The 228768-nt window shown below is 63.8% G+C and carries 217 protein-coding genes, 1 tRNA gene and 1 pseudogene (2 of these 219 cut by a window edge); 132 read left to right on the forward strand and 87 right to left on the reverse strand.

What is annotated here, in order from left to right; all coding sequences use genetic code 11:
- On the forward strand, positions 1–472 hold the 3' portion of the coding sequence (locus tag P8R33_RS07715) for a class I SAM-dependent methyltransferase (protein ID WP_278328400.1). Its footprint begins 197 nt before the window's first position; only the last 472 of its 669 coding nucleotides appear in the window; its start codon lies off the left edge, out of view; the stop codon is at positions 470–472.
- Here the strand turns inward: P8R33_RS07715 and P8R33_RS07720 are convergent.
- Positions 469–2778, reverse strand: coding sequence for an ATP-dependent helicase (locus P8R33_RS07720; RefSeq protein WP_278328401.1), 2310 nt, complete (start codon positions 2776–2778; stop codon positions 469–471). The genes P8R33_RS07715 and P8R33_RS07720 overlap by 4 nt on opposite strands.
- A gap of 134 nt (positions 2779–2912) precedes the next feature.
- Here P8R33_RS07720 and P8R33_RS07725 point away from each other — a divergent pair, with 134 nt between their 5' ends.
- Together P8R33_RS07725 and P8R33_RS07730 are read left to right on the forward strand one after the other, a co-directional pair.
- Positions 2913–3470: a hypothetical protein gene (locus tag P8R33_RS07725; protein ID WP_278328402.1), complete on the forward strand. Its 558-nt coding sequence runs from the start codon at positions 2913–2915 to the stop codon at positions 3468–3470.
- Between the two features lie 269 nt (positions 3471–3739).
- Positions 3740–4195, forward strand: a complete 456-nt coding sequence (locus P8R33_RS07730) for a hypothetical protein (protein WP_278328403.1) — start codon at positions 3740–3742, stop codon at positions 4193–4195.
- A gap of 6 nt (positions 4196–4201) precedes the next feature.
- Here the strand turns inward: P8R33_RS07730 and rsmD are convergent, their stop codons facing one another.
- The 3 genes from rsmD to P8R33_RS07745 are packed head-to-tail and all read right to left on the reverse strand — an operon-like array spanning position 4202 to position 6702.
- Positions 4202–4756, reverse strand: coding sequence for a 16S rRNA (guanine(966)-N(2))-methyltransferase RsmD (gene rsmD / locus P8R33_RS07735; protein ID WP_278328404.1), 555 nt, complete (start codon positions 4754–4756; stop codon positions 4202–4204).
- Positions 4753–5520 (reverse strand): pseudouridine synthase, encoded by a 768-nt coding sequence (locus P8R33_RS07740; protein WP_278328405.1) that lies wholly within the window; start codon positions 5518–5520, stop codon positions 4753–4755. Before P8R33_RS07740 ends, rsmD begins: the two co-directional genes overlap by 4 nt.
- A gap of 18 nt (positions 5521–5538) precedes the next feature.
- Positions 5539–6702, reverse strand: a complete 1164-nt coding sequence (locus P8R33_RS07745; RefSeq protein ID WP_278328406.1) for an aromatic ring-hydroxylating oxygenase subunit alpha — start codon at positions 6700–6702, stop codon at positions 5539–5541.
- A gap of 71 nt (positions 6703–6773) precedes the next feature.
- Here P8R33_RS07745 and P8R33_RS07750 point away from each other — a divergent pair, with 71 nt between their 5' ends.
- A complete protein-coding gene (locus P8R33_RS07750) occupies positions 6774–8498 on the forward strand; it encodes an MFS transporter (protein ID WP_278328407.1) in 1725 nt (574 codons plus the stop codon).
- Between the two features lie 69 nt (positions 8499–8567).
- Positions 8568–8963 (forward strand): hypothetical protein, encoded by a 396-nt coding sequence (locus P8R33_RS07755; protein ID WP_278328408.1) that lies wholly within the window; start codon positions 8568–8570, stop codon positions 8961–8963.
- 6 nt (positions 8964–8969) lie between these two features.
- Here the strand turns inward: P8R33_RS07755 and P8R33_RS07760 are convergent, their stop codons facing one another.
- The 10 genes from P8R33_RS07760 to radC all read right to left on the reverse strand — a co-directional run bounded on the left by P8R33_RS07760 (position 8970) and on the right by radC (position 17676).
- Positions 8970–10229, reverse strand: coding sequence for a bifunctional folylpolyglutamate synthase/dihydrofolate synthase (locus tag P8R33_RS07760; RefSeq protein ID WP_278328409.1), 1260 nt, complete (start codon positions 10227–10229; stop codon positions 8970–8972).
- An 8-nt stretch (positions 10230–10237) separates the two neighbouring features.
- The gene (accD, locus tag P8R33_RS07765; protein WP_278328410.1) at positions 10238–11086 is read right to left on the reverse strand and encodes an acetyl-CoA carboxylase, carboxyltransferase subunit beta; all 849 of its coding nucleotides are present in this window, start codon (positions 11084–11086) and stop codon (positions 10238–10240) included.
- Between the two features lie 3 nt (positions 11087–11089).
- A complete protein-coding gene (trpA, locus tag P8R33_RS07770) occupies positions 11090–11884 on the reverse strand; it encodes a tryptophan synthase subunit alpha (protein WP_278328411.1) in 795 nt (264 codons plus the stop codon).
- Positions 11885–12127: 243 nt separating this feature from the next.
- Positions 12128–12550 (reverse strand): hypothetical protein, encoded by a 423-nt coding sequence (locus tag P8R33_RS07775; RefSeq protein ID WP_278328412.1) that lies wholly within the window; start codon positions 12548–12550, stop codon positions 12128–12130.
- On the reverse strand, positions 12547–13761 hold the full coding sequence (gene trpB / locus P8R33_RS07780) for a tryptophan synthase subunit beta (RefSeq protein WP_278328413.1): 1215 nt from the start codon (positions 13759–13761) through the stop codon (positions 12547–12549). The genes P8R33_RS07775 and trpB overlap by 4 nt, the downstream gene beginning before the upstream one ends.
- Positions 13758–14399, reverse strand: a complete 642-nt coding sequence (locus P8R33_RS07785; protein WP_278328414.1) for a phosphoribosylanthranilate isomerase — start codon at positions 14397–14399, stop codon at positions 13758–13760. Before P8R33_RS07785 ends, trpB begins: the two co-directional genes overlap by 4 nt.
- Positions 14400–14406: 7 nt before the next feature.
- Positions 14407–15081 carry an orotidine-5'-phosphate decarboxylase gene (gene pyrF, locus P8R33_RS07790; protein ID WP_278328415.1) on the reverse strand — a complete coding sequence of 225 codons (675 nt, stop codon included), beginning with the start codon at positions 15079–15081 and terminating at the stop codon, positions 14407–14409.
- Positions 15078–15467 carry a superantigen-like protein SSL4 gene (locus tag P8R33_RS07795; RefSeq protein WP_278328416.1) on the reverse strand — a complete coding sequence of 130 codons (390 nt, stop codon included), beginning with the start codon at positions 15465–15467 and terminating at the stop codon, positions 15078–15080. Before P8R33_RS07795 ends, pyrF begins: the two co-directional genes overlap by 4 nt.
- 72 nt (positions 15468–15539) lie before the next feature.
- Positions 15540–16850, reverse strand: coding sequence for an adenylosuccinate lyase (purB, locus tag P8R33_RS07800; RefSeq protein WP_278328417.1), 1311 nt, complete (start codon positions 16848–16850; stop codon positions 15540–15542).
- A 112-nt stretch (positions 16851–16962) separates the two neighbouring features.
- The gene (gene radC / locus P8R33_RS07805; protein WP_278328418.1) at positions 16963–17676 is read right to left on the reverse strand and encodes a RadC family protein; all 714 of its coding nucleotides are present in this window, start codon (positions 17674–17676) and stop codon (positions 16963–16965) included.
- 55 nt (positions 17677–17731) lie between these two features.
- Here radC and P8R33_RS07810 point away from each other — a divergent pair, with 55 nt between their 5' ends.
- The 8 genes from P8R33_RS07810 to P8R33_RS07845 all read left to right on the forward strand — a co-directional run bounded on the left by P8R33_RS07810 (position 17732) and on the right by P8R33_RS07845 (position 24526).
- Complete coding sequence (locus tag P8R33_RS07810) at positions 17732–20965, forward strand: intermembrane phospholipid transport protein YdbH family protein (protein WP_278328419.1); 3234 nt, start codon at positions 17732–17734, stop codon at positions 20963–20965.
- Entirely contained in the window at positions 20962–21225 is a 264-nt protein-coding gene (locus P8R33_RS14795; protein WP_347569042.1) for a YnbE family lipoprotein, read from the forward strand. The genes P8R33_RS07810 and P8R33_RS14795 overlap by 4 nt, the downstream gene beginning before the upstream one ends.
- The gene (locus P8R33_RS07820) at positions 21225–21629 is read left to right on the forward strand and encodes a YdbL family probable chaperone protein (RefSeq protein ID WP_278328420.1); all 405 of its coding nucleotides are present in this window, start codon (positions 21225–21227) and stop codon (positions 21627–21629) included. The genes P8R33_RS14795 and P8R33_RS07820 overlap by 1 nt, the downstream gene beginning before the upstream one ends.
- A 326-nt stretch (positions 21630–21955) precedes the next feature.
- Positions 21956–22276, forward strand: a complete 321-nt coding sequence (locus P8R33_RS07825) for an AtpZ/AtpI family protein (RefSeq protein WP_278328421.1) — start codon at positions 21956–21958, stop codon at positions 22274–22276.
- A 54-nt stretch (positions 22277–22330) separates the two neighbouring features.
- A complete protein-coding gene (locus tag P8R33_RS07830; protein ID WP_278328422.1) occupies positions 22331–23119 on the forward strand; it encodes a F0F1 ATP synthase subunit A in 789 nt (262 codons plus the stop codon).
- Positions 23120–23159: 40 nt separating this feature from the next.
- Positions 23160–23387 (forward strand): F0F1 ATP synthase subunit C, encoded by a 228-nt coding sequence (locus tag P8R33_RS07835; RefSeq protein ID WP_040964046.1) that lies wholly within the window; start codon positions 23160–23162, stop codon positions 23385–23387.
- Positions 23388–23472: 85 nt separating this feature from the next.
- Entirely contained in the window at positions 23473–23967 is a 495-nt protein-coding gene (locus P8R33_RS07840; protein WP_278328423.1) for a F0F1 ATP synthase subunit B family protein, read from the forward strand.
- Entirely contained in the window at positions 23960–24526 is a 567-nt protein-coding gene (locus P8R33_RS07845) for a F0F1 ATP synthase subunit B family protein (RefSeq protein ID WP_278328424.1), read from the forward strand. The genes P8R33_RS07840 and P8R33_RS07845 overlap by 8 nt, the downstream gene beginning before the upstream one ends.
- Before the next feature lie 63 nt (positions 24527–24589).
- On the opposite strand, the gene P8R33_RS07850 is transcribed toward P8R33_RS07845, so the two are convergent.
- The 7 genes from P8R33_RS07850 to aroA all read right to left on the reverse strand — a co-directional run bounded on the left by P8R33_RS07850 (position 24590) and on the right by aroA (position 31325).
- Positions 24590–25564 (reverse strand): NADPH:quinone oxidoreductase family protein, encoded by a 975-nt coding sequence (locus tag P8R33_RS07850; protein WP_278328425.1) that lies wholly within the window; start codon positions 25562–25564, stop codon positions 24590–24592.
- 4 nt (positions 25565–25568) lie between these two features.
- Complete coding sequence (gene gloB, locus P8R33_RS07855) at positions 25569–26324, reverse strand: hydroxyacylglutathione hydrolase (RefSeq protein ID WP_278328426.1); 756 nt, start codon at positions 26322–26324, stop codon at positions 25569–25571.
- 98 nt (positions 26325–26422) lie between these two features.
- Complete coding sequence (gene rpsA / locus P8R33_RS07860) at positions 26423–28126, reverse strand: 30S ribosomal protein S1 (RefSeq protein WP_278328427.1); 1704 nt, start codon at positions 28124–28126, stop codon at positions 26423–26425.
- Between the two features lie 312 nt (positions 28127–28438).
- The gene (locus P8R33_RS07865) at positions 28439–29059 is read right to left on the reverse strand and encodes a YSC84-related protein (protein ID WP_278328428.1); all 621 of its coding nucleotides are present in this window, start codon (positions 29057–29059) and stop codon (positions 28439–28441) included.
- Between the two features lie 87 nt (positions 29060–29146).
- Complete coding sequence (cmk, locus tag P8R33_RS07870; protein ID WP_278328429.1) at positions 29147–29773, reverse strand: (d)CMP kinase; 627 nt, start codon at positions 29771–29773, stop codon at positions 29147–29149.
- Positions 29770–30039, reverse strand: coding sequence for a CBU_0592 family membrane protein (locus tag P8R33_RS07875; RefSeq protein WP_278328430.1), 270 nt, complete (start codon positions 30037–30039; stop codon positions 29770–29772). The genes cmk and P8R33_RS07875 overlap by 4 nt, the downstream gene beginning before the upstream one ends.
- A complete protein-coding gene (aroA, locus tag P8R33_RS07880; RefSeq protein ID WP_278328819.1) occupies positions 30036–31325 on the reverse strand; it encodes a 3-phosphoshikimate 1-carboxyvinyltransferase in 1290 nt (429 codons plus the stop codon). The genes P8R33_RS07875 and aroA overlap by 4 nt, the downstream gene beginning before the upstream one ends.
- 175 nt (positions 31326–31500) lie before the next feature.
- On the opposite strand from aroA, the gene P8R33_RS07885 reads away from it, so the two are divergent.
- The 6 genes from P8R33_RS07885 (at position 31501) to P8R33_RS07910 (ending at position 35503) form a co-directional block, all read left to right on the forward strand.
- The gene (locus tag P8R33_RS07885) at positions 31501–31845 is read left to right on the forward strand and encodes a TIGR02300 family protein (protein WP_067689751.1); all 345 of its coding nucleotides are present in this window, start codon (positions 31501–31503) and stop codon (positions 31843–31845) included.
- Between the two features lie 90 nt (positions 31846–31935).
- Positions 31936–32011, forward strand: a tRNA-Ala gene (locus P8R33_RS07890).
- A 218-nt stretch (positions 32012–32229) separates the two neighbouring features.
- The gene (gene ffh / locus P8R33_RS07895) at positions 32230–33726 is read left to right on the forward strand and encodes a signal recognition particle protein (RefSeq protein ID WP_278328431.1); all 1497 of its coding nucleotides are present in this window, start codon (positions 32230–32232) and stop codon (positions 33724–33726) included.
- Positions 33727–33760: 34 nt separating this feature from the next.
- Complete coding sequence (gene rpsP, locus P8R33_RS07900) at positions 33761–34240, forward strand: 30S ribosomal protein S16 (RefSeq protein WP_278328432.1); 480 nt, start codon at positions 33761–33763, stop codon at positions 34238–34240.
- A gap of 9 nt (positions 34241–34249) precedes the next feature.
- Positions 34250–34735: a ribosome maturation factor RimM gene (gene rimM / locus P8R33_RS07905; RefSeq protein ID WP_278328433.1), complete on the forward strand. Its 486-nt coding sequence runs from the start codon at positions 34250–34252 to the stop codon at positions 34733–34735.
- 33 nt (positions 34736–34768) lie between these two features.
- Complete coding sequence (locus tag P8R33_RS07910; RefSeq protein WP_278328434.1) at positions 34769–35503, forward strand: DUF5818 domain-containing protein; 735 nt, start codon at positions 34769–34771, stop codon at positions 35501–35503.
- On the opposite strand, the gene P8R33_RS07915 is transcribed toward P8R33_RS07910, so the two are convergent.
- Complete coding sequence (locus tag P8R33_RS07915; RefSeq protein ID WP_278328435.1) at positions 35500–36414, reverse strand: NAD(P)/FAD-dependent oxidoreductase; 915 nt, start codon at positions 36412–36414, stop codon at positions 35500–35502. The two genes, P8R33_RS07910 and P8R33_RS07915, sit on opposite strands and share 4 nt — an antisense overlap.
- Before the next feature lie 56 nt (positions 36415–36470).
- Here P8R33_RS07915 and trmD point away from each other — a divergent pair, with 56 nt between their 5' ends.
- From trmD to rimK, 11 genes are all read left to right on the forward strand, one after another.
- Positions 36471–37196, forward strand: a complete 726-nt coding sequence (gene trmD, locus P8R33_RS07920) for a tRNA (guanosine(37)-N1)-methyltransferase TrmD (protein WP_278328436.1) — start codon at positions 36471–36473, stop codon at positions 37194–37196.
- Between the two features lie 12 nt (positions 37197–37208).
- Positions 37209–37577, forward strand: coding sequence for a 50S ribosomal protein L19 (gene rplS, locus P8R33_RS07925; protein WP_278328437.1), 369 nt, complete (start codon positions 37209–37211; stop codon positions 37575–37577).
- A gap of 298 nt (positions 37578–37875) precedes the next feature.
- Positions 37876–40137: a S9 family peptidase gene (locus P8R33_RS07930; RefSeq protein WP_278328438.1), complete on the forward strand. Its 2262-nt coding sequence runs from the start codon at positions 37876–37878 to the stop codon at positions 40135–40137.
- Between the two features lie 85 nt (positions 40138–40222).
- On the forward strand, positions 40223–41248 hold the full coding sequence (locus P8R33_RS07935; RefSeq protein ID WP_278328439.1) for an aspartate-semialdehyde dehydrogenase: 1026 nt from the start codon (positions 40223–40225) through the stop codon (positions 41246–41248).
- Positions 41248–41799, forward strand: coding sequence for a hypothetical protein (locus tag P8R33_RS07940; RefSeq protein WP_278328440.1), 552 nt, complete (start codon positions 41248–41250; stop codon positions 41797–41799). The genes P8R33_RS07935 and P8R33_RS07940 overlap by 1 nt, the downstream gene beginning before the upstream one ends.
- A 25-nt stretch (positions 41800–41824) precedes the next feature.
- The gene (locus P8R33_RS07945) at positions 41825–42472 is read left to right on the forward strand and encodes a 2-hydroxychromene-2-carboxylate isomerase (RefSeq protein ID WP_278328441.1); all 648 of its coding nucleotides are present in this window, start codon (positions 41825–41827) and stop codon (positions 42470–42472) included.
- The gene (locus tag P8R33_RS07950) at positions 42469–43224 is read left to right on the forward strand and encodes an alpha/beta fold hydrolase (protein ID WP_278328442.1); all 756 of its coding nucleotides are present in this window, start codon (positions 42469–42471) and stop codon (positions 43222–43224) included. The genes P8R33_RS07945 and P8R33_RS07950 overlap by 4 nt, the downstream gene beginning before the upstream one ends.
- A gap of 69 nt (positions 43225–43293) precedes the next feature.
- Positions 43294–45141: a M2 family metallopeptidase gene (locus P8R33_RS07955; RefSeq protein ID WP_278328443.1), complete on the forward strand. Its 1848-nt coding sequence runs from the start codon at positions 43294–43296 to the stop codon at positions 45139–45141.
- A gap of 2 nt (positions 45142–45143) precedes the next feature.
- Positions 45144–46154 (forward strand): YncE family protein, encoded by a 1011-nt coding sequence (locus P8R33_RS07960; protein WP_278328444.1) that lies wholly within the window; start codon positions 45144–45146, stop codon positions 46152–46154.
- Positions 46151–46615, forward strand: coding sequence for an ATP-dependent zinc protease family protein (locus P8R33_RS07965; protein ID WP_278328445.1), 465 nt, complete (start codon positions 46151–46153; stop codon positions 46613–46615). Before P8R33_RS07960 ends, P8R33_RS07965 begins: the two co-directional genes overlap by 4 nt.
- Positions 46612–47517: a 30S ribosomal protein S6--L-glutamate ligase gene (rimK, locus tag P8R33_RS07970; protein WP_278328446.1), complete on the forward strand. Its 906-nt coding sequence runs from the start codon at positions 46612–46614 to the stop codon at positions 47515–47517. The genes P8R33_RS07965 and rimK overlap by 4 nt, the downstream gene beginning before the upstream one ends.
- A 386-nt stretch (positions 47518–47903) precedes the next feature.
- On the opposite strand, the gene P8R33_RS07975 is transcribed toward rimK, so the two are convergent.
- The 5 genes from P8R33_RS07975 to rpsF all read right to left on the reverse strand — a co-directional run bounded on the left by P8R33_RS07975 (position 47904) and on the right by rpsF (position 51552).
- A complete protein-coding gene (locus P8R33_RS07975; protein WP_278328447.1) occupies positions 47904–48674 on the reverse strand; it encodes an SDR family NAD(P)-dependent oxidoreductase in 771 nt (256 codons plus the stop codon).
- A gap of 27 nt (positions 48675–48701) precedes the next feature.
- Positions 48702–50183, reverse strand: a complete 1482-nt coding sequence (locus P8R33_RS07980; RefSeq protein WP_278328448.1) for an AMP nucleosidase — start codon at positions 50181–50183, stop codon at positions 48702–48704.
- A gap of 87 nt (positions 50184–50270) precedes the next feature.
- Positions 50271–50951 carry a 50S ribosomal protein L9 gene (rplI, locus tag P8R33_RS07985; protein ID WP_278328449.1) on the reverse strand — a complete coding sequence of 227 codons (681 nt, stop codon included), beginning with the start codon at positions 50949–50951 and terminating at the stop codon, positions 50271–50273.
- Positions 50952–50962: 11 nt separating this feature from the next.
- Entirely contained in the window at positions 50963–51187 is a 225-nt protein-coding gene (rpsR, locus tag P8R33_RS07990; protein WP_050601121.1) for a 30S ribosomal protein S18, read from the reverse strand.
- A complete protein-coding gene (rpsF, locus tag P8R33_RS07995; RefSeq protein ID WP_278328450.1) occupies positions 51187–51552 on the reverse strand; it encodes a 30S ribosomal protein S6 in 366 nt (121 codons plus the stop codon). The genes rpsR and rpsF overlap by 1 nt, the downstream gene beginning before the upstream one ends.
- A 191-nt stretch (positions 51553–51743) precedes the next feature.
- Here rpsF and P8R33_RS08000 point away from each other — a divergent pair, with 191 nt between their 5' ends.
- Complete coding sequence (locus tag P8R33_RS08000) at positions 51744–52706, forward strand: DUF808 domain-containing protein (RefSeq protein WP_278328451.1); 963 nt, start codon at positions 51744–51746, stop codon at positions 52704–52706.
- A gap of 3 nt (positions 52707–52709) precedes the next feature.
- Here P8R33_RS08000 and P8R33_RS08005 read toward each other — a convergent pair whose 3' ends face one another.
- Positions 52710–54137, reverse strand: coding sequence for a glutamate ligase domain-containing protein (locus P8R33_RS08005; protein ID WP_278328452.1), 1428 nt, complete (start codon positions 54135–54137; stop codon positions 52710–52712).
- Between the two features lie 53 nt (positions 54138–54190).
- Between P8R33_RS08005 and P8R33_RS08010 the strand changes: the two genes are divergently transcribed.
- The 5 genes from P8R33_RS08010 (at position 54191) to P8R33_RS08030 (ending at position 59375) form a co-directional block, all read left to right on the forward strand.
- Positions 54191–55015, forward strand: a complete 825-nt coding sequence (locus P8R33_RS08010; RefSeq protein WP_278328453.1) for an LD-carboxypeptidase — start codon at positions 54191–54193, stop codon at positions 55013–55015.
- A 25-nt stretch (positions 55016–55040) separates the two neighbouring features.
- Positions 55041–55979: an ACP S-malonyltransferase gene (gene fabD / locus P8R33_RS08015; protein WP_278328454.1), complete on the forward strand. Its 939-nt coding sequence runs from the start codon at positions 55041–55043 to the stop codon at positions 55977–55979.
- Positions 55979–56731: a 3-oxoacyl-[acyl-carrier-protein] reductase gene (fabG, locus tag P8R33_RS08020; protein ID WP_278328820.1), complete on the forward strand. Its 753-nt coding sequence runs from the start codon at positions 55979–55981 to the stop codon at positions 56729–56731. The genes fabD and fabG overlap by 1 nt, the downstream gene beginning before the upstream one ends.
- A 389-nt stretch (positions 56732–57120) precedes the next feature.
- Positions 57121–58245, forward strand: a complete 1125-nt coding sequence (gene dnaN / locus P8R33_RS08025) for a DNA polymerase III subunit beta (RefSeq protein ID WP_278328455.1) — start codon at positions 57121–57123, stop codon at positions 58243–58245.
- Positions 58246–58304: 59 nt separating this feature from the next.
- Positions 58305–59375: a DUF2855 family protein gene (locus P8R33_RS08030; RefSeq protein ID WP_278328456.1), complete on the forward strand. Its 1071-nt coding sequence runs from the start codon at positions 58305–58307 to the stop codon at positions 59373–59375.
- Between the two features lie 4 nt (positions 59376–59379).
- Here the strand turns inward: P8R33_RS08030 and P8R33_RS08035 are convergent, their stop codons facing one another.
- The 6 genes from P8R33_RS08035 to P8R33_RS08060 all read right to left on the reverse strand — a co-directional run bounded on the left by P8R33_RS08035 (position 59380) and on the right by P8R33_RS08060 (position 67698).
- Entirely contained in the window at positions 59380–60390 is a 1011-nt protein-coding gene (locus tag P8R33_RS08035) for a zinc-dependent alcohol dehydrogenase family protein (RefSeq protein WP_278328457.1), read from the reverse strand.
- Positions 60387–62138 (reverse strand): N-acyl-D-amino-acid deacylase family protein, encoded by a 1752-nt coding sequence (locus P8R33_RS08040; protein ID WP_278328458.1) that lies wholly within the window; start codon positions 62136–62138, stop codon positions 60387–60389. The genes P8R33_RS08035 and P8R33_RS08040 overlap by 4 nt, the downstream gene beginning before the upstream one ends.
- Before the next feature lie 63 nt (positions 62139–62201).
- Positions 62202–63683, reverse strand: coding sequence for an MFS transporter (locus tag P8R33_RS08045; RefSeq protein WP_278328459.1), 1482 nt, complete (start codon positions 63681–63683; stop codon positions 62202–62204).
- Between the two features lie 40 nt (positions 63684–63723).
- Positions 63724–64560 carry an alpha/beta fold hydrolase gene (locus P8R33_RS08050; RefSeq protein WP_278328460.1) on the reverse strand — a complete coding sequence of 279 codons (837 nt, stop codon included), beginning with the start codon at positions 64558–64560 and terminating at the stop codon, positions 63724–63726.
- Positions 64561–64605: 45 nt separating this feature from the next.
- The gene (locus tag P8R33_RS08055; RefSeq protein ID WP_278328461.1) at positions 64606–66294 is read right to left on the reverse strand and encodes a PHA/PHB synthase family protein; all 1689 of its coding nucleotides are present in this window, start codon (positions 66292–66294) and stop codon (positions 64606–64608) included.
- A gap of 90 nt (positions 66295–66384) precedes the next feature.
- Positions 66385–67698 carry an FAD-dependent oxidoreductase gene (locus P8R33_RS08060; protein ID WP_278328462.1) on the reverse strand — a complete coding sequence of 438 codons (1314 nt, stop codon included), beginning with the start codon at positions 67696–67698 and terminating at the stop codon, positions 66385–66387.
- Positions 67699–67891: 193 nt separating this feature from the next.
- Here P8R33_RS08060 and P8R33_RS08065 point away from each other — a divergent pair, with 193 nt between their 5' ends.
- From P8R33_RS08065 to P8R33_RS08080, 4 genes are all read left to right on the forward strand, one after another.
- On the forward strand, positions 67892–70108 hold the full coding sequence (locus P8R33_RS08065; RefSeq protein WP_278328463.1) for a putative bifunctional diguanylate cyclase/phosphodiesterase: 2217 nt from the start codon (positions 67892–67894) through the stop codon (positions 70106–70108).
- 98 nt (positions 70109–70206) lie between these two features.
- Positions 70207–72399 carry a putative bifunctional diguanylate cyclase/phosphodiesterase gene (locus P8R33_RS08070; RefSeq protein WP_278328464.1) on the forward strand — a complete coding sequence of 731 codons (2193 nt, stop codon included), beginning with the start codon at positions 70207–70209 and terminating at the stop codon, positions 72397–72399.
- Positions 72400–72557: 158 nt separating this feature from the next.
- Complete coding sequence (lepA, locus tag P8R33_RS08075; RefSeq protein WP_278328465.1) at positions 72558–74375, forward strand: translation elongation factor 4; 1818 nt, start codon at positions 72558–72560, stop codon at positions 74373–74375.
- Positions 74376–74381: 6 nt separating this feature from the next.
- On the forward strand, positions 74382–75242 hold the full coding sequence (locus P8R33_RS08080; RefSeq protein ID WP_278328466.1) for an HNH endonuclease: 861 nt from the start codon (positions 74382–74384) through the stop codon (positions 75240–75242).
- Here P8R33_RS08080 and P8R33_RS08085 read toward each other — a convergent pair.
- From P8R33_RS08085 to P8R33_RS08110, 6 genes are all read right to left on the reverse strand, one after another.
- On the reverse strand, positions 75225–75695 hold the full coding sequence (locus P8R33_RS08085) for a very short patch repair endonuclease (protein WP_278328467.1): 471 nt from the start codon (positions 75693–75695) through the stop codon (positions 75225–75227). The two genes, P8R33_RS08080 and P8R33_RS08085, sit on opposite strands and share 18 nt — an antisense overlap.
- The gene (dcm, locus tag P8R33_RS08090; protein WP_278328468.1) at positions 75688–76794 is read right to left on the reverse strand and encodes a DNA (cytosine-5-)-methyltransferase; all 1107 of its coding nucleotides are present in this window, start codon (positions 76792–76794) and stop codon (positions 75688–75690) included. The genes P8R33_RS08085 and dcm overlap by 8 nt, the downstream gene beginning before the upstream one ends.
- Before the next feature lie 104 nt (positions 76795–76898).
- Entirely contained in the window at positions 76899–77759 is an 861-nt protein-coding gene (locus tag P8R33_RS08095) for a hypothetical protein (protein WP_278328469.1), read from the reverse strand.
- A 303-nt stretch (positions 77760–78062) separates the two neighbouring features.
- Positions 78063–79403, reverse strand: a complete 1341-nt coding sequence (locus tag P8R33_RS08100; RefSeq protein ID WP_278328470.1) for a methyl-accepting chemotaxis protein — start codon at positions 79401–79403, stop codon at positions 78063–78065.
- An 85-nt stretch (positions 79404–79488) separates the two neighbouring features.
- A complete protein-coding gene (locus P8R33_RS08105; protein ID WP_278328471.1) occupies positions 79489–80757 on the reverse strand; it encodes a glutamate-5-semialdehyde dehydrogenase in 1269 nt (422 codons plus the stop codon).
- A gap of 37 nt (positions 80758–80794) precedes the next feature.
- The gene (locus tag P8R33_RS08110) at positions 80795–81562 is read right to left on the reverse strand and encodes a pyrroline-5-carboxylate reductase family protein (RefSeq protein WP_278328472.1); all 768 of its coding nucleotides are present in this window, start codon (positions 81560–81562) and stop codon (positions 80795–80797) included.
- A gap of 217 nt (positions 81563–81779) precedes the next feature.
- Between P8R33_RS08110 and proB the strand changes: the two genes are divergently transcribed.
- The 4 genes from proB to recN all read left to right on the forward strand — a co-directional run bounded on the left by proB (position 81780) and on the right by recN (position 87632).
- Positions 81780–82925 carry a glutamate 5-kinase gene (gene proB, locus P8R33_RS08115; RefSeq protein WP_278328473.1) on the forward strand — a complete coding sequence of 382 codons (1146 nt, stop codon included), beginning with the start codon at positions 81780–81782 and terminating at the stop codon, positions 82923–82925.
- Between the two features lie 108 nt (positions 82926–83033).
- Complete coding sequence (locus P8R33_RS08120) at positions 83034–83837, forward strand: outer membrane protein assembly factor BamD (protein ID WP_446532505.1); 804 nt, start codon at positions 83034–83036, stop codon at positions 83835–83837.
- A 56-nt stretch (positions 83838–83893) separates the two neighbouring features.
- Entirely contained in the window at positions 83894–85906 is a 2013-nt protein-coding gene (locus tag P8R33_RS08125; RefSeq protein WP_278328475.1) for a CapA family protein, read from the forward strand.
- Positions 85907–85967: 61 nt separating this feature from the next.
- Positions 85968–87632, forward strand: a complete 1665-nt coding sequence (gene recN, locus P8R33_RS08130; protein WP_278328476.1) for a DNA repair protein RecN — start codon at positions 85968–85970, stop codon at positions 87630–87632.
- Between the two features lie 5 nt (positions 87633–87637).
- Here the strand turns inward: recN and P8R33_RS08135 are convergent, their stop codons facing one another.
- A complete protein-coding gene (locus P8R33_RS08135; protein ID WP_278328477.1) occupies positions 87638–88120 on the reverse strand; it encodes a DUF2165 domain-containing protein in 483 nt (160 codons plus the stop codon).
- A 77-nt stretch (positions 88121–88197) separates the two neighbouring features.
- Here P8R33_RS08135 and ligA point away from each other — a divergent pair, with 77 nt between their 5' ends.
- Both ligA and P8R33_RS08145 read left to right on the forward strand, forming a co-directional pair.
- Positions 88198–90279 (forward strand): NAD-dependent DNA ligase LigA, encoded by a 2082-nt coding sequence (gene ligA, locus P8R33_RS08140; RefSeq protein WP_278328478.1) that lies wholly within the window; start codon positions 88198–88200, stop codon positions 90277–90279.
- 163 nt (positions 90280–90442) lie between these two features.
- Positions 90443–90934 carry a CinA family protein gene (locus P8R33_RS08145; protein WP_278328479.1) on the forward strand — a complete coding sequence of 164 codons (492 nt, stop codon included), beginning with the start codon at positions 90443–90445 and terminating at the stop codon, positions 90932–90934.
- Here P8R33_RS08145 and P8R33_RS08150 read toward each other — a convergent pair whose 3' ends face one another.
- Positions 90935–91606: an SDR family oxidoreductase gene (locus tag P8R33_RS08150; protein WP_278328480.1), complete on the reverse strand. Its 672-nt coding sequence runs from the start codon at positions 91604–91606 to the stop codon at positions 90935–90937.
- A 161-nt stretch (positions 91607–91767) separates the two neighbouring features.
- On the opposite strand from P8R33_RS08150, the gene P8R33_RS08155 reads away from it, so the two are divergent.
- Positions 91768–93234 carry an FAD-binding protein gene (locus tag P8R33_RS08155; RefSeq protein WP_278328481.1) on the forward strand — a complete coding sequence of 489 codons (1467 nt, stop codon included), beginning with the start codon at positions 91768–91770 and terminating at the stop codon, positions 93232–93234.
- A gap of 42 nt (positions 93235–93276) precedes the next feature.
- Complete coding sequence (locus P8R33_RS08160) at positions 93277–94374, forward strand: serine hydrolase (protein ID WP_278328482.1); 1098 nt, start codon at positions 93277–93279, stop codon at positions 94372–94374.
- On the opposite strand, the gene P8R33_RS08165 is transcribed toward P8R33_RS08160, so the two are convergent.
- Genes P8R33_RS08165 through P8R33_RS08180 form a run of 4 tightly spaced genes read right to left on the reverse strand, consistent with a single transcriptional unit; the run spans position 94371 to position 97542 of the window.
- Complete coding sequence (locus P8R33_RS08165; RefSeq protein ID WP_278328483.1) at positions 94371–95036, reverse strand: DUF2459 domain-containing protein; 666 nt, start codon at positions 95034–95036, stop codon at positions 94371–94373. The two genes, P8R33_RS08160 and P8R33_RS08165, sit on opposite strands and share 4 nt — an antisense overlap.
- Complete coding sequence (locus tag P8R33_RS08170) at positions 95033–95938, reverse strand: 50S ribosomal protein L11 methyltransferase (protein WP_278328484.1); 906 nt, start codon at positions 95936–95938, stop codon at positions 95033–95035. Before P8R33_RS08170 ends, P8R33_RS08165 begins: the two co-directional genes overlap by 4 nt.
- A complete protein-coding gene (gene bla, locus P8R33_RS08175; protein ID WP_278328485.1) occupies positions 95931–96842 on the reverse strand; it encodes a subclass B3 metallo-beta-lactamase in 912 nt (303 codons plus the stop codon). The genes P8R33_RS08170 and bla overlap by 8 nt, the downstream gene beginning before the upstream one ends.
- Entirely contained in the window at positions 96832–97542 is a 711-nt protein-coding gene (locus P8R33_RS08180) for an SDR family NAD(P)-dependent oxidoreductase (RefSeq protein ID WP_278328486.1), read from the reverse strand. Before P8R33_RS08180 ends, bla begins: the two co-directional genes overlap by 11 nt.
- Before the next feature lie 109 nt (positions 97543–97651).
- On the opposite strand from P8R33_RS08180, the gene sdhC reads away from it, so the two are divergent.
- From sdhC to P8R33_RS08205, 5 genes are read left to right on the forward strand one after another with little or no spacing between them, the layout of a single operon-like run.
- Positions 97652–98032, forward strand: coding sequence for a succinate dehydrogenase, cytochrome b556 subunit (gene sdhC / locus P8R33_RS08185; RefSeq protein WP_278328487.1), 381 nt, complete (start codon positions 97652–97654; stop codon positions 98030–98032).
- Between the two features lie 9 nt (positions 98033–98041).
- Positions 98042–98428: a succinate dehydrogenase, hydrophobic membrane anchor protein gene (gene sdhD / locus P8R33_RS08190; protein ID WP_278328488.1), complete on the forward strand. Its 387-nt coding sequence runs from the start codon at positions 98042–98044 to the stop codon at positions 98426–98428.
- On the forward strand, positions 98428–100380 hold the full coding sequence (gene sdhA / locus P8R33_RS08195) for a succinate dehydrogenase flavoprotein subunit (protein ID WP_278328489.1): 1953 nt from the start codon (positions 98428–98430) through the stop codon (positions 100378–100380). The genes sdhD and sdhA overlap by 1 nt, the downstream gene beginning before the upstream one ends.
- Positions 100380–101690 carry a M20/M25/M40 family metallo-hydrolase gene (locus P8R33_RS08200; protein ID WP_278328490.1) on the forward strand — a complete coding sequence of 437 codons (1311 nt, stop codon included), beginning with the start codon at positions 100380–100382 and terminating at the stop codon, positions 101688–101690. Before sdhA ends, P8R33_RS08200 begins: the two co-directional genes overlap by 1 nt.
- A complete protein-coding gene (locus P8R33_RS08205) occupies positions 101668–102555 on the forward strand; it encodes a glycoside hydrolase (protein ID WP_278328491.1) in 888 nt (295 codons plus the stop codon). The genes P8R33_RS08200 and P8R33_RS08205 overlap by 23 nt, the downstream gene beginning before the upstream one ends.
- On the opposite strand, the gene P8R33_RS08210 is transcribed toward P8R33_RS08205, so the two are convergent.
- Positions 102552–103193, reverse strand: coding sequence for a peptidylprolyl isomerase (locus tag P8R33_RS08210; protein ID WP_278328492.1), 642 nt, complete (start codon positions 103191–103193; stop codon positions 102552–102554). The genes P8R33_RS08205 and P8R33_RS08210 overlap by 4 nt on opposite strands.
- Before the next feature lie 26 nt (positions 103194–103219).
- A complete protein-coding gene (locus P8R33_RS08215) occupies positions 103220–103780 on the reverse strand; it encodes an ATP-dependent Clp protease proteolytic subunit (RefSeq protein ID WP_278328493.1) in 561 nt (186 codons plus the stop codon).
- Positions 103781–103929: 149 nt separating this feature from the next.
- On the opposite strand from P8R33_RS08215, the gene P8R33_RS08220 reads away from it, so the two are divergent.
- Positions 103930–104319: a BlaI/MecI/CopY family transcriptional regulator gene (locus P8R33_RS08220; RefSeq protein WP_278328494.1), complete on the forward strand. Its 390-nt coding sequence runs from the start codon at positions 103930–103932 to the stop codon at positions 104317–104319.
- On the forward strand, positions 104316–106019 hold the full coding sequence (locus tag P8R33_RS08225) for a M56 family metallopeptidase (RefSeq protein WP_278328495.1): 1704 nt from the start codon (positions 104316–104318) through the stop codon (positions 106017–106019). Before P8R33_RS08220 ends, P8R33_RS08225 begins: the two co-directional genes overlap by 4 nt.
- Positions 106020–106138: 119 nt before the next feature.
- Here the strand turns inward: P8R33_RS08225 and P8R33_RS08230 are convergent, their stop codons facing one another.
- Together P8R33_RS08230 and ypfJ are read right to left on the reverse strand one after the other, a co-directional pair.
- Entirely contained in the window at positions 106139–106375 is a 237-nt protein-coding gene (locus P8R33_RS08230) for a hypothetical protein (RefSeq protein ID WP_278328496.1), read from the reverse strand.
- Between the two features lie 127 nt (positions 106376–106502).
- The gene (ypfJ, locus tag P8R33_RS08235) at positions 106503–107348 is read right to left on the reverse strand and encodes a KPN_02809 family neutral zinc metallopeptidase (RefSeq protein WP_278328497.1); all 846 of its coding nucleotides are present in this window, start codon (positions 107346–107348) and stop codon (positions 106503–106505) included.
- Between the two features lie 86 nt (positions 107349–107434).
- Between ypfJ and P8R33_RS08240 the strand changes: the two genes are divergently transcribed.
- Positions 107435–108193 (forward strand): 3-hydroxybutyrate dehydrogenase, encoded by a 759-nt coding sequence (locus P8R33_RS08240; protein ID WP_278328498.1) that lies wholly within the window; start codon positions 107435–107437, stop codon positions 108191–108193.
- Between the two features lie 181 nt (positions 108194–108374).
- On the opposite strand, the gene P8R33_RS08245 is transcribed toward P8R33_RS08240, so the two are convergent.
- A complete protein-coding gene (locus P8R33_RS08245) occupies positions 108375–108500 on the reverse strand; it encodes a hypothetical protein (protein ID WP_278328499.1) in 126 nt (41 codons plus the stop codon).
- A 101-nt stretch (positions 108501–108601) separates the two neighbouring features.
- On the opposite strand from P8R33_RS08245, the gene guaB reads away from it, so the two are divergent.
- The 3 genes from guaB to P8R33_RS08260 all read left to right on the forward strand — a co-directional run bounded on the left by guaB (position 108602) and on the right by P8R33_RS08260 (position 111960).
- Positions 108602–110062, forward strand: coding sequence for an IMP dehydrogenase (guaB, locus tag P8R33_RS08250; RefSeq protein WP_278328500.1), 1461 nt, complete (start codon positions 108602–108604; stop codon positions 110060–110062).
- Between the two features lie 151 nt (positions 110063–110213).
- Positions 110214–111392, forward strand: a complete 1179-nt coding sequence (locus tag P8R33_RS08255; protein WP_278328501.1) for an RsmB/NOP family class I SAM-dependent RNA methyltransferase — start codon at positions 110214–110216, stop codon at positions 111390–111392.
- 106 nt (positions 111393–111498) lie between these two features.
- Positions 111499–111960: a hypothetical protein gene (locus P8R33_RS08260; RefSeq protein ID WP_278328502.1), complete on the forward strand. Its 462-nt coding sequence runs from the start codon at positions 111499–111501 to the stop codon at positions 111958–111960.
- A gap of 18 nt (positions 111961–111978) precedes the next feature.
- Here P8R33_RS08260 and P8R33_RS08265 read toward each other — a convergent pair whose 3' ends face one another.
- The gene (locus P8R33_RS08265) at positions 111979–112416 is read right to left on the reverse strand and encodes an RNA pyrophosphohydrolase (RefSeq protein ID WP_446532506.1); all 438 of its coding nucleotides are present in this window, start codon (positions 112414–112416) and stop codon (positions 111979–111981) included.
- A 35-nt stretch (positions 112417–112451) separates the two neighbouring features.
- A complete protein-coding gene (locus P8R33_RS08270) occupies positions 112452–113402 on the reverse strand; it encodes an alpha/beta hydrolase (protein WP_278328504.1) in 951 nt (316 codons plus the stop codon).
- 174 nt (positions 113403–113576) lie between these two features.
- Between P8R33_RS08270 and P8R33_RS08275 the strand changes: the two genes are divergently transcribed.
- The 5 genes and pseudogenes from P8R33_RS08275 to P8R33_RS08295 all read left to right on the forward strand — a co-directional run bounded on the left by P8R33_RS08275 (position 113577) and on the right by P8R33_RS08295 (position 119532).
- On the forward strand, positions 113577–115595 hold the full coding sequence (locus tag P8R33_RS08275; protein WP_278328505.1) for a 2-oxoacid:acceptor oxidoreductase subunit alpha: 2019 nt from the start codon (positions 113577–113579) through the stop codon (positions 115593–115595).
- Positions 115592–116626, forward strand: coding sequence for a 2-oxoacid:ferredoxin oxidoreductase subunit beta (locus P8R33_RS08280; protein WP_278328506.1), 1035 nt, complete (start codon positions 115592–115594; stop codon positions 116624–116626). Before P8R33_RS08275 ends, P8R33_RS08280 begins: the two co-directional genes overlap by 4 nt.
- Positions 116627–116662: 36 nt before the next feature.
- Positions 116663–117072, forward strand: a pseudogene (locus P8R33_RS08285) (GxxExxY protein).
- A 63-nt stretch (positions 117073–117135) separates the two neighbouring features.
- A complete protein-coding gene (locus tag P8R33_RS08290; protein ID WP_278328507.1) occupies positions 117136–118104 on the forward strand; it encodes a metal-dependent hydrolase in 969 nt (322 codons plus the stop codon).
- Positions 118105–118131: 27 nt separating this feature from the next.
- Positions 118132–119532, forward strand: coding sequence for a cryptochrome/photolyase family protein (locus P8R33_RS08295; RefSeq protein WP_278328508.1), 1401 nt, complete (start codon positions 118132–118134; stop codon positions 119530–119532).
- Here P8R33_RS08295 and P8R33_RS08300 read toward each other — a convergent pair.
- Entirely contained in the window at positions 119511–120194 is a 684-nt protein-coding gene (locus P8R33_RS08300) for a sulfotransferase family protein (protein WP_278328509.1), read from the reverse strand. The genes P8R33_RS08295 and P8R33_RS08300 overlap by 22 nt on opposite strands.
- A 71-nt stretch (positions 120195–120265) precedes the next feature.
- Between P8R33_RS08300 and P8R33_RS08305 the strand changes: the two genes are divergently transcribed.
- Complete coding sequence (locus P8R33_RS08305) at positions 120266–121519, forward strand: SAM-dependent methyltransferase (protein WP_278328510.1); 1254 nt, start codon at positions 120266–120268, stop codon at positions 121517–121519.
- A 2-nt stretch (positions 121520–121521) separates the two neighbouring features.
- The gene (locus P8R33_RS08310) at positions 121522–122709 is read left to right on the forward strand and encodes a serine hydrolase domain-containing protein (RefSeq protein ID WP_278328511.1); all 1188 of its coding nucleotides are present in this window, start codon (positions 121522–121524) and stop codon (positions 122707–122709) included.
- Positions 122710–122841: 132 nt separating this feature from the next.
- On the opposite strand, the gene P8R33_RS08315 is transcribed toward P8R33_RS08310, so the two are convergent.
- From P8R33_RS08315 to purF, 3 genes are all read right to left on the reverse strand, one after another.
- Positions 122842–123189 carry a PilZ domain-containing protein gene (locus P8R33_RS08315; protein WP_278328512.1) on the reverse strand — a complete coding sequence of 116 codons (348 nt, stop codon included), beginning with the start codon at positions 123187–123189 and terminating at the stop codon, positions 122842–122844.
- Positions 123190–123306: 117 nt separating this feature from the next.
- Complete coding sequence (locus P8R33_RS08320) at positions 123307–124020, reverse strand: SDR family NAD(P)-dependent oxidoreductase (protein WP_278328513.1); 714 nt, start codon at positions 124018–124020, stop codon at positions 123307–123309.
- Positions 124017–125489, reverse strand: a complete 1473-nt coding sequence (purF, locus tag P8R33_RS08325) for an amidophosphoribosyltransferase (protein WP_278328514.1) — start codon at positions 125487–125489, stop codon at positions 124017–124019. Before purF ends, P8R33_RS08320 begins: the two co-directional genes overlap by 4 nt.
- Positions 125490–125680: 191 nt before the next feature.
- Between purF and P8R33_RS08330 the strand changes: the two genes are divergently transcribed.
- From P8R33_RS08330 to P8R33_RS08375, 10 genes are all read left to right on the forward strand, one after another.
- Positions 125681–126922 carry a lipoprotein-releasing ABC transporter permease subunit gene (locus P8R33_RS08330; RefSeq protein ID WP_278328821.1) on the forward strand — a complete coding sequence of 414 codons (1242 nt, stop codon included), beginning with the start codon at positions 125681–125683 and terminating at the stop codon, positions 126920–126922.
- Complete coding sequence (locus tag P8R33_RS08335; protein ID WP_278328515.1) at positions 126915–127601, forward strand: ABC transporter ATP-binding protein; 687 nt, start codon at positions 126915–126917, stop codon at positions 127599–127601. Before P8R33_RS08330 ends, P8R33_RS08335 begins: the two co-directional genes overlap by 8 nt.
- 49 nt (positions 127602–127650) lie before the next feature.
- Positions 127651–127929: a hypothetical protein gene (locus P8R33_RS08340; RefSeq protein ID WP_278328516.1), complete on the forward strand. Its 279-nt coding sequence runs from the start codon at positions 127651–127653 to the stop codon at positions 127927–127929.
- An 11-nt stretch (positions 127930–127940) separates the two neighbouring features.
- Positions 127941–128420, forward strand: a complete 480-nt coding sequence (locus P8R33_RS08345; protein WP_278328517.1) for a glutathione peroxidase — start codon at positions 127941–127943, stop codon at positions 128418–128420.
- 31 nt (positions 128421–128451) lie between these two features.
- Positions 128452–128772, forward strand: coding sequence for a hypothetical protein (locus P8R33_RS08350; protein WP_278328518.1), 321 nt, complete (start codon positions 128452–128454; stop codon positions 128770–128772).
- Positions 128773–128845: 73 nt separating this feature from the next.
- Positions 128846–132322 carry a DNA polymerase III subunit alpha gene (dnaE, locus tag P8R33_RS08355; RefSeq protein ID WP_278328519.1) on the forward strand — a complete coding sequence of 1159 codons (3477 nt, stop codon included), beginning with the start codon at positions 128846–128848 and terminating at the stop codon, positions 132320–132322.
- Between the two features lie 20 nt (positions 132323–132342).
- Positions 132343–133947: a long-chain fatty acid--CoA ligase gene (locus P8R33_RS08360; protein WP_278328520.1), complete on the forward strand. Its 1605-nt coding sequence runs from the start codon at positions 132343–132345 to the stop codon at positions 133945–133947.
- A gap of 7 nt (positions 133948–133954) precedes the next feature.
- Positions 133955–134443: a GNAT family N-acetyltransferase gene (locus P8R33_RS08365; RefSeq protein WP_278328521.1), complete on the forward strand. Its 489-nt coding sequence runs from the start codon at positions 133955–133957 to the stop codon at positions 134441–134443.
- 41 nt (positions 134444–134484) lie between these two features.
- Positions 134485–134952 (forward strand): DUF411 domain-containing protein, encoded by a 468-nt coding sequence (locus P8R33_RS08370; RefSeq protein WP_278328522.1) that lies wholly within the window; start codon positions 134485–134487, stop codon positions 134950–134952.
- A 25-nt stretch (positions 134953–134977) separates the two neighbouring features.
- On the forward strand, positions 134978–135406 hold the full coding sequence (locus tag P8R33_RS08375) for a DUF1330 domain-containing protein (RefSeq protein ID WP_278328523.1): 429 nt from the start codon (positions 134978–134980) through the stop codon (positions 135404–135406).
- 19 nt (positions 135407–135425) lie between these two features.
- Here P8R33_RS08375 and P8R33_RS08380 read toward each other — a convergent pair whose 3' ends face one another.
- Genes P8R33_RS08380 through P8R33_RS08400 form a run of 5 tightly spaced genes read right to left on the reverse strand, consistent with a single transcriptional unit; the run spans position 135426 to position 140677 of the window.
- Positions 135426–136511 carry a PA0069 family radical SAM protein gene (locus P8R33_RS08380; protein WP_278328524.1) on the reverse strand — a complete coding sequence of 362 codons (1086 nt, stop codon included), beginning with the start codon at positions 136509–136511 and terminating at the stop codon, positions 135426–135428.
- Between the two features lie 39 nt (positions 136512–136550).
- Entirely contained in the window at positions 136551–137585 is a 1035-nt protein-coding gene (locus P8R33_RS08385) for a sodium:calcium antiporter (protein ID WP_278328822.1), read from the reverse strand.
- Positions 137586–137636: 51 nt separating this feature from the next.
- The gene (gene moaB / locus P8R33_RS08390; protein ID WP_278328525.1) at positions 137637–138164 is read right to left on the reverse strand and encodes a molybdenum cofactor biosynthesis protein B; all 528 of its coding nucleotides are present in this window, start codon (positions 138162–138164) and stop codon (positions 137637–137639) included.
- A 12-nt stretch (positions 138165–138176) separates the two neighbouring features.
- Complete coding sequence (locus P8R33_RS08395; RefSeq protein WP_347569043.1) at positions 138177–139895, reverse strand: lytic transglycosylase domain-containing protein; 1719 nt, start codon at positions 139893–139895, stop codon at positions 138177–138179.
- A complete protein-coding gene (locus tag P8R33_RS08400) occupies positions 139892–140677 on the reverse strand; it encodes a uracil-DNA glycosylase family protein (protein WP_278328527.1) in 786 nt (261 codons plus the stop codon). The genes P8R33_RS08395 and P8R33_RS08400 overlap by 4 nt, the downstream gene beginning before the upstream one ends.
- Before the next feature lie 80 nt (positions 140678–140757).
- On the opposite strand from P8R33_RS08400, the gene P8R33_RS08405 reads away from it, so the two are divergent.
- The 7 genes from P8R33_RS08405 (at position 140758) to P8R33_RS08435 (ending at position 149102) form a co-directional block, all read left to right on the forward strand.
- Positions 140758–142404 (forward strand): electron transfer flavoprotein-ubiquinone oxidoreductase, encoded by a 1647-nt coding sequence (locus P8R33_RS08405; protein ID WP_278328528.1) that lies wholly within the window; start codon positions 140758–140760, stop codon positions 142402–142404.
- A gap of 218 nt (positions 142405–142622) precedes the next feature.
- Positions 142623–143444 carry a 4-(cytidine 5'-diphospho)-2-C-methyl-D-erythritol kinase gene (locus P8R33_RS08410; RefSeq protein WP_278328529.1) on the forward strand — a complete coding sequence of 274 codons (822 nt, stop codon included), beginning with the start codon at positions 142623–142625 and terminating at the stop codon, positions 143442–143444.
- Positions 143441–144166, forward strand: a complete 726-nt coding sequence (locus P8R33_RS08415; RefSeq protein ID WP_278328530.1) for an N-formylglutamate amidohydrolase — start codon at positions 143441–143443, stop codon at positions 144164–144166. The genes P8R33_RS08410 and P8R33_RS08415 overlap by 4 nt, the downstream gene beginning before the upstream one ends.
- 91 nt (positions 144167–144257) lie before the next feature.
- The gene (gene ilvD / locus P8R33_RS08420; RefSeq protein ID WP_278328531.1) at positions 144258–146114 is read left to right on the forward strand and encodes a dihydroxy-acid dehydratase; all 1857 of its coding nucleotides are present in this window, start codon (positions 144258–144260) and stop codon (positions 146112–146114) included.
- A gap of 38 nt (positions 146115–146152) precedes the next feature.
- The gene (locus P8R33_RS08425; RefSeq protein WP_278328532.1) at positions 146153–146509 is read left to right on the forward strand and encodes a hypothetical protein; all 357 of its coding nucleotides are present in this window, start codon (positions 146153–146155) and stop codon (positions 146507–146509) included.
- On the forward strand, positions 146506–147891 hold the full coding sequence (locus tag P8R33_RS08430) for an NAD(P)H-hydrate dehydratase (RefSeq protein ID WP_278328533.1): 1386 nt from the start codon (positions 146506–146508) through the stop codon (positions 147889–147891). Before P8R33_RS08425 ends, P8R33_RS08430 begins: the two co-directional genes overlap by 4 nt.
- Positions 147888–149102 (forward strand): class I SAM-dependent RNA methyltransferase, encoded by a 1215-nt coding sequence (locus P8R33_RS08435; RefSeq protein ID WP_278328823.1) that lies wholly within the window; start codon positions 147888–147890, stop codon positions 149100–149102. Before P8R33_RS08430 ends, P8R33_RS08435 begins: the two co-directional genes overlap by 4 nt.
- Here P8R33_RS08435 and P8R33_RS08440 read toward each other — a convergent pair.
- Genes P8R33_RS08440 through P8R33_RS08455 form a run of 4 tightly spaced genes read right to left on the reverse strand, consistent with a single transcriptional unit; the run spans position 149099 to position 151890 of the window.
- Positions 149099–149875 carry a hydrolase 1, exosortase A system-associated gene (locus P8R33_RS08440; RefSeq protein WP_278328534.1) on the reverse strand — a complete coding sequence of 259 codons (777 nt, stop codon included), beginning with the start codon at positions 149873–149875 and terminating at the stop codon, positions 149099–149101. The two genes, P8R33_RS08435 and P8R33_RS08440, sit on opposite strands and share 4 nt — an antisense overlap.
- Positions 149872–150501, reverse strand: a complete 630-nt coding sequence (locus P8R33_RS08445; protein WP_278328535.1) for a hypothetical protein — start codon at positions 150499–150501, stop codon at positions 149872–149874. The genes P8R33_RS08440 and P8R33_RS08445 overlap by 4 nt, the downstream gene beginning before the upstream one ends.
- 59 nt (positions 150502–150560) lie before the next feature.
- The gene (locus P8R33_RS08450; RefSeq protein WP_278328536.1) at positions 150561–150863 is read right to left on the reverse strand and encodes a phosphopantetheine-binding protein; all 303 of its coding nucleotides are present in this window, start codon (positions 150861–150863) and stop codon (positions 150561–150563) included.
- 37 nt (positions 150864–150900) lie between these two features.
- Positions 150901–151890 carry a GNAT family N-acetyltransferase gene (locus tag P8R33_RS08455; RefSeq protein ID WP_278328537.1) on the reverse strand — a complete coding sequence of 330 codons (990 nt, stop codon included), beginning with the start codon at positions 151888–151890 and terminating at the stop codon, positions 150901–150903.
- Positions 151891–151916: 26 nt separating this feature from the next.
- Here P8R33_RS08455 and P8R33_RS08460 point away from each other — a divergent pair, with 26 nt between their 5' ends.
- From P8R33_RS08460 to P8R33_RS08515, 12 genes are all read left to right on the forward strand, one after another.
- On the forward strand, positions 151917–153431 hold the full coding sequence (locus tag P8R33_RS08460) for an acyl-CoA ligase (AMP-forming), exosortase A system-associated (RefSeq protein ID WP_278328538.1): 1515 nt from the start codon (positions 151917–151919) through the stop codon (positions 153429–153431).
- On the forward strand, positions 153428–154654 hold the full coding sequence (locus tag P8R33_RS08465; RefSeq protein WP_278328539.1) for a pyridoxal-dependent decarboxylase, exosortase A system-associated: 1227 nt from the start codon (positions 153428–153430) through the stop codon (positions 154652–154654). Before P8R33_RS08460 ends, P8R33_RS08465 begins: the two co-directional genes overlap by 4 nt.
- Positions 154655–154873: 219 nt before the next feature.
- On the forward strand, positions 154874–155476 hold the full coding sequence (locus tag P8R33_RS08470; RefSeq protein WP_278328824.1) for an XrtA/PEP-CTERM system exopolysaccharide export protein: 603 nt from the start codon (positions 154874–154876) through the stop codon (positions 155474–155476).
- Positions 155477–155491: 15 nt separating this feature from the next.
- Positions 155492–157012 (forward strand): XrtA system polysaccharide chain length determinant, encoded by a 1521-nt coding sequence (locus P8R33_RS08475; protein WP_278328540.1) that lies wholly within the window; start codon positions 155492–155494, stop codon positions 157010–157012.
- 15 nt (positions 157013–157027) lie between these two features.
- Positions 157028–158092 carry a P-loop NTPase family protein gene (locus P8R33_RS08480; protein WP_278328541.1) on the forward strand — a complete coding sequence of 355 codons (1065 nt, stop codon included), beginning with the start codon at positions 157028–157030 and terminating at the stop codon, positions 158090–158092.
- Positions 158082–159749, forward strand: coding sequence for a preprotein translocase subunit YajC (locus tag P8R33_RS08485; protein WP_278328542.1), 1668 nt, complete (start codon positions 158082–158084; stop codon positions 159747–159749). Before P8R33_RS08480 ends, P8R33_RS08485 begins: the two co-directional genes overlap by 11 nt.
- 12 nt (positions 159750–159761) lie before the next feature.
- Complete coding sequence (locus tag P8R33_RS08490) at positions 159762–160952, forward strand: XrtA/PEP-CTERM system-associated ATPase (protein ID WP_278328543.1); 1191 nt, start codon at positions 159762–159764, stop codon at positions 160950–160952.
- Between the two features lie 17 nt (positions 160953–160969).
- Positions 160970–161842: an XrtA system polysaccharide deacetylase gene (locus P8R33_RS08495; RefSeq protein ID WP_278328544.1), complete on the forward strand. Its 873-nt coding sequence runs from the start codon at positions 160970–160972 to the stop codon at positions 161840–161842.
- A complete protein-coding gene (locus P8R33_RS08500; protein WP_278328545.1) occupies positions 161839–162900 on the forward strand; it encodes a FemAB family XrtA/PEP-CTERM system-associated protein in 1062 nt (353 codons plus the stop codon). Before P8R33_RS08495 ends, P8R33_RS08500 begins: the two co-directional genes overlap by 4 nt.
- A gap of 14 nt (positions 162901–162914) precedes the next feature.
- Positions 162915–164138, forward strand: a complete 1224-nt coding sequence (locus P8R33_RS08505; protein ID WP_278328546.1) for a TIGR03087 family PEP-CTERM/XrtA system glycosyltransferase — start codon at positions 162915–162917, stop codon at positions 164136–164138.
- 43 nt (positions 164139–164181) lie between these two features.
- The gene (gene xrtA / locus P8R33_RS08510) at positions 164182–165117 is read left to right on the forward strand and encodes an exosortase A (protein WP_347569044.1); all 936 of its coding nucleotides are present in this window, start codon (positions 164182–164184) and stop codon (positions 165115–165117) included.
- Positions 165118–165128: 11 nt separating this feature from the next.
- Positions 165129–167027, forward strand: a complete 1899-nt coding sequence (locus P8R33_RS08515; RefSeq protein ID WP_278328548.1) for an XrtA/PEP-CTERM system amidotransferase — start codon at positions 165129–165131, stop codon at positions 167025–167027.
- Positions 167028–167034: 7 nt separating this feature from the next.
- On the opposite strand, the gene zapE is transcribed toward P8R33_RS08515, so the two are convergent.
- From zapE to P8R33_RS08530, 3 genes are read right to left on the reverse strand one after another with little or no spacing between them, the layout of a single operon-like run.
- Positions 167035–168150 carry a cell division protein ZapE gene (gene zapE, locus P8R33_RS08520; protein ID WP_278328549.1) on the reverse strand — a complete coding sequence of 372 codons (1116 nt, stop codon included), beginning with the start codon at positions 168148–168150 and terminating at the stop codon, positions 167035–167037.
- Positions 168147–168611, reverse strand: coding sequence for a PaaI family thioesterase (locus tag P8R33_RS08525; protein ID WP_446532507.1), 465 nt, complete (start codon positions 168609–168611; stop codon positions 168147–168149). Before P8R33_RS08525 ends, zapE begins: the two co-directional genes overlap by 4 nt.
- Positions 168612–168615: 4 nt before the next feature.
- Positions 168616–169398 (reverse strand): succinate dehydrogenase iron-sulfur subunit, encoded by a 783-nt coding sequence (locus P8R33_RS08530; protein ID WP_278328552.1) that lies wholly within the window; start codon positions 169396–169398, stop codon positions 168616–168618.
- A 223-nt stretch (positions 169399–169621) separates the two neighbouring features.
- Between P8R33_RS08530 and P8R33_RS08535 the strand changes: the two genes are divergently transcribed.
- The gene (locus P8R33_RS08535) at positions 169622–170347 is read left to right on the forward strand and encodes an SDR family NAD(P)-dependent oxidoreductase (RefSeq protein WP_278328553.1); all 726 of its coding nucleotides are present in this window, start codon (positions 169622–169624) and stop codon (positions 170345–170347) included.
- A gap of 65 nt (positions 170348–170412) precedes the next feature.
- Here the strand turns inward: P8R33_RS08535 and P8R33_RS08540 are convergent, their stop codons facing one another.
- Positions 170413–172083, reverse strand: a complete 1671-nt coding sequence (locus tag P8R33_RS08540; protein ID WP_278328554.1) for a M10 family metallopeptidase C-terminal domain-containing protein — start codon at positions 172081–172083, stop codon at positions 170413–170415.
- Between the two features lie 193 nt (positions 172084–172276).
- A complete protein-coding gene (locus tag P8R33_RS08545) occupies positions 172277–173296 on the reverse strand; it encodes a D-alanine--D-alanine ligase family protein (protein WP_278328555.1) in 1020 nt (339 codons plus the stop codon).
- A gap of 140 nt (positions 173297–173436) precedes the next feature.
- Between P8R33_RS08545 and P8R33_RS08550 the strand changes: the two genes are divergently transcribed.
- Entirely contained in the window at positions 173437–174072 is a 636-nt protein-coding gene (locus P8R33_RS08550) for a class I SAM-dependent methyltransferase (protein ID WP_278328556.1), read from the forward strand.
- A 77-nt stretch (positions 174073–174149) separates the two neighbouring features.
- Here P8R33_RS08550 and P8R33_RS08555 read toward each other — a convergent pair whose 3' ends face one another.
- Complete coding sequence (locus tag P8R33_RS08555) at positions 174150–176918, reverse strand: Rne/Rng family ribonuclease (protein WP_278328557.1); 2769 nt, start codon at positions 176916–176918, stop codon at positions 174150–174152.
- 449 nt (positions 176919–177367) lie between these two features.
- Here P8R33_RS08555 and P8R33_RS08560 point away from each other — a divergent pair, with 449 nt between their 5' ends.
- The 5 genes from P8R33_RS08560 (at position 177368) to P8R33_RS08580 (ending at position 184184) form a co-directional block, all read left to right on the forward strand.
- Positions 177368–178225, forward strand: a complete 858-nt coding sequence (locus P8R33_RS08560) for an N-acetylmuramoyl-L-alanine amidase family protein (RefSeq protein ID WP_278328558.1) — start codon at positions 177368–177370, stop codon at positions 178223–178225.
- A 67-nt stretch (positions 178226–178292) separates the two neighbouring features.
- Complete coding sequence (locus P8R33_RS08565) at positions 178293–180800, forward strand: penicillin-binding protein 1A (RefSeq protein ID WP_278328559.1); 2508 nt, start codon at positions 178293–178295, stop codon at positions 180798–180800.
- Between the two features lie 89 nt (positions 180801–180889).
- Positions 180890–182017, forward strand: a complete 1128-nt coding sequence (gene prfB, locus P8R33_RS08570) for a peptide chain release factor 2 (RefSeq protein WP_278328560.1) — start codon at positions 180890–180892, stop codon at positions 182015–182017.
- Positions 182014–182778: a class I SAM-dependent methyltransferase gene (locus tag P8R33_RS08575; RefSeq protein ID WP_446532498.1), complete on the forward strand. Its 765-nt coding sequence runs from the start codon at positions 182014–182016 to the stop codon at positions 182776–182778. Before prfB ends, P8R33_RS08575 begins: the two co-directional genes overlap by 4 nt.
- Positions 182778–184184, forward strand: coding sequence for an NAD(P)H-dependent flavin oxidoreductase (locus tag P8R33_RS08580; RefSeq protein WP_278328561.1), 1407 nt, complete (start codon positions 182778–182780; stop codon positions 184182–184184). The genes P8R33_RS08575 and P8R33_RS08580 overlap by 1 nt, the downstream gene beginning before the upstream one ends.
- Before the next feature lie 3 nt (positions 184185–184187).
- Here P8R33_RS08580 and P8R33_RS08585 read toward each other — a convergent pair whose 3' ends face one another.
- Entirely contained in the window at positions 184188–184616 is a 429-nt protein-coding gene (locus tag P8R33_RS08585) for a nuclear transport factor 2 family protein (protein ID WP_278328562.1), read from the reverse strand.
- A gap of 54 nt (positions 184617–184670) precedes the next feature.
- Entirely contained in the window at positions 184671–185687 is a 1017-nt protein-coding gene (locus P8R33_RS08590) for a 2-hydroxyacid dehydrogenase (RefSeq protein ID WP_278328563.1), read from the reverse strand.
- A gap of 84 nt (positions 185688–185771) precedes the next feature.
- On the opposite strand from P8R33_RS08590, the gene P8R33_RS08595 reads away from it, so the two are divergent.
- The gene (locus P8R33_RS08595) at positions 185772–186239 is read left to right on the forward strand and encodes an SH3 domain-containing protein (protein ID WP_278328564.1); all 468 of its coding nucleotides are present in this window, start codon (positions 185772–185774) and stop codon (positions 186237–186239) included.
- Between the two features lie 53 nt (positions 186240–186292).
- On the opposite strand, the gene P8R33_RS08600 is transcribed toward P8R33_RS08595, so the two are convergent.
- Together P8R33_RS08600 and P8R33_RS08605 are read right to left on the reverse strand one after the other, a co-directional pair.
- Positions 186293–186724 carry a hypothetical protein gene (locus tag P8R33_RS08600; protein ID WP_278328565.1) on the reverse strand — a complete coding sequence of 144 codons (432 nt, stop codon included), beginning with the start codon at positions 186722–186724 and terminating at the stop codon, positions 186293–186295.
- 58 nt (positions 186725–186782) lie between these two features.
- Entirely contained in the window at positions 186783–187979 is a 1197-nt protein-coding gene (locus P8R33_RS08605; protein ID WP_278328566.1) for a thiolase family protein, read from the reverse strand.
- 50 nt (positions 187980–188029) lie between these two features.
- On the opposite strand from P8R33_RS08605, the gene P8R33_RS08610 reads away from it, so the two are divergent.
- The 24 genes from P8R33_RS08610 (at position 188030) to P8R33_RS08725 (ending at position 209431) form a co-directional block, all read left to right on the forward strand.
- Positions 188030–189517, forward strand: coding sequence for a coniferyl aldehyde dehydrogenase (locus tag P8R33_RS08610; RefSeq protein WP_278328826.1), 1488 nt, complete (start codon positions 188030–188032; stop codon positions 189515–189517).
- Between the two features lie 163 nt (positions 189518–189680).
- Positions 189681–190055 (forward strand): NADH-quinone oxidoreductase subunit A, encoded by a 375-nt coding sequence (gene ndhC / locus P8R33_RS08615; protein WP_278328567.1) that lies wholly within the window; start codon positions 189681–189683, stop codon positions 190053–190055.
- Positions 190056–190123: 68 nt separating this feature from the next.
- Positions 190124–190669, forward strand: a complete 546-nt coding sequence (locus P8R33_RS08620) for a NuoB/complex I 20 kDa subunit family protein (protein WP_278328827.1) — start codon at positions 190124–190126, stop codon at positions 190667–190669.
- Between the two features lie 10 nt (positions 190670–190679).
- Entirely contained in the window at positions 190680–191570 is an 891-nt protein-coding gene (locus tag P8R33_RS08625) for an NADH-quinone oxidoreductase subunit C (protein WP_278328568.1), read from the forward strand.
- On the forward strand, positions 191570–192109 hold the full coding sequence (locus tag P8R33_RS08630) for a hypothetical protein (protein ID WP_278328569.1): 540 nt from the start codon (positions 191570–191572) through the stop codon (positions 192107–192109). The genes P8R33_RS08625 and P8R33_RS08630 overlap by 1 nt, the downstream gene beginning before the upstream one ends.
- Positions 192106–193317, forward strand: coding sequence for an NADH-quinone oxidoreductase subunit D (locus P8R33_RS08635; RefSeq protein ID WP_278328570.1), 1212 nt, complete (start codon positions 192106–192108; stop codon positions 193315–193317). Before P8R33_RS08630 ends, P8R33_RS08635 begins: the two co-directional genes overlap by 4 nt.
- Entirely contained in the window at positions 193314–193496 is a 183-nt protein-coding gene (locus tag P8R33_RS08640) for a hypothetical protein (RefSeq protein WP_278328571.1), read from the forward strand. Before P8R33_RS08635 ends, P8R33_RS08640 begins: the two co-directional genes overlap by 4 nt.
- The gene (gene nuoE, locus P8R33_RS08645; RefSeq protein ID WP_278328572.1) at positions 193489–194157 is read left to right on the forward strand and encodes an NADH-quinone oxidoreductase subunit NuoE; all 669 of its coding nucleotides are present in this window, start codon (positions 193489–193491) and stop codon (positions 194155–194157) included. The genes P8R33_RS08640 and nuoE overlap by 8 nt, the downstream gene beginning before the upstream one ends.
- Positions 194157–194330, forward strand: coding sequence for a hypothetical protein (locus P8R33_RS08650; protein ID WP_278328573.1), 174 nt, complete (start codon positions 194157–194159; stop codon positions 194328–194330). The genes nuoE and P8R33_RS08650 overlap by 1 nt, the downstream gene beginning before the upstream one ends.
- Positions 194330–194473, forward strand: a complete 144-nt coding sequence (locus P8R33_RS08655) for a hypothetical protein (RefSeq protein ID WP_278328574.1) — start codon at positions 194330–194332, stop codon at positions 194471–194473. Before P8R33_RS08650 ends, P8R33_RS08655 begins: the two co-directional genes overlap by 1 nt.
- On the forward strand, positions 194473–195765 hold the full coding sequence (gene nuoF / locus P8R33_RS08660; RefSeq protein ID WP_278328575.1) for an NADH-quinone oxidoreductase subunit NuoF: 1293 nt from the start codon (positions 194473–194475) through the stop codon (positions 195763–195765). The genes P8R33_RS08655 and nuoF overlap by 1 nt, the downstream gene beginning before the upstream one ends.
- A complete protein-coding gene (locus P8R33_RS08665) occupies positions 195762–196448 on the forward strand; it encodes a hypothetical protein (protein WP_278328576.1) in 687 nt (228 codons plus the stop codon). Before nuoF ends, P8R33_RS08665 begins: the two co-directional genes overlap by 4 nt.
- 3 nt (positions 196449–196451) lie before the next feature.
- Positions 196452–198440 (forward strand): NADH-quinone oxidoreductase subunit NuoG, encoded by a 1989-nt coding sequence (nuoG, locus tag P8R33_RS08670; protein WP_278328577.1) that lies wholly within the window; start codon positions 196452–196454, stop codon positions 198438–198440.
- Positions 198437–199498 carry an NADH-quinone oxidoreductase subunit NuoH gene (nuoH, locus tag P8R33_RS08675; protein ID WP_278328578.1) on the forward strand — a complete coding sequence of 354 codons (1062 nt, stop codon included), beginning with the start codon at positions 198437–198439 and terminating at the stop codon, positions 199496–199498. The genes nuoG and nuoH overlap by 4 nt, the downstream gene beginning before the upstream one ends.
- Positions 199495–199983, forward strand: a complete 489-nt coding sequence (nuoI, locus tag P8R33_RS08680; RefSeq protein WP_278328579.1) for an NADH-quinone oxidoreductase subunit NuoI — start codon at positions 199495–199497, stop codon at positions 199981–199983. Before nuoH ends, nuoI begins: the two co-directional genes overlap by 4 nt.
- 27 nt (positions 199984–200010) lie before the next feature.
- Positions 200011–200634, forward strand: a complete 624-nt coding sequence (locus tag P8R33_RS08685; protein WP_278328580.1) for an NADH-quinone oxidoreductase subunit J — start codon at positions 200011–200013, stop codon at positions 200632–200634.
- Complete coding sequence (gene nuoK / locus P8R33_RS08690) at positions 200631–200936, forward strand: NADH-quinone oxidoreductase subunit NuoK (protein WP_278322681.1); 306 nt, start codon at positions 200631–200633, stop codon at positions 200934–200936. The genes P8R33_RS08685 and nuoK overlap by 4 nt, the downstream gene beginning before the upstream one ends.
- 6 nt (positions 200937–200942) lie before the next feature.
- Positions 200943–203000: an NADH-quinone oxidoreductase subunit L gene (gene nuoL, locus P8R33_RS08695; protein ID WP_278328581.1), complete on the forward strand. Its 2058-nt coding sequence runs from the start codon at positions 200943–200945 to the stop codon at positions 202998–203000.
- The gene (locus tag P8R33_RS08700) at positions 203000–204544 is read left to right on the forward strand and encodes an NADH-quinone oxidoreductase subunit M (RefSeq protein WP_278328582.1); all 1545 of its coding nucleotides are present in this window, start codon (positions 203000–203002) and stop codon (positions 204542–204544) included. The genes nuoL and P8R33_RS08700 overlap by 1 nt, the downstream gene beginning before the upstream one ends.
- Positions 204544–206007 carry an NADH-quinone oxidoreductase subunit NuoN gene (nuoN, locus tag P8R33_RS08705; RefSeq protein WP_278328583.1) on the forward strand — a complete coding sequence of 488 codons (1464 nt, stop codon included), beginning with the start codon at positions 204544–204546 and terminating at the stop codon, positions 206005–206007. The genes P8R33_RS08700 and nuoN overlap by 1 nt, the downstream gene beginning before the upstream one ends.
- On the forward strand, positions 206004–206726 hold the full coding sequence (locus P8R33_RS08710) for a biotin--[acetyl-CoA-carboxylase] ligase (RefSeq protein WP_278328584.1): 723 nt from the start codon (positions 206004–206006) through the stop codon (positions 206724–206726). Before nuoN ends, P8R33_RS08710 begins: the two co-directional genes overlap by 4 nt.
- Before the next feature lie 3 nt (positions 206727–206729).
- The gene (locus P8R33_RS08715; RefSeq protein ID WP_278328585.1) at positions 206730–207503 is read left to right on the forward strand and encodes a type III pantothenate kinase; all 774 of its coding nucleotides are present in this window, start codon (positions 206730–206732) and stop codon (positions 207501–207503) included.
- Positions 207500–209149, forward strand: a complete 1650-nt coding sequence (locus P8R33_RS08720) for a ribonuclease J (RefSeq protein WP_278328586.1) — start codon at positions 207500–207502, stop codon at positions 209147–209149. The genes P8R33_RS08715 and P8R33_RS08720 overlap by 4 nt, the downstream gene beginning before the upstream one ends.
- A 9-nt stretch (positions 209150–209158) precedes the next feature.
- Positions 209159–209431 carry a DUF1467 family protein gene (locus P8R33_RS08725; protein WP_278328587.1) on the forward strand — a complete coding sequence of 91 codons (273 nt, stop codon included), beginning with the start codon at positions 209159–209161 and terminating at the stop codon, positions 209429–209431.
- Here P8R33_RS08725 and P8R33_RS08730 read toward each other — a convergent pair whose 3' ends face one another.
- Positions 209432–212062, reverse strand: coding sequence for a coiled-coil domain-containing protein (locus tag P8R33_RS08730; protein WP_278328588.1), 2631 nt, complete (start codon positions 212060–212062; stop codon positions 209432–209434).
- A gap of 67 nt (positions 212063–212129) precedes the next feature.
- Here P8R33_RS08730 and P8R33_RS08735 point away from each other — a divergent pair, with 67 nt between their 5' ends.
- From P8R33_RS08735 to P8R33_RS08750, 4 genes are all read left to right on the forward strand, one after another.
- The gene (locus P8R33_RS08735) at positions 212130–212453 is read left to right on the forward strand and encodes an Hpt domain-containing protein (RefSeq protein ID WP_446532499.1); all 324 of its coding nucleotides are present in this window, start codon (positions 212130–212132) and stop codon (positions 212451–212453) included.
- Between the two features lie 79 nt (positions 212454–212532).
- Positions 212533–213711, forward strand: a complete 1179-nt coding sequence (locus P8R33_RS08740) for a hypothetical protein (protein ID WP_278328589.1) — start codon at positions 212533–212535, stop codon at positions 213709–213711.
- Between the two features lie 53 nt (positions 213712–213764).
- A complete protein-coding gene (locus P8R33_RS08745) occupies positions 213765–214712 on the forward strand; it encodes a hypothetical protein (protein WP_278328590.1) in 948 nt (315 codons plus the stop codon).
- Positions 214676–216157, forward strand: coding sequence for a sensor histidine kinase (locus P8R33_RS08750; RefSeq protein WP_278328591.1), 1482 nt, complete (start codon positions 214676–214678; stop codon positions 216155–216157). Before P8R33_RS08745 ends, P8R33_RS08750 begins: the two co-directional genes overlap by 37 nt.
- A gap of 53 nt (positions 216158–216210) precedes the next feature.
- On the opposite strand, the gene P8R33_RS08755 is transcribed toward P8R33_RS08750, so the two are convergent.
- Complete coding sequence (locus P8R33_RS08755) at positions 216211–217497, reverse strand: citrate synthase (protein WP_278328592.1); 1287 nt, start codon at positions 217495–217497, stop codon at positions 216211–216213.
- Positions 217498–217507: 10 nt separating this feature from the next.
- Positions 217508–218959: a glutamate--tRNA ligase gene (gene gltX / locus P8R33_RS08760; protein ID WP_278328593.1), complete on the reverse strand. Its 1452-nt coding sequence runs from the start codon at positions 218957–218959 to the stop codon at positions 217508–217510.
- 121 nt (positions 218960–219080) lie between these two features.
- On the opposite strand from gltX, the gene P8R33_RS08765 reads away from it, so the two are divergent.
- Positions 219081–221195 (forward strand): ComEC/Rec2 family competence protein, encoded by a 2115-nt coding sequence (locus P8R33_RS08765; RefSeq protein ID WP_278328594.1) that lies wholly within the window; start codon positions 219081–219083, stop codon positions 221193–221195.
- A gap of 75 nt (positions 221196–221270) precedes the next feature.
- Here the strand turns inward: P8R33_RS08765 and lexA are convergent, their stop codons facing one another.
- The 8 genes from lexA to P8R33_RS08805 all read right to left on the reverse strand — a co-directional run.
- A complete protein-coding gene (lexA, locus tag P8R33_RS08770; RefSeq protein ID WP_278328595.1) occupies positions 221271–221969 on the reverse strand; it encodes a transcriptional repressor LexA in 699 nt (232 codons plus the stop codon).
- Between the two features lie 148 nt (positions 221970–222117).
- On the reverse strand, positions 222118–222903 hold the full coding sequence (gene trpC, locus P8R33_RS08775) for an indole-3-glycerol phosphate synthase TrpC (protein ID WP_278328596.1): 786 nt from the start codon (positions 222901–222903) through the stop codon (positions 222118–222120).
- Entirely contained in the window at positions 222900–223892 is a 993-nt protein-coding gene (trpD, locus tag P8R33_RS08780; RefSeq protein ID WP_278328597.1) for an anthranilate phosphoribosyltransferase, read from the reverse strand. Before trpD ends, trpC begins: the two co-directional genes overlap by 4 nt.
- Positions 223889–224503, reverse strand: coding sequence for an anthranilate synthase component II (locus P8R33_RS08785; RefSeq protein ID WP_278328598.1), 615 nt, complete (start codon positions 224501–224503; stop codon positions 223889–223891). Before P8R33_RS08785 ends, trpD begins: the two co-directional genes overlap by 4 nt.
- 67 nt (positions 224504–224570) lie before the next feature.
- Positions 224571–225527 carry a prolyl aminopeptidase gene (pip, locus tag P8R33_RS08790; protein WP_278328599.1) on the reverse strand — a complete coding sequence of 319 codons (957 nt, stop codon included), beginning with the start codon at positions 225525–225527 and terminating at the stop codon, positions 224571–224573.
- On the reverse strand, positions 225524–226357 hold the full coding sequence (locus tag P8R33_RS08795) for a phosphodiester glycosidase family protein (RefSeq protein ID WP_278328600.1): 834 nt from the start codon (positions 226355–226357) through the stop codon (positions 225524–225526). The genes pip and P8R33_RS08795 overlap by 4 nt, the downstream gene beginning before the upstream one ends.
- On the reverse strand, positions 226354–227874 hold the full coding sequence (trpE, locus tag P8R33_RS08800; RefSeq protein WP_446532500.1) for an anthranilate synthase component I: 1521 nt from the start codon (positions 227872–227874) through the stop codon (positions 226354–226356). The genes P8R33_RS08795 and trpE overlap by 4 nt, the downstream gene beginning before the upstream one ends.
- Positions 227861–228768, reverse strand: the end of a protein-coding gene (locus tag P8R33_RS08805; RefSeq protein WP_278328601.1) for a peptidylprolyl isomerase. Its footprint extends 1027 nt past the window's final position; only the last 908 of its 1935 coding nucleotides appear in the window; the start codon falls outside the window, past its right edge; its stop codon occupies positions 227861–227863. Before P8R33_RS08805 ends, trpE begins: the two co-directional genes overlap by 14 nt.

Consider the following 228768-nt stretch of genomic DNA (forward strand, 5'->3'; position numbering starts at 1 on the left):
GCGCCACCTCGGCGATAACTCTCGCGTGCTCGAATTCGGTTCGGGCATGTCGACCGCGTGGTACGCTGCGCGGGCCGGCGACGTACTCAGCATCGAACGGGACGCGGAGTGGTTCGCCGAAGTCTCCAGCCGCCTGGCGACTCTGGTGAACGCGGAGTTGCGCCTGTGCGCAAGCCGCGAAGCCTACCTTGCCATCGAGGACGACCGGCAATTCGATCTCATAATGATCGACGGGGCATGGCGAGACGACTGCGCGCGGTTGGCCACCCAGCATCTTGCGCCGGGCGGGGTAATCTACTGCGACAATACCGACAAACAGGGTGGCACTTCGGGCGATCTAACGGAAGCGCGCCGCCTGCTGATCGCATTCGCGGAAGAGCGGAACCTGCCGTGGACCGAAATTACCGATTTCGCCCCGACGCAATTCTTCGTGGAGCGGGCCTTGTGGGTCGGGCCGAACGCGCCGCGCTAATCCGCCAGTTTGACGAAACTATCGAGCACGCGCTTCTCACCCGCTTTTTCGAATTCGATGACCAGCTTGTTGCCTTCCTGATCGACTACGGTGCCGTAGCCGAACTTGTCGTGAAACACGCGGGCACCGATTGCGATGTCGGTGCGCGGCTTGGCGGCGAAGCTGGCGGCACTGCGGCCCGGTTCGGCGAGCCGCTTGGGCGTCGCATCATATCCGGTCGATAGCGCCCGTTGCCAACCCGGGCCGCGCTTGTCCGCACGTCCCGGCGCGTCGCGCGCGACATGTGCGAAGGGATCTTCGGTTTCGGTCCAGTTCGCCCGCCAGAGCGATGCGCCGCCGGTCATCGTTGTCTCGCGCTCGATCGTTTCCTCGGGAAGCTCGTCGATAAACCTGCTGGGAATCGAGCTGGTCCACTGGCCATAGATACGCCGGTTGGCGGCGTGGAAAATCGTGCAGCGGCGCTTGGCGCGCGTGATGGCGACATAGGCGAGGCGGCGTTCCTCCTCGAGGCTGGCCAGCCCGCCCTCGTCGAGCGCGCGCTGGCTGGGGAAGACGCCTTCCTCCCAACCCGGCAGGAAGACGTGATCGAACTCCAGCCCCTTGGCCGCGTGCATCGTCATGATGGTCAGCTTCTCGCCATCGTCGGCGCGGTCGTTGTCCATCACCAGGCTGACATGCTCGAGGAAATCGGTGAGGCTCTCGTATTCCTCCATCGCGCGGGCGAGTTCGGAGAGGTTTTCCAACCGTCCGGCGCTTTCGGCGCTGCGGTCTTTCTGCAGCATATCCTCATACCCGCTTTCGGCGATGACCATGCGCAGGAGCTCGGACGGCGTGACTTTCTCGGACTGCTGCCGCCAATGCACGAACTGGGCAAGCAGTCCCGTCAGGGTATTGCGCGCGCGGGCGGGCAACTCATCGCTGTCCGCGAGATCGAGCGAGGCGGCGGCCAGCGGCAGCTGCGTGCGGCGGGCATGGCGGCGCATCGCCTCCAGCGTCTTTGCGCCGAGGCCGCGCTTGGGCTGGTTGTAGATCCGTTCGAAGGCGAGATCGTCGGCCGGCTGCTCGATGACGCGCAAATAGGCAAGGGCATCGCGGATTTCGGCGCGTTCGTAGAAACGAAAGCCGCCGACGATGCGGTAGTTGAGGCCGATCTGGATGAACCGGTCTTCGAATTCGCGCGTCTGGTACTGCGCGCGCACGAGGATCGCGACCTCGTCCAGCGAGGCGCCTTCGGATTCCAGCCGCTCGATTTCCTCGCCGACTCGGCGCGCCTCTTCGGGCCCATCCCAGACGCCGATCACGCGCACTTTCTCGCCTGCCGGAAGTTCGGTCCACAGCGTCTTGCCTAGCCGCTCGCTATTGGCGTCGATCAGCCCCGAGGCCGCGGCGAGAATTTGCGGGGTGGAGCGATAATTCTGCTCCAGCTTGATCACCGCTGCGCCGGGAAAATCCTTCTCGAACTTGAGGATATTGGCCACTTCTGCGCCGCGCCAGGAATAGATCGACTGGTCGTCATCCCCCACCACGCAGATGTTCTTGCGATCCTGCGCCAGCAGGCGGAGCCACAGATACTGGACCTGGTTGGTGTCCTGATACTCGTCGACAAGGATGTATTTATAGCGTCTCTGATACTGCTCCAGCACGTCGCGATGCTGGCGGAAAATGTTCAGCATGTGGAGCAGCAGGTCGCCGAAATCGCAGGCGTTGAGCGTCTTCAGTCGTTCTTGATACAGTTTGTAGAACTTCGCGCCCTGACCGTTGGCGTAAGCTTCGTTCTCGGCCGCATCGAGGTCACCGGGATTGAGGCCGCGGTTCTTCCAGCGGTCGATCAGCCCGGCCAGCTGGCGCGCCGGCCACCGCTTTTCGTCCAGCTCTTCCTGCTGTATCATCTGCTTGAGCAGGCGCAACTGATCGTCGGTGTCGATTATGGTGTAGTTGCTTTGGAGGCCGACCAGCTCGGCATGGCGGCGAAGCATGCGCGCACCGATCGAATGGAATGTGCCCAGCCATGGCATGCCCTCCACGGCATCGCCGATGTGCCCCCCGACACGCTCGCGCATCTCTCGCGCCGCCTTGTTGGTGAAGGTCACGCACAGGATCTCGGAGGGCCACGCCCGGCGGGTCGCGATGAGATGTGCCAAACGCGCGGTGAGTGCTGCGGTTTTGCCGGTACCCGCTCCGGCCAGCATCAAAACCGGTCCTTCGGTGGTAAGAACAGCTTGCCGCTGGGGAGGGTTCAACCGCGCTGCATAGGGCGGAATTCCGTCGGTTTCAGCGGTCTCCGAGATGGGTACGAGATCTGACATGAGCTCCGGAACAGCTAGGGAACGCGGGGCGGCAATACAAGTCTAACCGGCCCGGACGTACTCAGGGCCCACGGAACAATGAGGGACGGTGCTGCGTAGGATGAGCAATGGAAACAAAGATGGAGAACACTCCAATGCGTAATATCATCCTTGCCGGTGCAGCAGCCTTGGCTCTCACTGCCGCTCCCGCCATCGCCGACGATCACATGGAAGCAGACGCTTATATGTGGACCGACCCTCAGGAAGCCATGTATGATGGCTGGCCGGCCGATCGCCAGACCGCTTATGATGCATGGCCTGCCAATGTGCAGGAGTATTACTGGACGCTGACGCCAGCGCAGACCAATGGCTGGTGGATGCTGAACGACGAACAGCGCGTGCGCATCTATGAGATGACACCGCAGCAGCGCTCGACTGCATGGACGCAGATCGCTGCGCAGATGAATGGATCAAGCACCACCGCGACTACGGCCACGACCGCATCGACGTCGGCTTCGACCTCGCCGCGTTTCGTGAGCAACGAAGTCGCCCAGCCGATCACTCGCAGCACTGCCGCGAACATCTCGGCCGAAGATCTTCCGGTCTGCACGCCGAACCAACAGGATGGTTGCATCAACAGCTGGGAGAAGAATAGGACTGGCACGAAGCCGCTGGACTATTGGCCGGGTCGTCCCGCCAGCCAGATGGACTGATTTGAACTAATGTATCACAACGTGTCGTAAGTGCGACTTGGGTGTGAGTTCGAGGGCGGGACCGTGAAAGCGGTCCCGCCTTTCGCTTATGCGCGGGATTCCGTTCGCCGCATTTTTGCCACGATCACCGTTGGGCGGTGCGGAAAGCGCGATTGCGGTCGCGGCAATCCATTGCTTATCGGAAGCGTTTGAAACGATAAGGAAGGTCCCGGAGGGGTAAGTATTCGGGTCGCGTTCGTTGCGCATGTTCACTTCTGGAGGAAGAGCACATGCGAAAGACTTTTTGGTACATTCTCGGTGGCCAACTGGCCACAATTTCTATCCCTGCAATGGCACAGGATGCTGCCGAAACCACGGCACCACCGCCGGCTGATGCCCAGCCTGCCGAGGCGATGATGACGCCCGAACAGATGGCGGTTGTCGACGGCTGGCCGGAAGAGCGACAGGTCCAGTTCCGGCAGTGGCTGGGCGAGGTGCAGGGGTATTACTGGACGCTTGCTCCCAAGCGGCAGGAGCTGTTCTGGCGCCTCGCCGACGGCGACAAGCTGGCGATGGTCGCCATGGACGAGGCAGGGCGTGAAGCGGCATGGGGCCAGATAGAAACACAAATTGGTGGGGCGGATTCAAGCGAACCCGCTGCCGACGCGGATCCCGATCCAGTAGACGAAACGGATGCTATCGATGAAGCGCATCCCGAACCTGCCAACCCTATGAAGCGATCGTAAAGCGCCTCACGCCGCGTCGGTAGCGAGCCTCAGGAGCGAGAGGCGAGCCTTGCCGACGCGGCGATCCGCCATGCATTCGAGCCCGTTCACTCGCGGTTCTTCCTTCGTGCCGGTTTCGAGCGCGATCCAGGTCGTGGGGTCGATCCACCCGAGCCGCAGCATGCGATCCAGAGCGACTTCACCCGCGCCGGTCCCATAAGGTGGATCGAGCAGGATCAGCTGGTGCGCGGATTTCGCCGGGCCGAGACTCATCACCGATGCCTGCTGTACGCTGGCCCTGGTCCGTGCCTCGAAGGTTTCGATATTGCTGCGGATCGCCCTCACCGCCGCGCTGTCCTGCTCGACGAACAGGCAGGAGGCCGCGCCGCGCGACAGCGCTTCCAGGCCGAGCGCGCCCGAGCCGGCGAAGAGGTCGAGCACGTGCAACTCGTCGAAGCTGCCGAGTCGGCTTGCTAGCATGTTGAACAGCGTCTCGCGCGTCCGGTCCGCGGTGGGACGGGTTGCCTCGCCCGGCGGCGCGACCAGCTTGCGTCCGCGCCAGTCGCCCGCAATGATCCTCACTGGCGGCCCCCGCGTGCAAGTTCGCGCTTGAAGCCTGCGACATCGCCGCGCTTGATCTCCAGCGCCTGTCCGCGCGGCAGGTCGCCGATATGGAATGGGCCGTAACCGATGCGCAGCAGGCGGTTCACCTCCAGTCCGAGATGCTCCAGCACGCGGCGCACCTCGCGGTTCTTGCCTTCGCGCAAGGTCAGCTCGATCCAACGATTGCGACCGGACCCGCGTTCGAGATTCGCTTCGATCCGCCCGTACCGAATCCCATCGACTTCCACGCCCTCGATCAGCTCGTCCAATTGCGCCTGCGTCACATCGCCGAACGCACGGGCGCGATAGGTTCGCGGCACGCCGCTGGAGGGCAGCTCCATCGCGCGCTTCATCTCGCCATCATTTGTGAGCAGCAACAGCCCTTCCGTGTTGTAGTCGAGCCGGCCCACCGGCATCACACGGCCCGCATCTTTCGGCAGGGCATTGCGCAGCGCGGCGTAGATCGTGGGGCGTCCCTTGGGATCGTGCTCGGTCGTCAGCATGCCCGAGGGCTTGTGGAAGGCGAACAGCCGAGTTTCTTCCGCCTTGCCGACCGGCTTGCCGTCCACCGTCACCCCGCGCAAGCTGTCGAGCTTGATTGCCGGCGTGTCGAGCACCTTGCCGTCGAGAGCGATGCGCCCGTCGGCGATCATGCGCTCGATCTCGCGCCTGCTGGCCACACCTGCGCGCGCGAGCAGCTTGGCGATGCGGTCGCCAGCTTCGGGAAGTCGGTTGTCGGACATGAGGGCGCGGTTAGGCGCTCAGTTCACAGCGCGCAAGGCTTCCTCGACCGTCTCGTGATAGCGCCTGATGCCGCCCTCCATTGTCCCGAGGGTAAGATGCGGGACCGCTCCCGTCGAAAGGCCCTGCTGGCCGAGTTCCGCGGCGCGGAAATCCTCGCTCGCGAATACGCCACCATCGAGCAGCGCCCAGCTGCGCTCCCAATGATCGCGCGCCTTGTCGGTGGCAGGATGCTCGGGGATGAGCATGAAATCTTCCACCAAGGTGCGGTCGTGCGCCTGCGGCATCATCACCATCACATTGATGTAGTCGGGGCTGGGAATGATCAGCGCGCCCGGAAGCAGCTGGTAGGCGAAAGTCACGACGCGGCGCAGCGCGGCCATGTCGGTGAGGTCGATGCCCTCCATCTCTTCCAGTCGCCCCACCGCGCTGCGCGAATGCGGGCCGATCATGTCGCCGCTGGTCGCGCCGTCCTTGAAGAACGGGCCGATGGTTTTCGCATGCAGGCGGGTGACGTGATAGCTTTCGAGGAAGGCATCCATGATGAGCTTCCAGTTTCCTGCGACCTCGTGAATCTTTCTGCGGAAGAGCACGTGGTCGCCCATGCCGAGCGCGTCGAAATCCTCGCCCAGCGTATTCGCCAAACCGAAGTCCGCTGTCTCCTCCTGCGGACAGAACCAGATCAGCCCGCCGGTTTCGCGCGATGGTAGTTCGACAAGGCCATAGTCGCCCTTGTCCAGGCCGGGAAAGGTGTCGGGCCGGGGCAGGGCGAGCAGCCTTCCATCCACGGCGTAGGTCCATGCGTGATAGGGACAGACGAGCTTCTTCGTGCACTGCACGTCGGCGCCTTCGACCAGACGGGTACCGCGATGGCGGCAGACGTTGAGGAAGACATGAACAGCACCTTCGGCATCGCGCGTGATCAGCAGCGGGCGACCCGTGGCGTCATGAGGCACCGCCATGCCCGGGTCGGGCAGCAGCGCCGAAGGGCACAGGATCTGCGGCATCCGGTCGTAGATTGCCGCTTTCTCGCGCGCCCAATACTCCGGGTCGGTATAGACGGAGGCGGGCACGGTGCTTGGCTCGGCAGCATCGCGCTTGCGGTCTTCGGCAATGTCTTTGGCCAGCGCCAGCATCCCGTCTGTCGGGCGGCGTTCAGGCAGCGTCTTTGTCGGAACGTCCACTGTGCTGTTCCTTTCTCTCTCCAGCGGCTAGTGTCGCAAGAAATCACGATATTTGCAAAGGATGCCTGTGTATGGCCGAAGCCGCCGAGACCAAGAAGATTTCCGCATGGCGGGCGCTCGGCATGGCTCTGGGGGATCGCAAGACCGGCTTCATGCTGCTGTTCGGCTTTGCCAGCGGCCTGCCTTTTGCGCTGTTTCTCGGTACGCTGTTCGCCTGGCTGACGGAAGCGGAAGTCGATCTGGAGACGATGGGCATCTTCTCGCTGATCGGCCTCGCCTATGCATTCCAGTTCCTGTGGTCGCCGCTCATCGACAAGGTCAATATCCCCATGCTGCGCAAGCTCGGCAGGCGGAAGCAATGGATCGTGCCGATGCAGCTGCTGTTGGGCGCGATCCTCATCACGATGAGCCTTCTGGAGCCACGCACACAACTCGGCTGGTTTTCATTGCTCGCCGGCATTGGCGCTTTCGCCAGCGCGACGCAGGACATTGCGATCAATGCCTGGCGTATCGATGTGGCGGACGAACGTGCCACCATCGACATCCTCTCGACCGTTTATCAGATGGGCTACCGACTCTCTTCGCTCGTCGGGGGGGCGCTCGGGCTGATCATCGCAGCGCGTATCGGCTGGCCCCAGACCTATATGATGATGGGGGGTATTCTGCTGTTCGTGGGCTTTGTCGGCCTGTGGGCGCCCAATGCCTCCGGTGTCGCCGAAGAGAATCAGGGCGACGAACAGGTCCGCGCATTGCGAATGGCTGGCGAATTGAATCCGCACATCCGCAATCGCGCGCTCGCACTGGTCGGCTTGCTGTGGGCAGGTGCGATCGGCATCGTGCTCGCCTTCATGGTCATGTCCATGACTTACGCGCCGGAGGATCGGCCGAACCCGACGGAATTTACGGTCAACGTCGGTCCGTGGATCATCGTGGCTACGATCATCCTGCCTGCGCTGATCGCCGGTTGGCTCGCTTCGCAGAAAAAGCAGGGCAAGCATTTGCTGAGTGAAGATGCGCCGCCGGTGAGCGGGGGTTCTTATGCGCTCGACCATCTCTATCGCGCGCTGGTGCTGCCGCTGGTCGAATTTGTCGGCCGGATGGGCTGGTCGCTGGTGTTGATCCTCGCGGTCGTGCTGACCTATCGCATTTGCGATGCAATCTGGGGGACCTTCGCCTACCCCTTCTACCTCGGCGAGCTGGAGTACACGAACGACGATGTGGCCTTCGCCTCGAAATTCTTCGGCGTGGGCGCAATTATCGCAGGCTTGGCGCTGGGTGGCCTCATGCTCACAACGATCGGCCGCATGGCGACGCTGCTGATCGGCGGCATTCTCGCTGCGCTGACCAACCTGCTCTACGCCGACATGGCCATCGGGGGCGCGAATATGCAAGCGTTCAGCGATGCCGTGGGCTTCACCTATCTGATCGAACAGGTTCCCGGCATCGGCGATGCCGAACTTGCCAGACTGACCATCACCATCGCATTCGAGAACCTTGCTATCGGGATTGCAGGGGCGGCCTATATTGCCTGGCTGTCCTCGATCGTGTCGAAGAAATTCAGCGCGGTGCAATACGCGCTGCTGTCATCGCTCACGCTGCTGGTCGGCACGCTCGGCCGCGGTGCGCTGGGCGAGATGATCGAGAACCAGGGCTATTACGACGTCTTCATCCTGACTACCTGGATCGGACTGGGCGCAGCGGTCCTCGTGTGCATCGAGTGGTGGCGTGAAAGCCGCTCGAAAGCGGCCGCGGGCATCGTTGCACCGGAGGCCGGTGAGAGCGTACCGGCAGAGTAGCCGGTAGCGCTCCCATTTTCTCGCCAATTTAAGTCCGCGATAACCTCTTTCGTTGTAGCCCTGTCGGCAATGGGGACGCAGCAACACGAAAACACATCACCGATAGAGCGCGACTTCCTGCGCCTGCCACTCGGTGTACTCGGCTATCTCGAAACGCTCGAGGGTCGCAAGCGGGTGGAGATTGTCGATCTGTCGCAGGGAGGGGCGCACATCCTGCTGTTGGAGCACGATGATCGGGCCGCGAGCGACATATCGGATTGCTTTCTCAAATGGTTGCAGTTCGACGCCTTCGGGACGGTAACGTGGAAGGATGGTCCGCGCATGGGTCTCGTCTTCGAACAGCCGTTGCGTCCCGGTGTGATTAAGGAAACGAAGAAGCAGGCCCCCATTATGGTGCGCCGCGATTTCGACGAGCTGCGCGATGCGGCAAAGCTCTGGTCGAAGGGCGTGTTCCCGAGCACCTGAACCCGGTCAGTCTGGCAGCTCGCCGTTCAGCCTGAGCACTTCTCCTGCGAGATATAGCGAGCCGGCGATGAGCACGGGCAGCTCGTCTTTCGACAAAGCGGCCATCGCTTCCGGCAAATCGGTTGCAGCACGGGCACCCGGCCCGAAAGCTTCGGGTCCGTGGTGATCGTGCCCGGGTACCGGGACCACCGTGAGGCTGGCGATCGAGCTTGCCAGCGGTTCGATCAGCGCCTGCGGATCCTTCGCCCCCAGCATGCCGAGGATGAGGTGGATGCGTTGGCCGCGAAAGTGTTCGGCCAGCATCTCGCCGGCGGAACGATTATGACCACCGTCGAGCCAGACTTCGCGCTCGCCTGCGAGGGGGCCCTTCGAAAGCCGGTGTAGGCGCGCAGGCCATTCGGTGCGGGCGAGGCCGCGTTCGATGGCTGCTTCGGAAACCGTCAACCTGCCTTGCGAGGCGAGCATCGCGACGGCGAGGGCTGCGTTCCAATGCTGGTGGGCACCCGGCAAGCCGAGGTCCTTGCGGGACAGGTGCTCGACCAGCGATGGATCGACGTCCCGAATGATCGCTCCCTTTTTCGCCGCCACAGCTGCAATCGCGTCACGAGCGATTTCGGGATAGGTCTCGCCCAACGTCACCAGCGGCACACCCCGCTTGGCGATTCCGGCCTTCTCGAAGGCGATGCGCGCGATGGGTTCCGCCGGCACGCCCGTGTCCGGCGCGAGGAGGAAGCGCTCGTGGTCGATCCCCAGCGCGGCGATGCCGCAGGCGGCGAGCACTTCGGGCTCCAGCACGTTGGTCGCGTCGAACCGGCCGCCGAGGCCGACCTCGACCACACAGGCATCTGCGGGCACGCGGGCGAACTCGGTAAAGGCGGCGGCGATGGTGACTTCGAAGAAGCTCGGTTCGAGATCGGCACCAGCATCGAGGACCTCTTCGAGGACCGCAGCCAGCCGCTCGTCGGAGATCAGCTCGCCCGCGAGCCGAATGCGCTCGTTGTAGCGCACGAGATGCGGGCTGGTGGTGACGTGGACGCGGTAGCCTTCCGCCTCCAGCATCGCGCGCAGGAAGGCACAGGTCGATCCCTTGCCGTTGGTGCCGGCGACATGGAAGGTCGGCGGCAGGCGCGTGTGCGGGTCGCCGAGCCGCGCCAGCAACGCGCGGATCGTGTCGAGGCCGAGCCTGCCTTGCGGCACGGACAGCGCAACCAGCCGGTCGAGCTGGCGCTGGACATCGGGACTGTCGGAGCGGGCGAAGTCCCGCATGACGGGGCTCAGGCGGCCTCGGCAGGCGCCAGATAGTCGAGCAGCGTCGCCAGCGTGTCCTTAAGGTCGTGGCGATGCACCACCATGTCGACCATGCCGTGCTTGTGGAGGTACTCGGCGCGCTGGAACCCGTCGGGCAACTGCTCGCGGATGGTGTCCTGGATCACGCGCTGGCCCGCAAAGCCGATGAGGGCCCCGGGTTCGGCGATATGGATGTCGCCCAGCATGGCATAGCTGGCCGTCACGCCGCCGGTGGTCGGGTCGGTCAGCAGCACGATATAGGGGAGGCCAGCCTCTTTCAGGCGGCGTGTCATCACGGTCGCCTTGGGCATCTGCATCAGGCTGAGAATGCCTTCCTGCATGCGCGCGCCGCCCGCGGCGGTGACCGCGATATAGGGCGCACGGCGGGTCAGCGCACGCTCGACCCCCTGGCAGAACGCAGTGCCCACAGCCATGCCCATCGATCCGCCCATGAAGCCGAAATCCTGCACCCCGACGACCGCCGGCTTGCCCTCGATCGCGCCGGAGCCGACGATGAAGGCGTCCTTGTGCGGGCTCTTCGCGCGGGCCTTCTTCAGGCGGTCGGTATACTTCATCGAATCGCGGAACTTGAGGGGGTCTTCCTTCACCTCGGGGACGGGAAGGACCTCATAGCCTTCGTCCAGCAGCTGGCGCAGGCGTTCGTCCGCGCCGATCCGGCCGTGGTGGTCGCAGCGCGGGCAGACGTAAGCGTTCTCTTCGTATTCCTGCGCGAAGACCATCTGCTGGCAGCTGGGGCACTTGACCCACAGATCCTTGTCGGTGGTGCGCTTGGACAGCGAGGTGATGGAATTGCGGACGCGGGTGAACCAGTTCATGGGCTAGCCCCTTGCCGCCGAATGGACGGCCTTGGCAAGCCCTGCGGTAAGCTCGCGCAGCTTAGCCGGAGCATCTCCACCATGCTCGGCGACCAGTTCGACCAGTGCAGAGCCGACCACCACGCCGTCGGCCACGCGTGCGATCTCGCCCGCCTGTTCGGGCGTGCGCACGCCGAAGCCGACTGCGACGGGAATGTCGGTCGATCGCTTTATGCGGGTGACATTGGCCTCGATCGATTCGATCGCGGCCTGCTGCATGCCGGTGATGCCCGCGACCGCAACGTAGTAGAGGAAGCCCTCGCTGCCCTCGACCACGGCAGGCAGGCGCTTGTCGTCCGTTGTCGGCGTGGCGAGACGGATCGGGGCGATGCCTGCCTCACGGAGTGCGGGGCCGAGTGCGTCGTCCTCTTCGGGCGGAATATCGACGCAGATCACGCCGTCGACGCCAGCGTCTTCGGCGGCAGAGGCGAACCATTCCGGCCCGCGCCGGATCATGGGGTTTGCATAGCCCATCAGCACCAGCGGGACGTCCGGATGGCGTCCGCGAAACTCGGTGGCGATGCGCAGCACATCGGCGGTGGTCGTACCTGCGCCGAGCGAGCGAATATTGGCCTTCTGGATCGCGGGGCCATCGGCCATGGGATCGGTGAAGGGCATCCCCAGCTCGATCACATCCGCGCCGCCCTCGACCAGCGCGTCGAGATTGGCCGCCGTGTCGCCGTCGCCTGCGGTGACGAAGCAGACGAGCGCGGGGTGGGGCTTGGCGAAAGCTGCGGAGAGGCGATTCGAGGTGGTCATAGGGTCAGGTTCGTTCATCTAACTTGGCGGAAATCCGAGACATGGACCGCATGTTACACTGTTCAGGCGGGAAAAAGCCGGGGGCGGACAAATGGGTTGGCTTTCGCGCAAATGAAGTGAGGGAAAGAGGACAATTCATGGGTTCCCTTTGCACGGATATGAGGGCGTAGGACAGCCCTTCAATCTTTCGCCACCCCGGCCATCGAGCCGAAGCCCCACCTCTTCAAGGAGATGGACCCCGGATCAAGTCCGGGGCGACGATGGTGGATAAGCAGAGTGTGACGAAGGTGGCGGAAAAACGGGCCATATCCCGACATTCTCAGTGAATGTGCCTGCAATTCCGATCAGGATCGACATGCCAAGCGTCCCGACCAGCATTCCCGACCACGAGAAATCACCGCCTGTGAAAGCATCGGCCGCCACCATGATCGGAAAGAGTATCCAGCCGAAGCAAAAATACAGAAAGCCTCTTTTCAGATCGAAATCCCATACTTTCTTGGGCAGATTTTTCCGGTCGTAGAACGTTGCCACCATAGCAAGGCAAACTGCCAAAATGAACGCCAAGCGCTGGACGACATTCCAGTCATCTTGGCCCGATTTTGTGATTCCGCCGAATATAAGCAGCCCTACGAAAATCAGCGCACCGATAATCTTACGCGGATTCACATCTCCACCCCCAACCGTTCGGCGACGGTAAAGATGTCCTTGTCGCCGCGTCCGCACAGGTTTGCGAGGATTACGCTATCCTTCGGCATGTCCTTCGCGCGCTTGGCCACTGCCGCAATCGCATGGCTTGGTTCCAGCGCAGGAATGATGCCCTCGGTGCGGCAGAGCAGCTGGAAGGCCTCCAGTGCCTCTTCATCGGTGATGGCGGTGTATTCCACCCGGCCCGAGTCTTTCAGCCAGGCATGTTCGGGGCCGATGCCGGGATAGTCGAGGCCGGCGCTGATCGAGTGGCCTTCGGTTATCTGGCCGTCCTCGTCCTGCAGCAGATAGGTCTTGTTGCCGTGGAGTACGCCGGGAAAGCCGCCGAGCAGGCTGGCGGCATGTTCGTCGCCATCGAGGCCGTGCCCTGCCGCCTCGACGCCGAGCATCTTCACGTCGGGATCGTCGAGGAAGGGGTGGAATAGGCCGAGCGCGTTGGAGCCGCCGCCAATGGCTGCCACCAGCAAGTCTGGCAGGCGACCGATGCGGTCCTGCATCTGCTGGCGGGCTTCCTTGCCGATCACGCTCTGGAAATCGCGGACGAGCTCTGGATAGGGATGCGGACCGGCGGCGGTGCCGATGATGTAGAAGGTGTCGTGTACATTCGCGACCCAGTCGCGCAGACCTTCGTTCATCGCGTCCTTCAGCGTGCCGCGACCGCTGGTGACCGGCACGACTTCCGCGCCGAGCAGCTTCATGCGGAAGACGTTGGGCGACTGGCGCCGAACGTCCTCCGCGCCCATGTAGATGACGCAAGGCAGGCCGAAACGCGCGCAGACGGTGGCGGTGGCGACGCCGTGCTGGCCCGCGCCGGTTTCCGCGATGATGCGCGTCTTGCCCATGCGGATCGCGAGCAGAATCTGCCCGATGCAATTGTTGATCTTGTGCGCGCCGGTGTGATTGAGCTCGTCGCGCTTGAACCAGACCTGCGCGCCGCCAAGCGCCTCGGTCAGCCGTTCCGCGAAATAGAGCGGGGAGGGGCGGCCGACGTAATGTTCGAGAAGGTCGTCGAACTCGCGCCGGAATTCGGGATCGGCCTGCGCGGCGCGATATTCACGCTCCAGGTCGAGCACGAGCGGCATCAGCGTCTCGGCGACATAGCGGCCACCGTAATCGCCGAAATGCCCGCGCTCGTCTGGCTGTTTGCGGAAGGAGTTTGCCTGGTCTGTCATATCTGGCGAGCCGCTTTGCAAAATGCCGCGACCTTGTCCACGTCCTTGACGCCCGCCGCGCTTTCGACGCCGCTGGAGGTATCGACCAGCGGCGCACCCGTTTCGGCGATCGCCTGCGCGACATTGGCCGGCGACAGACCGCCTGCCAGACCCCAGCCGGTCTTGCCGCGCCAGCCGGAAAGCAGGGACCAGTCGAACCGCAAGCCCATGCCGCCGGGCAGGGCGGCGTCTTTCGGCGTCTTTGCATCGAACAGCAGCAGGTCGGCGGTGCCGCGATAGGTATCAGCTTTTTCGACGTCGGTCTTCGAGGCGATCGGCAAAGCCTTCCAGACCGGTAGCCCGAAGCGCTCTTTCACCTGCGCCACGCGTTCTGGTGTTTCCTGGCCATGCAATTGCACCGCATCGAGCCGACCCGCGCCGATCGCATCGCGGAGCAGACCGTCGTCGGCATCGACGAACAGCCCGACCCTGCCGATCTTGCCTCCGCCGCGCGCCGCCAGCGCTGCCGCAGCATAGGTATCGACATGGCGCGGCGAGGGCGGGAAGAACACGAGGCCGACGAAATCGGCCTCTGCCGCCACCGCTGCATCCAACGCCTCGGGCGTCGATATCCCGCAGATCTTGATAGCTGTCCGCATGGCTGGGCTAGAGCGTCGCTTCGATGTCGCGCGCGGCCTGCACGGGATCGTCCGCGCGGCTGATCGGGCGGCCGATCACGAGCACGCTGGCGCCGTCGTCGCGCGCTTGCCGGGGTGTGACGACGCGCTTCTGGTCGCCGGCCGCGCCACCGGCCGGGCGCAGGCCGGGGACGACGAAGAAGCCGTCCTTCCACTGGTCGTGCACGGCCTTCACTTCCTGGCCCGAACAGACGATGCCGTCGAGCCCGGAGTCCTGCGCCAGTTCCGCCAGCCGCATCACGTGATCGTGCGCGCTGCCTTGGATGCCGGTGCGTTCGAGATCGCGGTCGTCCATGCTGGTGAGCATTGTCACGCCGACCACCTTGGTGTGCTCGCCTGCGGCGGCCTTCGCGTCTTCCAGCATGGCCCGCCCGCCGCTCGCATGGACGGTGACAATGGAGGGTTCCAGCACGTGGATCGCCTGCATCGCGGCGGCGACGGTGTTGGGGATGTCATAGAGCTTCAAATCGAGGAAGATCGGCAGGCCGAGCTGGCCGATCATGTGCACCCCGTGCGCCCCGTGCGCGCAAAAGAACTCCAGCCCCAGCTTGATCCCGCCGACATGGCCCTTGACGGATTTCGCAAGGTCGATCCCTTCGCGCAGGCGCGGGACGTCGAGGGCGAGATAGACGGGATTGCTCATCGCGGGCTCTTGGGTTCCGGATCGACGGGATTGGCAGGTTCGGGCGGCAAGTCGCTACGCGGCGTCGTGGCGGGACTTGTGGCGGGAGCGGGGGCGTGACCGGTGGCGGGACTCGCATCGGGAGCATCGCTCTTCGGCGCGGCCATGCGCGTGGTCGCCGCCTCCAGCGCGTTGACGCGGCGGGTCATGCGCCACTTCGCCGTCCGGTGGATCAGCCACATCGGAATGAGGCCGAGCAGGAAGGCGACGATCACCAGCGCCGGCAGTTTCGTCTCCAGCACGATGTTCGACCAGATCTGCACCTCCACCGGCTTCCAGTTGAAGAAGCTGAACGCGAGCAGGGCGAAAAGCAGCAGGACCCAGACGATGGTGCGGACGATCTGCATTGTGGTTCGGCTCCCGATGTATCCTTTGCTATAGTGCTAGGCCGCGAGAGCGCGCCCGTCCAGAGAGAGGGTTCAGCCGAACACCCGCGCGAAGATCGTGTCGACATGCTTGAAGTGGTAGTCGAGATCGAAGCGCGCCTCGAGTTCCTCATGCGACAGGGCGGCAGTCACTTCCTCGTCCTGCTTGAGCAGGTCGAGCAGCATCAGCCTGCCGTCCGATTCCCACACTTTCATCGCATTGCGCTGGACGAGGCGATAGGCATCCTCGCGGCTCACGCCGTTCTGGGTAAGGGCGAGCAAGACGCGCTGCGAATGGATGAGGCCGCCCATGCGGTCCATGTTCGCCTGCATGCGCTCGGGATAGACCAGCAGCTTGTCGACCACGCCGGTCAGGCGCGCAAGTGCGAAGTCGAGCGTGATCGTCGCGTCCGGACCGATGAAACGCTCCACCGACGAATGCGAGATATCGCGCTCGTGCCACAGCGCCACGTTCTCCAGCGCTGGCAGGGCATAGGCGCGGATCATGCGCGCCTGGCCGGTGAGGTTCTCCGTCAGGATCGGGTTGCGCTTGTGCGGCATCGCGCTCGAACCCTTCTGGCCCTTGGAAAAGAACTCCTCGGCCTCGAGCACTTCGGTGCGCTGCAGGTGGCGCACCTCGACGGCCAGCCGCTCGATGCTCCCGGCGATGACCGCGAGGGTGGAGAAGTACATCGCATGGCGATCGCGCGGGATGACCTGGGTGGAGACAGGCTCCGGCTTCAGGCCCAGCTTTTCTGCGACATATTCCTCGACGCGGGGATCGATGTTGGCGAAAGTTCCGACAGCGCCCGAAATGGCGCAGGTCGCGATTTCCTCGCGGGCGGCGAGCAAGCGGGTCTTGCAGCGATCGAATTCGGCATAGGCCTGCGCCAGCTTCAGGCCAAAGGTCACCGGCTCTGCATGGATGCCGTGGCTGCGCCCGATGGTCGGCGTGAACTTGTGCTCTTCCGCGCGGCGCTTGATGGCGTCCAGCAGGTCGTCGAGATCGGCGAGCAGGATATCGGTCGCGCGCGCCAGCTGCACCGCCAGCGTGGTGTCGAGGACGTCGCTGCTGGTCATGCCCTGATGCATGAAGCGCGCTTCCTCGCCGACATTCTCGGCCACCCATGTGAGGAAGGCGATCACGTCGTGCTTGGTCACCGCTTCGATCGCATCGATCGCTTCGACATCGATCTTCGGATCGGTCGCCCACCAGTCCCACAGCGCCTTCGCCGCGCTCTTCGGGACCACACCCAGCTCGCCCAGCTTTTCCGTCGCATGCGCCTCGATTTCGAACCAGATGCAATATTTCGCTTCCGGCTCCCACAGGGCGGTCATGTCGGGGCGGGCGTAACGGGGGACCATGGGCGGGGCTCCGGTTTGGAATGGCGGGAGGATGCGCCGCAGCCGCTAGGCGCGGAGACAATATTGCGCAAGGGTGCGAAGCGACACGAACTGGCGAACAAGCTTGTCTGGGTCAGATCAATCCCTTGGCGCGCAGCGAGACATGCCCGCTGCGCCCGACGATCACGTGATCGTGCACCGTCACGCCGAGCAGGCGGCCGGCTTCGGCAATCCGCTGGGTGATCTGGATGTCGGCGCGGCTCGGCTCCGGATTGCCGCTCGGGTGGTTGTGCACCAGGATCAGCGCGGTCGCGCCGATGTCGAAGGCCTTGCGGATCACCTCGCGCGGGTGGATCGCGGCCTCGTCGATCGAGCCGTCGCCGACATGATGGTCGAGGATCAGGCGGTTCTGCGTGTTGAGATAGAGCACGCGCACGCGCTCCACCGTGAGATGCGCCATGTCGACCGCGAGATAGTCGAGCAGCGCCTGCCAGCTGCCGAGCACGGGCTTGTTCTCGACTTCGCCACGCGTCATGCGGCGGGCGGCCAGCGCGACCGAGTGGAGCGCCGCCGCGCTGGTTTCGCCCATACCCTTGACCTGCTTCAGCGCGCCCAGCTCGGCGTTGAGAACGGCGGAGAACGAGCCGAAATGCGCGATCAGGCGCTTGGCGAGCGGCTTGGTATCGCCCTGGCGGAAGGCGGCGAAGAGGAGATACTCAAGCAGCTCGTAATCGGCGAGGGCTTCGGCACCGCCGGTCAGCATCCGCTGGCGCAGCCGCTCACGATGGCCGGCCCCGGCGTGGCTCGCCGCTGATTTACTATTCTCCGGCAAGCGAAACCCCGTCACTTCGATTCAATTACTTGCATTGCCTTTGGCGCGGCTTGCGCGCAAGTGTGCCGCAATGGCAAGCGCTGGCATCGACGATTTGGGCGAGGAAGGGGCGCAGCCTGCCCGATTGCGTCCGCGCTGGCGCAAGAAACGCTGGATGGTGCCTGCGACGCTGGCGTTGCTCGCCGTCGCCGCGCTGCTCGTCGCGTGGTTCAGCCGCTACAGCATCGCCGAGGATTTCGTCGCCGACCAGCTCGCCGCTAACGGCCTGGAAGCGACCTATGAAATCGAGCGGGTCGGTGGGCGCACGCAGATAATTTCCAACCTCGTGGTCGGCGATCCGGACGCACCGGATTTGACTGTCGAGCGGGTCGTGGTTCGCCTGCGCCACCGGCTCGGCTTGCCGGAAATCGCTTCGGTGAGGCTGGTGCGTCCGCGTCTGTTCGGAACCTATCGCAATGGCGAGCTGAGTTTCGGTGCGCTCGACCCGGCGATCTTTAGCGACAGCGACGAGCCGGCGGGACTGCCTGCGCTGAATGTCGCCGTCGAGGACGGGCGGGGATTGCTGGAAACCGATTACGGCCCTGTCGGCCTCAAGGTCGAAGGCGCGGGCCAGCTGGACGATGGCTTTGCCGGGATCATCGCTGCGAGTGCGCCCGAACTTGCCTTCGGCGGGTGCGCCGCGACCGGTGCCACGGCCTATGGCGATGTGACGACCGACGGCGGCCAACCGCGCTTCAGTGGGCCGGTGCGCTTTGGCCGGCTGGCGTGCGAGGACACCGGGCTGGCCCTTGCGGATTACGACTTCGAACTCGACGCCTCGCTGGACGGAGAACTTTCCGGCGCGCAACTGGCAGCACGTATCGAAGGCGGAGCTACGCGCCTCGCCGACTATTCGGCGGATGGCGTCACGGGGACGGTGCGCGCCAGCGTTCCGGGGGAGACAGTGTCGGTCCGCTATGCACTGGTCGGTCGCAGCATCGAAAGCCCCCAAGCGCTGGCCGCGATCCTCTCGCTCGAGGGGCAGGGACGCCTGCGCTCCGATTTCGAGCGTGTTCAGCTCGAGGGTCGTCTCGAAGGCAATGGCCTGCGCCCGGGCGCGCAAATGCTTTCTTCCTTCCAGTCGTTGGCCGAGGTCGGCGACGGGACACTGGTGGAGCCGATCGTCCGGCAGATCGCGGGAGCGTTGCAGACCAAGGCCAGGGGCAGCGCGCTGGAAGCCGATTTCCGCTTTCGCAGCACCGGCGACAACCTCGCACTGATCCTCCCGTCCGCGCAGCTGTCGAGTGGCAGCGGCGAGCGCGTCGTATCGCTCTCGCGCTTCGAATATGGCACGGAGGGCGGCGGCGCACCGCGTTTGTCAGGCAACATCGCGACCGGCGGCACCGGCATGCCGCGAATCAACGGGCGGATGGAGCAATCGTCGCGCGGCGCTTCGGTCTTCCGCCTGTCGATGGAGCAATACACGGCCGGAAACTCGGCTCTGGCCATTCCGCAGCTGAATGTGTTCCAGGCCCCCGATGGCGTCGTCCGCTTTGCCGGTCGGGTCGAGGCCTCCGGCCCGCTGCCCGGCGGCGCGACCGAGAACCTGCGCATCCCGGTCGACGGACGGTGGCAGTCCGGCGGATCGTTGGCGCTGTGGAACAGCTGCACGCCGATCGCTTTCGACCGGCTCGAACTCGCCAATCTTCGCTTCGAGCGGAAGGGATTGACCATCTGCCCGGCCAGCGGTCGATCCATCGTGTCGAGCGGTCCCGGAGGATTGCGGGTCGCGGCAGGCACGAGCGCTCTCGATCTCGAAGGCTTCCTCGGCGAGACCCCGATCCGCATCGCGAGCGGGCCGGTGGGGCTGGCCTATCCCGGCGTCATGACGGCACGCGCACTCGACATATCGCTCGGGCCGGCAGACACGGCGAGCCGCTTCCGCATCAGCGATCTCACCGCGCGCTTCGGCAGGGATATCGCCGGGACCTTCGACGACGCCGAAGTCGCGCTGGCCTCCGTTCCGCTCGATATCAGGAATACCAGCGGCAATTGGTCCTATGCCAATGGCGCGCTGGCCATCTCGGACGGCGTCTTCCGCCTGTTCGACCGGCAGGCTGACGCGCGCTTCGAGCCGCTCGACGCCCGCGACGCGCGCTTGACGCTAGTCGACAATGTGATCGACGCGAATGCCGTCCTGCGTCACCCGGCGAGCGACCGGGTGGTGACCGAAGTCGATATTCGCCACGATCTGTCGAGCGGAGCGGGTTATGCCGACCTCGATATTCCGGGCATCCTGTTCGACGGGCAATTGCAGCCGGACGAGCTATCACGGCTTGCCCTGGGCGTCGTAGCCAATGCCGATGGGGTGGTAACAGGCACAGGCCGGATCGACTGGTCCCCCGCTGGCGAAGTGACCAGCACCGGCAGCTTCTTCACCGAAGACCTCGATTTCGCAGCCGCCTTCGGGCCGGTGACTGGCGCCAGCGGGACGATCCGGTTCACCGATCTGCTCGGCCTGACCACCGCGCCCAACCAGCGGCTGCGCGTCGCTGCGGTCAATCCGGGGATCGAAGTACTCGATGGCGAGGTCGAATTCGAATTGCGAGGTGGCGAGGTGCTCGCCGTGGCAGGGGGCAGCTGGCCCTTCATGGGCGGCCAGCTCTATTTGCGGGATGTCGACTTCAATATCGGGGCAAGCGAGGAGCGGCGCTACATCTTCGAGATCGTCGGCCTCGAAGCCGCGCAATTCGTGGCGCAGATGGAGCTGGAAAACCTCTCCGCGACGGGCAAGTTCGACGGCACCGTTCCCATCGTCTTCGACGCCAACGGCAATGGGCGGATCGATACAGGCGTGCTCATTTCCCGCGAGCCCGGCGGCAATATCTCCTATGTCGGCGAACTGACCTACGAAGACCTATCGCCGATCGCCAATTTCGCCTTCGATGCGCTGAAGAGCCTCGATTACCGCCAGATGCGCGTGGTGATGGAAGGGCCGCTGACGGGCGAAATCGTCACGCGCGTGCGCTTCGACGGGGTCAGCCAGGGCGAGGGTGCCTCGTCCAACTTCATCACCAAGCGCCTCGCCGCGCTGCCGCTGCAGTTCCGGATCAACATTCGGGCGCAGTTCTACCAGCTGCTGACGAGCATGAAGGCGCTCTACGATCCGTCTGCCGTGCGCGATCCGCGCGAGCTGGGGTTGCTGTCCGACGACGGCGAGCGCCTCTTGCGACGCAGCATCACCGGCGAGGAAGCCGAACCCGATATCGACCCGGCGGACCTCGTCCCCGATGAACCCACCATTCAGCAGCAGGAAAGCGAATGAGCGCTATGACAAACGGCAAATTGACGGACCGCGCGCGCGCTGCGACAAGCCTTGCGATGCAGGGGGATTGCAAAGCACGCAGGTTCGCACGGATGGCGGTGGTAGCGCTCGTTCCGCTCGGTCTGGCAGGATGCATCACGGTGAATGCGCCCGAAGAGCCGATCGTGATCGAGCTGAACGTCAACATCCGGCAGGAAGTGATCTATCGCCTGGCGGAAGACGCGGGCAATACGATCGAAGAGAATGCGGATATTTTCTGATGGATGACATGATGACCAAGCGAATTTCCAAGGGCCTGCTGGCAGGCGTCGCCATCGCGACCGCCATCGGCGGCCTCGCGACCCCGGCCTTCGCCCAGCGCGATCCCGCCTATGCCGCCGCGCGCTCCGCCGGACAGGTAGGCGAGAAGATGGACGGCTACCTCGGCATCGTCGGTGCGAGCACGCCGGAGCTCCAGCGCCTCGTCAACGATATCAACATCAAGCGCCGCGCGGTTTACGCCGAGCGCGCAAAGGCGACCAATGCGACGCTGGAAGAATATGCCCTGACCGCCGGTTGTCAGGCGATCCTTGCGACTTCGCCCGGAGAAAAGTATCAAGCGCCTAGCGGTAGCTGGGAAACCCGCACGAGCGCACCGCCCATGCGGGATTCGCGTTGTCCCTAGTTTGTTGCGTGCGGTAAGCACATCCGCGCTTTCCTTAGCGGCACCGACCCACGCAGATTTTTGTTAGTTGCGCCGTCGACATCCGTCGAACGCTTGCGGAACAGCAAGGTCAGGGCGGATCTCCTGACCGCACCCAACAAAGGCTCCGGTGGGGTCGAGGGACGGAACGGCAAGGTCGGGACGGATCTTCTGACCGCACCCCACAAAACCTCCCCTTTTCCCACCCTCTTCATGTTGACTCCCCAATGCCCCCCTTCTAAGGGGGCGGCGCCCTCGGCGGGCAAGTCCGTGCCCGTGCCGCGCAACCCCCTTCAAAGGAGCCTGGCATGAGCGACGACAAGCCTGCACGAGAGACCATCGAGGAGGATGCGCGGATCGACGCGCTGGAACAGCGGCTCAATGCCGCCCAGCAGCGCGAAAATCAGCGTAACCAGCCGAAAATGTCGGGTGCGGATGCGAATTATCGCTCCGGCAACCGGGTATTGGCTGACCTTCTGGGCGGTATTCTCGGCGGCGCGGTGATCGGGTGGACCGTAGACTGGTTTGCCGGCACATCGCCCTGGGGTCTGTTGGTAGGATTGTTCCTCGGAATAATCGTGGCCTTCAGGAACATTATCCGCGCGGCAAACAAGCGTCCCGATGAATGATCCCGCAAGCGGGATTTCGGGGCGCTGTTCATAGGACTTGAGGGACACTTAGACGTGGCAGCCGAACAGGCCAAAGTCGATCCGATGAAGCAGTTCGCGATCGAACCGATCGCGGGCACGCAGGGCTGGGAACTCGCCGGCTTCAACATCGCCTTCACGAACAGCGCGATGTGGATGCTGGTCACCGTCGTGGTGCTGTTCCTCTTCGTGCTCGGCGGCATGAAGCGCGAGCTCGTGCCCGGCCGCTGGCAGATGATGGTGGAAACCTTCACCGGCTTCATCGACAACATGCTGGAAGCGAACATCGGCAAGGAAGGGCGCAAATACGTGCCCTATGTGTTCAGCCTGTTCATGTTCATCCTGGTCGCGAACCTGCTGGGCCTCCTCCCGCTCGGCATCGTCGGCATTCACCCGTTCACCTTCACCAGCCATTTCACCGTTACCGGCGTGCTGGCGATCATCAGCTTCTCGATCGTCCTGCTGGTCGGCTTCTGGAAGCACGGTCTGCATTTCTTCAGCCTGTTCGTGCCGCACGGCACGCCGCTGCCGATGGTCCCGGTGATCGCGCCGATCGAGTTCATTTCCTTCATGGTGCGCCCCTTCAGCCTCGCGCTGCGTCTGTTCGTCGCGATGATGGCGGGTCACGTGCTGCTGAAAGTGCTGTCGAGCTTCGTGATCGACGGCACCAATGCGGGCCTCGGCTTCGGCGCCCTTGTCGGCCTGCCGAGCTTCATTCTGATGATCGGCATCAGCGCCCTCGAAATTCTGGTCGCAGGCATCCAGGCATATGTCTTTGCCCTGCTGACCTCGCTCTACATCAACGATGCAGAGCATCTCCACTAAGTCTTCAACGCAATTATCTGTTTTCCCAAAGGAGTTTGTCATGGAAGTAGAAGCTGCAAAGCTGGTTGGTGCCGGTCTCGCTGCAATCGGTGCCGGCATGGCCGCCATCGGTGTGGGTAACGTCTTCGGTTCGTTCCTCGAAAGCGCGCTGCGCAACCCCGGCGCTGCCGACGGCCAGCAGGGCCGCCTGTTCATCGGCTTCGCCGCCGCCGAGCTTCTCGGCCTGCTGGCGTTCGTCGTTGCCATGATCCTGATCTTCGTCGCCTAAGACGAAACGGATCGATCCGGCCGGTCGGCGCAAGAGCACCGACCGGCCGCATGATTTCTTGCGGTCCCGCTAATCGAGAGCTGACATGCCACAGATAGCACAGCTTGCCGAAACATGGTCCAGCCAGGTCTTCTGGCTGCTGATCTTCTTCGGCATCACCTTCTTCGTCATCGGCCGGGGCATGGTGCCCAAGGTGATGGATACGGTCGCTCAGCGCGACTCGCAGATCTCGGGCGACCTGGCTGCTGCCAAGGCCGCGCGCGATGCGGCCGACGCCGAGGAAGAAGCCTGGCGGGTCAAGGAAAACGAAAACCGTGCTGCGGCGCAGGCGATCGTTGCCAAGGCCAAGGACGAGGCGGCTGCCACGTCCGAAAGCCGGCTGAAAGCCGCGCAGACCCGGCTCGACAAGAAGCTGGCCGATGCCGAAACCCGCATCGCCGAAGCGCGCACTGCCGCGCTGACGGAAGTGGAATCGGTCGCGGTCGAAGCGGCGCAGGACATCGTCGCCACCCTTGCGGGCGTGAAGGTGACCAAGCCGACCGCTGCCAAGGCCGTGAAGGAGGCCATGATCCATGGCTAACACTCCCCAGCCGCTGACCACGGGCGAGCCCGAAGCCGTCGTCGAAGTCGATGCGGGTGCTGCCAAGCATTCCGAACCCTCGCTGTGGGGCCTCGAGCCCTATCAGTGGGTCTCTATCTCGATGCTGGTCCTGATCCTGATCGCCCTGTTCGGCGCCAAGGTGCACAAGACCATTGCGGGCGGCCTGGACGGCAAGATCGCCGCGATCAAGGAGCAGCTCGACGAAGCCAAGCAGCTTCGCGCCGAAGCCGAGGCGCTGCGCGACGAATATGCCGCCAAGATCGCCAGTGCCGAGAAGGACGCCGAAGCCATGCTGGAGAACGCCCAGCACGAAGCCGACGCCCTGCTCGTGAAGGCCGAAGAAGACAGCAAGGCGATGGTCGAGCGACGCAAGCGCATGGCCGAAGACAAGATCGCCGCTGCCGAACGCGAAGCAGTCGAGGATGTCCGCAACCGTGCGGTGACTGCCGCCACGCAGGCGAGCCGCAAGCTGATCGCCGAGAAGCACGACGCCGAAGCCGATCGCGCGCTGGCCGACAAGGTGATCGCGGGGATCTGATCGGCCCCGTCGCGATAGTGAATTCGAGAGGGCGGTCCTGCGGGGCCGCCCTTTTCGTTTGGTTCAGGGTTGGAGCACGACCTTCCCGATGATCTCGCCCCGCTGCATAGCCTCGAAGGCCTCGCGCCAATCCTCCAGGGGCAGGGTGCGGTCGATATGCGGGGTGATGGCGCCGGCGCTGGCAAGCCGGTCGATCTCCGCCGCAATGCGCTCGGCGCGGTCGGGGAAACGTCGCGCATATTCCCCGGCGCGGGCTCCGACGACGGAGAAGCCTTTCATCAGCGGGATGTTGACGGCGATTTCGGGAATGCGGCCGGAAACGAAGCCGATTACCAGCAGCTTGCCGCCGAAGGTCACGCAGCGCGTGCTCTCGTCGAACACATCGCCGCCAACGGGGTCGTAAACAAGGTCGCAGAGGCGCCCGTTGGTGAGCTCGACGACCTGCTCGCGGAACCGGCCGGTGTTGAGGATCACCGCCTCGGGCTGCACAATGCGCTCGAGCGGCTCGCTCTTGTCTTCGCGGTGAGTGGCGGCGATGACCTTAGCACCCAGAGCCTTTGCGAGGTCGCAAGCCGCGAGACCCACTCCGCCGCTCGCACCGTGCACCAGGACCGATTGGCCTGCCTCAAGATCGCCCAGCTCGACCAGCGCGACATAGGCAGTGTGATAAGCCGCGCCCATCGCCGCTGCCTGCCGGTAATCCAGCCCCTCTGGCACCGCTCGCAAAGACGTGGCGGGAAGGGTGATATAGTCGGCGAAGGCACCCGTCTTCGCGCCGCCCATCACCCGGTCGCCGACCGCGAAGCCGCTGTCCGGGCCAGCCTCGACGATCTCGCCCGCCATTTCGAGGCCGGAGACGAACGGAAGCTCGGGTTTGAACTGGTACTTGCCCTGCGTCATCAACAGGTCTGGGTAGTTGAGCGAGGCAGCGCGCACGCGCACCAGCACTTCGCCAGGCGCAGGGGCAGGCCGCGCCCGCTCCACCAGCGCGACGCCGGACAGGTCGTCGGACAGCGCGCTGACTTCGAGCGCCCGCATCGCCTTAAAAATTGTCTTTCGCCGCGCGCAGGGCCGCAAAGGTTTCCGCCGGGCTGCTCCCGCCCCAGCGGTCACGCATGGCGCGGTCGTCGGCGCGCAGGAAGGGATTGGTCTCCAGCTCGCGCGAAAGCACCGTCGGCACGGTCGGCTCGTCCTTGGCGCGCTTCTCCTCGACCTGCGCGGCGTAGAGCCGCAGCTCGGCATTGTCGGGATCGGCGTGCAGCGCGAATTTGGCATTGGCCGCCGTGTATTCGTGCGCGCAATAAAGCTGGGTGTTCTCCGGCAATTGCCTGATGCGATCGAGGCTGTTCCAGAACTGCTCCGCCTCGCCTTCGAACATGCGCCCGCAGCCCAGCGCGAACACGCTATCGCCGACGAAGGCCATGTCGGCATCGGCGAGGTGATAGGCGATGTGGCCGTTCGTGTGGCCCGACACGTCGATCACGCGCGCGGTCCATTCGCCCAGCGACACGCTGTCGCCATTGCCGACGACGCGGTCGATCGGGCTGAGCTTGTCGACCTCCTGCGGGGCGATAACGGTCGCGCCTGTCGCTTCGACGATGTCCTTGTTGCCGCCGGCATGGTCGGGATGCCAGTGCGTGTTCCAGATCTGAGTGATCCGCCAGCCTTTGGCCTCGGCCTGCTTCAAATACTCCTTGCCATCGGGCGTATCGATCGCAGCAGTCTCTCCGCTGTCGGGATCGTGGAGGAGGAAGCCGTAATTGTCGGACAGGCACGGGAACTGGTGAACTTGCAGCATGGCCGGGAGTGTAGGACGCCCGGCCCAACTAGGAAAGGCCCGCCTGCTCTGATGAGCAAGCGGGCCATCCTGATTACCCTGAAATGGGAAGGAAGAGCTTAGTCTTCCTTCTTCTTCAGCGCTTCGCCGAGGATGTCGCCGAGCGATGCGCCCGAATCCGACGAACCGAACTGTGCCACAGCTTCCTTCTCTTCTGCGATCTGACGCGCCTTGATCGAGAAGTTGGGCTTCTTCGAGCGGTCGAAACCGGTGACCATAGCGTCGACCTTGTTGCCGACCTGGAAGCGGTCGGTACGCTGCTCGTCGCGGTCGCGGCCGAGGTCGCTGCGCTTGATGAAGCCGGTCGCGCCGTCTTCGCCGACCTGCACCTCGAGGCCGCCATCGCGGACTTCGAGAACGGTGACGGTGACGGTTTCGCCCCTGCGGAGGCTGCCCGAAGCGCCGGCTTCGGTCGGCGCACCCTTTTCGAGCTGCTTCATGCCGAGGCTGATGCGCTCCTTGTCGGTGTCGACGTCGAGCACGACGGCTTCGACCTGCTCGCCCTTGCGGTGCAGGGCCAGCGCGTCTTCACCCGAGATGCCCCAGGCGATGTCCGACATGTGGACCATGCCGTCGACGTCGCCGTCGAGGCCGATGAACAGGCCGAATTCGGTGGCGTTCTTGACTTCGCCTTCGACCTTCGAGCCGACCGGGTGCTTGTCTGCGAACTCTTCCCACGGATTGCGCTGGGCCTGCTTGAGGCCGAGCGAAATGCGGCGCTTCTCGCTGTCCACTTCGAGGACCATGACTTCGACTTCCTGCGAGGTCGAGACGATCTTGCCCGGGTGGACGTTCTTCTTGGTCCAGCTCATTTCCGAAACGTGGACCAGGCCTTCGATGCCCGGCTCGATTTCGACGAATGCGCCGTATTCGGTGATGTTGGTCACGGTACCCGTCAGCTTCATGCCGACCGGGTACTTGGCCGAAACGCCATCCCACGGATCCGATTCCAGCTGCTTCATGCCTAGGCTGATGCGCTGGGTATCTTCGTTGATGCGGATGATCTGCACGGTCACGGTCTGGCCGATCTCGATCATTTCGCTGGGGTGGTTGACGCGCTTGTAGCTCATGTCGGTGACATGCAGCAGGCCGTCGATACCGCCGAGATCGACGAAGGCGCCGTAATCGGTGATGTTCTTCACCACGCCGTCGATCACTTCGTTCTCGCTCAGCTTGTCGATCAGCTCGCTGCGCTGTTCGGCGCGGGTCTCTTCCAGAACCGCACGGCGCGAGACGACGATGTTACCGCGGCGGCGGTCCATCTTGAGGATCTGGAAGGGCTGGGCCATGTCCATCAGCGGGGTGACGTCGCGAACGGGGCGGATGTCGACCTGGCTGCCGGGCAGGAAGGCCACGGCGCCGTCGAGGTCGACGGTGAAGCCACCCTTGACGCGGCCGAAGATGCGGCCTTCGACGCGCTTGCCTTCGCCGAACTCGCTTTCCAGCTTGTCCCAGGCGGCTTCGCGGCGGGCGCGGTCGCGCGACAGCATGGCTTCGCCGTCGGCGTTCTCGACGCGGTCGACATAGACTTCGACTTCGTCACCGGTCTTGGGCGCTTCGTCGCCTTCGCCGCGCATGAATTCCTTGAGGTCGACGCGGCCTTCGCTCTTCAGGCCGACATCAATGAGGGCGAAACCGTTCTCTACGGAAGTGACGGTGCCCTTGACGACACGGCCTTCGAAACCGCCTTCGTCAGCGCCGCCGAGCTGCTCGTTGAGCATCGCTTCGAAATCGGCGCGGGTGGGATTGGCTGCAGTTGCCATATGTGAGTAGTCCTGACGTTCGTTTTGCTACCGGCCACGGGGTTTACCCCGGGTCTTTCTCCGTCTGCCTGCGCACCATCGCGCGGGCCGTACGGGGCAAGAGGGCCGTGTTCTCCGCGAGGCCGGATGCCGCCGCGAAGGTCCTTCAATCCAGAGATTGTGAGAACGGGCGCGCCAATATGCGAAAACCCTAAAATTGGCAAGGGCTCTCCGCCCCTGCACGAGTGACGCGATATCGGACCGAAACGAACAAGGGCCGGACCATCTGCTGTAGAATGGTCCGGCCCCGTTCTGTCGGTATGATCCGCTGGATCAGTACTCGCTGTCTTCCATGGTTTCACCGGTCATGCCGGTTTCCATGTTTTCGTCCTCTGCAGAATTTTCGTCCTTCCAGATGCGCATGGCATCGACGCTCACATCGGCCATCAGGCCTTCGGCGTTGAAGACGTAGAGCACGCTGCCATCGTCGGCTGCGGTTTCGGCGGCAGCATTCGCATCGGCATTGGCGACCACGATCGCGCTTTCCGCGCCGATGCTCCATTCACCATCTTCCAGTTCCTGCATGGCTTCTTCGCCACCCAGCTTGAAGACATAGGATGCAGCCGAAGCGCCCGCCTGGAGCCCGATGCTGGCTTCGCCCATGTTGTAATAGTCGACGACCTGACCGCCGCGGATCAGCGCACCTTCGCCGCCTTCACCACCGACGCCCAGTGCCACCGACGTAACATCGGGGAACACCAGATAGCTGTCGCCGTCGCCGCAAGTCGGCTCGACCTGCTGGCACTGTTCGAGCGCAGCCATCGCCTTGTCGTCGAGCGTCGCGTCTTCGGTCATCTGGCCCTGTTCTTCGGGCGTCGTTTCTTCCTGATCGGTGGGGTTCGAACCGCACGCGGCCAGCGCGCCGGCGAGAGCGATGAGTGTGAAATGTTTCATGTCGGCTTCCCTGTATTTCATGACGGCAAAAACCTTGCCGATGTCATGCCAATGTTTCGCCACAATCGATGTTCCGAGTTTCCTCGATCAAGATTTCCGGGCTAGCTCCTCGACCGCTTCGATGGCAGCTTCGATCGCTTCGTCCTTGCCGAAATTCGTCGTGTCGAAGATCAGCGCATCGGCGGCCGGCTTGAGCGGTGCGTCGGTGCGGTTCATGTCGCGCGCGTCGCGCTGGGCGATATCGGCGGTGATGTCTTCCAGCGTCACTGCGCGCCCCTGCGAGCGCATTTCGGCAAAGCGGCGCTGGGCGCGCGCGGAGACGCTGGCGGTGACGAACAGCTTCACATCCGCGTCGGGCGCGATGACCGTCCCGATATCGCGCCCGTCGAGGACCGCGCCGCCGTCCTGCTCGGCAAAGGCGCGCTGGCGTTCGTACAGCGCCTTGCGGACGGCGGGATGGACCGAAACCTTGCTGGCAAGCGCACCGACCGCCTCGCTCCGCAGTTCCGGGTTGTCGAGCAGGCTGTCGGGGAAGGCGCAGGCGGCCAGCGCATCGGCCAGCGAGTTCGGCTCGCCGCCATCCTGCGCGCATTGGTACCCGACCGCGCGGTAGAGCAGACCGGTATCGAGGTGCGGCAGGCCGAAGTGGGCGGCGAGAGCCATGGCGATGGTGCCCTTGCCCGAGGCGGTCGGGCCGTCGACGGCAATGATCATGCTTCCCGCTCCTGCCCCTTGCGGCCCGTGCGGATGGCCTTGGCGATACCGACCAGGGCGATGGCGGCCCAAAAGCCTTCGAGCACCAGGCTTGGCCAATTGGTGTGGACCAAGAGCGATATGGTGAGCAAGCCTGCGCCAGTGAGGTTGGTGCCGTGCAGGACGAAGGGGTTCGGCGCCTCTTTCAGCGTGAGATAGGCGTAGGCGCCGATGATACACGCGGTGCCGATGAAGCCGATGAAGGAATAGATATCGAGGTCGGTCACCCCGCGGCCTCCGAGAGCAGGTCGATGAAGTTCGGAAAACTCGTCGCGATGGGTTCGGTGCTGTCGATTTCGACGCCATTGTCGCTCGCAAGGCCGGCAACCGCCATGCTCATGGCGATACGGTGATCGAGATGTGTGGTCACAGGGCCGCTGCCGGAAAGGGGTTTGCCGCCGCTTCCCTTGATGAGCAGGCCATCCTCCCGCTCCTGCAAATCGCTACCGCAGCTTGTCAGCGCCGCAGCCATAGCGGAGAGCCGGTCGCTTTCCTTGACGCGCAATTCTTCGAGGCCGCTCGTGACGGTCGTCCCTTCCGCCAGCGCGGCGGCGACGAACAGCGCCGGAAATTCGTCGATCATGCTCGGCGCGATGGCCGGATCGACTTGGACGCCTTTCAGCAGCGCGTGGCGCACCCGCAGGTCCGCGACCGGTTCGCCGCCGACTTCTCGTTCGTGGAGATAGTCGATATTTGCGCCCATTTGCTCGAGGACGCGAAAGATGCCGTTCCGCGTCGGGTTGAGGCCGATGTTCTCGATGACGAGATCGCTGCCGGGCACGATGCTGGCCGCGACGGCGAAGAAAGCGGCGGATGACGGATCACCCGGGACGACGATGTCGCACGGGGTTATGTCGACCGGACCGGTCACCGAGATGCGCTTCTCGCCGTCCACCTCCTCGACCTGCACATCGACACCGAAGCCGCGCAGCATGCACTCGGTGTGGTCGCGCGTCGGGACCGGTTCGATCACCGTGGTCGTGCCGGGTGTATTGAGGCCCGCCAGCAGCACTGCGCTCTTCACCTGCGCGCTGGCGACCGGGAGGCGATACTCGATCGGGACGGCGGGCTGCATGCCCTCCATCATCAGCGGCAGCGTGCCGCCGGGCGAGGGCGTGAAACTCGCGCCCATCATCGAGAGCGGATCGATGACGCGGCCCATCGGGCGCTTCGAAAGGCTGCCGTCGCCGGTAAAGGCGGCGGTGATCCCGTGGCTGGCGACGAGGCCCATCAGCAGCCGCGTCGAGGTGCCCGAATTGCCCATGTCGAGCGCCTGTTCGGGTTGCAGCAGCGTGCCGATCCCGACGCCGTCGACCACCCAGTCTTCGCCGTCGCGCTCAATTGTCGCGCCCATTGCGCGCAGGGCGGCGGCGGTGGCGAGCACGTCCTCGCCCTCCAGCAGGCCAGAAATGCGGCTGCGCCCGACGGCCAGCGCGCCGAACATCAGCGCGCGGTGGCTGATCGACTTGTCGCCCGGCACGCGGATGCGGCCGGTCAGCGGGCCCGAAGGCATGAAGCGGTGGGCAGTCACGAATGCGTATCCATATGAAGGCGGCGCTTTGACAGCGCATACCTGTTCTGGCAAGGCGCGCGCGCTGTTGATTCCTGCCCAGCAGGTACCCATCAATACATATACGAATTCACGGCCTCCGCGCAGCGGCGAGGGGGCGGCAATCCAAGGATTACACATGGTCAAACCTGAATGGGGCACCAAGCGGACCTGCCCGAATTGCGGCACCCGCTTCTACGATCTGAACAAGGACGATCCCGTCACCTGCATCGAATGCGGTGAAGAGTGGACGCCCGAACCCGTGCTCAAGTCCAAGCAGCCGATCCTCGCCGAGGAAGAGAAGAAGGACAAGAAGGGCGAGGCCGACAGCGATCTGGGCGGCGACGATGATGATGACGATCTGGACATCGACATCGACGAGGACGACGATTCGCCCGACAACGAAGTCGACCTCGGCGGCGACGACGATCTCGGCGTCGAAACCAAGTCCAAGGGCGACGACGACGACGCGGATGAAAGCTGAATTAGCTGTTGCAATGCGGGGAGCCTCTTTATAAAGGGCGCTTCCCGCAAGGGTGACATGCCTCCCAGGGCATGTCTTTCGAAATGGCTCGGGGCCTTAGCTCAGCTGGGAGAGCGCTACAATGGCATTGTAGAGGTCAGCGGTTCGATCCCGCTAGGCTCCACCATTTCACCGTCTGTTGGCCCGTAGTGGCCTATAAACGGAAAATCCGCAGTCGGGGTTTGATGGTAGCAGGTCGTGGCGACGGCTGCGGCTTGCTTCCACCACACCCGGGCAAACAGTTTGGGTTTCATCGGGGAATTCCCCACGCTGGCCGACGAGTTCTCGTCCGCCGGCGATTTTTGCGTTTAATCCAATGGGTGACCATTGGAAGGAGAAGTAGGCATGTTCGACAGTCTGTCCGACCGCCTCGGCAATGTTTTCGACCGCCTGAAAGGGCGCGGCGCGCTGAGCGAAGGCGACGTGCGCGAGGCGATGCGCGAAATCCGTATCGCGCTGCTCGAAGCCGACGTCGCGCTGCCGGTGGTGCGCCGCTTCATCGATGCGGTCACCGAAAAGGCCATCGGCTCGGACGTCCTGAAATCGGTCACGCCCGGCCAGCAGGTCGTCAAGATCGTCGACGACGAGCTTACCGCGATGCTCGGCGGCGGCGAGGATGCCGATCCCATGGATCGCGAGCTCAACTTCAACGCCAAGCCCCCGGTCGTTATCATGATGGTCGGCCTGCAAGGTTCGGGTAAGACCACGACCACGGCCAAGCTCGGCAAGCTGATCCGTGAGAAGCACGGCAAGAAAGCGCTGATGGCGTCGCTCGACGTCAATCGCCCGGCTGCGCAGGAACAGCTCAAGGTGCTGGGTGAACAGGTCGATGTCGCGACGCTGCCGATCGTCGAGGGCCAGCAGCCGGTCGACATCGCTCGCCGCGCGATGGACAGCGCCAAGCTGCAGAGCGCCGACGTGCTGCTCCTCGACACCGCGGGCCGCCTGCATGTCGACGAAGCGCTCATGGCCGAGATGAAGGCGATCGCCGGCGTCTCCGCGCCGACCGAAGTGCTGCTGGTTGTCGACAGTCTGACCGGCCAGGACGCGGTCAACGTCGCGCAGAGCTTTACCGGCGAAGTGCCGCTGACCGGCGTGGTGCTGACCCGCATGGACGGCGATGCCCGCGGCGGTGCGGCGCTTTCCATGCGCTATGTCACCGGCAAGCCGATCAAGTTTGCGGGCACGGGCGAGAAGCTTGACGCGATCGAGGCCTTCGATCCCAAGCGCGTCGCCGGCCGCATCCTCGGCATGGGCGATGTCGTATCGCTGGTCGAAAAGGCCGCGGCGACGATCAAACAGGACGAGGCCGAAGCGCTCGCCAAGAAAATGGCGAAGGGTCAGTTCGACCTCGACGACCTGCGCATGCAGCTGAAGCAGATGCAGAACATGGGCGGCCTCGGCATGCTGGCGGGCATGATGCCTGGCATGAAGAAAGCCAAGGCGGCGATGGCGGCATCGAGCATGGACGACCGTGTGCTGCTGCATATGGACGCGATCATCGGCTCGATGACTGCGAAGGAGCGCAAGAACCCCGCGCTGATGAACGCCAAGCGCAAGAAGCGCGTGGCTGCAGGTTCGGGCACGCAGGTGCAGGACGTGAACAAGCTTCTGAAAATGCATCAGGAGATGTCCCGCGCCATGAAGCAGATCAAGAAAATGGGCGGCCTCAAGGGCCTCGGCGCGCTGTTCGGCGGCGGGGGCATGGGAGCCGCGATGCCGGGCCTCGGCGGCCCGGGCGGTGCGGCCGGCGGCCTTCCCGGAATGGGCGGCGGCAAGGGGCCGGGAGTCGATCCCTCCACGCTCCCGCCCGAACTCCGCGATCTCCTCGACAAGAAATAGATTTCAGACGTTTACATTCGAAAGGTAATATCAAATGGCAGTTGCAATCCGTCTTTCCCGCGGCGGCGCGAAGAAGCGCCCCTACTACCGCATCGTCGTTGCCGACTCGCGTGCTGCGCGTGACGGCAAGTATCTCGAGCAGATCGGCACCTACAACCCGATGCTGCCGAAGGATTCGGGCGAGCGCGTGAAGCTCAACGAAGACCGCGCCCGCCACTGGCTGAGCGTCGGCGCCACGCCGAGCGATCGCGTCCACCGCTTCCTCGATGCCGCCGGCATCCTCGAGCGCGCGCCGAAGAACAACCCGAAGAAGGGCGAGCCGGGCGAAGCCGCCAAGGAACGCGCCGAGGAAAAGGCCGCCAAGGAAGCCGAAGCCGCTGAAGCCGCCAAGGCTGCCGAAGAAGAAGCCAACGCTCCTGCTGAAGAAGCAGCAACCGAAGACGCCGCTGCCGAAGACGGTGCCGCTGCGGACGCTGCGGAAACCGCCGACGAAGCCGAAGAAAAGGCCGAGTAAGCCACTTCGATGCCGGACAAGCCCCTCACGCTCGCCGCCGTCACCGGCGCGCATGGCGTGGCGGGCGAAGTCCGCCTGAAGCTGCTGGGCGAGGGGCTCGATGCCCTGAAAGCTCACAAGAGCTTCAACGACGGCGCCCTGACACTGTCGAAGGTCCGCTCCGACAACAAGGGCGGTGCCATCGCGCGCTTTGCCGAGGTCCGGGACCGGACCGCGGCGGAAGCGTTGCGGGGCACCGCCCTTTGCGTGCCGCGCGAAGCGCTGCCGGAGCTGGACGAGGGCGAGTTCTACTTCTCCGACCTCGTCGGCCTCGCCGTCGTCACCGATACGGGCGAAGCGGTCGGCACGGTCTGCGCAGTCGAGAATTTCGGCGCGACGGATATCGTCGAGATAGAGAAGCCCGACGGCAAGAAATTCATGGTTCCGCTGACCAAGCAGGCCGTGCCCGGCTGGGATCATCTTACGCTGACGATCAATCCGGACTTCATGGATTAGGAACATCCACGGTTGGCGTGTCGTTGAAACGGCATGACGACGACACCCGGATTGCAGAGCATTCTCGCTATCGCAGCGTCCCTTTCCCTCGCAGCCTGCAGCGGCGCGGGCGAACCGGATCCGGCGTCTGCCCCTGACAAAAATGATTATACCGGCAATCCGGCCGCCGGCACCCGGCCGTCGGGCCAACCGGCGCTCGTGACCAAACAGGGCCGCATCGGTGACGGGGTCGAATGCGCGACCCTGACCACTCCAGACGGCGAACTCTGGTCGTTCACAATGGGCGACGCCGATTTCTCAGCGGGCGACTATGTGTCCATTACGGGCGAAATTGCCGATGCCAGCTTCTGCCAGCAGGGGCAGGGGACGCTTATCGTTCAGGACATAAGAAAGGCCGAGCCTCCTGCGCGCGACCGCGATCCGGCGAGGGCTGGCGGAATTGCGCTGACCGCCGACTATCTCACCGGAGAGTGGGTCGCCAAGGGCGTCGACGCGGATTGCGTCCGTCCGGATTTCGCCATCCGTGAAAGTCCGGGCGCGCTGGTCCTCGAGGCGGAGATCGAAGGGCATGACAATGATGCGGCGATCATTCTCGGTAACTACCCCCGGCTCGATCTGGACGAGCCGCGGCAGGACCTGCCGATGGAAGCGCGCGGACCTGACGGTGTCGCGATCCTGCGCCCGGCGACCGACGCAGCCTACGATCCCCTGACGATCGGCTCCGCAACGATAGCGGGTGATGGCGTCGTCTTCGTCAGATGCGGTTAGCGCCGGAGCGGCTTTTCGTCGGCGAGATGATTGCGGATCGTCGTCGCGGCGACGCCGGCCTGACCCATCGCGTGGCTGATCTGGTCGAGGCCGAGGACGACATCCCCGGCGGCGAAGAGGCCTGGTACGCTGGTTTCCATGTGATCGCCGACGATGATGCAGTCCTTGTCGGTCACTTCCGCGCCGCATGATTTCGCCAGGCCCGAGCGAACGACAGAGCCGAGGGCAGGGTAGATGGAATCGAATTCCATGCGCCCCTGTGAAGTCTCCACCGCAAATTTGTCGCCTGCGATTTCGAAGCCGCCACACGGCCCCGCCACACGCGCGATCCCGGCGTCGTCCAGCGCGGCGGAGCATTCGTCCGACAAGTCGTGGTCCCCATGAGGAGAGATCAGCGTCAGGTCGGCAGTGTAACCGCGCAGGAATTGTGCTTCTGCGGTGCCGTGCTCGCCCGTGCCGATAACGCCGACCCGCTTGTCGGTGACTTCGTAGCCGTCGCAGACCGGGCAGTAGCGAATGAGGCCGCGTGCCAGCGCTTCGTCGTGCAGCTGGTCGTCGATGCCCTCGGGTCGGTTGTTGACCACGCCGGTCGCCAGCAGGACGGAGCGCGCGCGATAGGTCTCGTCGTCGCAGGTGACGATGAAGGTGTCGCCGTCCTTCGCCAGATCGGTGACGCGCTTCGGCTCACGCCGTGCTCCGTATTTCGCCGCCTGTTCTCGCATGCGGTCGAGCAGATCCTCGCCGTGGATGCCGTCGGGAAAGCCGGCGTGATTGTGGCTCGTCGGAATCCAGCTCGCGCGGCTGGTGCCGCAATCGAACATGCGTATCGAAAGGTGGTAGCGCGCGAGATAGATCGCGGCAGTCAACCCGGCCGGGCCAGCGCCCACGATAATGCAATCGTCCACATCCATGCAGCCGCAACGCGCGGGATGGCAAATCGGTGCCCGCGGGGCTAATGGCTCGCCCAATGACTTTCGCCGCCACCATCCTGACCCTCTATCCCGAGATGTTTCCCGGACCGCTGGGCGTGTCGCTGGCGGGCAAGGCGCTCGAACGGGGGGACTGGTCGTGCGAGACCGTCCAGATCCGCGATTTTGCCACGGACAAGCATCGCACGGTCGACGACACGCCCGCGGGCGGCGGGGCAGGCATGGTGTTGAAGGCGGATGTGCTGGGGCGGGCTATCCAAAGCGTTGGCGAGGGCAGGCCCATTCTCGCCATGACGCCGCGTGGGAAACCTATCACTCAGCAACGCATTCGCGAGATCGCCTCCGGCCCCGGCGTCGCCATCGTCTGCGGCCGGTTCGAGGGCTTCGACGAGCGCCTGTTCGAGCACTATCCGCAGATCGAGCAGGTCAGCTTGGCCGATATCGTGCTATCCGGCGGAGAGCCTGCCGCGCTGGCGATTCTCGACGCTTGCATTCGCCTGCTTCCCGGAGTAATGGGCGCGCCCGACAGCGGGCATGAGGAGTCGTTCGAGGACGGCCTCCTGGAATACCCGCAATATACCCGACCTCAGGAATGGGAAGGGCGCACGATCCCTGAAGTGCTGCGATCGGGGGATCATGCGAAAATCGCTGCATGGCGCAAGGCCAGGAGCGAGGAAGATACACGGTTACGCAGGCCGGACCTTTGGGAGCGTTACAGTGACGCTCGGGACCGACCTGCCTCTGGCGCGCGGCAAAAGAAGTAGGAAATACAGGCCATGAACCTGATCCAGCAGCTCGAAGCCGAAGCGATCGAAAACCTCGGCAAGGACATTCCCGAATTCCGCGCAGGCGATACCGTCCGCGTCGGCGTGAAGGTCGTCGAAGGCACCCGCGAGCGTGTCCAGAATTTCGAAGGCGTCGTCATCGCCCGCTCCAACCGCGGCATGGGCAGCAACTTCACCGTCCGCAAGATGAGCTTCGGCGAAGGCGTGGAACGTGTGTTCCCGCTCTACAGCCCGATCGTTGACAGCATCACCGTGGTCCGCCGCGGCATCGTGCGTCGCGCGAAGCTCTACTACCTGCGTGGCCGCACCGGTAAGCGCGCCCGTATCGCCGAGCGTCGCGACAACGCGCCCAAGGCGTAAGCGGGCCTCACCGCGAGCAGCGCAACGAATAAAGGGCGGCTCCCGATGTGGGTGCCGCCCTTTTGCGTGGGGATCGTAAGAGGAGGCCGGACTTGGCCTCCCTTCGATATTGCCGCCGCGGGGCCTGTGAGCCGGAAATTCGGCCCCGCGACGTCCATGCCTGTGTGCCGCGCCACGTCTTAACGGGATTTAAGGAAGCGCGCTTAAGGCCAAATTAGGCATGGTTTGCAGGCGCATGGGGCTTGCGCCGATCTGCCGCGCTCGCCATCACCGGCGCCGGACTGCCGGGAGAGATCGATTGCGCTCAATTACCTTCGCCGCCGCGCTGGCGCTGGGCACCTGCCTCGCCGCGCCGCTTGCCGCCCAGACTGCCCCATCGTCAGAGGAGACTGCTCCCGTGGAGCTCACCTTCGAACGCGTCTTCGCCTCGCCCGATCTCGATGGCCCCGCACCGCGCCAGGCGAAGCTATCGCCCGACGGCCGCTATCTCACCCTGCTGCGCAATCGTGAGGACGACCGCGAGCGCTACGATCTGTGGGGCTACGATCGCGAGAGCGGCGATTGGTCGATGCTGGTGGACAGTGAAGCGCTCGGCACCGGGCGCGAGCTGTCGGAAGACGAGAAGATGCAGCGCGAGCGCGCCCGTGTCGGCAATCTCAAGGGCATCATCAGCTACCAGTGGACCAAGGATGGCGAAGGCGTTCTCGTCCCGCTCGACGGCGATCTCTACCTGGCGCGCATCGGCGGCGAGGTGGTCCAGCTCACCGATACCGAGGAAAGCGAACTGAACCCGTCGCTCAGCGGTACGGGCGAGTATGTCAGCTTTGTGCGCGACCGCCAGCTGTGGGTCGGCAAGGTGGGCGAGGAAGCCGCGCCGATCACGCCCAAGGAGGGCGAAGCGATCCGCTGGGGCGAAGCGGAATTCGTCGCGCAGGAGGAAATGGGGCGGCTCACCGGCTATTGGTGGAGCCCCGACGACAGCCGTATCGCGGTGCAGCGCTTCGACGAAAGCATGGTCGGCATCGTCACCCGCGCCGCCATCGGTGCGACGGGGACGCAAGTGTTCGACCAGCGCTATCCGGTCGCGGGCAGCGCGAATGCGGTCGTTGAACTCTATGTGATGAATCCGGACGGCAGCGAACGGGTCAAGGTCGATCTCGGCGACGATCCGGACATCTATCTGGCCCGTGTCGACTGGGCCGCGGACGGCAATACGCTCTACGTCCAGCGCCAGAACCGCGAGCAGACCCTGCTCGACATTCTCAAGGTGTCGCCGCGAACGGGTGAGAGCGAAGTGCTGTTCACCGAGCGCGCGGCAGTGCAGGATTACTGGATCAACCTCGGCGACGATTACAAGTGGCTCGACGACGGCTCGCTCATCTGGTGGTCGGAGCGGGACGGCTTCGGACATCTCTACTTCCGCGACCCGGACAATCGGGAATGGCAGCAGATCACCAGCGGCGATTTCGTCGTGACCAAGCTCGTCGGCGTCGATCAGCGGCTGCGGCGCGTGTTCTTCCAGGCGACCAGCGCCGAGGACCCGCTGGCGCAGCATATCTATGCGGCCGATTTCGGGGTGGGCGAAAACCCACCGGCGACCAAATTGACTCAGGACGGCTTTACCCATTCGGCGACGATGGACTCGCGGGGCCAGACCCTGCTGATCACGCGGTCCAGCGACGACACGCCGCCGCAGATCTATCTCGCCGATCAAACGGGCGAGCGGCTGGCGTGGGTCGAGGAAAACGCGCTGGACGCAGAGCATCCCTATGCGCCTTTCCTCGCCAGCCACCGCCCGACGCAATATGGCACTATCCCTGCCGAGGACGGCACGCCGCTCTATTGGGAAATGGTCACGCCCGAGATGGAGTCCGGTAAGCGCTATCCGGTCTATTTCTATCACTACGGTGGACCCGGCCCGCAGATCGTCAATCGCGGCTGGAACGGGGCGCTGCGGCAGGCGATCGTGGACAAGGGCTATATCTGGTTCGCGCTCGACAATCGCGGCTCCGCCAATCGCGGCGTCGCCTTCGAACAGCCGATCTACCGCGCCATGGGCGGCGTCGAGGTACGCGACCAGAAGGCGGGGGCGGAGTATTTGAAGACGCTCGACTTCGTCGATCCGGACAAGATCGCGATCGATGGCTGGTCCTATGGCGGATACATGACGCTGAAGCAGCTGCAAGCCGATCCGGGCCTCTATGCCGCCGGCATCAGCGGCGCCCCGGTGACGAAGTGGGAGCTCTACGATACGCACTACACCGAACGTTACATGGGCACCCCGCAAACCGACGGCGCAGCCTATGAAGCGGCCAGTGCAATCCCGAACGCGACCGCAATCAGCGATCCGCTGCTGATCATCCACGGCATGGCGGACGACAATGTGGTGTTCGAGAACGCGACCGAGATCATCTCCAAGATGCAGGAAGGCAATGTACCGTTCCAGATGATGCTCTATCCCGGTTACACCCACCGCGTTGCGGGCGAACAGATAAGCCCGCATCGGTACAACACCGTCTTCCGCTTCCTCGAACATCACGGCGTGACGCCGCCGGATTAGCGCTTTACCATGCGCAATCGAATGTGCGGTTGCGGGCGCGCCAGCAGTCGCTATCTCGGCGGCGAACAGTTTCTGGAGAAGTAATTTGGGTTATCGTATCGTCGTCGTCGGCGCGACCGGGAATGTCGGGCGCGAAGTCATGCAGGTGCTGGCCGAGCGCGAGTTCCCGATCGACGAGATCGCCGCCGTCGCCTCGAGCCGCTCGCAGGGTTCGGAGGTCGAATTCGGCGACACCGGCAAGATGCTCAAGTGCAAGAATATCGAGCATTTCGACTGGTCGGGCTGGGACATCGCCCTGTTCGCTGCCGGAAGCGGTCCGGCCAAGGAATACGCGCCCAAGGCGGCGGCTGCCGGCTGCGTGGTGATCGACAACAGTTCGCTCTACCGCATGGATCCCGACGTGCCGCTGATCGTGCCCGAAGTGAACCCCGATGCGATCCACGATTATTCGAAGCGCAACATCATCGCCAATCCGAACTGCTCGACCGCGCAGCTGGTCGTGGCGCTGAAGCCGTTGCACGATGCCGCCACGATCAAGCGCGTGGTCGTCAGCACCTACCAGTCGGTTTCCGGCGCGGGCAAGGCGGGCATGGACGAGCTGTTCGAGCAGAGCCGCAACATCTTCGTCGGCGATCCGGTGGAGCCGGTGAAATTCACCAAGCAGATCGCCTTCAACGTCATCCCGCATATCGACGTCTTCCTCGACGATGGGTCGACCAAGGAAGAATGGAAAATGGTGGTCGAGACGAAGAAGATTCTCGATCCGAAGATCAAGCTGACCGCCACCTGCGTGCGCGTGCCGGTCTTCGTCGGCCACTCCGAAGCCGTCAGCATCGAGTTCGAGAAGGAAATCTCCGCCGAGCAGGCCCAGGAGATTCTGCGCGAGGCACCGGGCTGCATGCTGGTCGACAAGCGCGAGGACGAGGGATACATCACGCCGGTCGAGGCCGCGGGCGACAGCGCTACCTACATCAGCCGCGTACGAGAGGACCCGACAGTGGAGAACGGCCTAAACCTGTGGTGCGTGTCCGACAACCTGCGCAAGGGCGCGGCGCTGAACGCGGTGCAGATCGCGGAACTGCTCGGGCGCGAGTGCCTCAAGAAGGGATGATGAAAAGAGCCCTTCTGATCGCCTTGCCGCTCGCACTCGTAGGCTGCGGTGGCTCTGAGGCTTCCGACGACCTTGGCGCTGACGTCATTTCGGTTGACGAACGCATAGCCGACGCGAAGATCGTGGTCTCCGCCGACGGTGTCGGAGCCAGGGGCAGCGAACCGCTTCGCTTCGGCGCGACGCGCGAGGAAGTCGATGTCATGGCTGCGCAGGCCTTCGGCTCGCAAGGCGAAGAGAGCTCGAACGAGGAATGCGGCGCGGGTCCGATGGATTTCAGTCAGTACGGCCCGCTGCAACTCGCCTTCCTCGATGGCAAGTTCGCAGGCTGGTTCCTGCGCGAGGGCGATGCTGTGGCAACCTCCGACGGCGTGCGGCCCGGTGTCTCGACGCTCGATGCGCTGAAAGGCGAACGGCAAGTGCAGGAGCTCGACACCACGCTCGAAGGCGAGTTCCAGTACACGACCGCAGATTACGGAACGATCACCGGCTTTGCCGATGAGGCTGGGAACATCGACGCCCTGCAGGCCGGGGTGAGCTGCTTCTTCCGCTAACCCGGCGCGCCTGTATAAGGGCACCATGACCCTGACTGCAGAGCTTTATTTCAGCTTCCGATCGCCCTACAGCTATCTGTCGGTCGGTCGCTATCGTGCGATGACGGAGGATAATGATCTCGACATTGCGCTGCGCCCGGTGTGGCCGCTCGCGGTGCGCCAGCCCGATTTCTTCGAGCGCAACCACCCCAACTGGCTCGGATACACCATGCGCGACATGCTGCGGGTGGCGCAGTTTCATGACATTCCCTTCGGCGCGCCCCGGCCCGATCCGATCGTGCAGGACACCGCGACCCGCAAGATCGCCGAAGACCAGCCTTACATCCGGCGCGTTACGCGAATGGGTCAGGCTGCCGCCCGGCGCGGCGCTGGCTTGGTCTTCGCCGCCGAGGCCGGCCGCATGATCTGGGGCGGGCAGGAGAATTGGCACGAGGGCGAGCATCTGGCCGAGGCGCTAATTTCAGCCGGGCTTGATCCAGCTGAAATCGAGGCGGAGATCGAAAGCGATGCGCAGGCGCTCGACGCCGAGATCGCCGCCAATCAGGACGCGCTGGAAGCGTCCGGCCACTGGGGCGTGCCGACGCTGGTGTTCGACGGCGAACCCTTCTTCGGGCAGGACCGGATCGAGATGGTACGCTGGCGGATGGAGCAGAAGGGATTGGCGAAGCGATGAGAACCGAATCCTTTACCAGCTTCGACGGCACCGAGCTGGCACTCCATCGCCACGGCGAAGGGCGGCCCTTCGTGTTGCTGCACGGCCTTTTCTCCAGCGCTGAGATGAACTGGATCAAGTGGGGCCATCATCTTGCCATCGCGGCGAAGGGCTATGAAGTGCTCATGCTCGACTTCCGCGTGCATGGCGAGAGTGCGGCGCCGCACGAACCGGAGAAATATCCGCAGAATGTCCTGGTGCGCGATGTCGCGGCGCTGGTGGAGCGTTTCGGGCTCACGGACTACGACCTCGGCGGCTTCTCGCTCGGTGCGCGCACGACGCTGCACGCGGTGGTGCATGGCGTGCTCGAGCCGCAGCGGATCGTGGTCGGCGGGATGGGCACGGCGGGCCTCGGTGAGTGGGACAAGCGCGCGGCGTTCTTCCGCCGCGTAATCGACGAATTCGATGCCATCCCCAAGGGCGACCCGGCGTATTTCTCGATGCAGTTCCTGAAATCGCAGGGAGTGGACCGGACTGCGGCGCGGCTGTTGCTCGACACCATGCCCGATCTCGACCTCGCCTTGCTCGACCGGGTGACCATGCCAGCGCTGGTCGTCTGCGGCGACGAGGACCGAGACAACGGCTCGGCAGAGGAACTCGCCAACCTCCTGCCCAATGCCGATTTCGTCGAGGTGCCCGGCACGCATATGAGCAGCGTCACCAAGCCTGACCTCGGCCTCGCTATCGCCGAATGGCTCGGCGATCCCGCTTGATTAAGCTCGGGCACAGGTGCAATCCGGTAGCCAATGAAACCAGTCGCAACATTGTCTGAGAGAATGCCCATGAAACTCCTCCGCACTTCGCTCGCCGCGCTCGCCATTGCCAGCGCCGCACCCGCTTTCGCCGACGACCATATGTCGAACGAGATGGAAGCAACGGCTCAGTTCCCGATGACGCCGCAAGGCGCGGCCGACTGGGTTGCAATGGTCGAGGAGGACATGTTCGACTTCAGTGTCGAATACGGCCGGGTGCTGTGGATCAATTCGACATACATCATGCATGACAGCGACCAGCTGGCGGCGAAATATGGCGCAGAAGCCACCGAAAAATCCGTCGCCTATGCCAACAAGGCCGCCGAGTATGCGCGCGTCGCCGGGCTCGACCCCGAAGTCGCTCGCAAGCTCGACATCCTGCGGAACGGCATCGTCATGCCCGCGCCGGTGCGCGACGGCGCGGCGACCGAGCTCAACGAAATCGCGACCAGCCTCAACAGCCAGTACGGGAAGGGCAAGGGCACGCTGAACGGCGAGGAGATCAACGGCTCCGACATCGAGGCCGAGATGGGCAACCTCGAACGCACGCCTGCCGAGAAGGCCGAAATGTGGACCAGCTGGCACGACAATGTCGGCGCGCCGATGCGGGAAGACTACCAGCGCATGATCGCCATTGCTGGCGAGGGCGCGAGCGAGCTGGGCTTTGCCGATCTCGGCGCCATGTGGCGCTCCAACTACGATATGGACCCGGACCAGTTCGCCGCCGAGACCGAGCGGATGTGGCAGGAAGTGAAGCCGCTCTACATGGCGCTGCACACCTATGTCCGCAGCAAGCTGAACGAGGAATACGGTGCCGAGGTCCAGCCGGCGACCGGCCCGATCCGCGCCGATTTGCTTGGCAATATGTGGGCGCAGGAGTGGGGCAATATCTACCCACTGGTCGCGCCCGAGGGGGCGGGCGACATCGGCTATGATCTCACCGAACTGATTGCCGAAAAGCAGTATGACGAAGTCGGCATGGTTCGCGTGGGCGAGGCGTTCTTCTCCTCGCTCGGCTTCGATCCGCTGCCCGAGACATTCTGGGAGCGGAGCCAGTTCGTGAAGCCGCAGGACCGCGAGGTGGTCTGCCACGCCAGCGCCTGGGACGTCGACAATGTCGATGATCTCCGCATCAAGATGTGCATCAAGCGCAATGCCGACGACTTCAAGGTCATCCACCACGAACTCGGCCACAACTATTACCAGCGCGCCTACAGCCAGCAGGACTATCTGCATCTGAACGGCGCCAACGACGGCTTCCACGAAGCCATCGGCGACATGATCGCGCTGTCGATCACGCCCGAATATCTCGTGCAGATCGACATGCTCGACCGCAGCGAGGTGCCGAGCGCGGACAAGGACATCGGCCTGTTGCTGCGCGAGGCGATGGACAAGGTCGCCTTCCTGCCCTTCGGCCTGATGGTCGATCGCTATCGCTGGCAGCTGTTCGACGGCACGATTCCGGCAGACCAGCTCAACAAGGGCTGGAACGACCTGCGGCTGGAATATCAGGGCATCGTCCCGCCGGTCGCACGTGACGAGTCCAAGTTCGATGCGGGCGCGAAATATCACATCCCGGGTAATGTGCCCTACACCCGCTATTTCCTCGCGCGGATCCTGCAGTTCCAGTTCTTCAAGGCCGCCTGCGACCAGGCCGGCTGGGAAGGCCCGCTGCACCGCTGCTCGTTCTACGGCAATGAGGAGGTAGGCAAGAACCTCAACGCCATGCTCGAAATGGGTGCCAGCAAGCCGTGGCCCGATGCGCTCGAAGCCTTTACCGGCGAGCGGCAGATGAGCGGCACGGCGATGGTCGAATATTTCGCCCCGCTGATGGCGTGGCTGGAAGAGCAGAACGAAGGGAAACCGCAGGGGTGGTGAGGGTGAAATCGGCGATCGCGCTCGGCGCTGTTCTGGCGCTGGCCGCCTGTACACCGCAGGCGCGGGAGCCGAACCCCGGCTTTCTCGTCGATCCGGTGGCGGATGGCGCGCTGTTCGTCGCGGGCAAGTTCGGCAATACGCTGGCGAAGGTCGATCTGGCGAGCGGCGAGCAGACTTTGCTCGTGGAGAGCTGCGCCAACCCGCACGAACTGGCGACCTCGCCCGATGACCGATACGTCGCGCTCGCTTGCTACGGCGGGCAGACAGTCGACATCTTCCGCACGGACGACCTCGTCCGCACGCGCAGCATCGATCTAGGCGAAAGCGCTCGGCCCCACGGGATCGTATGGCACGCGAATGGGGACCTCTACGCGACTGCTGAGGGCCGACAATCGGTGTTCTGGATACGTGACCCTTTGGGCAACGCGGAAACCTTCGAATACGCGACCGGCCAGCAGGGCAGCCACATGATCGCCGTGGCACCCAGCGGCAATCACGCCTGGACCACCGATCTCGGCAGCAAGACCGTAACGCTGGTCGATCTCAAGACCCGGCGCGCCCCGCGCTCGGTCGAGGTCGGCGAGGAACCCGAGGGCATTGCGCTTTCGCCCGAGGGCGAAACGCTGTGGATCAGCGCGCGCGGATCGGACAAGGCCTTCGCGCTCGACCCGATGACGCTTGAGGTGCGGCAGGAGATTGCGACCGGCGCTTTCCCGCTGCGCATCGCCGTGCGGCCGCAGGGCGATTTTGCCGTGACCAGCGATCTTGCCGACGGGGGGCTCACCGTGATCGACACTACGACCGGCGAGGCCGTGCGCTCGATCCCGGTGACCGGGCCGGACGGCGCGCAGGAGCGCATGCAGGTGACGATCCTCTGGTCGCCCGATGGCGAGCGCATCTATGTCGCCGAAACACGCGACAACACCATCGCCGAAGTCGATTTCGCCAGCGGCGAAGTCCTGCGGCGTCTGCCAGGGACCGGCGGCGGCGACGGGATCGCGATCATCGAATGACGGCAAAGCGCAAGCTCCTCCCCGCGGTCGGCTGGCGCGAGTTGGTGCATTTGCCCGACCTCGGCCTCCATGGTGTCCCGGCCAAGATCGACACCGGCGCGCGCACATCGTCGCTGCATGGCGAGGTTTTGGAAGAGTTCGAGCGCGACGGCGAGAAATTCGTCCGGTTCGCGGTCGATTTCCAGCAGCAGCATGTGCGCCAGGTGTGCGAGGCGGTGCATGTCGACGTGCGCGGGATCACCAGCTCGAATGGTGAAACGCAATATCGCTATGTCATCAAGACGCCGCTGAAGATCGGCGATGTCGAATTCCGCGCCGAAATCAGCCTCGCCGACCGAAGCGACATGAAGTTCCCCATGCTCATCGGTCGATCTTCATTGCGTCGACGCTTTGTCGTGGACAGCGGCTATTCCTGGCTCCAGACGCCGGAAATGAAGGTCAAGAAAGGCCACAAACCATGAAAATCGCCATGCTGGCACGCAATCCGAACCTCTATTCGCACAAGCGATTGAAAGAGGCGGCGGAAGAGCGCGGACACGAACTCGACATCCTCAACACCACGCGCTGCACGGTGCATATCGCGAGCCATCGGCCCGAGGTCTATTACAATGGCGAGCCCTGCGTGGGCTACGACGCAGTCATCCCGCGCATCGGCGCCTCGATCACCAACTACGGTCTGTCGATCCTGCGGCAATTCGAAATGCGCGGCTGCTGGCCCCTTAACGAGAGCGTCGCCATCGGCCGCAGCCGCGACAAGCTGCGCAGCATGCAGATCCTCGCCAAATACGGCATCGGCCTGCCGCTGACGGCTTACGCCAACGATCCCAAGCAGGCGGAGGAGATCATCAAGGCGGTCAAGGGCCCGCCGGTGGTCATCAAGCTGCTGGAAGGCACGCAGGGCATCGGCGTCGTGCTGGCAGAAACGATGTCCTCGGCCAAGTCCGTGATCGAGGCGTTTCGCGGCGCGAACGTCAACATCCTCGTGCAGGAGTTCATCAAGGAAGCCGGCGGTACCGACATCCGCGCACTGGTGGTCGGCGGCAAGGTCGTGGCTGCAATGAAGCGCACCGGCGCGGCGGACGATTTTCGCAGCAACCTCCACCGCGGCGGCAGCGCGCAGCTGATCAAGATTACCCCCGAAGAACGCAGCACCGCCGTGCGCGCCGCCAAGCATATGGGCTTGAACGTCTGCGGCGTGGACATGCTGCGGAGCAATCACGGGCCGGTAATCATGGAAGTGAACAGCTCGCCAGGGCTGGAGGGGATCGAGAACGCGACCGGCAAGGACATCGCCGGAATGATCATCGATTACATCGCGAAGAACGCGAAGGACGGGAAGACGAAGACCAAGGGGAAGGGGTGATCGTCCTCGACCGACTTTGGCTTCAAACTTTTTCTATTCCAGATACGTCTTCGCTAGGACGGTTCGGTCGTAGCAGTTGAATCGCGCGTCCAGCCACGTTCGGCCATGCATGCTTTTATCAAATCGTCCCGGTCGTCGGCAGACGAAGTTTGGGCGAGGCGTTCGCATTCCGCCTGTGCGGCGTCGAAGGGCTCTGCCCCTGAACCAGTCCAGCCTGGATCGGTGGTTGCGCATGCCGACGGTACAAGCGCGAGAACGAACAACATTGCTACGCGGTGATACTGCATTACCGAATCCTCGGGCAGATGGTGACGAACCGGCATGATCATATACTGGCAATGATCTCGCTAGCGAAACTTTCGATCCAGAATTCGAATATCGAGGTTTCACGCATTCCGCGCCATCAACCCGCCATCCACCGGGATCACCGCGCCGGTGATATAGCTCGCCGCGGGTAGCACCAGCGACAGCGTCATGTGAGCGACCTCCTCCGGGTCACCGTAACGCCTGAGCGCCGTGCGGCGTTTGGCGAAGATCACCTTGTGTTCGTCCGGAACAGCGTCGGTCATCGCGGTGCGGATGGGGCCGGGGCAGATGCAGTTTACCGTAATCCCCTCGGGGCCGAGGTCGACTGCGAGCCCGCGGGTCAGCCCGGTCACGCCGGTCTTGGCGGCGACATAGGGCGTGTCGCCGGGCGTTGCGCCCAATCCTTCGGTGCTGGCGATATTGACGATGCGCGCGGCGTCGCTGCGGCGCAGATGGGGCAGGGCAGCGCGGACCATGCGCTGGTGGGCGGTCAGCATTACGGCCAGCGCGCGGTGCCAGACATCCTCGTAGGCCTCGTCATCGAGCGGGCAGAAGCTCGACACGCCGGCGTTGTTTACCAGGATGTCGATCCCGCCGAAATCCTCGGCAATTGTCGCGACGACCTGCGCGATGGCGTCCTTCTCCGACACGTCGAGCGCATAGGCGCGGGCATGCTCGCCGCATTCCGCCGCCACCGCTTCGCAGGCCGCCTGGTCGAGGTCGGTCACGGCCACTCTCGCGCCTTCGGCGGCGAAGAGCCTGGCCGTGGCCGCTCCCATGCCGCTTGCGGCCCCAGTAATGATGGCGACGCGCCCTGCAATCGATCGCGAGCGGTTCGGTATGTCCGGCATGTCTTGTCCCCCTATTTAGGAGAGAGCTTAGCGGAACGGCGGCTCGTTGAAAGCGCGCAGCTTGCGGCTGTGGAGGCGAGGGCCTTCCTGGCGCAGCAGGCGGCAAGTGGTGACGCCGATCTGGAGGTGGGCCGCGATGGCTTCCTCGTAGAACTGGTTAGCCTGTCCGGGTAGCTTGATTTCGCCATGCAGCGGCTTGTCCGACACGCACAGCAGCGTGCCGTAGGGCACGCGGAAACGGTAGCCCTGGCCGGCGATGGTCGCGCTTTCCATGTCCACGCCGACTGCGCGGCTGAGCGACATGCGCTTGGCCGATTGGGTGAAGCGCAGCTCCCAATTGCGGTCGTCGGTGGTGACGACGGTACCTGTACGCATACGCTTTTTGAGGTCGGCTCCGTGCTCGCCGGAGACTTCCTCAGCAGCGGCGGCGAGGGCCTGTTGAACCTCTGCAATCGCGGGGAGGGGAATCTCCGGCGGGAGGACCGGGTCGAGTACGTGATCGTCGCGCAAGTAAGCGTGGGCGAGCACGTAATCGCCGATCTTCTGGCTCGGGCGCAGGCCGCCGCAATGCCCGATCATCAGCCACGCCTCGGGCCGAAGGACGGCGAGGTGGTCGCAGATGGTCTTCGCATTCGACGGGCCAACGCCGATGTTCACCAGCGTGATCCCGCCCCGGTTCTCGCCGATCAGGTGATAGGCCGGCATCTGGTGACGACGCCATGCCGTGTCGGACAACTGGCCGCGCGCATCGTCCGTCTGTTCGGTGAGCATGAGGCCGCCCGCCCCGGCGAGCGCCGTGTAGCCGCCCTTGCCGAGCTGCGAGCCTGCCCAGTCGACGAATTCATCAACATAGCGGTGATAGTTCGTGAACAGGATGAAGCGCTGGAAGTGTTCCGGATCGGTGCCGGTGTAGTGGGCCAGCCGCGCAAGGCTGAAGTCTGTCCGCAGCCCGTCAAACAGGGACAGCGGGATCGGATCGTCGACGCTGTCGAGCACGATGCCGTCCGCCAGTTCGTCACCGATATCGGCAAGCTCGGTCGATGGGAAATAGCGCGCGATCGCATTGGGATCGACGCCCGCGAGAACCGAACCTGCGTCGCCGTCGAGAACATAGGGAAACGGGATTTCCTGCGTCGAGGATCCGACTTCGACTTCGACTTCGTAATTCGACGAGATCAGTTCGAGTTGCTCGCGCAGATAATCGCGGAACAGGCGCGGGCGGGTGACAGTGGTGGTGTAGAGGCCCGGCGCGTTAAGCCGCCCGAAGGCGCGATTGCGGTCTTCGGGCTGGTCGCCGCCGCGAAAGCGCAAGCGCAGTTCGGGATAGGCATAGCTGCCATCGCTACGGCGCTCGGGCGCAGGCAATTCGCGCGTGGCGCCGAATGCCATCACGTCTTCGCGCAGCCGCTCTACGGCGGCGTCGTAAATGGTCTCGATCCGGTCGAGGATCTGGGGGATGTCGTCCATGGGCGTTGCTCCTGCCTCTTGTTGTTTTCGATTTCGCGTCATGGCTTCACATAGGGCCGGCGGGCGCGTCTTACAAAAAGGGCGCGGGGGCCGAAGCCGCCGCGCCCTGATTGGGTCGTGAGCGGGCGATCAGGCCTGCTCGTCCTCGTCCGCACCTTCGGGTGCAGTCGCGGCGATCGTGGCTTCCGTCGTGGTCATGTCGTCGGGCGTGCTGACGCCGTCTTCGAGCATGTCGGCCGGGATTTCGCCGGGTTCGAGGTTCGGGTCGGTGCGGTTCGCCTCGGCCTGTTCCTCGATTTCGCGCTGCTCTTCCTCGAACATCTGCGCCATCACGTCGATGCCCTGGCTCTGCAGCTCGGCTTCGTCGTCCGAACGGGCGACGTTGGCCTTGATGCTGATCGAGACTTCGGGGTGAAGGTCGATGCGGACTTCATGCATGCCGATCGTCTTGATCGGATCACCCATGATGACCTGCTTCTTGTCGATGTCGTGGCCCTTGTCGTTCAGGGCGGCAGCGACGTCGCGAACATTGACCGAGCCGTAGAGCTGGCCGGTGTTCGACGAAGCGCGGATCAGGACGATTTCCTCGCCATCGACCTTTTCGCCGGCCTTTTCGGCTTCGGTACGACGCTCGGCGTTTTCCTTTTCCAGGCGCTCGCGGTTCGCTTCGAAGACCTTCTTGTTGGCTTCGTTGGCGCGCAGGGCCTTCTTCTGCGGGAGCAGGAAGTTGCGGGCATAGCCGTCCTTCACGGTGACGACGTCACCGATCGAGCCGAGCTTTTCGATCCTCTGAAGGAGAATGATATCCATCGGTATTCCCCTTACTTCACGATGTACGGCAGCAGGCCGATGTGGCGCGCGCGCTTGATGGCCTTGGCCAGTTCACGCTGCTTCTTCGCGCTGACGGCGGTGATGCGGCTGGGGACGATCTTGCCACGTTCGGACATGAAGCCCTGCAGCAGGCGGACGTCCTTGTAGTCGATCGTCGGGGCGTTCTTGCCCGAAAACGGGCAGGACTTGCGGCGGCGGAAAAACGGGCGGGCCATCAGTCGCGCTCCTCACGTTCACGGCGCTTCTTGGAATCGCGCTCGTTCTTGCGCATCATCACCGACGGGCCGCTTTCGTGCTCGTCGACGGCGATGGTCATGTAACGGATCACATCTTCGTTGATGCGGGTCTGACGCTCGAGCTCGGCAACGACGGAGCCGGGGCCCTCGATGTTGAGCAGCACGAAATGCGCCTTGCGGTTGCGGTCGATCTTGTAGGCGAGGTTCTTGAGGCCCCAGGTCTCCGTCTTGGTGACCTTGCCGTCGTTCTTCTCGACAATCTCGGTAGCGGTGGCGGCGAGCTGGTCCACCTGAGCCTGGCTCAAGTCCTGTCGCGCCAAGAATACATGCTCGTAGAGAGCCATGCTCTTGTCCTTTCACGTCTGGCCGATCGCTGGCTGATCCGCGGGATTGCGGGGCCCCTCCGGCTTTCTTCGAATCCCCCGGCGGACCGAAGGGATGCGCGCACATAGCGGGATTGGGGCGAAACGCAAGGCTTGCGAGCGGGGAACGGGGCGGGCAGGGCGGCATTGGGTTTGAAACGAAGGAGACACGCGTGCCCGGTGGATTGGTAGCCCTGCTCGACGACGTATCGATCATCGCGCGCACGGCGGCGGCCTCGGTCGACGATATTGCCGCTGCTGCGGGCCGCGCCGGGTCGAAAACGGCCGGCGTCGTGATCGACGATGCGGCGGTCACGCCGAGCTACGTCACTGGCCTCAGCCCGGCGCGCGAGTTGCCGATCATCTGGACGATCACCAAGGGCAGCTTCAAGAACAAGCTGCTCATCCTGTTGCCGGGGGCGTTGCTGCTCAGCGAATTCCTTCCTGCAGCGATCGTTTTCATTCTCATGCTGGGGGGCTGCTACCTCTCCTACGAGGGCGCCGAAAAGGTCATCGAAAAGCTCGGTGGAGCGAAGCATGGCAAGACCCTGGACGACGAGATCACCGACCCCGTTGCCTTCGAGAAACAGCGCATCGCAGGGGCCATTCGAACCGATCTGATCCTGTCGGCGGAGATCATGGCGATCACTCTGAATGAAGTCGCGGCAGAGGACCTAATTACCCGCGCCGGCGTGCTGGCAATCGTCGGTCTCGCGGTTACGGTCGGCGTTTACGGGGTCGTCGGCCTCATCGTGAAGATGGACGACATCGGCCTGCATTTCGCCGAGAAGGAAAGCGCCTTCGCCCAGAGTTTCGGTAGGGGGTTGGTTGCGTTTATGCCGAAGCTTCTGATCGCATTGAGTTTCATCGGAACGATCGCCATGCTGTGGGTCGGTGGCGGTATCATCCTGCACGGTCTGGCCGAACTCGGCGTCGCTGGCCCCGAGCACTGGATCGAAGGTATTCAGCACGGCGTCAGCGAAATCGCAGGCCGCGCGGGCGGCATCCTCGGCTGGCTGACTTTCGCAGGATTGTCGGCGCTCACCGGCCTCATCCTCGGCGCGGTAATCGTTTTCGTGCTGCACAAGGTACTCCGCCTCGGACACGACGAAACCGAAGGTGCCGAGGCGCACTAATTGTCAGGCGAGGCGGGCGAAAAGGTCCCGCGCAAACTCGCTCAGCGTATCGTCGCGAGCACCCATGATCACGATCCGGTCGCCCGGCCTAGCCAGCGAGACGATGCGGTCCGCCACGGCCTTGCGCTTCGGCACATATTCCGTGTCGCCGCCATGCTCTTCGATCAGCCGGACGATCCGCTCGCTCCCTTCGCTGCGGTCGACCGTCCCGCCGAAATAGACGGGGTCGCTGAAAATCGTCAGGTCGCCTTGGTCGAGTTCGCGGGCGAAGGTTTCGGCCAGCTCGTCGCCCATCTGGCGCAAGGGGCCGTAGCCATGCGGCTGGAAGAAGGCGATAACCCGGCCGGGATGTGATTTCAAAGTGCGTAGAGTCGCAGCGCATTTCTCCGGATTGTGCCCGAAGTCGTCGATGACGGTGATGGCGGAGACGGTGGTCCCGACGATGTCGAACCGGCGCGCGAGGCCCTCGAACCCCGCCAGCGCCTCGACCGCGTTTGCGACCGGGATTCCCGCCGCGACTGCCGCCGCGATGGCGGCGAGAGCGTTCGAGAGGTTGTGCCGCCCCGGCATATTCAGGCGCAGCGCATGCTCGCTGCCGTCGTGGCGGTCGACGACCATGGCGGCCTGTCGCAACGGGCCTTCGGCGATCGTGCCCGGCACGATGCCGATCTGCGCTTTCTCCTGCTCTATGCCGAAGGTGATGACCTCCTTTGCATGCGGGAGGAGGGCAAGCGCTTCCTCGTCGTCGGCATTGATCACGCTAATGTGGCTGCGCGAGAGGTAATCGCCGAATAGCTGGCGCAATTCCTCCATGCTCTTGTGATCGAGGCTGACGTTCAGCAGCACGCCGACCGCCGGACGGTAGAGCGCGATCGAACCGTCGCTTTCGTCCACCTCGCTGACGTAGAGCGACTGCCCGCCGACCACCGCGCTGGCGAAGGGGCGCTCGGGCGAGACGAAGTTCTTCATCACCGCACCGTTCATGATCGTCGGCTCGCGCCCGACGGCGTGGAGGATCCATCCGAGCATGCCGGTGACGGTCGATTTCCCGCTGGTGCCCGCAATTGCGAGGCCGGCGCCGCTCGTGTTGAACAGGATCGAGTTGAGCTCGGCGCGGGTAAGCCGCAGGCAGCCGAGTTCCTTCGCGCGCTTCGCATCGGGAACCGTGTCCTCGACCGCGGCGCTGGCGACGAGGATCTGGTCCTGCGACACGATCCCGCTGCCGTCCTGAGGATGCAAGCCGAAGCCCTGCCGTTCCAGCGCGGCGAATTTCTCCGGCGTATGCCCCTGGTCGAAGCTGCGATCCGATCCCTCGACCGTGCAGCCGCGCCCCTTCAGTATTTGCGCAAGCGGCTGCATGCCGGACCCGCCGATACCGCAAAAGAAGAACGGTCGCGCGAAAAGCTCGTCGGGGCTGGGCATATCGGTCATGCCCTCGCAGCTATTGAGTTGTGCCGCGCGATACAAGCGCGCTAGCAGGGCGCATGGTGAAAATCGCGATCTGTGCTCCGGGAAAACCGCTCAAGCACGCAAGGGCCGATGCAGTGCTGGCGCATGTTGCCGGGCGGGAGGACATCGAGCTGCATTTCCACGAGCAGTGCTTCGCGAAAGAGGGCCACTTTGCCGGACGCGACGAAGTAAGGCTCGATGCGCTGCTGGAATGCGCGAACGATGCCGCATTCGACGCCGTCTGGTTCGCCATGGGGGGCTATGGCTCCAACCGTATCGCCGCGCAGGCGGTGGCGGGGATGAACGAACATGCTCGTGCCAAGAGCTATCTCGGCTATTCCGATTGCGGCTTCCTGCTCGCTGCACTCTACAAGCACGACATCGGGCGCGTCGCCCACGGGCCGCTTGCAGGGGACATCCGACGCGAAGGCGGAGAGGCGGCCATCGACCGCGCGCTCGGCTGGCTGACCGGAGACGACAGCGGGCTCGAGCCGCATCTCGATGATCGCCCTGCCGTCGCGTTCAACCTGACCACGCTCGCCATGCTGGTGGGCACAGAGCTTGCGCCGGGCCTCTCCGGCCATGTCGTCATGGTCGAGGAAGTGGCCGAGTACCACTATGCTATCGACCGATTGTTCTTCCATGTGACCCAACACCTCCAAGGAGTTGCCGGCCTGCGCCTCGGTCGCATCACCGATGTGCCGGAGAACGACCGCCCCTTCGGCAAGGACGAGGTGCAGATCGCCGAGGAATGGTGCGCGCGCAGCGGCATACCCTATCTCGGGCGCGCCGATATCGCGCATGATGCCGCCAACAGGATTGTCCCCTTCGGGCTTGAGGCGCGCCGCCCACGCGCCTAGGCGCGCTCCTCAAGAGGAGATTTTCATGACTGCATTCATCTTTCCCGGCCAGGGAAGCCAGAAGGTCGGCATGGGCGCCGATCTCGCCGACGCCAGCGCGCATGCCCGCGAGGTGTTCGAGGAAGTGAACGAGGCGCTCAAGCAGGACCTGTTCGGCCTGATGACCGGCGGACCCGAGAGCGAACTCACCATGACCGCCAATGCCCAGCCTGCAATCATGGCCAATTCGGTCGCGACCGCGCGCGTGCTGGAGAAGGAATTCGGCGTTGCACTGGCGGACAAGGCAGACTGCGTCGCGGGCCACTCGCTTGGCGAGTACAGCGCGCTGTGCGCTGCCGGGGCCTTTTCCCTGACCGACACCGCCAAGCTGCTCCGCCTGCGCGGCATCGCAATGCAGGACGCAGTCCCCATCGGCGAGGGGGCCATGGCGGCACTGCTCGGCGCCGATATCGAGACAGCGACCGCACTGGCAGAGGCTGCAGCCGAGGGCCAGGTGTGCGAGGTCGCCAATGACAACGACCCGACGCAGGTGGTCATCTCCGGCCATGCGGAAGCCATCGACCGCGCGATCGCAATGGCCAAGGATCACGGCATAAAGCGCGGCATCAAGCTGCCGGTGTCCGCCCCTTTCCACTGCTCGCTGATGCAGCCCGCCGCGCTACGCATGAAGACCGCGCTGGGCGAGACACCGCCGTCGGCCTTCACCGTGCCGCTCTATGCCAATGTCACGGCGGCGCGCGTCACCGATCCGGCGGAAGAACAAGCGCTGCTGGTCGACCAGATCACCGGCCGCGTGCGCTGGCGCGAAAGCGTTCTCGCCATGCAGGAGGCAGGCGTCGAACGCTTCGTCGAGCTCGGCGGCAAGGTCCTCGGCCCGATGGTCGGTCGGATCGCCAAGGATGCCGCGACGGTCAGCCTCGTCACCATGGAAGACCTCGAGAATTTCGCGAAGGAGAACGGATGATGTTCAGCCTCGAAGGCAAGACCGCCCTCGTCACCGGCGCCAGCGGCGGGATCGGATCGTCGATCGCCTATGCCCTGGCGAAGCAGGGTGCGCGGCTGGCGCTGTCCGGTTCCAACGCTGCCAAGCTGCGCGCCTTTCGCGAACAGCTTAACGACGAGTTCGGCCACGATCACGTCGAAATCACCTGCGACCTGTCGAACCCCGAGCAGGTCGAGGAGCTGATCCCGGCCACGGTCGACACGCTCGGCAGCATGAACATCCTCGTCAACAATGCAGGCATCACGCGCGACAATCTCGCGATGCGCATGAAGGACGAGGAGTGGGACCAAGTGATCCGCATCAACCTCGAAGCCAGCTTCCGCCTGATGCGCGCCAGCGCGCGGCCGATGATGAAGGCCAAGGGCGGGCGGATCATCTCGATCACCAGCGTGGTCGGCCACACAGGCAATCCGGGCCAGATGAACTACGTCGCGGCCAAGGCGGGCCTGACCGGCATGAGCAAGAGCCTTGCGCAGGAACTCGCCAGCCGGAACATCACCGTGAACTGCGTTGCGCCGGGCTTCATCCGCACGGCGATGACCGACGCGCTGACCGACGATCAGAAGAGCGCGATCAACACCCGCATCCCGATGGGCCGCATGGGCGAGGGCGAAGAGATCGGCGCTGCGGTTGCCTATCTCGCCAGCGACGAAGCGGCCTATGTGACCGGGCAGACGCTGCACGTGAACGGCGGGATGGCGATGATGGGGTAGGAGAGGGGTTTTTGTTGGGCGCGTGAAGCGCATCCGCGCTTACCTCGGCCGTTCCGTCCGGCGCCCCTCCCGGATACTTTGTTACGTGCGGGCCGGACATCCGTCCGCCCCTTCGGCACCGGCCCACTTCCCCACCCGACCACCCACGGCACGGTATTCTATGGGTGGCCGGGTGGGGGAGTGGGCCGGTGCCGCAAGCTATCGACGGATGTCGATAGCGCACACAGCAAAAACCCAACAAAAACCTCTCACTTTTCCCCAAGGAATCATCGTCGCGGCGGGCGTAGCCTTGCCCCCAGATACCGCCCCGCTAAGGTCGCTATCCGTATTCCGGCGCGCGAGGGGCGATTCCGGCCCTCGACGCGCCCAGCAGGGACGAAAGTAGGACCATGAAGGCCACCATCGAACGCGCGACGCTGCTGCGCTGTCTTTCCCACGTGCAGTCGGTCGTCGAACGCCGCAACACGATCCCCATTCTTTCGAACGTCCTGATCGAGGCGGAAGGCGACAGCTCGCTGAAGGTCATGGCGACCGACCTCGATTTGCAGGTGGTCGAGCACATGGACGCCAGTGTCGAGGACGCCGGATCGATCACCGTCTCGGCCCATCTCCTGTTCGACATCGCCCGGAAGCTGCCCGAAGGCAGCCAGGTGAGCCTCGAAACCGCCGAAAACCGCATGGCGGTCAAGGCCGGGCGCAGCCGCTTCTCGCTGCCCACCCTCCCGCGGGATGACTTCCCGGTAATCGTGGAAGGCGATCTGCCGACGAGCTTCGAACTGCCGGCCAAGACGCTCGCCGAGCTGATCGATCGCACGCGCTTCGCGATCTCGACCGAGGAAACGCGCTATTACCTCAACGGCATCTTCTTCCATGTCTCGGACGAAGACCAGCCGGTGCTCAAGGCCGCCGCGACCGACGGGCACCGCCTCGCGCGCTTCACGATCGCCCGGCCCGAAGGTGCGGACGGCATGCCCGACGTGATCGTGCCACGCAAAGCCGTGGCCGAACTGCGCAAGCTGCTGGAGGAATCGATGGACGGCAATGTCCAGATCGACCTTTCGGCCAGCAAGGTGCGCTTCACGCTCGGTGGCGAGGGCGGGGTGGTGCTGACCAGCAAGCTGATCGACGGCACTTTCCCGGATTATTCCCGCGTTATTCCAACGGGTAACGACAAGCTTCTCAAGCTCGATCCGAAAAGCTTCTTCGCCGGTGTCGACCGCGTGGCGACCATCGCGACCGAGAAGACCCGCGCGGTGAAGATGGGCCTCGACAAGGATAAGATCACGCTGACCGTCACCTCGCCAGACAATGGCGTGGCGTCGGAAGAAGTGCCCGCGGAATACAGCTCCGACGGGTTCGAGATCGGCTTCAACGCAGGCTATCTGAAGGACATCCTCAGCCAGATCGACAGCGACGTGGTCGAGATCCACCTCGCCGATGCAGGCGCACCGACGCTGATCCGCAAGGATGAGAATGCGCCTGCGCTCTACGTGCTGATGCCGATGCGGGTTTGACCCTCGCCGGGGGCTGGAATTCGCGCTAGCGTCGCTCCTTCGAAAAAGGGAGAGATGCGATGCGCGAAGTCCATGTCGACAAGGCCGATCTGACCAAGACCCATATCGCGGAGCGCGAACTCGGCGATCTGGCCGACGAGGCCGTGCGCCTTGAGATCGAAAGCTTTTCGGTTACGGCGAACAACGTCACTTACGCGGTAGTCGGCGACGGCTTCGGCTACTGGAATTTCTTCCCTGCCCCGGACGGCCACGGCATCGTGCCGATGTGGGGCCATGCGCGGGTCGCCCGGAGCAACCATCCCGATTTCGCCGAGGGCGAGCGGGTCTATGGTTATCTGCCCATGGGCACGCATCTCGACGTCCTGCCCGGCAAGGTTTCGGCCAGCGGCTTCACCGACATGGCCGAGCATCGCCAGCCGATGAGCCCGATCTACAACCAGTATTCGCGACTGGCGGCCGATCCCGAACACGATCCGGCACGCGAGAGCGAGCGCATGATCTTCGGGCCGCTGTTCAAGACCGGCTTTCTCATCGAATACTTCATGCGTTCCGAGGAATGGTTCGGCGCCCAACAGGTGATCCTCACCAGCGCTTCCTCCAAAACCGCCATGGGGTTGGCGAGCGTGACCAAGCGCCGCTCGCCCCAAATACGCCGTGTGGGGCTGACGTCTGCCGGAAATGTCGCCTTCGTGAAGGAAAGCGGCCTCTACGACCGCGTACTGTCGTACGAAGACATCGGCGATATCGAGGGCACGGATAGCGTCTCGGTCGATTTCGCCGGCAATGCGAGTGTCCTGCGCCGCCTGCATGAGCATCTGGGCGATGCGCTCAAATACTCGTGCCTTGTCGGCGCAACCCACATTAATGAACGCGGCAGCGGCACCGACGGCATCCCCGGGCCGACGCCGACCCTGTTCTTCGCGCCCGATCACGCAGTTGCCCTGTTCAAGTCGGTCGGACCGGAAGAGGCGGGCAAGCAGATCGGGGCAAGCTGGCACGGCTTTCTCGAAGACGCTGGCGACAGCATAGGGATCGAGCGCAAACAGGGGCTGGAGGCCGCGCGCGATACCTTCGTCGCCATGCTTGGCGGCGACATCGACCCTGCGAAGGGTATCGTTATCGAGCCCTAGGGGCTCAGACCTCCACCGCGATCTTGCCGAAGTGGCTGCCGCTTTCTTGGTGGCGGAACGCATCGGCAAGGTCGGCCAGTGCGAAGGTGTCGCTGACCACAGGTTTGATGCCATTCGCTTCGATCGCGGCGATCATATCCTGCTGCATGCTCCGGCTGCCCACCGTAAGCCCCTGGACCTTCAAATTCTTCGAGAAGAGCAGGGCGGTCTGCACCGGTCCCGCAACGCCAGCCAGCACACCGAGTAGCGCGACATGCCCGCCGACCCGCGTTGCCAGCATCGATTGGTCGAGCGTGCCCGCGCCGCCGATCTCGACGACGCAATCGACGCCGCGTCCGCCCGTCAGTTCGAGCGCTTTGGGCCCCCAGGCCTCGACCTCCTTGTAATTGATGAGGTGGTCGGCCCCCATCGATTTCACTCTCTCGAGCTTCTCGTCGGAAGAACTGGTCGCGATGACGGTCGCCCCTGCCGCCTTGGCGAATTGTAGCGCAAAGATCGAAACGCCGCCGGTGCCTTGAACAAGGACCGTGTCGCCGGGCTTCACGGCGTAGTCCGCGAACAGCGCGCGCCACGCGGTCAGGCCGGCGCAGGTTAGCGTCGCCGCTTCGGCATGGCTGAAACCGGCGGGCGCGCGGGTGAACCAGTGCGTCGGCGCGGTGATCGCCTCGCGCGCATAGCCGTCGATCCCGTCGCCCGGCACGCGGGTGAAAGCGCTTTGCGGAGGCGGGCCGGTGAGCCAGTCGGGGAAGAAGGTCGAGACGACGTGATCGCCGACGGCGAACTCGCTTACGCCGTCACCCACCGCCGTCACCACACCGGCACCATCGGACATGGGGATGCGGCCCTGCTCGGTCGGGATCATGCCCTTTACGACAGCATAGTCGTGGTAATTCAGCGAGCTAGCCTTGATATCGACCGTGATCTCTCCCGGTCCCGGATCGGCGGGGCCGTCCAGATCGACCAGTTCGAGAGCATCGAGCGTGGAGGGCGTCGCGCCGGTGCGGATAGCTTTCATTCTGCTGCCTCCGCGAGTTCGGCGCGCTGCGGGCCGCGGATTAGCCCGCCCGGCGTCTCGCCGGTCCACTCGCCCTCGCGGAAGGTGACCTTGCCGTTCTTGATCGTAGCGACATAGCCTTCCGCCTTTTGCAGCAATCGCTTGCCGCCTGCCGGAAGATCGAACGCCAGCCACGGCTTGCCCAGCTTCAGCCGCTCCATGTCGATGATGTTGAGATCGGCGAGATAGCCCGGCGCGATCACGCCGCGGTCTTCCAGGCCATAGAGTCGCGCGGTGTCGCTGCACTGCCGCTTGATCGCATTCTCAAGGCTGATCGTGCCGCGGTCCCGGTCGCGCACCCAGTGCTGCAGCATGAAGGTGGGCGAGGCCGCATCGCAGATCGTCCCACAATGCGCACCGCCATCGGAGAGCGAATTCACCGTGTCGTCGGACTGCTGGAGGTCCATCAGGAAGTCGAGATTGCCGTCAGCGTAATTGAGAATCGGCAGGTAGATGAAGCCCTTGCCATCGTCGCGGCAGAGGAGGTCGTAGGCGTATTCCGCGCCCGACTTGCCCGCCTTTTCGGCCCGTGCGGCGATGCTTTCTTCCGCCGTCGGCTCGTAATTGAAGTCGGGGTCCATCTCGAATTGCATCGACCAGCCCTGGCAAACGACCATGATCAGCCCGATGATGTCCTGGTTGACCTCCGAGAGGTCGTTTTCTTCCGACAGCAGCTGCGCCTTGAACTCGGGGTCGAGCAGTTTCGCCTTCTGCTCCTCCCACGGCAGTTCCTCGATCGCCTGCCAGCTCGGGCGGAAACGGAAGGGGTGGACAGTGCCCTGCCACGCCATGACGATACCGTTTCCACGCAGCGCGATCTGGGCGACGATATTCGCGCCGTTGTCGTTTTCCGCGCGCAGGCTTGCGATCTGCTCGTCGAGCGACATTTCCTTGGCGATCGATTGCAGCGCGGCATAGGTGCAGGGCAGGCCGGTCTCGCGGCTGAGCGCGCCCATCCAGCCGAACTCGTTCCACTCGCGCTTCATGTCGCTGGCCATCTCGAACACGCCGTGACCGGCGCGGCCCATGGCGCGGCCTATTTCGATCAGCTCTTCCTTCGTTGCGGTGGTCCCGGGAACGACTTCGCCGTCGATATCCCGGTGGAGCACGGTGCGCGAAGTCGAGAAACCTAGCGCACCTGCGCGGACGCCGTCTTCGACGATGGCGGCCATCTGCTCGATATCTTCATCGGTCGGGATCGCGCCGGGCCGTTCGCGGTCGCCGAGCACATAGGCGCGGACCGAACCGTGCGGGACATGGGTGCCGACGTCGACCGTGCGCGGCAGCTTCTCGAGCGCGTCGAGATATTCGGGGAAAGTCTCCCAGTTCCAGTTCATCCCTTCGGCAAGCGCGGTGCCGGGAATGTCCTCGACGCCTTCCATCAGGCCGATCAGCCATTCATGCTTGTCGGGGCGAGCGGGCGCGAAGCCGACTCCGCAATTGCCCATCACCACCGTCGTGACGCCGTGCCAGCTGCTCGGCGCCATTTCCTGGTCCCATGTCGCCTGTCCGTCGTAATGCGTGTGGATGTCGACGAAGCCGGGCGTGACCAGCTTGCCGTCCGCATCGATTTCCTCGGCAGCGTCGCCGGATACCGTGCCGACTTGCGCGATCAGGCCGTCCTTCACGGCGACATCGCCGGTGAAGCGGGTATTGCCGGTCCCATCCACGATGGTGCCGTTGCGAATGATAAGATCGAATGCGGGCATGGTTGTGTGCTCCTCTCTCCGCCGAAGAAGGTTCCACATTGCAACCGATCTGTCCAGCACTTCTCAGGCGGAGCGATCGGGCATCCGGACGGACAGCAGGATCGCGAGGCCGATGGCGAACAGCAAATGGATCGATGTCATGCCGATGCGCTGGTCGCCCGACCACAGGGTGAACTGTTCGACCAGCAGTGGCCCCATCCATACGGTGATCGTCCCGGCGATGGCGTAGAGGCCGAAGAACTCGCCGCTGCGCCCCGGCGGCGCGAGCGCGACGAGCATGGTTCGGCTGGAGCTGATGCTCGCCGTGGCGGTGATCGCGATAATGCTTATCAGGCCGAGATAGACGAGATCGGAGAGGGTCGAGAACACGAGACCGTCCCAGACTTCGACATTGTCCACCAGCCCGAAAAACAGGCTCTCGCGCGTGATGCTCAGCTGCACCAGGCCGGTGACGACCATGGCAAGGATTTCGAGCGCCAGCGCCGTCTTCACGCCGACGCGCTCTTCCAGCCAGCCGCCGAAGATGCCGCCGCCGAATGCGCAGGCGCTGGCGAAGATCGCGTAGCAGAGCATTTCGAGGAAATTCCATTGCAGGAACAGCGCGACATAGACCGCGCCCAGCGCAAGTAGTGCTGCCATCGCATCGGCGTAGAACATGCGGGCGATGAGGAACTTCATCAGCTCGCGGAACCGCGTCGCTTCGCGCAAGGTGCGGAAAACGCTGCGCGCTCCATCCCTGAAGGCGTTTGTCCAGCTGGCGCCCGGCTGTCCCGGGTCTTTCGCATTCAGGAAGAACGGGATCGAGAACGCGCCCAGCCAGACCGCGCAGATCGGGCCGACGAGCCTTGCGTGTTCGAAGCGCTCGAGATCGACGCCGAAAAGCGGGGAGGCGAAAGGCCAGCCCACCGCTGCGGGCAGGACGAAGAACAGGGCGATGGCAATGAAGATCAGCGTCGCGGCGAGGTTGCCGAGGCCGAGACCCAAACCCGATATCATCGCCAGGCGGCGCGGCTCTCCGGCGACGCTCAGCATCGCATTGTGCGTCACTTCCGAATAGGTATAGCCGACGTAAGCCACCACCAGCAGGGTCATGATCGCCGGAGTAGAAAGCCCTTCGCCACCGGGCATGGCGAACCACAGCCCCGCAGATGCCAGTGCGATCGCGCCAAGGAACACGGCGAGAATCGGTTTGAGCCTGCCGCCTCTATCCAGTGCGGCCCCGAGAAAGGGTGCGGTCAGCGCAGCGATCACGCCTGCCCATTTCGTCACGCTGGCGATAGTCGCCTGGCCGATGGCATTCGCCTGCGCCAGCGCCTCCTCCGGCTCCAGCCCTTCGAGAGTACCGCTGGCCAGCACATCGCCGCCGATAATGTCCCGCGCGAAATAGGGCGCGAAGATGTAAATGACCACGAGGATGTAATAGGGATTGCGCGCCCATTCGAAGACCGCCCAAGCGAAGCCCGTGCGGCTCAGCGCGCCGCCTTCGCCAGTGTGGGGGCGAGCGAAGGCGGGCCGGATGTTCGGGTCGGGATTGGCAGTTTCCATCGGTCTGGCTCGTCCTTTCCGATGGTCTGCCGTGCCGCCCTCAGGCTGCGCGGCGGCCTTCCGCTTCGGTTTCCGGAGCGTCGAGGAACTCGCGTAGCATCGCGACGCTCTCGTCCGCATGGGTCAGCAGGAACAGGTGTCCGCCGCCTTCGAAGACCTCTAGCCGCGCATTGGGAATGGCCGATGCGAGGATGCGCCCGTTGATGAGCGGGACGATCTGGTCCTCGTCACCCATCATCACCAGCACCTCCTTCGCCATGAAAGGCAGGGCGGGGAGGCTGGTCCAGCCGAGCATGGCGAGCAGCTGGTAGAAATAGCCGCGCGGCGAAGGCGGTTTGAGGCGACCGATATGGTCTTCCTTGCTCCCGGCTCGCTTGGTCATACCGCCGTACAGCGTCATGAAATGCTCGTTCATGAAGTCAGGATCGATATAGCGGCGCGGATTGGCCATCTTGGTGAGCGCTGCCGGCTTCCCGGGCACCATCAACATCCCAGCCGTCGTCGCAACCAGCACAAGCCGCCGGGTGCGCTTGGGATATTGCAGCGTGAAGTGCTGCGCCATCGCACCGCCCCAGCTCACACCCATGACATCCACCTCGCCCAAGCCGAGCTGATCGAGGATCTGGTTCGCCGTCCAGCTCATGGTGAAGGGGTTGTAGGGGACGGTCGGATCGGGGCTTTCGCCCGTGCCCGGCATGTCGAACATCACGAAACCGCGCTCGGTCAGCCGCTCCGCCAGCGGGGCAACCGCCTCGATGTTCGCGCCGATGCCGTTGAAAAACAGGATCGGCGGATGGTCCGATTTTTCGTCCAGCCGCCAATGCGCGACACGCAATGTGCGCCCGCCGGCCTCCATCATCTCGATGGTTGCGGTCATGGGATCGGTCCTGGATGCGGTCACGCAGTGGTGCCTTTCGTCAATTCAACAGGCTTCCATAACGTATAGACCGGGGGCCGGGTCCAGCGGTTCGAAGTCCTTGTTCCCCAGCTTTGCGGGCGCCTTCTTCTTGTCGCCCGCGCGGGCCTGCACCCATTCTGTCCAGAACGGCCACCAGCTCCCGGCGACTTCCTCCGTGCCCTTCAGCCATTCGTCGGCGGTTTCGGGGAGCTTCTTGCGGCCATCCTTCTGAACGAAATACTTCGCTTTCGGATTGCCCGGCGGGTTGAGGATCGCCTGCATATGGCCCGACTGGCTCAGCACGTAGGTCACGTCCTTCGAGCCGAACAGGCGGGTGGAGCGATAGGTCGCTTTCCACGGGGTGATGTGGTCGGTCACGCCGCCGAGAATGAACAGGTCGCTGGTCACCTTGCTGAGGTCGATCTTGTGGTCGACCATCTCGACCTCGCCCTGTTTGGTGAAGGCGAGCGTTTCGTAGACGGTCAGGAAGTCGCCCATCAGGCTGGCCGACAGATTGGTCGCATCGGCGTTCCAGAACAGCACGTCGAAGGCGGGCGGGTCCTGGCCGAGCAGATAGTTGTTGATGACGTAGTTCCAGACGAGATCGTTGGGCCTGAGCCAAGCGAAACCGCGGGCGAGATCGTCACCCTTGATCACGCCTTTCTTCGCGGCGCGGCGCTTGGCCAGCGCAAGGCCGTTTTCGCTGACGAGCGAGCCTGCCTCGATATCGTTCTGCTTCGGGTGCAGCACACACACCATCAGCGTCAGCGCGCCGAGCAAGTCGTCTTCGTCCGAGGCCATCTTGCTGGCCAGCATCGAGGCGGTCTGGCCGCCCGAACAGCCGGCCGAGACATTGACCTTCTTGCTGCCGGTAATCTTGCTGACTGCCTCCATGGCTTCGCGGCAGGAGTTGACGTAATCGGCCATGTCCCAATGGCCCTGTTCTTTCGACGGGTTCTTCCAGCTGATGACGAAGGTCTGGATGCCGTTGTCGAGCTGGAATTTAACCACCGACTTCTCAGGCGATAGGTCGTTGATGTACATCTTGTTGATCTGCGGTGGGATGGTGAGCTGCGGGATTTCGTAGACCTCGTCGGTCGTCGGCGCATACTGGATCAGCTCCATCATCTCGGTGCGCAGGACGACCGAGCCTTTCGATGTCGCAATGTTTTCGCCTAGCTTGAAAGGCTTCTTGTCCACCTGGCTGACCATGCCCTTGTTGTGGACCATGTCGTCATAGGCGTTCTTGAGGCCCTTGATGAGGCTCAGCCCGCCGCTGGTGATCGCCATCTTCTGGGCACTGGGGTTACCGAGCAGCGTGTTTGTCGGCGCGAGGCCGTCGATGATCATGTTGGAAACGAACCGCGCCCGGTCCTTCTCCAGCTCGTCCAGTTCGAGGTCCTCCAGCCATTGCGCCGCGCCCTTCTGCACGGCGAGATAATATTGCATGCCTGCGCGCATGAAGGGGTTGTACTGCCACGCCGGGTCCTGAAATCGCTTGTCCTTCGGGTGCGGGGCGAGGTCGCTCTTGCCGGTCATGATCTTGATCATGTCCTGACCCATGTCCTGGCTGTGCTTCATCAGGCGCTGGGGGTCCGACGCGGTTTCGCGCAGCATCACGGCGACGGCACCGAAAATGTCTTCGCGGGTCAGCCCGACGAGGGGGCCGAGCGCGCTGGTGGATTGAGCGGCTTCGTCTTCAAGCTTCGGCATGGGCGGTGTCGTTCCTCTCCAAAGGTATTTTTTCTCTGACCCTGCGGCAGCAACGGGTGATGCGACCGCCGCGTTCCGAATGCAAGCAGGCTAAAGCGGCCCGCGCGCGGCGATCATGCTCGCGACATCGACGAACTTCTCGCGCGGTGCACCTTCGCGGGCAGCGGCCTCTTCCGCCTGCTCGATGTTCTGCCAGTCCCGGAAGGTCACTACGTCGAGCCCGCGCTTCTCGACCAATTCGTCGAAGCCCTCGCGGCCTTTCTTCCGTTCGCCCGCGCCGATGTCCGCCTCGACCAATTCGATCACGGCATAACCGTCGGGGCGATTGGTGCCGATGGTGCCCGACGGCCCCCGCCGCGCCCAGCCGACGCAATAGAGCCCGGGCAGAATGCGCCCATCGTCATTGGCGAAGCGGCCCGCCCGCTCGTCGAACGGCACGCCTTCGATCGGCGACGAGCGATACCCGATGCATGTCACCACCAGATCGGCGGGGATGGAATAGGTCTCCCCTGTCGCCACTGCGCGTCCGGCCTCGACCCTGGTCCGCTCGACCTCGACCGACGTGACCCTGCCGTACTCGCCGTGAAAGGCCGTGGGGCTGGCAAAAAAGTCGAACTCGATCGCAATCGGTTTTTCGCCATGGATGTTCTGCGGGATCGCGGCGAAATCGCGCAGGAGCGTCACCGATTTGCGCAGGCCTGGTTCGAGGATCGAGTCGTCATCGACCGGCGGCAGATCGGATTTATCGACCTGCGGGCTGGCCCGTTCGAGATGCATGAGTTCGCCCAGTTCCTTGGGCGTCATCATGATCTGGTGAGGGCCGCGTCTACCGACGATCGTAATGGTTTCCATATTCGACGCCGCCAGCGCATCGAGCGCATGGGCGACGATGTCGGAGCCTGCAAACTCCTGTTCAGATTTCGAGAGCATGCGCGCGACGTCGAGCGCGACATTGCCCATGCCGATCACCACGGCATGCCGACCGGAGAGGTCCGGCGCCAGGTCGGCAAACTGCGGATGGCCATTGTACCAGCCCACGAACGCCGCGCTGCCGAAGACGTTCGCAAGATCGTGTCCGTCGAGGTTCAGCTGCCGATCGTTCGGCGCTCCGGTGGCGAGGATGACCGCGTCATAGAGAGACTGCAGTTCCGCTATCGAAACGTCGCTGCCGACCGATACATTGCCGACGAAGCGGACGTTATCCGACAAGGCCGTCTTCTCGTATCGCCGCGATACGAGCTTGATCGACTGGTGGTCGGGCGCGACGCCCGTCCGGATCAGGCCGTAGGGGACCGGCAACTGGTCGAACACGTCGACCCGGACTTCCTCGCCCCATTTCTTCGCTGCGGCTTCCGCCGTGTAGTAGCCCGCAGGCCCCGAGCCCACGATCGCGATATGCCGCATCAAGGTCCTCCCCCGAGAAACGCGCAGTCACACTGCACAAGCCAGCCCATGCTGGCAAGCGCCTGCCGCAGCCGCGCAGTGGGGACGGCATGCGATGGTTATCCGTTTGGAAAGAAATTCGCCCTAGTGAGGCCAGTCACATGGACCTCGCACCCGATCGGGCGCGACGTCGACTAGCGGATAGGGATTGCCAATGGCTGGCTTTTTCTCGCGCGGTGCGCGGGCAAGGAAGGAAATAGAGGAAGAAGCAGCGGAGAGCGAGCTGAAGCTGATCAGCCACGCCGATCTGCGGCGCCGCGTCCAGCTGCTGGATTCTTTCGAGAATGCCGGTCTCGGCTGGTTCTGGGCCACCGACGGCCAGGGCCGTCTGATCTATCTGTCCGAAAATGCGCTCGAGAAGCTCGGTGAGGATGGAGCCTCGCTGATGGGCAAGCAATTGACCGAGGTTTTCGAACCGGAGACGGATGAAAGTCTGGATCAGCAAGTTCAGCGGCCGCTGCCGTTCCTGCTCGGAGCGCGCAACTCGATTTCGCAGTTGGTCGTCAAGGTCATCGCCGGAAACCGCGTGCAATGGTGGGAGATTGCCGGCAAGCCGCAATTCGATGCACAGCAGGAATTCGTCGGCTATCGAGGTAGCGCGAAGGACGTCACGGCCACGTTCCAAAGTTCCAAGGATGCCGAACGGCTGTCGCAATACGACTCGCTGACCGGTCTTGCGAACCGCCACCGGATGACGAAGCGGCTGACATCGATTCTGACCGCATTCCGCAATTCGAAGCGCAGCTGCGCGCTGCTGATGCTCGATCTCGACCGCTTCAAGCAGGTCAACGACACGCTGGGACACCCGGCTGGCGACGAATTGCTCCGCCAGGTCGCCGCTCGCATCGAGAAGGTCATCGGCAACCGGGGCGAAATCGGACGGCTCGGCGGCGATGAATTCCAGATCATCATTCCCGACATGGATGATCGGGGCGAGTTGGGGGAGCTGGGCCAGCGCCTCATCCAGATGATTTCGCAGCCCTATCAGATCAGCGGCTCGCGCGCCGTCATCGGGACCTCCGTGGGTATCGCAGTGTCGCCTTATGACGGTGTCGAAACCGACGAGCTGGTCAAGGCTGCCGACCTTGCACTTTATGCGGCCAAAGGCGGTGGGCGCGGCCAGTACCGTTTCTATCATATCGATTTCACAGACGGCGCGAAGCATCGCCGAGAAATCGAGGAGGATCTGCGCGACGCCCTCGAGAATGAATCGCTGGAGATGTATTACCAGCCGATCGTCGAATCCAAGACCAACAAGCTCAAGTGCCTGGAAGCGCTCATGCGGTGGGAGCATCCGGAGCGCGGCTTCGTCTCGCCGGGTATCTTCATTCCGGTCGCCGAAGATATCGGCCTTATTACCGAGCTGGGCGAATGGGCCCTGCGCCGCGTATGCTTCCAGGCCAAGGAATGGCCGCTGGAATTGCGAGTGGCCGTCAACGTCTCCGCCATCCAGTTCGCGCGGGACGACTTTCCGGAACTGGTGAAATCCATCCTCCTGGAGACGACACTGGAGCCGCATCGGCTCGAGCTGGAAATAACCGAAAGCGTTTTCGTCGGCGATCCGAAGCGTACGCAAGAAAAATTCGAGGAGCTCAAGCGCCTCGGCGTGCGCCTCGCGCTGGACGATTTCGGAACCGGCTACAGCTCGCTAAGCTATCTCCAGTACGCACCGTTCGACAAGATCAAGATCGACCAGAGCTTCGTCCGCGGTGCGACGGAGAAGGGGAATAACAATCCTGCGATCATGAGCGCGATCGTGAATCTGGCCGAGTCCCTCAAGATGGAAACGGTGGCCGAGGGCGTCGAGACGAAGGACGAGTTGACGCTGGTGACCGAACGCGGCGCCAGCCACGTGCAAGGCTTCATTTTCTCGCAGGCTATTTCGCAAGAAGAGTTGCTCGAGCGACTGGAACGCAAAGACGTGTTCTTCGAACCGCGCGGCCCGGAGAAATATCGCGCCGAACGAAAATCGGTCTATCGCAAGATCAAGCTGATCCACGACGACCACGTTTACAACGTCACTCTTCGCAATCTTTCGAAGACCGGCGCGATGATCGAAGGCTTGCTCGATGTTCCGGTAGATACGCCGGTGGTCCTCAATCTGGGCGGTGGCCAGCTGGCCGTCGCAAAGGTCAGGCGCTCGGACGGATCGATCCAGGGCGTGGAGTTCGAATCCCCGTTGATCAGCGATGGGGCCGACGGACTGTGTACTCGTCACCGCGTTTCGCCCTACCAGATCGAAGCAGCCGGCAAGCCGTTGGCGAGCCTGCCGGAGGACCCGTACGAATTGCTCAAGCTGGAGATGTCGGGCGGCGGCATGAGACCGCGCAGTTTCCTTCAAGTCGACAGCTCCTCATCGCGGAAGAAATAACCCTTCGAACCAAGTCGCGGCTGGTCGGTGTTAGCCAAAAAATAACCATTGTCGGCTAGCTCGTATTCATAACGTCATTGCCGTGAGGTAAGCAGAGTATGGGGGCGATGCCCTTCTCGGAACTCTTCAAGGGAAAGAAGCCTTCGGGCGCACGCAGCAGCGTGTCTCCCGATGGCGTGAGTGCCGATGAAAAGGCTGCCGTTGTCGAGCAAATCGAAGACAGCGGCGCTTACGGCTTCTGGACTACCGACGGCCGTGGCAATGTGGCCTATCTCAGCCGCTGGATCGTTGAGGCTGTCGGCAAGGATTTCGCCGCGCTGGTCCACCAGCCGATGCAGCACGTTTTCTCGCCGGTCGAAGGCGAGATCGACGGGCGCTCGCTCGGCCTCAAGCTCGGCACGCGCAAGAGCTTTTCGGGGCTGGCGGTCAAGGCGGAAACCGACGGCGGCAAGCTGGTGTTGCGGCTCAGCGGCCGCCCCCTTTACGACGCTGCCGGCGACTTCCTTGGCTTCCGCGGTACCGCGATCGATGTGACCGAGGAATTCGTTGCGGAAGAAGAGGCCAATCGCCTCGCCAAATACGATTCGCTTACCGGTCTCGCCAATCGCCACCGCATGGAACAGCGCATCGACTCTACGCTGCATGCTTTCAAGAGTGCCGAACGCGCCGCAGCGCTGATGATGCTCGACCTCGACAAATTCAAGCAGGTGAACGACACGCTCGGCCATGCCGCCGGCGACCAGCTGCTGCAGCAGGTGGCCGACCGCCTGCGCGGGGCTGTGGCAGGGCGCGGCGAAATCGGCCGGCTTGGCGGCGACGAATTCCAGATACTCATTCCCGACCTCGACGACCGCGGCGAATTGGGCGAGATCGCGAAGCGGATCATCCAGATCCTTTCCCAACCCTATTCGGTCGAAGAAGGCCGCTGCACCATTGGCTGCTCTGTCGGCGTCGCGGTCGCACCGTATGACGGGGTGGAACGGGAGGAGCTGACCCGTGCAGCCGACCTCGCGCTTTATGCCTCGAAGAATGGCGGTCGCGGCCAGTTCCGCTTCTATGCCGGCGATCTGGAGCACGAAGCGACGCTCCGCAAGCGGATGGAAGAGGACCTGGCAGAGGCCATCGAGGCCGGTCATTTCACGCTGGAATACCAGCCCGTCGTGTCGCTGGCGGACAACCGCGTCACGGCGCTCGAAGCGCAATACTGCTGGTCCGATGAGGATCGGGGACGTGTAGAGCCGGAGACTTTCCTGCCGGTGGCGGAAGGCAGCCGGCTGATCGTACCGATCGGGGAATGGGGCCTGCGAAAGGCCTGCGAAGATGCGATGAATTGGCCGGATTCACTGATCGTCTCTCTGCAAATCTCGCCAGTGCAATTCGAGACCAGCGGCTTTGTCGACACCGTCGAGCAGGCGCTGGAGGCGACCGATCTCGATCCTGCACGGCTCGAGTTGCGACTGCCGGAATCGGTCCTTCTGGGCGACGGATCGAAGGTCGATGCAGCGCTCGCGCGGCTATTCAAGCTAGGTGTGCGCCTTACGCTCGACCAGTTCGGAAGCGGCCTGTCGTCGCTCAGCTATCTGCGCCGGGCGCCGCTTAACGCGCTCAGGATCGGCGAGGAATTCTTCGAACCCGTCATGGGCAACGACCTCGGCGATATCGAACTCGTCCGCGCCGTCGTCGCGCTCGCAGGTGCCATGGGGATGGAAACCGTTGCTTCCGGCGTCCATGCGATGAAACTGATGGAAGAACTGAAGCAGCTTGGTGTCTATCATGCCTGCGGCTTCGTCTACTCGGGCGCACTGACGGCTGAGCAGGTGCTGGAGGACATCGCCGACGGTGATTGGACGATTGCTCCCAGCGATGCGGGTACCCAACGTGCGACTCGCCGCACGGTGTTCCGAAAGATCGGCCTTATCCACGAGGACCATTATTACGATGTGACGCTGCGCAATCTTTCGCGCACCGGGGCGATGATCCAGGGGCTGGAGGATGTGCCTGCCGGGACCATGTTCGTGCTCGACTTTGGGCAAGGCCAGCTCGCAGTATGCACCGTCCGCCGCTCTATGGATGACACGCAAGGTGTGGAATTCGAGCAGGAACTGGTCGACGATGGGGCAGGGGGGCTGTGCACCCGCCATCGGGTGAGTCCCTACGAGCTGGCAACTGCCGGTGCGCCGCTGCAGGCCCTGCCGCCGGGCAAATACGCTCCGGCTAGCGGCTTGGCCACGGGCGGGTCCTACGCGCAATTCAAGCTCTCGGCGAATGCGCCGAAGCAGCAGGCGGCTTGATCTCTATTACGATACCCGGCTTTCGATCGACGAAGAGCTTGAAATAAGCGGACCTGGACCGGATCAGTCTTCGCCGTGAACCTGGGCTCTGGCAAAAAGCACTTTCCTACACGCATTGCTGCTGACACGGGTCTGGTTCGTCGCTAATTGCGCGGGCGATGACTGACCTTTCGAAGATCCGCAATTTCTCGATCATAGCCCATATCGACCATGGCAAGTCGACGCTGGCCGACCGGCTGATCCAGCATTGCGGAGGGCTGACCGATCGCGAGATGTCCGAGCAAGTGCTTGATAACATGGACATCGAGAAGGAGCGCGGGATCACCATCAAGGCGCAGACCGTGCGCCTCGACTACACCGCCAAGGATGGCGAGACCTATGAGCTCAACCTCATGGACACGCCCGGCCATGTCGATTTCGCCTACGAGGTCTCCCGCTCCCTCGCCGCGTGCGAAGGCGCGCTGCTGGTGGTGGACGCGGCGCAGGGCGTCGAGGCCCAGACCCTCGCCAATGTCTACCAGTCGATCGAGCACGATCACGAAATCGTCCCCGTCATCAACAAGATCGACCTCCCCGCCGCCGAGCCCGACAAGGTCCGCGCGGAGATAGAAGACATCATCGGCCTCGACGCATCCGACGCCGTCCTCACCTCCGCCAAGTCCGGCATCGGGATCGAGGACACGCTCGAGGCGCTCGTCGCCCGCATCCCGCCCCCCACGGGCGACCGCGACGCGCCGCTCAAGGCCATGCTCGTCGACTCTTGGTACGACCCTTACCTCGGCGTCGTCATCCTCGTGCGCGTGATGGACGGGGTCATCAAGAAGGGCCTCAACGTCAAATTCATGCAGGGCGGCACGCAGCACCTGATCGACCGCGTCGGCTGCTTCACCCCCAAGCGCACCGACCTGCCCGAGCTCGGCCCCGGCGAGATCGGCTTCATCACCGCGCAGATCAAGGAAGTCGAACAGGCCAAGGTCGGCGACACGATCACCACGCTGAAGGGCGGGGCGGAAAAGGCGCTGCCGGGCTACAAGGAAGTCCAGCCCGTGGTCTTCTGCGGCCTCTTCCCGGTCGACGCGGCGGATTTCGAGAAGCTGCGCGAAAGCATCGGCAAGTTGCGCCTCAACGATGCCAGCTTCAGCTACGAGATGGAAAGCTCCGCCGCGCTGGGCTTCGGCTTTCGCGCCGGCTTCCTCGGCCTGCTGCACCTGGAGATCATCCAGGAACGCCTCTCCCGCGAATACGACCTCGACCTCATCACCACGGCCCCCTCCGTGGTCTACCGCGTCCACCTCGGCCATACGAAGAACGAGGACGCGCAGACGATCGACATCCACAATCCCGCCGACTGGCCCGACGTCAACCGAATCGAGACGGTGGAGGAACCGTGGATCAAGGCGGTGATCTACACGCCCGACGATTATCTCGGCGCGATCCTGAAACTGTGCCAGGACCGCCGCGGCATCCAGACCGACCTCACCTATGTCGGCGGCCGCGCACAGGTGAGCTACGAGCTGCCGCTGAACGAGGTGGTGTTCGACTTCTACGACCGCCTGAAATCGATCAGCCGCGGCTATGCCAGCTTCGATTACGAACAGATCGGCCTGCGCGAAGGCGACCTCGTGAAGATGAACATCCTCGTCAACAACGAGCCGGTCGACGCGCTATCGCTGATCGTCCACCGCAGCGTTGCGGAAGAGCGCGGCCGCGGCATGTGCGAGCGCCTGAAAGACCTCATCCCGCGCCATCTGTTCAAGATCCCGATCCAGGCGGCGATCGGCGGCAAGATCATCGCCCGCGAAACCATCGCCGCCCTGCGCAAGGACGTGACCGCCAAGTGCTACGGCGGCGACATCACGCGCAAGAAAAAGCTGTTGGAAAAGCAGAAGAAGGGCAAGGCACGAATGCGCGAGTATGGCAACGTGAGCATCCCGCAGGAGGCGTTTATCGCCGCGCTGCGGATGGGGGAGGAATAGATCAAGATGAGCGAGAAGTTCGACAGCGCTTTAAAAGAGATATTCGAATGTTCGCGAGGGGCTTTCTCTGTTGTTACAGCGGATGAGAACAAGAAGAGCCAGTTAACGTTCGTGGGGCCGGAACAGGATATCGCTGAGGAGCTCATCCCAGACATCGAACTTCGGGTCGGGAACAAGAACGAAATAGAAGCCGCGGCGGGATCGAAGCAGGTGAAGGTCAGGCGATGGCCTGACGGCGCTGAGATCGACTTGACGGTCGGCTATAAGAAAAAGAAGGGTCAGAAGTCGAATGAACTTCGAATGTACCTAAACCGTGACTTTAAACCCGCTCCTGGTATCAACTGGTGTGTTTTTGATCGGGACGGTCAGCTGTGGGTGGGTCAGTTTTCCCCGAATGCGTTTCAATTGGGCGTCAACGCTCCTGAAAAGTTGACCAAATCAATTCGCCCTTTGCTCGAACCGGAATTGGATGATTTTCAAGAAACCGTCAATTCTCCTGACGTAAAGTCCGTTCAGAGTGTTTTGACGCGCTGGAAAAGAAATCCCAAAGTTGCAGCAGAGGCGCTGAGCAGAGCAAAATACGAATGTGAGATTTTCCCTGACCTTCAGACGTTCAAGATCAAGGGGAAAAACAGGCCATTTATGGAGGCTCATCATCTCATACCCATGAAGGTCCAACCAGAGTTTGAGGTTTCTCTTGATCAGACTGTCAACATCTGTTGTTTGAATCCGCTCAGCCACAGAATGCTGCACCACGCGGAGTACGAAGAGATTAAAGACGTGGTTTCCAAACTTTGCGGTGCGCGTGAGGATTTTCTAAAAGAGTTGGGGATTTCGTCTGACGATGTATTAGGTTTCTACAGCTGATCCGCGGATAGTTACGAAATCTGTTTCAGTGGAGCGGATAGCTACAGAAAGTAGTTCGGCAACTTTATTGGTTTCGAGGCGCTGCCGTCCCTTCAGTGCACATTCCCACACTTCGACAACTCGCCAATTCATCGACAAGAGTTCTGACCTAATCCTCCCATCACGCGATTGATTCGCTGCGATTTTTCCCTTCCAAAATTCCGTTCGACTTTTTGGCAATCGGAAGAGCGGGCAGTCCTCATGTCCGTGCCAGAAACAGCCATGCACAAGGATGACGGTGTTCCATCTTGGCAAGACAATATCGGGCTTTCCCGGCAGATCTTTGCGGTGCAATCGAAAACGGTAACCAAGACTGTGAATGATTCGCCGTACGACAAGTTCTGGCTTGGTGTTCTTCGCACCAATCCCCGCCATCATCTCCGAGCGTTTCGCCGGATCGACAATATCAGCCAACGGCCGCCTTGCTCTGGCCCGCTTCCAGCCTGTTGGACAGTTCCAACATAGCGTTCGCTATCGAGCGAATAACTGGCACCGATACCGAATTGCCAAACTGGCGATACAACTGGGTATCTGAGCAGGCGCTCAGGTCGAACCAGTCCGGGAAGCCTTGAATACGTGCACATTCGCGCGGTGTCAGGCGACGCGGATTGAGGCCCATATCCGACTGGTCGATCAATATCTCGCGGCCATCCTTATAGTAGCGCGAGGTGATCGTATTGCAGTATTCGTCTTCGCTTCCGAATACCTTGTGACCGAAACCGTTACCTTTTGCCTCGTGTCGCGCCATGCGCCGGATCAGACCTTCCCAGAGACGGTCCGAGATCGTGTATCGTGCTACCTCATTCGAACCTTCCGGTTCTAGCGCATCCACCAGTCTTGTCGCGGTTTCCCTTTCTTGAAGATTGGTGAAAACTTCCGAGGCATCGACATTGCCGTAGTGGTCACGATCAAAGCCGACGATGTAAACACGCTCCCGACGCTGTGGCACACCGAATTCGGTGGCAGACAGAACTTTGAAATCGACGGAATAATTGAGCTTCTTTTGGAGCGATTTCCGCGCTTCGAGCGACATCGGGATGTCATCGGGAATAGGCGGGGCATCGCCGTTGAGAATCGCAAGAATGGTTTCGAGAGTGCGACCTTTGTCGTGCCCTCTCAATTGCTTGACGTTCTCGAGTAGAAACATTTTGGGACGCCATTCAGCCAGGATCCGCTGGATCTCGAAAAACATAGTCCCGCGCGTATCGAAGAAGCCACGCTTCAGTCCAGCATTTGAAAATGCCTGGCAGGGAAAACCGCCGAGCAGAATGTCGTGTTGACCGATTTCCTTGGATGCAATCTTCGTGATATCGCCATGCGGCCGATCTTCGAAGTTTACCTCGTAGGTGTCGCAGGCAAAGCGGTCCCACTCTGAAGAAAAAACACATTCGCCGCCTAATTCATCGAACGGAATTCGCATTCCGCCGATACCTGCAAAAAGATCAATGAACCGAAAGTTCGGCGATTGAACCTCACTTGGCTTTTCGATGGCCAAAGCGTCTTTGAGCTGCATATCCGACCTCGGTTGTTGTTCGCGGACACGATATGTTCTGCGGGACTCACTGGCAAGGGCTAGCAAACCTAAACGGTCCGGATCGGTTGCTTTTCCACGACTGCCTAATCCCACCCCTCATCCTTCAACCGCCGCACCCTCGGTGCGTCGTCCTCGCTCTCCTCCACCTCGCGCCTGCGCCAGTCGGGTGGGGGTAGGGCGGGCGGCTCATCCTCGCCCTCGTCCGCGACCGCCGCATAGTCCTCGGCGTCGGGGTCGACATAGAGGGCGTGGTCCGGGTCGTCCCAGCAGCGGTAGCCTTCGGCTTTGTCCAGCCGCTCCAGCCGCAGATATTCCTCATAGGCGGCGCGGGTGCGGGGGCTTAGCTGGTCGTACCAGTCCTCGCGCATCTTGTTGAGCTTGGCGTTGAGCTTTTCGAAGGCCTCGGCCTCGCCGGCGGGTTCGGCGGCCTTGCGTTCGGCCTCCCACTCGGCGCGCCATTCCTTCTTCTTGCGCTTCAGCTCCATCGTGCCGATCGCGTTCAGGCCTTTTGCGCGGCCTTCCGTAAAGCGCTCGGGCGCGCGGTTGCGGAGCATGAACATCAGCAGGCGGTCGTTATAGACGGTGCGGCTGCCGAGGAGCTTGCCGTAGGAGTACACCGGCTGCTCCACCCCGTTGAGCGCGCGGTCCATCGCGACATCCTCGATCCGCTGCACGCCGAGGTCGAGCGCGGCGGCCCAGGCCTTGCGGAAGCTCTCCGCGCCTTTCTGGCGGCGCAGGTGATAGGCGCCGACGGTGCTCATGTTGACCGCGCGGCAGGCGGCCTCGACGCTGCCGGTATCGGCGAGCGCCTCGATGAAGCGGTGCTGGCGGTCGTCGGTCCAGCCGTCATGGCGGTTGGTCTGGCGGGGGACGGGGGTGAAGGCGGGAAGCTCGCCTGCCGGAACGGGGAGGCGGGTCTCGCGGGGGTCTGTGCGTCGGGTCATCCGCGAGCGTGAAGCAGATTTCGGGCGAGTAGGAAAATGGGGGGTAGAGGGGGGGAGGAGTTTTTGTGTTTCGCACCCGCATCCGCGAGCGCGTCCTCGGGGCTATTCCTCCGCTGCGCTACGGGCCCCTGCGGGCGCGCGGTCGCGCTTGCCGGGCCTCCGCCGGCCCGGGATCAGCGCCGACCTTTCCCTCATAGAGAACCGAGGCGAAGCCGAGGCAAGGGCGACCGCCCGCCCGAGCTTATGCGAGGAAGCCAAGCCGCACGGATGTGCGGCGCCCGGCGTTTGAGGGTTTAAAGAAAACTACGCCGCGATATCGCCGAGGAAGTCGTTCACCGCCACCTCGAGCTCGTTCAGTTCGCCGGTGATCTTCGCAAACATGTCCTCCACCCGCACGGCTTTCTCGTCGATCTCCTGCGCAGAGGCGCTGACGGCGGCGATGGTCTCGGCCATGGTGCGCGCGGTCATCGCGGTCTCGTCGATCATGCTGGCGATGGTGGTGACCTGACCCGACTGCGCCTCCATCGTGCGCTCGAAGCTGGAGGTGGTCTGCGAGACCTGGCCGATGCTCTGCGCGATGGCGAGGTTGGCCTGGACCGTGCGTCCGCCGGAGGACTGGATGCCCTCGACCTGGCGGACGATCTCGTCGGTGGCGACCTCGGTCTGCTTGGCGAGCGACTTCACCTCTTCCGCGACGACCGCGAAGCCGCGGCCCGCCTCGCCGGCGTGCGCAGCCTCAATGGTGGCGTTGAGGGCGAGCATGCGGGTGAGGTCGGCGACCTGGCGGATCATGCCGACGACGCTCTCGATCTCGGTGGTGTGCTGGCTGAGCGCGTTGATGACTTCGCCGGCCGCATCCGCCTCGCGCGCGGCATCGGTGCTGACGCGGCTGATCTCGCCGACCGAGCGGCGGGTCGAGTCGATGCTTTCGACCAGCGTGGCGGATTCCTGCGCGGCATTGCCCATCACATTGGCGGACTGTTCGGCCGCGGCGGCGATCTCGGCGGCGTTGGTGGCCATTGAGGCGGTGGAGCGGCGGGCGCGCTGGGCCAGCTTGCTGACCGCGCTGCCGCGCTTGTTGGCATGGCCGACGAGTTCCGCGATGGTGGTGCGGAAGCGCTCGGCGATTTCCTTGCGGCGATCGGCTTCCTTGTAGCGCGCGATGCGATTGACGCGGGCGACGGCAAGTTCGCACGCCATGTGATTGATCGCGCCGAGGACGGTCAATCGTGCAGCCCGCTCCTCAGCATCGGCGGCGTTCTCGACCGCGAGTGCCTTCACCCGGTTGAAGGAGAGGTGCATCAGGGCGATGACGCGATAGGGATCGGTCTTGTTCTCGGTGATCCAGTTGCCGACGCCGGCGGCGACCTTCATCCAGGTATCGTCGATCGTGCGGCCGAAATGCATGATCATGCACTTGCGCATCGCTTCCAGCGTGGCGGCAACATCGAAATCGGGCGGCAGGTCGCCATCGCGGACCTGGGTCGTGAGCCGCTCCTCCATCGGGGCCATGATCCAGTCGAGATGCGGCTCGGCTTCGGCCCAGATGCGCGCGAGGAGTTGCTGTTCCGCCGGCCCGATGTTGAAATATTTCAGCCGTTCTTCGACATTGATCTTGCCGCTGTCCGATTGGATTTGCTGCATGATACTGAAATTCCCCCAAAACCAGATCGGTCAACGATCTAGCCTGGAGGATTTACAGTATAGTTAACGCCGAGTGACGACTGCATCAGGCAGGTCGCGTCTGCCCATTGCCATGGACGAGGTATTTGAAGCTGCACAGTTGCTCCAGCCCGACCGGGCCGCGCGCATGCAGCTTGCCGGTCGCGATGCCGATCTCCGCGCCCATGCCGAATTCGCCGCCATCGGCGAACTGGGTCGAGGCGTTGCGCATGACAATGGCGCTGTCGATGCTGTTCATGAAACGTTTCGCGGCAGCATCGTCCTCGGTCATGATCGCGTCGGTGTGGTGCGAGCTGTAAGTCGACACCCATTCGATCGCATCGTCGATGCCGTTCACCACCTTCACCGAAGCGATGGGATCGAGATATTCGGTGCCCCAGTCTTCATCGGTGGCAGGCGTGATGCGTCCGTCGATCGACACGGCGGTCTCGTCGCCGCGCAATTCGCAATCATTGCCCATGATCTCGGCGAGGCGCGGGATGAAGTCCTGAGCCACGGCCTTGTCGACCACCACGCTTTCGGTGGCGCCGCACACGCCGGTCCGGCGCAGCTTGGCGTTGCGGATGACCTCGGCCGCCTTGTCGAGATCGGCGGCTTCGTGGACGTAGCTGTGGCAATTGCCGTCGAGGTGGAGGAGGGTGGGGACCTTCGCCTTGTCGCGCACCAGCTCGACAAGGCCGCGCCCGCCGCGCGGGATGACGAGATCGACATGCTCGACCGCCTCGAGCAGCGCGGCGACGGCGGCGCGGTCGGTGGTCTGGATCGTCTGCACCGCATCGCCCGGCAGGTCTGCAGCCTTGAGGCCGGCTTGCATGCATTCGACGATCACGCGGGTCGAATGACGGCTTTCCGATCCACCGCGCAGGATCACGGCATTGCCGCTCTTGAGGCACAGGGCACTTGCATCCGCGCCGACGTTCGGGCGGCTTTCGTAGATCATGCCGATGACGCCGATGGGCACGGCGACACGCTGGATTTCGAGGCCGTTCGGGCGCTCGAAGGTTGCCAGCACGCGGCCGACGGGATCGTCGAGATCGGCGATCTCTTCCAGCGCGGAGGCCATGCCTTCGACGCGGTCTTCGGTCAGGCGCAGGCGGTCGATGAAGCTTTCGGGCTTGCTGCCCGCCACGCTGTCGACATCCTTGCCGTTGGCCTCGAGAAGTTCCGCCATGCGCGAACGAAGCGCCTTGGCTGCCTCACGCAGGGCAAGGTTCTTCTGGTCCGTTCCGGCAATCGCCAGTTTGCGCGAAGCTTCGCGGGCGCGGCTGCCGAGTTCGTGGACGTGGATCTGGGGGTCGAGTTTCTGGTCGGTCATAAATCTTGCTTTCTTGTCAGAGGGCGGGAGGCGCGGATCAGCGCAGCTCGACCGCCCGGTTGTAGGCCGCTTCAAGTGTTTCACGCATCTTGCGCGAAATGGTTCCGTCGCCATTCAGCGCATCCAGCCCGGCGGCGGTCGTCCCGCCCTTGCTGCTGACGGAGTTGCGCAGGTCTTCGAGCCCGGCGGCACCCGGCTCCAGCGCCATGGCGGTAGCGCCCTCGATCGTGCCGAGAACCAGAGCGCGGGCTTCGTCTTCGTCGAAGCCCATTTCCATCGCCGCGGCGACGTAGGCGCGCGCGATTTCGAAGACATAGCCGGGGCCGGAGCCGGCGACGGCGGTTACCCGATCGATCTTGTCCTCGCTGTCGACGACGACGGCGGTTCCGGTGCGGCCCATCATCGTTTCGGCATGGGCGAGGGCGGGGCCCCGGCCCTTGTCGTCCGCACACAAGCCGCTGACGCCCTTGCCGACGGCGGCGGGCAGGTTGGGCATCACACGCACTGCGGGGGCGCCGCCCATCAGGCGCGACAGGCGTGAGAGCGAGCAGCCGGCTGCAATAGAGAGCACATAGCCATTCTCGGACAGCATCGAGGCATAGTCGGGCAGGATATCGTCGATCATCTGCGGCTTGATCGCGACGATGACGACATCGAACGTCTCGCTCGCAATTTCGCTGCGATCCGGGACGAGCCGGGCGCCGTCTGGAGCGCTGTCCAGCGCCGGATCGACAACCGTGAACTGCTCGTTCCCTTGCATCCAGTGCGAAAGCAGGGCACCTCCCATCTTGCCGCATCCGACCATGACGATGTTGGAATAAGTAATGACTAGCCTCTTTCGTGTTTAATTCTTGTTTTTGCTTAACAGTGAAATCCGATTTCCGAAGAACGTGACCGGTCTTTTAGTAAGAGAGATTTGCGAAATCGAATTCGCCAAAAAAATCTGCGATCTGTGGTTGTGCACTGCACCATAGATACCTACCATCTGGGTCGAAAATTTCAAGCCGTATGGATTGTCTATTGTGACTAAGAAACGCAAGATTGTTATAAAGATCGGCTCCGCGCTGCTCGCCAACCAGGACATGCTGACCCCGCGCTTCGGCTTCCTCCAGCGCCTCATGGAGGACATGGCGCGGCTTCGTAACCAGGGGCATGAAGTAATCCTGTGTTCGTCGGGATCCGTCGCGCTGGGCTTGCGCATCGTGGGTGAAACGCCCGAGTCCGCCGGAGTTTCCGACAAGCAGGCTGCCGCTGCCTGCGGCATGCCGCTGCTCCTCAATGCCTACAAGCAGGTCGGCTATGAGTTCGGCCTCGAGATTGCGCAGGTTCTGCTGACGCTGGGCGATTTCGAGGATCACCGCCGGTTCCTCAACACGCGCAACACCGTGCATCGCCTGCTCGAAGCGCAAGTCATCCCGATCATCAATGAGAACGATTCCATCACGACCGAGGAAATCCGCGTCGGCGATAACGACCGGCTGGCGGCCAAGGTCGCGCAGATGGTCGGGGCCGAGGATCTGATCATCCTGACCGGCGTCGACGGCCTCTACGATCGCAATCCGGACGATCCCGAGGCGAAATTCGTGCCCGAAGTCACCGATGTCTCCGAATATATGGAGGCCACCAAGGGCAAGAGCACGCTTGGTACGGGCGGCATGGCCACCAAGCTGCAGGCTGCCAACATGGCGCAGGAGGCCGGCTGCACGACATGGATCGCACAGGGTGAGGTCGATCGGCCGCTGACCAGCGTGCTTTCGCAAGAGCGTCGCTCCACCAAAATCCTGCCCTATCCCAATCCGATCTCCGGCTGGGACAGCTGGATTGCCAACCGCCTGCAAATGGCGGGCAGCCTGGTGGTCAACGATGCGGTGTTCGAGACGATGGAAGATCGCGAGCGCGCCATCCGGCGCGAAGACATTATTTCGATGGATGGCGATTTCACCCGCGGCGATGTCCTGCACATCTACGACAAGCAGGGGATCGAGCGGGCGCGCGGCCTCAGCGATTTCACTTCGGAAGAGGTTCGCGTGCTGACCAACAACCCCGATGCGGATGCCGACCAGCTGCTCGGCTATCACACCAAGGGCGAGATCATCCGCGGAGCAAACCTCGTTCCGCTGGAAACGCGGCACCTGTTGTGGGACGCGCCCGCCGCGATTACCGAGTAGACGAAGACCGATAGCAGCAGTCGTCGGTGTTCGCGAAGCGATGGGCACAAGCGCACGAACTTCACTTGGCGTTCAGCAGGGCGCTGGCTATAGGCTGGCCCCATGACCATGCATTCGCGTTCCCCAAGCAAGCTCATCCTCGCCGGTTTCGTGGCCGGAGCCAGTGTTCTCACCGCAGGCTGCGCCGGGCGCGGTGGCGGGGACGACCTGAAGAACACCGCCTATGTCGCGCGCGATGTGGAGACGCTGTATCGGGAGGCGAAGAGCCGGCTGGACGCGGGCAATGCGACGCTTGCCGCAGCCCTGTTCGACGAGGTCGAACGCCAGCACCCCTATTCGCCCTGGGCGCGCCGCGCGCAGCTGATGAGCGCGTTCAGCTATTACGTCGCACAGGAATACAACCCGGCGATCCAGTCGGCCCAGCGGTTCCTTTCGATCCACCCGGGCAACAAGGACGCGCCTTACGCCTATTATTTGATCGCGCTCAGCTATTACGAGCAGATCAGCGATGTGCAGCGCGACCAGAAGATCACCGAACAGGCGCTGACCGCGCTGCAAGAAGTGAATCGTCGTTTCCCGACCACACAATACGCCGCCGATGCGCGGCTCAAGATCGACCTGGTGCAGGATCACCTTGCCGGCAAGGAGATGGAGATCGGGCGGCACTACGAACGGTCCGGCCAGTGGATCGCCGCGCAGATCCGCTTCCAGAACGTGGTCGAGAATTTCCAGACCACCAGCCACACGCCCGAAGCGCTTTATCGCCTGACTGAGACCAGCCTGGCACTCGGCATTCCGAGCGAGGCGCAGAAGTATGCTGCCGTGCTGGGGGCGAACTATCCGGGCAACGAATGGTACGAGAAGGCTTTCGCGCTGATGCAGCGGCACGCGCCGGGCGCCACCGCCAGCTGAGCTTTTCCAGGCTCGATTAACGCTATTTTTCCCGCTGCGTCGGTAGGTGCGGCGGCATGTCTAATCGGGTCCTTTCCACTCTGGCCGTGGTCGCGGCATCGCTTTGCGCGTTCCCGCTCGCGGCCCATCCTGCCGCCGATATGGTCGGCGGAGAGATCGCGGCACCCGGGGAGGTTCGCATCGGCGGCGTCCTCGACGGGCGACGGGACCGCATCGACTTCCGCGATGTCTCCGTCACGATAAACGGTGCCCCTGTCGGCCTTGGGGCGGACGGGCACTTTGCCGCTACTCTGCCCATCGCTCCGATCTACCGCCTCGAAATAGGCGGAGCTGGCGTCTTCACCGCCGTACAGACTTTCGGCCACGCCGAACTGCGCGACGATGCTTGCGATTGTCTCGCCATCCCGGCCATCGAAGTGGTGGCGCGCAAGAAGGGGCGGATCGAGCTGTTCTTCGGCGGCGACACCATGGCGGGGCGCCGCTATTTCGAGCCGTCCTTGGGCCAACGGCAACTGCTGTTCCGCGAAAGTCTCGCCGCCGATCTCGACCGGCTGCTCGCGCCGATGCGGCCCTATATGGAGAGCGCAGACCTGACGTCCGTCAATCTCGAGACGGTATTGGCAGACGAGGCTCCCGGACCGCGCCTGCCGGGCAAGAGCATCACCTTTTTCTCCCCGCTGGAACTGGCCGCGGCGTTAAAACGCGCCGGGGTCGATTACGTCACCCTCGGCAACAATCACATCTACGATTACGGCGAACCGGGTATCGTTTCGACCATCGCCGCGCTGGATTGCGCCGGCCTCGCCCATTCGGGTGCGGGCCATGACGAGACGCTGGCCGATCGAGCAGCCGAGATCCAACTCGGCGGTACCTCGCTCGCCATGCTTGGCTTCGTCGGCTGGGAAGGCTCGAACGGCGCGCACCAAATAGCCACGGCCTCGAAAGGCGGTGCGGCGTTCGGCACGCGCGGGCAAGTTAGGCGCAGCGTCGAGCGCGAGCGCAAGCGCCGCAACGTGCCGGTGCTGCAATATCATGGCGGCGCAGAATATATCGACCGTCCCAGCGAAACCACCGTCGGCCGCTTGCGCGAAGCGGTGGAGCAGGGCGCGCCGCTCGCTATCGGCCATCACCCGCACCTCGTCATGGGCGTGGAGGTCTATCGCAAGGCACTGGTCGCGCCGTCGATCGGCAACTTCCTGTTTGACCAGCAACATCCGCGCACGCATGTGACCTACGCCATCCGCGCGATCCTCGAGAAGGGGCGTTTCCTTCGCGCAGAGTTCGTACCCGTGGGCGTGGTCGACTACCGCCCGATGCCTGCGGTCGGTGCGATGCGCGAGCGCGTGCTGCGCCGCCTCTTCGGTTTCTCCGCCGAACGCGGGACGCAGCTTGCCATGAGTGGCGGGCATGCGGTCGTCTATGCCGACCAGCGTAGCGGCATGGGCGCAAGCTGCCATCGTCGGGCCGCGGACGAATTCACGCTCGCCAATTTTGCACCAGCCTGCGACAGCACGCGGTTGGGCCGTGATGTGATCGGACGGGGCGATTTCGCCATGGCGCGCGAAGGCGATGCGATGGAGCGCGCCTTCATGAGCGACGATGCGGGTCTCGAATTCGCCACCCGCGATGGCGAGGCCTACGCTGTCCTGCGCCCGGAAAAGGCGGCCTCCAGCCCGGCACTCTTCACCCACGCCTACCTGCGCGATGTGCCTGCGGGCGCGTATACTGTGCGGGCGCGGGTGAAGCTGCCGGTGGCGGTGCGGGTCGAGCTGCGCATCAAGGATCGACCACAGCCGGGCGAGCAGCCCAGCGCCCGCTGGCGCGGCGACATCCTCGAAACCCGCGATCTGCCCGCCGCCAAGGCATGGCAGGACGTAAGCTTTGAGTTCGTCAGACCCGACGAGGCGGAGGGCAATACGCGCCCCTTCCGCCCGATCCTGCGCTTCGTTTCGACGGCGCAAAGCGGTAATCTCGAACCGATCGCGATCGACGATTTCGAGGTGATCTCGTGGAGCATCAACGGCTCATCCGAAGCCGACCGCTGGCACGCCTCGCACGTCGTGCAATAATTCACAGCTGCGGCGCCTGTTATCGTGACGCGGCCATCGCCCTGCGCTAAGCACACCGGCGATGCTGACCCGGCTCGCCATTCGCAACATCGTGCTGATCGAAGCGCTCGATCTCGATTTCGGGCGCGGGCTCGGCGTGCTTACCGGCGAAACTGGGGCAGGCAAGTCGATCCTGCTGGATTCGCTCGGCCTGGTGCTGGGCAACCGCGCCGACAGCGGGTTGGTGCGCGCGGGCGAGGACAAGGCGAGCGTCACCGCCAGTTTCGATTTCGCCGCGCTGCCCGCGCCGCTCGCCGAACTGCTCGACGATGCCGATATCGAAGTGGAGGAGGGCGAACCGCTGATCCTGCGCCGCCAGCTTAAGGCCGACGGCAAGAGCAAGGCCTTCGTCAACGACCAGAGCGTCAGCGTGGGCCTGCTGCGCGAGATGGCAGCCCATCTGGTCGAGCTGCACGGCCAGCACGACGATCGCGGCCTTGTCAATCCGCGTGGTCACCGCGCCTTGCTCGACCGCTTCGCTGGCGCCGACACCGCCCGCGTCGCGCAGGCATGGAGCAAGTGGCGCAGCGCCGAGGATGCGCTGGGCGAGGCGCGCGAGGCGGTCGAAACTGCGAAGGCGGATCAGGACCTGCTGCTGGCGCATCTCACCGAACTCACCGCACTCGAACCGCAGGCGGGCGAGGAAGCGCGCCTCGCCGAAACCCGTGCCGACATGCAGAAGGGCGAGAAGCTGTCGGGCGATCTCGAGGAGTTGCGGCATATCTGGGAAGGTTCGGACTCGCCACTTGCCTCCTTGCGCGTGGCGGCGAGGCGGCTCGACCGGATTGCGCCCGAACATCCTCTGCTGGCCGAAGCCCTCGGCGCGCTCGACCGGGCGGTGATCGAGGCAGGCGAGGCGGAAGACAAGCTGCAAGCCGCTGCCGAAGCGCTGGTCCACGATCCGCAAGCGCTCGATGCGGCGGAAACGCGGCTGTTCGAACTGCGCGCGCTCGCCCGCAAGCATCGCTGCGAGGTCGACGAGCTGCCCGAAAAAATGCGCGAATTCCGCGCCGCGCTGGACTCGATCGAGGGCGGCGAGGCCGAGCTGGATGCTCTCGAAGCCGCAGCGAAAGAGGCGGGCGCACATTATCGCGCCGATGCCGAGGCGCTGCATGCCAATCGCGTGGCGGCGGCGCTGCGGTTGGACGAGGCGGTAGCGGGCGAACTTGCGCCGCTGAAGCTAGACGCCGCGCGCTTCAGGACCTCGGTGACGGAGCTTCCGGAAGAGCGTTGGGGCGCGCACGGGCTGGATGCGGTCGAATTCCTGATCTCGACCAATCCCGGCGCAGATTTCGCTCCGCTTGCCAAGATCGCGAGCGGCGGCGAACTGTCGCGTTTCATCCTCGCACTGAAGGTCGCGCTAGCGGAAAAGGGCGGCGCGGCCACGATCATTTTCGACGAGATCGACCGCGGCGTCGGTGGCGCGGTGGCCAGCGCCATTGGCGAGAGACTGGCGCGGCTGGCTTCCGATGGCCAATTGCTCGCCGTGACCCACAGCCCGCAAGTCGCCGCGCGCGGGCGCACGCACTACATGATCGCCAAAAGCTCCGACGGTACGGTCACCCGCACCAGCGTGGCCCTGCTCGACGAGGCCGGGCGGCAGGAAGAAATCGCCCGCATGCTGAGCGGCGCAGAGGTCACGCCCGAGGCGCGCGCGCAGGCGGATCGGCTGCTGGAGGGGGTTTAGTTCCTCTACTCCCGGTGGCCCAGATAGATCAGGACAAGCAGACCCCAGACACTGAACTTGAAAGCGTCGGCCAGCGAGCCTGCGCCCACTTCGCTCTGCCACATTTGATATCCGGCGCCGCCGATGACGCCGAAGAAGCCGAACCATACGATCACCGCCAGTCCTACGCCGAGCTTGGCGGTACTCTTGGCGGCCTCGAAACCGGCGGCATCTGCGCCGCGCGCTTGCCACAGCCTCCATGCGCCCAGCAGGCAGATCACGCCGGTCGCGATTTCGGCGACGAAGATTACCCAAGCGAGCGTTTTCACCGCTGCGCCACCGATGGCCGGCAGGATATTGTTCGAAAATACCTCGTTATGCCCCAGCGACAGCACATAGCCGACCGCGCCATAGGCCTGGTCGATATTCATGATGTTGTGGACCACATAGAGCAGTGCCATCGCGCCGAGCGCGGCGACGAGAACAGTCTTCAGATAACGGTCGATCATCACTTTCCCCCAACTGGTGATGCGACCCACATGCACGGCACTTTGCGCCGCGCAATCGCTGGGGCATAGCTTGGCACATGGGAATCGAGCAAACCACGCCTGTGGACATGACCGAAGCCGAGGCCGCCAACGAGCTGATGCGGCTGGCGAAACAGATTGCGCGGCATGACCTGCTTTATCACGCCGAGGACGCGCCCGAGATCACCGATCAGGAATACGATGCCCTGGTGCGGCGCAATGCCGAGCTGGAGGCCGCGTTTCCGCATTTGGTGCGCGAGGACTCGCCGTCGAAGAATGTCGGGCACGCGATTGCCGCCTCGCCGTTGAGCAAGGTGACGCATGAGGTTCGGATGATGAGCCTCGATAATGGCTTCTCGGACGAGGAAATCGCGGAATGGGTCGCGCGTGTGCGGCGCTTTCTCGCGCTGGATGACGACGCGCCGCTGGCTTTTACGGCGGAGGACAAGATCGACGGGCTCTCCTGCTCGCTACGGTACGAGAAAGGCAGGCTGGTGCGTGCCGCGACGCGGGGCGACGGGCAGGTTGGCGAGGATGTGACGCCCAATGTCGCGCATATCGCGGACATTCCGCAGCAATTGGCGACCGACAGCCCGCCAGAAGTGTTCGAGGTCCGGGGCGAAGTCTATATGGAAAAACAGGCTTTTGCTGCGCTCAATGCTGCGCAGCAAGAGGCCGGTGGCAAGCTGTTCGCGAACCCGCGTAATGCGGCCGCAGGATCGCTCAGGCAGAAGGATGCGAGCGTGACTGCAGATCGCCCGCTGCGCTTCTGGGCGCATGGATGGGGGGCGGCGTCGGACGTGCCGGGCGAGACGCAGCATGGCGTCGTCGACAGCTTGCGCGAATGGGGCTTTCCGATCTCGCCGCTGTTTACCTGCGTCGACGATCTTGCGGGCCTGCTCGCGCATTACGAGACGATCGGCAAGGCGCGGCCCGATCTGCCGTACGAGATCGACGGCGTGGTCTATAAAGTCGACCGGCTGGACTACCAGCAGCGGCTCGGCTTCGTCGCCAAGGCACCGCGCTGGGCGCTGGCGCACAAGTTCCCCGCCGAGCGTGCCGAGACGACGCTGGAAAGCATCGACATCCAGGTCGGGCGCACCGGCAAGCTGACGCCGGTCGGGCGTCTCGCCCCGGTGCTGGTCGGCGGGGTTACGGTGACCAATGTCACGCTCCACAATCGCGACGAGATCGCGCGGCTCGGCGTGCGGCCCGGCGACCGGGTGGTGGTGCAGCGCGCGGGCGACGTTATTCCACAGCTTGTGGAAAACCTCACGCAGGATGCGGACCGCGAGCCTTACGTATTCCCCGATCACTGCCCCGAATGCGGTAGCGAGGCGGTGGCTGAAGAGGGCGAGGTCGATGTGCGCTGCACCGGCGGGCTGATCTGCCCCGCCCAGCGCACCGAACGCCTCAAGCATTTCGTCTCCCGCGGCGCTCTCGATATCGACGGGCTGGGGGAGAAGACCATAGACCAGTTCTTCGCACTCGGCTGGCTCGAAAGCCCGGCGGACATTTTCCGCCTGAAAGACCGCCGCGAGGACATCCTTGCGCTGGAAGGCTGGAAGGAGCGGTCTGTGGACAATCTGTTGAAAAGCATCGAGGCACGGCGCGAGCCAGACGCCGCGCGGCTGCTTTTCGGCCTCGGCATCCGGCATATCGGCGCGGTCACTGCACGCGATCTGATGAAGCATTTCCACGAGTTGCCCGCGCTGCGCGAAGCGGCGGAAAGAGCCCATGGGGGCAATGAAGAGGCGAGCAATTCACTGACCTCGATCGACGGGATCGGCGGCGCCGTGGTGGAAGCGCTCGGCGATTTCTTCCACGAGGATCACAACAAGGCCGTGTGGGATGACATTCTCGCGCAAGTCTCCCCGCCGCGCTACGAGGTCGAAACGAAGGACAGCCCGGTTTCCGGCAAGACCGTCGTCTTTACCGGCAAGCTCGAAACCATGAGCCGGGACGAGGCCAAGGCGCAGGCCGAACGACTTGGCGCAAAGGCCAGCGGTTCCGTCAGCGCAAAAACCGACTTGCTGGTCGCCGGCCCGGGCGCGGGCAGCAAGCTGAAGAAGGCTGCGGAACTCGGCATCGAAGTGATCGACGAGGCTGCATGGGCCGAAATCGTCGCGGCGGCGGGATGAGGATGATCTTTATCGAGAAATTCTCGCTTCCCACCCAATTGGGTGGGGACCTCAGTCCTATTACTGGTAAAGCCCCGGGTGCGACCCGAAGGGCTTTTCGAAGCCTTTTCTCCTTGCGGGAGGTGAGCTTGCTTGCCTCCCGTATTTTTCATGGGGTCGCACCATGCTGACCCAAATGCATCCCGTTTCGCTCCGCGTCGCAGAACTCCTTCGGGCGCGGGACCAGAAGATTGCCGTAGTCGACGGCGCGACGGGCGGGCTGATCGCCGCGTCACTGCTGACCGTGCCGGGGGCGCTCGACTTCTTCGTCGGGGGCGGGGTGGTCTACTCCTTCCGCGCCCGCGACGTGCTGTTCGCCCTGCCGCGCGATGCCTATGCCGGGATGCGCGGGGCGAGCGAGGACTACGCGTTGCTGCAGGCGCGCGCCATCCGCGACAATTTCGGCGCCGAGTGGGGAATCGCCGAAAGCGGCTCGGTCGGCGGCTCGAGCCACCCGAGCGGCGCGCCCGCCGGCCGCAGCGTAACGGCAATCGTGGGCCCGGACGGCTTCGAGCATGTCGCGGTGACCGAGACCGGCAGTGACGACCGCATCGCCAATATGGAAGCCTTCACCCGCGCCGCGCTGGCTGCGCTGGAGGATGCGCTCAGCCGCTGATCAGTCGTTCGGCATGATGTGAATCTCGCGCACCGCCGCCGTATCCGGCTGTGAGATGGCGAAGACCACAGCGCTGGCCACGTCCTCCGGCTGGATCTTGTCGGGCTTGGCCTCGTCGAAGAAGGGCGTGTCGACCATGCCGGGCGTGATGACCGTGCAGCGGCCGCCCCATTCGCGCATTTCCTCCGCCAGATTGCCGGCGAAGCCCTGCACGAACCACTTGGTCGCGCCGTAGATCGATCCCTTCAGGTGATCGCGCCCCGCTTTGGAGCCGGTGACCACGAAGTGCCCCTTGGTCTTGCGCAATTCGGGCAGGGCGGCATGCGCGGTGTAGAGCACGGCCAGGATATTGAGATGGATCATGTCGTGCCATTCGTCCGGATCGCCTTTTTCGACGCCCGGTGAGTCCACCCCCCTGCCGGCGTTGGCATAGACCGCGTCGAGCGCGCCGAATTTCTCGACCGTCTTGCCGATTGCATCGCGCAACTGGTCTTTGTCGGTGACGTCGCAAGGCAGGGCGAGCGCGGCGTCGCCAATGTCGCCTGCAAGGCTCTCCAGCTTGTCCTCCGAACGCGCCAGCAGGGCGACGTTCCAGCCGGCCTCGGCAGCCGCGCGGGCGGTTGCAGCGCCGATACCTGTCGATGCGCCGGTGATGAGAAGGGTCTTGGCCATGATGTAATCCATGTGTTTCGAAGAGATGCCTCAGGAGTGGGTGAGCGCGGGGTTGGTTCCCCACCAGGCCGAGCCTCTCTGCGGACGCGGCGATGTCGCATCTATCCTCGCTTGCGCGAAAGGAAGCTGATATTCCTCGCGAAAGGGGACCAGGGGGCATTATGTTCGAGGAAATTCGGCGCGGGCGGAAGCAGCGCAAACTCGACCGGCAGGCGGGTGAAGAGGGTAAGCGGCGCATCGCGTCGTGGATCCACGTTTATCGCGGCGATGCCGAGGCCCGCATCCCGCATGACGAGGCCAAGCTGTGCGCGGACATGGCGACGGGCTGCTATAGCTGCGTCGGCAAGTCGCACTCCTATAACGGCGTCCAGATCGTGCCCGGCATCAATGCGATGATGATGGAGGAGGGCGGGCTCCACCGGATGGATTTCGATCCGGCGACCGGCATCGCCACTGTCGGAGCCTCGGTCACGGTCGAACAGTTCAAACGCTTCCTGATCCAGCACGACCGCCGCCTGATCAACTCGGGCAATTACATGAAACAGACGGTCGTGGGTGCGCTCGCCACAGGAACGCATGGTTTCGGCGACCGCGGGGTGATGGCCGATGCGGTGACCGCGGTGACCTTCCTCGACGATAGCGGCCAGCGCGTACGGCTGACCCGCGCCGATTCCGACTTTGTTTATGTCGCGCTGTCGTTCGGCACCATTGCGCCGATCGTCGAGCTGGAGCTGGAGACGGCACCGGTCGAGGCATACATCTCGACAAGCCATATCAACCGCCTGTCCAAGCTGCGCGAATTGCAGCAAGGCACTATCGCGTCGAATTGGGTGGTTCTACCCTATTCCAACCCGGACGATCCGGTGATGATGCTGGCTACCCTGTCACCCTGCCAGACGACGCCGCGGGTGGAGAAGGTGCGGGAAGGCGGGGGTGTCTTTGCACCTGTGGCGCGGTGGATCATCAAGCGGTACCAGAAGCTCGACCGCTTCCTGCCGGCGCTGCGCCGGCCGCTGCAACGCCTGCTCGACAAGCTCGATCTCGTACAGCGCGATCAGATCCAGACCGACCCTTACGACCTCGATTATCTGTACGATCCCAAGCCCGGCCTCGCCAGCGAGCGCGCGCCCGACATCCTGCGCGGCTGTTTCTCGACCACCTATACTGGATACAATCTCGCGTTCTTCGTGCCGCTCGAAAAAGGCCCGGCGGTGGTCAAGTTCATCATGCGTGAGGCCGACGGCTTGCGCGATCTCGGCTTCTTCCTGAAGGGCGTCATCAGCGTACGCGAATTGCCGGGAACATCCGATCTGGTCTTCGCCGCCAATCACGACGGGCCGGTGGCAGCCATCGACCTGTTCGCCGATCCGCGCGATTATGCGTGGCTCGAACGGCTGCAGCGCATGGTGCTGCAATACGAGCCGGAAACCCGTCCGCATTTCGGCAAGAGCGCACTGATACCTGCGTTCCGGGATTCGCTCGGCGAGAACAATCTCGACCGGCTCATGGCGATCCACCGGAAGCATTATCCCAACGGGCGATTGATGTTCAGCGAACGGGTGCGAGCATTCCTGCAGACGGGCAAGCCTCTACCGGGCGAGGCTGCGGCGGACGCGAAGCTCGCCTGAGGAATCTCGGACCTGTTTGCGTAGCGCCGCGTTGCCGACAGTGTGACCAGCTATTTCCGTTTCGTTTTCCTACTCTTGCCTGTGCTTGCCCTCGCGATTTTCGTGACATGGCTGCCGCGCGCGCAGCAGGAAAAAAACGCGCCTATCGCCGCGCAGGAAGAGAGCGAGGAGCAGCCGCGCTCCATTGCGCAGATCGAGCTCGAACTGGAACTGGAAGAGATCGCCGAACGCTTCCCGGGCGAGGTCGGGATCGCGGTCTACGATATCGCGGCGGACCGGATGGCGTCTGCCAACGGCGAGGCGATGCTGCCGCAGCAGAGCGTCAGCAAGCTATGGGTGACGATGACTGCTCTCGCCCAGGCGGACGAGCGTGATTTGGACCTTGGCGAGCGGGTGGTGATACGGCGCGAAGACCTCACGCTGTTCCACCAGCCGATCCGCGACATCGTGCGCACGCAGGGCATGTTCAGTTCAGACTATGCCGAGCTGATCGACCGCGCCCTGACCCGCAGCGACAACACGGCCAACGATCGCATCTTGCGCCGTGTCGGCGGGCCGGAGGAAGTCGAGGAATTCCTTGCGGATCGCGACATCGAAGGCGTCCGCTTCGGGCTCGACGAGCGGACAAAGCAGAGCGCTATCGCGGGGCTGACGTGGAACCAGTCCTACAGCTATGGCAACAGCTTCTACGAAGCGCGCGACATGGTGCCCGATGCGGTGCGCCGAAGCGCGTTCGAGAGCTATCTCGCCAATCCGATCGACGGGGCGACTGCGGAAGGCATCGCGTTAGCCCTGGGCCGCCTGGTGCGCGGTGAACTGCTGTCGTCGGTGTCGACCGAATATCTGCTTCAGATCCTGAGCGAGACGCGCAGCGGGCCGAACCGGCTGAAGGGGGGCCTGCCACCGGGATGGTCGATCGCACACAAGACCGGCACCGGCCAGTTCTTCGATGGCGAGCAGTCGGGCTACAACGATGTCGGGGTCGTCACCTCCAACGGCGGCAACCAGTATGGTGTCGCCGTGCTCATTGCCCGGACACGCGCATCCTATGCGGCCCGCATGGGCATGATGCACGAGGTCGTCCAGGCCATCGAGACGTACGAAAACCGCGAATACGCAGCCGCGGCCAACGCCACCTAAAGCTGCGGAACCCATTTCATCACGCCGCCCGACAAAGGCGTCCACCACCCCGTCCTGATGCCTGCCGCGGCCAGCGTGTCGCTGGTCCACTGGTTGCAGGTATTGCCGAGGTGGTAGGTGCCGGGAGCATCGTAGAACACGTCGTAACTTGTATAGCCTGCATGAACCTTGCGCCGGTCGGGCGGCAAAACCTGTCGCTCGATCTCAGCCACAAGGCGGGCATATTGCGTTTCGGTAATGCGCAGCGGGCGGATGTCGGCGGACGGTGCGGGGCGGACATAGTGCGCCGCATGAAGCAGGCCGTCGCCGCCGAAGGCTGCGCCGATCGCCGTGCCCAAGGTGAGGTCCGCCCAGGTCGGCGTATTGAGGAAGACTTCGCGCTCGCCCCAGCTAACAGAGACATGGGTATAGGGGCGGTACGGGTTCCCGAGGTCCGCTGCCGGGAAAGCGCTGCGCCAGTCCTTCTGGTGCGTGACCAGCGGCATCACGATCCCGGTGTGGATGCCGTTGGTCTCGATGAGGATCTCGACGCCTTGGGTAGGCTCGGCCCAGTCGCCGTTACGCGGGATCGAACTGCCGATCCATGCGCCGAGCAGGAAGAGGATCGTGAGCGCCAGCGGCACGCCCAGCAGCCACGCGAGCCAGCGCAGCGGGCGTGTCACCGCACCCGGCTCTTGCGCAGCCAGAGAATCGACCAGTCGCCGTTTACCAGCCGCCGCGCAAGTCGGAAGCCGAGCGCGCGATAGGCACGGCGGACCTGAGCCTCCTGGGTTTCCAGCAGACCCGCCAGCAACAGGTTCGCTCCCGGTGCCATCGCCGCGGCGAATTCGGGCGCTAGCTCGACCAGCGGGCCCGCGAGGATATTGGCGATGAAGAGATCGTACGGTCCGCGCGCTTCGAGCAGCGGATCGGCCATGCCATCGGCGATCACCATCGTCAGCGCACCCGGACCGGCCCCTTGGGGAATGCCATTGAGCTCGCAATTGTCGGCGACGACGCCTGCACAGACGGCATCGATATCAGACGCGGTCGCCTTGGCATTTGGCCACAGGTGCAATGCGGCGAAAGCCAGAAGGCCGGTGCCGGTGCCGATGTCCGCCACATTGCGCGCCGCCATGCCTGCGCGCTTCATCAGGTCGAGCATGGCGAGGCAGCCAGCGGTGGTCTGGTGCTGGCCGGTCCCGAAGGCCTGGCTGGCGGGGATGACAAAATCGACCAGCTCGGGGTCGGCCGCATGCTCCGGCGTGCGGACATGGAAGCGCCCCGCGCGGATCGGGTCGACGCCCTTCTGGCTCTCGACGACCCAGTCGGTGTCGGGCAGTTTCTCGACGATCAGCGCGGGTGCCTTGCCTTCGAAAAGGGCGGCGACGCGCTTTATGTCGGCTGGTTTGGGCTTGCGGTCCAAATAGACTTCGAAGGTCCAATCGTCCGGCAGGTGGTCGGCGACCTCCATTCCGGTCACTACCCAATCGGCCGGCCAGTCGAGGTCCTCTTCATACGCGACGAGCGCAGCCGTTGCCTGGTCCTTCGAGCACTCGGCGTAGATCTTCCAGCTGTCAGCCACCGGCCGCTTCCTCCGCGAGCCGCTTGTCAAGCGCCTCTGCCTTGGCGTCGGCATAGGCCGCGCAGCTCATGCCTCCGGCGAGCGTGCCGGTGGCCGCCCGCTCGATCATGTTGCTGTGCGATGGGTGCGGCGTGATCAATATGTCGCAATCCAGCGTACGCAGGCGATCGATACCCCGACGGTAAGCAGCAAGGTAGTCCGGATTGTCGGAGAAACGATAGTCGGACCGGCTCACTGGAGACAGGCTGTCCGCATAGACGATCGTCTTGCATCCGGCTTCAGCCTCGCAGTCCTGCCATTGCCAGCTCATTGCTCCGGGACTGTGACCGGGGGTCGCCGTCGCGATCAGCGTTGCGGTTTCGGTGCGCACTGGGTCGCCATCGCCAACAATGACGTCGACCGTGACGGCTGTCATCGGATCATGCATGCCGGCTTGCGGATCGTCGCTGCCGACCACGCCGGATCGCAAGACTTCTGCGGCAGCCGCTGAAGCCGCGATATGCGCGCCGCTGGCCTCTTTCACCAAGGCGAAACCGCCGACGTGGTCGAAATGTTCGTGGCTGTGGACGATCGTGGCGATTTCATTCGGGCGAAAGCCGAGCTTGCCGACATTTGCAAGAACGGTTTCGGCGCCCGCTCTTGTCCCGCTGTCGATCAGGATGTGTCCCGTTGGCCCTGCGACCAGGATTGCCGCAATACCACATGTACCGACATAATAAGTGGACCCGTAGATATGAAAGGGCGGGGCGGCCTTGTCCCAATCGTCCCACGGCTCGCACAGGTTGGCCCATTGCGCCATTGTGACCTGCTCCGGCTCGGGGAGGGGATCGGGGGTCTGGATCGGCGGTGCGCATGACACAAGCAAAGCCGGCAGGGCAACGACCGCAGCGGCTCTAGCGAACATAGCTGGCTCCATTGGCATCGAGTGTCGCGCCGGTCATGCTGGGCGGCGCGTCGAGCGCGCAGAATTCGATCAGCTTGCCGATCTCCTCCGGCTCTGCGACGCGGCCGAGCGGAATGTCGGCGAGCAGACCCGGCCCGCCTCGGCTTTCCAGATAGTCGCCCGCCATCGCCGTGTCGGTAAAGCCCGGGGTGATTGCGAAGCTCAGGATGCCTTCGCTTGCATATTGGCGCGCTATCGTCTTGTGCATGGCGAGCATTCCACCCTTCGCAGCAGCATAATGCCAATGCGCCGGAGAATCACCGCGATGGCCCGCGCGGCTAGCGACGTGGACGATCCGGCCACCGACCCCGCGTTCCTGCCAGTGGCGCACGGCGAAGCGGCTCAGCTGCGCGGCGGCGGTGAGATTGATGCGCACCGTATCCTCCCATGCATCGAGCCATTCGATGTCCGACCGGTCCAGCGGGTTGGGATCGAACAGCCCGGCATTGTTGACCAGCACGTCGATTTCTCCGCCCGCTCGGGCGAGCGCGGCTTCCCACAGCTCGTGGGGGGCGCCGGGATCGGTGAAGTCCGCCGGCACGGTGTCGACAGTGTTGCTGGAAGTCGCCTGGCCGACGACTTTCACGCCGCGGCCTTCGAGCAGAGTCTTGGCCGCTGCGCCGATTCCGCGCGATGAGCCTGTGAGCAAAATGCATGTCATGCATCACGCTATTCGGAAATTTGCAGCACTTGTCGAGGCCGCGTGCCTTGCGCAGAGCGCGCACTTCGCTAAGTGGAGCGCAACACGTCAGCTTTTCGGGTGAGAATACATGGCAAACCGGCCAATGGCGCCACATCTGCAAATCTGGAAATGGGGCCCGCACATGGCGGCTTCCATCCTCCACCGCATTACTGGCGACGGACTTGCCATCGTCGGTCTTGGCGTATTTCTGTGGTGGCTCGGTGCATTGGCTGCCGGGCCCGAAGCCTATGCGGCATTCGAAACAGCGATGGGTTCGCCTTTGGGCTTAGTCGTGCTTGTAGGTCTCTCCTGGTCTTTCTTCAGCCATCTGGCGACCGGGATACGCCATTTCGTTATGGATGTCGGCGCTGGTTATGAACTGGACACCAATAAGACCTGGGCAACTCTTGCTCCATTGCTTGGTATCGTGATGACAGCGGGTTTCTGGGCTCTAATCCTTCTCAAGTGAGTTGCTAGCATGAACAAAGGTACTCCAATCGGTCGCGTTCGCGCGCTGGGTTCGGCCCATGAAGGCGCGCATCATTGGCTGGCACAACGTTTCACCGCTGTCGGGAACATCGTGCTGGTGCTTTTCCTTGCGGTCAGTCTCGCCCTGCTACCGGAATACGGGTTCGCCACGATGGCGGGATGGGCTTCGCAGGTCCTGCCTGCAACAGCGCTTGCGCTAATATGCGTCAACACGTTCTGGCACGCACGGTTGGGCCTGCAGGTTCTAATCGAGGACTACGTTCATACCCCGGGCAACAAGTTCGCCGCTCTTGCCATACTGAACATCGTTACAGTCGGCGGCGCGGCATTCGGTCTCGTTTCGATTGCGCGTATCGCGCTAGGAGGAAATTCCTGATGGCATCCGGATCAAACGACGCGTCTCCCCCGCATGGCGGGCGGGACGATACGAACACCGGAGACGCAGGCAGCGCCAACCAGTCCCCCAATACGGCTCCAGCCACGCCGGGATCTTCCCCGGGCACGTCGCGCAAGGGCGGGGCAGCCTACCCGATCACAGAGCACACCTATGACGTGGTTGTCGTCGGCGCGGGCGGTTCGGGCTTGCGCGCAACCATGGGTGCGGCGGAGAGCGGCCTCAAGACGGCGAACATCACCAAGGTTTTCCCGACGCGCTCGCACACCGTGGCGGCGCAGGGCGGCATCGCGGCCAGCCTTGGCAACAACTCGCCCGACCACTGGTCGTGGCACATGTACGATACCGTCAAGGGGTCCGATTGGCTCGGCGACCAGGACGCGATCGAATATCTCGTGCGCGAGGCCCCGCAAGCGGTTTACGAACTGGAGCACGCCGGCGTGCCCTTCAGCCGCAACGACGACGGCACGATCTATCAGCGCCCCTTCGGCGGACACATGCAGAACATGGGCGAGGGCCCGCCGGTGCAGCGCACCTGCGCCGCCGCCGACCGGACCGGCCACGCCATGCTGCACGCGCTCTACCAGCAGAGCCTGAAATACGATGCGGACTTCTTCATCGAGTATTTCGCGCTCGACCTGATCATGAAGGACACGCCCGAGGGCAAGGTCTGCGTCGGCGTGATTGCGATGTGTCTGGACGACGGCACGATCCACCGCTTCCGCGCCAAGGCGGTGGTGCTGGCGACCGGCGGTTATGGCCGCTGCTACTTCACCGCGACCAGCGCCCACACCTGCACCGGCGACGGCGGCGGCATGGTGCTGCGCGCAGGCCTGCCGCTGCAGGACATGGAATTCGTCCAGTTCCACCCGACTGGCATCTACGGCGCGGGCGTGCTGATTACTGAAGGCGCGCGCGGCGAGGGCGGCTACCTTACCAATTCCGAGGGCGAGCGGTTCATGGAGCGCTATGCCCCGAGCGCAAAGGACCTCGCATCGCGCGATGTCGTCAGCCGCTCGATGGCGCTGGAGATGCGCGAAGGGCGCGGTGTCGGGCCGGAGAAGGACCACATCTACCTCCACCTCGACCACATCGATCCCGCCGTGCTCGCCCAGCGCCTGCCGGGCATTACCGAGAGCGGCAAGATTTTCGCCGGCGTCGACCTGACGCGCGAGCCGCTGCCGGTGACGCCGACGGTGCATTACAACATGGGCGGCATTCCCTGTAACTTCCATGGCGAGGTGATGGCGGGCGACAAGTCCGATCCGGAAAAGATCGTGCCGGGCCTGTTCGCCGTCGGTGAGGCGGCCTGTGTGTCGGTCCATGGCGCAAATCGCCTCGGCTCGAACTCGCTGATCGACCTCGTGGTGTTCGGCCGTGCGACGGGCCACCGCCTGCGCGACCTGATCAAGCCCGGCACCAGCCATGACGAGCTGCCCGGCGACAGCGCCGAAATGTCGCTGAGCCGCCTCGACCACTTCCGCTATGCCGACGGCGACACGCCGACTGCGGCGCTGCGCGCCGACATGCAGAAGACCATGACCCGCCACGCGGCAGTCTTCCGCGACAGCAAGCTGATGGCCGAGGGTGTCGAGAACCTCAAACAGATCAACAAGCGTATGGAGGACGTGAAGGTCTTCGACCGCTCGCTGATCTGGAACAGCGATCTCATCGAAACGCTCGAGCTCGATAATCTCATGGCGCAGGCCAATGTCACCATGGCGAGTGCCGAGAACCGCAAGGAAAGCCGCGGCGCCCACGCGCATGAGGACTTCCCCGAGCGCAACGATGCCGAGTGGATGAAGCACACCATCGCCTGGTTCGACGGCTGGGGCGGAAACGGCGGTGGCGTAAAGATCGACTACCGTCCGGTCCACGAATACACGCTGACCGACGACATCAAATATATCGAGCCGAAGAAGCGGGTGTATTGATGCGGATCGCGGGACTGGCAGCGGGCGCGATTGCAGCAGCCCTGCTTGCCAGCCCGCTATCGGCGCAGCTTTCCGCGCCCGAACAGGTCGCCGTCCAGGCTGTCGATGCAGGCTTCGAGCGCGACGTGAACGCGCTCGAGAAAATTACCCGCATCAATTCCGGCACGCATAACCACGAAGGCGTGAAGGCCGTCGCGGATATGTTGATGCCGGCGTTCGAAGAGCTGGGCTTCACGGTCCAATGGATCGACCAGTCGGCGGCGGGCCGTGCGGGGCACCTCTTCGCGCGTCGTCTCGGCGATCCCGACACCAAGCGTATCCTGATGATCGGGCACCTCGATACGGTGTTCGAACCGTCCTCCCCCTTCACCGGCTTCGTGCGCGATGGCGACCGCGCAGTCGGCCCGGGCATCCTCGACGACAAGGGCGGGGTCATCGTGATCCTCTCGGCCCTGCGCGCCATGGAGGCCGCCGGAACGCTTGAGGGCACGAATATCGTGGTGGCCCTCACAGGCGACGAGGAAGACGCGGGCGACCCGCTAGATGAGGCCCGCCGCGACCTGATCGAAGCGGGGCAATGGGCGGATATCGCGCTGGGCTTCGAAGGGCTGTCGACGCTCGACGGCAAGGATGCGGGCGTGATCGCGCGACGGTCTTCGTCCAACTGGACCCTGACGACGCGGTCGGCCAGTGGTCATAGCTCCGGCATTTTCTCCGAAAGTTCCGGCTACGGCGCGGTCTACGAGATGGTTCGCATTCTCGACCGCTTTCGGGCTGAACTGCCGGAAGAAAACGCGACCTTCAACGTCGGCCTTCTTGCCGGCGGCACCCCTGCCGAGCTGGCTGACGACGAACTATCCGCCACCAGTGTAGGCAAAACCAACGTCATTCCCTCCGTCGCCGTGGCGCGCGGGGATCTCCGCACGCTGACGCCCGAGCAGGACGAGCGGATCGTGGCGAAGATGCGTGCCATCGTGGCGGACAACTTGCCCGGTACCAGCGCCGAGTTCGAGTTCGAATCGCGCTACCCGCCGATGGCCCCGACCGACGGCAATCGCGACCTCCTATCGCAACTCAATCGCATCAATGCCGATCTCGGACTGGACGAGCAGAAACCCTATCCGCCTTCGCGTCGCGGCGCTGCGGACATCAGTTTCGTCGCGCCCTATGTCGATGGGCTGGCTGGCATGGGACCGGGCGGGGGCGGCAGCCATGCTGAGGGCGAATACATAGACCTGCCGACAATCGCGCGGCAGGCCAAACGCACCGCGATCCTGGTTGGCAGGCTTGCCCGGCAGCCGCGCGACTAGGAGGCGCGGCGCCATCGCGCTGTTGCTCGCTGCCGCGCTGTCGTCCTGCGCGACCGGGCCGACAGCGCCGTCGCCCGAGCTGAGCGCGCCGCCTTTCTACACCAAGCAGGTCACCGCGCGGGGCATTCCGATCCTGTCCTCCGCCAAAGTGCCTGACGAGGCGCTGTTTGCCGCCCGCGACATAACGCGAGGGATGTTCGCGCATCGGCCCGAACTCGCCGAATGGCTCGCGGCGAATGACTATCGCGTCGCAATCATGGCGGTGGACGAGGCGCTGCTCGACCTGCCGGAGAATGCCGACTGGACCAAGCCGGCCTTCGACGATCCTCGCTTGACCCGCTGCGAACGCAAGCTCTACGACACGCGCATCGGGCGGCTTTCGGATCGCGAATATTGGGACAACCGCGCCCGTGCTATCGGGGGGGAGCGGACGGTCGGTTCGGAAGAGGACGTGCTCGGCCTTCCCGTCAGCCGCTATTTCGGCGAAACGATCTTTGTCCATGAGATGGCGCACAATGTCCTGTTCGCGATCCACGCGACCGATCCGGCACTCTATGCGCGGGTGCAGGAGGCATACGATAGTGCGCTCGCGACCGATCTCTGGCTCAACGAATACACGACCACGACCATCCAGGAGTACTGGGCGGAAGGCACGCAGTTCTGGTTCGATTCCAACCGCCTGCAAGCCTTCGACGGGCGGCGCATCCTGAACCACCAGAACCTCGCCGCCTACGATCCGCAGCTCTACGCCGCCCTAGCCGAGGCTTATGGCGACAGCCATCGCCTCGAGAGCGACCCGTTCTGGCAGCACCCGGCGCGCGTCCCGCCCGGACCGCCGCCGGAGAATACCGCCGAGGAGTGTTAGTCGGTTGGCTGCTCCACCCGCCGCGCGTCGACGATCACCACCGGCTCGGCCAGCATCTGGCCTTTCATCCAGCCTTCGCCCTTGTCGGGATCGGTCGGCATCGCGTGGATCGCATGCACCACGTCCATCCCGTCAACGACATAGCCGAACACGGCGTAGCCCGCGCGCTCGTTGGGATCGTCGCTATCGGGCATCGCGTCGAGACCGGTCTGGTCCTTGATCATGATCGAGAAATCGCCGGTCGCCGTGCCCGGGTCGAGCCGCGCCATCGACAGGGCACCATCGGTGTGGCTGAGGCCGGTCTCGCTGGTCGGCTCATGCGCGATGCCGGGGAGGATGCGGTCGGGATCGTTCTGCGTGCCTGCCTGGATGAGTCCGTTCGGCGGTTCGCCATAATCGAGACTCATTGCGCGATAGAAAACGATGCCGTCGAACCGGTCCTCGTCGACATAACGCAGGAAATTGGCCGCCGTGACCGGTGCCAGCTCCGTCTCCAGTTCCACAGTGATGTCGCCCGCGGTCGTCTCCAGCACGACGAGTTCGGTCGCGGGAGCGGGGAGAGCATCGGTGTCGGCGTCCTGCGCGGCGACGGGCGCGGCGAACAGGGCTAGGGCAGCAAGAGCGAGTCGTTTTGTCATGCCGCGCATCATGCCACGCAGGACATTCAGATCACACCCGCGATCAGCCCGCGTTCGGCTGCTTCCTCGCAAGGGATGTACCAATTGTCCGGTGCCTTCTCGCGGACCTCCTCGAAATCCACTTCGGAGTTTTCGGTAATCTCGCGGAAGCCCATTTCTTCGATCTCGATCGAATGCTCGATCTCGTTCAGCGCGGCTTTCAATTGCGCGATGCAGCTTCTCAAGGGCCCGTTGAGATTGATCGTCTTGGCGATCTGCCGCTCGTGCAGCAGAATGCTCGAGCCCTTGGTGAAATACCGGCATTCGATCGGAAATCCCGCCATGAAAGTCGCCCCGGCGGAATAGACCGCCGCCTTGCCGAGGAAATAGATCGTCCGCCCGGCATCGCGGATCAGCCGCACGTCGTCTGCCATGGCGCGGGCCACTTCGGGATTGCCGCCCAAGGTCGTCATGGCAATGACCAGCGGCCCATCCTGCGGCGCAGCGCTGAGCTGGTTGCGGAACTCGGCATACATCGCCTCGTCCACGCTACCGATGAGTCGCAGTTGCGGCGCTGTCAGGATTTTCTGGCGGTCGGTGTCGTTCATCGGCTCGCTTGGTCCTTTTGTAGATCGCATGGGCTTAGCGTTCCGCCCCGAACTGTGTTCCATGCTATGCCATCCGCATAAAAGGTTTACATGCGTAGTCGAACTGGCTACAGGCGTAATCGTACAGAATACGCTCAGGGAGCAGATGGATGGCAAAGCGCGACGAAGCGCCCGGTGACCGGATCAGCGAAGCCGAACATGCGGTGATGGAAGTGCTGTGGGAAAACAGCCCCATGAGTGCATCGGATGTGTGCGACCGGGTCTGCGCACAGCGTGACTGGTCCATGCCGACCGTCAAGACGCTGCTGAGCCGCCTGGTGTCGAAAGGCGTGCTGGGTACGGAGCCGCTGGGCCGCAAGTTCCTTTACCACCCGCTCATCGAACGGTCCGATTATGTCGGCACTGAATCGCGCCGCCTCGTCGAACGCCTGTTCGGCGGCCGTGCGGCCCCGCTGTTCGCGCATCTCGCGGAGAACGAGGCGCTCAGCGACAAGGATCTCGACGAGATCGAAGCGCTCTTGAGGGAGATGCGCAAATGACCGAGCTGTTGCGAGAATATTGGGACTGGTTCCTGCTCGATACGCTGTTGTGGACAGGCGCGCTGATTGCGCTGGTGCTACTGGTTCGCCGGCCGGTTGCGCGCCATTTGGGGGCAGGTGCGGCTTATGCGCTGTGGGCCCTGCCGGCCCTGCGCCTGATCATCCCGCCGATGACGCTGCCCGCCTGGATGGCCCCGACGACACTGGCCCCCACCGTCGAGCCGATGGCTTTCGAGCCGGGGGCAGCCGCGGAGCCGCAGTTCGCTGCCTTTCCGGCTGCGGAGATGGCGGCGCCGTTGCACTCGTTGCCCGAGCCGACCGATTTCATCACGCCGCTGGCGGTCATCTGGCTGCTCGGTGCGAGCACCTTCCTCGTTCGCCGCTTCTGGCTTTATGCCCGGCTGCGCGAGGAGTTGCTGGAAGACGCGGTGCCGGTGGGCGAGGTCGGGAAAATCCGCCTGGTCGAAACGCCCGCGATCTCGGGCCCGCTCGCCTTCGGCGTGCTCGACAAGGTGATTGCGCTGCCGTCGGGTTTCATGACCGCGCGCGACCGCGTCGCCCGCGATCTCGCGATAGAGCATGAGCTGGCCCATCATCGCGGGCACGACCTGCTCGCCAACATACTCTTGCAGCCGCTGTTCGCCGCGCATTGGTTCAATCCGCTCGGATATATGGGCTGGACTGCATTGCGCCGCGACCAGGAAGCTGCTTGCGACGCCCGCGTCGTCGCCGCTCGTCCTCGCGAAGAGCGAGCGGTCTACGCCGGAGTGATCGCCGATTTTGCACGCCGCCCGCAGGCCGCGCCGCGCCCCGCGCTCGCTGCCCCGATGGCGTGTCCGGTTTTGGGGGACAAATCCATCATTCACCGTTTGAGGAATTTGTCCATGGAAGACGTTACACCCCGCCGCCGCATGGTTGCGCGGTCCGCCATTGCCGCTTCGCTGCTGGCCCTGCCGATGACCGCGTCCATCGGCTATGCCAGCGCGACTGCCGCACCCGCCGAGGATGGGGAGGCCGTTGCGGCTTTCCTGCCCGAAGTACCGTTGGCCCCGCCGGCTCCGGATGCACCTCTGCCGCCGGAAGCGCCGCTGGCTCCCGAGCCGCCCGAAGCCCCCGGGTGGTCGAACGAAGAACGCGAGGAACTGCGTGAAGAGCTGCGCGAGCAGCGGCTGGAGCGGCAGGAGGAGCGCCGCGAATGGCGCGACGAGCAGCAGCGCGAGATGCGCGAAGCTCGCCAGGATTGGGAAGAGGGCCGGAAGGAATGGGCGCGCGGCCGGCTTGCCTATGCCGAGGGCCGCAAGCAATGGGTTGAGGGCCGCATCCAGTGGGCGGAAGGTCGCAAGCAATGGGCCGAAGGGCGCGTGCAGCATGCCGTCGCCCGGCAGGACCGCGCCGAAGCGCACGCCTACGCAATGAGCGATGCAGAGATCGAGCACATCGAGAAATCGGTCGAGCTGGCGATGCGCCACGTGCCGGAAGTCGTGGAATCCTGCCGCTATCCCGATGCGCCGGTCACCACCATCGAGGGCCGCGACGGCCGCGTGACGATGTATATCTGTGAAACGGCGGGCGACCGGCTTGCGCTGAAGGCGCTGAAGCAGGCGCGGGCGGGCATTGCGCACAGCACCAATCTGTCCGCGGAGACGCGCCGCGAAGTGCTGCGCGACCTCGACGCGGAAATTGCTGAACTTTCCCGCTGAATAGCCCACCAATTACGCCAGCGGCGGGCGTTCCCGTCCGACCAGGGGTTGGAAAGACGGCGGCAGCCGGAACTGCCGCCGACCTTTCGGACAGGCATAAGCTCATCGAGCCGACACGATCACATGCCGACCGTGATGCAGCCTTCGGTCCCGTTTTCGACCATGTAGTTGCGATAGACTGCGAAGTCATAGCGGTAAGCGAAATCGCCACCTGCCCCGGCAGAATAATCGCTTCGCTGCGGTTGAACGGGAGCGTCGGGTCCCCCGCTATAGGCGCAGATTTGACTGGGATCATAGGGTTCCAGCGTCATTCCACCGCAGATGCGCTCCGCCTCTTCATCGATAAGAATTTCCATGGTTTCTCTCCTTCTCGGATCGGTCTCGAATGCGAGACCGTCGTGGAGATTAGGAACTATGGACGCACGGGTAATAACGAAGCTGACCTACTTCAATTGTAGGGGAGGCGTACGAACGAAGCCAGTTTCAGCCGACGTTGGTGATGTTGTCGCAGGCGCGGTCGTCGCCCTGCAAGCCGAGCCGTAGCGCCTCGCTGCGCTGGCGGCTGGTGCCGTGAGTGAAGTTCTCGCTGGAGACGCGCCCGCCGGTCAGCCGGTCGTCGCCGATGGCGGCAGCGGCCTGCATGCCTTCCTCGATGTCGCCCGGCTCGATGAGGTTGCGGTTCTTGCCGGCCCAGACGCCGGCATAGCAATCGGCCTGCAGTTCCATCAGCACGCTGAGCTGGTTCGCCCGGCGCGGGTTCTGCTGCTGCGCGCTGCGGATCTGGCCGGAGATGCCGGTGATGGTCTGGATATGGTGGCCGTACTCGTGCGCAACGACATAGAGGCGCGCGAAGTCGCCCTCGTTGCCCGCCATCTGCGCCAGCTGGTCGTAAAAGCTCGTGTCGATATATATGCGCTGATCGGCGGGGCAGTAGAACGGACCCATTCCGCTGGACGCAGGACCGCACTCGGTCTGGAAGCGTCCGCTGGCAAAACGCAAGCCGGGTTCCTGAAACTTCTCACCAAAGCCTTGCTCCTGGAAAGTCCGCGACCAGGTTTCGTTCAGCGAAAGCAATGCATTGCAGGTTTCGGTGGCGTATTGGTTCGACGTGCAGAGCGCCTGTTCGTCCTGCGTACCCGGCTCTTGCGAGGCCTGGCTCTGCTGGACGCTCTCGACGGTCGCGGCGGTCTGCATCGGGTCGAGTCCGAACACGAAGTATCCCAAGGCAGCGATGATAATCGTGCCGCAACCAAGACCGCCCGCCTTGCCGACGCCGCCCCCGGCACTGCCCACATCGATCTTGCTGGTGTCGAACGGATTGAGACGCATCGCTTCCCCCAAAGTCTGGCCGCTTTACAGCGCACCCCTTGTGCGCAATGGCCGTCGCATTGTCACTACAACGCCCGGAGGCCCAAATGTTTCTTCAAGGTAAGCGCGCGCTCGTCACCGGATCGACCAGCGGCATCGGCCTCGCCATCGCGCGGGCGCTGCATGGCGAGGGGGCGGAGGTGATCCTCAACGGTTTCGGCGACGAGAGCGAGATCGCGACCCTGTGCGAAGAACTGGGCGGCGCGGCGCATTTCGGAGCGGACCTGACTGACGTCGCTGCGGTGGAAGCGATGATGGCCGATGCGGGCCCAATCGACATTTTGGTGAACAATGCGGGCGTCCAGCATGTCTCGCCGGTGGAGGATTTCCCGGTCGACAAGTGGAACCTCATTATCGCCTTGAATCTCACCGCCGCATTCCACACGACGCGGCTGGCCGTACCCGGAATGAAGGCGAAGGGCTGGGGGCGGATCATCAACACCGCCAGTGCCCATTCCAAGGTCGCGAGCCCGTTCAAGAGCGCATACAACGCCAGCAAGCACGGCATCGCAGGCTTCACCAAGACCATTGCGCTGGAACTTGCCGAGCATGGCGTGACCGCCAACTGCATCAGCCCCGGCTATGTCTGGACCCCGCTGATCGAGGGCCAGATCCCCGACACGATGAAAGCTCGCGGGCTGTCCCGCGAGGAGGTGATCAACGACGTGTTGCTGGTGAAGCAGGCGACCAAGAAATTCGTCCAGCCAGAGGAAGTCGGCGCACTCGCTGCATTCCTCTGCCGCGACGAGGCGCAGAACGTCAACGGCGCCAACTGGAGCGTGGACGGCGGCTGGACGGCGGAGTAGCCCTTCTGTCCGGAACCCAGATAGCATTTTTCGCCGCTATGGCGGCCAGCCTTCTCACGAGCGTAGCGGCTCTAGCTGCGGCGCTGCGTGAACCGGGGCTGCCCTGGAAACCGTTCTGGGCGGTCCTTGCCTTGGTCGGAGTCGGGGGCGGCGCGATGGTATTGTCGCAGCCGGACCAGGTTTACTGGTACTTCGGCATAGCCTTGCCGACGGCATCGTTTACGGCCGCGGACGGGAGCTGGCAGCCGCAGATGATCCGCCTGATGTTTCCGCTCGGAGCCGTGATGGTCGCTGTGAGGCTGATCATCTACCGCTCCCGACGGCAAGTAGCGCGGGATCGGCACTAGCGATAATCCGGAACCGTCGTTACATGGGCCGCCACATTCCTCCCGGCAGGCGATTCTTCACGTGGCAAAATTCGACATTCCCCTCGGCCTTACTTTCGACGACGTCCTGCTGGTTCCGGCGGAGAGCGAGATCCTGCCGTCGATGGCGAAAACCGCCACGCAGCTGACCCGCGAGATCGGACTCAATATCCCCGTGATCTCCAGCGCGATGGACACGGTGACCGAGGCGGATATGGCGATCGCCATGGCGCAGCTCGGCGGGATCGGCGTGCTGCACCGCAACTTCGAAGTCGAGGACCAAGCCGCCGCCGTTCGCGCCGTGAAGCGCTACGAAAGCGGCATGGTGGTCAATCCGATCACCATCAATCCCGATGCCACGCTGGGCGAGGCGCAGGACATCATGGCGAAGAACCGCATCAGCGGCATTCCCGTGACCGACCGCAGCGGCAAGCTGGTGGGCATCCTGACCAATCGCGACGTGCGCTTCGCCGAAAATCCGCGACAGCCGGTCAAGGAACTGATGACCACCGACAACCTCGCCACCGTGCCGCTCGGCACCGGGCAGGACGAGGCGCGCAAGCTGCTACACCAGCGCCGGATCGAGAAGCTGCTGGTCGTCGACGACAACGGCCGCTGCGTCGGCCTGATCACGGTCAAGGATATCGAGAAGGCGGTCGCCTATCCCGAAGCGACCAAGGACGAGCAGGGCCGCCTGCGCGTCGCCGCTGCGACGACAGTGGGCGACAAGGGGTTCGAGCGGACCGAGGCGCTGATCGACGCCGGGGTGGACGTGGTCGTGATCGACACCGCGCATGGCCACAACAAGGATGTCGCGCGCTCGGTCGAACGGGTGAAAAAGCTGTCGAACAGCGTGCAGGTGATCGCCGGCAATATCGCGACGGGCGAGGCCGCCAAGGCGCTGGCAGGGGCGGGCGCGGATGCCGTAAAGGTCGGCATCGGGCCGGGTTCGATCTGCACCACGCGCGTGGTCGCCGGCGTCGGCGTGCCCCAGCTCACCGCGATCATGGACTGCGTCGAGGAAGCTGCAAAGCATGGGGTGCCCGCGATTGCCGATGGCGGCCTTCGGACCAGCGGCGATGCGGCCAAGGCGCTAGCCGCCGGAGCCTCGACGATCATGATCGGTTCGATGCTCGCAGGTACGGAAGAGGCACCGGGCGAGACGTTCATCTACCAAGGCCGCAGCTACAAGGCCTATCGCGGGATGGGCAGCGTCGGCGCGATGGCCCGCGGCAGCGCCGACCGCTATTTCCAGGCCGATGTCAGCCAGCAGAAGCTGGTGCCCGAAGGCATCGAGGGGCAGGTGCCCTACAAGGGGCCGGCTAGCGCGGTGGTCCACCAGCTCGTCGGCGGGATCAAGGCGGCGATGGGTTATACCGGCAGCGCCACGATCGAAGAGCTCAAGCGGGCGAAATTCGTGCGCATCACCAATGCGGGCCTGACCGAGAGCCACGTCCACGACGTGTCGATCACCCGCGAGGCACCGAACTATCCGACGCGCTGATGCCCTCTCCAGGCTACGCTAGCTCCGTGCCGAAGCAAGCTCCGCCATCCTCTCCCGAAATGGGAGAGGAAAGAACGTCAATCCTCCTCTCCGCTTGCCGGAGAGGATACGGAACCTTGGCGATGCTTCGCCTAGGCGGAGTTGGAGAGGCATGACGCCTGCCGCGCGGGTCCAGACCGCTATCGAATTGCTGGACGCGATCATCGCGTCGGCGCGTGCGAAAGGCGCGCCGGCGGATCGCATCCTTGCTGAATGGTTCCGCAATAACCGCTTTGCCGGATCGAAGGACCGCCGCGCCATTCGCGAGCTGGTGTTCGGCGCCATCCGCGCCTGCGGACCGGTGCCGGTAACGGGCAGGGCAGCCATGTTGCGATTGGCAGAGGTCGATCCGACTATCGCGCCGCTGTTCGACGGATCGAAATACGGGCCGCCTGCGCTCGGTGCCGATGAGGCGGCAGCAGGAGGCGGGATCGCGCCCGAATGGCTGGAGCGGAAGCTCGCCGCCTCGCAGATCGCGGGTGACGATGCCGCAGCGCTGCTCGACCGCGCTCCGCTCGACCTGCGGGTGAACACACTCAAGGCCGATCGCGCGAGTTTCCAGCTGCCGGTCGAAAGCCACCCCACCGATGCGCCGAACGGCCTGCGGCTCGAACCCGGCACGCCGGTCGAACAATGGGAGGCGTTCCGCGACGGTCGGATCGAAGTGCAGGACACGGGCTCGCAGATCGCCTGCCTCGCGGTCGGCGCGCAGCCGGGTGAGATGGTGATCGACCTGTGCGCCGGGGCGGGCGGCAAGACGCTCGCGCTCGCTGCGACCATGGACAATCTCGGCACGCTCATAGCCGCCGATACCGATCGCAACCGCCTGTCGCGCCTCGCTCCGCGGGCGGAGCGGGCGGCCGCGACCAACATCGAAACCCGCCTGCTCGATCCGAAGAAGGAACGCGAGGCGCTGTCCGAACTGATGGGCAAGGCCGATGCGGTGCTGGTCGATGCGCCGTGCTCGGGCACAGGCACATGGCGGCGCAATCCCGAAGCGCGCTGGCGACTGGACGAGGCTGAATTGGCACGCCTTGCCGAGGTGCAGGCCTATCTGCTCGATCTGGCGCGAGAGCTCGTGCGGCCCGGCGGACGCATCGTCTACGTCACCTGCTCGCTGTTGGACGAGGAGGGCGCGGACCAGTTCGATGCCTTCCTGGCGCGGCACGATGATCTCGACGCTCAGCCTCCGGCCCTGCCTGCCGGCCGCCCGCGTGGGAACGGGGTGCGTCTCACGCCGTATCACGATGGAACCGACGGATTTTTCATCGCCTGTGCAGGAAGGGCATGATACCACGCGTGTCATGGCCGAAACGTCAGCCCCTGCACGCCGATCCCCTATGGAGACGATAATGCGCTTTGCCCCAGCCGCCGCTGCCCTTTCCCTGGCTCTCGCCATGACGGCCAGCGTGGGTTGGAGTGCGGAGCGCGATCCCGATCCGCGCGCAGCGATGCTGATCGCCGAAGGGCAGACTGCGCTTCAGGGCGGCGACGTACAGGGCGCGATCGATGCTTACGAGGCCGCGCTGGTCGTCGATCCGGGCTACACGCCGCTCTACCTGCGCCTCGCCGAGGCGGCCCGGGCCGACCAGATGCAGGGCAAGGCGATCCGTTATTACCGCGAAGTGCTGAACCGTGAACCGCGCAATTACGCGGCAATATCGGGCGAGGGCGAGGCGCTGCTCGAAAAGGGCGCGCTGGAAAAGGCCCGCGCCAATCTCGCGCGGCTGGAATCGGCGTGCGGCAAGACTTGCCCCGAAACGCAGCAACTCGCCGCCGCGCTGGCGATCGGCCCGAAACAAGCGGTGCAGACCGCCGAGGCGACGATTACTCTGGAACCGCAGCCGCAGTCCAACTGACCGCTGGCTGACTGACGTTCAGACCAACTCCCGGAACGCGTCCAGCACCGCGCGGTAGACGCGTTTCTTGAACGGCACGATCAGCTCCGGCAGGTCTTCCGGATCGGCCCATTTCCAGTCGCAGAATTCGGGTGGATCGTGCGCTTCGAGGTCGACGTCGGCGTCGGTTCCGGAGAAGCGGGCGAGATACCAGACCTGCTCCTGCCCGCGATATTTGCCGCCCCACAGCTTGCCCATGAGTTCCTCGGGCAGGTCGTAGCGGATCGGCTCTTTCGTGCTGTCGAGCAGGGTGATGTGCTCTGCGCGCACGCCGGTTTCCTCGGCCAGTTCGCGAAAGGCCGCTTCCTGCAAATCCTCGCCCTCGTCGACGCCGCCCTGCGGCATCTGCCACCAATCGCCTTCCTTGTTGTCGATGCGGCGGCCCACGAAGACCTTGCCTTGGGCATTCACCAGCATCACACCCACGCAGGGCCGGTATGCAAGCGGTTCGTTCACTTGTAGCGCTCCACCATCAGTTTGGTAGCGTCGAGAAAGGCTTCCAGATCGCGTTGTCCGCTCGGGATTGCCTTCCGCAGGGTTGTGAAACCGTGAATGATGCCCGGAAATTCGAGATAGACGACTTCGGTTCCCAGGCTGACGAGATGCGAGGCGTATTCGCGCCCGCTGTCGCGCAAGGGGTCGAGCCCGGCGGTGCAGACGACGGTCGGTGGCGTGTTCGAGCAGTCGCCGACCATCGGCGTGTGGCGCGGATCGTTGGCATCTCCGCCATATTGCTCGGTAAACCAGCTCATCGCCGCGCCGGTCAGCAGAAAGCCTTCCGCGAAGGCGGCAAGGCTGGAGTGCTGCGATACGTCGCTCGCCACCGGATAGATCGGGGCCTGCACGATCACGGGCGCATCCGCCGGCTCGTTCATCAGCTGGTTGGTAGTGACGATGGTGAGGTTTCCGCCCGCGCTGTCGCCGGTGATGACCAGCCCGGTGATCTCGCGGCCGAGCCCGGCGGGGGATGATGCGACCCAACGGGCCGCCGCTTCGCAATCGTCGGGCGCGGCGGGGAAGGTGTGTTCGGGCGCGAGGCGATAGTCGACCGACACCACCGGCAGATCGAGGTGATGCGAAATCTCGCTGCACAGCGCGTGGTACACGTCGAGATCGCCGATCACGAAGCCGCCGCCATGGATGAAGATCACGCAAGGCCCGGCCTCGCGGCTCTCTTTCGTGTCGTAGAAGCGTAGCGGGATTTCACCCGCAGGCCCGGGACAGGTGAGGTCCCTGATCACAGCCAGCTTGCGCGGCTCGCTTTCGGCCACGGCGCCCAGCGCCTTCATCTGCTGGCGACCCTCGACCGCGCCGACTTCCTCGACGCCCTGTCCGCCCATTTGCTCCAGCATATCGAGGAAACCCCGCACATCGTCTCGGACATAGTGTTCGGTGTCTGCCATCATCTCTCTCCCATTCTCGTTGCGTTTCGAGACTTACCGTATCGGCTGCGCTTTTCCACCGTGGATTTTCTCGCTAGCAGAGAATCTTGATTGCGAGAGGATGGGGTGCCTCCTAGGTGCGGCTCCCCAATGGAAAAGGCGCGCGGATCATGCGTGCCAGACAAGGATTTACGGATGGCAACAGCCGCCACCACGCCGCAGGACTCCGCGTCCTCCACCCCCGATGCCATCGTCGTCCGCTTTGCCGGGGACTCGGGCGACGGAATGCAGCTGACGGGCGGCCAGTTCACGCTGTCGACCGCACTGGCGGGCAACGACCTTGCGACCTTCCCCGATTTCCCCGCCGAAATCCGCGCGCCGCAGGGCACGCTGTTCGGCGTGTCCGCCTTCCAGATCAACTTCGGCAGCCGGCAGATCAACACGGCGGGCGATGCGCCCGATGTGCTTGTGGCGATGAACCCGGCGGCGCTGAAAGTGAACCTCGCGGCGCTGAAGCCCGGCGGCCTGATCATCGCCGACACCGGTGCCTTCACCAAGCGGAACCTCGACAAGGCGCATTACGAAGCCAATCCGCTGGAGGACGACAGCCTCGCGAAATACGACGTGCTGGCCTTCGACATCAGCGAGAAGACGATCGAGGCGGTCAAACCCTTCGGCCTCGGCAACAAGGATGCGTTGCGCTCGAAGAATATGTGGACGCTGGGCCTCGCGCTGTGGATGTTCGGTCGCTCACGCCAGCCGATCCACGACTGGCTGAAGGCCAAGTTCAAGTCCAAGCCCGACATCGCCGATGCGAATATCGCCGCGCTCGATGCCGGCCATGCCTTCGGCGAAACGGCGGAGCTGTCCGGTCCGATGCGCCAGATGGAAATGCCGCCGGTCCAGAGCGAGCCCGGGCTCTACCGCACGATTACCGGCGCGGAAGCGGTGTCGCTTGGCTTGGTCGCGGGCGCGCAGCTGGCCGAACTGCCGATGTTCTTCGGTGGCTATCCGATCACGCCCGCCAGCGCGATCTTGCACCACCTAGCGCGGCTGAAGGAGTATGGCGTCACGACCTTCCAGGCAGAGGACGAGATCGCCGCGATCTGCGCTGCCATCGGGGCGAGCTATGCCGGGCAGCTGGGCGTCACCAGCTCGTCCGGCCCTGGTATCGCACTGAAGACGGAAGCCATCGGCCTCGGCATCATGACCGAGCTGCCGCTTGTGATCGTCAATTCGCAACGCGGCGGGCCGAGCACCGGGCTGCCCACCAAGACCGAGCAGAGCGACCTTTATCAGGCGGTCTATGGCCGCAATGGCGACGCGCCCATGCCGGTGATCGCCGCGCGGAGCCCGTCGGACGCTTTCGAGGTGGCCATCGAGGCCTGCCGCATCGCGACCGAATACATGACACCCGTCATGCTGCTGACCGATGGCTATATCGCCAATGCCGCCGAACCGTGGAAGGTGCCGAACCCGGCCGATTTCGAGCCGTTCCCCGCGCAATTCCTCACCGAACCGCGCGGCGAGCAATTGCTGCCGTACAAGCGCAACGAAAAGGGCGCGCGCCCGTGGATCAAGCCCGGCACACCCGGCATGATGCACCGCATCGGCGGGATCGAGAAGCACGAGGAAACGGGCAATATCGACTATTCGCCTGACAACCACCAGCGCATGACCGACCTGCGCAAGGCCAAGATCGAGAACATCGCCGTCCCCGATCAGGAGGTCGCGCTGGGCGATACGTCCGGCACGCTCGCCGTGGTCGGCTGGGGCAGCACCTACGGCCCGATCCACCAGGCCGTGCGCCGCAGCATCGCCAAGGGTTGCTCGGTCAGCCACATCCACGTGCGCCATATCTGGCCAATGCCGAAGAATCTGGGCGAGTTGCTCAAGGGCTTCGACCATGTGCTGGTGCCGGAAATGAACACCGGCCAGTTCAAGACCGTGCTGCGCGACCAGTTCCTCGTCGATGCGCAACCGCTCACCAAGACCAGCGGCCAGCCCTTCCAGATCGCCGAGCTGGAAGCGGAAATCGCGAAATATTTCGACGGCATCGAAGGCAATGAGGGCGGGGAGGTCGCAGTGAACGACCAGCAGCTTCCCAATCTGGAAGCAGGTCATGACGATGGGTCTTATCCCGACGCCCCCTATCACGGCGATGATGCAACCCCTTCGGGCAAAGCCACCGATTCCGAGGCAGTAAACCAATGAACGCACCCGTTAAGATCGAAACCACGCTCAAGGACTGGGAAACCGACCAAGAGGTTCGCTGGTGCCCGGGGTGCGGCGACTATGCCATTCTCAAGGCGGTGCAGCGCACGCTGCCGCAGCTGGGGGCGGACCCGGCGAACACGGTGTTTATCAGCGGGATCGGCTGTTCGAGCCGCTTTCCCTATTACATCGAGAGCTACGGCTTCCACACCATCCACGGCCGCGCGCCGGCCTTTGCGACGGGGGCGAAGCTCGCCAATCCGGAACTCGACATCTGGCTGGTGACGGGCGACGGCGATGGTCTTTCCATCGGCGGCAACCATCTGATGCATGTCCTGCGCCGCAACGTGAACATGCAGATCATGCTGTTCAACAACGAGATCTACGGCCTCACCAAGGGTCAGGCCTCGCCGACCAGCCGCGAGGGGACCAAGTCGCCCTCGACCCCGATCGGCAGCTACGATCACCCGGCTCGCCCGGCGGCCTTCGCGCTCGGCAGCGGGGCGCGCTTCATCGGGCGCGGGTTCGATGTGTCGAAGCATTTGCCCGACGTGCTCAAGGCGGCGCATGCGCACAAGGGCGCGGCGTTTATCGAGATCTTCCAGAACTGCATCGTCTACAACAAGGATGTGTTCGACGATTTCGCCGCTCCGAAGGGGGCGGAGGATCGCCAGCTGTGGCTTGAAAACGGCAAGCCCATGCTGTTCGCCAAGGACACCAAGGGCCTTGCGCTCAATCGCGAGACGCTCGGCCTCGAAGTGGTCGATGTGACAGGCGGCGACTGGGAAAGCGCGGGCGTGATCGTTCACGACGTCACCAACCGCTCGGTCGCGCACATGCTGATCGAAATGCCCTTCGGTCCGTTCCCCATGGCGCTCGGCGTGCTCTATGACGATCCGCGTCCGACTTTCGAGGATGCGGTGACCGAAGAACGCGAGCGGGCCAGCGCGGGCAAGGAAGCGAACCTCGCCAAGCTGCTCGGCACGGGGCAGACCTGGACGGTCAGTGGGACGGCGCAGGATCCGGTTTAATCCTAATTTCGCGCACTAAGACAGTAAGGCACGAAGATGCCGCGCGATGACGCACTCGAGCGAGTGGCCAAGATCGTTGTCGATTATGGCTACCGCCTGCATCGTGATCTTGGGCCGGGTCTTCTCGAAAACGCCTATGAGCAATTGATGTTCAACTTGCTGCGGAACGGTGGCCTTGAGGTTGCTCGACAGGTGACTGTCCCGCTTAAATATCAAGGCGTTGTCATTGACAACGCATTCAAGGCCGATTTGCTCGTGAACAATCGGCTGTGGTAGAGCTGAAATCGACCGAGCAGCATCAACCAGTCCATGCGAAGCAGCTCATGACCTACTTGCGGGTGATGAACCTGCCGCTGGGACTTCTAATAAACTTCGGCTTGCCAACCTTTAAATCCGGTATCCGGCGCATTGCTAATGACTATCACAGCGGCTGGACCAGACCATGAACTCTTTGTGTCTTGGTTGCTTAGCGCGAACCACTGCTTCACCTCAGCGTTTGAGAGAGTCAAATGGATAACCTCACCCACTCCCTCGTCGGGGCGCTGATCGGGCAGGCGGGGCTCAAGCGGAAGACCGGCCTCGCCATGCCCGCGCTGATTATCGGGGCGAACCTGCCCGACGTGGACGCGGCATGCTTCCTGTGGCTCGACGGGGTGGAGCATCTCGGCTTCCGGCGCGGGATCACGCATGGTCCGCCCGCCTGGCTGCTGCTGCCGCTGGTGCTGGCGGGGCTGCTTTACGGGTTCGACCGCTGGCAGGCGAAGCGCGGCACACGGCCCGCCGCACGGCTGCCGGTGAGCTTCAAATGGCTCTACCTGCTCGGCTTTATCGGCTGCCTGACGCATCCGGCGCTCGACTGGCTGAACGTCTACGGCATCCGCCTGCTGGAGCCGTTCTCCAGCCGCTGGTTCTACGGCGACACGCTGTTCATCATCGACGTCTGGCTGTGGGCGCTGATGGGCTTCGCGACCTGGTTCTCGCTCCGCCGCGAGAAGCGGGGCGGGGAGTGGCGACGGCCTGCGCGCGTGGCGCTGAGTGTGGCGCTGGCGTATATAGGAGTGAATGGAGCGATTACAGCTGCTATGGAAACGCGTGACGGTGATGTGGCTGGCCAGCAAGTGATCGCCAGTCCCGTTCCGTTCTGGTTTTGGGAGCGAGAGATGATCCTTGGTCGTGATGGAAGATATGCCATCGTTAATCCGGCCATCGAAAGACAGGACTTGAATTTGACGAGCACTACCGAAGATGCCCAATTCATAGATTTCGTTGGCGAATGCGAAGTGCCCAATTTGCCAACTGCCGCTCCCACGGCGAACGAGCCGTCGGCTTTCCTCTTTTGGTCCCGCGCGCCATTCGCCGAGCGGGCACTCGACGGCTCAGTATTGCTGCGCGACGCACGCTTCTACGATCCGCGTGCTCGTGACCGCTTTACTGTAAAGCTGCCCGATGTGCAGTGCGAGGAACTTCCCGCGCGATAGTCCCGTTGCCTCGCAAAAGGGGATTTCATGGCTTCACCACAAATCGTCTGGCTGCGGCGCGACCTGCGCCTGAAGGACCAGCCCGCGCTCCACGCCGCCGCGCAGGCAGGGCCGGTAATCCCGGTCTATATCCTCGACGACGAGCGCGCGGGCGACCGCAAGCTGGGCGGGGCGCATCGCTGGTGGCTGCACCATTCGCTGAAGGACCTCGCGAAAAGCTATGGCCGACGCAATGCGCAGATCGTGCTGCGCCGGGGCGACAGTGTCTCCGTGCTGCAGGGCATCGCGCAGGAAACCGGCGCGAGCGCGATCCACGCCAATCGCCATTACGAACCCTGGCACCGCGAGGCCGAGGAAGACCTGCACGACGCGCTGAAGGATAGCGAGTGCGAGCTGGTTCTGCACGACGGGAACTACCTGCTGCCCCCCGGAACGGCGCGCACCGGCGGCGGCGATCCCTACAAGATCTACACGCCCTTCATGCGGGCGGTGAAAGAGCTGCTGCCCCCGCGCGACGAGTTGCCGGAGCCGGACACGATCTCGCAGCCCTCCGACATGCCGGAAAGCGACGACCTCTCCGACTGGGAGCTGCTGCCGACCAAGCCCGATTGGGCAGGCGGCCTGCGCGATTTCTGGACCGTGGGCGAGGATGCCGCGCACGAGCGGCTCGACTGGTGGGCCGATCACGTCGGCGGCTATGACGACGGGCGCAATCTGCCGAGCGAGGATGCGACCTCCAAGATGTCCCCGCACCTCCATTGGGGCGAAATCTCGCCGGTCAGCATCTGGCACCGCATGAAGGACATGCGCTCCGACGGGTGGCAGGTCTACGAGAAGGAGCTGATCTGGCGCGATTATGCACAGAACGTCATCTGCCAGTTCCCGAAGTATCCCGAAGAAAGCTACCGCGATTACGACGAGCAGACGCTGTGGCGGAATCCCAATCGCGGGCACGTGATCCAGTCCGAACTGGAGGCGTGGCAGCAGGGGCAGACCGGCTATCCGATCGTCGATGCCGGCATGCGCCAGCTATGGCAGACCGGCTGGATGCACAATCGCGTCCGCATGATCGCGGCCAGTTTCCTCATCAAGCACCTGCTGATCGACTGGCGGCATGGCGAGCGCTGGTTCTGGGACACGCTGGTCGATGGCGACTACGCCAGCAACGGCACCAACTGGCAGTGGGTCAGCGGCACGGGCGTCGACAGCAACATGTTCCCGCGCATCATGGCTCCGCTCAGCCAGAGCGAGAAGTTCGACGCGGCGGAGTACATTCGCGAATATGTGCCGGAACTTGCCGATCTGGACGACGAACACATCCACGACCCCGACGACGAGCACCGACCGGACGACTATCCGGAAAAGCTGATCGGCCACAAGGAAGCCCGCGAGCGAGCGTTGCAGGCCTATCGTGACAGCAAGGACTGACGCTGGGTATCGAGGAAGCGCCGGGTGGCTTGCTGCACGTCGGCTAAGGTCAGTTGCGAGAAATCCATGCCCGCGGCGGCCGCGTTCATCGCATCGCGGTCGTTGACGTGCGGGAAGGGTCGATCGGGCACCGACACTCCGAGAAACCGGCACAGCGGCTCCCACCCGTCTTTCGCCTCGAACTCCAGCAAACGATCGGTTGCGATGGTCTTGCGGACCTCGTCGCCATAGCGCTCGAAATGCCGGATCATCGCCTGACGTTCGAGCCGCAGACCGAAGGGCGGATTGGCCAGCGCCGCCGGTGCCAGCGGCGAGCGGAGCATGAAGCGGACGTGATCCGGACTGCCGACGGTTTCCATTACGGATTCGTACCACCGTTCCGGATCGCGCCGCGTCAGGATGACCTTCGCTTGCGGGAAGCGCCGAGCGAGTGGCTTCCACAGGGCGCAGGACGGCGCATCGAGCGTGGCGTGGTAGTCCTCCCACAGCGGATCGAGCAGCGCAGGCCGTGCTCGCGCGAAGGTCCAGCGCCAGCGATGCTCGGGGTGCAGGATCAGCTCGCTCATGTGGTAGCAGCGGGCGAAGCCCAGCATTTCGAGCGCGAATTTCAGCGAGAGCGTGCCGGTACGCGGCAGAGCCGCTCCGACGATCTGCAATGCCATCCCGCTAATCTCCCCGATGTCGGCAAAGCCGGGTCTTGCACGGTTCGCGCGCCGACTCCATAGGCCCTCGCATGGCGACGCGCGTGCGACACGAAACGGACAGGGGTATCCGGTTGACCGAAGGGGCGCAGCGCTTCGCGAGGCGGCCCGGCCTGTTCGCGCGGATGGTTGCGCCGGGGGTCGAGAAGATTCTCGACAGGATCGACCGGGCACTGGTCTCCGGCACGATCCACGGCACGCTGCCTGACGGCACGCCGCGCACGCTCGGCGGCCGCGCGCCGGGGTTCGAATGCACGGTCGAGCTGCGGAGCTATAACGCGCTGCTGCGGCTGGCCAGCAATGGGTCGGTCGGCTGGTATCAGGCTTGGGAGGCGGGCGAATGGTGGAGCCCCGACCCCGTGCCGCTGTTCGCGCTGTTCATGCAGCATGCGACGCGGCTGGGGGACACGGCACGCGCGAAAGGTCCGTTCCGCCACGCGCTGAAGCTGGCCCACCTGTTCAATCGCAACACGCATGACGGCGCGCAAAAGAACATCAGCGCGCATTACGACCTCGGCAATGATTTCTACGAAGCGTGGCTCGATCCGACGATGAGCTATTCTTCCGGGTTCGACGTCACGGCGGGCGGGCTGGAGGCGGCACAGAAGCGCAAGTGGGACGCGCTGGCGTCACGCATCGGCGATGCCGCCACGGTGCTCGAGATCGGCTGCGGCTGGGGCGCGCTGGCCGACGATCTGGCGCGGCGAGGCAGTGACGTCACCGCCATCAGCCTTTCGGACGAGCAGCTCGACTGGGCGAGGGCACGCCACAGTGACGCCATCGACTTCCGCAAACAGGACTATCGCGACACGGACGGCAGCTATGACGCCATCGTGTCGGTGGAGATGGTCGAGGCGCTGGGCCGCGAATACTGGCCCACCTTCATGGACTGCATCGCCCGCAATCTGAGACCGGGCGGGCGCGCGGCGATCCAGTATATCTCGATCCACGACGACATTTTCGAGGATTACGCGGCGAGCGCCGACTTCATCCAGGCCTATATATTTCCCGGCGGACTGCTGATCCGCACCAGCGAATTTCGCAGATTGGCCGAAGAGCGCGGCCTTGCATGGCAGGACCAGCACGATTTCGGGCTCGACTATGCCGAGACGTTGAGAGCGTGGCGTCAGAACTTCGATGCGGCGGCCCGCGAAAGCCGCTTGCCCGCCGGGTTCGACCGAGAATTTTGCGACCTGTGGCGGTATTACCTGATGTATTGCGAAGGCGGGTTCCGCGGTGGCGGGATCGATGTCCACCAGGTCACGCTGGTGAAAGAGGGAGAATGAGGATGCGAGCACTTCTGGCTTCGACGCTGGCGATCGCGCTGGCGGGTTGCGCAACGGCTTACGATAGCGATGCGCCGGTCGCGGCGGCACCGGCCGTCACGCAGAGCATGCCCGAAGAGATGGCGAGCATGGACGCGGGCGACTCGATCCTGTTCTGGGACGATGCGCGCCGCTCGGCGGCCTTCCGCGACATGGAAGGTCTTTTTCCGGGCTTCGAAGTCGCTCCGGCGAACACACCGCGCACCCTTCGGCGAGGCCCGCCGCTGTCTCGCGACGTGCAGGTCGCCATCCGCGACTTCATGGCGAAAACGCAGGCTGCGGGCGTAATGGTCCTCGATGACGGCATCGTCCGGTTCGAGGAATACGGGCTCGGCATGATGCCAGATGACCGCTGGACCAGCTTCTCGGTCGCCAAGAGCTTCACCTCGACGCTGCTCGGCGCCGCGATTGCGGACGGCGCGATCGAGAGCGTCGATACGCCGGTGACCTCGATCATTCCGGCGCTGGCCGGCACGGCTTACGACGGCGTCACCGTCGGCCAGATCGCCACGATGACCTCGGGCGTGGCGTGGAACGAGGACTACACCGATCCTAACAGCGACGTCGCACGGATGCTTTCGGTCACACCCGTTGCGGGGGAATCGCAGGCAGTGACCTATGCGAAGACCCTCCGCCGCGAGGCCCCAGCGGGCGAGAAGTGGGTCTACAAGACGCTGGAGACCAATCTGCTCGGCCTCATCGTGGAGCAGGCGACGGGCAAGTCTCTCGCAGCCTATGCGGCGGAGAAGATCGTCGAGCCTGCCGGTTTCGAAGGCGGGCTGTTCTGGATGCAGGACCTCACCGGCGGCAATATCGGCGGCTGCTGCCTTTCGCTGCGCCTGTCGGACTATGCGCGCATGGGCCAGTTTGCGCTGGAAGGCGGCGAGGATGTGGTGCCGGACGGGTGGTTCGCCGAGGCCGGTTCGCCGCTGGTCGGCTTCCCGAACGCGCCGGGCTATGGCTATGGCTACCAGTGGTGGACCTACCCCGGGGCCTATGGCGCGCAAGGCATCTTCGGGCAGGCGATCACGATCGTGCCAGAGCACAATCTGGTCGTCGCCGTGGTGAGCAACTGGCCGACCGCGACCAGCACGGATAACCGCAACGGCTTTCGCGAAGTCGTCGGCAAAATCGCCAAGGATATCGACTGAATGCAGTGGTGGCGGCGACCGCTAGGGCACCGCCACCGGCAACGAGCACTCAAAACACGGTTCAGGCCGGGCCCTGAGGCCGCTGCCAAAGCGTCGGTGCGGTTGCCTTCCCGAGAGGCCGGGAGCGAAGGCCTAGTAGGGGCGGTAGTTGCCGGCCCCGGTGTAGCGCGCGATGATGTTATCATGGACGATCGGCGAGAGCAGCTCGTTGAACGCACAGCCGACCATGCAGTTTTCCCACCACACGACCTGTGCCTGGAGCGATTCGAGGCCGGGCAGGGTCAGCCAGCACATCTGGCCTTCGTGCATGCGGTTGAGCGCCGCTGCCGAGAAGCCCGAGATCGAGAGATCGTGGATGACCGTCTGGAATGCGCGGCCGCCCGATGCACGCAGCTGGCCGGGAATGGTCAACTTGGTGCGCGGTGCGCAGCGGTCTTCCTGAGCGGCAACCAGGTAGCGGTCCTGGGTCTGATAGGTCATGATGCGCCCTTCCAATACGAGAATTTCCGGCTTTCTTAACTCCCGCACGCTCGCGAGAGGAATATCCGCAGAATCTCGACTGTTCGGGTTACGAAGTCCTGACCGCTGTTGGTTAACTCATTCTTCCACGCGCTCTCGGTAGAAGCCGTCGAAATCGTTAATTTGCAGCTCGACGAGCCGATTTGCGACGACATCGGGCGATTTGACCGTCTTCGGATCCTCGCCGGGATAGGCCTTGGCGCGCATATCCGTCCGAGTCGCGCCCGGATCGATCAGGGCGACGCGAACCTTGGAAACCTTTTCGACTTCTGCCGCATAGCATTCGAGTAGGTTGTCGAAGGCCGCCTTGGTCGAGCCATAAGCGGACCAGTAGGCGCGCGGATCGGCACCGACGCTGCTGGTGAGACCGTACACACGCCCCTCATCGGCGCGCTTCAACAAAGGGTCGAAATTCGCGAGCAGGGCCTGGGTCGCCAGCACGTTGACCGTGATCGCTTGGCTGAACTGCTTGCCGTCGATCTGCGTAACCGGTGTGAGGGTCGGCAAATAAGCCGCTGAAATGACGAGCGCATCCAGCTTTTCCCAGCGTCCGGCAATAGCGGAGGCAAGGCGCGCGATGCCGTCGCTTTCGGCGAGATCGACCGGGGCGATCGTCGACTGGCCACCGGCGTCGTGGATCGCATCCTCTACCGTTTCGAGGCCACGCACGTCGCGCGCGGTCAGGACGACATGCGCTCCGGCGGCGGCAAATGCCTTCGCAGTCGCGGCACCGATGCCCTTGCTAGCCCCGGTAACGAGGACGAGACGGCCGTCCAGCGGTTTGTCGGTCATTCGGCAGCCTCTACGGGAAAGGTCAGCTGTTGCTGCTTGTCCTCGCGCCGCGCAAGGTCGGTCAGCGAGGTCGGATAATCGCCGGTGAAACAGGCATCGCAGAACTGCGGGCAGCTGGAATTGCGCGGCTTCTCGCCCACCGCGCGATAGAGCCCGTCGATCGACACGAAGGCCAGACTATCCGCCTTGATGAATTCGCGCATCGGCTCGACATCCATGCGCGCGGCAAGCAGCTTGCTGCGCTCGGGCGTATCGACGCCGTAGAAGCAGCTATGCGCCGTGGGCGGGCTGGCGACGCGGAAATGCACTTCGATCGCACCGGCATCGCGCATCATCTCGACAATCTGCATCGAGGTGGTGCCGCGCACGATGGAGTCGTCGATCAGCACGATGCGCTTGCCCTCGACCAGCGCGCGGTTGGCATTGTGCTTGCGCTTCACGCCTGCGTGCCGCGCGCCGTCGCTCGGCTGGATGAAGGTGCGCCCGACATAGTGCGAGCGGATGATGCCAAGCTCGAAGGGAATGCCCGATTCCTGCGCATAGCCGATGGCGGCGGGCACGCCGCTGTCGGGCACGGGAATGACGAGATCGGCCTCGACCGGCTTTTCGCGAGCGAGTTCCGCCCCGATCGCCTTGCGCGCCTCGTAGATGCTGCGCCCGTCGAACACCGAGTCCGGGCGGCTGAAATAGACATGCTCGAAAATGCAGGGTCGCGGGGCATGATTGCCGAAGGGGTGGAGCGAATCGACATTGCCGTCGAAATCGACCTTGATGACCTCGCCCGGCTCGACCTGGCGGACGAATTCGGCACCTACCACGTCGAAGGCCACCGTTTCGGAGGCGAACACGGTCGCATCGCCGATCCGGCCCATCTGCAGCGGCCGGATGCCGAGCGGATCGCGGCAGGCGATCATGCCTTCGGGCGTCATCACGATCAGCGCATAGGCGCCTTCGAGCAGACGCAGCGCGTCGATCAGCCGGTCCATGATCGTCGGATAGCGGCTGGTCGCGACGAGGTGGATGATGACTTCGGTGTCGCTGGTCGACTGGAAGATCGATCCGCGACGAACCAGATCGTCGCGCAGCATGCCGGCGTTCGAGATATTGCCGTTGTGCGCCACGGCAAAGCCGCCGCTCGCGAGATCGGCATAGAGCGGCTGGATGTTGCGCAGGCCCGATCCGCCGGTGGTGGAATAGCGCACATGGCCCGCCGCCATCGTGCCGGGCAGCTCGGCAATCGCTTCCTGGCTGGAGAAATTCTCCGCCACATGGCCGATGCCGCGCCGGGTGAAGAATTCCGCGCCGTCGAAGCTGGTGATGCCGGCGGCTTCCTGCCCGCGATGTTGCAGGGCATGAAGGCCCAGCGCCGTGGCAGCGGCAGCATCGGTCGCATTGATTGCGCCGAACACGCCGCACTCTTCGCGCAGCTTGTCGCCATCCTCGTCATGAAACGGGTGGGTAAGGTTCATCGGGGGCCTGTCCGCGCCAGCAATCGGGATGCGCGACCCAATGGCGATGTTACGGCGCGATTACAAGGCCGGTGCGACGGGTGCCGATGGAATGCGCAGGGGCTGTGACACGATTTCATTGCACAGACAGCTTCGCCTGCCTAAACGCCTCTCCACCACTCGCGAACACCCTACGACAGATAAGGGCCGGTCTGATCCTCTCTCCTTTCGAATGGACGATTGCCAAGCGTTACCTGCTCCCCGGCAGGAGCGAGGCCTTCATCGCGCTGGTCGCGGGTATCTCCATCACCGTGGTTATGCTGTCGGTGGCCATGCTGGTCATCGTGATGAGCGTGATGAACGGGTTTCGCGCCGAATTGCTCGACAAGATCGTGGGGCTGAACGGCCATGCGATCGTGCAAGCCTATGGCGGCAAGATGGAGGACTGGGAGAATATCCTCCAGAACGTGCAGGAAACGCCGGGCGTGGTGGATGCCAGCCCGCTGATCGAACAACCGCTGCTGACCAGCTTCAACGGCCGGGTGGAGGCGATCCTCGTTCGCGGCAATACGGCGGAAGATATCACCGACCTCGGAGACAAGGTCGTCAGCGGCAATATCGCCCGACTGGAACCTGGGGCGAGCCGCGTGGCCATCGGCGTAAGGCTGGCCGAGAACATCGGCGCGCGCGTCGGCGATACGATCACGATTATCAATCCGCAGGGCCGCTCGACCCCGTTCGGCACCGTCCCGCGCCAGATCGGCTACGAAGTCGCGGCGATATTCGAAGTCGGCATCTATGATTACGACGGCGCCTTCGTAGTGATGCCGATGGAGGATGCGCAGACACTGCTGCTGCTCGGCGATACGGTGAGCATGATCGAAGTGACCGTGGAGGACCCGGACGAGGTCGGCGAAATCCTCGAGCCGGTCCAGCGCGCCGTTCAGGGCAGGGCGGTGGTGGCCGACTGGAAGACGATCAACTCGACCCTGTTCGAAGCTTTGCAGGTTGAACGCGTCGCAATGGCATTCGCCTTGAGTTTCATGGTCTTGGTGGCGGCTTTCAATATTCTTTCGAGCTTGGTCATGCTGGTGCGTGCAAAAACGCGAGATATCGCGATCATGCGAACCATGGGCGCGACGCGGCGGAGCCTGATGAAGATATTCGTGACGACCGGCTTCACCGTCGGAGCGATCGGCACGGTCGCCGGCCTAATCTTCGGTTTCATCGTCCTGACCTTCCGCCAGCAAATCACCACAGCGATCGGCTGGGCGACCGGGGTCGAGCTGTGGGACCCGCAGGTGCGGTTCCTGACCACGCTCCCGTCCAAGACTGATCCGGTCGAAGTCGCGATGATCGTCGGCCTGGCTCTGGTTCTCAGCTTCCTCGCCACGCTTTACCCGGCATGGAAGGCGGCGAGCACCGATCCGGTACAGGTGCTGCGCTATGAATAGCCCCGGTGTGCAACCGGTCGTCGAGCTGAAGGGCCTCACGCGCAGCTTCGAGCAGGGCGGCGTGCGCATCGACGTCTTGCGCGGGGTCAACCTGACGGTGCGCCCCGGAGAGATCGTCGCGCTGCTCGGTCCGTCCGGCTCGGGCAAGTCCACGCTGCTCCAGGCAGTCGGCCTGCTGGAAAGCGGTTTCGGCGGAGAGATCGTCATCGCGGGCAATTCGGCCGAAAAATCCGATCCGCATGCACGCACCATCCTGCGGCGGGAGCATCTCGGCTTCGTCTACCAGTTTCACCATTTGCTGCCCGACTTCGATGCGGTCGAGAACGTGGTCCTGCCGCAGCTCGTGGCCGGTAAGCCGCGCGGCGATGCCGAAGCACGGGCCCGTCAGCTGCTGTCGGCGCTTGGGCTCGAACATCGCCTCGACCACCGGCCCAGTCAGCTTTCCGGCGGCGAGCAGCAGCGTGTGGCCGTCGCCCGCGGGCTTGCCAACCGCCCCGCGCTGGTCCTCGCGGACGAGCCGACCGGCAATCTGGACGAAGCCACCAGCGACCGCGTGCTCGGCGAATTTCTCGCTCTCGTTCGGGGCGAGGGCAGCGCTGCGCTGATCGCCACGCATAACGAGCGGCTGGCGGCGCGAATGGATCGCGTCGTGCGGCTGCACGAAGGCTTGCTGGAATAGGAAACGCAGCGCGGTTTCATCCGTTGGGCGGGCAAAGGAGATTACCAGTATGACCGACCACCCCAGCACCTACCGCGCCGAAGACACCCATCGTCTCGGCATCCAGTGGGACGACCGGGCCAGCCTGCACCGTGTCGGCGATGGCGACGGCGTGTTCGACGGTGCCAAGGGATTGCGTCAGGGCACCTTCGCCGACCTCATCCGTCACATCATGCTGATGAGTCCCGACGAGCGCGACGACTATTATATCGAGAAACTCGGCGACCGCGAATATCATGCAGAGGAAATCGCCTCGCTGGCAGCGCGCGACGATTTTCCGCGCGGCTGAGGATTTCTAGGATGACAACGATCGCCGATTTCACCGTGTCGACCAGCAAGGGCGAGCCGCTCGATCTGCGAGAAAAGCTCGGCACGGTCCTGCTGGTGGTGAACACGGCCAGCAAATGCGGATTTACGCCACAGTATGACGGACTGGAAGAGCTCTACCAGCGCTACGGCGACAAGGGCTTCGAAGTGTTGGCCTTTCCGTGCAACCAGTTCGGCAATCAGGAGCCGGGCGATGCCGACGAGATCGAGCAATTCTGCAAGGTCAATTTCGGCCTCACCTTTCCGCTGATGGCCAAGGTGGACGTGAACGGGGGCGAGGCCAGCCCGCTGTTCGACTGGATGAAGGCGGAGGCGCCCGGCCTGATGGGATCGAAGAAGATCAAGTGGAACTTCACCAAGTTCCTGATCGACCGCGAAGGCAATGTCGTGAAGAGGTACGGCCCGGCCGATGCGCCGAAGAGTATCGCGAAGGACATCGAGAAGCTGCTGTAACCAGCCGCTGTCGCCGCACGAAAGACCGGTCATGCTTGCCGATATCAACCAATGGTTTCTCGCCCTCGGCGCCCAATACGGCGTCAATCCCTATATCTTCGGCGGAATCTACGTCGGGGCGATCCCCTTCTTCCTGCTGTCGATCGGCTGGCTGGTGAAGCGTGCCCGGGCGGGTCAATCGACTGTGCTGCCGACCATGCTGGCCGGGTTCTTCTTCGTGTCCGCCTATCTCTATCTGGCGATCGCGGGTCGCAATATTCCGGTGTGGGTCTGGATCTTCCTGGCCGCGCTGGTGATCTATGGCGCATTCTCGACGATCCGCGATACGCGCAGGAAAATCCGCGAGGGCTGATTTCTCCACGCGCTGTGGAGAAACAGCGCGGCCTGAGCCTTCCGAATCCACGCAAAAGGCTTACCTTGCTCGCATGAGCTACAAGCCTTTCGTCCCCTTGCGCGTGCTGTCTGCCTATACGATGCTCGAAGGGGCGATCGATCCCAAGGCGATGGCCAAGCTGGCGAAAGAGCGCGGCTTTCCGGCCATTGCGATCGCCGACCGCAATGGCCTCTATGGCGCGGTGATGTTCGCCAATGCCTGCAAGGCGGAAGGTATCCAGCCGATCATCGGAACGCTGCTCGGCGTGGCGCGCGATGCGGAGGGCAAGCAGGTCGATTACCTGCCACTCTATGCACAGGATGAGGCGGGCTACGACAATCTCTGCCATCTGGTTTCGAAAGCGCATCTCGAGCGCCCGCTGGAGTTCGAACCGCATGTCGGTATGGCAGACCTCGAAGGACGCACCGACGGATTGCTGGCGCTGACAGGTGCGAGCGAAGGTGCGGTTACGAGATTGCTGGCCGAGGGTCAGCAGAGCCATGCCGAAGCAGCACTCGACCGGCTGCAGGCGCTGTTTCCGGACCGCCTCTATATCGAGTTAGCGCGGCGCGGGAACGAGGTGGAACAGCGCGCCGAGGAGGCTCTGGTCGATCTCGCCTATGCGCGTGACCTGCAACTCATCGCGACCAATCCCGCAAACTACGCCGAACCACACATGCACAAGGCGCATGACGCCATGCTGTGTATCGCCGGGTCCACCCATGTCGATGCGGAGGAACGCGCGCGCTCCAATCCGGAAAGCTACGTCAAGACCTACCACATGATGGACGAGGCGTTCGCCGATCTGCCCGAAGCGGTCGAGAACACCATCGTCCTCGCGCAACGCTGTGCCTACGCGCCGCCCTATCGCGACCCGATCTTGCCCAGCCTTGCCGGCGATCTGGAAGGCGAGGCTCGGGCGCTGGAAGAAGATGCGCGCAAGGGCCTCGAAGCCCGGCTTGCGCCCTATGGCGAGATGTCGGAAGAGGACCGCAAGGTCTATTTCGACCGGTTGAAATTCGAAGTCGATATCATCAACCAGATGGGCTTCCCCGGCTACTTCCTGATCGTTGCCGACTTCATTAAATGGGCTAAGGATCAGGACATTCCCGTCGGCCCGGGACGTGGGTCCGGTGCGGGCAGCCTCGTGGCCTGGGCGCTGACGATTACCGATCTCGATCCGATCCAGCTCGGCCTGCTGTTCGAACGCTTCCTCAACCCCGAACGTGTCTCGATGCCCGACTTCGACATCGACTTCTGCGAAACGCGGCGCGGCGAGGTGATCCGCTACGTCCAGCAGAAATACGGCCACGATCATGTCGCGCAGATCATCACCTTCGGTAAGCTGAAGGCCCGCGCGGTGCTGCGCGATACGGGCCGCATTTTGCAGATGAGCTACGGCCATGTGGATCGCCTCTGCAAGATGGTGCCCAACCACCCGACCGACCCCTGGACGCTGCCGCGTGCGCTGAACGGGGCGGCGGACTTCAAGCGCGAATACGACAATGACAACGAGGTGAAACGCCTCGTCGATCTCGCGATGCAGCTGGAGGGTTTCCCGCGCAACAGTTCGACCCACGCGGCCGGCGTGGTGATCGGCGATCGCCCGCTGGCGCAGCTCGTGCCGCTCTATCGCGATCCGCGCTCGGACATGCCGGTGACGCAGTACGACATGAAGAATGTCGAAAGCTCCGGCCTCGTCAAATTCGACTTCCTCGGTCTGAAGACGCTGTCGGTGCTCAAGAAGGCTACAGACCTGCTCAAGCGCCGCGAGATCGACATCGACCTCTCGACGCTCCCGCTGGACGATCCCAAGGTCTACGAACTGATGAAGGCGGGCAATACGGTCGGCGTTTTCCAGCTGGAATCGGAGGGCATGCGGCGCACGCTGACGGCAGTGAAGCCGACCAATTTCGGCGACATCATCGCGCTCGTCTCGCTTTATCGTCCGGGTCCGATGGACAACATCCCGCTATTCGGCAAGCGCAAGGCGGGCGAGGTCGCAATCGAGTATCCGCACGCCAAGCTCGAGGGCATCCTGGCCGAGACATACGGCATCTTCGTCTATCAGGAACAGGTCATGCAGGCCGCCCAGATTCTCGCCGGATATTCGCTCGGCGATGCCGACCTGCTTCGCCGCGCGATGGGCAAGAAGGTGCAGGCCGAAATGGACGCTCAGCGCGAGCGGTTCGTCGAGGGCTGCAAGGAAGTCTCCGGCATCGAGAAGGCAGAGGCCAATGCGCTATTCGACTTGATCGACAAGTTCGCCGGCTACGGCTTCAACAAGTCCCACGCCGCCGCCTATGCATTGCTCGCCTATCAGACGGCATGGCTCAAGGCGCATTACCCGGAAGAATTCTTCGCCGCGTCCATGTGCTTCGACATGCACCAGTCGGAGAAGCTGGCGGTATTCGTGGACGATGCGCGGCGCAGCGGAATCAAGGTGCTGCCGCCCGCGCTGAATTACTCCGAGGCCGAGTACAGCGTCGAGCAGACCGACGATGGCTATGCCGTGCGCTATGCGTTGGCCGGCATTCGCAACGTCGGCGAGCGGGCGATGGAGGCGATCGTCCACGAGCGCGAGGTCAGCGGCAAATTCGAGAGCTTGCAGGACCTATTCGAGCGGCTGCCCAAGGGTTCGATGAACTCGCGCCAGCTGGAAGCGCTGATTTCGGCCGGCGCACTCGACGAGTTCGAGACCAACCGGGCGAAGCTTTTCGCCAATGCCGACATGCTGCTGGCCATCGCGGATGCTGCCGAGCGCGAGCGGTCGAGCGGGCAGGCGGCGCTGTTCGGCGGCGACGATGCGGCCAGCGAAGACACGCTGCGCCTCAAGGATGCCAATCCCTGGCCGCGTGCGGAGCAGATGGCGCGGGAGAAGGAGAACTTCGGCTTCTATTTCGCCGAGCATCCTGTCGAGGCGTGGCGCACAGTGGCCAGCGCGCAAGGTGCGCGCAGCTACGCCTCGCTGATGGCCAGCGGTGCCCCCCCCGGTGGGCGCGCTGGCGCGGTGATGGCGGCCATGGTCGAGAAGGCGAGCAAGGGCACCACCAAGCGCGGCAAACCCTTCATCCGCGCCGATTTCTCGGACAGCTCCGGCCAGTTCAGCGCCGCCTGTTTCGAAGAGGGCATGGTCGACCGCTTCCTCGAATGGGCGGAGAACCAGACCTGCGTGAAGCTGGACGTCGAGCTCGACAGTCCGAGCCCCGACGAACCGCCGCGCATCACCGTGCGCGGCGCCGTGCCGCTCGATGCGGTGAAGGGCAGCATGGCGATGCTGCTCACCCTCGAAGTCGAGAGCGTCGGTGCGCTGACCGAGCTGGCGCTGGCCTTGCAGACTGCAGGCGAGGGCGGAGACGAGGTGATGGCGACGCTGCACACCGGCGATCCCGAGCCGCCAATCATGCGCCTCGGCCGTGCATTTTCCATCGACGGGGAACTCGCTGAACGCTTGGCAAGCGTGCCCGGCCTTGCCAAGGTGCAACTGACTGCGCGACGGGGGAAAGCAAACTTGCGCCTCGTCGCCTGATACCGGCGAGAGGAAAGCATATGTCGTTAGGCGCCATGCAGGATTGGACCATGCGGATTTCGCATGTGATCGACCATGCTGCGAGAGAAGCCCCCACCCGCGAGATCGTGACCCGCTGGGCCGATGGCAGCGAAACCCGCACCGACTGGGCGGGCATCCACCGCGACGCGCGCAAGATGGCGCAGGCGCTGCAGGCGCTCGGCCTCAAGCCAGGCGACAAGGTTGCGAGCCTCGCGATGAACCATGCGCGCCACCTCGTCAGCTGGTTCGGGGTCGCGGGGATGGGCGGCGTGCTCCACACCTGCAATCCGCGCCTGTTCGAAGAGCAGCTGGAGTACATCGTCGGCCATGCCGAGGACAAAGTGATGCTCTACGATGCGGCCTTCCAGCCGATCATCGACAAGATGCGCGACCAGTGGCCGACGGTCGAACACTACATCTGCTTCGATCCGCCCGAGGGCAGCGATGTCACGGCGTTCGAGGACTGGATCGGCGTGCAGGACGGGAATTTCGAATGGGTCGACGGGAGCGAGCGCGATCCCTGCATGATCTGCTACACGAGCGGCACCACCGGCAATCCCAAGGGCGTGCAGTACGAGCATCGCTCTACCGTGCTCCACGCGCTTGCCGGCCTGCAGCCGAGCACGTTCAATTTCAGCGCGTCGTCGGTCATGCTGCCGGTCGTGCCGATGTTCCACGCGGCCAGCTGGGGCCTGCCCTATGCAGGCGCGATGGCGGGGATCAAATTTGTGTTCAGCGCGGTCAACGATCCGGCCGTGCTCGACGAGATGATGAAGAAGGAAGGCGTGACCGACAGTGCCGGCGTGCCCACCGTCTGGCTCGCCCATTTCCAGTATTGCGATGCCAACGACATCGAGCTGCCCAAGCTGCGCGCTGCGACCATCGGCGGATCGGCCGCGCCGCGTTTCATGATCGAGCGGCTGATGAAGAACGGCACGCGCGTCCAGCACGCCTGGGGCATGACGGAAACCTCGCCGATCGGCACGGTCGGCGGCCCGACGGCGGATTGGGACGAGATGACCTTCGAACAGAGGGTCGAGAAGACGATGAAACAGGGCCGCCCGATTTTCGGAGTGGAGCTGCGCACGGTCGATCTCGACGATCGCACCAAGGTCCTGCCGCGCGATGGCGAGGCGTCGGGCGCGCTACAGATCCGCGGTCCGTGGGTCGTCAAACGCTACTTCAAGGCTGAAGAAGATGCCCTGACTGCGGATGGCTGGTTCGATACCGGCGATGTCGCCATCCTGCATCCGGACGGCACGATGCAGATCACCGACCGCACTAAGGACGTGATCAAATCCGGCGGCGAGTGGATCAGCTCGGTCGAGCTCGAGAATGCGGCCGTCGGCCACCCGGCCGTGGCCGAGGCGGCATGCGTCGGCATGTTCCACCCCAAGTGGGACGAGCGCCCGGTGCTGTTCGTGGTCAAGAAGGAAGGCAAGGACTGCACGGCGGAAGAGGTGGTAAACTTCCTCTCCGACAAGGTCGCGAAATGGTGGCTGCCCGACGCGGTCGAATTCGTCGACGACATCCCGCACACCGCCACCGGCAAGATCAGCAAGAAGGACCTGCGAGATCGGTTCAGCGACTATACGCTCGCCTGACGCGGCCGTGCGCGCCGCAGTGGCGGAGGATGCCGATGCGGTGCAGGCGATCTATGCACACCATGTTGCGCACAGCACGGCGACCTTCGATACCGTGGCTCCGGACGAGGCATTCTGGCGCGAGAAGATCGACGCGGTCGTTGCGCGTGGCTGGCCGTTCCTGGTGGTCGAGCGGGACGGCGAGGTGGCGGGCTATGCCTATGCGACGCAATTCCGCGACCGCGCGGCCTATTCGCATACCTGCGAGAACAGCATCTACATCGCCGACTCGCAGCGCGGTTCGGGCCTTGGCGCGATCCTGCTGACGGCGCTGGTCGATGCGGCGGGCAAGGCCGATTTCGAGCAGATGATCGCAGTGATCGGCGGCGGGGAACCAGCCTCGGTCGCGCTGCACGGCAAGCTCGGCTTCGTGGAGGTAGGGCGGATGCGACAGGTCGGCATGAAATTCGGACGGCGGCTCGATACAGTTTACATGCAGCTATCCTTGCATAGATAAGCTGCGACAGTCGCTCGCAAGAGTTTTCAAGGAGTATTCGAATGCCCCGTTTCCGCCCTGTTTTCGCGCTGGCCCCGCTGGCTTTGATCGCCTGCGCGCAAGCCGCCTCCGCCAGTACTATCGACGTAGCGAAGACCCCGTGGTGCGGCTGCTGCAGCGAATGGATCGAGCGGATGCGCGACGCCGGTTTCGAAATGACCGTGCGCGATGTGGAGAATACGACGCCGGTCGCGGATGCGGCAGGTGTGCCAGCCAATCTGCGCAGCTGCCACACGGCGACGGTCGAGGGGTATGCGATCGAAGGCCATGTGCCTGCCGAAGACATACGGCGCCTGCTCGCTGAGAAGCCGGATGCCGTCGGCCTCGCCGTACCGGGGATGCCCATCGGCTCTCCGGGCATGGAAGTGGCGGGGCGCAGCCAGACCTACCAAACCGTCCTGATCATGCGTGACGGAAAACACCGCGTATGGGCGACCCATGAAGGGACAGCCGAAGCCCACAATCACTGAGCACGATCGATTCCGGAGAGACCATTTGACCAATTACATCGACCCGAGCCGCGCCAATTTCGACGCTTTCAAGGCCCTGCCACGCGACGAGCCGATCCACATGCTCAATTTGCTGCTCTACCGTAATGAGGCCGAGTATCCAGAGGGGCACGAGCATCACGGCAACGGCTGGAGCGGCCGCCGCGCCTATGAGGAATATGGCAAGACCAGCGGCCCGATCTTCCGCCGCGTCGGCGGCTCCATCGTGTGGCGCGGCGCCTTCCAGTGCATGGTCACCGGACCGGACGATCGGCGCTGGCACGACGGCTTCGTGGCGCAGTACCCGAACAGCGGAGCCTTCTTCGAGATGATCAAGGACCCTGAGTACCAGAAAGCGGTGATCAATCGCACAGCAGCGCTAGTGGATAGCAGGCTGGTGCGGTTTGCGCCGGGCGAGGAGGGCGAGGGGTTCTAACCTCTCCGGACCGGGGAGATTAAAGCAACCGCAATTGCCCGCCCACCGCAGGTGGCCGGAACTGCGTGCAGTCCAGCTCGAACTTCGCCTTGCCTATACCGCTGCGTTTGCAGGCTAGGCGGAAGCGGGCGCGGAAGAGGTCGGCCCAGACACCGGTCGGGCGCAGGCGGCTGAAGAAGTTCGGGTCGTTGTCCTTCCCGCTGCGGATCGACTGGACGATGCTCATCACCTTGTCTCGGCGTTCGGGATAGTGGACCGAGAGCCATTCGCGGAACAGCGGGGCGACCTCGTGCGGCAGGCGCAGCGGGATCCAGCCGCAGCTATCTACGCCCATGGCCGCGGCGCGCTGGACGATTTCCTCCATGAATTCGTCCGTAATCGCCGGGATGACAGGCGCGACCGAGCAATGCGTCGGCACGCCTGCAACGGCGAGCTTTCCCAGCGCTTGCAATCGCTTGGCAGGCGATGCTGCACGCGGTTCCAGTTTGCCGGACAGCTTGGGATCGAACGTCGTAACCGAGATCGCCACCGCCACCAGCCGCCGCTCTGCCATTTCGGCAAGCAGGTCCAGATCGTCGAGCACGCGGTCGGACTTGGTCGTAATCGTCACCGGATGTCGCGCGTCGAGGCACACCTCCAGCACCGAGCGGGTGATCCGGTAGTCGCGCTCGATCGGTTGGTAGGGATCGGTATTGGTCCCCATCGCGATCGGCTTTGGACGGTATTTCGGCTTGGCCAAAGTGGCGCGCAATATCTCGGCTGCGTTGGGCTTGGCGAATAGCTGCGTCTCGAAATCCAGCCCCGGCGACAGGTCGTGATAAGCATGCGTAGGACGGGCAAAGCAGTAGACGCAGCCATGCTCGCAGCCGCGATAGGCATTGATCGAGCGGTCGAAGAAGATGTCCGGCGACTGGTTGAAGCTGAGGATCGTTCGTGGGCGCTCTTCCGTCACATGCGTCCGCAATTTCACGGGAGGTCCGTCCAGCGTCTCCATGTGATCGCGCCAGTCGCCATCGGTCTCGCGCGTGGCGAGGCCGAAGCGCGTCGGCACGCTGCCCGATTGCGCGCCGCGCCCGGCAATGGCTGGCTCCATCCGCTTGTCCATTCGTAGAACATAAGCGGAACAAGCGAGTCTGTCGAGTGGTCAGCCGAGCGAAATCTGCAAAGCAGCTCCGCCGAGCCACAAGCCGATCAATAATACCGACTCCCAGCCGATCCCGCCGGGTCCCTGTCGTTCGCGCCGGAGCAGGCCGAGCAGAAGAATGCCCGTCATCAGGATCGAGAGCGAGATCCAGAAGACGCTGCGCTCGCTCATCGCATTGTAGATGCTGCCTTCGCGATAGGCGACGTCGCTGGCGGCAATGAAGAGCGCGTCGAACATATTGCCGCCGATGATCCCGCCGACAGCGAGCTGCAACGCACCCTTGCGGACGGCGGCTATGGTTGTGACCAGTTCCGGCAAGGAGGTGACGATGGCGGTGCCCAGCGCCCCGACGACGCCCTGCGATATGCCGAGCCTGCCCGAGAGTTCCAGCCCGGCAGTCCCCACGACGTACCCGCACAAGCCAACCACGGCGACCATGCCCCCGAAGATCGCGAACAGCAGGGCCAGCGGCCGCCGGTCATCGCACTCGTCGTCGTTCTCGTCGCGCGTGGCATCGGTCTTCCGCGGCAGCCACATCGGCCGCTGCTTGATCCGGTGCGCGTTATGAAGGCCGACGAGATAGACCAGGACCAGCACCGGAGTCAGCGGATTGACACCGAGGATGGCGAAGGGCGGCGATACCCAGGCCATGATCGGCAGCACCATCAGGATGATCAGGACCGTCGACTGACCGAGGTTTACCGGACTGGCCGCCGCATGCTCCAGATTGACCTTGCGATAAGCGACGTCGGCGACCGCGAGGAACATGGTCTGCGCGGCGATCCCTCCCATCGCGTTGGATACGGCCAGATCCGGCGCGCCGCTCGCTGCCGTGCTGGCGGATGTCACGATGCCGGCGATGCTCGTGCCTGCGCCGAGCAGCACCGATCCGACGAGCGCTTCACCGAAGCCGGTGCGGTCGGCAAGTGTGTCCGCCAGCCCCGCCATGCGCGTACCCACGAGCGCGATCAGCACGGCCGCGCCGCCGAACAGAATCAGGAGCGTCTGCGTCGAAAAGGCCGTTATCTCAAACAGTTTGCTCCCCCGGGTGCTTGCCCGAAGGACGCGTGAGGAACGGTAGCGTTCCTACCGCTCGCGCAGGCGCGGCATGAGATCGACGAAGTTGCAGGGCCGGTTGCGGCTGTCGAGTTGTTCGGCGAGGATCATGTCCCAACCATCCTTCACCGCGCCGTTCGAGCCTGGCAAGGCGAAGATATAGGTGCCGCGCGCCACCACGCCGCAGGCGCGGCTCTGCACCGTACTGGTGCCGATGGTGTTGTAGCTGAGCCAGCGGAACAGCTCGCCGAAACCGGGGACGTCCTTGCTCTTTACCCGGTCCAGCGCTTCAGGCGTGACGTCCCGGCCCGTCAGCCCCGTGCCGCCGGTGGTGATGACGCAATCGATCGCCTCGTCGTCGATCCAGCGGTGAAGGTGCGCGGCGATCTCCTCCACGCTGTCGCGGCTGATCTCGCGCGTGGCGAGGCTGTGGCCGGCGGCTTCGATACGTTCGGCGAGGATGTCGCCCGAAGTGTCGTCGGCCAAAGTGCGGCTGTCCGACACTGTCAGCAGCGCAATGCTGACCGGCTTGAACTCGCGGTTTTCGTCGATCGCCATCGTGCTGCGCTCCTAATTCGCGCGGGGGAATTGCGGCCAGTCATTCTCGGCGAGGTCGATCCGGCTGGGGGCAGGCGCCGCTGCCTGGCGCAAGTACATCCAGTAATTGCGCATCACGATCGCGACATAGCTGCGCGTCTCCCAATAGGGCAGCGACTCCATGTAGAGCAGCGGATCGTCCTGGTCGCGGACCTCGCTTTCCCAGCGCGCCACCGGAGTCGGGCCGGCGTTGTAGGCCGCCATCACCTTGGGCAGCCTGCCTTGCGTGTAGCGCGCCGATCCGAGCGCTTCGAGCGTACGCTGGCCGAAGGCGAGATTGACTGCCGGGTCCTTCAGATCCGCGCCGCTGCTCATGTTGATGGAGGCGGCATATTCGCGCTGTGTGATCGGCATGATCTGCATCAGGCCGATGGCGCCAGCCGGGCTGACCACGCGCTCGCGAAAGTTCGATTCCTGCAAGGCGTGCGCGAAGGCGAGGGCCGGGTCGACACGCCAACCGCCGATCGGCTCGCGAAAGGTGACCGGATATTTGAGGCTCGGCGGAGCGCCAGTGCGCGGCGGGGCATTGTACGCCATGAAATTCTGCGTGCCGGTGAGCCCGAGCGCGCGGGCAAGCCTGCCGAGCGCTGCAAAATCGTCCGGGTCGCCGGTTCGGACCAGCCAGCGCAGAGCCTCGTCGGCTTGCTCGCGCTGGCCGATTTCCGCGAGCATCACGGCATTGCGCGCTGCCTCTTCGCGCGAGAGGCGCTGCCAGTCGTCCTGCGTCAAATCGGGCGTGGTGTGCGTATTGGGCAGGGGCTTACCGAGCCGCTCGTGTGCGATCATGCCGTAGAGCGTATCGGGAAAGCGCGCCGCGCCGCGCAATTGCTCGGCCGCGTCTTCGGGCTGGCGACAGCGGACCAGCGCTCGGCTGGCCCAATAGTAGGCAGCGCTGGACAGTTCCGGGTTGTGCGCCGCACCTGCACTCCGGCCGAAAGCCGCTGCGGCGCGAGCGCAATCGCCGAGGCGCCAGGAAGCGAGCCCTGCCACCCAGTCCCCTTCTGCGACCCATGCTCCGCTGCCCCCGTTGCGAACCGTCTCCGCAATCGCCGAGGCCTGCGCATCGCGGTTCTCGATGTAATAGCTCCACGCGACCCGCTGCCGCCATTCGGCGCGCGCTTCGGACGATAGGGTCGCGTCGACTCCGTCGAGCAACAGGCGTGCACCATCGGGGTCGTCGTTGCGAATGTGCCCGAGGATCGCCTCGCTCACCGCTTGCGGCATGGTGCCGTCGCTTACCGTGCGCGGCAGCGTGCGGCGGGTTATGCCGGACTGACGCACGAGCCGCCGCTCGCGCCGCAAATTGTAGTCCCCTTGCAGCCCGCGTGTCTGGCCGAGCCGCACGATATTCTCGGCATCCGGCAGGTCGCGGTAGTTCGCCAGCCATGCCTCGATCCGCTCAAGCGGGATCCGGGGGCTTTCGGGATGGAGGTAGTAATGCGCCAGCGCTGCCCCGTGCAGCGGCCCGGATTCGCGCTGCGCAAGCAGGATTTCGACCCGGTCCCAATTGCGCGCGTCGATGGCTTCGTAGAGCGAGCCGTAATAGCCGCGATCCTCGCTCGACAGCAGACGCGGCAGGGCCTCGGCATGTGAGCGGGTAAAATAGTCGACGCTGCTCTGCTGCGCGACAGCGGGAGTGGCGTAGATCGCGCCTGCCGCCAGGGCGAGGGCGAGTGTCGGTCGTATCTTCATGCAGTCCATTCCAGCCAGCGATGCCACAAATTCGCGCGCCGCGCGGCGCTTCGGGCGATCTGCGAAAAGTCGGGAGCGGCGAGGAGGGGCAGGGTCTTGTCGCCGCACTCCAGCACCAGCGGGTCGCGCACTTTCTCGGGCGCGATGTCGAAGAGCGTCAGTTGCGCCCGACCGATCGCGAGCACACGTTCGGGGGCGGCGAGCGACAAATGGTGGCGCGTCAAGTCGCCCAGGCCACGCGCGCCGAGCGAGCTCCATTCGGGCATTGCCATGGGCGCGGGGAGGGTGCTGGCGACGTAAACCTGGTGCGCGCCAACGCCCATCGCCTGCAGCATGGCGGTGAGAAGCTTGCCCGCGCCGCCGGTCAGCAGGCCCTCGGCGTCATCCGGCTCTGGTTGCGGGACGAGGATGCAGAGTTTTGCCCCCGCAACCCCGCGCGGCGGCACCCGGCGGTCGAGCGATCCTTCGGCCAGCGTCGGCTCGGTCATCCACCATTCGCGAAATTTTTCGAGACTGCCGGGCCAGTTCTCGCGCGCGCCACCGATGGGCGGTCCTGCATCCTGCTGCAAGGCGCGCGAGAGCGGCGTGGCGGGCGGCGGAGGCGGCGGTGCGGCGGGTTTCGGAGCCGCTACGGCATCGTCGCTCTCCGGCTCTGCCAGCCATTGCGTCGGTGTTTCGGAATAGTCGAAATCGACCCCGGCCTCGCGCCACCACGCGATCGCCCCTTCCAGCGCCTCGGCTGCGTCGAAATCGCGGGTTTCGTGGGTATCGGCCTGCATCATCGTGTCGGCGCAGGTCTTGACCTCTAACGCCCCAGCAATCAAGGCATCCGCAACACATTTAGCGACGAAAAGAGAGAGACATGAGCGAACGCGAATCCATGCCCTGCGACGTCGTCATCATCGGCGGCGGGGTCGCCGGGATGGCGGCAGCGATCCGGCTGAAGCAGATCAACGAGGAATTGGAAGTCGTCGTGCTCGAAAAGGGCAGCGAAGTCGGCGCGCATATCCTGTCGGGCGCGGTGGTCGATCCCAAGGCGCTGAACGAGCTGCTGCCCGACTGGCGCGACATGGATTGCCCGATGGCCGAGACGCCGGTGACGGAGAACCACCACTGGGTCCTGTCCGGCACTGGCATGTCCGAAATGGCGGAAGTCCTGCTGCCGCCCTTCATGCGCAACGATGGCAATTACACCGGCTCGCTCGGCAATCTCACCCGCTGGCTGGGCGAGCAGGCGGAAGGGTTGGGCGTGATGGTCTTCCCCGGCTTCCCGGCCGCCGAAGTGCTGTTCGACGACAACGGCGCAGTGTCCGGCGTGGTAACGCAGGACATGGGCATTGCCGAGGACGGCAGCCAGAAGGGGGATTTCCAGCCCGGCATGGAGATCCACGCGAAATACACGCTGTTCGCCGAAGGCGCGCGCGGCAACCTCACCAAGAAGATGAAGGCCAAGTTCGACCTGGAGGCGGATTGCCAGCCGCAGGTCTACGGCCTCGGCATCAAGGAGCTGTGGGACATCGATCCCGACAAGCACGAGCCGGGCCGCGTGATCCACACGCAAGGCTGGCCGCTGAGCGAAACCGGCACCTGGGGCGGCGGCTTCATTTACCACCAGGCGGCCGGGCAGGTCGCAATCGGCTTCGTCACCGCGCTCGACTACAAGAACCCCTACGTTTCGCCCTACCAGGAATTCCAGCGCTGGAAGCATCACCCCGATGTCGCCGCGATCCTCGAAGGCGGCAAGCGCGTGGCTTATGGCGCGCGCGTCATCAACGAAGGCGGCTGGCAGTCCGTGCCCAAGCTCGCTTTCCCGGGCGGCGCGCTGATCGGCTGCGCGGCCGGCTTCGTCAACGTGCCGCGCATCAAGGGTAGCCACACCGCCATGAAGAGCGGGATGCTGGCCGCAGAAAGCGTCGCCGCAGCGATCGCCGAGGGGCATGAGCACACCGAGCTGATGGAGTACGACGCGAACCTGCGCGACAGCTGGATCGCCAGGGAACTCAAGCTGGTCCAGAACGCCCAGCCTGCCGTCGCCAAATGGGGCGAGGACATCGGCACCGTTCTGGCCGGGATCGACATGTGGATGCGCACGCTCAAGATCGGCCTGCCGATCAGCATGAAGCACCACCGCGATCACGAGATGCTCGAACGCGCAGACCTGCACACGCCGATCGCCTATCCCAAGCCCGATGGCGTGCTGAGCTTCGACAAGCTGACCAATGTGAGCTTCAGCTACACCAACCATGCGGAGGACCAGCCGGTCCACCTCAAGGTGCTCGACCGCGAATTGCAGCGCGAGAGCGAGTTCGAGGTCTTCGACGGCCCCTCCAACCGCTATTGCCCTGCCGGGGTTTATGAATGGATCGTCGAGGACGGCAAGGAGCCGAAGTTCCAGATCAACTCGCAGAACTGCGTCCACTGCAAGACCTGCGATATCAAGGACCCGAACCAGAACATCGAATGGACCACGCCCGAAGGCGGCGGCGGGCCGAACTATCCGAATATGTGAGGGGGTATCCTCCTTGCAGGTAGTGTCCGTAATTCGAGTAGCTGTCTGCTGGATCGTACTTTTGGTCGGACTGGTTTTCGCTGGATATGCGAATGAGCTGGTGAAACCGGTTTTAGCGACAACAGATCGAGTGATACTTATCGTTGGATATATAGTCGGACTCGGATCTGTAGTTCGCTGGCTTGGGCAGCTCGCTTTGTGGAATCGAGCCGATATCGTTGGCGAAGACTAAAGTGAACGAAACCGCCTACGCCAAGATCAACCTCGCCCTGCATGTTCGCAGGCGGCGAGAAGACGGTTATCACGAACTCGAAACGCTGTTCGCTTTCGTCGATGCGGGGGATCGGCTGAGCGCCAGCAACGCCGCGCAGGATACCGTGCAGGTGGTCGGCGAGTTTGCGGGCGGGCTGGTCGACCCGTTCGACAACCTCGTCGCCAAGGCACTCGGCAAGCTGCCGCGCTCCGAAGGGCTCGCGATCACGCTCGAGAAGAATCTGCCTGTCGCGGCGGGGCTGGGCGGGGGGTCGGCGGATGCAGGAGCCGTGTTCCGCATCGTGCGTGAGCGGTTCGGTCTGCCCGACGACTGGCAAGAGCGCGCCGCCTCGCTTGGTGCAGACGTCCCAGCCTGCGTCGAAAGCCGCACCTGCATCGGGCGCGGGACGGGGACCGAGCTTGAACAGGCGGACGACAGTCTTGCCGGAACTCCTGTGCTACTGGTCAATCCGCGTCTGCCGCTTTCGACCGGGCCGGTGTTCAGGGCATGGGACGGGGCGGACCGGGGGCCGATACCGCAGGGAGACTCGCGGAGCATCGCGTTGGAAGGCCGCAACGACCTCGAAGCGCCGGCCATCGAACTGTGCCCCGACATCGCCGACGTGCTCGCCGCAATGCGCGGAACTTCGCCGTTTCTCGCCCGTATGTCAGGTTCGGGCGCGACGTGTTTCGCGCTGTTCGAGAACGAAACAGCGCGGGACGAGGCCGCGGCATGCATCGCCGCCGACCATCCCGGCTGGTGGCAGATGCAAGGGAACCTCAGATGATCGACGGCCTTCCGTACCGCCAGGTTGGTATGGACACGATCCGCCCCGGCGGACTGATCTGCGTGGCGGACCACGCCTCCAATTTCGTGCCGACGGACATCGATCTCGGCATCGATCGCAAGCTTCTGAACGATCACATCGCCGTCGATATCGGCGTAGGCGGCATCGCCGATCGGCTTGCGCGCCGCCACAATATCCCCGCCCATATCGCCACCGTCAGCCGCCTCGTCTGCGACTTCCATCGCAAGGAAGACGAGCCTGCCGTCGTGCCGACCGAAAGCGACGGACACCTCATCCCCGGCAATATCGGCGCCGACGTCGAGAAGCGCCTCGATCTCTATCACCGGCCCTACCACACCGCGCTGGCGAGCTTCATTGCGGATGCCAGGCCGAAGATGATCATCGCGCTGCACAGCTTCACGCCGAGCATGGCTAGCAAGGACGAAGAACGGCCTTGGGAAGTCGCGCTGCTCTATAACGAGGACGATACGGCGGCGCGCCATGCGATCCGCCTGTTCGGCGAGCAGGGGCTGACCGTGGGCGATAACGAGCCCTATTCGGGCAAGCAGCTCAACGCCACCATGGACCGCCATGCGGAGGCGAACGGCATCCCTTATTGCACGGTCGAAATCCGGCAGGACCAGATCGATACGCCTGCCGGTCAGGCGCGCTGGGCGGTGATGCTGGCCGATGTGCTGGGGCGCGTCGCGCTCGAGGTCTGATAGTCAGGCTTGGCCGCCCTCGCGGCAATCTACCGTTAGCGTAGGCACTCCCGTCTGCTAGGCTTGCTGCCGAAGCAAAGAGAGACCCGCCATGCCTGCCTATCGCTCCCGCACCACCACCCATGGCCGCAACATGGCGGGCGCGCGCGGTCTGTGGCGCGCGACGGGGATGAAAGACGGCGATTTCGGCAAGCCGATCATCGCGGTCGTGAACAGCTTTACACAATTTGTCCCCGGGCATGTCCACCTAAAGGACCTCGGCCAGTTAGTTGCGCGCGAGATCGAGGCGGCGGACGGTGTCGCCAAGGAATTCAACACCATCGCGGTGGATGACGGCATCGCCATGGGCCACGATGGCATGCTCTATTCGCTGCCCAGCCGCGACCTGATTGCCGACAGCGTCGAATACATGGTCAACGCCCATTGCGCGGATGCGATGGTGTGCGTTTCCAATTGCGACAAGATCACGCCAGGCATGCTGATGGCGGCGATGCGGCTCAATATTCCCGCGGTCTTCGTCAGCGGCGGACCGATGGAGGCGGGCAAGGTCGTGGTGAAGGGCAAGGAAGTCGCGCTCGATCTGGTTGACGCGATGGTCGCCGCTGCGGACGAGAGCTACACCGACGAGGAAGTGACCGCCATCGAGCAGAACGCCTGCCCGACTTGCGGCAGCTGTTCGGGCATGTTCACCGCCAATTCGATGAACTGCCTGACCGAGGCGCTGGGCCTGTCGCTGCCCGGTAACGGTTCGACCCTCGCTACGCACTCCGACCGCCAGAGCCTGTTCGAGCGGGCCGGACGGCTCGTGGTGACGCTCGCCAAGCGTTATTACGAAGAGGACGACGACAGCGTCCTGCCGCGCACAATCGCCAGTTTCGAAGCTTTCGAGAATGCGATGAGCCTTGATATTGCCATGGGCGGTTCTACCAATACGGTGCTTCACTTGCTGGCTGCCGCGAACGAGGCGGGCGTCGACTTCACTATGGAAGACATCGACCGGTTGAGCCGTAAGGTCCCATGCCTGTCCAAGGTCGCCCCCGCCAAGAGCGACGTACACATGGAAGACGTCCACCGCGCGGGCGGCATCATGTCGATCCTCGGCGAGCTGGAAAAGGCCGGCCTGCTTCACACCGCGCTGCCGACAGTGCACAGTCCGACCATGGGCGATGCACTGGACGATTGGGACATCGGGCGCACGCAGAACAACAAGGTGCGCGAATTCTACTCGGCCGCGCCTGGAGGCGTGCCCACGCAAACCGCCTTCAGCCAGTCGCGCCGCTGGGAAGAACTCGATCTCGACCGCGAGAACGGCGTCATTCGCAGCGCCGAGCATGCCTTCAGCCAGGATGGCGGGCTAGCCGTACTCTACGGCAACATCGCGCGCGACGGCTGCATCGTGAAGACAGCCGGGGTGGACGAGAGCATCCTGACCTTCTCCGGCCCTGCCAAGGTTTACGAAAGCCAAGACGATGCCGTGACCGCCATCCTCACCGGCCAGGTGGTAGAAGGCGATGTGGTCGTGATCCGCTACGAAGGGCCGCGGGGCGGGCCGGGCATGCAGGAGATGCTCTACCCGACCAGCTATCTCAAATCGAAGGGCCTGGGCGCGGCTTGTGCGCTGCTCACCGACGGCCGCTTCTCCGGCGGCACCTCGGGCCTGTCGATCGGCCATGTCTCGCCCGAAGCGGCGGAGGGCGGGGCGATCGGGCTAGTGGAAGAGGGCGATATCATCGCCATCGACATCCCCAATCGCACCATCACGCTGGAAGTCTCCGACGGGGAGCTCGACCGCCGCCGCGCCGCGATGGACGCGAAGGGCGACGATGCTTGGGCTCCCGCCGCTCCGCGCGAGCGCCGGGTGACCGATGCGCTGAAAGCCTACGCCGCGATGACGACCTCTGCCGCGCGCGGCGCGATCCGGGACGTTTCGCAGATCAGGCGCCGCTGAGGCTTGCCCCGTGCGGCGCGGCGTGGCAGCCGCTGGGCATGAGATTTCGACCCTCTTCGTATAGCGTCGCCGCAGCGCTGTTTCTTGCTGCAACCCTCGTGGCCTGCTCGGAGGGGCAGGGCGTGGCCGAGGAAGGCGCCGAGCCGGTGCTTTGCGCGCTCGAGGGTGAGGGCGAGTGGTCCGACGAGTGCCGCCTCGAAACCGCGCGCGTCGGCGGGGCCAATCTCTTCGTGATCCGCCATCCCGACGGCGGCTTCCGTCGTCTCGTCGAGCGCGGTGACGGTTTTGCCAGCGTCGACGGTTTCGAGACTGCACGCAGCGAGGTCCGCGAAGGAAGGATTTACGTGACCATCGGCAACGACAGCTACGATTTTCCGGCGCAGGCGTCGCAATGAGCCCGACGGCAGTTCTCAGCGTCGAAGCCATGCGCGCAGCCGAGCAAGCAGCAATGAATGCCGGGACCAGCGAATGGGAGCTGATGCAGCGGGCCGGCAAAGGCGCGGCCCGGTGGGTGATGCGGATGGCTGCGGGTCGACCGGTCATCGTGCTGTGCGGGCCGGGCAACAATGGCGGGGACGGTTACGTCATCGCCGGTTGCCTGCATGCGAGGGGCTACAAGGTGCGCGTCGTCGCTCCCGTGAAGCCGAAAAGCGAAACGGCGCGCAAGGCACGGGCAGCCTTTAAGGGTGAAGTGGTTGGCTGCGCGGCTCTGACCGATCCGGTCGTTGTCGACTGCCTGTTCGGTTACGGGCTGTCAAGAGATGTCGGAGGTGACTTTGCGACCCTACTTCAAGAACTCGCCACAAGCGATTGTTTTAGAATTGCTATCGATGTTCCGAGCTCGGTCGAAAGCGACACGGGATCGGTGCTCGGGCCGCTACCTCAATATGACCTTACGCTCGCACTCGGCGCTTGGAAGCAAGCCCATTTCCTGATGCCCGCGATGGCGTCGATGGGCGCATTGCGCTGTGTCCCGATCGGCCTCGCGTTGGACGACGCGAGCGACCGACTGGCGACGGCGCCGCGACTGACAGCGCCTGCGGCAGACAGCCACAAGTATCGGCGCGGGCTGCTGGCAGTTGTTGCAGGATCGATGCCTGGCGCTCCGCTCCTTTCTGCCGAGGCCGCGATGCATGCGGGGGCAGGCTATGTGAAGCTGGTGAGTGACCACTCGCATCCGGATGCACCGGCGGATATGGTGATCGAGCAGGACCTTGACGCCGTGCTTGAAGATGAGCGGATATCTGCAGTGCTCACCGGGCCCGGACTTGGCCGCGATGACGAAGCGCGCAAGCGGCTATCGCGGGTCTTGGGAAACCGCCACCCATGTGTTCTCGATGCTGATGCCCTGCATCTCTTGCGCCCGGATATGCTGAAAGGAATCGACGTCACGAAGCTCTGCCTGACGCCGCATGAGGGCGAGCTAGCGACGCTGTGCGAAAGTTTCGACGTCACGGCGCAAAGCAAGCTCGACCGCGCAAAGGGATTACACGACGTCACCGGAATGACAGTGCTCGCCAAGGGCCCTGACACCGTGCTCGCTGCCCGCGAAGGCATGCGCTTTTTCCCGCGCGGATCGAGCTGGCTCTCGGTGGCAGGCAGTGGCGATGTTCTCGCCGGCATAGTGGCGTCACGATTGGCCGTACATTCGGACACGATGCGCGCCTGCGAGGAAGCGGTCTGGCTTCATCACGAGGCCGCGAGACGGGCCGCCCCGGCCTTCTCGGCCAGCGATCTGGCGTGCGCGCTGAAACCGGCCATGGCGAGCTTCCTGTGAGCGAAGGCGAGCCGATCCAGCGCATTGCCGCCCGCGGCGATGGCGTTACGGCCTCCGGTCGTCATGTAACGGGAGGTGTCCCGGGTGACGTCGTGCTGCCCGATGGCACGCTCGACGCAGGGCCGCAACATGTCGAACCGCCGTGCCGTCACTTCGCCGTGGCGCAGGAAGAGGGGTGTGGTGGCTGCCAGCTCCAGCATGCTGGCGAGGACGCATTGCGCCAGTTCGTCACCGACCGCGTGCTGCATGCGGCGCATGGGCAGAGCATCGAGCCGCAAGACGTGCTGCCCACGCACCTTTCGCCGCCGGCAACGCGCCGCCGCGCGACGCTCCATGGATTGCGCAAAGGCAAGAGTGCAGTGCTCGGATTTCGCGAAGCGCGCTCGCATCGGATCGTCGACCTGCGGGAGTGCCCGGTCCTCCTGCCGGAGCTTGCGGCACTGGTGCCCCCTCTAAGGCAGCTCATAGCCGCCTATGCCGGTCGCCAGCCGGTCGATGTCGAATTGACGATGGTCGACCAGGGTGTCGACTGCACGATCAAGGGAATCGAGGCCGAGGGCTTGGCAGCTACCGAAGCGCTGCTCGATTTTGCGCGGGACTACGGTCTGGCCCGACTGTCGCTCGATCGCGGATACGGCGCGGAAACACAGTGGGAGCCGCAACCGGCTTCGGTCACACTCGGCCATGTTCCGGTCGGTTTTCCGCATGGCAGCTTTCTCCAGCCGACGCAGGACGGAGAAAATGCCTTGGTCGAGGATGCCAAGGCATATTTGCAGGGCGCGAATACCATCGCCGATCTGTTCTCAGGGCTCGGCACATTCGCGTTTGCGCTGGCTGGACCCGCCAAGGTGCTGGCCGTGGAGGCCGCCCGCGATGCGCATCTCGCGTGCAAATCCGCAGCCAATGCGCGGGGCCTTCCCGTCCACGCGATGCATCGCGACCTGTTCCGCAATCCCCTGCAACCCGATGAGGCAAGTCGGTTCGGCGCGCTCCTGCTCGACCCTCCGCGTGCTGGTGCGCGCGAGCAGATCGCGCAGATCGCGGCCAGCGAAGCCACCCGCATCGCCTATGTCAGCTGCAATCCGGCCAGCTGGGCCAAGGATGCGCGCACGCTGGTCAATGCGGGTTTCCGGCTCCAAAAATTGCGCCCGGTGGGCCAGTTCCGCTGGTCGACCCATGTCGAGCTGACCAGCTACTTCACCCGCGGCTAGGCTCTCAGCGCTTCGAGTAATTGCGCCCGGAGCCAGCCATGCGCCGCATCACCCGCATAGGCATGGCCCGCATTCGGGCAGCGGCGGATGCGCGTATCCGCGCTGTCCCACTGCTCCGCGAAGTGCAGGGCGGTGCGATCGTTTTCGGCGAGCAGGATCGTGACCGGCCCGAGGAAGACGGCAAGCCCGTCGCGGGCTTCCTCGGCAAGCGATGAAGCAGCGGGCCGTGGTTGGGCGGCCCGGCCGAGTCCTCGCACCAGCTTTCTCAAGTCGACCTTACCGGTGAGCAATCGCTTCAATTCGGCAGGATTGGCCAGCTTGCTGGCATAGCGCGACCGGATAGCGGCGGGCGACGGCGTGGTATCGGTCTCGTCGTCGATCACCCAGGGATTGCTCAGCGCCAGGGCGTCGCATTCCGCGCCGCTTGCCAGCATGAGCGCGGTTGCCGCGTCGCAATTGCCGAAAGCGACCACGCGCTCCACCTGCGGGGCGAGAGCGCGAAAGGCAAGCAGGGCGGCGGCGATGTCCTTGCGGGATTTGCGATAGCCGCGGTTCTCGCCCTCGCTGTCGCCGACCCCGCGACGGTCGAAGCGGAAGACCGGAAAGCCTTTCGCCGCGATCTCGCCTGCGAGCCGCGAAGCGCCGGTGAATGCGCCCGCGCGCACCTCGTTTCCGCCGCTCACCATCAGCAGGCCGGTGGTGCCGGGCGCACTGTCCAGCGTGGCGCCGCAGCGCTTGCCCTGGCATTCGACCATGAGCGGCAGCCTGCTCATGGCAGCTCCAACCGCTCGACGATGATCGCGGCCAGCGCCTTGGCCTGTGCGGGATCGAAGCCAGGTTCTGCGCGCAACCAGAGGGGGCTTCCGCCGACTTCTTCCTGCGTTATGGGCAGGTGGTGTGGGGACGAGGTTAATTCGCTGGTGGCCAGCTCGTTCACGAGATCGGGTCCGAACGACCAGCCAGCCAGCGTAACGCCGTTCTCGCAACCCCTCGCGATCAGCTCATTTGCCGTGACGGTCTCATTCGCCTCGCGAGCAGATATCTGTTCCGCCCTTGCAAGGCGGGAAAGGACGGAGCTTGGTTTTACAAGCTCGTATGCCCAGCCGGGTAACTCTGCAGGCGCCACCAGACAGCCGCTGCGCGCGCCAAGCACATGGGTAGCCTGCACGTGCGCCGCCGCGTTTGCAGCGGCATCCCGCCAGCCGGAAAGGCTTTGCTTTGCGTGCGGCGCAAGGCTTTCGTTGCAGCCCGGCAGATCGGGGCAGAAACAATCGACGCCCGACTGATCGAGAATGCGCATGGTTTCAACGATTTGCCGGCGCATCTTGCTGGCCTCGTCGAACAGCGGCATCAGTACCAGCAGGCGGTGGTCCCGCTTGCGGTCGAAGCCCAGCAGCATCTCGTCCGCCGTCGCCCCGGAAGGCATCGGGCAGGGCCAGCTGCTATACACCGTGCCGGTCAGCTCTCGACCGTCTTCGCCTCGGCGAAGGCAAGCAGACCACCATAAGTTTCGAGCATTTCGCCATCGACATCGTCGTCGTCGATCACGATGTCGAGCCGGTCCTCCATCTCGGTGAAGAGGCCTGCAACCGCCATGGAATCGAGTTCCGGCAAGTGACCGAACAGACCGGTGTCGGCGTCGAAGGCTTCGACCTGGCTCTCGTCCAGCGCGAGCACATCGCGCAGGATGGCGCGCAGGGTCGTGTCGATAACGCTGCGGCTCGGCTCTGTCGGCTCTGCTGTGGCGGTCCCGGCGGTCATGTAGCTTGCGTATCCCCTGCGTCGCGAGGCGTTGCCCTTAGCGGCGCGAATTGCCGCGTGCAAGGCGGCGCGCCGCGGCCTTGGCGATGCGCTTCCAGCTGCGAGGGTTGCGCCAGTCGTAACATTCGAGCCGGTAGCGCGGCCGGACCGTCTCCATCCAGTCGCGCTTGTAGTCATCCGAACCGGTGCCGAAGTCGATCAGCTCGACGCCATCGATGTCGATCGCATGCTCGAACAGCGCCGCGCTCAGCGTAGTACCGGCGGAGAGTGGTTTCGCCGCCTCGGTATGCGCCAGCTTGTGAATGTAGGCCGTGCTGTCTTCGACCGTCCAGAATTGTGCCGCGACCGGCACGCCCTCGGCGCGGGCGATGCCGAGGCGGATGCGGCCCGCCTCGCCTTCCATCCGGGCAAAGGCTTCGAGGATGTCGCCGCGTTCCTCGGTGGGTTTCCAGCTGTTCCTGTAAACGATCCGGTAGTCCGCCCAGGCACGCTCGTCGAAGCGGGTCAGGATTTCGACATCGACTTTCTTCGCCTTGCGCTTGAGCGTGGTCCGCATCGGGCCGGGGCGATAGGCCCAGTATTCGGCGAAGCTTCGCCCCTCGACATGCAGCACGTGGTTTTCGTCGGACTGTTGGCGAAAGACGGCCCAGCCGGCCGTGCGGAAGGCCCGCTCCAGCCGCGATGCACTGTCGTCCTCATCCGGGAGCGGAGCGAGCGTGATAGCGCAGACGCGGCCGCGCAGATCTTTCGCCATCGTGGTCAGGATCGCGTCGACCAGCTCGTCATCGCGGCCGAGCGGTCTCCATGTAAATGTGAACCAGTTGGCGAGGCTTGTGAGGCCATCTCCTGCCGCCATCAGGGGGAAGGCGGCCATGCGATGCTTGCTCCGTCCGACCACGATCACCGGTCTCATTCCGCCCTGTTCGAGCAAAGCGTACCATTCCGGTCGGTCGAAAGGTCCACGCGCGAACTGGGCAAACTCTTGCAGTTTGCTAACCGTCTCGTGATAGCTGACTTCGATAGTCACCCGTTCGTCCTCGCTCCGGAGCCTCGATGCCTGATCCCACGCCGTACCCGCTCGATCAACTGACCGAGAGAGGCGATGCACAGGCCTCTGCGCTCGTGCTGCGGGGCCGGACGCTGACCTATGCCGATTTGCGGGAGCGCGTGTCGCTGCTTGCCGGGTGGCTCGCCGGTCGGGCAGAGCCCGGGGCGCGCGTGGCGAGTTGGGCGGCGAAGGGCGAGCTCACATGCTTGCTCCCGCTCGCGGCGGCGCGGGCAGGGATGGTGCATGTGCCGATCAATCCGCTCCTCAAACGCGCGCAGGTCGCCCATATCCTGGGCGACAGCGGCGCTGTACTGCTGATGGGGACGAAATCACGGCTCGCAACGCTCGAAGATGGCGATGTCCCTTCCGGTTGCGGACTGCTGGAGGAAAGCGCCGTCCTTACCGAGGCGGAAGATGCTGCTGCGACACTCGGCCCATCCCAGCACGATCCCGACGCCCTGTCCGCCATTCTCTACACCAGCGGATCGACCGGTGCGCCCAAGGGTGTGATGCTGAGCCATGCCAATCTGTGGCTGGGAGCCGTCTCGGTCGCGCATTATCTCGGAATGGCGCCGGACGACGTGACGTTGGCCGTGCTGCCGCTCAGTTTCGATTACGGGCAGAACCAGCTGTTCTCGACCTGGTATGCGGGCGGCAGCGTGGTGCCGCTCGATTATCTATTTCCACGCGATGTGGCCAAGGCTTGCGGAAAGCATCGGGTGACGACACTGGCTGGCGTTCCGCCGCTCTGGTTGCAACTGACCGAAGTCGAATGGCCGGCGGATGCGGTATCTACCCTGCGCAGGATCACTAATTCGGGTGGCGCATTGACTTCGCAACTGGTGGAAGACCTGCGATCTATCCTGCCTAAAACAAAGATATTCCCGATGTACGGCCTGACCGAGGCTTTCCGGTCGACCTATCTCGATCCGGCACTCGTTGCGACGCATCCGACGTCCATGGGGCGGGCGATCCCCTTCGCCGAAATCCTCGTCATCGACGACACGGGCGAGGTGAGTGCGCCCGGGGAGGAAGGCGAGCTGGTCCATTGCGGGCCGCTGGTCGCGCAGGGATATTGGCAGGACGAAGAGCGAACGCGGGAGCGCTTCCGGCCGGCGCCCGCCATGTCCGAATATGGCGGCACGGCGGTCTGGTCCGGCGACAGGGTCAAGCGCGAAGACAATGGATTGCTCTATTTCGTCGGCCGCCGCGATGCGATGATCAAGAGCGCGGGCAACCGGATCAGCCCGCAGGAACTTGAGGACGCAGCGGGCGCTACCGGTCTTGTCGCCGAAGCGGTGGCTCTTGGTGTGCCTGACGAAAGGCTCGGACAAGCGATCCATCTGGTCGTCCGGGCGCAAGCGGGTGCGCAGGACGCGCAATCATCGCTAGAGAAGGCGCTCAAGAGGGATTTGCCGAACTTCATGCAACCGCACACTATCGACTGGCGCGAGAAGCTGCCGCTCAATCCGAACGGCAAGATCGACCGCGCCGCGCTGGCGCGAGAGGTGGGCGCATGAAACCGCTTGGTCCCATCCCGGCGGGTTTCGATACCTTGAATGGCGAGTTGGCGATCGGCGGACAGGCGGTCTCCGCGCTGGTCGAGCAGGCAGACGAAACGCCGCTGTTCGTCTATTCGCGAGGCCTGATCACGCAGCGGATTGGCGATCTTCGCCGCGCCATGCCGGAGCGCATCAAGATCAATTATGCGATTAAAGCCAATAGTTTTCGGCCCGTCCTTGAGCACCTTTCGACCCTTGTCGACGGCTTGGATATCGCGTCGGGTGGCGAGCTAGAAATGGTCGAGGCGATCGGTTTCGACCTATCGAAAGTCAGCTTCGCGGGCCCCGGAAAACGCGATAGCGAACTCGAAACGGCCATTGCGGCGGGCGTTACACTGAACCTCGAAAGCGCCAACGAGGCGAGGCGAGCCCTAGCTATCGGTGAGCGGCTCGGCACAACGCCGCGACTTGCCATCCGTGTGAATCCCGATTTCGACCTCAAGGGCTCGGGCATGAAGATGGGCGGAGGACCGAAGCCCTTCGGCATCGACGCCAGCCAGGTTCCGGCACTGGCTCGCGAGATCGTCGAGGCTGGTTGCGACTGGCGCGGTCTGCATATCTTCACCGGCAGCCAGGCGCTTTCGGCCGAGGCAGTGATTGACATGCAAGCCAAGGTGCTGGAGCTTGCCGCGCGGATTACCGATGATGCCGGGATCGGATTGCCCAAGCTCAACATGGGCGGCGGCTTCGGCATTCCCTATTTCGCCGGTGACGAACCGCTCGATGTCGCCGCGGTCGGGGCTGCACTGGACAAGCGCTTCTCCGCTTTGCCCGCCAGCCTGCAGGATACGGAATTCTTCCTCGAACTCGGCCGCTATCTCGTCGGCGAAGCGGGCGTGTATTTGACCCGCATCGTCGATCGCAAGGAAAGTTATGGCGAGACCTATCTAATCACCGATGGCGGCCTCCATCACCAGCTCGCGGCATCGGGCAACTTCGGCACGGTCGTACGGCGGAATTATCCGGTTGCGATCGCCACGCGATTCGATGCGGAGCCGCAGGAAGAGGTTAACGTCGTCGGCTGCCTGTGTACCCCGCTCGACCGGCTCGCCGACAAGGCGCACCTGCCGCGCGCCGAGGTCGGCGATATCGTCGCCGTCTTCTGTGCGGGAGCCTATGGCGCGAGCGCATCGCCCAGCGCCTTTCTCGGTCAGGGCCCGGCATCCGAAATTCTGGTCTGAGCGAAGAGTCCCGCTTTGGGACGGGGCTGTAAAATGAAGGTAAACCCGCAGGAATCAGGCGCTTTAGCGCTGTATGGATAACGCTATATTCACCTTTTGCAGCGCATAGGGCCTGCGAAATGGGGCAAATTCGACACGCAGTGTGTTGGAAGGCTCCGACTGATCCACGGGGACCTATCGATGCGACTGAGCTACACCACCAGGCTGATTGGCGGCTGCATGGCCGCTACGCTCGCCCTGGGTGGCTGCACCACAACCGGTGACGAACTGCCGCCCGCGACCTTCGTCGCGATGCAGGAAGGCCCAGGCGAGGAATACGTCATCGGTCCGCTCGACGAGCTGACGATCCATGTGTGGCGCAATCCCGAGCTGGGTGCGGAAAAAATTCAGGTCCGCCCCGACGGGCGCATCACAATCCCGCTGGTCAAAGACATGCCAGCGGTCGGCAAGACGCCGTCCATGCTGGAGGAGGACATTCGGCTGCAGCTGAGCCAGTATATCGAGGATCCGCTGGTTTCGGTGATCGTCAACGAATTTGCCGGCACCTTCAGCCAGCAGATCCGCATCGTTGGTGCGACCGAACAGCCGGCATCGCTGCCTTACCGCGCGAATATGACCGTGCTCGACGCCATGATCGCCGTCGGGGGCCTCAGCGAATTCGCCGCGGGCAATCGCGCCAAGCTGATCCGCTTCGACAAGCAGCAAGGCCGCCAGCGCGAATATTCGCTGCGGCTGACCGACTTGCTCAAGCGCGGCGACAGCGATGCGAACGTGCTGCTGCAACCGGGTGATGTCATTATCATCCCGGAAAGCACTTTCTAGGGGTAGAGCGGGGGCATGCAGGAAGTCTTCGACGAGATCCGCAGCGCGCTGCATACGGTGTGGAACCGCCGCTGGCTGGCGCTCGCCGTCGCCTGGGGCGTCTGCATCGTGGGCTGGCTGTTCGTGGCGACTATCCCGAACAGCTATGAAAGCCGCGCGCGGATCTATGTCGAACTCGACGACGTGCTCTCCAAGCAGCTCGAGATTTCGGGAGAGGGGCGGCAGGCGATTACCAAGGTGCGCCAGACGCTGACCAGCGCTGTCAATCTCGAGAAGGTCGTCCGCGCAACACAGCTGGGCGAGAAGGTGAACACCCAGCGCGAGATGCAGTCGGCTGTCGATAGCCTGACCGACCATGTCGGGGTCGTGAGTACCGAGGACAATCTCTTCGAGCTGACCGCGACGATCGGCAATTCCTCCATGACCGATGCGGAAAATGCCGCGCTGGCGCAGGACGTGGTGCAGAAGCTGATCGACATATTCCGCGAGGAGAACGTCGCGGGCAATCGCGGCCAGGTCGCTGACACGCTCGCCTTCCTCGACCAGCAGCTCGACGAGCGGAAGCAGGAGCTCGAGGCTGCCGAACAGCGCCGCCTCGCCTTCGAAGCGCAGAACCCCGAACTGATCGGTGGCGTCGGCACCGTTACGACCCGGATCAATGCGATGCGCGACGAGATGCGCGACGTCGATAGCGACATTGCTGCGGCCTCCAGCTCGCTCGCCGCGATTGACGGCCAGATTTCCAGCACGCCGCGCACCATCGCGACATTCGGTGCCGAAGGGGGCGCGCGCGCAGCTCTGGCGCAGGCCCAATCGCAGCTTTCCGCCATGCGCGCCCGCGGCCTGACCGATAGCCACCCGGATATCCAGGCCCAGCAGCGCCAGGTCGCGTCCCTGCGCGAGCAGGCGGCGAAGGAGCCTTCCGGAGCCGGTGGTGCGACAAACCCGGCTTACACATCACTCGTCGCCATGCGGTCGGAGCGGCAGGCGAATTACCAGGCGCTGCAGGCACGCAAGGCCGCGCTGCAGTCCGACATCTCGCGCCTCATCGCCAACCAGGCGGAAGAACCCGCCGTGGCCGCCGAGGCCAATCGCATCAGCCGCGACTACGAGGTCCTCAAGGACAAGTATGACGAGCTGCTTAAGGACCGTGAGGAAATGCGCCTGCGCGGCCAGGTCGAAACGGAGCGCAGCGCGTTCCAGTTCGAAGTGATCGATCCGCCGACCGCGCCGACCAAGCCGGCCGCACCCAATCGCCCGCTGCTGCTGGTCGTCGTCTTGCTGGCTGGCTTCGCCGCTGGCGCGGCCGTGGCGTTCGTGATGGGGCAGTTACGCTCCAGCTTCACCACATCGGAAAAGCTGGAACGTGTGCTCGATATGCCGGTGATCGGCACGATCTCGCGTTCGATCACGGCGGCCGACCGTCGCCGCCAGCGTGTCCAGCTCAAGAAATTTTTCGCCGCCAGCGGAGCTCTGGCAGGCGTCTGCCTGCTGCTGCTGGTCGTGGAAGTCATCCAGGTCGGCTCGGTCGCCTGAGGGGGGAATGTGTCAGTGAACAAGCCCACCAAGATCACGCCGCCGGAAAAACAGGCCAAGCCGGATCGCGCCTCGCTGCTCGAACGGGCGAGCGGGACGTTCGGCCTCGATAATCTGCGTCCGGCCGGAGTTCCGAAAGGCCTCGACAGCAACAAGGCGAAGAAATTCGCGCCCAAGCGTGCCGCTTCGGAGGCTTCGCCGGAGCAAACGCCGGAGCCGACGCCGAAGCGTCGCGCGTCCGATTACATCGGCGAGAAGGCTGAGCCTGCTCCCACAGCAGCTCCAGTGACTGCGGCCAGCATGGCAGCGCAAGAACCCGAGGTTCCTTCGGTCCGCTTCAGCGGGGAAAAGCGAGAGGTCGTCCGCTCCTTCCTCAGCGAGCAGGGCCTGATCGACCCGGACGGCGGAGCGTCTACCCTGCTGGAAGAATTCCGCATCGTGAAGCGACAGGTGCTGGCAGCCGCCAAGGCCGAAGCCAGCGCGACTGCGCGCCGGGTGCTGATCTGCTCGCCGCATCCCAATGAAGGCAAGACCTTTTGCGCGCTGAATCTCGCCATCGCGATGGCAGCCGAGCGGGATACGGAAGTGCTGCTCATCGATGCCGATTTCGGCAAGCCCTCGATCATGTCGAAGCTCGGTTTAAACGCAGGCAAGGGTTTCATGGATGTTCTGGCGGATAACTCTGCCCATGTCGAAGACTTCGTGGTCGGCACGGACATCCCCGGCCTGTGGGTGCTGCCCGCCGGCGAACGCACCGGGCGCGACAGCGAATATCTCGCCAGCGAACGAACCTGGGAAGTCCTCAACCGCCTCACCCGCGGTGCGCCGAACCGTTTCGTCATATTCGACAGCCCGCCTGCCCTGGCTGCGACGCCGGCAGCCGAGCTGGCGAAGCATGTCGGCCAGGCGCTGCTCGTCGCGCGCAGCGACCAGACGGGACGTGCTGCTTTGGAAGACGCTGTCGACCTGCTGTCGGCATGTCCGGATATCAAGCTGCTGCTCAACGATACCACCTTCAGCCCGAGCGGGCGCCGCTTCGGCAGCTATTACGGTTATGGAGAGACATCCCATGACCAGTAAGGCGTTGCTCGCTCTGGCAACTCTGGCGCTTTCGGGCGTTGTGCCGCTGGCCAGTCCGGCCATGGCGCAGCAAAACCGCGACGCCGGTGCCGATGAGGCCGAGAGCCGCTCGGAAAGCCGCGCCTCGCGCCGCACGCGGATCGATCCCTATATCGAGGCGAATACCATCGCCAATTGGCAGATCACGCCGGGCGACGATGTGCTGACCTACACGCAGCTCGCCGCTGGCGTCGATGCCTCGGTGCAAGGGCGCAATACGGGCGCTGCCGTGTCGCTGCGCTACGAGCGGAACTTCGCCCACCAGTCCGATGGCGCGGATTCCGACACGCTGACCGGCATCGCCCGGGGCTATGCTTCGGTCGTGCCGAATGTGCTGACGATCGAGGCCGGTGCGCTCGCCACGCGGACCAGCGTCGATGGCTCGGGCCGCTCGATCATCGCACCTCTGGCTGCCGACGATTTCACCAGCCAGACCTACTCGGTCTACGCCGGCCCGACACTGCAGACGCAGGTCGAGGGCGTGGACGTCTCCGCCAATTACCGGATTGGCTATACGCGGGTCGACGGACCGGATTTCGTCAGCGCCGGTCGCCAGCCGGTCGACATTTTCGACGAGAGCGTAAGCCACAGCGCGAATGTGCGCGCCGGGATCGCTCCGGGACGGGCAGGGCTGCCGGTCGGCGTGGGAGTCGGCGCTGGCTTCTACCAAGAAGACATCTCCAATCTCGATCAGCGTGTCCGCGACGTCTACGTTCGCGGCGACGTCACGGTACCAGTCACGCCCACCCTCGCGGTGGTCTTCGGTGCCGGGATCGAGGACGTCGAAGTATCGAGCCGCGATGTCCTGCGCGATGCGGACGGCGATCCTGTGCTCGGCAAAGATGGCCGCTTCATCACCGATGAAAGCAGCCCGCGCACCATCGCCTACGAGGCTGACGGGTTGATCTGGGACGTCGGCGTAATCTGGCGTCCGAGCAGCCGCACAGAGTTGCAGGCGACCTTCGGCCACCGCTACGACAGCGAAACCTTCTACGGCAGTTTCAGCTGGGCGCCCAGCAGCCGCAGCACGCTGGGCATCGGCGTTTACGACAGTATCCAGGGTTTCGGCGGCCGCCTGAACAATGCGCTGGCCGCACTGCCGACCGATTTCGAGGTCGTGCGCGACCCTGTCACGGGCGACATTACCGGCTGCGTCAACAGCCTCGACGGGCTGGGCTGCATCGATGGCGCGCTGGGTTCCGTGCGGTCATCGGTCTTCCGCGGGCGCGGTGTCGTGGTGAGCTACACGCATGAGATGGGCCGTACGGTGGCAGGGATCGGTGCCGGGTACGATCGCCGCCGCTTCATCGGCGCGCCGGGCACGATCCTGGAGCTTGCCGACGGGATCGTCGACGAAAGCGTATATGTCACGGCAAATCTGGCTGGGCCGTTCGGTCGCGGCAATTACGCGCTCAACACCTTCGCCAACTGGTTTGAAAGCGGTGCCAGCTCGCTCGGCGATGCCTTCACGCTCGGCACCTCGGCTTCCTATACCGAGCAGGTGTGGCGCAATCTCTCGGCACGGGCCGCCGTGGCGCTCACCATGATCGATCCGGAAGCATCTCCCGACGAGTTCCTCACCGCTTCCGCGCTGCTCGGCCTGCGCTACGACTTCTGATAAGGACGCAGCATGTACGAAGAATATTACGGCTTTCGCGAGCGCCCTTTCCAGCTGACGCCCGACCCGGCTTTCTACTTCGAAAGCGTCACGCATAAGAAAGCGCTGAGTTATCTCGGCTATGGGCTCAACCAGGGCGAGGGCTTCGTCGTCATCACCGGCGAGGTCGGATCGGGCAAGTCCACGCTCGTCGCGCATCTGAAGGAAAAGTTGGACGACGAGCGCATGACGGTGGGCGAAGTCGTGACCAGCGCGCTTGACGACGACGAGATGATCCACGTCGCCGCGCGCAGCTTCGGCCTCGACATCGAGGGCGGCGACAAGGCAGCAGCGCTAGCTGCAATCGAGCTGTTCCTGCACGAAGAAGCCCGCAACGGTCGCCGCGTGCTGCTGATCGTGGACGAGGCGCAGAACCTTTCCATCGGCGCGCTCGAGGAGCTGCGCATGCTGTCGAACTTCCAGCTCGGATCGCATCCGCTGCTGCAGACGCTCCTGCTTGGCCAGCCCGAATTCAAGCACCTGCTCGCGCAGTCGGAAGAGCTCGAGCAATTGCGCCAGCGCGTCATTGCCGCGCATCATCTCGAACCGATGCAGCCGGGCGAAATCGAGCCCTATGTCGAGCATCGTCTGGCGCATGTCGGATGGGACGGCAATCCCGAGATCGACGGCGGCATCTGGGTAAAGCTCCACAAGGCGACAGGCGGCATCCCGCGCAAGATCAACCAGGTCATGACCCGGCTGCTGCTGATGGGTGCGGTGGAAGAACAGTCAGTGCTCGAAGCCGACATGCTCGGAGCGGTGCTGGAAGAAATGAACGGCGATAATTCGCCCGAGGCGCACAGCGAGACTGTCGCCAAGCCGCGCCCGGACCGCGATCTCCCGGCCGCCGAGGCGATCGCTCGTGCACGCAGCGAGCCAGCGCCAGCCAGTTCAGAGGCGCGCGACAAGGGGCTGCTCGATCACCAGATCGAAGCCATCGAAAAGGCGTTCGCCGAACGCGACAAGCACATGGCCGCGATGCGCCGCGAGGTTCAGAAACTCGCCGCCTCGCGCGATCAGGCAGGCGGCGCGCTGCCGCCGGATGCCGACAAGCGCCTCGAAGCCATCGAGCGCCGCCTCGACGAGCAGGAACAATCGCTGCGACATGTGCTCACGATGATGATAGACTATTTCGAGAGCCAGGCGACGCGCGCAGCGGCCTGACACGTCGGGAGGGGCCGGTGACACAGCACAGCATCGTCAACGGCCTGTCGGTCGATGTCGAGGATTGGTTCCAGGTCGGCGCCTTCGAACACACGATCAAGCGTCAAGATTGGGATTCGCTCCAGCTGCGGGTGGGCGAAAATGTCGCGCGCATCCTCGACCTGTTCGACGCCGCCGGAGTGAAGGCGACCTTTTTTACGCTGGGCTGGGTGGCGCAGCGCAATCCCGCGGCCATGCGCGCCATCGTCGAGCGCGGACACGAACTCGCCAGTCATGGCTATGATCATACGCGCGTGTTCACCTTTACCCAGCAGGAATTTGCCGACGATCTCGCCAAGTCGCGGGCTATCCTGGAGGACGCGGGTGGGGCGGCAATCACCGGTTATCGCGCGCCGAGTTTCTCCATCGACGCGCGCAACTCATGGGCGCACGAGGTGCTGGCCGAGCACGGCTATGCCTACTCCTCCAGCGTCGCTCCCGTGGTCCATGATCACTACGGTTGGCGTGAGGCACCGCGGTTCGCGTTCAATCCCGTACCGGGCAGCGATCTCGTCGAGATTCCGGTGACCACGGCGGTATTCAGAGGCCGTCGTCTGGCTGCGGGAGGCGGCGGGTTTTTCCGCGTACTGCCTTATGCATTCAGTCGCTGGGCCATCCGGCAAGTGAACCGGCAGGATCGCCGTCCGGCGGTCTTCTACTTCCATCCGTGGGAAGTCGACCCCGATCAGCCGCGGGTCGCCGGAGCGCCGATGCGCTCGCGGCTGCGGCACTACACCAACCTGTCGCGCATGGAGGACAAGCTGTCCGACCTGCTGGGCGAGTTCGCCTGGGGCCGGATGGACGAGCTTGCCGCGCGAGAGGCCACGCGCAGTCTCGACTGGGCGGCATGAACGCGCCGGTGACGCATAGTGCCACGCTGCGTGCGGTCGATTTCGGCGATTCAGTCGAACTCGCACGGATCGAGCGGTTCGTAGCCGAGAACGGCGGCAGCGTCTTCCAACGCCCGCTGTGGCTTTCCGCCATTGCAGAGGGCACCAGCAATCAGGCGCACGGGATCGTCGTCGAGCGGGGGACGACCCTGTCGGGGTGGCTGCCGCTCACATTAGTCCACTCGCCGCTGTTCGGGCGGGCGCTGGTATCGAGCGGGTTCGGGGTCGGCGGCGGGATGCTGGTTTCGCGCGAGCGCGACGTCGATCTCCTCGCCCAGGCTGCCACCGAACTCGCCCAGCGGCTGTGTGTCCCTAGCATCGAATTACGGCATGCGGTTGCGCCCCGCGATTGGGACACGATCGCGGGCAAGCACGCCAATTTCGCGCGCGATCTTGCGGAAGACGACGAAGCCCAATTGCTCGCCATCCCGCGCAAGGCGAGGGCGGAAGTGCGCAAGGGTCTCGCCAACGATCTGACCATCACCGTCGGCAGCAGCGAGCAGGACCGCGCTGCGCATTATGCCGTCTATGCCGAAAGCGTGCACAATCTCGGGACGCCGGTCTTCCCGCGCAGCCTGTTCGATGCGGTGCTCGACCGGTTCGGCGCCGATGCCGATATCCTCACCGTGAGTCACGGCGGGAGACCGACCGCGAGCGTACTGTCGCTCTATCATAACGGCACCGTGATGCCCTTCTGGGGTGGCGGGACCTTTGCCGCCCGCGGCCTCCGCGCGAACGAGCGCATGTACTACGAGTTGATGCTCCACGCCCGGCGCAAGGGCTGCGCGCGCTTCGACTTCGGCCGCTCCAAGACCGGGAGTGGGCCCTTCAGCTTCAAGAAGAACTGGGGCTTTGAGCCCGAACCGCTGGTCTACCGCAGCTGGAGCGCGCCGGGCAGCGAGGCGCGCAATATCGACCCGACCGATGCGGGCTATTCCGCCAAGATCGAATTGTGGAAGCGGCTGCCGCTAACGCTCGCCAACCGGATCGGCCCTGCCATAGCGCGCGGTCTCGGTTGAACTCGGCGCTGGCTATGGGCGACATCCTGTTCCTCGCGCACCGAGTACCGTTCCCGCCCGATCGTGGAGACAAGATACGCTCCCACCACCTCCTCAAGGGGCTTGCGCGCCTTGGACCGGTGCATGTCGGAACTTTTGCGGAGAACGATAGCGATCTGGCGCAAAAGGGCGCGCTGGCCGAAATCGCCAAGACTCATGCCTTGATCGAGCGCAGCAAACCGCTGCCGCTTGCCGGCATCCAGGCGGTGCTCGCCAGCAAGCCGATAAGCCTTGCGGCATTCGAGCATGAGGCCATGCGTCGCTACGTCCACAAGACCCTCGGCAATCATCGCATCGATACGATCTTCGTATTCTCTGGGCAGATGGGGCAATACATCCCTGACGATTATCACGGCCATGTCGTGATCGATCTGTGCGACGTCGATAGCGCCAAATTTGCCGCCTATGCCGAGGCTGGAGAGCGAAAGTGGCTCAACGGTCGCGAGGCGCGGCTGCTGGCGCGCGAAGAGGCGCGACTTGCCCATCGCGCCGACCGCCTGCTGCTGATCAGTAGCGCCGAGGCGAATGTGCTCTCGGCCAATCTCGACAATCTGTCCGGCACGGACATCCGCCCGCTCGGCAACGGGATCGACGCCGATTTCTTCGATCCGATCGGCGTGGCCGGTCAGGAGGAGCTGGTCGAGGCCGAGGACCCGCAGATCGTCTTCACCGGACAGATGGACTACGCGCCCAATATCGCGGCTGCCGAATGGATGATCGACGCGGTCATGCCGAAACTGCGCAAGCGCTTCTCGCGCGCCCGCTTCCATATCGTGGGCCGGGCGCCGACGGCTGCGTTGAAAGCTCGCCACGGTGAAGCGGGGACGCGTGTATGGGGCGAAGTGCCCGACGTACGCCCGTTCCTGAAAGCCGCCGATGTCGTGGCGGCACCGCTGATGATCGCGCGGGGCGTCCAGAACAAGGTGCTCGAAGCCATGGCGATGGCGCGACCGGTGCTGCTGACGCCGGGCGCGGCGAACGGCATCGATGCGACAAGCGATGTGCATTTCGCCGTCATCAAGCCCGATCCCGATCTGTGGGTCGAGCGGATCGAACGGCTTGCGACCGATGGGGCGATGGCACACGGCATGGGGGCGGCGGCGCGCCGGTTCGTGGTCGAGACCATGAGCTGGGATAGCGTCTACGCGCAGCTTCCTCAGATAATCTCTCCAGAGAAGGCGGGGCAAGATGCCGCCTGACATTGCTCTCGATACGGCGCCTGCAAGGGCGTGGAGCAGTCGCTTGAGCCAGCTCGCGCTGGTCTGGCTGCTGCTGTTTGTCGTGACCTCCGAGGAGTGGGCGCAGATGGCCCACCAGTGGTGGAATATCGACACTTACAGCCACATCCTGCTGATCCCGGCGATACTCGCCTGGCTGGTATGGATCAAGCGAGACGAACTCGCTGCGCTGGTCCCCGAAGGCTGGTGGCCGGCTCTTGCGTGGTTCGGTGCGGGCTTCCTCGTTTGGCTCGGCGGTCGCGCGCTCGATATCAACCTGTTCGCACAGGCTGGCGCGGTAATGACCTTCCAGGGTGCCGCCATCGCGCTGCTGGGCTTGCGGGTCAGCCTTATCCTCGCGCTGCCTATCGCCTACTCGTGCTTCCTGGTGCCTTTCGGCGACGAGATCATTCCTCAGCTGCAGACCATTACCGCGCATCTCGCGACATGGCTCACGCAAGCGAGTGGCGTCGCCATGGTGTCCGACGGCATCTATATCGACACGCCGGCCGGCCTCTTCATCGTGGCGGAAGCCTGTTCAGGCGTGAAATTCCTGATCGCAATGGTGGCGCTCGGCACACTCGTCGCCTTCACCTGCTTCGAAAGCTGGACTCGCCGTGCTTGGCTCATGCTCGCCTGCATCGTCGTGCCGATTATCGCCAACGGCATTCGCGCCTGGGCGACGATCTTCATCGCGCAATACGTCGGCGCGGAAGCCGCCGGGAGCTTCGATCACATCGTCTACGGCTGGTTCTTTTTCGGCATTGTGATTGCGCTCGTCCTCGGCATGGCCTGGCGCTGGTTCGAGCGTGACCCGGAAGACGCCGGCTGGTCGCTCGCCGAGATCGAGGCGATGCCGGCCGTCGCGGCGCTCGAGCGAAAGACCATGTCGGCGACCTTCATCGTCGCCATCATGCTCGTCGTCGCAATCGCCTTTGCCGCCGTCGCGCACCTCGGCTAGGACGCCGGCCCATGTGCGGGATCGCGGGTATTTTCCATTACGAGACGGTGAAGCCGGTCGATCCCAAACGGGTCGAGGCCATGACGAATGCGCTCGCACATCGCGGCCCGGACGGCGCGGGCGTCTGGACCGCCCCGGGCGTCGGCCTTGGCCATCGGCGGTTGTCGATCATCGATCTGGCCGGATCGCCCCAGCCGATGCATTCGGCGGACGGGCGCGCGGTCATCGTCTTCAACGGCGAAATTTACAATTACCGCGAACTGCGCCGCGAGTTGGAGCAGGGCGGGGCGCAATTTCGCACCGATGGCGATACGGAGACGATACTCGCCGCGTGGCAGAAGTGGGGGCCGCGCTGCCTCGAACGGCTCGACGGCATGTTCGCCTTCGCGCTCTACAATTGCGGGACCCGGCAGCTGTTTCTCGCCCGCGACCGGCTCGGAGTGAAACCGCTCTACATCGCGGAATTGCCGGGAGGCGCGCTGGCCTTTGCTAGTGAGCTCAAGGGCCTGCTGGCCAATCCGCTGCTCAGGCGGACGATCGACCCTCTGGCGATCGAGGATTTCATGACCTGGGGCTATGTGCCGGATCACCGCGCGATTCTGCGCGGCGTTCGCAAGCTTCCGGCGGGGCACTACCAATTGCTGGAGCACGGTCGCACCCCGGCTTTGCCGGTGCAGTGGTGGGACGTGAGCTTCGCCGAGCGGTCGAGGGGTTCGCAGCAGAATTACTCAGCCGAGCTGCTCCACCTGATACGCGAAGGCGTGACCAGCCGGATGGTCGCCGACGTGCCGCTGGGCGCCTTTCTCTCGGGCGGGGTAGACAGTTCATCCGTCGTCGCGCTGATGAGCGAAGCAAGCGCGCAGCCGGTCACCAGTTGCTCCATCGGCTTCGACGTGGCGGGCGTGGACGAGACGGCGCATGCCCGAAAAGTGGCGGAGCTATTCGCCACCGATCATCACGAGCGCATCGTATCGGCCGACCAGTTCGAGGAGATCGATCGCATCGCGGGCATATTCGACGAGCCGTTTGCCGATGCGAGCGCTCTGCCGACGTTGCGCGTATGCGAGCTGGCGCGAGAGCATGTAACGGTGGCGCTATCCGGCGACGGGGCGGACGAAGCGCTGGCAGGATACCGCCGCCAGCTATTCCACGCGCGTGAAGAGCAGGCTCGCGCAGTCCTGCCGCAAACCCTGCGCGAACCGGTGTTCGGTGCACTTGGAAGCATCTGGCCAAAGGCCGACTGGGCGCCACGTCCGCTGAGAGCCAAGGCGACTCTGCTCTCGCTCGCCCAGAGCGGCGAGGCCGGCTACGCGCGCGCGCTCGCCATTCTCGCGCCCGAGCAAAGAACCGCGCTCTATGGTGAGGCGATGATCCGTGACCGCGGTGAATATCGCGCGGAACAGCCGTTCGAGAAACTGATGCGCGAGGCTCCGGCGCGTAGCGGGCTAGACCGCGCACAATATGCCGATCTCAAGTTCTGGCTGCCCGGCGACATCCTGACCAAGACCGACCGTACGAGCATGGCCGTCGGCCTCGAGGCGCGCGAGCCCTTGCTCGACCACCGCTTCATCGAATTTGCCGCGCGCCTGCCACATCGGCAGCGTTTTCGCGGCACGACGGGCAAGTGGCTGATGAAGCACACGATGGAACGCTATCTGCCGGACGACATCCTCTATCGGCCGAAGCAGGGGTTCGTGACACCGATCGCCGAATGGTTCCGCGGGCCGCTGGCGGATGCGGCGCGCTCGGTCGCGTCGAGCGAGCTTCTGGTCGGAAGCGGATGGTTTGCCCGCAAGCCACTCGCGCAACTGGCCGAAGCGCATATCGCCGGCCGGTCCGACAACAGCCGTGTGTTGTGGCAATTGTTGATGCTGGAACGCTCGCTGCGCCACCTCAAGCCCAGCGGCTGAGCCCGGTTCAGTCGGCGAAGCCGTGGCCGCGCGCCATGTATTCGGTGCTTTGCATTTCCTTGAGGCGGCTGACGGTACGCTCGAACTCGAACGACCCTTCGCCCTTGGTGTAGAGGTCCTCCGGCTCGGCGGCAGCGGTGGCGAACAGCTTGACGTTGTTCTCGTAGAGCGCGTCGACGAGCTTGGTGAAGCGGATCGCCTCGTTCTGGTTGTCAGGCGACATGGCCGGGATGCCGACCACGATCACGCTGTGATAGGCATGGGCGATCGCGAGATAGTCGGCGGCGCCGCGGTTCTCGCCGCACAGCCGCTTGAAGCTGAAGACGGCGACCCCCTTGAGGCTCTTTGGCACATGCAGCATCCGCCCGCCGCCGAGGTCGAGCGTACCCGACGGCACGTGCTCGGCGTCCTCCGGCTTGTAATCGGTGAGGCGGAAGAACGCCTCGCGCACCTGCGCGGTCGCCTCGTCGCCGAGCGGCGAGTGCCAGGTGTCGATATCCCCGAGCCGGTCGAGCCGGTAGTCGGTCGGACCGTTGAGCGGCAGCACATCGAATTCGGCTTCGACCAGGTCGATGAAGGGCAGGAAGAGCGAGCGGTTGAGGCCGTCCTTGTAGAGATCGCGGGGAGGGCGGTTGCTGGTTGTGACCACAGCTAGCCCCTCGTCGCAGATCAGCGCGGTGAACAACCGGCTCATGATCGCAGCATCGGCCGTGTTGGTGACGACCATCTCGTCGAAGGCAAGGCAGCGGACGTCCTTGGCAATGTCGCGCGCGACTTTGCCTGTCGGATCGCCCGGATCGGTTTCGCGCCGCTCGCGCATGCGGCGGTCGACCTCGAGCATGAACTCGTGGAAATGGACGCGGCGCTTCTGCTCGATCTCCAGCGTCTCGACGAACAGGTCCATCAGCATCGACTTGCCGCGACCGACGCCGCCCCACATGTAGACGCCCTGCGGCCGCGTTTTCCTGGCCCGGAACAGCTGCGAGATGATGCCGCCGGGGGAGTCCGCCTGCAATTCGCGTTGCAACCGATCGAGCCGTTCGGCAGCGCGGCGCTGGTCCGGGTCCGAGCGCAGCTCGCCGGCTTCGACTAGCCGCTCGTAACGCGCGAGCATGCCGCTCATCGCGGGGTCGGGCGGCGGTGCATCTTCTTCACGATGCCGGAGAAGCTTGCGACGGTGTGATCCTCCTGCTCGACGGTGCCGCGCACGAACACCATGCTGCCGGTCTCGCGTACGATCTCGCACACCGCATCGAGCGGGCGGTCGGGCTGGCCGCCGCCGACGAACTGGGTGGAAAGCTCGACCGTCACCGACGGTCCGGCATTCCCGCTACCGATCGTGTGCATGGTCGTGAACAGGCTGATGTCGATCAGCGAGAGCGTGACTGCGCCATGGATGATGCCCTGCAGGTTTTCGTGCCGCCGTTCCGGGAACATGCGCAGCCGCGCCTTGCCGTCATCATCGATGCGCGTGATGAGCTTGCCCATCACCGCACCGTTGAACAGCGACTGATCCTTCAGGTTCCAGTGCCGCCAGCCCGGATTGTCCGGGTCGGGCCCGTGATCGAAGACCTCGTCCGGCAGCACGTCAGATCGCGCGTTCGGCGATCATCTTCTTGGTTTCGGCGATCGCCTTGGCCGGCGAAAGGCCCTTGGGGCACACGTTCGCGCAGTTCATGATCGTGTGGCAGCGATAGAGTCGGAACGGGTCCTCCAGCTGGTCGAGCCGCTCGCCGGTCATCTCGTCGCGGCTGTCGGCCAGCCAGCGATAGGCTTGCAGCAGGATCGCCGGGCCGAGGAACTTGTCGCTGTTCCACCAATAGCTGGGGCAGGCGGTCGAGCAGCAGGCGCACAGGATGCACTCGTAAAGCCCGTCGAGCTGCTCACGCTGCTCGGGCGACTGGAGACGTTCCTTGCCGCTCGGCGTGGTCGAAACGGTCTGCAGCCAGGGGCGGATGCTGGCATATTGCGCGTAGAAATGCGTGAAATCGGGCACGAGATCCTTGATCACGTCCATGCTCGGCAGCGGGGTGATGCGGATTTCGCCCTTGAGATCCTCGATCGCCGTGGTGCAGGCGAGGCCGTTCTTGCCATTGAGGTTCATCGAGCACGAGCCGCAAATGCCTTCGCGGCAGGAGCGGCGGAAGGTCAGCGTCGGATCGATTTCGTTCTTGATCTTGAACAGCGCGTCGAGGACCATAGGCCCGCAATCGTCGAGGTCGAGCTCGAACGTGTCGTAGCGCGGGTTTTCGCCGGTGTCGGGATCGTAGCGGTAGATCTTGAACTTGCGAATGCGAGAACCGCCGTCAGCACTATGGGCGCGGCCTTTGCCGGTGATCTTCGAATTCTTGGGAAGGGTGAAGGTCGCCATTACGCAGTCGTTCCTGTTGCTTTCTGCCACCCATCTAGCGGTTCATGCGAGTGGCGCAAGGCCGACGATGCTGCAATTCCTGCACACTGTGTCCAACAGGATCGAAGACATGGACCGCATGGACCACAGTCCAAGGCGGAAAAAAGCGAGATTGCGAAAATGGCCGAATTCTGCGGGGGGTCTAGGGAACAATCCGGACATGCAATCGGTCTAGTCCGATAGGATGGACGTAGGAAAGCAAATTCACAGAGCTGCCGTGTTCGGAGCCAGCGGCGGCATCGGGCGCGCGCTTGCAGAGGCGCTGGTGAAGCAAAGCGTGGAGGTCTGGGCAGGGTGCCGTTCAGGCGATCCCGGCATTGCAGCGGCACAGCCTTTTGCCTTCGATCTCGACGATGAAACCAGCATCGCCGAGGCGGCGGACGCCATGAGCGACGCACCGCCCGACCTCGTCATCGTCGCCAGCGGCGTGCTGACACTGGACGACGGCACCGGGCCCGAGCGCAGCTACCGCTCGCTCGATCCCGATGCGATGGCGCGCGTATTCCTACTCAACTCCATCGGCCCGGCAATCGTCGCAAAGCACATGCTGCCGCTGTTCGACCGGAAGGAACGCTGCGTGTTCGCGGCACTATCGGCCCGCGTGGGCTCGATTTCCGACAATAGTCTCGGCGGTTGGCATAGCTATCGCGCCAGCAAGGCGGCGCTCAACATGCTGCTGAGAAACTTCGCGATCGAACTGGGTCGCACCCACAAGCAGGCCGTGATCGCCGGCCTCCATCCGGGCACGGTCGACACGCAACTATCCGAGCCGTTTCAGTCGAACCTGCCCGATGGCCAGCTCACTGCGCCGGGTGAAGCTGCTGCGAACCTGCTCGAAGTCATCTCCAGGCTCAAGCCTTCGGACAGCGGCAAGATTTTCGATTACGCTGGCGAGGTGATCTCGGCATAGAAAAACCGCCCCGCGCCGGGTGGCGCGAGGCGGTTTCGTTTCAAGCGGTTTCAACCCGTCTCGGATCAGCCGAACAGGATATCGCCAACCGGGATTGCATCGAGGTTTTCGAAGATGATCGTCTGGTCGATCACGCCATCGCTGTCGATATCGATTTCCAGGCGATTGTCGATTGCGGTAAGGGTCGAGGCTTCGGTGATGCCGAGGCCCGACAGGTCGACCGTGTCGACGCCCTCTTCGAAGTCGGTGATGATGTCGGTGCCGCCATTGGTGAAGCTGTCCGTAAACAGACGCTCGTCGGAAGCGAACACGAATACGTCCGCACCGCCGTTACCGGTCAGGACATTGTCCTGCTCGTTGGTGATAATGACGTCGCGATAGTCCGTACCGACCGCATTTTCGATTTCGGTGCCATAGGCGATCGAGATGTTCTGGTATTGCATCGCCTCGACACCGGCATGCCCGGTATCGGCTGCAATGTCGCTCGCATTCAGACCCATGTAACGGCTCGTCACGCTGTCGATCGTCGCCTGATCGGCAGGCGCGTAGTAATCCTCGATGCCATAAGCCACCTCGATCGCGTCATTCAGCGATTGCAAGGCCTCTGCCTGATCGGCAGTGGTGATGTTGCCCTGGCCGGCCGACGAGAACTGCCCGTCGCGCAGGTCGATAAGAACGCTCGCTTCGAAGCCCGAGAGGTCGATCGTGTCGATGCCACCGGCGTCGTAGATCGTCAGATAGGGGTGCTCGTTCTGCGTGAAGTCGAACACCGCACGATCTGCGGTCGAGTTGAAGCCGTAGGTGGTATCGTCGGCGCGGGTGGTCGGATCGGCGCCGTAAACCTGCTGGATGGTGTAGACATCATGCAGCAGCGGCGTCTGCGGATTACTGAAGAAGAACGTTCCCCAGTCGACGATGCGCGCACCGGTTTCCGATGCGCCCCAATACGACATGATCGAATACTGCTCGGAATCCTGGGCATATTCGGCCTGGTCGAGATAGGTCGTTGCGCCAGCACCATTGTAGGCGCCGGGGTGACTGAGGCCGATCGCATGACCGATTTCGTGGGTGAGCGTCGTTGCGCCGTAACCACCAAAGCTCAGGTCGCCGTTGGAATAGTTCCCTTCGTGGAGAAGCGTGCCGTCGGCGTCGAAGTAGCTGCGGGGATCGGCCACAAAGACATCGCCAAAGAAATTGTAGCCGCGAGCGTTCGTGAAGCCGTATTCCGGATAGTAGGCATAAGCCTGCGCCGGGTCCCAGCTATTGGCGAACTGGATGTCGGCGCCGCGGCCGTTGCTCTCCACGAATTCGGGCGAAATCAGATCGTCCCATAGCGCGATCGATGCACGCGCGGCATCCTGCTGGGCAGCGGTGAACGGAGCGGCTCCGTTATTGGCGCCGAAGTTATACTGCGGGCTGTTGTACAGGCCGACCAGATTATCGTTCTGAAGGAAGGTATAGGTGATCCGGTTGCTGCCGGTGATATTGTGCGAATTGCCGGAGAAGATCTGGTCGACGACCTGATCGAGGTCGGCGATCAGCTTGCCGCGGTATCCGAAGCCGAAGCCGCCGAAATTGTCGAGGTTGAAGTCCTCGGCCAGCGCGCCGGTATCGTAATCGAGCACGGTGTCGAGCGTGATCTGATCACGCAGTTCGCTGCCGTGATCGCAAGCGTCTGTGCAGGTGTGCGTGTAGAGATAGTCTGTCCCCTCGGACAGCACGTTATGGCGCGGCATGGACCCCTCCAAAAATGTGAAAATACGACCCTTGGTGCACCAAGCACCAAGTAACCGCATCCTAACCATAGGTCAGGCGGTGGCAAGGGCGTTTACCGCTTTTTCACACAGTTCGGGCAACATATCTGAAGTCGCGGAGGATGTCCGCGCAATATGACGAACGTGCTATCCGTCGGCGATATTTGCGCACAACTCAGCCGGCAGCGATGAGCCCGTTCCTCCTCCACGATTCGGCGAGCAGTGTTTCGAGCAGATCTGCATGGCTGAACCCGGCTTTCGCCGCAGCCTTGGCCATGACCTTCTCCGACCACAGATTGCAGTTGAGATTGATCTCGATGAAGTTGATGTCGCCGGTTTGGAGATCGAGCCGGAATTCGATCCGACCGTAATCGAACGGCACGAATTCCTGCGCGACCTTGCGCGCCATGGCCTCGATCTTCGGTGCAAGGTCGGGATCGTCGAAGCGTTTCAGCGCTGCCTTCTCCTTGTTTTCGACCAGGTCGCGCTTCTCGTAATACGTCCACAGGCGCTGCGTATCCTCGCGCTCGTACCACAGCATGGGGAGTGCAATCGGCTCGTCCTCGATCGTGATGAACGCGCATTGGACGTCGTAGCCGTTGAGATACGGCTCGACGATCGCATCGTGGCCTTCGGTATGGATGTGCCAGACCGCGTTGGCGACTTCGACCCAGTTGCTCGCGTCGGTGATGCCCCAGCTGGCGGAGGAGGCGTTTGGCTTGATCACCCAGCGGCCGGCGTCCTTCGCGGGAAGGTCGTCCTGACGGATCGGGGCGCCGCGGCGGTAACAGAACCAGGGCGCGGTCGGCACGCCGGCGTGTTCGCAGACGAGCTTCGACACCGATTTGTCGTCGCCCAGTCCGCGCAGAAAGGGCATGGCGCCGAGATAGGGGATCGCGTGCTTGTTGCACAGAATCGGGATCAGCATCTCGCTGTTCACGAAGCCGCCACGGTTAAGCAGCGGAAACACGAAATCCACGTCGGGCTTCTCGAACAGCACTTCGTAGTGGTTGGCGAATTCGAGATTGAGGCCGAGCTCCTCCAGGGTGGAGCGGACCTCGTGATGATAGATGGCGTGATTACCGTCTTCGGGGTGCATCCCCCCGCCGAACAGGGCGTGCTTGGCCATGAACAGCATGCGGATGCGGTCCTTGGCTTCTTCAGGAATGCGAAGGGGGGAAATCGGTTTGGTCATGGCATGCCCGTTAATGATTTTCGCCGCCATTACGCAACGCAGCCCAGCGCCGCTACCGAATTCTGCACGCGAGAAACCGCTTGCCGCACGCCGGAAACGCGATAGCCTGTTTCATCGACTTCGCGGGAGAGGAGCCGGCGGTGGGACTGAAGAGCTGGTACGATGCGCACGTCATGCCGCGGGTGATCACCTATGCCTGCGGCCAGCCGGAAATCGAGGACCGTCGCCGCATGGTCGTTCCGCTCGCTCGCGGGCACGTGTTCGAGCTCGGCTGCGGCGGGGGCCTCAACCAGAAACTCTACGATACGGAGCAGGTGACGGCCTTCAGCGGGATCGATCCGCATGGCAAGCTGCTCGACGGTGCCCGTGCCGAAGCCGAACGCAAGGGCTGGGCGGTCGATCTGCGGCCGGGTGTTGGCGAAGCCATACCGTTCCAGGACAGCAGTTTCGATACGGTCGTATGCACCTACACGCTGTGTTCGGTGGACGATCAGGCCAAGGTCTTGTCGGAAATGCGGCGCATCCTGCGTCCGGGAGGCCGGTTGCTGTTTCTCGAGCATGGGCGTTCGCCAGATGCGGGCGTGGCGAAATGGCAAGAGCGGATCGAACCTGTCTGGAAGCCGATGGCCGGTGGATGCCACCTCACACGGCCGATCGGACCCGCACTGCGCGGGGCCGGCTTCGCGGTCGAACCGCTGGGCCAAGCCTATCTGCCGAAGGCTCCGAAGGTGATGGGCTGGATGGAATGGGGCGTCGCGCGCAAGGAAGGCGCGTGATGCGAGCGACCCGATAAACAAACGCCCCGGACCCTTTGCGGGGCCGGGGCGCTGTCATTCAAGCAATCTGCTCGGGCTTAGCTGTCGCCGAAAGTCCGCTGCCACCAGCCCTTGCGGGGCTTGGCGGTTTCAACGGTTCCGGCGGACTCTTCCGCTTCCGGCGCAGCGCTCGTCTCGGGCGCAGTATCGGCATCGGACTTGGGCTTTGCTTTCGACTTGCTCGCACGTGGCTTGCGAGCGGGCTTCTTTTCGGCAGCAGCCTCGGCGATCTCCGGTGTGTCTTCCGGACCGGCGACGACAGCCATGTCTTCCGTCACCTGTTCGGAGACGTCACCTGCAGCCTTGTCGTCGCCCTGTTTCGGAGCCGCCTTCTTCGCCCGAGTGCGCTTGGGCTTCGGCTTTTCCTCGGAATCGGCATCAGCTGCGGTTTCCGCCTCGGGCTTTTCCGTCTTCGGCTTGCGCGTCCGCTTGGCCTTCGGCTTTTCCTCCGTTGCTGCGCTTTCATCGGTCGACTGGTCGTCGGCCTTTTTCGCTTTGCGAGTGCGCTTCTTCGGCTTCGGAGCATCTTCTTCGGCTGCGGCTTCCGCCGTTTCCGAGCTGTCTTCCGGACCGGCGACCACGGCCATGTCGTCTACGACCTGTTCCGATACCTGTTCGAGGTTCTCGGCCTCCTCGCCGGTGTCGTTGCGGTTTCCGCGACCGCGACCGCCACGACGGCGTCCTCCACGGCGGCGCCGCTTCTTCGGCTTGTCCTCGCCATTGTCCTCGGAAGTCTCGTCTTCCTCGTCGTCGTTATCGTCGCTGTCGTCGTCTGCACCGTTGTCGTCGTCGCGGCGCTTGTTGCGGCCCCGACCACCGCGACGGCGGCGACGCTTCTTGCGGGGACGATCGTTGTCGTCCTCGTCCTCACCATCCTCATCGTCGAAGGCCTCGGTGTCGACCTCGTCCTCATCGTCCTCGACGAGGGTTTCGAACTTGGGCACGTTGGTCGGACGCGGGCCGGAGCTCGACACGCTCATCTTCGCGCCTTCGTCTTCGCCTTCCGGACGAACGACGACGGTCACGCCGTAACGCTCCTCGATCTCCATCAGATCGGCGCGCTTTTCGTTGAGCAGATAGACCGAGGCCTCGGTGCTGGCGGCCAGCGTGATGATCGATCCCTTGCCCTTGGCTGCTTCGTCTTCGATCAGTCGCAAGGCCGAAAGACCGGCTGAGGATGCTGTCCGCACGAGGCCGGTGCCATCGCAATGCGGGCAGTCGCGCGTGGTCGCTTCGAGCACGCCGGTGCGCAGGCGCTGGCGGCTCATTTCCATCAGGCCGAAGCTCGAAATGCGGCCTACCTGGATGCGCGCACGGTCGTTCTTGAGCGCCTCCTTCATGGCCTTTTCGACCTTGCGGGTGTTGGAGTGATGCTCTTGGTCGATGAAGTCGATGACGACGAGGCCCGCCATATCGCGCAGGCGCAACTGGCGGGCGATTTCGCGCGCAGCTTCCAGATTGGTATGGAGCGCCGTCTGCTCGATATTGTGCTCCTTGGTGGAGCGGCCCGAGTTGATGTCGATCGACACCAGCGCCTCGGTCGGATTGATCACGAGGTAGCCGCCGCTCTTCAGTTGCACGACGGGATCGTACATCGCCTTGAGTTGGTCTTCCGCACCGTAGCGCTGGAACAGCGGCACGGGATCGGCATATTGCTTCACCCTACGCGCGTGGCTGGGCATCAGCAGCTTCATGAATTCCTTGGCCGACTTGTAGCCTTCTTCGCCTTCGACGACGACTTCCTCGATCTCGCGATTGTAGATGTCGCGGATCGCGCGCTTGATCAGGTCGCTGTCCGAATGGATCAGCGCCGGCGCGGCGGAAGACAGGGTGCGTTCGCGGATCTCGTCCCACAGGCGGGCGAGATAGTCGAAGTCGCGCTTGATCTCGGTCTTGGTGCGGCTGAGGCCGGCGGTGCGCACGATCAGCCCCATGGTTTTCGGCAGGCTGAGATCGCTGACGACCTGCTTCAGCCGCTTGCGGTCCGATGCGCTGGAAATCTTGCGCGAAATGCCGCCGCCGTGGCTGCTGTTCGGCATAAGCACGGTGTAACGGCCGGCGAGGCTGAGATAGGTGGTCAGCGCCGCGCCCTTGTTGCCACGTTCTTCCTTGACGACCTGGACGAGCAGCACCTGGCGGCGCTGGATGACATCCTGGATCTTGTAGCGGCGACGCAGCGCCATGCGCTTGGCGCGCGCTTCATCGACTTCCTTGGCGCGGCTGCGGCCGCCCTTTCCCTGGCGGCGACCGCGACCCTTGCGACCGCGACCACGGCGCTGGTTGCCGGATTCGTCGTCCTCGTCTTCGCTATCGTCCTCATCCTCCTCGTCGTCGCCGTCGAGCTGACCTTCCTCGATCGTGGAAACCTTGTCCTTGTCGGAAGTGTCGACTTCTTCGAGGCCGTCTTCGGCAAGGTCTTCGGCGAGAGCTTCGGAACTTTCGTCCTCGGCGTCATATTCGTCGCCAGGCATTTCGCCGCGCTCTTCCTCTTCGGCGCGCAGGCGGGCTTCCTCTTCGGCAGCCTCGGCCTCGGCGGCGAGCAGGGCCTCGCGGTCTTCCTTGGGGATCTGGTAATAGTCGGGGTGGATCTCGCTGAAAGCGAGGAATCCGTGGCGATTGCCACCGAAGTCGACGAAGGCCGCCTGCAGTGACGGTTCGACCCTGGTTACTTTCGCGAGATAGATATTGCCCTTGATCTGCTTGTGATCGGCAGATTCGAAATCGAACTCCTCAATCCTGTTTCCCTTGAGGACCGCCACCCGGGTTTCTTCCTGGTGGCGCGCATCGATAAGCATGCGCGTTGCCATGTAATTGTCTCCAGCCGCAGCGGGGCGGGGCAGGCCCGTCGTCCGCGCGGCGCATCATGTTGGGATTTCCGCGTCCGTAATCCGGAGCCGCGGCGTTAATGGACCGGCCGTCATGCAGATGTGCGCGGGGCCGGATATTCGTGACTGCGGAGACTGCCCTGCGCGTATCGAGCGCTGTCCGGCCCGACGGGAACGCGCGCTGGCGCGAAGCCAGTTCTGCGTTTGCCGGGGAGGAACGGAGCATGTCCTGCATCAACCTGTATTCGTTGCGATCCTGATTGCCGAACGGCTGCGGATCGGTGGGCGGCAGGTCCGAATGTCCCTCTTCGTCGCGCATTTCGCGCCGATCGGAGGCACCGGACAGCCGATACGCTATCGCTAGCACCGTGGGTTTCCAACGGCAACCATATTGCGCGGAGCGGCAAGAAAGCCCTAACGATTCACCATAAATGGCACCGCGCACACAAATCCTGCTGCTTCTTGCAATTCCGCTGGTCCTTGTGGTGGGGCTGGTGCTGACTTCGCAGCGCCTTCCTTCGTCGGAAGTTGGCCGCGCCTATGTGCAGCGTGTGACCTTGCCGAGCGCTTCCGACGATCTCGATCTGCCTAGCGTATCGGGCGATGAAGCCCTGCCGCTGGTGGTGATCGATGCGGGCCATGGTGGACACGATCCCGGTGCAACAGGTCAAGGGCTGGTGGAGAAATCGCTCGTCCTGTCGCTGGCGCGCGCGCTCAAGCAAGAGCTCGAGGAGGAAGGCGGCGTGCGGGTCGCGCTGACCCGCGATGACGACCGCTATCTCCTCCATGCCGAACGGTTCGAGATCGCGCGCCGGCTGAATGCCGATCTGTTTCTATCCATCCACGCCGACAGCGCAGGCGACGCGAGCGAGGTGGAGGGAGCCAGCATCTACACGCTGTCCAACGAGGCATCGAGCGACGCCGCCGCCCGCTTTGCCGAGCGCGAGAATGCCTCCGACAGGCTCAACGGCGTCAATCTGTCCGACCAGAGCGACACGGTGAGCACGATCCTCGTCGAATTGTCGCAGCGTCGCACGCAGGAACAGTCGGCGGAGTTCGCCCGCCTGATCCGGCGCGAAGGCGAAGGCGTGCTGCGTTTCCATCCTCAGGCAATCCGCTCTGCCGCGCTCAAAGTTTTGCGCGCGCCCGACGTGCCTTCCGTGTTGTTCGAAAGCGGTTTCATCACCAATGCGGCCGAGGCCGAACGGCTCGGCTCGGCAGAGGGCCGCGAACAATTCGCGCAAATCATGGCGCGGGCCATCCGTATCTACTTCGCCCGGCAGCAATAATCGCGTCATCGGGCCATTCTTGTTCTGGCGATATGCAGAAAGCCCGTGCTAAAGGCGCTGTCCAGATATGTCCGACGCTACCCCCCTCCAGTATTATCGCCACCGGCTGACCGACGATCCACGGCGGTTGATCGTCTGGTTCAAGGACAATTGGGCGACCAATCGCAAGCTGCGAGTCGTCAGCTATGCCGCCGGTGTGGCCGTCGTCCTGCTGGTGCTGGCCTGGGCCACACTGGCGCGAAATCTGCCGGATGCAGAAAGCCTGCTCGATTACGAGACACCGCTGCCTACCGTGGTGCGCGGGGTCGATGGCGAGATCGTGCATTCCTACGCCCGCGAGCGGCGGGTGCAGCTGCAATATGGCGACTTCCCCGATCAGATGATCGAGGCCTATCTCTCGGCCGAAGACAAGACCTTCTTCAGCCATGGCGGCGTCGACCTGACGGGCACGCTGAATGCCGTCGTGGACTACGCGACGAAATTCGGTTCGGACGAGCGCGCTGTCGGCGGATCGACCATCACGCAGCAGGTGGCGAAGAACCTCCTGCTGGGCGACGAGTATTCGATCACCCGCAAGCTCAAGGAAATGATCCTGGCGACGCGCATCGAGAGCGTGCTGACGAAGCAGGAGATCCTCGAGCTCTATCTAAACGAAATTCCCCTCGGACGGCGCAGCTTCGGCGTGCAAGCGGCCGCGCGGGCCTATTTCGACAAGGATGTCGGCGATCTCGACCTGCACGAGACGGCATTCCTCGCGATCCTGCCGAAGGCGCCCGAACGCTACGGCCGCGAGCGCTATCGCGAACTGGCGCTTGTCCGGCGCGATTTCGTACTCGACCAGATGCAGGCAAACGGCTTCGTCACTGCTGCCGAAGCGAGCCGCGCCAAGGCGCAGCCGCTCGGCCTCGTCCAGCAGCGCAGCGAGCGATCGGCCGATGCGGGCTATTTCCTCGAAGAAGTCCGCCGCCAGCTCATCGACCGCTTCGGCGAGACTGCCGAAGATGGTGGCAACAGCGTCTATGCAGGCGGGCTGTGGGTACGGACCTCGCTCGACACCGAATTGCAGGATGCCGCACGCGATGCGTTGCGCGCACAGTTGATCAGCTACCACGGCAATCGCGGCTTCACCGGGCCCGTCGCCACGCTCAATCCCGAAAACGGCGACCTGCACTCGCAGCTTGCCTCGTCCAATCTCTCGATCAACTACGAAGACTGGCGCATCGGCGTGATTACCGCGACGGGTTCGTCACCGACGATCGGCTTTACCGATGGCGAAGATTATCCTCTCATCGGCGCGCCTTCGTCGCTCAAGCTTGGCGATGTGGTCGCCGCAGTCCAGTCGGGCGACGGCTATCGCCTGCGCGGCGTACCCGAGATTTCGGGTGGTTTCCTGGCGCAGGCGCCGCAGACGGGCCGTGTGCTTGCGATGCAGGGCGGGTTCGACAGTCGCCTCGGCGATTTCAACCGCGCGACGCAGGCGCTGCGCCAGCCCGGCTCGACCATCAAGCCCTTCGTCTATGCCAGTGCGCTCGACCAGGGAATGACTCCGGCTACCCAGGTACCAGACCAGACCTTCTGCGTCTGGCAGGGCGCCAACCTCGGCGAAAAGTGCTTCCGCAACTTCGGCGGCGGCGGCGGCGGGGTCCACACCATGCGCTGGGGGCTCGAGCAGAGCCGCAATCTGATGACCATCCACATCGCCGACACGACCGGCATGGACAATGTGGTCAAGACGATCAAGCGCGTCGGGATCGGCGATTACGAGCCGTATTATTCCTTCGCACTGGGTGCTGGCGACACAACGGTCGCGCGCATGGTCAACGGTTATGCCGCGCTGGCCAATTGGGGCCGCCAGACCGACGGATCGGTCATCGATTACGTGCAGGACCGCCGCGGCAAGGTGATCTTCCGCTCCGACAATCGCGAATGCACGGGCTGCAACATGGAGCAGTGGGACGGCCAGCCGATGCCGCGCTTCGAACCGCGCGGTAAGCAGGTCCTCGATCCGCGCACTGCGTTCCAGGTCGTGCACATGCTGCAGGGCGTGGTGACCCGCGGCACGGCCGTGCGCCTGCGCAGCCTCGAGCTGCCGCTGTTCGGCAAGACCGGTACCACAAATGGCCCGACCAATGCCTGGTTCGTCGGGGGTACGCCGGACATCGTCGCTGGCATGTATGTAGGCTTCGACCAGCCGCGCAATTTGGGTGGCTGGGTGCAGGGCGGTAATACCGCTGCGCCGATTATGAAGCGTTTCGTCGAGGCCACGCGCGATCGCTGGAACGCGGAGGATTTCGTCGCTCCGCCCGGTGTGCGCATGGTCAAGGTCGACCGGCGTACGGGCAAGCGTGTATTCGACGGCACACCCTCCGACGATCCGAAGGCCGCGATCATCTGGGAGGCATTCAAGCCCGACACCGAACCGCCGCGCTCCACCCGCTCCGATGTGATCGCTGCCAAGCGCAACGAAATCCTCGAACTGATCCGCCGCGCGCGGCAGGGTCCGACCCAGCGGGCAGCGGCTCGCGAGGTGGAGCGTCCCGACGATTTCGTCGAGGAACAGGGCGGTATCTACTAGCCGGCACCGGCTACCCAGCTTTACAATCGCTGCCCGCGCGCTAGGGGGCGGTGGAAAGTCATTTGCCGCAAATTTTGAAGGAATTCGCCATGCGTGCCGAAGGGCAGGCCCATATCGAGAGGATCGAAGCCGCATTGGCGCTCGTCCGCCAGTCGCTCGACTGGGAGCGCGCTCTGCGCCGCCTCGACGAACTCGACGCGCGCGTGCAAGATCCAACCCTGTGGGACGATCCCAAGCAGGCGCAGGCAATCACGCAAGAGCAAAAGCGCCTCGAAACCGCGATCACGACCGTGCGCGAGATCGAGAGCGAGATGTCCGACGCCATCGAATTCGTCGAAATGGGCGAGGCCGAGGGCGACGACGAGGTCGTGGGCGAGGGGCTGTCCTCGCTGCAAGGCCTCGCCGAACGTGCCGATCGCGACAAGGTGCAGGCGCTGCTTTCGGGCGAAGCCGACGGCAACGACACCTACATCGAAATTCACGCAGGGGCCGGAGGCACCGAAAGCCAGGACTGGGCGGAAATGCTTTTCCGCATGTACGCGCGCTGGGCCGAACAGCGCGGCTACAAGGTCGAAACGGTCGAATATCAGGCAGGCGACCAGGCGGGCATCAAGTCTGCCACGCTACTGGTGAAGGGCGACAATGCCTATGGCTATGCCAAGACCGAAAGCGGCGTCCACCGCCTCGTCCGCATCAGCCCTTATGACAGCAGCGCCCGGCGCCACACCAGCTTCAGCTCGGTCTGGGTGTATCCGGTAATCGACGACGACATCGATATCGAGATCAACCCCGCCGACCTCAAGATCGACACCTACCGCGCCAGCGGTGCGGGCGGCCAGCACATCAACACGACCGATTCCGCGGTTCGCATCACCCACCAGCCGACCGGGATCGTCGTCGCCAGCCAGAACGACCGCAGCCAGCACAAGAACCGCGCGACCGCGATGAACATGCTGAAAGCGCGCCTGTTCGAGCGCGAGATGGCCGAACGCGAAGCGGCAGCCTCTGGCGAGTACCAGGAAAAGAGCGACATCGGCTGGGGCCACCAGATCCGCAGTTATGTCCTCCAGCCGTACCAGATGGTGAAGGACCTGCGCACGGGCGTAACCTCGCCCACGCCCGACGATGTCCTCGACGGCGCGCTCGATCCGTTCATTTCCGCCGCACTCGCCCAGCGCGTGACCGGCGAAACGGTCGAGGTGGAGGACGCGGAGTGAGGCCCGGCCTCGTTCTTCTCCCTCTCATCGCAGCCAGTGTCGCCGCCTGCGACGGCGGGCTGCTGAGTACCGGAGACGAACCGGCCGAGTTCCCCGCGCCCGACCGTCCCGTGTCCGGCATTGGCACCTATTCCATCGACAGCGAAGACCAGCGCGACAGCCGCGGCGAGGCGCAGACGGTGATGGACCTCGCCGAACTCGAACCGGGTATGACCGTGGCCGATATCGGCGCAGGCAATGGCTATTACACGCTGCGCCTAGCCAAGCGCGTCGGCGAAAACGGCCGGGTGCTGGCACAGGATATCGACGGCGATGCCCTGGCGCGTCTCGGCCGCCGGGTAGAGCGTCAGCGGCTCGACAATGTCTCGATCCGTCGCGGCGAACCGGCCGATCCACGCCTGCCCGCCAACAGTTTCGACCGCGTGTTCATGGTCCACATGTATCACGAGATCGAACAGCCCTACGAATTCCTCTGGCGGCTCTGGCCGTCGCTGCGAGAAGATGGTCAAGTCATCGTGGTCGACAAGGATCGCCCGACTGACCAGCACGGGATCGACCCGCTGCTGCTGTCGTGTGAGCTGGAGCGCGTCGGTTACGAATTGGTCGCGTTCAAGGATGCGCCGGAACTGCTCGGCTACTATGCACAGTTCAAGGCAGCGGCTACGAGGCCCGAACCCGGAGAGATCGAACCGTGTCGCGGCGACAGTGTCGCGCATGAGGCGCCGCCCATCGAGCGGCCGACGAAGAGAGAGAAAGCATAATGAGTTTCAAGGGTCTCAAACCCATCGTTTACGGCGGCAAGGAAGTCTGGCCGCTGATCGAGGGCGGCAAGGGCGTGTCCGCCACCAATCACATGAGTTCGGGCGCCTGGGCCGCTGCGGGCGGAATCGGCACGGTCAGCGCGGTGAATGCCGACAGCTATGACGAGGACGGCAATCCGATCCCGCAGGTCTACCCGCAGGCTACTCGCAAGGAGCGTTTCGAACAGCTCGTGCGCTACGCGATCGACGGGGCGACCGAACAGGTGAACCGCGCCTACGAGATCGCCGATGGCAAGGGCGCAATCAACATCAACGTGCTGTGGGAGCAGGGCGGGGCGCAGCAGGTCCTCGAAGGCGTGCTCGACAATTGTGCGGACAAGATCGACGGGGTCACGTGTGGGGCGGGGATGCCCTACAAGCTGGCCGAGATCGCCCAGCGCTACAATGTGAATTACCTGCCGATCGTTTCCTCTGCGCGCGCGTTTCGCGCCTTGTGGAAGCGCAGCTATTCCAAGGTGCCGGAGCTGCTGGCGGCAGTGGTCTATGAGGATCCCTGGCTTGCAGGTGGCCACAACGGCCTATCCAACGCAGAGGACCCGACCAAGCCCGAGGATCCCTATCCCCGCGTGAAAGCGCTGCGTGAAACCATGCGCAACGAAGGCGTCAGCGAGGATACCGCCATCGTCATGGCCGGCGGTGTCTGGTTCCTGCGCGAATGGAACGACTGGATCGACAACCCCGAGCTCGGCAAGATCGCCTTCCAGTTCGGTACGCGCCCGCTGCTCACCCATGAAAGCCCGATCCCGCAGGTGTGGAAGGACATGCTGCGCACGGTCGAACCGGGCGACGTTCTGCTACACAAGTTCAGCCCCACCGGATTCTACTCCAGCGCGGTGAAGACACCCTTCCTCTACGACTTGATGCACCGCAGCGAGCGCCAGATCCCGATTTTCAAGCGCGACGAGGAGGAGGGCACCATTCCGCTTGCCGATCACGGCAAAGCGAAGTATTTTTACGTCCATCCCGGCGACCAGCGCAAGGCGCAAAGCTGGATGCACGAGGGCTTCACGGAAGCGCTGAAAACGCCCGACGATACGGTGGTCTTTACCACCCCCGAAAGCGCCGAGCAGATCCGCACCGACCAGCAGGAATGCATGGGCTGTCTATCGCATTGCCAGTTTTCGAGCTGGAAGGATCACGACAACCACACCACCGGCCGTCTCGCCGATCCTCGCAGCTTCTGCATCCAGAAGACCTTACAGGACATCGCCCATGGCGGCGACCCGGACGAGAACCTCGCTTTCGCGGGCCACGCGGCCTACCGCTTCAAGCAGGACCCCTTCTACTCGAACAACTTCACCCCCACGGTGAAAGAGCTGGTCGAGCGGATCCTGACGGGGGACTAAGGCTTAGCGCCACAACTGCATCGCCCTGATCGCGTCCGGCATCTTTTCGTCGGTATCGGGCCGCGAGAGGGTGCGTTCGATCAGCTTCCATTTGCGGCTCACCCGCGCCTTCTGCCACAGGTCGACGACCCAGCTGTCGCCGGTCCAGTCGCGGCCTTCGATCGAAGCTTCCAGCCCCAGGCGCGTGGCGAAAACCGCGACATTGCCGTGGCGGCGCACATAGACTTCGTCGAAGCGGTATCCGGTGCAGCGGAAGCGCGTGGTCGCGGCCTCCAGCCAGCTGGCGCGGTCTAGGATTACCGGCTTGCTCGACCCCAGGAGAAAGATGAAATCCCGCGCGGCGAGCGACTTCATCTGGTTGCGATCGCGCTGCATCCACGAGCGCATCCAGAGGTGTTCGAGCGCTTCGATCTTGGCTGAAAATTCGTCCATGGGGTGAGGGCGTTACAGGCTTGCCCGCCGATGGCAAGCGGACTTCTGCGAAGGTCAGCCGAGGCCGGTCAGCACCTGGTCCGGCGGGCGATGCCCGTCTGCCCACATGCGGATATTGGCGATGACCTTCAGGCCCGATTCCTCGCGACCTTCGCGCGTGGCGCTGCCGATATGGGGCAGGGTCATGACATTGGGGTGGCGGATCAGGCGTTCGTCCACATTCGGCTCGTCGGGATAAACGTCGAGCCCCGCGCCGGTCAGGTGGCCATTATCAAGCGCCGCAATCAATGCTTCCTGATCGACGAGATCGCCGCGGGCGGTGTTTATGAGGCTCGCGCCCGGTTTCATCAGGCCGATGCGCCGCTCGTCGATCAGTCGGTGCGTCCCCGGCGTCGCGGGGCAATGGAGCGTGAGAATGTCCGCCTGCGCCACCAGATCGTCGAGGCTCACGACCCAGCTTGCATCGAACATCCGCTCGACCGCTTCGGGCAGGCGCTTGCGATTGTGATAGGCGATGCGCAGGCCGAAGGCGCGCGCGCGGTGGGCGACGGCCTGCCCGATGCGGCCCATGCCGACGATGCCGAGCACCTTGCCCGCCAGCTTCGTTCCAAGCAGCGCCGTCGGCGTCCAGCCCGTCCATTCGCCACTGCGGATCAGCTGCACGCCTTCGCGGATGCGGCGCGGCACGCCGATGATGCCCGCCATGGCGAGGTCGGCGGTGTCGTCGGTGAAGACGCCGGGCGTGTTGGTGACCATGATGCCGCGATCATGCGCGGCCTTGAGGTCCAGATGCTCGGTCCCGGCGCCGAAATTGGCGATCAGGCCGAGATCGTCGCCTGCCTCCGCAATCATATTACCGTCGATGCGGTCGGTGACGGTCGGCACGAGCACGTCGCAGTCCTTCATGGCAACCACGAGTTCGTCGCGCGTCAGCGGCCGGTCCTCGCCGTTAAGCGTCACGTCGAACAACTCACCCATGCGCTCTTCGACCGAGGGCATAAGATGACGGGTTACGACCACCCGCGGCGTGCGGGTGAGGCGTTTCTCTACCTGTTCGGTGGCGCTTTCCATGCTGTTGAAAAGCGCTAGGGCGAGGGCGGGGTGGTGGTCAAGCGCGGTTGCCGTGGCAGCGCAGAATCATGTAAGGGTTTCGCCATGGTCGCGCGCCTTCTCATCGCCCTCGTTTGCTTCGTCGGTCTGCCCGCATCGGCAGCCGCGCAGGAGCGTGAGGTGCCCTATTGGGCGACCATCCGCGCGAGCGAGCTCAACATGCGAGTCGGGCCGAGTGCCGATTACAAAATCGACTGGGTCTATCGCCGGCCCGGCCTGCCCGTGAAAGTGGTGCGCGTCATGGAAGGCTGGCGGCTGATCGAGGATCCTGCGGGCGACAAGGGCTGGGTAGTGGCTCGCCTGCTGAGCCCGGATCACGGCGCGATCGTCATCGGCGAGGGGCCGGCCGATATGCGTGCCGGTCCGGCGGCAGATGCTGGGCTCAAGTGGCGGGTCGAGCCGGGCGTCGTCGCGGCTCTGGGCGACTGCGAAGATGGTTGGTGCGAAGTGACTATCGCGAACCGGCGAGGCTGGATTGCACAGGACAGGCTCTGGGGCGCAGGGACACCATGACATGAAAAAGGCGGCCCGTACGAGCCGCCTTCTCCGTTTTCTGGTCTGACCTTTTACATGGTCGTTTCGGCAGCGACTCCATCGCCATCGACCTTGCGTACCGTCGCGGTCGTGTTCCCATCCGCATCGCGCATCTGGAAGCTGCCATCCGAGCCCGGCGCGCCGCCGGCGTAGCATTCCTCGGGCTCGGTGCCTTCGGGATCGAAGCACATCTGCGAGCCTTCCTGGCGCCAGGTGCCGCGTTCGATTTCAGTACCGTCCGGCATCGTATCGACATAGGTGCCATCGGCGTTGATCTGCTGCAGGGTTACGCTGCCGTCGGCCATTTGAACCTCGTAGGTTCCGGTCATGTCGCCGGTAGCCGTGCTGCCGAGCGTCGTGTCGGCCGGTGTCGCCGTGTCCAGCGGTTCGGGAGCGGGTTCCTCGTTGGATCCGCAGGCGGTGAGCGCTACCGTTGCGGCAGCGACGAAAAACATGTTCTTCATGGCACTTCCCCTTTCGCCGCACCAACGCGCAGGCCCGGGGGAGGTGCCGCAGAAAACGTCAGACCAGTTCGACTGCGACTGCCGTGGCTTCGCCGCCACCGATGCAGAGCGAGGCGATGCCGCGCTTCTTGCCCTGCTGCTTGAGCGCATTGAGGAGCGTCACGATGATCCGCGTGCCGCTGGCACCGATGGGATGTCCGAGGGCAGTGCCGCCGCCGTTCACGTTGATCTTGTCATGCTGAATACCGATGTCGCGCATGGCGAACATGGCGACGCAGGCGAACGCCTCGTTGACTTCCCACAAATCGACCTCGTCCGCTGACCAGCCGGCCTTTTCTAGGACCTTGTTGATGGCACCCACCGGGGCGACGGTAAACTCGCTCGGCTCCTGCGCATGGGCGGCCATGGCGACGATCTTCGCGACCGGCTCCTGCCCGTTTTCCCTGGCGACGCTTTCGCGCGTCAGCACCACTGCGGCCGCGCCATCGGAGATGGAGGAGGACGTCGCTGCGGTAATCGTGCCGTCCTTGGCGAAGGCTGGGCGAAGAGTCGGGATCTTGTCGGGCTTGCCCTTGCCGGGCTGCTCGTCGTGCTCGACCGTGACATCGCCGCGGCGGGTCGAGAAGCTGACCGGCACGACCTCGTCGGCAAAGGCACCGCTTTCGATCGCGGCATTGGCGCGGCGCAAGGACTCGATGGAATATTCGTCCATCTGCTCGCGGGTAAGCTGGTAGTCGTTCGCTGTATCTTGCGCGAAGGTGCCCATGGCGCGGCCTTCCTCATAGGCATCTTCGAGCCCGTCGAGGAACATATGATCGTAGGTCGTGTCATGGCCCAGTCGCGCGCCGCTGCGGTGCTTCTTGAGCAGATAGGGCGCATTGGTCATGCTCTCCATGCCTCCTGCGACGATGTAGTTCACATCGCCCGTGGCGAGCGCTTCTGCGCCCATGATAACCGTCTGCATGCCGCTGCCGCAGACCTTGTTGACCGTGGTCGCCTGCACCGATTTCGGCAGGCCGGCCTTGATCGAGGCCTGGCGGGCAGGGGCCTGGCCGAGACCTGCAGGCAGGACGCAGCCCATGTAGGTGCGGTCGAACTTGTCGACCGGAACGCCAGAGCGCTCGACAGCAGCCTTGACCGCGGTCGCACCAAGATCGGTCGCCGATACATCGGCAAGGGCGCCCTGCATGCCTCCCATCGGAGTACGTGCGTAAGACAGGATGACGACGGGGTCGGCTGCGCTGAACTGGGTCATGCTTGTGCTGGTCCTCTGGTTCTGTGATATCGGTTGCCAATGGCGACCTAATTGGAGGTTGGCTTCTACCTAGTGCTGCGCCGCAGCAAGATCAAATGGAGAGAGCGATGGCGGACGACCGGAAGAGCGAGATGGAAGACGTACTGCGCAAACAGCGCGCGGCACACACACAGACCCGGCCCGAACCGATGGCTCTGCGCAAGGATCGCATCGAGCGTGCCATCAATCTGCTGAAAACCCATGCCGACGATCTGTGCAAGGTGATGAGCGCCGATTTCGGTAACCGATCGCCCCAGCAATCGATGATGACCGACATCGTCGGCACTATGAACTTCGGCAAATACTGCCTCAAGAACATGGATAAATGGGCGCGGCCCGATAAGCGGCACGTCCAGTTCCCGCTCGGCCTGATGGGCGCGAAGGCGGAAGTCCGTTACGAGCCGAAGGGCGTCATCGGCATCCTCAGCCCGTGGAATTTCCCGGTCAATCTCAGCTTCGGTCCGCTGATGCAGGTCTTCGCGGCAGGCAATCGCGCGATGATTAAGCCGAGCGAATTTACCGAGAAGACCAGCCTGCTGACACAGGAACTGGTCGAGGAATATTTCACTGCAGACGAGTGCGCGGTCTTCACCGGCGGGCCCGAAGTCGCAGCGGCGTTTTCCGAACTGCCCTTCGATCATCTCGTGTTCACCGGCTCCACCGCCACCGGTCGCAAGGTCATGGAAGCTGCGGCGAAGAACCTCGTCCCCGTCACGTTGGAACTCGGGGGCAAGAGCCCGGTCTTCCTCGGCGAGAGTGCCGACTTCGCCAAGGCGGGCGAGCGTATTGCGCTCGGCAAGATGCTCAATGCGGGCCAGATCTGCCTCGCGCCGGACTATCTCTACGTGCCGGAAAGCAAGCAGGACGAAGCGATCCATGGCGTCTGGCAGGGCACCGCGAACATGTATCCGACCATGCTGGAGAACGAGGACTACGCCAGCATCGTCAGCGACCATCACTTCGAGCGCCTCAAGGGCCTGGTAGCCGATGCGAAGGACAAGGGGGCCGAGGTGATCGAGGTCAACCCGGGCAACGAGGACTTCGGCAATGCAAACCAGCGCAAGATGCCGTTGACCATCCTCAAGAACGTCACCGACGACATGAAGGCGATGCAGGAGGAGATCTTCGGGCCGGTCCTCCCGGTGAAGACCTACAGCCGCGTCGAGGAAGCGATCGATTACGTGAACGAGAACGATCGCCCGCTCGGCCTCTATTATTTCGGTGAGAGCAGCGACGAACGCGAGAAGGTGCTGACCAAGACCATCAGCGGCGGCGTGACGGTGAACGACGTGATTTTCCATGTGTCGATGGACGATCTGCCGTTCGGCGGCACCGGGCCTTCCGGCATGGGCAGCTATCACGGGGTCGAGGGCTTCCGCGAATTCAGCCATGCACGCAGTGTCTACAGCCAGCCCAAGATCGACATCGCCAAGCTCGGCGGTCTCAAGCCTCCCTATGGTGCTGCGACCGACAAGGCTATCAAGTCCGCCTTGAAATAGGCTCGCCGGATGCGCGGTCGGGGCTGGAGCATCCGGTCCCGGTTCGCGCAATCGCTTGTGCGGGATTTGCGCGTGCCGCACCCTTGCACCTGCCCGCCGAGGGGCCTAGAGGCGTGCGCGAACCGTACCCAAGCGGAATCACCTCCGCGGCAAGGAACTCTACGTGGTCGACCTCGAACAATATCTGCCAATCCTCATCTTCCTGTTCATCGCGGTCATCCTTTCGGCAGCCTTCGTGTTCCTGCCGATGGGTGTCTCGCGCCTCACCGGTGCGCATAACCCCGATGCCGAGAAGCTGAGCGAATACGAGTGCGGCTTTCCCGCCTTCGAAGACCCGCGCAGCCAGTTCGACGTGAAATTCTACCTCGTGGCGATCAGCTTCCTGCTGTTCGATCTCGAAGCCTCGTTCCTGTTCCCCTGGGCGGTGAGCCTCGACGTGACCGGCTGGATGGGCTGGGCCGGGATGATGATCTTCCTCGGTATCCTCGCCATCGGTCTCGCCTATGAATGGAAGATGGGGGCGCTGGACTGGCAATGAGCAACCCGAACACCGATCCCGCCCTCGTCGGCACCGCCTCGCTGAACCCCGCGCTCGACGGCCAGCGCATGCGCGACAGCGCACTGCCGACCGCCAAGGGCGGCGAAGTGCGCCAGCCCGATGCGGACTATTTCAACGCGCTGCAGACCGAGGTGAACGACAAGGGTTTCCTCGTCACCAGCACCGAGGACCTGTTCCACTGGGCGCGCACCGGCAGCCTGTGGTGGATGACCTTCGGCCTCGCCTGCTGCGCGGTCGAGATGATCCATGTGAACATGCCGCGCTACGACATGGAGCGTTTCGGCGTCGCTCCGCGCGCCTCGCCGCGCCAGTCGGACGTGATGATCGTCGCCGGCACGCTGTGCAACAAGATGGCTCCGGCGCTGCGCAAGGTCTACGACCAGATGTCCGATCCGAAATACGTGATTAGCATGGGCAGCTGCGCCAATGGCGGCGGGTATTATCATTACAGCTATTCGGTGGTGCGCGGCTGCGATCGCATCGTGCCGGTCGACATCTACGTTCCCGGGTGCCCGCCGACGGCCGAGGCGCTGCTCTATGGCGTGATGCAGCTGCAGCGCAAGATCCGCCGCTCGGGCACGATCCAGAGGTAGGGGCGAGGATATGACAACGCTACATTCCGCGCCCCGCTTCACGCTGATCGACGGGCTGAAAGGCACGCTTTCGACCGCGCTGGGCGACCATCTGGTCGACGCGCACGAAGAACATGGCGAGTTGCTGCTGCACGTAAAGCGCGACAGTATCGAGGATGTGCTTCGCATTCTGCGTGACGATCACGCCTATCAGCAGCTGATGGAGATCGCCGGAGCCGATTATCCCTCGCGGGCCGAGCGGTTCGAGATCGTCTACATGCTGCTCTCGCTCACCACCAACAGCCGGATCATGGTGAAGTGCCGAGCGAGCGAGGATACGCCCGTGCCGACGGTCACCACGCTGTGGCCCAATGCTGGCTGGCTCGAGCGCGAGGTGTTCGACATGTATGGCGTGCTCTTCGCCGGGAATACCGACCTGCGCCGCATCCTCACCGATTACGGCTTCGAAGGGCATCCTTTCCGCAAGGATTTCCCGCTGACCGGCTATACCGAGCTGCGTTATTCCGAAGACGAGAAGCGCGTGGTCTACGAGCCGGTCGAGCTTGCGCAGGATTTGCGCCAGTTCGACTTCATGTCGCCGTGGGAAGGCGCGGACTATGTCCTGCCGGGAGACGAGAAGGCGGACACGCCGCCGGTCGACGATCCCAAGGTCACGGAAAAGCCGTCGGACACAGGCGCGGGTGCCAAGACCGACAAGCACGCAGCAGACAAGGTGAGCGCGGGTGCTCCGGCAGAAAAGGACGGAGGCGAGGCCATCGACCCGCCCGAGCCGACCGAAGACCGCGCGGCACGACCCAAGCGCAAGGGCAAGACCACCGATACCGCAAAGGCGACCGAAACGAAGAAGAAAAAGGCTCCTGCCAAGCGCAAGCCTGCGGCCAAGAAGAAGGACGGCAAGTGATGCGCGCGTTTCTTCCCCTTGCTATCCTCGCTCTGGCCGCCTGCTCCTCGCAAGAGCCTGCCGAGCAGGAAAGCGCCGACGATTTCGCCAGCCGCATCGGTGGTTCGGGCGAGGGCGCGGCGCTCGACCCGTCGCAACCCGATCCGAACGCACCGAATGTTGCCGTGGAAGCGCCGCCTGCGCAGGCGGACGTCACCACGCTCCAGCAGCTCGGCGATGTCGGCGGGGTCAATCTCGGCCCGCGCGAGGGTGGGTGTACCTTCATGGTCGGTGAGCAGGAAATGATCATCGCAGCCGGCATGCGCGACAAGTCGCTGCCCGGGAAGGCCGTGGTCCGCGTTGGTGACACGCTCGTCATGACCGATGCGGCCACCGGCGGGCTCGATGCCGTCAAGTCCGGCACGAATTTCGAAGGCGAGGGCTTCACCGTCTCGGTCGCACCCGCTGCCGGGGAGGGCCAGACCCGTCCGGCGAACGTCACCGTGACCGATGCCGCGGGCAAGTCGCAGAGTTACTCCGGCAACTGGATTTGCGCATGAGTATGCAGCTCGAAGAGTCGCCCACTACCGGCGACGAAGTCATCACGAACTACACGATCAACTTCGGGCCCCAGCACCCCGCGGCGCACGGCGTGCTGCGCATGGTGATGGAGCTCGACGGCGAGATCATCGAACGGATCGATCCGCATGTCGGCCTGCTGCACCGCGGCACCGAGAAGTTGATCGAAAACAAGACCTATCTGCAGGCGCTGCCCTATTTCGACCGGCTCGATTACTGCAGCCCGCTGGCGCAGGAATACAGCTACGTCCTCGCGATCGAGAAGCTGCTCAATGTCGAAGTGCCTGAGCGGGCGCAGTACCTGCGCGTGCTCTTCGCCGAGCTAACGCGCATCTGCAACCACATGCTCAACATCGGGGCGCATGTGATGGACGTCGGCGCGATGACGCCCAACCTGTGGGTGTTCGAACTGCGCGAAGACTGCATGAATTTCTTCGAGCGGGCTTCGGGCGCGCGCATGCACGCGGCCTGGTTCCGTCCGGGCGGCGTCCACCAGGATGTGCCGGAAAAGCTGCTGGTCGATATCGGCGAGTGGATCGACACGCGCCTGCCGGAACTGTTCGGCGATGCGATGAGCCTCGTGCTCGACAACCGCATCTTCAAGCAGCGCAATGTCGATATTGCCGTGGTCAGCAAGGACGACGCGGTGGCCTGGGGCTTCTCCGGCCCGATGATCCGCGCTGCCGGCATCCCTTGGGACCTGCGCAAGTCGCAACCTTACGACGTGTACGAGCGGATGGAGTTCGACATTCCCGTCGGCACCAATTCGGACTGCTACGACCGCTTCGTGGTCCGCGTGAAGGAAGTTTACGAGAGCGCGAAGATCATGAAGCAGTGCCTGCGCGACATGCCGTCCGGCCCAGTCGCCAGCGACGACCGCAAGGTCGCCCCGCCCAAGCGCGCCGAGATGAAGCAGTCGATGGAAGCGCTGATCCACCACTTCAAGCTCTATACCGAGGGCTTCCATGTCCCCGCAGGCGAAGTCTATGTCGCGACTGAAAGCCCCAAGGGTGAATTCGGCGTCTACCTCGTCAGCGACGGTTCGAACAAACCTTATCGCTGCAAGATCCGCCCGACCGCGTTCTCGCATTTGCAGGCGATGGACTTCATGAGCCGCGGCCACATGCTGCCCGACGCCACCGCCATCCTCGGCGCCATCGACGTCGTGTTCGGGGAGTGTGACCGGTGATCGCGCGCGAAATCTTCATCTTCATCGCGGCTTTCGCGGCCTTCGCTTCTGCGGTGGCGGCCTATCTGCTCGCCTTCTATGGCGAGAGTTCGCTCAAGGAAATCCTTTCGACGGCCTTCGCTGCCGTCGTCGGCCTCTATCTCGGTCGATATCTCCAGCACAGGTTGACCCATGGCTGACCGTTCCCCCGCACCCGATACTCCCGAGCTGCGTGAGCGCTGGGGTGGCTTCGAGTTCACCGAGGCCTACCGCGCCAAGGCGGACAAGGCGATCGCCCGCTATCCCGAGGGGCGTCAGCGCTCGGCGGTAATGCCGCTGCTCGACCTTGCCCAGCGCCAGGTCGGCGAGGAAACGAACACGCAGGGCTGGTTGCCGCTGCCGGTGATCGAATATGTCGCCGATTACCTCGACATGCCGGTGATCCGCGTGCTCGAGGTTGCGACCTTCTACTTCATGTACAACATGAAGCCGGTCGGTAAGTATCACGTCCAGGTCTGCGGCACGACGCCCTGCATGCTGCGCGGCTCGGACGGGCTGATCGAAGCCTGCAAGAAGCGCGGCATGAGCAAGGGTCACGTGTCTGAAGACGGCCTCTGGACGCTGACCGAAGTCGAATGCATGGGCAATTGCGCCACTGCGCCGATGGTGCAGATCAACGACGACAATTACGAAGACCTCACGCCCGAGCGGCTCGATGCTATCCTCGACGCACTGGCCGCGGGCGAGCAACCCAAAACCGGTACGCAGGAGCCCGGCCGCCACACCAGCGAGCCTGCCAATGCGCTCAGCTCGCTCCCCGAAATGGTCGATGCCAATCACGATTACCGGAGCGAATGGTGATGAGCAAAACGCTTTTCATGATCGCGGCCGCGCTGTTGTTCATCGCCGCAGCGATTGCATATTTTCTCGCTGAACGCGGCTCCATGGGTGCGACTTTCCTGGCGCTCGGTGTCGTCTTTCTCGCAATCGGTGCAGGGCAGGGCCGTGCCAAAGGCGGACCGGAGGATCACTGATGGACAGCAATATCATCTCGATCATCGTCGCGCTGATCCTGATCGTCATCGCGTGGAAGGTGTTCAAGGGCGTCGTCAAGACGGTCGTGCTCGCGGCAATCCTGATCGCGGTTGCCATATTCGTGTTCGGAGGGTTCGCTTGATGCTTGCCGATAAGGACCGCATCTTCACCAATGTCTACGGTTTCCAGGACTGGGGCTTGAAGGCAGCGCAGCAGCGCGGCGACTGGGATGATACCAAGTCGCTGATCGCGCGCGGGCATGACAACATCATCGAGGAAATGAAAGCGTCCGGCCTGCGCGGGCGGGGCGGGGCGGGCTTCCCGACCGGCCTTAAATGGTCCTTCATGCCGAAGGAATCGAAGGACGGGCGTCCGAGCTTCCTCGTCATCAACGCCGACGAATCCGAGCCCGGCTCGTGCAAGGACCGCGAGATCATCCGCCACGATCCGCATAAGCTGATCGAAGGCGCGCTGGTTGCCGGTTACGCCATGCGGGCGCGCGCGGCCTACATCTACATCCGCGGCGAGTATATCCGCGAGGCCGAAACCCTGCAGGCGGCGATCGACGAGGCCTATGATGCCGGCCTGATCGGCAAGAACGCCAGCAAATCGGGCTACGACTTCGATGTTTTCCTGCATCGCGGCGCAGGCGCTTATATCTGCGGTGAAGAAACCGCGATGATCGAAAGCCTCGAAGGCAAGAAGGGCCAGCCACGCCTCAAACCGCCGTTCCCGGCAGGCGCGGGCCTCTACGGCTGCCCGACCACGGTCAACAACGTCGAATCGATCGCCGTCGTCCCGACGATCCTGCGCCGCGGCGCGAGCTGGTTCAGCAGTTTCGGGCGCGAGAACAACAAGGGCACCAAGCTCTTCCAGATCAGTGGCCATGTGAACAAGCCCTGCGTCGTGGAAGAGGCGATGAGCATCACTTTCGAGGAGCTCATCGACACCCATTGCGGCGGCATCGTCGGCGGATGGGACAATCTGCTGGCTGTCATTCCCGGCGGCTCCTCCGTTCCGCTGATCCCCGGCGACCAGATGCGCCAGGCAATCATGGATTTCGACGGGCTGAAGGAACTCGGCTCGGGCCTCGGCACGGCCGGGATCATCGTGATGGACAAGTCCACCGACATCGTCCGCGCGATCAGCCGCATCAGCTATTTCTACAAGCACGAGAGCTGCGGCCAGTGCACCCCCTGCCGCGAAGGCACGGGCTGGATGTGGCGCATGATGGAACGCCTGCGTACCGGCGACGCTGCCATCGAGGAAATCGACATGCTGCAGCAGGTCACCAAGCAGGTCGAAGGCCACACGATCTGCGCGCTAGGCGATGCGGCGGCTTGGCCGATCCAGGGCCTTATCCGCCACTTCCGCCCCGAGCTCGAACGCCGGATCGAAGAGCATAATGCAAAATTCGCGGAGGCTGCGGAATGAAGAGCCGTCAATTTCTTCTGGCGGCGTGCGTGATGGTCCTGTCGACGTCCGGTGTGTCAGCGCAATGGACCGGAACCCGTATTGGCGGCAATATTCGCCATGCCGACGCCGAGGAGCTGATGCGGATTACGACATCCTGCATCGCAAAGCGGGGGCCGGCGTATGCTCGCAAATTCCTCGAAACGGTTCCCGGCACGGAAGCGGAATTTCGCCTTCTGCGGCGGAACGAGGGTGATCTTGGCCTGTGCATGGACAATACGCAAAAGGCGGTCGGTAGTGTGGAGATGACCTTCACACCGCAACCCTTCCGCCGCGCGCTCGCCCGCGAAATGGTCAAGCCTTATTTGTCCAGGGACTTCGATCCTACCGCCGCAACTGCGCAAGAACCGTTTTATCTCATGTCGCTTCAAGCTCTTCCCGAAAACGAAAAGGCCGATGCCTATTCCATGGTCTTCATGGAATTCGGTGATTGCGTTTTCCTGCAAGATCCGAAAGCGACGGTCGATTATCTGCGGACCGAACCGGGGAGTGGCGAAGAGGCCGAAGCGATCGGTGCCCTGATGCCATCCCTGTCACCGTGCGTCGCCGCCGGTCAGGACCTAGAACTTTCGCACGAAGCGCTGCGGATCGCCCTGAATGAGCCCGTCTATCATCGCCTTCGCCGCTTGGATTCCGAGAGCTGAATTATGCCTAAAGTCACCGTAGACGGACAGGAACTCGAAGTTCCGGACGGCGCTACCGTCCTGCAGGCGTGCGAGCTTGCGGGGAAGGAAATCCCGCGCTTCTGTTATCATGAGCGGCTGAGCATTGCCGGCAACTGCCGCATGTGTCTGGTCGAAGTGAAGCCCGGCCCGCCCAAGCCGCAGGCGAGCTGTGCGCTCCCCGCTACCGACGGCCAGGAAATCCGCACCGACACCGAAATGGTCAAGACCGCGCGCGAAGGGGTGATGGAGTTCCTGCTCATCAATCACCCGCTCGACTGTCCGATCTGCGACCAGGGCGGCGAATGCGACCTGCAGGACCAGTCGATGACCTATGGTCGCGGCGCTACGCGCTACCACGAGAACAAGCGCGCGGTGACCGAGAAGTACATGGGCCCGCTGATCAAGACGGTCATGACCCGCTGCATACACTGTACCCGCTGCGTTCGCTTCTCCGAAGAGATTGCCGGAGTGGACGAAATCGGCGCGCTCTATCGCGGTGAGGACATGCAGATCACCACCTATCTTGAGCAGGCGGCCGAGCACGAGCTGTCGGCCAATGTGATCGACCTGTGCCCGGTCGGGGCGCTCACCAGCCGGCCGTACGCCTTTGAGGCGCGGCCGTGGGAGTTGAAGAAAACGCTCAGCATCGACGTGTCCGACGCAGTCGGCTCCAATATCCGCCTCGACAGTAGGGGCCGCGAAGTCATGCGCGCGCTCCCTCGCGTAAACGACGATGTCAACGAGGAGTGGATTTCGGACAAGGCCCGCTACCAGGTCGATGGCCTGATGCGCCGCCGTCTCGACAAGCCTTATATCCGCAAAGGTGGCAAGCTGCAGGCGGCGACCTGGGACGAGGCCTTCACGGCGATCGCCAAGGTCAAGCCGGGCAAGAACATCGCGGCCATCGCGGGCGATATGCTCGACTGCGAAACCATGTTCGCGGCCAAGGCGCTGCTGAAGGCCTGCGGTTCGACGCTGGTCGAGGGCCGCCAGACGGGGATGGATTACGACACCTCGAACCTCGCGGCGGTCAATTTCAACTCGACCTTCGCCGGGATCGAAAACGCCGACGCGATCCTGATTGTCGGCAGCCACGTCCGCTGGGAAGCGCCGCTGGTGAATGTCCGTATCCGCAAGGCGGTGAAGCGCGGCGCGAAAGTATTCGTGGTCGGCCCCTGGTGGGATACGACCTATCCTGCCGAATTCCTCGGCGAGGATCTTGCCGTACTTAACAAGCTGCCCAAGGTGCTCGGCGATGCGCTTAAGAATGCCGAAAGCCCTGCGATTATCGTCGGCGGCGCGGGCCTGAAGGGCGCGCATGGCAAGGCGCTGGCGCTGGCCGAGAAGTTCGGCGCGGCGTTCAATGTCCTTCATTTCAGCGCCGCGCGCATGGGCGGGCTGATGCTCGGCTTCGCGCAGTCCGGCGGCATGGCGGATATCGTGAAGGCCAAGCCCAAGGTCGTCCTGAGCCTCGGTGCGGACGAGATGAATTTCGAGCCGTTTGCCGATGCTCTCAAGGTCTATATCGGCCATCACGGCGACAAGGGCGCGCATGCGGCGGACGTGATTTTGCCCGCGGCAAGCTATGCCGAGAAGGACGGGACCTACGTCAACACCGAGGGCCGCGTGCAATTTGCCGAGAAGGCCGTCTTCGCCCCGGGCGACGCGCGCGAAGACTGGACGATCCTGCGGGCGCTGGCCGATGCATTGAAGGTGGAGGTAGGCTTCGACAGTTTTGCCGAACTGCAGGCTGCGATGATCGCAGAAGTGCCCGCGCTGGGCGAAGAAGGCCTCGCCAATTACGGCGCGCTGCCCAAGGCGGATGCCAAGGTGAAGGCGGAAGGGACGATCAGTGCTTATCCCATCAAGGATTTTTACCTCACCAACCCGATCGCCCGCGCCAGCGAGGTGATGCAGCGCTGCTCGGCGGAATTGCTCCACGGCGAAGATTTGGCGGAGGCCGCGGAATGACCGAATTCTTCCAATCCCTCGGCATGAATTACGAATTCGCGTGGTTCACCGCGACGATCGCCGGTGTCCTTCTGATCGCGCTTCCACTCATGCTGGCAGTCGCCATGATCATCTACGTCGACCGCAAGGTCTGGGCGGCGATCAACTTGCGCCGCGGACCCAATGTGGTCGGCCCCTTCGGCCTGCTGCAAAGCTTTGCCGACGGGCTGAAGGTCTTCCTGCAGGAAACCATCATTCCGAGCGCGGCAAACAAGGGCATCTTTATCCTCGCGCCGATCGTGACCTTTACCGTCGCGTTGGCGGCCTGGGCGGTGATTCCGTTCGACGCAGGCGTGGTGCTCGCCAACATCAATGTCGGCTTGCTCTACATCCTCGCGATCAGTTCCTTATCCGTTTACGGCGTCGTGATGAGCGGTTGGGCGAGTAACTCCAAATATCCGTTCTTCTCGGCCATGCGCGCCGCGGCACAGATGATCTCCTACGAAGTCTCGATCGGCTTCATCCTGGTCTGCATCGTGCTGTTCGCCGGAACCTTCAACCTGACGGGTATCGTGCTGGGGCAGGAGGCTTTCGGGCTCGGCCTGATCAACGCCTATGTCGTCCATCCGCTGATTTTCCCGATCTGGGTGATGTTCTTCATCTCCTGCCTGGCGGAAACGCAGCGTGTGCCGTTCGACCTGACCGAGGCCGAAAGCGAACTCGTCGCCGGGTACCAGACCGAATATTCGTCGATGAGCTTCGCGCTCTTCTGGCTGGGCGAATATGCGAACATCCTGTTGATGTGCTCGCTGAACACGCTGCTGTTCTTCGGCGGATGGCTGCCGCCTTTGAATATCGACCTGATCCCGTGGTTCGACATTCCGGGGATCATCTGGTTCCTGCTCAAGACGTTCTTCTTCTTCTTCATGTTCAGCTGGGTCATGGCGACCGTTCCGCGCTATCGTTACGACCAGCTGATGCGGCTTGGCTGGAAGGTCTTCCTCCCGCTCAGCCTGTTCTTCATCGTCGTAATTTCGGGCTATCTGATGGCAACCGGTCACTTCGGAGGCGCGGCATGAGCACGATCGCGCATCTCGTAAAGTCGTTCACCCTGTGGGAAATCGTGAAGGCGCACGCCCTCACGCTGAAATATTTCTTCAAGCCCAAGGTGACGATCAACTACCCGTTCGAGAAGAACCCGATCAGCCCGCGTTTCCGCGGCGAACACGCGCTGCGCCGCTATCCCAACGGGGAAGAGCGCTGCATCGCCTGCAAGCTGTGCGAAGCGATCTGCCCGGCGCAGGCGATCACGATCGAGAGCGAGCCCCGCGAGGACGGCAGCCGCCGCACCACGCGCTACGACATCGACATGACGAAGTGCATCTATTGCGGCTTCTGCCAGGAAGCCTGCCCGGTGGATGCCGTGGTCGAGGGCCCGAACTTCGAATATGCGACGGAAACCCGCGAGGAGTTGCTTTACGACAAGGCCAAGCTGCTCGCGAATGGTGACAAGTGGGAGCGGGCGATTGCCGCAAACCTTGAAGCCGACGCGCCCTATCGCTAACCGCCGCGCCAACGAGAAACGGGGCTCATGATTCAGACCATCGCCTTTTACCTGTTCGCCGTCCTGGTGATCGCCAGCGCCGTCATGGTCATCATGTCGCGCAACCCGGTGCATTCGGTCCTCTGGCTGATCCTCGCCTTCTTCAATGCGGCGGGGCTGATGGTGCTGGTGGGCGCGGAGTTCATCGCGATGCTGCTGGTCATCGTCTATGTGGGCGCGGTCGCGGTGCTGTTCCTGTTCGTCGTCATGATGTTGGACATCGACTTTGCGGAACTGCGCGCAGGCTTCATCAAGAATTTCCCGCTCGGTATCGCCATCGCGGCCATATTGCTGGCGGAGCTGGTACTGGGCATCGGCGCCTATCGCGTCGGCGCGATCGAGCTGGGCACGCCGGACGGTACGTCGGCCCCGCTGCTCGACCGCTCGAACATCGAGAGCATCGGCGCGCTGCTTTACCGCGACTACATTTTCCTGTTCGAAGCGGCCGGCATCATCCTGCTGGTGGCCATGGTCGGCGCGATCGTCCTGACCCATCGCAAGGGGCCGGCGGATGCGCGCGGCCAGCAGGATATTGCCAAGCAGAACCGCCGCCGCCCGGAAGAGGCGACTGTGATGAAGCAGCCGGGCATCGGCAAGGGGGTCGAGTTGTGATCGGCATCGAACATTACATTGTTGTCAGCGCGATCCTGTTCGTGCTGGGCGTGCTGGGCATCTTCCTCAACCGGAAGAACATCATCGTCATCCTGATGGCGATCGAGCTCATCCTGCTCGCGGTGAACATCAACCTCGTCGCCTTTTCCGCCTTCCTCGGCGATCTGGTCGGGCAGGTGTTCGCCATGTTCGTCCTGACCGTCGCGGCGGGCGAGGCGGCCATCGGGCTCGCCATCCTCGTCATCTACTTCCGTGGTCGCGGCACGATCGCCGTCGACGACGTCGACCGGTTGAAGGGGTAAGCACCGGTGCATCCCATCCTGTTCATCGTCTTCCTGCCCCTGCTGGCAGCGATCGTCGGCGGCTTCATCAACAAGTCTGCGCCGAGCGTTGTTACCAAGTCGATCACGACCGGTGCGCTGTTCATCAGTTGCGCGCTCAGCTGGCCGGTTTTCATCGGCTTCTGGCTGGGCGACAGCACGGCCACCGTCGTGCCGGTGCTGCAATGGATGCAATCAGGCGATCTCGCCTTCGACTGGGCCCTGCGCGTCGATACGCTGACCGCGGTAATGCTGGTGGTCATCACCACCGTATCGGCGCTCGTCCACCTCTATAGCTGGGGCTATATGGAAGAAGACCCGGACCAGCCGCGGTTCTTCGCCTACCTCTCGCTGTTCACCTTCGCCATGCTGATGCTGGTGACGGCCGACAACCTCGTCCAGATGTTCTTCGGATGGGAAGGGGTGGGCCTCGCCAGCTACCTGCTCATCGGCTTCTGGTTCAAGAAGCCCAGCGCCAACGCCGCCGCGATCAAGGCTTTCGTCGTCAACCGCGTCGGCGACCTCGGCTTCATGCTCGGCATTTTCGGCACTTTCTTGGTGTTCGGCACGGTCTCGATCCCCGAGATCCTCGAGGCTGCACCTTCGATGAGCGGCGCGACGATCGGCTTCCTCGGCTACCGCGTGGCGACGATGGACGTGCTCTGCATCCTCCTGTTCATCGGCGCGATGGGCAAGTCGGCACAGCTCGGCCTGCACACCTGGCTGCCAGATGCGATGGAAGGCCCGACGCCGGTTTCCGCGCTGATCCACGCCGCCACCATGGTGACCGCGGGGGTGTTCATGGTCTGCCGCCTGTCGCCCATGTTCGAGACCGCGCCCGTCGCGCTTGGCATGGTGACCTTCATCGGCGCCGCCACCTGCATCTTCGCCGCCACCGTCGGCACGACGCAGTGGGACATCAAGCGCGTGATCGCCTATTCGACCTGCTCGCAGCTCGGCTACATGTTCTTCGCTGCTGGCGTGGGCGCCTATGGCGCCGCGATGTTCCACCTGTTCACGCACGCCTTCTTCAAGGCACTACTCTTCCTCGGCGCAGGCTCGGTCATCCATGCGATGCATCACGAGCAGGACATGCGCTATTATGGCGCGCTGCGTAAGGAAATCCCGCTGACCTTCTGGGCCATGATGGCGGGTACGCTCGCAATCACCGGTGTCGGCGTGCTCTACGTGTTCGGGTTCGCCGGGTTCTATTCCAAGGACGCCATTCTTGAAGCCGCCTTCGCCCGCGGTACGGAAATGAGCATGTTCGCCTTCTGGATGGGCGCCATCGCGGCCCTTCTGACCAGCTTCTACAGCTGGCGCCTGATGTTCCTGACCTTCTGGGGCAAGCCGCGCTGGGCCGATAGCGAGCATATCCAGCATGCCGTCCACCACGGCCATGACGAGCCGGAAGATCACAATCCCGCCGCGCAGGAAGATGCCGGCCACAATGTGACGCACGCCGTGCCCTCGCCAAACTACGACGCGGGAACGGGCGGCTACCACCCGCATGAGAGCCCGCTCAGCATGCTGATCCCGCTCGGCATCCTCTCGATCGGTGCAGTGTTTGCCGGCTTCGTGTTCAAGGACGCCTTCATCGACGGCGCGGACTTCTGGGACGGCTCGATCTACTTCAACGAGAACCTGATCCACGCGCTGCACAATGTGCCTTACTGGGTGAAGCTGACGGCGACCTTCGTCATGCTGATCGGCCTCGCCGTCGCTTGGCTGGCCTATATCAAGGACACGACGATCCCGGCCAAGGGTGCCGAACAGCTCGGCCCGATCTACCGGTTCTTCTACAACAAGTGGTATTTCGACGAGCTCTACCACTACCTCTTCATCGTCCCTGCCTTCTGGCTCGGACGCCAGTTCTGGAAACTCGGCGATATCGGCACTATCGACCGCTTCGGCCCCAATGGCGTGGCCTGGGTGGTCGAGAAAGGCTCGGTCGGCGCGAAGAAGTTCCAGACCGGATATCTCTATAGCTATGCGCTGGTGATGCTCCTCGGGCTCGTCGCCGCTGTCACCTGGGTGCTGTTCTGATGGAATTCCCCATCCTCTCGCTGATGCTCGCGGTGCCGCTCGTCGCCGCCATCGCCTGTCTGTTCCTCGGTGCGCACAGCGCCCGCATGGTGGCGCTGTTCGCAACACTGTTCGACCTCGCGCTCGGCGTGCTGCTATGGCTCAATTTCGATATCGGCGGCGCGCAGTGGCAGTTCGTGGAGCGCGCGGAAATTTTCGCCGGCTTCAGCTACGCGCTGGGGATCGACGGCATCGCCCTCATGCTCATCATGCTCAGCGTCTTCCTCATGCCGATCTGCATCCTCGCCAGTTGGGACGCGATCACCAAGCGCGTGGGCGAATACATGGCGGCCTTCCTGCTGATGGAAGTGCTGATGATCGGCGTGTTCGCCGCGCAGGACATGTTTCTGTTCTATATCTTCTTCGAAGCCGGCCTCATCCCGATGTACCTCATCATCGGCGTGTGGGGCGGGGACAACCGCATTTACGCGAGCTACAAGTTCTTCCTCTACACGCTGCTCGGCTCGGTGCTGATGCTGATCGCGATGATGTGGATGGTGAACGAAGCGGGCACTACCGACATCCCGACGCTGCTCAATTACGACTTCAGCCCGCAGGCGCAGACCTGGCTGTGGCTGGCCTTCTTCGCGAGCTTTGCGGTGAAGATGCCGATGTGGCCGGTCCATACCTGGCTGCCCGACGCGCACGTCCAGGCGCCGACCGCAGGGTCCGTGATCCTGGCAGGCGTGTTGCTGAAGCTCGGTGGGTATGGCTTCATCCGCTTCAGCCTGCCGATGTTCCCCGAAGCGAGCGCCCAGTTCGCATGGCTGGTCTTCGCACTGTCGATGGTCGCGGTGATCTACACCTCGCTCGTCGCGCTGGTGCAGCACGACATGAAAAAGCTGATCGCCTATTCCTCGGTCGCGCACATGGCGATCGTTACGGCGGGCCTGTTTGCCTTCAACGTGCAGGGTATCGAGGGCGCGATGATGGTCATGCTTGGCCACGGCCTCGTATCCGGCGCGCTGTTCCTGTGCGTCGGCGTGATCTACGACCGGCTGCATACGCGCGAGATCGACCGCTATGGCGGGCTCAGCATCAACATGCCGAAATATGCATTGTTCTTCCTGCTGTTCACGATGGCCAGCATCGGCCTGCCGGGGACCAGCAACTTTGTCGGCGAGTTCCTGGCGCTGGCCGGCCTCTACAAAGTCTCGACCTTGGTCACGCTGGTCTGCACCACAGGCATCATCCTCGGTGCTGCTTACATGCTCTACCTATACCGCCGCGTGGCGTTCGGAGAGCAGCGCAATGCCGATGCGGCACGCATGCCCGATCTCAACGCACGCGAGTGGCTGATGCTCGCACCCATTGCAGCGGCGACGTTGTGGATGGGCGTCTATCCGGAAAGTTTTCTCGCCCCGATGCGTCAGGACATCGCCGCACTCGAGGTCCGCATGGCGCGCGCTGCGCCGGAGGGCGACAGCCAACTCCGCGTCGGCGAGCCGATGGAGCGCAACGCCAATTTTGTCGCAGCCGCACATGATGCGGAGGGAGCGCACTGATGAACCTCGCCAGTTCCCTCTATTTCACCGGCGCCGAGGTCGGGCTTTCGATCGTCGGCCTCGTGCTGCTGCTCGTATCGGCCTGGGGCGGTCCGCGCTCGGCACGCCTGGTCACGATCCTCGCCGTATCGGCGCTGGTTGGTGCAACGCTTTTCAGCGGACACCTGTTCGACCTTGCCGTTAGGGAGACAGCCGGCCGCGCCTTTGGCGATCTCTACCGCGCCGACACGTTCGGTAGCTTCGCGAAGATCCTCATCTATCTCGCGACGATTGCTGTCCTGATGGTTACGCCGCGCTTCTTCGACCAGCGCGGGGCTTATCGCCCGGAATATCCGGTGCTGATGCTGTTCAATGCCGTCGGCATGGGCATGATGGTTTCCGCCACCGATCTGATGACGCTTTACATCGGCCTCGAGATGTCGAGCCTTGCCAGCTATGTGCTTGCCAGCTTCCTGCGTAACGACACGCGCTCGGCGGAAGCGGGGCTCAAATATTTTGTCCTCGGCGCGCTCGCATCGGGCATCATCCTGTACGGCGTCAGCCTCGTCTACGGCTTCACCGGTAGCACCAATTACGAAGGTATTCGTGCTGCTTTCGCTATCGAGTTTTCGACCGGCGCATTGTTCGGCGTCGTCTTCGTGCTTGCAGGACTTGCCTTCAAGGTCAGCGCCGTGCCGTTCCACATGTGGACGCCAGACGTCTATGAAGGCGCGCCGACGCCGGTCACTGCCTTCTTCGCGACCGCGCCCAAGGTGGCGGCCATGGCCATGCTCGTCCGCATGGCGATGGAACCGTTCGCAGGCGAAGTGGACGCGTGGCGTCAGATCGTCATCTTTGCCGCGCTCGCGTCCATCGTAGTCGGCGCGCTGGGCGCAATCGGACAGCAGAACCTGAAGCGTCTGCTCGCGTACTCCTCGATCAACAATGTCGGTTTCATCCTCATCGGTCTCGCTGCGGCGACACCCGCTGGCGTGGCCGGCGTCATGACCTATCTGGCGATCTACGTCGCGATGACGGTCGGCAGCTTCACCGCGCTGCTGATGCTCCGCGATCCGATGGGGCAGAATCTCGAAACCTTCGACGACATCGCCGGGCTCTCCACCAATCGGCCCGCGCTCGCGTGGTGCCTGCTGGCGCTCATGTTCAGCCTCGCGGGCATACCGCCGCTGTTCGGCTTCTGGGGGAAGTTCGTGGTCTTCCAGGCAGCCGTGCAGGCCGATCTGGTTGCACTGGCCGCGATCGGCATCGCCGCCAGCGTCATCGGCGCGTTCTACTACATCAAGTTCGTCAAGGTGATGTTCTTCGACGATGCCACGCGCGAAGTGGAAACCGAAAGCCCGATCGGCCACTGGATCGTTCTGGGCCTCAGCGTCGCGATTATCTCGCCGCTCGGCTATTTCCTGACCATCCCGCTCGGCGAATGGAGTGCGGCTGCTGCGGCGAGCTTTGCCGCCGCGATGTGATCCGCGTCGTCGCCGAAACAGGCTCGACCAATAGCGATCTGGCGGAGCAGCTTCGCCGCGGGGAGGCAGTGCACGAAGGGCACTGGCTCGTCGCCGACCGGCAGGTCGCCGGACGCGGTCGCCAGGGCCGGACGTGGTTCGACGGATCGGGCAACTTCATGGGCTCGACGATCGTGCGTCCGCACCCCCGCGATCCGCAACCCGCCAGTCTAGCCCTGATGACCGGACTTGCCCTCTACGAGGCGGTCGCTCTTCTGTTGTCGCCGCCGCAAGTCCCGATGCTCAAGTGGCCCAACGACCTCATGCTCGGCTCTGCCAAGCTCGCCGGAATCTTGTTGGAGAGGGAGGGAGAAGCCATCGTAGTGGGCGTCGGGGTGAATCTCGCCGCTGCGCCCGATCTCCCGGATCGCGAGACGGTTGCCCTGAGCGCGCTCGGCCCGGCGCCCGATCGCGACCATTTCGCCCAGGCGCTCGCTGCGTCGTTCGATCGCGAGCTCGAGCGCTGGCGGACATATGGCCTCGAACCACTCGTGCGACGCTGGCAAGAAGCTGCCCATCCTGTCGGCACCCAGCTCACCGTCCACCCACCCCGCGAGGAACCGATCACGGCGGAATTCGCTGGATTGACAGCCGAGGGCGCGCTTTCGCTGCGCTTGGCGGATGGCGCGCGGCGTGTCATCCATGCTGGCGACGTGATGCTCGCCAAACAGGAGGGATGAGCCATGCTGCTCGCTGCCGATGTCGGTAACACCAATGTGGTCTTCGCCCTTTTCGACGGGCGAACGATCAAGGCGCGCTGGCGCATTGCCACCGATCCGCGGCGCACCGGCGACGAATACGCCGTCTGGCTGCTCCAGCTCGCTAAGCTTCAGGGCTTCGACAAGAGCGATATCGAGCAGGTTATAATCGGATCGGTCGTGCCCCGGGCGATCCACAACCTCACCGTCCTGTCGGAGAAATATCTCGGCATCACGCCCCTTGTCGCAGGACAGGGCGACGCCGACTGGGGCTTCGAGCTGGATATCGAGCAGCCGAGTTCGCTCGGCGCCGACCGCGCGCTCAACACGCTGGCAGCGCATGAGAAATACGAAGGTGACCTGATCGTGATAGATTTCGGCACCGCAACCACCTTCGATGCGGTCGATTTCACCGGCGCCTACAAGGGCGGGATCATCGCGCCCGGCATCAACCTGTCGCTCGATGCGTTGGTCGGCAACACGGCCAAACTGCCGCGCATCGCGATCGAGAAGCCGAAGAGCGATAGCGTCATCGGTCGCAACACCGAGGACCAGATGCTGATCGGCGTGTTCTGGGGCTACGTCTCGCTTATCGAAGGATTGATCTCGCGCATGAAGAAGGAAGTCGGGCGTCCGGCCAAGGTGGTCGCCACCGGCGGGCTCGCCATCCTGTTCGACGAGCATACCGACCTGTTCGACGTGGTCGATGCGGACCTCACCCTGGAAGGGCTGGCCCTGCTGGCGGAGCGTGCTGCGTGAAAAAAGACTTTACTCCTGAAGACGAACTCCTCTTCCTCGCCCTCGGCGGGTCGGGCGAGATCGGCATGAACGTCAATCTCTATGGCTGTCAGGGTCGCTGGCTGATGGTCGATCTGGGCATGACCTTTTCGGGCGACCAGTATCCCGGTGTCGATCTCGTATTCGCCGATCTCGAATTCATCGAGGATCGCGTGGAGCAACTCGAAGCCATCGTGATCACCCATGCGCATGAGGACCACATCGGCGCAGTCCCATACTTCGCTGCCGATCTCGGCGTGCCGATTTATGCGACTCCTTTCACGGCGGAACTGGTGCGACGCAAGCTGCAGGAAGCGGGCATCGAGAACGAGATTGAACTCAACATCATCGAGGACGATCACGGCAGTTTTACCGTCGGGCCTTTCGAGGTCACCTACATTCCGCTCGCCCATTCGATCGCGGAGGGCAACGCGCTGTTGATCGAGACCCCGCACGGCCGCATTTTTCACACCGGCGACTGGAAGCTGGACGAGGATCCGATCATCGGCCAGCCGACCACCGAGGAAGAGCTGACCGAAATCGGCAACGAGGGCGTGCTGGCGCTGGTGTGCGACAGCACCAATGTCTTCAATCCCGCGCCGAGCGGGTCCGAAGGAGCGGTCTACAAAGGTCTCCTCGAAGAAGTCCAGCGCCACAACGGCAAGCGCGTGCTGGTGACGACCTTCGCCAGCAATGTCGCCCGGCTCCAGACCCTCGGCGATGTCGCGCGCGAAACGGACCGGCAGGTCTGCGTGGCCGGGCGCTCGCTCGACCGGATCATCGAGGTGTCCCAGGCGAATGGCTATCTCACCGATTTCCCCGATCCGGTCGATTTCGACACGGCGATGGGCCTGCCGCGCGGTGATTTGCTGATCCTCGCAACCGGAGGGCAAGGCGAACCGCGCGCGGCGCTGGCCCGGATCGCCGACGAAAACCACCCGCTCGAACTCGTGCGCGGTGACGTGGTGCTGTTCTCGAGCCGCCAGATTCCGGGCAACGAGATCAGCATCGGCGCGGTGCAGAATAAGCTGGCCGCGCGCGGCATCACCATGGTGACCGACCGGCAGAGCATGATTCACGTGTCCGGCCATCCCGGCCGCCCCGAGCTCGAGGCGCTGTATGGCTGGATCCGCCCGGACGTCCTCGTGCCGGTTCACGGCGAGATGCGGCATATGCAGGAGCAGGCGCGGCTCGGCGCGGCAAACGCGATTCCTTCGAACGTCGTGCAGCAAAACGGCGATATCGTCCGCCTCGCGCCCGGCGCTCCGGGTAAGATCGCCGAAGTGAGGGCAGGGCGGCTCGTACTCGATGGCGACATCATCGCGCCCGCGGATGGCGAGGCGATCACCATGCGCCGCCGGCTTATGCGCGAGGGCGTGGTAATCGTCGCGCTCGACGGCGACCTCAATCCCCGGCTCGACAGCCTCGGCCTGCCGCTGGACGAGGACTATCCCGATTTCGTGGAGGAAGCTCAGGCCGACATCGTGGCGGCAATCGGCAAGCTGAAGGGTAATGCGCGCAAGGACCCGGCGCTGGTGCACGAAGCGGCTCGGCTCGCGGCCCGGCGTGCCGCACAGCGCTGGTCGGGCAAGCGCCCGCAAGTGCGCGTCATTCTGCCGAACCTGTGAACTGATCAGATGCAGTGGACCAGCATCCTCGCGATCTATTTCCTCTTCCTGGTGTTTAGCGCCTTCGTGCTGCTGCCTTTCGGCGTCCGCACGCATGACGAGGCTGGCATCGAAAAGATACCGGGGCAGGCAGACAGTGCTCCGGTCGAATTCCGTCCGGGGCGACTCATGGTCCGCGCAGTCGTGCTCGCTGCCATCCTGACGACGCTTTACGTCGCGAATTACATCAATGGCTGGATCGGGCCCGAAGACCTGATTTTCTGGGGGCCGTCCGCCGGTTGACTACTGCCTCAGGCGTTCGAGTGCCTGCGCCAGCACCACGTAGAGCTTGCCCATATCACTCGACAGCAAGGTGACGCTGACGGCGTGCCCGTCACGGGTGCTGAGCATCGTCCGCAGCATCGCCTCGAAATCGTGAATGTAGCGGCTCACATGCTCGCGGAAATCGTGGTCCGCATCGTAGAGTTCGGCGATCTCCCGCGCTTCGGTGTTGTCCAGCAGACGCACGGCGCGGCGGGTAAATATGCCCCGGTCGCCGCGCAAATAGCTGGCCCACGATGTGTCGGTCACCTCGGTCGATAGAGCCTTGGCAATGTCGATTGCGTTGGAATTCAGGCTTTCGGTAATCAGCGCGACGCGGCGGGAGAAGTCGTTGTCGACGTCCTCGGTCGCGCGTTCGCGGGCATGGGCGATGCGGCTCTCCAGATTGCCGGTCAGTTCGTTCACTTTCGCGAGCTGGTCGCGCAGCTGCCGCGTAACTTCCCGTCCCGCCTCGGAAGATCGTGTCGTCGCCTCTTCCAGCTTCGCCAGCGCTTCGTCGGTGTGATCGGCGAGCGCCCTTTCGATCGATTCGGCGCTCTTCTCGCCGACTTTCGCCGCAATCTGGTCGATCCGGTCGGCCTGCTCGCTTTCGATCGCTGCAAGGGCGGAGCGCGCGCTGGTCTGAAGCGCCTTGATCGCCTCGCGCAGTTCTTCCTGCGCTTTCGTTGCCACGGCCTCGTTTTCCGAGCCGAGCGCGGCCACGCTGGCGCGGAGTCGTTCGATGCTGCCGACTTGGGCTGCGGTGGTCTCCCCGAAATCGGCCTGGAAGCGGTCGATCTCTTCCATGGCGCCGCGCGCTTGGTTACCGGCGGTATCCATGCTTGTGCTGGCCTGCTCGCCGGCCTGCCGGGCCTGGTCGAGCAGCGAGTGGACTTCGCGGGCGCGGGCCTCGATGGCCGCGAGGCGCTCTTCGCTCGCCGTCATCGCATTGGGCAGGTCGTTGCGGCTCTGATGGGCGCTCGCCTGAATGAGTTCGAGCAGGCGTACGCTCGCATCCGTAAGTGCGGCCACGGCCATATCCGTACCGTCGAGCGCTTCGCGGCTTTCCACAAGCTTCGCGTTGAGCGCATCGACGCCCTCGGCAACGCTGCCGCTGGCTTCCTGGCCCTGCCGGTGGACGGCATCGAACACTTCTCCGAGACGGCCGATCTTCTCCGCCAGCGTATCGCCCTCGCGAGCTAGCGTGTCGGCCTGCTCGAGCTGAGCGGCGCGCTTGGTGGCCAGCGCGTCGTCGAGCGCTTCGAGCCGCTCGTGCATGGTTGCCAGAGCCGCTTCTTCGGCTGCGTCGAAATTTGCCTGCCGCCGTGCGGTTTGATCGTCGAACAGCCGGTTGCGTTCGGTGATGCGAGCGTCGACGGCTTCGGCTTCGGCAAACAGGGCCTTCAGCTTCTCATTCGCGGAGTCGAGCGCTGATTGGTCGATCGCCTTTATCTCTTCAACGGTCCGCTCGAGCCGTTCGCGCATGGCGTCGATCTGGTTGCCCCAGCTTGCCAAGGCCGTTGCTTCGCCTTGGCGCACCTCGGCAGCGATCGTCGCGGCTTCATCGCGCAGGCTGTCGAGCTGGACCCGCAAATGCGCCACGGCAGCCTCATGCTCCGCCGACGTCTGCTGCCCGGTCTCGGCAAGTTCTGCGCGCAGGGTTTCGGCCCGACCGCGCATGGCGGCGAGGGCATCGACTTCGCGCCCGTCCAGTTCGCCCCGAAAAGCCTCGCTCTCCTCGCGGAGAATTGCGAAACGCTGCTCTGCGATGGTGCCGAGCTGCTCGGTCTGCGCTTCGAATGCCACAAGCGCTTCGTCGACGCGCTCTCGCAGAGAAGCGACTTGCCGCTCGCTCGCGGTACCGAATTCGTTGAGTCGGCGAAAGCCAGCAACCAGCTCGTCCAGCTGGGATTTCGCCGTCCGCCCGGCTCCGCCGATTTGGTTGGACACATCCTTGGCCGAATTGGTGATCACCGGAAGGTTGTCCCGAAGTTTGTCCATGTTCTCGAGTGCCGTGTCGCTGACGCGGGCGATCGCATCCACCTGCTCGCCATTGTCGTGGATGAGGCCTTGAAGGCGGTCGGCATGTTCTGAAATCCGCTCGCTTGCCGACCGGCCGAGATATTCGAGATCGCGTGTCTGCGAGCCGAGAAATTCGCGCGCGAGGCTGAGTTCTCGGTTCACCACGGCCAGCTTGGCTTCGAGACGCGCCGATTCTTCCGACAGCGACCGTGCAACTTCGCCGAACCTGCGCGCCTCCCGCCGGGAATTGCGGACCGCCAGCATCCACAAGCTCACCACGAGAAGGACAGGGATCGCCCAGCTGGTAATCCAGCTGGTCCATTGCTGCGCCGTGCCGCCTACGAGCATTTCGCTCCGGTTCGCCCACACGAAGAAGGCGGTCCATGCGACGATAACAGTCAGGGCAATAGTCGGCGCGACCCACTGGCGACGAAGTGAGGGGTCATCGTCTTCGGCGACAAATTCCTCGTACTCTTCCACATTCGCATCGTAGGATTCCTCGAATTCGTCTGAGCTTTCATCGACAGGCTTCTGGGAACCCTCGATTTCAATTTCATCGACCGATGTCTCGTCGGAGACAGCCTTGATCATGGAGCGCTTCCTCATAGGGCAGAATCTACCACGTTTCGATTATGCTTAAACCCACTTTAACTCATCCATGCCTATTCAGCACGCTATGGCCTATCATTCGTCCGATTTCGAGGTTGCGATCGGTGCTGCTGCCGGTGCCGACGAGGCGCTGCAGGCCGAGCTGAAAGCTGCTTTCGCGCAGAGCGTGGTGCGGCAGGTCGATTTGCTTAGCAGGGCACGGTGCGACGGCAACTGGCGGGTCGCTGCCGAACGCCTCCGGGGACTGGCTGCCAGCTTTCATGCGCATGAACTGGCTGCGTTGGCCCGCGAGGCGCTGGAAGGCGCGCCGGGCGACCCGGGAATAGTCGCCCGCATCCGTAACTTCAGCGAAGAACTTGCATTCCGGGACTGAGGGAAATCCACCGACTGGGGTGGCTTCGCCGTCCGGGCAAAACTAGAGTGCCGGCGCAGCAGCCCAAACGGAGAGCGTTTTGCGCGTCGCCCTACTTTCCACGCTCGATGATTCCGTCACTCCGGCACCGGTGCGTGCGGCCTATCGCAATTTCGCGGGCGCACGCATCATCGACCGGCAGATCGATCTCGCGCTGGCGGCCGGTTGCGAAACGATTGCATGCCTCGTCGAAGGGATCGGCCGCGAGGTCGCAGAGGCACAGCGCCGTGCCGAACAATCCGGCGTCCGCTTCGTCGCCATGCAGAACCCGCGGGCCCTCTCGGGTCTCGTGACTGCAGCCGACGAGTTATTTGTAATTGCTGCCGGCGTCCTGCCCTCCGATGCTGCTGTGCTCCGCAACATTGCTCGCCCGGCGGTGCTAGCCTTTCCAGCCGAAGACGCCGTGCCGAGAGGCTACGAGCGGATCGATCCCGAGTCTGCGTGGTCGGGCGCCTTGCTCGCGCCGGGTTCGGTGGTCGAACGTCTCGCCGAGCTGCCGCCTGATAGCGACGTGGTTGCCAGCCTGCTGCGGCTGTCGCTGCAATCGGGGGTCAAGGTCCTGCCTCTGGAAAAGCGGCTGATCGAGGACGGTCAGTGGCATATCGATCCCAGCGTCGAAGACCTAATCGACAGGGAAGAACGCTGGATCAAGACCCATGCATCGCCAGCACCTTTCACGGCGCCCGGACTTGCGGTCGCAGAGCGGATCGGTGCCCGGCTTGCGCGCGACACTTTGGGCACTAAGGGCGCGGGGCTTCCAGCGCTGGGCGCTGCGCTCAGCGGCATCGGCGCTCTGGCACTCGCGGCTCTCGGCATGCCGGTACCCGCACTGGCGCTCGGTACGGTCATGGCCATGCTCGGCGCGGCGGGAGAGACGGTGGAGCGCATCGCGCGGGCGGGGCAATTCGGCGCGCGAAGATCGGCGCTGGCGAAAGCGCTGGACTGGTCGACTGATCCGGTGCTGGCGATCCTCATCGCGGCCGCCTCTCCCGAAGATACCGGTTGGCTGAGACTGTTCGTTCCAGCGGTGCTGTTCGGTCTCTTGCGACTAGGTGCCCGCCTGCGGGACGACAATTGGGGTGAGACCTACCGCGACCGGATCGCAATCAGCGCATTGCTGGTTCCGTGCGCGTTTCTGGGGATTACCCAGCCGGTCACAGCGATCATGGCTTTGCTGGTGCTCATCTCGCTCTTTCTTGTGCCTTACCGTGGCGACTAACGTCGACTTAACCATGTCCATGATAGCGCGACGGCATGAAGATGGAGATCCCGGTGCCTGACGCTGCCCGAGCGGACCAAGCGAGAGAATTGCGCGAGTCCTTGGCTGGCGGGAATGCCGTGCTCGCGCGGGTTACGCCGATCCTGGAGCATCTGCTGTCGACCCCGGACCACTCGCTGTTCAGCGACGAGATTGTCGCGCGGATTCGCGGCATGTGCTACGATCTTGCCTGGCAGATCCTCCGGGCCCAGGCGGAGGCGACCGGGGAAGCGGGGCGCGAAGCCTTTGCCGACAAGCATGGCGAAGCGCTGGCGCAGCACTTCTTCACCAGCCCGCGGGTCCTCTCGCATTGCCATGCCCTCGCGCTCGAGTGGCAATTGGCGACGCGGATGGAAGCGCAATACGGCATCGACCCGGTGCTTTCCCCGCTATTGCAGACATTGATCGCTTCGCCCGACAGCGGTCAGGCCAGCGCGGCGATGGGGGCTCTGGCCGCGCAGGCGCGCTTCGCCCAATCGCAGCGGCGCATGGAGCTTTCGCTCGCCGAACTGCCGGGCGACCTGTTTCACGAACTGCTGCTGGGGTGGCGCAACTTCGGCGGAGATCGGCGGTCCGATGCCATGATCCGCGCCGAAGCGAAGCTGCGCAACGCCTATGACGAGAGCTCGGCCCGTCTGTCGCTGCTCGCCCGGCTCGTGGCAGGGCTTGGAGAAGAAGTTACGAAGGCCCTCGACGTGGAACAGGCCGGTGTCGCGCTGTTTCTAACGGCACTGGCGGCACGGTCGAACCAGTCGCGCAACCTTGCTGTGCTTGCGACGAACGAACAGCAGGTCGCGCGGCTCGCACTGGCGCTGCGCGGCTGCGGTCTCGACGCGGCGGAGGCGAATAGCCAGATTCTGAGGCTACACCCACAAAGCAGCCCGCAAGGCGGCCTCGATGGGATCACGCAGGCCGAGGCGAAGAAATGGCTCGCCGAAGCCGGCACGATGGGGATCGTCTGACCATGGCCAGCGTCGGCACAAGCTATATCGCATCTGCTAGGGTCGATGGCGAAGGGCGGCTCGTCGAAGCCGGTGAACCGCTCGCGAGCCTGCAGGAAGCCTGCAGCGGGCAGATCGGAGGCCCGATCGCCATTCCCGAACTACATGCGCTGGTCGACAAGGCCAACACCTACGGCCTTCGCCTCGCGCGGCAATTCACCGCCATCGACGGCGACAACAGCATCACCGCCTGGGTGGAAATCACTCCCAAGTTCGATGACGACGGGAATATTTTGCAGAGCGCGATCGATGTCGTGAGCTGGCACAGCGAAGAATTGCCACCGGAAAACGAACTCGACGCCGCGCGTCGCCGGATCGAGATAAACCGGCATCTCGCGGACTGCACCGTGCGGCTGAGCCCATCGCAGGGCATACTGTCGGTAGAGACCGAGGCGCCCGACCTTGCGGGGTTCGTAGAAGCTGCTCGCGCAGGGATCGGCCGACCTTGGACCGATTTCGTCCATTTGCCAGGCAGCACGCACGAGCAGCCGCTCCATTGGCGCTTGCTCGATGGTTCGCGCTGCGAAATCGACGGGTCGAAGCGTGCATGGACGGCGCATCTTGAACCGCTCGGCAAAGGCGAGCCGGGTAGTGCAGGCTTCGCCCTCTACCTGACCGCTGACACGCCTGCTGCGGGCGTAGAGGCTGCGGAAAATGGTGCCGGTATCGAAGGCGCATCCTTCGGTCGCGACCTCACGCCGGTCCTTCGCCAACCGATCAATCGCATCATCGCCAACGCCGAAACGATCAGGACGAAGCTAGCGGGGCCGATTGCTGACGAATACAGTTCCTATGCGGCCGATATCGCTACCGCGGCCCAGCATCTCTTGGCGCTGATCGACGACCTCTCAGATCTCGAGGTCGTCGAATCAGACCAGTTCGTTACCGCGCCGGACCGTATCGAGCTTGCCGACGTCGCGCGACGGGCCTGCGGTATTCTCGGCGTTCGCGCGCAGGAGAAGGGCATCACGCTGGTGCCGCCTGTGGAAGGCGAGAGCCAGCTGGCCATCGCCGAATTCAGGCGCGTGCTGCAGATCCTGCTCAACCTCGTCGGCAATGCGATCCGCTATGCGCCTGAGGACAGCCAGGTCTGGATCCGGCTCGACCGGATCGGCAGCCGCGCACTCATCACTGTGGCAGACCAGGGTCACGGCCTTGACGAGGAACAACAGGCGAGGGTGTTCGAGAAGTTCGAGCGGTTGGGGCGCAGCGGCGATGGTGGCTCCGGCCTCGGGCTCTATATTTCACGCCGGATCGCACGCGCGATGGACGGCGATCTCACAGTCGAAAGCGCACCGGGGCAGGGCGCGCGTTTCACACTTTCCGTTCCGGCCGCTGATGAGATGCGAGCGGAAAAGCGGGACGATGCGGGGCGCGATAACCCACAAAACGACACGAGCGCTTGACACGAAAAAGGGGCGCCGCAGCGCCCCTTGATCTATTGCTACGGAAGCCGGGTTTACCGCTTGTCCATCGGCACGTAATCGCGCTCGGTCGGGCCAGTGTAAAGCTGGCGCGGGCGACCGATGACCTGGCCGGGATCGGAGATCATCTCGTTCCACTGCGCCACCCAGCCGACGGTGCGGGCGAGGGCGAAGAGCGCGGTGAACATGGTCGTCGGGAAGCCGATCGAATTCAGGATGATGCCCGAGTAGAAGTCGACGTTCGGGAAAAGCTTCTTTTCCTTGAAGTAATCGTCGTTCAGCGCGAGTTCTTCGAGGCGCAGCGCCGTCTCGAACACCGGATCGCTGACATTCAGTGCCTCGAACACTTCGCGCAGCGTCTTCTGCATCACTGTCGCGCGCGGGTCGTAGTTCTTGTAGACGCGGTGGCCGAAGCCCATCAGGCGGAACGGGTCGTTCTTGTCCTTCGCACGCTCGATATAATGCGGGATCTTGTCAGGCGAACCGATCTCCTGAAGCATGTTCAGCGCAGCTTCGTTGGCGCCGCCATGCGCCGGGCCCCACAGGCATGCGATACCGGCGGCGATACAAGCAAACGGGTTCGCGCCCGACGATCCGGCGAGGCGGACGGTCGAGGTCGAGGCGTTCTGCTCGTGATCGGCATGGAGAATGAAAATCCGGTCCATCGCCTTTTCGATCGCGGGATGGATCTCGTATTCCTCGGCCGGGACGCCGAAGGTCATGCGCAGGAAATTGCCGGTGTAGCTCAGGTTGTTGTCCGGCTGCATGAAAGGCTGGCCGATGGCATACTTGTAGGCCCAGGCGGCAATCGTCGGCATCTTGGCGATCAGGCGATGGCTGCTGATCTTGCGATGCTCGGGATCGGAAATGTCGGTGCTGTCGTGATAGAATGCCGACAGAGCACCGACCACGCCGCACATGATCGCCATCGGGTGCGCGTCGCGGCGGAAGCCCTGGTAGAACTGGCGCAGCTGGTCGTGCAGCATGGTGTGCCGCGTGATCGTGTAGTCGAAATCGTCCAGCTCTTCCTTGCCCGGCAGTTCGCCGTTCAGGAGCAGGTAGGCGACTTCCATAAAACTGGAATGTTCGGCCAGCTGGCCGATAGGATAACCGCGGTGCAGCAGGACGCCTTCTTCACCGTCGATATAGGTCAGCGCGCTTTCGCAGCTGGCGGTGGACTTGTAGCCGGGATCGTAAGTGAACTTGCCGGTGCCGCCGTACAGCTTGCGGATGTCGATGACATCGGGGCCGACGCTGCCCTGAAGTACGGGGAATTCCTGGGTCTGGTCGCCCAGATCGAGAGTTGCCTTGTTGTCGGCCACGCGTGTCTCCTCAACGGTTTGCGTCTGGCCCCGGGGCGTCGGCGGCTTGCGCATCGATCCGCGCGAGCGCTTCTTCCTTGCCCAGAAGGACCAGCACATCGAAAATGCCGGGGGACGTGGTCGTCCCCGTCAATGCCGCGCGCATGGGCTGCGCGAGCTTGCCGAGACCCAGTTCGAGTTGCTCGGCATACGATTTCGTAGTGGCTTCGAGAGCCTCGATTGTCCAGTCATTTTGCACGTGCAGCATTTTCGACAGGCCCGCGAGCCGCTGCCGCGCTTCGTCATCAAGCAGGCCGGCCGCCTTCTCGGTCATGTCGAGAGGCCGCTCGGCGAAAAGAAACTGCGATCCTTCAACGAGTTCGTTGATGGACTTGGCACGGGTTTTAAGGACGGGCATGGCCTGCTCGAGCAAATCGACATCTGCATCACCCTCCAGCCTCTCGGCCACGATGCGAGCCAGGCGACCATCGTCGGCTTCGCGGATGTAGTGCCCGTTGAGGTTCTGCAGCTTCTTTGTGTCGAACCGGGCAGGACCCTTGCCGACTCCGTCGAGGTCGAACAGCTCGATCGCTTCCTCGCGGCTGATCTCCTCGCGATCACCGTGCCCCCAGCCGAGGCGCAGGAGGTAATTGAAGAGTGCTTCCGGCAGCACGCCTTCCTCGTCGCGATAGCCTTCGACACCGACGGCGCCGTGGCGCTTCGACATTTTCGCGCCGTCCGGACCGTGGATCAGCGGCACGTGAGCATAGACCGGATCGGGCCAGCCGCCCTCGATCGCGTCCATCGCGCGGATCACGGGGAGCTGGCGAAAGGCGTTGTTGAGGTGATCGTCGCCACGGATAACGTGAGTGACACCCATATCGTGATCGTCGACGACCACCGCGAGCATATAGGTCGGCGTACCGTCGGCGCGGAGCAGTACGTAATCGTCGATCTCGGCGTTCTTCACGGTCACCGGACCCTGGACGGCATCTTCGATGGTCGTCTCGCCCTCGGTCGGCACTTTAAGACGGATAACGAAGGGCGCCCCTTCGGGAGCCTCGCTCTCGTCGCGGTCGCGCCAGCGACGGTCGTAGCGCATCGGTTGCTTGGCTGCGCGCTGGTCGGCGCGCATTTGCTCGAGCTCCTCGGGCGTGGCGTAGCATTTGTACGCATGGCCTGCTGCGAGGAGCTGGCGCGCTACTTCGGCATGACGTTCGGCGCGATCGGACTGGAACAGCGGCGCATCGTCGAAATCCAGGCCTAGCCAGCCGAGCCCTTCGATAATCTTGTCGATCGCGTCCTGCGTACTGCGCTTGCGGTCCGTATCCTCGATCCGCAGGAGCGTGCGGCCTCCGTGGTGCCGGGCGAAGAGCCAGTTGAACAGTGCCGTGCGCGCGCCGCCGATATGCAGGTATCCGGTGGGCGAAGGGGCAAAGCGGGTTACGACCTGTCCTTCGGGCGTTCCACTATCGCTTGCCATTGGCTCTCGCTTCCTTTCAAACACTTGCATGGCGACACGCGGGACGCCTTCGGTACCGATGGGGGGGACGGACGGAGGATCCGTGCAGGCTGTGCCGCGCCCTTGGCGCATGCGCGGCCTGATGTCCAGAATTGCGGATCGCTGCGAGACAGGTTTGGCGAGTGCCGGATTCGACCGCGGACCGTGGCTGGCAGTTGCCTTCGGCGGCGGGATCAGCCTGTGGTTTCTGCTCGATACGCCATGGCAATGGTCTGCGACGATCGGTGGACTGGTGCTGGTCGCCCTCGCAGCACTCGCCGCGTGGCGCGATCGTGACGAGCGGGCCTATCTCCTCGCTGCGACTGTCGCCACGTCGCTCGTCATCGCGGCAGGGATCGGCCTGGTCTGGGCAAGATCGGAATTGATCGGGGCGGAACCAATCGAGCGGCCGGCATTCGAGCGGCTCGACGCCCGCATTCTCGAGCGCGAGGACCAACCCGCACGTGACCGCATTCGCCTCGTACTGGCGGCTCGCGATGCCGAGGACGGGATCGCGAGAGCCTATCGCGTCAACGTGCCGCTGGATCAAGCGGATAGCGGGTTGCGGGAGGGCGTACGCGTCAGGTTGTCCGCGCGCCTCATGCCGCCTTCGCCGCCAATCGTACCGGGCGCCTACGACTTCGCGCGACGGGCCTGGTTCGATGGCTATGCAGCCACCGGCAGCGTTGTGGGGGATATCGAGATTGTAGAGGAGGCCGGCGGGGGCGGCGGCGAAGGCTGGATTGCGCAGGTTCAGCGACAGCTCTCGGCGCATGTTCGCGACCGTCTCGACGGCGCTCCCGGGGCGATCGCGGCGACTCTCGCCAGCGGCGACCGCGGGGCGATTTCCAAAGCGGATGAGGTGGCCATGCGGGACGCCGGCCTTACGCACCTGCTGTCGATCAGCGGCCTCCACGTGAGCGCGATCATCGCCGCGACATATCTAATCGCGCTTAAGCTGCTGGCCCTGTGGCCATGGCTTGCGTTGCGAGTCAGGCTGCCCATCGTCGCTGCGGCAATCGCTGCGCTTGCCGGTATCGGCTACACGCTTTTGACGGGGGCGCAGGTACCTACGGTGCGCAGCTGCATCGGCGCTATTCTGGTCCTGACGGCTCTGGCGCTTGGGCGCGAGCCGCTCTCCTTGCGCCTAGTCGCGGTGGCGGCGATCGCGGTGCTGTTCCTATGGCCGGAATCGCTTGTCGGACCCAGCTTCCAGATGAGCTTTGCCGCCGTTCTGGCCATTGTTGCGCTTCACAATGCGAAGCCGTTTCGCGAATTCCTCGCGCCACGGGAGGAAAGCGGCTTGCGCCGTTTCGGCCGCCGGGCGCTGATGCTGTTCCTGACCGGCTTCGTCATCGAGCTCGCACTTATGCCGATCGTCCTGTTCCACTTCCACCGGGCAGGGATTTACGGGGCGGTCGCGAACCTCTTCGCGATCCCGCTCGTGACCTTTATTTCTATGCCGCTTGTTGCCCTGGCGCTGGCGATGGATGTGGTCGGGCTGGGAGCGCCGATATGGTGGTTGGTCGGCAAGTCGCTCGATGTCCTCCTGTGGATCGCACACCTTGTTTCCGCTCAGCCGGGTGCCGTGAAGCTCGCCCCGAAGATGCCGATGGCGGCCATGGCGGTATTTGTCCTTGGCGCGCTCTGGTTGGCATTGTGGCATGGAAGAACACGGCTTTGGGGCGCGCTTCCCGTCGCCGTCGCTTCATTATGGATGTGGGCGACACCCGCCCCGGACATCGTGATAACGCGCGACGGGCGCGATGTGGGTATCGCGAGCGCTGATGGCCGGCTGCTTGTTTTGCGGGACAGCGAGGGCAGCTACGCTCGGCAAAACCTGCGCGAAATCGCAGCGCTGGACGGGGAGCCGGTACCTTTAGCCGAATGGTCGGGCGCTCGGTGTAGCCGGGACTTTTGTAGCTTACGTATCGATAGGGATGGTCGAGAATGGGACGTGCTGATCGCGCGAAGCCGCGAATTTATCGAGGAGCGAGCGCTTGCCGCCGCCTGCGACAGGTCCGACATCGTCATCGCTGATCGCTTCCTGCCGCGTTCATGCAAGCCACGCTGGCTCAAGGCCGATCGCCGGTTTCTCGAGCGGGAAGGCGGTACCGCCATCTACCTTGCCGAAGAGCGTATCGATACCGTGGCCGAAGGGCAGGGCGAGCACGGTTGGTTCCGCCCTCTCGTCCGGTCGAGCGCTGGTTCTAAATAGAAACAGCCTATTAAAGAAGAGGGGGCACAGCCGACGCCGGGCCCCTCTCCCAAACCAAACCTATCTCGTCGAACGTCAGTGGTAGCGGCGTAGCAGACCCGCGAGCTTGCCCTGAACTTTGACCCGGTGAGACTCATACACCTGCGGTTCGTAGGACCCATTCGCGGGATCAAGTCGAATGCGCCCGCCATCGCGGCGCAGATATTTCAGCGTAGCTTCTTCGTCATCGACAAGCGCCACGACGATCTCCCCGTCGCGTGCGGTATCGGACCGTCGCACGAGTGCGAAGTCGCCATCGAAGATTCCTGCCTCGACCATCGAGTCGCCCGACACTTCGAGCGCATAATGCTCGCCGGGCCCAAGCAGCGCGGCAGGAACAGGCATGCTCGCCTGACCCTCGATCGCTTCGATCGGCGCGCCAGCCGCGATCCGGCCGTGCAGCGGCACATCGATGATGTCGTTCGCCGGTTCCGGGGCGACGGGTTTCGCCGTCACCGTAGCCGCCATCTTCGCGCCGGTATCGTTCGCAGGCTTGGGCTGGCCCGAGCCTGTCACCGCATCTTCGGGCAGTTTGACGACCTCGAGCGCGCGCGCCCGGTTGGGCAGGCGACGGATGAAGCCACGTTCTTCTAGAGCGGAAATCAGGCGATGCACGCCTGATTTGCTCTTGAGGTCGAGCGCTTCCTTCATTTCTTCGAAACTGGGTGAAATGCCGGTCTCCTCCAGCCGTTGCTGGATGAAGCGGATCAATTCGTGCTGCTTGGCTGTCAGCATATCTGCGCAACTCCCGTGCCGCCTGTTCACAACCCTGTGAACGAATGTGGAACAATTAGGCAACGGATATCAACAAGTCAAGCAATTCGGCCGTTTCGGAGCTTTCTTGTGGAGAACAGGCGTTCGCGATACGTGCCGGAGCACTGGGTCAGCCTTGGAGCAGGGTACGCGTCGCAGCGACGACATCGGCCTGCCGCATCAGACTCTCGCCGATGAGGAAGCTACGCACGCCGCCGCGCGCGAGGCGCTGGCAATCGGCATGCGTCGCGATGCCACTCTCGCCGACAAGAAGGGCGTCTTTCGGGATGAGGGCTGCGAGCCGCTCGGTGGTCGCCAGATCGGTGGTAAAGGTCCGCAGATCCCGATTGTTGACGCCGATGAGCCGCGTTTGAAGCGCCAGCGCGCGTTCCAGCTCGTGTTCGTCATGGACTTCGACCAGCACGTCCATCCCGCGCTCGAGCGCGGCCGCTTCGATCTCGCCCATCACGCCATCGTCCAGCGCGGCAACGATAATGAGTATCGCATCTGCGCCGAGCGCGCGGGCTTCGGCGACCTGCCAGGGGTCAATCATGAAGTCCTTGCGCAGGACCGGCAGATCGCAAGCCGCGCGCGCTTCGATCAGATAGTCTTCGTGGCCCTGGAAGTAGGGCGAATCGGTCAGGACCGACAGACAGGCCGCACCGCCTTCGGCGTAGTCACGAGCGTGCTGCGCGGGGCGAAAATCCTCCCGGATCAGACCCTTGGATGGCGAAGCTTTCTTGATTTCGGCGATCAGGCCGAAGCCATTTTGCTGCGCGCATTCAAGTGCGGAGCGAAAGCCACGCGGCGGCGTTTGGCCGTTGGCTTGCACATCGAGCGAACCGAGCGAATGCTTCTGCTTGCGCACGGCCACTTCGCCGCGCTTGGTTTCACAGATTTCGACCAGCTTGTTCATTGCGCGATCGCGATCCAGTCTGCCAGCAATTGCCGGGCAGCGCCGCTGTCGATTGCTTCGCCAGCCATTTCGGCACCTGTGGTCCAGTCCTCGGTCTTGCCCGCCACGATCAACGTAGCGGCGGCATTGAACAGCACGGCGTCGCGATAGGGCCCGGGCGCGCCGAGCAACAGCGCCTCCAGTGCCTTGGCGTTATGCGACGGGTCGCCCCCGCGGATCGCCTCGACCGGCGCATGGGGCAGGTTCGCCTGAACGGGGTTCACCCGCCGCATCTCGAACTCATTGCGAGTGACGTCGGCCAACTCGTTTCCACCGGCAAGGCTAAGCTCGTCCAGCCCCTCGTCGCCCGAAGCGATGAAGGTACGCTCCGTGCCGAGCTTGGCTTTTGCCGCCGCGTAGATCGGTACATAGGCCGGCCGCGCGATCCCGATGAGCTGGCGTTTCACGCCGGCCGGATTGGAGAGGGGCCCCATCAGGTTGAAAATCGTCCGTACGCCAAGTTGCTGGCGGATGGGCTGAATCCGCCCCATCGCGGGATGATGATTCTTCGCGAAAAGGAAGCAAATCCCAAGTTCGGCCAGTGACTTCTCTGCGGTTCTTCCCGCGGCCTCCATATCGAGGCCGAGCGCTTCGAGTGTGTCTGCAGCACCCGACTTGCTGCTCGCCGCCCGATTGCCGTGCTTGGCCACAGGAATACCGCACGCCGCGACCAGCAGGCTCACTGCGGTAGAAACATTGAGCGTGTGATGCCCGTCACCGCCGGTGCCGCAGCAATCGACCGTTCCTTCCGGCGCATCGATCGGGATCAACCGCGCCCGCAGGGCCCGCGCCGCGCCCGCGATCTCATCGGATGTTTCGCTGCGGGTGGACATTTCGCGTAGGAACCGCGCGATTTCCTCGTCGCTCGTCTCGCCGTCCAGTATCCAGCCGAAGACCTCCTCGGCCTCCTGCTCGCCCAGATGCTGCTCTGCTGTGGGGAGCGTCTTCATGCCGGCACCTTTGCGTCGATCCCGCACAGCGACAGGAAATTTGCGAGCAGCGCGTGTCCATGCTCTGTCGCGATACTTTCGGGATGAAATTGGACGCCGTGGATAGGCAAGTCGCTATGCCGAAACCCCATGACGCTGCTGCCATCGAGGCCGGGCGTCGTGCTGGTGGCATTGACCGCGAGGCTCTCCGGAATGTCCTCCACGATCAGCGAGTGATAGCGGGTAGCGGTGAAGGGTGACGGCAGTCCGGCAAATACGCCGCTGGCGTCATGTTCCACCGGTGATGTCTTGCCATGCATCAGCCCGCCGCGAACGACCTTGCCGCCAAAGTGCTGGCCGATCGCCTGATGGCCGAGGCAGACCCCGAGCAGCGGCTTACCCGCATCCGCGCATGCCGCCACGAGGTCGAGACTGATACCTGCCTCGTTCGGGGTGCATGGCCCGGGCGAGATCAGGAAACCCGCCGCGCCGCGGCTCATCGCCTGGCCCGCCGACATGGCGTCATTGCGCACCACCTCAACCTCGGCTCCCATCTCCATCAGGTAATGGACGAGGTTGAAGGTGAAGCTGTCGTAATTGTCGATGACGAGGATAGAGCGGCTGTCGGTCATTGCGGATCGCTCAATGGCGGCACGGCTGCGGGCTTTCAAGCAAGTTAAGCTGACCGCGACGTCACGCCTACTTGCCGGCCAGCTTGTCGGTCGCCCGCACGAGGCCATCGATGATGCCCGGTTCTGCTGCGGAGTGTCCGGCATCGTTCACGATCCACAGGTCGGCTTCGGGCCAAGCCTTTTTCAGCGCCCAGGCGGATGTCGGCGGCGTGCAAATGTCGTGGCGGCCCTGAACGATAATTCCGGGTATGCCCGCCAGCGCGCTGACGTTCTTCAACAATTGCGCTTCATCCAGAAAGAAGTCCTCGAGGAAGAACTTCGCACAAATCCGGGCGAAAGGCACCGCCTTGGCCGGATCGGCGAAGGTGTCCAGTAGGGCAGGGTCTGGCAGCAGAGTGGCGACATTGCCTTCCCACAGCGACCATTCGCGCGCGGCGGCGAGGCGTGTTTCTTCATCATCGCAGGTCAGGCGCTTGTAATAGGCTTTCACCAGATCGCCGCGCTCGTCTTCCGGGATGAGGCCGGTAAACTGGTCCCACTGCTCGGCCATGATCTCGCTGGCGCCATAGGTGTAGAGCCAGTCTTTCTCAATCTGGCGTGCGAGGAATACGCCGCGCAGCACCAGCTCGCTCGTGCGGTCGGGATGGGTCTCGGCATAGGCGAGGGCGAGTGTCGCGCCCCAGCTACCGCCGAAGACCTGCCACTTGTCATGCCCGCACATCTCGCGCAGCCGCTCGACATCGGCGACGATGCGCCAGGTATCGTTATGCTCGATTTCGGCGAAAGGCAGCGACTTGCCGCATCCGCGCTGGTCGAACAGCAGGATGTCGTAGAGTTCGGGATCCCACTGGCGCCGGTGATCGGGCGACATGCCGCCGCCCGGGCCGCCATGCAGGAAAACCGCGGGTTTCGCGCCGGGTGTGCCGACCCGTTCGTAATAGAGAGAATGACCCTCGCCGACATCCAGCATCCCGGTTTCGTAGGGTTCGATCTCCGGATAGAGCCCACGGCGCTGTTCGGTCACTCGCTGTCCTTCTTTTCGACGACCACGATCGGGCCGATCGGCGCTCCGGTATCGAGGCGGTCGGTCGCCGGGTTCCACAATTGCGAGACGTTCCCGTCGAGGAACAACGCGTTGGGTGTCTTCAACTCGTCGCGATAGAAGCGCGCGAGCTTGCCAAAGGAAATCGGTGCGTTCGAAATCACGAAATGGGCCCGGCCCTGCCCATCGACGCCGACTGCGTTGCGGATCAGCCGCGATGGGCCGTCCTGCGTTATTTCGGGATGCAGCTTGCCGTCGACCACCAGCATCGGCCCGGACTGCGTGCCGAACTCCGGCCGCTCGGTCACATTGGCGAGGAAATCTTCGGTCGTGCGGACGTGCCATTCGCCCGCCGTGCCGTAGAACACGCCGTTGGGCTTGAGGTGGAAATTGCCTTCGCCCTCGGCGGTGTTGAGAGTCTTGAGTCGCTCCGAGCCTTCAACGAAGTAACCGATCGGCTCGCCCTCGTCGTCATACATGCCCGCGTTCATTGCAAAGGCGACACCGTTCTCGCCGCGTTGGCGCGAAAAAGCTGTCAGGCTGCGATAGGGCGCTTCGCCTGACGGCCCCAGATCCATGCCGATGCGGTGGCGGACGGGATTGGCAAGGCAGTGGGTAAGGGGCGTGTCTTCGAAGATTATGGAACGGCAGGCGCTTTCTACCGAACTTGCGACGGTCTCCGTCTCGCTAGGCTCAGGCGAAGGCGATGGCGCCTGCCCGTCGATCCTGGCACGAGCGACAGGCTCGCCGGCAGGTTGCTGTTCGCAAGCTGCCAGGCTGCCGAGCGCGATCAGGAGAACTGCCACTCTCACTGGCCGTAACCCGCTTCGTTCGCGAGCCGCACTGCGTCCTTTGCGGCGGCGAGCAGGGCGCCGGCCTTGGCTTCGCATTCGCGCTGCTCATAGGCTGGATCGCTGTCCGCCACGATGCCCGCCCCGGCCTGCACATGCATGATCCCATCTTTCACCACGGCGGTGCGCAGGACAATGCAGCTGTCGACCGATCCGTCCGGTGCGAAATAGCCGACGCCGCCCGCATAGGGGCCGCGCGTTGCAGGTTCCAGCTCGGCGATAATCTCGCAGGCGCGCACCTTGGGTGCACCGCTGACGGTGCCTGCCGGGAACCCGGCAAACAGCGCATCGAGCGCATCCTTGCCCTCGGCTAGGCGCCCGACGACGTTGCTGACGATATGCATGACGTGGCTGTACCGTTCGACCGTAAAACTCTCCGTGACCTCGACGCTGCCGGCGTCCGCCACGCGTCCTGCGTCGTTGCGCCCGAGATCGAGCAACATCAAGTGTTCTGCGCGCTCCTTCGGGTCGGCCAGAAGCGATTTCTCGGCGAGCCGATCCGCCTCCTGGGTTGCGCCGCGCGGCCGGGTCCCCGCGATCGGTCGGATCGTAACCTCGCCTTCGCGCACACGCACGAGAATTTCGGGGCTGGAGCCGACTACGGCGAAGCCGGGAAGATCGAGGAAGTAGAGGAACGGCGAAGGGTTGATACGCCGGAGCGAACGATAGAGCGCCATGGGCGGCAGCTCGAAAGGCGACGTAAAGCGTTGCGAGAGGACGACCTGGAAGACATCGCCGGCCGCGATGTAGTCTTTCGCACGCAAGACCATTGACTGGTAATCGTCGGCATCGATGGTCGAGGTGAGCTGCGGTTCGACATGGTCGGGATACCGGTCGGCAGACTTCGTAAGAGGCAGTGACAGCTTGCGCAGAACTTCGTCGATCCGCTCTTGCGCCACGTCGAGCGATCCGTCCGGCCAGACCGGCGATATGCAGAACAAAGTGTCGCCAAGGCGGTCGAAGACCAGGATTACTGTCGGGCGGACAAAGAGCATGTCCGGCAAATCGACTTCGCTCTCCGGAGCACGCGGGAGCTTCTCGACCAGGCTGATTGTCTCATAGCCGAAATAGCCGACGAGGCAGGCGAGGGCGGGCGGAAGCGCTGCCGGCGTCGCACATTGGCAGTCTTTAGTCAGCCTGCGCAGCGCATCCAGCGCGCCGCCTTCGCACGGAACGAAAGCGTCGCGATCCGTTTGCCAGTCGCGATTGATCTCCGCCTCGGCGCCATGCGCGCGAAAGACCAGGTCAGGCGCTATGCCGATCAGGCTATAGCGCCCGCGTGTCTCGCCACCCTCGACCGACTCGAGTACGAAATCGCCGCGTCCTTCCTCGAACAGCTTGAGCGCCGCCCCGACGGGAGTTTCCGTGTCAGCGACGATAGTGCGCCAGACCAGCGCGGGACGACCCTCGCTCAGCTCGGCGCGCGCCTGGTCGAGGCCTTCGAGAGCGGTGAACAAGGGCGTCTCAGTTCGTGCCAAGCAGCTGGCGACGAACGGCTTCGATCGCGTCTTCGTTGCGCTCTACGCCGAGCTCTTCGCGCATCGCAAGCCGCAGCTGATCGGCATACTCCTCGCCGATGACTGGGCCGAGCTGGGACTTTGCCTGTGCGATCATCGGATCGTCCTCGGCGATATCGTCCATGCTGATATCTTCCAGGTTGACGATGAAGAATCCGATCTTCTGCGCAGCTTCGAGCTTTTTGGTGGTGCCTTCGGCCATGCTGAAAAGCAGGGCGAGCGGCGGCGGAATGCGGCGTTCGCGCTGGGCAGCCAGCTGTTCGCGGGTCAGATCGATGCTTTCGGGTGCGGGCAGGTTAGTCTCTTCCTCCGCGACGGCAGCGGCAAGCGATGCGCCCCCACGCACGCGCTTCGTCACCCGGTCGGCAGCGGCTTGGGCGCGCTTCAGGCCTTCCGAAATGCGCCAGTTTGCTTCGACGCGATCCTTTATCTCGGCAAGGGGGGCCTTGGCCGAAGCTGTGATCTGGGCCACCTCGTAGACGAGATAGGTCTGCCCGCCTTCAAGAGGAGCAATTTCGGGCTCTTCCTCTTCCATCTGGAAAATGGTCTGCAGCGCGGGCGCCAGCACGTCGGGAAGAGTTTCCTGCGTCTGGTAGATGCGGCCATTGGCAATAGCGGGTCGCGTGGTCGTCAGCTCGAGATCGAGCTCCTCGCTCACCTCGCGCAAAGTTGCACCATCGGCCAGCTGGTCGTCGATTTCATTGGCGAGGTCGGCGAGCCCCTGGACACGCTTTTCTTCGCGCACGGCCGCGGCGACTTCTTCGCGGACTTGCGCGAGCGTCCGTGCGGCTCGTGTTTCAACGTTATCAATGCGTGCGATGTGCCAGCCGAGCGGGCTGCGCGCCGGCTGCGTGA

The organism is Qipengyuania flavescens, from assembly GCF_029688735.1.
Lineage (GTDB): Bacteria > Pseudomonadota > Alphaproteobacteria > Sphingomonadales > Sphingomonadaceae > Qipengyuania.

Coding starts and splice junctions, on each gene's coding strand:
- P8R33_RS07720 (WP_278328401.1), bottom strand. CDS start 2,778: ATGTCAGATCTCGTACCCATCTCGGAGACCGCTGAAACCGACGGAATT.
- P8R33_RS07725 (WP_278328402.1), top strand. CDS start 2,913: ATGCGTAATATCATCCTTGCCGGTGCAGCAGCCTTGGCTCTCACTGCC.
- P8R33_RS07730 (WP_278328403.1), top strand. CDS start 3,740: ATGCGAAAGACTTTTTGGTACATTCTCGGTGGCCAACTGGCCACAATT.
- P8R33_RS07740 (WP_278328405.1), bottom strand. CDS start 5,520: ATGTCCGACAACCGACTTCCCGAAGCTGGCGACCGCATCGCCAAGCTG.
- P8R33_RS07750 (WP_278328407.1), top strand. CDS start 6,774: ATGGCCGAAGCCGCCGAGACCAAGAAGATTTCCGCATGGCGGGCGCTC.
- P8R33_RS07755 (WP_278328408.1), top strand. CDS start 8,568: ATGGGGACGCAGCAACACGAAAACACATCACCGATAGAGCGCGACTTC.
- P8R33_RS07760 (WP_278328409.1), bottom strand. CDS start 10,229: ATGCGGGACTTCGCCCGCTCCGACAGTCCCGATGTCCAGCGCCAGCTC.
- accD (WP_278328410.1), bottom strand. CDS start 11,086: ATGAACTGGTTCACCCGCGTCCGCAATTCCATCACCTCGCTGTCCAAG.
- trpA (WP_278328411.1), bottom strand. CDS start 11,884: ATGACCACCTCGAATCGCCTCTCCGCAGCTTTCGCCAAGCCCCACCCC.
- trpB (WP_278328413.1), bottom strand. CDS start 13,761: ATGACAGACCAGGCAAACTCCTTCCGCAAACAGCCAGACGAGCGCGGG.
- P8R33_RS07785 (WP_278328414.1), bottom strand. CDS start 14,399: ATGCGGACAGCTATCAAGATCTGCGGGATATCGACGCCCGAGGCGTTG.
- pyrF (WP_278328415.1), bottom strand. CDS start 15,081: ATGAGCAATCCCGTCTATCTCGCCCTCGACGTCCCGCGCCTGCGCGAA.
- P8R33_RS07795 (WP_278328416.1), bottom strand. CDS start 15,467: ATGCAGATCGTCCGCACCATCGTCTGGGTCCTGCTGCTTTTCGCCCTG.
- purB (WP_278328417.1), bottom strand. CDS start 16,850: ATGGTCCCCCGTTACGCCCGCCCCGACATGACCGCCCTGTGGGAGCCG.
- P8R33_RS07810 (WP_278328419.1), top strand. CDS start 17,732: ATGGCAAGCGCTGGCATCGACGATTTGGGCGAGGAAGGGGCGCAGCCT.
- P8R33_RS14795 (WP_347569042.1), top strand. CDS start 20,962: ATGAGCGCTATGACAAACGGCAAATTGACGGACCGCGCGCGCGCTGCG.
- P8R33_RS07820 (WP_278328420.1), top strand. CDS start 21,225: ATGGATGACATGATGACCAAGCGAATTTCCAAGGGCCTGCTGGCAGGC.
- P8R33_RS07825 (WP_278328421.1), top strand. CDS start 21,956: ATGAGCGACGACAAGCCTGCACGAGAGACCATCGAGGAGGATGCGCGG.
- P8R33_RS07835 (WP_040964046.1), top strand. CDS start 23,160: ATGGAAGTAGAAGCTGCAAAGCTGGTTGGTGCCGGTCTCGCTGCAATC.
- P8R33_RS07840 (WP_278328423.1), top strand. CDS start 23,473: ATGCCACAGATAGCACAGCTTGCCGAAACATGGTCCAGCCAGGTCTTC.
- P8R33_RS07845 (WP_278328424.1), top strand. CDS start 23,960: ATGGCTAACACTCCCCAGCCGCTGACCACGGGCGAGCCCGAAGCCGTC.
- P8R33_RS07850 (WP_278328425.1), bottom strand. CDS start 25,564: ATGCGGGCGCTCGAAGTCAGCGCGCTGTCCGACGACCTGTCCGGCGTC.
- gloB (WP_278328426.1), bottom strand. CDS start 26,324: ATGCTGCAAGTTCACCAGTTCCCGTGCCTGTCCGACAATTACGGCTTC.
- rpsA (WP_278328427.1), bottom strand. CDS start 28,126: ATGGCAACTGCAGCCAATCCCACCCGCGCCGATTTCGAAGCGATGCTC.
- P8R33_RS07865 (WP_278328428.1), bottom strand. CDS start 29,059: ATGAAACATTTCACACTCATCGCTCTCGCCGGCGCGCTGGCCGCGTGC.
- cmk (WP_278328429.1), bottom strand. CDS start 29,773: ATGATCATTGCCGTCGACGGCCCGACCGCCTCGGGCAAGGGCACCATC.
- aroA (WP_278328819.1), bottom strand. CDS start 31,325: ATGCCTTCGGGCCCGCTGACCGGCCGCATCCGCGTGCCGGGCGACAAG.
- P8R33_RS07885 (WP_067689751.1), top strand. CDS start 31,501: ATGGTCAAACCTGAATGGGGCACCAAGCGGACCTGCCCGAATTGCGGC.
- ffh (WP_278328431.1), top strand. CDS start 32,230: ATGTTCGACAGTCTGTCCGACCGCCTCGGCAATGTTTTCGACCGCCTG.
- rpsP (WP_278328432.1), top strand. CDS start 33,761: ATGGCAGTTGCAATCCGTCTTTCCCGCGGCGGCGCGAAGAAGCGCCCC.
- rimM (WP_278328433.1), top strand. CDS start 34,250: ATGCCGGACAAGCCCCTCACGCTCGCCGCCGTCACCGGCGCGCATGGC.
- P8R33_RS07910 (WP_278328434.1), top strand. CDS start 34,769: ATGACGACGACACCCGGATTGCAGAGCATTCTCGCTATCGCAGCGTCC.
- P8R33_RS07915 (WP_278328435.1), bottom strand. CDS start 36,414: ATGGATGTGGACGATTGCATTATCGTGGGCGCTGGCCCGGCCGGGTTG.
- trmD (WP_278328436.1), top strand. CDS start 36,471: ATGACTTTCGCCGCCACCATCCTGACCCTCTATCCCGAGATGTTTCCC.
- rplS (WP_278328437.1), top strand. CDS start 37,209: ATGAACCTGATCCAGCAGCTCGAAGCCGAAGCGATCGAAAACCTCGGC.
- P8R33_RS07940 (WP_278328440.1), top strand. CDS start 41,248: ATGAAAAGAGCCCTTCTGATCGCCTTGCCGCTCGCACTCGTAGGCTGC.
- P8R33_RS07945 (WP_278328441.1), top strand. CDS start 41,825: ATGACCCTGACTGCAGAGCTTTATTTCAGCTTCCGATCGCCCTACAGC.
- P8R33_RS07950 (WP_278328442.1), top strand. CDS start 42,469: ATGAGAACCGAATCCTTTACCAGCTTCGACGGCACCGAGCTGGCACTC.
- P8R33_RS07955 (WP_278328443.1), top strand. CDS start 43,294: ATGAAACTCCTCCGCACTTCGCTCGCCGCGCTCGCCATTGCCAGCGCC.
- P8R33_RS07965 (WP_278328445.1), top strand. CDS start 46,151: ATGACGGCAAAGCGCAAGCTCCTCCCCGCGGTCGGCTGGCGCGAGTTG.
- rimK (WP_278328446.1), top strand. CDS start 46,612: ATGAAAATCGCCATGCTGGCACGCAATCCGAACCTCTATTCGCACAAG.
- P8R33_RS07975 (WP_278328447.1), bottom strand. CDS start 48,674: ATGCCGGACATACCGAACCGCTCGCGATCGATTGCAGGGCGCGTCGCC.
- P8R33_RS07980 (WP_278328448.1), bottom strand. CDS start 50,183: ATGACGCGAAATCGAAAACAACAAGAGGCAGGAGCAACGCCCATGGAC.
- rplI (WP_278328449.1), bottom strand. CDS start 50,951: ATGGATATCATTCTCCTTCAGAGGATCGAAAAGCTCGGCTCGATCGGT.
- rpsR (WP_050601121.1), bottom strand. CDS start 51,187: ATGGCCCGCCCGTTTTTCCGCCGCCGCAAGTCCTGCCCGTTTTCGGGC.
- rpsF (WP_278328450.1), bottom strand. CDS start 51,552: ATGGCTCTCTACGAGCATGTATTCTTGGCGCGACAGGACTTGAGCCAG.
- P8R33_RS08005 (WP_278328452.1), bottom strand. CDS start 54,137: ATGACCGATATGCCCAGCCCCGACGAGCTTTTCGCGCGACCGTTCTTC.
- P8R33_RS08010 (WP_278328453.1), top strand. CDS start 54,191: ATGGTGAAAATCGCGATCTGTGCTCCGGGAAAACCGCTCAAGCACGCA.
- fabD (WP_278328454.1), top strand. CDS start 55,041: ATGACTGCATTCATCTTTCCCGGCCAGGGAAGCCAGAAGGTCGGCATG.
- fabG (WP_278328820.1), top strand. CDS start 55,979: ATGTTCAGCCTCGAAGGCAAGACCGCCCTCGTCACCGGCGCCAGCGGC.
- dnaN (WP_278328455.1), top strand. CDS start 57,121: ATGAAGGCCACCATCGAACGCGCGACGCTGCTGCGCTGTCTTTCCCAC.
- P8R33_RS08030 (WP_278328456.1), top strand. CDS start 58,305: ATGCGCGAAGTCCATGTCGACAAGGCCGATCTGACCAAGACCCATATC.
- P8R33_RS08035 (WP_278328457.1), bottom strand. CDS start 60,390: ATGAAAGCTATCCGCACCGGCGCGACGCCCTCCACGCTCGATGCTCTC.
- P8R33_RS08040 (WP_278328458.1), bottom strand. CDS start 62,138: ATGCCCGCATTCGATCTTATCATTCGCAACGGCACCATCGTGGATGGG.
- P8R33_RS08045 (WP_278328459.1), bottom strand. CDS start 63,683: ATGGAAACTGCCAATCCCGACCCGAACATCCGGCCCGCCTTCGCTCGC.
- P8R33_RS08050 (WP_278328460.1), bottom strand. CDS start 64,560: ATGACCGCAACCATCGAGATGATGGAGGCCGGCGGGCGCACATTGCGT.
- P8R33_RS08055 (WP_278328461.1), bottom strand. CDS start 66,294: ATGCCGAAGCTTGAAGACGAAGCCGCTCAATCCACCAGCGCGCTCGGC.
- P8R33_RS08060 (WP_278328462.1), bottom strand. CDS start 67,698: ATGCGGCATATCGCGATCGTGGGCTCGGGGCCTGCGGGCTACTACACG.
- P8R33_RS08065 (WP_278328463.1), top strand. CDS start 67,892: ATGGCTGGCTTTTTCTCGCGCGGTGCGCGGGCAAGGAAGGAAATAGAG.
- P8R33_RS08070 (WP_278328464.1), top strand. CDS start 70,207: ATGGGGGCGATGCCCTTCTCGGAACTCTTCAAGGGAAAGAAGCCTTCG.
- lepA (WP_278328465.1), top strand. CDS start 72,558: ATGACTGACCTTTCGAAGATCCGCAATTTCTCGATCATAGCCCATATC.
- P8R33_RS08080 (WP_278328466.1), top strand. CDS start 74,382: ATGAGCGAGAAGTTCGACAGCGCTTTAAAAGAGATATTCGAATGTTCG.
- dcm (WP_278328468.1), bottom strand. CDS start 76,794: ATGCAGCTCAAAGACGCTTTGGCCATCGAAAAGCCAAGTGAGGTTCAA.
- P8R33_RS08095 (WP_278328469.1), bottom strand. CDS start 77,759: ATGACCCGACGCACAGACCCCCGCGAGACCCGCCTCCCCGTTCCGGCA.
- P8R33_RS08100 (WP_278328470.1), bottom strand. CDS start 79,403: ATGCAGCAAATCCAATCGGACAGCGGCAAGATCAATGTCGAAGAACGG.
- P8R33_RS08105 (WP_278328471.1), bottom strand. CDS start 80,757: ATGACCGACCAGAAACTCGACCCCCAGATCCACGTCCACGAACTCGGC.
- P8R33_RS08110 (WP_278328472.1), bottom strand. CDS start 81,562: ATGGTCGGATGCGGCAAGATGGGAGGTGCCCTGCTTTCGCACTGGATG.
- P8R33_RS08120 (WP_446532505.1), top strand. CDS start 83,034: ATGCATTCGCGTTCCCCAAGCAAGCTCATCCTCGCCGGTTTCGTGGCC.
- P8R33_RS08125 (WP_278328475.1), top strand. CDS start 83,894: ATGTCTAATCGGGTCCTTTCCACTCTGGCCGTGGTCGCGGCATCGCTT.
- recN (WP_278328476.1), top strand. CDS start 85,968: ATGCTGACCCGGCTCGCCATTCGCAACATCGTGCTGATCGAAGCGCTC.
- P8R33_RS08135 (WP_278328477.1), bottom strand. CDS start 88,120: ATGATCGACCGTTATCTGAAGACTGTTCTCGTCGCCGCGCTCGGCGCG.
- ligA (WP_278328478.1), top strand. CDS start 88,198: ATGGGAATCGAGCAAACCACGCCTGTGGACATGACCGAAGCCGAGGCC.
- P8R33_RS08145 (WP_278328479.1), top strand. CDS start 90,443: ATGCTGACCCAAATGCATCCCGTTTCGCTCCGCGTCGCAGAACTCCTT.
- P8R33_RS08150 (WP_278328480.1), bottom strand. CDS start 91,606: ATGGCCAAGACCCTTCTCATCACCGGCGCATCGACAGGTATCGGCGCT.
- P8R33_RS08155 (WP_278328481.1), top strand. CDS start 91,768: ATGTTCGAGGAAATTCGGCGCGGGCGGAAGCAGCGCAAACTCGACCGG.
- bla (WP_278328485.1), bottom strand. CDS start 96,842: ATGTTCGCTAGAGCCGCTGCGGTCGTTGCCCTGCCGGCTTTGCTTGTG.
- P8R33_RS08180 (WP_278328486.1), bottom strand. CDS start 97,542: ATGACATGCATTTTGCTCACAGGCTCATCGCGCGGAATCGGCGCAGCG.
- sdhC (WP_278328487.1), top strand. CDS start 97,652: ATGGCAAACCGGCCAATGGCGCCACATCTGCAAATCTGGAAATGGGGC.
- sdhD (WP_278328488.1), top strand. CDS start 98,042: ATGAACAAAGGTACTCCAATCGGTCGCGTTCGCGCGCTGGGTTCGGCC.
- sdhA (WP_278328489.1), top strand. CDS start 98,428: ATGGCATCCGGATCAAACGACGCGTCTCCCCCGCATGGCGGGCGGGAC.
- P8R33_RS08200 (WP_278328490.1), top strand. CDS start 100,380: ATGCGGATCGCGGGACTGGCAGCGGGCGCGATTGCAGCAGCCCTGCTT.
- P8R33_RS08210 (WP_278328492.1), bottom strand. CDS start 103,193: ATGACAAAACGACTCGCTCTTGCTGCCCTAGCCCTGTTCGCCGCGCCC.
- P8R33_RS08215 (WP_278328493.1), bottom strand. CDS start 103,780: ATGAACGACACCGACCGCCAGAAAATCCTGACAGCGCCGCAACTGCGA.
- P8R33_RS08220 (WP_278328494.1), top strand. CDS start 103,930: ATGGCAAAGCGCGACGAAGCGCCCGGTGACCGGATCAGCGAAGCCGAA.
- P8R33_RS08225 (WP_278328495.1), top strand. CDS start 104,316: ATGACCGAGCTGTTGCGAGAATATTGGGACTGGTTCCTGCTCGATACG.
- P8R33_RS08230 (WP_278328496.1), bottom strand. CDS start 106,375: ATGGAAATTCTTATCGATGAAGAGGCGGAGCGCATCTGCGGTGGAATG.
- ypfJ (WP_278328497.1), bottom strand. CDS start 107,348: ATGCGTCTCAATCCGTTCGACACCAGCAAGATCGATGTGGGCAGTGCC.
- P8R33_RS08240 (WP_278328498.1), top strand. CDS start 107,435: ATGTTTCTTCAAGGTAAGCGCGCGCTCGTCACCGGATCGACCAGCGGC.
- P8R33_RS08245 (WP_278328499.1), bottom strand. CDS start 108,500: ATGATCAGCCTCACAGCGACCATCACGGCTCCGAGCGGAAACATCAGG.
- P8R33_RS08255 (WP_278328501.1), top strand. CDS start 110,214: ATGACGCCTGCCGCGCGGGTCCAGACCGCTATCGAATTGCTGGACGCG.
- P8R33_RS08260 (WP_278328502.1), top strand. CDS start 111,499: ATGACGGCCAGCGTGGGTTGGAGTGCGGAGCGCGATCCCGATCCGCGC.
- P8R33_RS08265 (WP_446532506.1), bottom strand. CDS start 112,416: ATGCTGGTGAATGCCCAAGGCAAGGTCTTCGTGGGCCGCCGCATCGAC.
- P8R33_RS08270 (WP_278328504.1), bottom strand. CDS start 113,402: ATGGCAGACACCGAACACTATGTCCGAGACGATGTGCGGGGTTTCCTC.
- P8R33_RS08275 (WP_278328505.1), top strand. CDS start 113,577: ATGGCAACAGCCGCCACCACGCCGCAGGACTCCGCGTCCTCCACCCCC.
- P8R33_RS08280 (WP_278328506.1), top strand. CDS start 115,592: ATGAACGCACCCGTTAAGATCGAAACCACGCTCAAGGACTGGGAAACC.
- P8R33_RS08290 (WP_278328507.1), top strand. CDS start 117,136: ATGGATAACCTCACCCACTCCCTCGTCGGGGCGCTGATCGGGCAGGCG.
- P8R33_RS08295 (WP_278328508.1), top strand. CDS start 118,132: ATGGCTTCACCACAAATCGTCTGGCTGCGGCGCGACCTGCGCCTGAAG.
- P8R33_RS08300 (WP_278328509.1), bottom strand. CDS start 120,194: ATGGCATTGCAGATCGTCGGAGCGGCTCTGCCGCGTACCGGCACGCTC.
- P8R33_RS08305 (WP_278328510.1), top strand. CDS start 120,266: ATGGCGACGCGCGTGCGACACGAAACGGACAGGGGTATCCGGTTGACC.
- P8R33_RS08310 (WP_278328511.1), top strand. CDS start 121,522: ATGCGAGCACTTCTGGCTTCGACGCTGGCGATCGCGCTGGCGGGTTGC.
- P8R33_RS08315 (WP_278328512.1), bottom strand. CDS start 123,189: ATGACCTATCAGACCCAGGACCGCTACCTGGTTGCCGCTCAGGAAGAC.
- P8R33_RS08320 (WP_278328513.1), bottom strand. CDS start 124,020: ATGACCGACAAACCGCTGGACGGCCGTCTCGTCCTCGTTACCGGGGCT.
- purF (WP_278328514.1), bottom strand. CDS start 125,489: ATGAACCTTACCCACCCGTTTCATGACGAGGATGGCGACAAGCTGCGC.
- P8R33_RS08335 (WP_278328515.1), top strand. CDS start 126,915: ATGAATAGCCCCGGTGTGCAACCGGTCGTCGAGCTGAAGGGCCTCACG.
- P8R33_RS08340 (WP_278328516.1), top strand. CDS start 127,651: ATGACCGACCACCCCAGCACCTACCGCGCCGAAGACACCCATCGTCTC.
- P8R33_RS08345 (WP_278328517.1), top strand. CDS start 127,941: ATGACAACGATCGCCGATTTCACCGTGTCGACCAGCAAGGGCGAGCCG.
- P8R33_RS08350 (WP_278328518.1), top strand. CDS start 128,452: ATGCTTGCCGATATCAACCAATGGTTTCTCGCCCTCGGCGCCCAATAC.
- dnaE (WP_278328519.1), top strand. CDS start 128,846: ATGAGCTACAAGCCTTTCGTCCCCTTGCGCGTGCTGTCTGCCTATACG.
- P8R33_RS08360 (WP_278328520.1), top strand. CDS start 132,343: ATGTCGTTAGGCGCCATGCAGGATTGGACCATGCGGATTTCGCATGTG.
- P8R33_RS08370 (WP_278328522.1), top strand. CDS start 134,485: ATGCCCCGTTTCCGCCCTGTTTTCGCGCTGGCCCCGCTGGCTTTGATC.
- P8R33_RS08380 (WP_278328524.1), bottom strand. CDS start 136,511: ATGGACAAGCGGATGGAGCCAGCCATTGCCGGGCGCGGCGCGCAATCG.
- moaB (WP_278328525.1), bottom strand. CDS start 138,164: ATGGCGATCGACGAAAACCGCGAGTTCAAGCCGGTCAGCATTGCGCTG.
- P8R33_RS08395 (WP_347569043.1), bottom strand. CDS start 139,895: ATGAAGATACGACCGACACTCGCCCTCGCCCTGGCGGCAGGCGCGATC.
- P8R33_RS08400 (WP_278328527.1), bottom strand. CDS start 140,677: ATGATGCAGGCCGATACCCACGAAACCCGCGATTTCGACGCAGCCGAG.
- P8R33_RS08405 (WP_278328528.1), top strand. CDS start 140,758: ATGAGCGAACGCGAATCCATGCCCTGCGACGTCGTCATCATCGGCGGC.
- P8R33_RS08415 (WP_278328530.1), top strand. CDS start 143,441: ATGATCGACGGCCTTCCGTACCGCCAGGTTGGTATGGACACGATCCGC.
- ilvD (WP_278328531.1), top strand. CDS start 144,258: ATGCCTGCCTATCGCTCCCGCACCACCACCCATGGCCGCAACATGGCG.
- P8R33_RS08425 (WP_278328532.1), top strand. CDS start 146,153: ATGAGATTTCGACCCTCTTCGTATAGCGTCGCCGCAGCGCTGTTTCTT.
- P8R33_RS08430 (WP_278328533.1), top strand. CDS start 146,506: ATGAGCCCGACGGCAGTTCTCAGCGTCGAAGCCATGCGCGCAGCCGAG.
- P8R33_RS08440 (WP_278328534.1), bottom strand. CDS start 149,875: ATGAGCAGGCTGCCGCTCATGGTCGAATGCCAGGGCAAGCGCTGCGGC.
- P8R33_RS08445 (WP_278328535.1), bottom strand. CDS start 150,501: ATGCTGCTGGGCTTCGACCGCAAGCGGGACCACCGCCTGCTGGTACTG.
- P8R33_RS08450 (WP_278328536.1), bottom strand. CDS start 150,863: ATGACCGCCGGGACCGCCACAGCAGAGCCGACAGAGCCGAGCCGCAGC.
- P8R33_RS08460 (WP_278328538.1), top strand. CDS start 151,917: ATGCCTGATCCCACGCCGTACCCGCTCGATCAACTGACCGAGAGAGGC.
- P8R33_RS08465 (WP_278328539.1), top strand. CDS start 153,428: ATGAAACCGCTTGGTCCCATCCCGGCGGGTTTCGATACCTTGAATGGC.
- P8R33_RS08470 (WP_278328824.1), top strand. CDS start 154,874: ATGGCCGCTACGCTCGCCCTGGGTGGCTGCACCACAACCGGTGACGAA.
- P8R33_RS08475 (WP_278328540.1), top strand. CDS start 155,492: ATGCAGGAAGTCTTCGACGAGATCCGCAGCGCGCTGCATACGGTGTGG.
- P8R33_RS08485 (WP_278328542.1), top strand. CDS start 158,082: ATGACCAGTAAGGCGTTGCTCGCTCTGGCAACTCTGGCGCTTTCGGGC.
- P8R33_RS08490 (WP_278328543.1), top strand. CDS start 159,762: ATGTACGAAGAATATTACGGCTTTCGCGAGCGCCCTTTCCAGCTGACG.
- P8R33_RS08500 (WP_278328545.1), top strand. CDS start 161,839: ATGAACGCGCCGGTGACGCATAGTGCCACGCTGCGTGCGGTCGATTTC.
- P8R33_RS08505 (WP_278328546.1), top strand. CDS start 162,915: ATGGGCGACATCCTGTTCCTCGCGCACCGAGTACCGTTCCCGCCCGAT.
- P8R33_RS08515 (WP_278328548.1), top strand. CDS start 165,129: ATGTGCGGGATCGCGGGTATTTTCCATTACGAGACGGTGAAGCCGGTC.
- zapE (WP_278328549.1), bottom strand. CDS start 168,150: ATGAGCGGCATGCTCGCGCGTTACGAGCGGCTAGTCGAAGCCGGCGAG.
- P8R33_RS08530 (WP_278328552.1), bottom strand. CDS start 169,398: ATGGCGACCTTCACCCTTCCCAAGAATTCGAAGATCACCGGCAAAGGC.
- P8R33_RS08535 (WP_278328553.1), top strand. CDS start 169,622: ATGGACGTAGGAAAGCAAATTCACAGAGCTGCCGTGTTCGGAGCCAGC.
- P8R33_RS08540 (WP_278328554.1), bottom strand. CDS start 172,083: ATGCCGCGCCATAACGTGCTGTCCGAGGGGACAGACTATCTCTACACG.
- P8R33_RS08545 (WP_278328555.1), bottom strand. CDS start 173,296: ATGACCAAACCGATTTCCCCCCTTCGCATTCCTGAAGAAGCCAAGGAC.
- P8R33_RS08555 (WP_278328557.1), bottom strand. CDS start 176,918: ATGGCAACGCGCATGCTTATCGATGCGCGCCACCAGGAAGAAACCCGG.
- P8R33_RS08560 (WP_278328558.1), top strand. CDS start 177,368: ATGGCACCGCGCACACAAATCCTGCTGCTTCTTGCAATTCCGCTGGTC.
- P8R33_RS08565 (WP_278328559.1), top strand. CDS start 178,293: ATGTCCGACGCTACCCCCCTCCAGTATTATCGCCACCGGCTGACCGAC.
- prfB (WP_278328560.1), top strand. CDS start 180,890: ATGCGTGCCGAAGGGCAGGCCCATATCGAGAGGATCGAAGCCGCATTG.
- P8R33_RS08580 (WP_278328561.1), top strand. CDS start 182,778: ATGAGTTTCAAGGGTCTCAAACCCATCGTTTACGGCGGCAAGGAAGTC.
- P8R33_RS08585 (WP_278328562.1), bottom strand. CDS start 184,616: ATGGACGAATTTTCAGCCAAGATCGAAGCGCTCGAACACCTCTGGATG.
- P8R33_RS08590 (WP_278328563.1), bottom strand. CDS start 185,687: ATGGAAAGCGCCACCGAACAGGTAGAGAAACGCCTCACCCGCACGCCG.
- P8R33_RS08595 (WP_278328564.1), top strand. CDS start 185,772: ATGGTCGCGCGCCTTCTCATCGCCCTCGTTTGCTTCGTCGGTCTGCCC.
- P8R33_RS08600 (WP_278328565.1), bottom strand. CDS start 186,724: ATGAAGAACATGTTTTTCGTCGCTGCCGCAACGGTAGCGCTCACCGCC.
- P8R33_RS08605 (WP_278328566.1), bottom strand. CDS start 187,979: ATGACCCAGTTCAGCGCAGCCGACCCCGTCGTCATCCTGTCTTACGCA.
- P8R33_RS08620 (WP_278328827.1), top strand. CDS start 190,124: ATGCGCGACAGCGCACTGCCGACCGCCAAGGGCGGCGAAGTGCGCCAG.
- P8R33_RS08625 (WP_278328568.1), top strand. CDS start 190,680: ATGACAACGCTACATTCCGCGCCCCGCTTCACGCTGATCGACGGGCTG.
- P8R33_RS08630 (WP_278328569.1), top strand. CDS start 191,570: ATGCGCGCGTTTCTTCCCCTTGCTATCCTCGCTCTGGCCGCCTGCTCC.
- P8R33_RS08635 (WP_278328570.1), top strand. CDS start 192,106: ATGAGTATGCAGCTCGAAGAGTCGCCCACTACCGGCGACGAAGTCATC.
- nuoE (WP_278328572.1), top strand. CDS start 193,489: ATGGCTGACCGTTCCCCCGCACCCGATACTCCCGAGCTGCGTGAGCGC.
- P8R33_RS08650 (WP_278328573.1), top strand. CDS start 194,157: ATGAGCAAAACGCTTTTCATGATCGCGGCCGCGCTGTTGTTCATCGCC.
- P8R33_RS08655 (WP_278328574.1), top strand. CDS start 194,330: ATGGACAGCAATATCATCTCGATCATCGTCGCGCTGATCCTGATCGTC.
- nuoF (WP_278328575.1), top strand. CDS start 194,473: ATGCTTGCCGATAAGGACCGCATCTTCACCAATGTCTACGGTTTCCAG.
- P8R33_RS08665 (WP_278328576.1), top strand. CDS start 195,762: ATGAAGAGCCGTCAATTTCTTCTGGCGGCGTGCGTGATGGTCCTGTCG.
- nuoG (WP_278328577.1), top strand. CDS start 196,452: ATGCCTAAAGTCACCGTAGACGGACAGGAACTCGAAGTTCCGGACGGC.
- nuoH (WP_278328578.1), top strand. CDS start 198,437: ATGACCGAATTCTTCCAATCCCTCGGCATGAATTACGAATTCGCGTGG.
- nuoI (WP_278328579.1), top strand. CDS start 199,495: ATGAGCACGATCGCGCATCTCGTAAAGTCGTTCACCCTGTGGGAAATC.
- P8R33_RS08685 (WP_278328580.1), top strand. CDS start 200,011: ATGATTCAGACCATCGCCTTTTACCTGTTCGCCGTCCTGGTGATCGCC.
- P8R33_RS08700 (WP_278328582.1), top strand. CDS start 203,000: ATGGAATTCCCCATCCTCTCGCTGATGCTCGCGGTGCCGCTCGTCGCC.
- nuoN (WP_278328583.1), top strand. CDS start 204,544: ATGAACCTCGCCAGTTCCCTCTATTTCACCGGCGCCGAGGTCGGGCTT.
- P8R33_RS08715 (WP_278328585.1), top strand. CDS start 206,730: ATGCTGCTCGCTGCCGATGTCGGTAACACCAATGTGGTCTTCGCCCTT.
- P8R33_RS08725 (WP_278328587.1), top strand. CDS start 209,159: ATGCAGTGGACCAGCATCCTCGCGATCTATTTCCTCTTCCTGGTGTTT.
- P8R33_RS08730 (WP_278328588.1), bottom strand. CDS start 212,062: ATGATCAAGGCTGTCTCCGACGAGACATCGGTCGATGAAATTGAAATC.
- P8R33_RS08735 (WP_446532499.1), top strand. CDS start 212,130: ATGCCTATTCAGCACGCTATGGCCTATCATTCGTCCGATTTCGAGGTT.
- P8R33_RS08750 (WP_278328591.1), top strand. CDS start 214,676: ATGGCTCGCCGAAGCCGGCACGATGGGGATCGTCTGACCATGGCCAGC.
- gltX (WP_278328593.1), bottom strand. CDS start 218,959: ATGGCAAGCGATAGTGGAACGCCCGAAGGACAGGTCGTAACCCGCTTT.
- P8R33_RS08765 (WP_278328594.1), top strand. CDS start 219,081: ATGTCCAGAATTGCGGATCGCTGCGAGACAGGTTTGGCGAGTGCCGGA.
- lexA (WP_278328595.1), bottom strand. CDS start 221,969: ATGCTGACAGCCAAGCAGCACGAATTGATCCGCTTCATCCAGCAACGG.
- trpC (WP_278328596.1), bottom strand. CDS start 222,903: ATGAACAAGCTGGTCGAAATCTGTGAAACCAAGCGCGGCGAAGTGGCC.
- trpD (WP_278328597.1), bottom strand. CDS start 223,892: ATGAAGACGCTCCCCACAGCAGAGCAGCATCTGGGCGAGCAGGAGGCC.
- P8R33_RS08785 (WP_278328598.1), bottom strand. CDS start 224,503: ATGACCGACAGCCGCTCTATCCTCGTCATCGACAATTACGACAGCTTC.